Annotated in this window: 200 protein-coding genes and 4 tRNA genes (1 of these 204 cut by a window edge); 105 read left to right on the top strand and 99 right to left on the bottom strand. The window is 60.1% G+C overall.

Going from position 1 to position 230,686, the window contains the following annotated elements; genetic code table 11:
- Positions 1-57: 57 nt before the first annotated feature.
- Positions 58-861: a glycosyltransferase family 25 protein gene (locus tag ACHZCU_RS21035; RefSeq protein WP_319520415.1), complete on the bottom strand. Its 804-nt coding sequence runs from the start codon at positions 859-861 to the stop codon at positions 58-60.
- Between the two features lie 114 nt (positions 862-975).
- On the bottom strand, positions 976-1,920 hold the full coding sequence (locus ACHZCU_RS21030) for a hypothetical protein (RefSeq protein ID WP_319520414.1): 945 nt from the start codon (positions 1,918-1,920) through the stop codon (positions 976-978).
- A gap of 128 nt (positions 1,921-2,048) precedes the next feature.
- Here ACHZCU_RS21030 and ACHZCU_RS21025 point away from each other — a divergent pair, with 128 nt between their 5' ends.
- Complete coding sequence (locus ACHZCU_RS21025) at positions 2,049-2,627, top strand: nitroreductase (protein ID WP_319520431.1); 579 nt, start codon at positions 2,049-2,051, stop codon at positions 2,625-2,627.
- Position 2,628: 1 nt separating this feature from the next.
- Positions 2,629-3,231 carry a flavin reductase family protein gene (locus ACHZCU_RS21020; protein WP_319520413.1) on the top strand — a complete coding sequence of 201 codons (603 nt, stop codon included), beginning with the start codon at positions 2,629-2,631 and terminating at the stop codon, positions 3,229-3,231.
- A gap of 10 nt (positions 3,232-3,241) precedes the next feature.
- Here ACHZCU_RS21020 and ACHZCU_RS21015 read toward each other — a convergent pair whose 3' ends face one another.
- The 6 genes from ACHZCU_RS21015 to parE form a co-directional block, all read right to left on the bottom strand.
- Entirely contained in the window at positions 3,242-3,916 is a 675-nt protein-coding gene (locus tag ACHZCU_RS21015) for a hypothetical protein (protein WP_394706154.1), read from the bottom strand.
- Between the two features lie 162 nt (positions 3,917-4,078).
- Positions 4,079-4,651 carry an NAD(P)H-dependent oxidoreductase gene (locus tag ACHZCU_RS21010; RefSeq protein ID WP_319520430.1) on the bottom strand — a complete coding sequence of 191 codons (573 nt, stop codon included), beginning with the start codon at positions 4,649-4,651 and terminating at the stop codon, positions 4,079-4,081.
- A gap of 238 nt (positions 4,652-4,889) precedes the next feature.
- The gene (locus tag ACHZCU_RS21005) at positions 4,890-5,591 is read right to left on the bottom strand and encodes a L,D-transpeptidase (RefSeq protein ID WP_319520411.1); all 702 of its coding nucleotides are present in this window, start codon (positions 5,589-5,591) and stop codon (positions 4,890-4,892) included.
- Between the two features lie 163 nt (positions 5,592-5,754).
- Positions 5,755-7,428 carry an alpha/beta-hydrolase family protein gene (locus tag ACHZCU_RS21000; RefSeq protein ID WP_319520410.1) on the bottom strand — a complete coding sequence of 558 codons (1,674 nt, stop codon included), beginning with the start codon at positions 7,426-7,428 and terminating at the stop codon, positions 5,755-5,757.
- Between the two features lie 35 nt (positions 7,429-7,463).
- Complete coding sequence (locus ACHZCU_RS20995; RefSeq protein ID WP_319520409.1) at positions 7,464-8,312, bottom strand: patatin-like phospholipase family protein; 849 nt, start codon at positions 8,310-8,312, stop codon at positions 7,464-7,466.
- Positions 8,313-8,676: 364 nt separating this feature from the next.
- Positions 8,677-10,737: a DNA topoisomerase IV subunit B gene (gene parE, locus ACHZCU_RS20990; RefSeq protein ID WP_319520408.1), complete on the bottom strand. Its 2,061-nt coding sequence runs from the start codon at positions 10,735-10,737 to the stop codon at positions 8,677-8,679.
- 402 nt (positions 10,738-11,139) lie between these two features.
- Here parE and tpiA point away from each other — a divergent pair, with 402 nt between their 5' ends.
- The 3 genes from tpiA (at position 11,140) to ACHZCU_RS20975 (ending at position 14,533) form a co-directional block, all read left to right on the top strand.
- Positions 11,140-11,910 carry a triose-phosphate isomerase gene (tpiA, locus tag ACHZCU_RS20985; protein ID WP_106304832.1) on the top strand — a complete coding sequence of 257 codons (771 nt, stop codon included), beginning with the start codon at positions 11,140-11,142 and terminating at the stop codon, positions 11,908-11,910.
- A 342-nt stretch (positions 11,911-12,252) separates the two neighbouring features.
- A complete protein-coding gene (gene secG, locus ACHZCU_RS20980; protein WP_106304829.1) occupies positions 12,253-12,711 on the top strand; it encodes a preprotein translocase subunit SecG in 459 nt (152 codons plus the stop codon).
- A gap of 190 nt (positions 12,712-12,901) precedes the next feature.
- Entirely contained in the window at positions 12,902-14,533 is a 1,632-nt protein-coding gene (locus ACHZCU_RS20975; protein ID WP_319520407.1) for a CTP synthase, read from the top strand.
- Between the two features lie 14 nt (positions 14,534-14,547).
- Here the strand turns inward: ACHZCU_RS20975 and ACHZCU_RS20970 are convergent, their stop codons facing one another.
- From ACHZCU_RS20970 to ACHZCU_RS20945, 6 genes are all read right to left on the bottom strand, one after another.
- Entirely contained in the window at positions 14,548-17,076 is a 2,529-nt protein-coding gene (locus ACHZCU_RS20970; RefSeq protein ID WP_319520406.1) for an EAL domain-containing protein, read from the bottom strand.
- Between the two features lie 300 nt (positions 17,077-17,376).
- Positions 17,377-17,928 carry an alpha/beta hydrolase gene (locus ACHZCU_RS20965; protein WP_319520405.1) on the bottom strand — a complete coding sequence of 184 codons (552 nt, stop codon included), beginning with the start codon at positions 17,926-17,928 and terminating at the stop codon, positions 17,377-17,379.
- 80 nt (positions 17,929-18,008) lie between these two features.
- Positions 18,009-19,316 carry an adenylosuccinate lyase gene (gene purB, locus ACHZCU_RS20960; RefSeq protein ID WP_319520404.1) on the bottom strand — a complete coding sequence of 436 codons (1,308 nt, stop codon included), beginning with the start codon at positions 19,314-19,316 and terminating at the stop codon, positions 18,009-18,011.
- Between the two features lie 109 nt (positions 19,317-19,425).
- Positions 19,426-20,145, bottom strand: coding sequence for a DUF2259 domain-containing protein (locus ACHZCU_RS20955; protein ID WP_319520403.1), 720 nt, complete (start codon positions 20,143-20,145; stop codon positions 19,426-19,428).
- A gap of 14 nt (positions 20,146-20,159) precedes the next feature.
- Entirely contained in the window at positions 20,160-20,825 is a 666-nt protein-coding gene (gene rpe / locus ACHZCU_RS20950) for a ribulose-phosphate 3-epimerase (RefSeq protein ID WP_319520402.1), read from the bottom strand.
- A 61-nt stretch (positions 20,826-20,886) separates the two neighbouring features.
- A complete protein-coding gene (locus ACHZCU_RS20945) occupies positions 20,887-21,978 on the bottom strand; it encodes a branched-chain amino acid ABC transporter substrate-binding protein (protein WP_319520401.1) in 1,092 nt (363 codons plus the stop codon).
- 143 nt (positions 21,979-22,121) lie between these two features.
- Here ACHZCU_RS20945 and ACHZCU_RS20940 point away from each other — a divergent pair, with 143 nt between their 5' ends.
- Positions 22,122-22,613, top strand: coding sequence for a flavin reductase (locus ACHZCU_RS20940; protein WP_106304806.1), 492 nt, complete (start codon positions 22,122-22,124; stop codon positions 22,611-22,613).
- A gap of 272 nt (positions 22,614-22,885) precedes the next feature.
- On the opposite strand, the gene ACHZCU_RS20935 is transcribed toward ACHZCU_RS20940, so the two are convergent.
- Positions 22,886-24,295, bottom strand: coding sequence for a DEAD/DEAH box helicase (locus tag ACHZCU_RS20935; RefSeq protein WP_319520400.1), 1,410 nt, complete (start codon positions 24,293-24,295; stop codon positions 22,886-22,888).
- Between the two features lie 166 nt (positions 24,296-24,461).
- Complete coding sequence (bcp, locus tag ACHZCU_RS20930) at positions 24,462-24,932, bottom strand: thioredoxin-dependent thiol peroxidase (RefSeq protein WP_319520399.1); 471 nt, start codon at positions 24,930-24,932, stop codon at positions 24,462-24,464.
- Between the two features lie 185 nt (positions 24,933-25,117).
- On the opposite strand from bcp, the gene ACHZCU_RS20925 reads away from it, so the two are divergent.
- The gene (locus ACHZCU_RS20925; protein ID WP_319520398.1) at positions 25,118-28,543 is read left to right on the top strand and encodes a DUF3971 domain-containing protein; all 3,426 of its coding nucleotides are present in this window, start codon (positions 25,118-25,120) and stop codon (positions 28,541-28,543) included.
- 82 nt (positions 28,544-28,625) lie between these two features.
- Here ACHZCU_RS20925 and ACHZCU_RS20920 read toward each other — a convergent pair whose 3' ends face one another.
- The 5 genes from ACHZCU_RS20920 to ACHZCU_RS20900 all read right to left on the bottom strand — a co-directional run bounded on the left by ACHZCU_RS20920 (position 28,626) and on the right by ACHZCU_RS20900 (position 35,691).
- A complete protein-coding gene (locus ACHZCU_RS20920; protein WP_319520397.1) occupies positions 28,626-31,751 on the bottom strand; it encodes an autotransporter outer membrane beta-barrel domain-containing protein in 3,126 nt (1,041 codons plus the stop codon).
- Between the two features lie 265 nt (positions 31,752-32,016).
- Complete coding sequence (tyrS, locus tag ACHZCU_RS20915; protein WP_319520396.1) at positions 32,017-33,270, bottom strand: tyrosine--tRNA ligase; 1,254 nt, start codon at positions 33,268-33,270, stop codon at positions 32,017-32,019.
- A gap of 249 nt (positions 33,271-33,519) precedes the next feature.
- On the bottom strand, positions 33,520-33,921 hold the full coding sequence (locus ACHZCU_RS20910; protein ID WP_319520395.1) for a MerR family transcriptional regulator: 402 nt from the start codon (positions 33,919-33,921) through the stop codon (positions 33,520-33,522).
- A gap of 106 nt (positions 33,922-34,027) precedes the next feature.
- Positions 34,028-34,792: an SDR family oxidoreductase gene (locus ACHZCU_RS20905; protein ID WP_319520394.1), complete on the bottom strand. Its 765-nt coding sequence runs from the start codon at positions 34,790-34,792 to the stop codon at positions 34,028-34,030.
- A gap of 221 nt (positions 34,793-35,013) precedes the next feature.
- The gene (locus tag ACHZCU_RS20900; RefSeq protein WP_106304792.1) at positions 35,014-35,691 is read right to left on the bottom strand and encodes an alpha/beta hydrolase; all 678 of its coding nucleotides are present in this window, start codon (positions 35,689-35,691) and stop codon (positions 35,014-35,016) included.
- A gap of 211 nt (positions 35,692-35,902) precedes the next feature.
- On the opposite strand from ACHZCU_RS20900, the gene ACHZCU_RS20895 reads away from it, so the two are divergent.
- The 7 genes from ACHZCU_RS20895 (at position 35,903) to sufA (ending at position 43,246) form a co-directional block, all read left to right on the top strand.
- On the top strand, positions 35,903-37,069 hold the full coding sequence (locus tag ACHZCU_RS20895) for a cysteine desulfurase family protein (protein ID WP_319520393.1): 1,167 nt from the start codon (positions 35,903-35,905) through the stop codon (positions 37,067-37,069).
- 126 nt (positions 37,070-37,195) lie between these two features.
- The gene (sufB, locus tag ACHZCU_RS20890; protein ID WP_106304786.1) at positions 37,196-38,680 is read left to right on the top strand and encodes a Fe-S cluster assembly protein SufB; all 1,485 of its coding nucleotides are present in this window, start codon (positions 37,196-37,198) and stop codon (positions 38,678-38,680) included.
- Between the two features lie 325 nt (positions 38,681-39,005).
- Complete coding sequence (gene sufC / locus ACHZCU_RS20885; protein WP_106304783.1) at positions 39,006-39,761, top strand: Fe-S cluster assembly ATPase SufC; 756 nt, start codon at positions 39,006-39,008, stop codon at positions 39,759-39,761.
- A gap of 18 nt (positions 39,762-39,779) precedes the next feature.
- Entirely contained in the window at positions 39,780-41,051 is a 1,272-nt protein-coding gene (gene sufD, locus ACHZCU_RS20880) for a Fe-S cluster assembly protein SufD (RefSeq protein WP_319520392.1), read from the top strand.
- Between the two features lie 104 nt (positions 41,052-41,155).
- Positions 41,156-42,394, top strand: a complete 1,239-nt coding sequence (locus ACHZCU_RS20875; protein ID WP_319520391.1) for a cysteine desulfurase — start codon at positions 41,156-41,158, stop codon at positions 42,392-42,394.
- 15 nt (positions 42,395-42,409) lie between these two features.
- Positions 42,410-42,781 (top strand): SUF system Fe-S cluster assembly protein, encoded by a 372-nt coding sequence (locus tag ACHZCU_RS20870; protein ID WP_319520390.1) that lies wholly within the window; start codon positions 42,410-42,412, stop codon positions 42,779-42,781.
- Between the two features lie 72 nt (positions 42,782-42,853).
- Positions 42,854-43,246: a Fe-S cluster assembly scaffold SufA gene (gene sufA / locus ACHZCU_RS20865; protein ID WP_319520389.1), complete on the top strand. Its 393-nt coding sequence runs from the start codon at positions 42,854-42,856 to the stop codon at positions 43,244-43,246.
- A 12-nt stretch (positions 43,247-43,258) separates the two neighbouring features.
- On the opposite strand, the gene ACHZCU_RS20860 is transcribed toward sufA, so the two are convergent.
- Positions 43,259-44,791, bottom strand: a complete 1,533-nt coding sequence (locus tag ACHZCU_RS20860; RefSeq protein ID WP_319520388.1) for an exo-alpha-sialidase — start codon at positions 44,789-44,791, stop codon at positions 43,259-43,261.
- Between the two features lie 286 nt (positions 44,792-45,077).
- Between ACHZCU_RS20860 and ACHZCU_RS20855 the strand changes: the two genes are divergently transcribed.
- Complete coding sequence (locus ACHZCU_RS20855; protein ID WP_319520387.1) at positions 45,078-45,695, top strand: LysE family transporter; 618 nt, start codon at positions 45,078-45,080, stop codon at positions 45,693-45,695.
- A gap of 64 nt (positions 45,696-45,759) precedes the next feature.
- On the opposite strand, the gene fumC is transcribed toward ACHZCU_RS20855, so the two are convergent.
- Positions 45,760-47,151 carry a class II fumarate hydratase gene (fumC, locus tag ACHZCU_RS20850; RefSeq protein WP_319520386.1) on the bottom strand — a complete coding sequence of 464 codons (1,392 nt, stop codon included), beginning with the start codon at positions 47,149-47,151 and terminating at the stop codon, positions 45,760-45,762.
- A gap of 431 nt (positions 47,152-47,582) precedes the next feature.
- Here fumC and ACHZCU_RS20845 point away from each other — a divergent pair, with 431 nt between their 5' ends.
- The gene (locus ACHZCU_RS20845) at positions 47,583-49,484 is read left to right on the top strand and encodes a L,D-transpeptidase family protein (RefSeq protein WP_319520385.1); all 1,902 of its coding nucleotides are present in this window, start codon (positions 47,583-47,585) and stop codon (positions 49,482-49,484) included.
- A 317-nt stretch (positions 49,485-49,801) separates the two neighbouring features.
- Here the strand turns inward: ACHZCU_RS20845 and gph are convergent, their stop codons facing one another.
- Positions 49,802-50,476 carry a phosphoglycolate phosphatase gene (gph, locus tag ACHZCU_RS20840; protein ID WP_319520384.1) on the bottom strand — a complete coding sequence of 225 codons (675 nt, stop codon included), beginning with the start codon at positions 50,474-50,476 and terminating at the stop codon, positions 49,802-49,804.
- Positions 50,477-50,970: 494 nt separating this feature from the next.
- Here gph and rpiA point away from each other — a divergent pair, with 494 nt between their 5' ends.
- The 12 genes from rpiA to ACHZCU_RS20780 all read left to right on the top strand — a co-directional run bounded on the left by rpiA (position 50,971) and on the right by ACHZCU_RS20780 (position 65,039).
- Positions 50,971-51,669 (top strand): ribose-5-phosphate isomerase RpiA, encoded by a 699-nt coding sequence (gene rpiA / locus ACHZCU_RS20835; protein ID WP_106304752.1) that lies wholly within the window; start codon positions 50,971-50,973, stop codon positions 51,667-51,669.
- A 13-nt stretch (positions 51,670-51,682) separates the two neighbouring features.
- Positions 51,683-52,219, top strand: coding sequence for a DUF2059 domain-containing protein (locus ACHZCU_RS20830; RefSeq protein WP_106304749.1), 537 nt, complete (start codon positions 51,683-51,685; stop codon positions 52,217-52,219).
- A 405-nt stretch (positions 52,220-52,624) separates the two neighbouring features.
- A complete protein-coding gene (gene gor / locus ACHZCU_RS20825; protein WP_319520383.1) occupies positions 52,625-54,013 on the top strand; it encodes a glutathione-disulfide reductase in 1,389 nt (462 codons plus the stop codon).
- Between the two features lie 350 nt (positions 54,014-54,363).
- The gene (locus ACHZCU_RS20820; protein ID WP_319520382.1) at positions 54,364-55,218 is read left to right on the top strand and encodes a LysR family transcriptional regulator; all 855 of its coding nucleotides are present in this window, start codon (positions 54,364-54,366) and stop codon (positions 55,216-55,218) included.
- A gap of 112 nt (positions 55,219-55,330) precedes the next feature.
- Positions 55,331-56,710, top strand: coding sequence for a class II 3-deoxy-7-phosphoheptulonate synthase (locus ACHZCU_RS20815; protein ID WP_319520381.1), 1,380 nt, complete (start codon positions 55,331-55,333; stop codon positions 56,708-56,710).
- 466 nt (positions 56,711-57,176) lie between these two features.
- Positions 57,177-58,835, top strand: coding sequence for an NAD+ synthase (locus tag ACHZCU_RS20810; RefSeq protein WP_319520380.1), 1,659 nt, complete (start codon positions 57,177-57,179; stop codon positions 58,833-58,835).
- A gap of 25 nt (positions 58,836-58,860) precedes the next feature.
- A complete protein-coding gene (locus ACHZCU_RS20805; RefSeq protein WP_319520379.1) occupies positions 58,861-59,688 on the top strand; it encodes a hypothetical protein in 828 nt (275 codons plus the stop codon).
- Between the two features lie 107 nt (positions 59,689-59,795).
- On the top strand, positions 59,796-60,626 hold the full coding sequence (locus ACHZCU_RS20800; RefSeq protein ID WP_106304730.1) for a UDP-2,3-diacylglucosamine diphosphatase: 831 nt from the start codon (positions 59,796-59,798) through the stop codon (positions 60,624-60,626).
- Positions 60,627-60,887: 261 nt separating this feature from the next.
- Complete coding sequence (locus ACHZCU_RS20795) at positions 60,888-62,048, top strand: MlaE family lipid ABC transporter permease subunit (protein WP_319520378.1); 1,161 nt, start codon at positions 60,888-60,890, stop codon at positions 62,046-62,048.
- 10 nt (positions 62,049-62,058) lie between these two features.
- Positions 62,059-62,874, top strand: coding sequence for an ABC transporter ATP-binding protein (locus ACHZCU_RS20790; RefSeq protein WP_181190708.1), 816 nt, complete (start codon positions 62,059-62,061; stop codon positions 62,872-62,874).
- Between the two features lie 9 nt (positions 62,875-62,883).
- Complete coding sequence (locus tag ACHZCU_RS20785) at positions 62,884-64,254, top strand: MlaD family protein (protein ID WP_106304728.1); 1,371 nt, start codon at positions 62,884-62,886, stop codon at positions 64,252-64,254.
- A 155-nt stretch (positions 64,255-64,409) separates the two neighbouring features.
- On the top strand, positions 64,410-65,039 hold the full coding sequence (locus ACHZCU_RS20780; RefSeq protein ID WP_319520377.1) for an ABC-type transport auxiliary lipoprotein family protein: 630 nt from the start codon (positions 64,410-64,412) through the stop codon (positions 65,037-65,039).
- 518 nt (positions 65,040-65,557) lie between these two features.
- On the opposite strand, the gene ACHZCU_RS20775 is transcribed toward ACHZCU_RS20780, so the two are convergent.
- Complete coding sequence (locus ACHZCU_RS20775; RefSeq protein ID WP_319520376.1) at positions 65,558-71,728, bottom strand: hypothetical protein; 6,171 nt, start codon at positions 71,726-71,728, stop codon at positions 65,558-65,560.
- Positions 71,729-72,275: 547 nt separating this feature from the next.
- Here ACHZCU_RS20775 and ACHZCU_RS20770 point away from each other — a divergent pair.
- From ACHZCU_RS20770 to folK, 4 genes are all read left to right on the top strand, one after another.
- Complete coding sequence (locus tag ACHZCU_RS20770; RefSeq protein WP_106304722.1) at positions 72,276-72,596, top strand: 2Fe-2S iron-sulfur cluster-binding protein; 321 nt, start codon at positions 72,276-72,278, stop codon at positions 72,594-72,596.
- A gap of 62 nt (positions 72,597-72,658) precedes the next feature.
- Positions 72,659-73,531, top strand: coding sequence for a dihydropteroate synthase (folP, locus tag ACHZCU_RS20765; RefSeq protein WP_319520375.1), 873 nt, complete (start codon positions 72,659-72,661; stop codon positions 73,529-73,531).
- The gene (gene folB, locus ACHZCU_RS20760) at positions 73,528-73,899 is read left to right on the top strand and encodes a dihydroneopterin aldolase (protein ID WP_106304717.1); all 372 of its coding nucleotides are present in this window, start codon (positions 73,528-73,530) and stop codon (positions 73,897-73,899) included. Before folP ends, folB begins: the two co-directional genes overlap by 4 nt.
- Positions 73,889-74,401 (top strand): 2-amino-4-hydroxy-6-hydroxymethyldihydropteridine diphosphokinase, encoded by a 513-nt coding sequence (gene folK / locus ACHZCU_RS20755; protein ID WP_319520374.1) that lies wholly within the window; start codon positions 73,889-73,891, stop codon positions 74,399-74,401. The genes folB and folK overlap by 11 nt, the downstream gene beginning before the upstream one ends.
- Positions 74,402-74,407: 6 nt before the next feature.
- On the opposite strand, the gene ACHZCU_RS20750 is transcribed toward folK, so the two are convergent.
- From ACHZCU_RS20750 to ACHZCU_RS20735, 4 genes are all read right to left on the bottom strand, one after another.
- Positions 74,408-74,956 carry a hypothetical protein gene (locus tag ACHZCU_RS20750; protein WP_319520373.1) on the bottom strand — a complete coding sequence of 183 codons (549 nt, stop codon included), beginning with the start codon at positions 74,954-74,956 and terminating at the stop codon, positions 74,408-74,410.
- A 114-nt stretch (positions 74,957-75,070) separates the two neighbouring features.
- Positions 75,071-76,138, bottom strand: coding sequence for a TIGR01620 family protein (locus ACHZCU_RS20745; RefSeq protein ID WP_319520372.1), 1,068 nt, complete (start codon positions 76,136-76,138; stop codon positions 75,071-75,073).
- Positions 76,135-77,613, bottom strand: coding sequence for a YcjX family protein (locus ACHZCU_RS20740; RefSeq protein ID WP_319520371.1), 1,479 nt, complete (start codon positions 77,611-77,613; stop codon positions 76,135-76,137). Before ACHZCU_RS20740 ends, ACHZCU_RS20745 begins: the two co-directional genes overlap by 4 nt.
- A gap of 91 nt (positions 77,614-77,704) precedes the next feature.
- Complete coding sequence (locus tag ACHZCU_RS20735) at positions 77,705-78,214, bottom strand: histidine phosphatase family protein (RefSeq protein ID WP_319520370.1); 510 nt, start codon at positions 78,212-78,214, stop codon at positions 77,705-77,707.
- 421 nt (positions 78,215-78,635) lie between these two features.
- On the opposite strand from ACHZCU_RS20735, the gene dksA reads away from it, so the two are divergent.
- Positions 78,636-79,055: an RNA polymerase-binding protein DksA gene (gene dksA, locus ACHZCU_RS20730; RefSeq protein ID WP_106304699.1), complete on the top strand. Its 420-nt coding sequence runs from the start codon at positions 78,636-78,638 to the stop codon at positions 79,053-79,055.
- Between the two features lie 86 nt (positions 79,056-79,141).
- Here the strand turns inward: dksA and ACHZCU_RS20725 are convergent, their stop codons facing one another.
- Complete coding sequence (locus tag ACHZCU_RS20725; protein ID WP_394706152.1) at positions 79,142-79,501, bottom strand: flagellar biosynthetic protein FliO; 360 nt, start codon at positions 79,499-79,501, stop codon at positions 79,142-79,144.
- Between the two features lie 355 nt (positions 79,502-79,856).
- Here ACHZCU_RS20725 and cckA point away from each other — a divergent pair, with 355 nt between their 5' ends.
- The 3 genes from cckA (at position 79,857) to ACHZCU_RS20710 (ending at position 84,310) form a co-directional block, all read left to right on the top strand.
- Complete coding sequence (gene cckA / locus ACHZCU_RS20720) at positions 79,857-82,466, top strand: cell cycle histidine kinase CckA (protein ID WP_319520369.1); 2,610 nt, start codon at positions 79,857-79,859, stop codon at positions 82,464-82,466.
- A 156-nt stretch (positions 82,467-82,622) separates the two neighbouring features.
- The gene (locus ACHZCU_RS20715; RefSeq protein ID WP_319520368.1) at positions 82,623-83,831 is read left to right on the top strand and encodes a hypothetical protein; all 1,209 of its coding nucleotides are present in this window, start codon (positions 82,623-82,625) and stop codon (positions 83,829-83,831) included.
- Between the two features lie 14 nt (positions 83,832-83,845).
- Positions 83,846-84,310 carry a hypothetical protein gene (locus tag ACHZCU_RS20710; protein ID WP_319520367.1) on the top strand — a complete coding sequence of 155 codons (465 nt, stop codon included), beginning with the start codon at positions 83,846-83,848 and terminating at the stop codon, positions 84,308-84,310.
- A gap of 88 nt (positions 84,311-84,398) precedes the next feature.
- Here ACHZCU_RS20710 and ACHZCU_RS20705 read toward each other — a convergent pair whose 3' ends face one another.
- Positions 84,399-86,387, bottom strand: a complete 1,989-nt coding sequence (locus tag ACHZCU_RS20705) for a bifunctional 2',3'-cyclic-nucleotide 2'-phosphodiesterase/3'-nucleotidase (RefSeq protein ID WP_319520366.1) — start codon at positions 86,385-86,387, stop codon at positions 84,399-84,401.
- Positions 86,388-86,562: 175 nt separating this feature from the next.
- On the opposite strand from ACHZCU_RS20705, the gene ACHZCU_RS20700 reads away from it, so the two are divergent.
- Entirely contained in the window at positions 86,563-87,147 is a 585-nt protein-coding gene (locus tag ACHZCU_RS20700; RefSeq protein ID WP_319520365.1) for an N-acetyltransferase, read from the top strand.
- Here ACHZCU_RS20700 and ACHZCU_RS20695 read toward each other — a convergent pair.
- Entirely contained in the window at positions 87,131-87,616 is a 486-nt protein-coding gene (locus tag ACHZCU_RS20695; protein WP_106304687.1) for an Lrp/AsnC family transcriptional regulator, read from the bottom strand. The genes ACHZCU_RS20700 and ACHZCU_RS20695 overlap by 17 nt on opposite strands.
- Positions 87,617-87,860: 244 nt before the next feature.
- On the opposite strand from ACHZCU_RS20695, the gene ACHZCU_RS20690 reads away from it, so the two are divergent.
- Positions 87,861-88,532 carry a PadR family transcriptional regulator gene (locus tag ACHZCU_RS20690; protein WP_319520364.1) on the top strand — a complete coding sequence of 224 codons (672 nt, stop codon included), beginning with the start codon at positions 87,861-87,863 and terminating at the stop codon, positions 88,530-88,532.
- Positions 88,533-88,601: 69 nt separating this feature from the next.
- Here the strand turns inward: ACHZCU_RS20690 and ACHZCU_RS20685 are convergent, their stop codons facing one another.
- From ACHZCU_RS20685 to ACHZCU_RS20655, 7 genes are all read right to left on the bottom strand, one after another.
- A complete protein-coding gene (locus ACHZCU_RS20685; RefSeq protein ID WP_106304680.1) occupies positions 88,602-89,165 on the bottom strand; it encodes a GNAT family N-acetyltransferase in 564 nt (187 codons plus the stop codon).
- Between the two features lie 5 nt (positions 89,166-89,170).
- Positions 89,171-90,022: a 3-mercaptopyruvate sulfurtransferase gene (gene sseA, locus ACHZCU_RS20680; RefSeq protein ID WP_319520363.1), complete on the bottom strand. Its 852-nt coding sequence runs from the start codon at positions 90,020-90,022 to the stop codon at positions 89,171-89,173.
- Between the two features lie 31 nt (positions 90,023-90,053).
- A complete protein-coding gene (locus ACHZCU_RS20675) occupies positions 90,054-90,776 on the bottom strand; it encodes an alanyl-tRNA editing protein (protein ID WP_319520362.1) in 723 nt (240 codons plus the stop codon).
- A 10-nt stretch (positions 90,777-90,786) separates the two neighbouring features.
- Entirely contained in the window at positions 90,787-91,818 is a 1,032-nt protein-coding gene (locus tag ACHZCU_RS20670; protein WP_319520361.1) for a cysteine synthase A, read from the bottom strand.
- A gap of 99 nt (positions 91,819-91,917) precedes the next feature.
- Positions 91,918-93,348: a deoxyribodipyrimidine photo-lyase gene (locus ACHZCU_RS20665; RefSeq protein ID WP_319520360.1), complete on the bottom strand. Its 1,431-nt coding sequence runs from the start codon at positions 93,346-93,348 to the stop codon at positions 91,918-91,920.
- Positions 93,349-93,418: 70 nt separating this feature from the next.
- Positions 93,419-94,006, bottom strand: coding sequence for a DAK2 domain-containing protein (locus ACHZCU_RS20660; RefSeq protein ID WP_319520359.1), 588 nt, complete (start codon positions 94,004-94,006; stop codon positions 93,419-93,421).
- Between the two features lie 238 nt (positions 94,007-94,244).
- Positions 94,245-95,585, bottom strand: a complete 1,341-nt coding sequence (locus tag ACHZCU_RS20655; RefSeq protein WP_319520358.1) for a L,D-transpeptidase — start codon at positions 95,583-95,585, stop codon at positions 94,245-94,247.
- A gap of 130 nt (positions 95,586-95,715) precedes the next feature.
- Between ACHZCU_RS20655 and ACHZCU_RS20650 the strand changes: the two genes are divergently transcribed.
- From ACHZCU_RS20650 to ACHZCU_RS20635, 4 genes are all read left to right on the top strand, one after another.
- On the top strand, positions 95,716-96,552 hold the full coding sequence (locus tag ACHZCU_RS20650) for a DUF4432 family protein (protein WP_319520357.1): 837 nt from the start codon (positions 95,716-95,718) through the stop codon (positions 96,550-96,552).
- Positions 96,553-96,619: 67 nt separating this feature from the next.
- Positions 96,620-96,958, top strand: a complete 339-nt coding sequence (locus tag ACHZCU_RS20645) for a TIGR01244 family sulfur transferase (RefSeq protein ID WP_319520356.1) — start codon at positions 96,620-96,622, stop codon at positions 96,956-96,958.
- 36 nt (positions 96,959-96,994) lie between these two features.
- Positions 96,995-97,339 carry a RidA family protein gene (locus ACHZCU_RS20640; protein WP_106304653.1) on the top strand — a complete coding sequence of 115 codons (345 nt, stop codon included), beginning with the start codon at positions 96,995-96,997 and terminating at the stop codon, positions 97,337-97,339.
- A 109-nt stretch (positions 97,340-97,448) separates the two neighbouring features.
- Positions 97,449-98,162, top strand: a complete 714-nt coding sequence (locus ACHZCU_RS20635; protein ID WP_319520355.1) for a ribonuclease — start codon at positions 97,449-97,451, stop codon at positions 98,160-98,162.
- Between the two features lie 6 nt (positions 98,163-98,168).
- Here ACHZCU_RS20635 and ACHZCU_RS20630 read toward each other — a convergent pair whose 3' ends face one another.
- A complete protein-coding gene (locus ACHZCU_RS20630; RefSeq protein WP_106304647.1) occupies positions 98,169-98,507 on the bottom strand; it encodes a BON domain-containing protein in 339 nt (112 codons plus the stop codon).
- Between the two features lie 209 nt (positions 98,508-98,716).
- Between ACHZCU_RS20630 and ettA the strand changes: the two genes are divergently transcribed.
- The gene (gene ettA, locus ACHZCU_RS20625) at positions 98,717-100,366 is read left to right on the top strand and encodes an energy-dependent translational throttle protein EttA (RefSeq protein WP_319520354.1); all 1,650 of its coding nucleotides are present in this window, start codon (positions 98,717-98,719) and stop codon (positions 100,364-100,366) included.
- Positions 100,367-101,009: 643 nt separating this feature from the next.
- On the opposite strand, the gene ACHZCU_RS20620 is transcribed toward ettA, so the two are convergent.
- A complete protein-coding gene (locus ACHZCU_RS20620; protein ID WP_319520353.1) occupies positions 101,010-103,085 on the bottom strand; it encodes a lytic transglycosylase domain-containing protein in 2,076 nt (691 codons plus the stop codon).
- Between the two features lie 209 nt (positions 103,086-103,294).
- Here ACHZCU_RS20620 and dapA point away from each other — a divergent pair, with 209 nt between their 5' ends.
- Positions 103,295-104,176: a 4-hydroxy-tetrahydrodipicolinate synthase gene (gene dapA / locus ACHZCU_RS20615; protein ID WP_319520352.1), complete on the top strand. Its 882-nt coding sequence runs from the start codon at positions 103,295-103,297 to the stop codon at positions 104,174-104,176.
- A 36-nt stretch (positions 104,177-104,212) separates the two neighbouring features.
- Positions 104,213-104,692, top strand: coding sequence for an SsrA-binding protein SmpB (gene smpB, locus ACHZCU_RS20610; RefSeq protein WP_106304631.1), 480 nt, complete (start codon positions 104,213-104,215; stop codon positions 104,690-104,692).
- 93 nt (positions 104,693-104,785) lie between these two features.
- On the opposite strand, the gene ACHZCU_RS20605 is transcribed toward smpB, so the two are convergent.
- A complete protein-coding gene (locus ACHZCU_RS20605; protein ID WP_106304628.1) occupies positions 104,786-105,370 on the bottom strand; it encodes an NYN domain-containing protein in 585 nt (194 codons plus the stop codon).
- A 284-nt stretch (positions 105,371-105,654) separates the two neighbouring features.
- On the opposite strand from ACHZCU_RS20605, the gene rpoZ reads away from it, so the two are divergent.
- From rpoZ to recO, 9 genes are all read left to right on the top strand, one after another.
- Positions 105,655-106,059, top strand: a complete 405-nt coding sequence (gene rpoZ, locus ACHZCU_RS20600) for a DNA-directed RNA polymerase subunit omega (RefSeq protein ID WP_106304625.1) — start codon at positions 105,655-105,657, stop codon at positions 106,057-106,059.
- Between the two features lie 109 nt (positions 106,060-106,168).
- Positions 106,169-108,373: a bifunctional (p)ppGpp synthetase/guanosine-3',5'-bis(diphosphate) 3'-pyrophosphohydrolase gene (locus ACHZCU_RS20595; protein ID WP_106304622.1), complete on the top strand. Its 2,205-nt coding sequence runs from the start codon at positions 106,169-106,171 to the stop codon at positions 108,371-108,373.
- Positions 108,374-108,477: 104 nt separating this feature from the next.
- A complete protein-coding gene (locus ACHZCU_RS20590) occupies positions 108,478-108,639 on the top strand; it encodes a hypothetical protein (protein WP_181190706.1) in 162 nt (53 codons plus the stop codon).
- Between the two features lie 142 nt (positions 108,640-108,781).
- Positions 108,782-109,372 carry a DUF2062 domain-containing protein gene (locus ACHZCU_RS20585; RefSeq protein WP_106304619.1) on the top strand — a complete coding sequence of 197 codons (591 nt, stop codon included), beginning with the start codon at positions 108,782-108,784 and terminating at the stop codon, positions 109,370-109,372.
- A 28-nt stretch (positions 109,373-109,400) separates the two neighbouring features.
- Positions 109,401-109,796, top strand: a complete 396-nt coding sequence (gene acpS, locus ACHZCU_RS20580; RefSeq protein ID WP_319520351.1) for a holo-ACP synthase — start codon at positions 109,401-109,403, stop codon at positions 109,794-109,796.
- 92 nt (positions 109,797-109,888) lie between these two features.
- Positions 109,889-110,635 (top strand): signal peptidase I, encoded by a 747-nt coding sequence (gene lepB / locus ACHZCU_RS20575; RefSeq protein ID WP_106304613.1) that lies wholly within the window; start codon positions 109,889-109,891, stop codon positions 110,633-110,635.
- Positions 110,636-111,343: a ribonuclease III gene (rnc, locus tag ACHZCU_RS20570; protein WP_319520350.1), complete on the top strand. Its 708-nt coding sequence runs from the start codon at positions 110,636-110,638 to the stop codon at positions 111,341-111,343.
- A 99-nt stretch (positions 111,344-111,442) separates the two neighbouring features.
- Positions 111,443-112,372, top strand: a complete 930-nt coding sequence (gene era, locus ACHZCU_RS20565) for a GTPase Era (RefSeq protein WP_319520349.1) — start codon at positions 111,443-111,445, stop codon at positions 112,370-112,372.
- Between the two features lie 18 nt (positions 112,373-112,390).
- The gene (recO, locus tag ACHZCU_RS20560; RefSeq protein WP_106304607.1) at positions 112,391-113,134 is read left to right on the top strand and encodes a DNA repair protein RecO; all 744 of its coding nucleotides are present in this window, start codon (positions 112,391-112,393) and stop codon (positions 113,132-113,134) included.
- A gap of 4 nt (positions 113,135-113,138) precedes the next feature.
- Here recO and ACHZCU_RS20555 read toward each other — a convergent pair whose 3' ends face one another.
- The 7 genes from ACHZCU_RS20555 to ACHZCU_RS20525 form a co-directional block, all read right to left on the bottom strand.
- Positions 113,139-113,990 (bottom strand): MOSC domain-containing protein, encoded by an 852-nt coding sequence (locus ACHZCU_RS20555; protein WP_319520348.1) that lies wholly within the window; start codon positions 113,988-113,990, stop codon positions 113,139-113,141.
- A gap of 64 nt (positions 113,991-114,054) precedes the next feature.
- On the bottom strand, positions 114,055-114,954 hold the full coding sequence (locus tag ACHZCU_RS20550) for a mechanosensitive ion channel family protein (RefSeq protein ID WP_394706160.1): 900 nt from the start codon (positions 114,952-114,954) through the stop codon (positions 114,055-114,057).
- Between the two features lie 130 nt (positions 114,955-115,084).
- Entirely contained in the window at positions 115,085-115,597 is a 513-nt protein-coding gene (locus tag ACHZCU_RS20545) for a protein tyrosine phosphatase (protein ID WP_319520347.1), read from the bottom strand.
- Positions 115,594-116,229 carry an HD family hydrolase gene (locus ACHZCU_RS20540; protein WP_319520428.1) on the bottom strand — a complete coding sequence of 212 codons (636 nt, stop codon included), beginning with the start codon at positions 116,227-116,229 and terminating at the stop codon, positions 115,594-115,596. Before ACHZCU_RS20540 ends, ACHZCU_RS20545 begins: the two co-directional genes overlap by 4 nt.
- Positions 116,226-117,065 (bottom strand): folate-binding protein, encoded by an 840-nt coding sequence (locus ACHZCU_RS20535; RefSeq protein ID WP_319520346.1) that lies wholly within the window; start codon positions 117,063-117,065, stop codon positions 116,226-116,228. Before ACHZCU_RS20535 ends, ACHZCU_RS20540 begins: the two co-directional genes overlap by 4 nt.
- A 129-nt stretch (positions 117,066-117,194) precedes the next feature.
- Positions 117,195-117,452 (bottom strand): hypothetical protein, encoded by a 258-nt coding sequence (locus ACHZCU_RS20530; RefSeq protein ID WP_024707077.1) that lies wholly within the window; start codon positions 117,450-117,452, stop codon positions 117,195-117,197.
- 208 nt (positions 117,453-117,660) lie between these two features.
- Positions 117,661-118,068 carry an NUDIX domain-containing protein gene (locus tag ACHZCU_RS20525; protein ID WP_319520345.1) on the bottom strand — a complete coding sequence of 136 codons (408 nt, stop codon included), beginning with the start codon at positions 118,066-118,068 and terminating at the stop codon, positions 117,661-117,663.
- Between the two features lie 82 nt (positions 118,069-118,150).
- Here ACHZCU_RS20525 and ACHZCU_RS20520 point away from each other — a divergent pair, with 82 nt between their 5' ends.
- Entirely contained in the window at positions 118,151-118,897 is a 747-nt protein-coding gene (locus ACHZCU_RS20520) for an SOS response-associated peptidase (RefSeq protein ID WP_319520344.1), read from the top strand.
- An 11-nt stretch (positions 118,898-118,908) separates the two neighbouring features.
- On the opposite strand, the gene pssA is transcribed toward ACHZCU_RS20520, so the two are convergent.
- From pssA to ACHZCU_RS20500, 4 genes are all read right to left on the bottom strand, one after another.
- Complete coding sequence (pssA, locus tag ACHZCU_RS20515; RefSeq protein WP_106304590.1) at positions 118,909-119,799, bottom strand: CDP-diacylglycerol--serine O-phosphatidyltransferase; 891 nt, start codon at positions 119,797-119,799, stop codon at positions 118,909-118,911.
- Entirely contained in the window at positions 119,799-120,539 is a 741-nt protein-coding gene (locus tag ACHZCU_RS20510; protein ID WP_319520343.1) for a phosphatidylserine decarboxylase, read from the bottom strand. Before ACHZCU_RS20510 ends, pssA begins: the two co-directional genes overlap by 1 nt.
- A 75-nt stretch (positions 120,540-120,614) precedes the next feature.
- The gene (locus ACHZCU_RS20505) at positions 120,615-122,501 is read right to left on the bottom strand and encodes an ABC transporter ATP-binding protein/permease (RefSeq protein ID WP_319520342.1); all 1,887 of its coding nucleotides are present in this window, start codon (positions 122,499-122,501) and stop codon (positions 120,615-120,617) included.
- 152 nt (positions 122,502-122,653) lie between these two features.
- Positions 122,654-124,072, bottom strand: coding sequence for a LysM peptidoglycan-binding domain-containing protein (locus ACHZCU_RS20500; RefSeq protein ID WP_319520341.1), 1,419 nt, complete (start codon positions 124,070-124,072; stop codon positions 122,654-122,656).
- Between the two features lie 182 nt (positions 124,073-124,254).
- Here ACHZCU_RS20500 and ACHZCU_RS20495 point away from each other — a divergent pair, with 182 nt between their 5' ends.
- The gene (locus ACHZCU_RS20495) at positions 124,255-124,878 is read left to right on the top strand and encodes a TIGR00730 family Rossman fold protein (protein WP_319520340.1); all 624 of its coding nucleotides are present in this window, start codon (positions 124,255-124,257) and stop codon (positions 124,876-124,878) included.
- A 44-nt stretch (positions 124,879-124,922) separates the two neighbouring features.
- On the opposite strand, the gene ACHZCU_RS20490 is transcribed toward ACHZCU_RS20495, so the two are convergent.
- Positions 124,923-125,651, bottom strand: a complete 729-nt coding sequence (locus ACHZCU_RS20490; RefSeq protein WP_106305188.1) for a Crp/Fnr family transcriptional regulator — start codon at positions 125,649-125,651, stop codon at positions 124,923-124,925.
- A 197-nt stretch (positions 125,652-125,848) separates the two neighbouring features.
- On the opposite strand from ACHZCU_RS20490, the gene hemN reads away from it, so the two are divergent.
- From hemN to ACHZCU_RS20455, 7 genes are all read left to right on the top strand, one after another.
- Positions 125,849-127,201: an oxygen-independent coproporphyrinogen III oxidase gene (gene hemN / locus ACHZCU_RS20485; RefSeq protein WP_319520339.1), complete on the top strand. Its 1,353-nt coding sequence runs from the start codon at positions 125,849-125,851 to the stop codon at positions 127,199-127,201.
- Positions 127,202-127,304: 103 nt separating this feature from the next.
- The gene (locus ACHZCU_RS20480; RefSeq protein ID WP_106304575.1) at positions 127,305-127,586 is read left to right on the top strand and encodes an acyl carrier protein; all 282 of its coding nucleotides are present in this window, start codon (positions 127,305-127,307) and stop codon (positions 127,584-127,586) included.
- 98 nt (positions 127,587-127,684) lie between these two features.
- Positions 127,685-128,173, top strand: coding sequence for a 3-hydroxyacyl-ACP dehydratase FabZ family protein (locus ACHZCU_RS20475; protein ID WP_319520338.1), 489 nt, complete (start codon positions 127,685-127,687; stop codon positions 128,171-128,173).
- 1 nt (position 128,174) lies between these two features.
- Complete coding sequence (locus ACHZCU_RS20470) at positions 128,175-129,377, top strand: beta-ketoacyl-ACP synthase (protein ID WP_319520337.1); 1,203 nt, start codon at positions 128,175-128,177, stop codon at positions 129,375-129,377.
- 14 nt (positions 129,378-129,391) lie between these two features.
- Positions 129,392-130,675: a beta-ketoacyl-ACP synthase gene (locus ACHZCU_RS20465; protein ID WP_319520336.1), complete on the top strand. Its 1,284-nt coding sequence runs from the start codon at positions 129,392-129,394 to the stop codon at positions 130,673-130,675.
- A 66-nt stretch (positions 130,676-130,741) separates the two neighbouring features.
- Positions 130,742-131,773 (top strand): zinc-binding dehydrogenase, encoded by a 1,032-nt coding sequence (locus ACHZCU_RS20460; protein WP_319520335.1) that lies wholly within the window; start codon positions 130,742-130,744, stop codon positions 131,771-131,773.
- 101 nt (positions 131,774-131,874) lie between these two features.
- Positions 131,875-132,801, top strand: a complete 927-nt coding sequence (locus tag ACHZCU_RS20455; protein WP_319520334.1) for a lipid A biosynthesis lauroyl acyltransferase — start codon at positions 131,875-131,877, stop codon at positions 132,799-132,801.
- Between the two features lie 27 nt (positions 132,802-132,828).
- On the opposite strand, the gene ACHZCU_RS20450 is transcribed toward ACHZCU_RS20455, so the two are convergent.
- The 5 genes from ACHZCU_RS20450 to ACHZCU_RS20430 all read right to left on the bottom strand — a co-directional run bounded on the left by ACHZCU_RS20450 (position 132,829) and on the right by ACHZCU_RS20430 (position 138,112).
- Positions 132,829-133,320 carry a hemerythrin domain-containing protein gene (locus ACHZCU_RS20450; protein WP_319520333.1) on the bottom strand — a complete coding sequence of 164 codons (492 nt, stop codon included), beginning with the start codon at positions 133,318-133,320 and terminating at the stop codon, positions 132,829-132,831.
- A gap of 351 nt (positions 133,321-133,671) precedes the next feature.
- The gene (gene proX, locus ACHZCU_RS20445; RefSeq protein ID WP_106304552.1) at positions 133,672-134,676 is read right to left on the bottom strand and encodes a glycine betaine/L-proline ABC transporter substrate-binding protein ProX; all 1,005 of its coding nucleotides are present in this window, start codon (positions 134,674-134,676) and stop codon (positions 133,672-133,674) included.
- Positions 134,677-134,814: 138 nt separating this feature from the next.
- Positions 134,815-135,822 carry a glycine betaine/L-proline ABC transporter substrate-binding protein ProX gene (gene proX, locus ACHZCU_RS20440; RefSeq protein ID WP_319520332.1) on the bottom strand — a complete coding sequence of 336 codons (1,008 nt, stop codon included), beginning with the start codon at positions 135,820-135,822 and terminating at the stop codon, positions 134,815-134,817.
- A 113-nt stretch (positions 135,823-135,935) separates the two neighbouring features.
- Positions 135,936-136,847 (bottom strand): proline/glycine betaine ABC transporter permease, encoded by a 912-nt coding sequence (locus ACHZCU_RS20435; protein WP_106304546.1) that lies wholly within the window; start codon positions 136,845-136,847, stop codon positions 135,936-135,938.
- A gap of 20 nt (positions 136,848-136,867) precedes the next feature.
- The gene (locus ACHZCU_RS20430) at positions 136,868-138,112 is read right to left on the bottom strand and encodes a glycine betaine/L-proline ABC transporter ATP-binding protein (RefSeq protein ID WP_106304543.1); all 1,245 of its coding nucleotides are present in this window, start codon (positions 138,110-138,112) and stop codon (positions 136,868-136,870) included.
- Between the two features lie 454 nt (positions 138,113-138,566).
- Between ACHZCU_RS20430 and ACHZCU_RS20425 the strand changes: the two genes are divergently transcribed.
- Together ACHZCU_RS20425 and dgt are read left to right on the top strand one after the other, a co-directional pair.
- Positions 138,567-139,199: a J domain-containing protein gene (locus ACHZCU_RS20425; RefSeq protein WP_106304540.1), complete on the top strand. Its 633-nt coding sequence runs from the start codon at positions 138,567-138,569 to the stop codon at positions 139,197-139,199.
- Positions 139,200-139,241: 42 nt separating this feature from the next.
- The gene (dgt, locus tag ACHZCU_RS20420) at positions 139,242-140,573 is read left to right on the top strand and encodes a dGTP triphosphohydrolase (RefSeq protein WP_319520331.1); all 1,332 of its coding nucleotides are present in this window, start codon (positions 139,242-139,244) and stop codon (positions 140,571-140,573) included.
- 23 nt (positions 140,574-140,596) lie between these two features.
- On the opposite strand, the gene ACHZCU_RS20415 is transcribed toward dgt, so the two are convergent.
- The 5 genes from ACHZCU_RS20415 to ACHZCU_RS20395 all read right to left on the bottom strand — a co-directional run bounded on the left by ACHZCU_RS20415 (position 140,597) and on the right by ACHZCU_RS20395 (position 142,352).
- Positions 140,597-141,130: a DedA family protein gene (locus ACHZCU_RS20415; protein WP_319520330.1), complete on the bottom strand. Its 534-nt coding sequence runs from the start codon at positions 141,128-141,130 to the stop codon at positions 140,597-140,599.
- Between the two features lie 192 nt (positions 141,131-141,322).
- Positions 141,323-141,397: transfer RNA gene (locus ACHZCU_RS20410), tRNA-Glu, on the bottom strand.
- Between the two features lie 87 nt (positions 141,398-141,484).
- Positions 141,485-141,559 (bottom strand) — tRNA-Glu (locus tag ACHZCU_RS20405).
- Between the two features lie 111 nt (positions 141,560-141,670).
- Positions 141,671-141,745, bottom strand: a tRNA-Glu gene (locus ACHZCU_RS20400).
- Positions 141,746-141,911: 166 nt separating this feature from the next.
- On the bottom strand, positions 141,912-142,352 hold the full coding sequence (locus tag ACHZCU_RS20395; RefSeq protein WP_106304537.1) for a VOC family protein: 441 nt from the start codon (positions 142,350-142,352) through the stop codon (positions 141,912-141,914).
- 159 nt (positions 142,353-142,511) lie between these two features.
- Here ACHZCU_RS20395 and ACHZCU_RS20390 point away from each other — a divergent pair, with 159 nt between their 5' ends.
- The 14 genes from ACHZCU_RS20390 to ACHZCU_RS20325 all read left to right on the top strand — a co-directional run bounded on the left by ACHZCU_RS20390 (position 142,512) and on the right by ACHZCU_RS20325 (position 158,675).
- Positions 142,512-143,090 carry a cold-shock protein gene (locus ACHZCU_RS20390; protein WP_106304534.1) on the top strand — a complete coding sequence of 193 codons (579 nt, stop codon included), beginning with the start codon at positions 142,512-142,514 and terminating at the stop codon, positions 143,088-143,090.
- Positions 143,091-143,255: 165 nt separating this feature from the next.
- Entirely contained in the window at positions 143,256-143,735 is a 480-nt protein-coding gene (locus ACHZCU_RS20385) for a DUF192 domain-containing protein (RefSeq protein ID WP_319520329.1), read from the top strand.
- Positions 143,736-143,806: 71 nt separating this feature from the next.
- Positions 143,807-143,883, top strand: a tRNA-Pro gene (locus ACHZCU_RS20380).
- Positions 143,884-144,082: 199 nt separating this feature from the next.
- Positions 144,083-145,228: a hypothetical protein gene (locus ACHZCU_RS20375; protein ID WP_319520328.1), complete on the top strand. Its 1,146-nt coding sequence runs from the start codon at positions 144,083-144,085 to the stop codon at positions 145,226-145,228.
- A 237-nt stretch (positions 145,229-145,465) separates the two neighbouring features.
- Complete coding sequence (locus ACHZCU_RS20370) at positions 145,466-147,457, top strand: hypothetical protein (protein WP_319520327.1); 1,992 nt, start codon at positions 145,466-145,468, stop codon at positions 147,455-147,457.
- 273 nt (positions 147,458-147,730) lie between these two features.
- Positions 147,731-148,411 carry a DUF4129 domain-containing protein gene (locus ACHZCU_RS20365; RefSeq protein ID WP_319520326.1) on the top strand — a complete coding sequence of 227 codons (681 nt, stop codon included), beginning with the start codon at positions 147,731-147,733 and terminating at the stop codon, positions 148,409-148,411.
- Entirely contained in the window at positions 148,408-149,745 is a 1,338-nt protein-coding gene (locus tag ACHZCU_RS20360) for a hypothetical protein (RefSeq protein WP_319520325.1), read from the top strand. The genes ACHZCU_RS20365 and ACHZCU_RS20360 overlap by 4 nt, the downstream gene beginning before the upstream one ends.
- On the top strand, positions 149,714-150,670 hold the full coding sequence (locus ACHZCU_RS20355) for a MoxR family ATPase (RefSeq protein ID WP_319520324.1): 957 nt from the start codon (positions 149,714-149,716) through the stop codon (positions 150,668-150,670). The genes ACHZCU_RS20360 and ACHZCU_RS20355 overlap by 32 nt, the downstream gene beginning before the upstream one ends.
- Complete coding sequence (locus ACHZCU_RS20350; protein WP_319520323.1) at positions 150,670-151,983, top strand: DUF58 domain-containing protein; 1,314 nt, start codon at positions 150,670-150,672, stop codon at positions 151,981-151,983. Before ACHZCU_RS20355 ends, ACHZCU_RS20350 begins: the two co-directional genes overlap by 1 nt.
- Positions 151,980-153,047, top strand: coding sequence for a stage II sporulation protein M (locus ACHZCU_RS20345; protein WP_319520322.1), 1,068 nt, complete (start codon positions 151,980-151,982; stop codon positions 153,045-153,047). The genes ACHZCU_RS20350 and ACHZCU_RS20345 overlap by 4 nt, the downstream gene beginning before the upstream one ends.
- Positions 153,044-153,988: an RDD family protein gene (locus tag ACHZCU_RS20340; protein WP_319520321.1), complete on the top strand. Its 945-nt coding sequence runs from the start codon at positions 153,044-153,046 to the stop codon at positions 153,986-153,988. The genes ACHZCU_RS20345 and ACHZCU_RS20340 overlap by 4 nt, the downstream gene beginning before the upstream one ends.
- Positions 153,989-154,084: 96 nt before the next feature.
- The gene (locus ACHZCU_RS20335) at positions 154,085-154,864 is read left to right on the top strand and encodes a hypothetical protein (RefSeq protein ID WP_319520320.1); all 780 of its coding nucleotides are present in this window, start codon (positions 154,085-154,087) and stop codon (positions 154,862-154,864) included.
- A 227-nt stretch (positions 154,865-155,091) separates the two neighbouring features.
- A complete protein-coding gene (locus ACHZCU_RS20330; RefSeq protein WP_319520319.1) occupies positions 155,092-157,281 on the top strand; it encodes a hypothetical protein in 2,190 nt (729 codons plus the stop codon).
- A complete protein-coding gene (locus ACHZCU_RS20325) occupies positions 157,278-158,675 on the top strand; it encodes a hypothetical protein (protein WP_319520318.1) in 1,398 nt (465 codons plus the stop codon). The genes ACHZCU_RS20330 and ACHZCU_RS20325 overlap by 4 nt, the downstream gene beginning before the upstream one ends.
- Positions 158,676-158,781: 106 nt before the next feature.
- Here the strand turns inward: ACHZCU_RS20325 and ACHZCU_RS20320 are convergent, their stop codons facing one another.
- Complete coding sequence (locus tag ACHZCU_RS20320; RefSeq protein WP_106304382.1) at positions 158,782-159,366, bottom strand: VCBS domain-containing protein; 585 nt, start codon at positions 159,364-159,366, stop codon at positions 158,782-158,784.
- A gap of 333 nt (positions 159,367-159,699) precedes the next feature.
- On the opposite strand from ACHZCU_RS20320, the gene ACHZCU_RS20315 reads away from it, so the two are divergent.
- Entirely contained in the window at positions 159,700-162,183 is a 2,484-nt protein-coding gene (locus tag ACHZCU_RS20315; protein WP_319520317.1) for a mechanosensitive ion channel family protein, read from the top strand.
- Between the two features lie 36 nt (positions 162,184-162,219).
- On the opposite strand, the gene ACHZCU_RS20310 is transcribed toward ACHZCU_RS20315, so the two are convergent.
- From ACHZCU_RS20310 to ACHZCU_RS20300, 3 genes are all read right to left on the bottom strand, one after another.
- Positions 162,220-162,651, bottom strand: coding sequence for a hypothetical protein (locus tag ACHZCU_RS20310; RefSeq protein ID WP_319520316.1), 432 nt, complete (start codon positions 162,649-162,651; stop codon positions 162,220-162,222).
- Between the two features lie 12 nt (positions 162,652-162,663).
- Positions 162,664-163,023, bottom strand: a complete 360-nt coding sequence (locus ACHZCU_RS20305) for an EF-hand domain-containing protein (protein ID WP_319520315.1) — start codon at positions 163,021-163,023, stop codon at positions 162,664-162,666.
- A 138-nt stretch (positions 163,024-163,161) separates the two neighbouring features.
- Entirely contained in the window at positions 163,162-163,488 is a 327-nt protein-coding gene (locus ACHZCU_RS20300) for a hypothetical protein (RefSeq protein WP_319520314.1), read from the bottom strand.
- Positions 163,489-163,728: 240 nt separating this feature from the next.
- On the opposite strand from ACHZCU_RS20300, the gene ACHZCU_RS20295 reads away from it, so the two are divergent.
- Complete coding sequence (locus ACHZCU_RS20295; protein ID WP_319520313.1) at positions 163,729-166,200, top strand: heavy metal translocating P-type ATPase; 2,472 nt, start codon at positions 163,729-163,731, stop codon at positions 166,198-166,200.
- A gap of 27 nt (positions 166,201-166,227) precedes the next feature.
- On the opposite strand, the gene ACHZCU_RS20290 is transcribed toward ACHZCU_RS20295, so the two are convergent.
- A complete protein-coding gene (locus ACHZCU_RS20290) occupies positions 166,228-167,646 on the bottom strand; it encodes a short-chain fatty acyl-CoA regulator family protein (RefSeq protein WP_319520312.1) in 1,419 nt (472 codons plus the stop codon).
- A gap of 221 nt (positions 167,647-167,867) precedes the next feature.
- On the opposite strand from ACHZCU_RS20290, the gene aceA reads away from it, so the two are divergent.
- Positions 167,868-169,154 carry an isocitrate lyase gene (aceA, locus tag ACHZCU_RS20285; protein WP_106304363.1) on the top strand — a complete coding sequence of 429 codons (1,287 nt, stop codon included), beginning with the start codon at positions 167,868-167,870 and terminating at the stop codon, positions 169,152-169,154.
- A 42-nt stretch (positions 169,155-169,196) separates the two neighbouring features.
- The gene (locus ACHZCU_RS20280) at positions 169,197-169,469 is read left to right on the top strand and encodes a hypothetical protein (RefSeq protein WP_319520311.1); all 273 of its coding nucleotides are present in this window, start codon (positions 169,197-169,199) and stop codon (positions 169,467-169,469) included.
- 54 nt (positions 169,470-169,523) lie between these two features.
- Here the strand turns inward: ACHZCU_RS20280 and ACHZCU_RS20275 are convergent, their stop codons facing one another.
- The 4 genes from ACHZCU_RS20275 to iolG all read right to left on the bottom strand — a co-directional run bounded on the left by ACHZCU_RS20275 (position 169,524) and on the right by iolG (position 173,907).
- Positions 169,524-170,288, bottom strand: coding sequence for a glutaredoxin family protein (locus tag ACHZCU_RS20275; protein ID WP_319520310.1), 765 nt, complete (start codon positions 170,286-170,288; stop codon positions 169,524-169,526).
- Positions 170,289-170,382: 94 nt separating this feature from the next.
- Positions 170,383-170,547, bottom strand: coding sequence for a hypothetical protein (locus ACHZCU_RS20270; RefSeq protein ID WP_181190699.1), 165 nt, complete (start codon positions 170,545-170,547; stop codon positions 170,383-170,385).
- A gap of 104 nt (positions 170,548-170,651) precedes the next feature.
- Positions 170,652-172,484 carry a DNA helicase RecQ gene (gene recQ, locus ACHZCU_RS20265; protein ID WP_319520309.1) on the bottom strand — a complete coding sequence of 611 codons (1,833 nt, stop codon included), beginning with the start codon at positions 172,482-172,484 and terminating at the stop codon, positions 170,652-170,654.
- 418 nt (positions 172,485-172,902) lie between these two features.
- Positions 172,903-173,907: an inositol 2-dehydrogenase gene (iolG, locus tag ACHZCU_RS20260; RefSeq protein ID WP_319520308.1), complete on the bottom strand. Its 1,005-nt coding sequence runs from the start codon at positions 173,905-173,907 to the stop codon at positions 172,903-172,905.
- A gap of 115 nt (positions 173,908-174,022) precedes the next feature.
- On the opposite strand from iolG, the gene ACHZCU_RS20255 reads away from it, so the two are divergent.
- The 9 genes from ACHZCU_RS20255 (at position 174,023) to ACHZCU_RS20215 (ending at position 184,763) form a co-directional block, all read left to right on the top strand.
- A complete protein-coding gene (locus ACHZCU_RS20255; RefSeq protein WP_319520307.1) occupies positions 174,023-174,859 on the top strand; it encodes a MurR/RpiR family transcriptional regulator in 837 nt (278 codons plus the stop codon).
- Positions 174,860-174,990: 131 nt separating this feature from the next.
- On the top strand, positions 174,991-175,938 hold the full coding sequence (locus ACHZCU_RS20250; RefSeq protein ID WP_319520306.1) for a sugar ABC transporter substrate-binding protein: 948 nt from the start codon (positions 174,991-174,993) through the stop codon (positions 175,936-175,938).
- A 208-nt stretch (positions 175,939-176,146) separates the two neighbouring features.
- On the top strand, positions 176,147-177,229 hold the full coding sequence (locus ACHZCU_RS20245) for an ABC transporter permease (RefSeq protein WP_394706159.1): 1,083 nt from the start codon (positions 176,147-176,149) through the stop codon (positions 177,227-177,229).
- Positions 177,230-177,231: 2 nt separating this feature from the next.
- Positions 177,232-178,011, top strand: a complete 780-nt coding sequence (locus tag ACHZCU_RS20240; RefSeq protein WP_106312157.1) for an ATP-binding cassette domain-containing protein — start codon at positions 177,232-177,234, stop codon at positions 178,009-178,011.
- Between the two features lie 3 nt (positions 178,012-178,014).
- Positions 178,015-179,946, top strand: coding sequence for a 5-dehydro-2-deoxygluconokinase (gene iolC, locus ACHZCU_RS20235; RefSeq protein WP_319520304.1), 1,932 nt, complete (start codon positions 178,015-178,017; stop codon positions 179,944-179,946).
- On the top strand, positions 179,946-181,775 hold the full coding sequence (iolD, locus tag ACHZCU_RS20230; RefSeq protein ID WP_319520303.1) for a 3D-(3,5/4)-trihydroxycyclohexane-1,2-dione acylhydrolase (decyclizing): 1,830 nt from the start codon (positions 179,946-179,948) through the stop codon (positions 181,773-181,775). Before iolC ends, iolD begins: the two co-directional genes overlap by 1 nt.
- Positions 181,776-181,802: 27 nt before the next feature.
- Positions 181,803-182,696, top strand: coding sequence for a myo-inosose-2 dehydratase (iolE, locus tag ACHZCU_RS20225; RefSeq protein ID WP_319520302.1), 894 nt, complete (start codon positions 181,803-181,805; stop codon positions 182,694-182,696).
- Positions 182,697-182,721: 25 nt separating this feature from the next.
- Entirely contained in the window at positions 182,722-183,522 is an 801-nt protein-coding gene (gene iolB, locus ACHZCU_RS20220; RefSeq protein ID WP_319520301.1) for a 5-deoxy-glucuronate isomerase, read from the top strand.
- Positions 183,523-183,602: 80 nt separating this feature from the next.
- Positions 183,603-184,763 carry an MFS transporter gene (locus ACHZCU_RS20215; RefSeq protein ID WP_319520300.1) on the top strand — a complete coding sequence of 387 codons (1,161 nt, stop codon included), beginning with the start codon at positions 183,603-183,605 and terminating at the stop codon, positions 184,761-184,763.
- On the opposite strand, the gene ACHZCU_RS20210 is transcribed toward ACHZCU_RS20215, so the two are convergent.
- From ACHZCU_RS20210 to ACHZCU_RS20145, 14 genes are all read right to left on the bottom strand, one after another.
- On the bottom strand, positions 184,757-185,317 hold the full coding sequence (locus ACHZCU_RS20210) for a DUF1349 domain-containing protein (protein ID WP_319520299.1): 561 nt from the start codon (positions 185,315-185,317) through the stop codon (positions 184,757-184,759). The two genes, ACHZCU_RS20215 and ACHZCU_RS20210, sit on opposite strands and share 7 nt — an antisense overlap.
- Before the next feature lie 26 nt (positions 185,318-185,343).
- Positions 185,344-186,087 (bottom strand): SDR family NAD(P)-dependent oxidoreductase, encoded by a 744-nt coding sequence (locus ACHZCU_RS20205; protein ID WP_106312175.1) that lies wholly within the window; start codon positions 186,085-186,087, stop codon positions 185,344-185,346.
- A 29-nt stretch (positions 186,088-186,116) separates the two neighbouring features.
- Positions 186,117-187,607, bottom strand: a complete 1,491-nt coding sequence (gene purF, locus ACHZCU_RS20200) for an amidophosphoribosyltransferase (protein ID WP_106312178.1) — start codon at positions 187,605-187,607, stop codon at positions 186,117-186,119.
- Positions 187,608-187,661: 54 nt separating this feature from the next.
- Positions 187,662-188,246: a CvpA family protein gene (locus tag ACHZCU_RS20195; RefSeq protein WP_319520298.1), complete on the bottom strand. Its 585-nt coding sequence runs from the start codon at positions 188,244-188,246 to the stop codon at positions 187,662-187,664.
- A gap of 67 nt (positions 188,247-188,313) precedes the next feature.
- Positions 188,314-189,714 (bottom strand): DNA repair protein RadA, encoded by a 1,401-nt coding sequence (gene radA / locus ACHZCU_RS20190; protein WP_106312184.1) that lies wholly within the window; start codon positions 189,712-189,714, stop codon positions 188,314-188,316.
- Between the two features lie 27 nt (positions 189,715-189,741).
- Positions 189,742-190,923, bottom strand: coding sequence for an alanine racemase (gene alr / locus ACHZCU_RS20185; protein ID WP_319520297.1), 1,182 nt, complete (start codon positions 190,921-190,923; stop codon positions 189,742-189,744).
- Positions 190,924-190,985: 62 nt separating this feature from the next.
- Entirely contained in the window at positions 190,986-192,479 is a 1,494-nt protein-coding gene (locus tag ACHZCU_RS20180) for a replicative DNA helicase (protein ID WP_106312190.1), read from the bottom strand.
- Positions 192,480-192,736: 257 nt separating this feature from the next.
- On the bottom strand, positions 192,737-193,369 hold the full coding sequence (rplI, locus tag ACHZCU_RS20175) for a 50S ribosomal protein L9 (protein ID WP_106312193.1): 633 nt from the start codon (positions 193,367-193,369) through the stop codon (positions 192,737-192,739).
- Positions 193,360-194,349, bottom strand: coding sequence for a DUF2232 domain-containing protein (locus tag ACHZCU_RS20170; protein WP_106312195.1), 990 nt, complete (start codon positions 194,347-194,349; stop codon positions 193,360-193,362). Before ACHZCU_RS20170 ends, rplI begins: the two co-directional genes overlap by 10 nt.
- Positions 194,350-194,546: 197 nt before the next feature.
- Positions 194,547-194,795, bottom strand: coding sequence for a 30S ribosomal protein S18 (gene rpsR, locus ACHZCU_RS20165; RefSeq protein WP_018062978.1), 249 nt, complete (start codon positions 194,793-194,795; stop codon positions 194,547-194,549).
- Between the two features lie 24 nt (positions 194,796-194,819).
- Positions 194,820-195,218 carry a 30S ribosomal protein S6 gene (rpsF, locus tag ACHZCU_RS20160; RefSeq protein ID WP_106312253.1) on the bottom strand — a complete coding sequence of 133 codons (399 nt, stop codon included), beginning with the start codon at positions 195,216-195,218 and terminating at the stop codon, positions 194,820-194,822.
- Positions 195,219-195,600: 382 nt separating this feature from the next.
- Positions 195,601-197,667: a DUF4238 domain-containing protein gene (locus tag ACHZCU_RS20155; RefSeq protein WP_319520296.1), complete on the bottom strand. Its 2,067-nt coding sequence runs from the start codon at positions 197,665-197,667 to the stop codon at positions 195,601-195,603.
- Positions 197,668-197,735: 68 nt separating this feature from the next.
- Complete coding sequence (locus ACHZCU_RS20150) at positions 197,736-198,665, bottom strand: calcium/sodium antiporter (protein ID WP_319520295.1); 930 nt, start codon at positions 198,663-198,665, stop codon at positions 197,736-197,738.
- A gap of 109 nt (positions 198,666-198,774) precedes the next feature.
- Entirely contained in the window at positions 198,775-199,818 is a 1,044-nt protein-coding gene (locus tag ACHZCU_RS20145; protein ID WP_319520294.1) for an aldo/keto reductase, read from the bottom strand.
- A gap of 222 nt (positions 199,819-200,040) precedes the next feature.
- Between ACHZCU_RS20145 and fabD the strand changes: the two genes are divergently transcribed.
- The 7 genes from fabD to gmk all read left to right on the top strand — a co-directional run bounded on the left by fabD (position 200,041) and on the right by gmk (position 206,856).
- Positions 200,041-200,985 (top strand): ACP S-malonyltransferase, encoded by a 945-nt coding sequence (fabD, locus tag ACHZCU_RS20140; RefSeq protein WP_319520293.1) that lies wholly within the window; start codon positions 200,041-200,043, stop codon positions 200,983-200,985.
- A 74-nt stretch (positions 200,986-201,059) separates the two neighbouring features.
- On the top strand, positions 201,060-201,797 hold the full coding sequence (fabG, locus tag ACHZCU_RS20135) for a 3-oxoacyl-[acyl-carrier-protein] reductase (protein ID WP_106312211.1): 738 nt from the start codon (positions 201,060-201,062) through the stop codon (positions 201,795-201,797).
- 281 nt (positions 201,798-202,078) lie between these two features.
- A complete protein-coding gene (locus ACHZCU_RS20130; protein ID WP_018062986.1) occupies positions 202,079-202,315 on the top strand; it encodes an acyl carrier protein in 237 nt (78 codons plus the stop codon).
- 288 nt (positions 202,316-202,603) lie between these two features.
- Complete coding sequence (fabF, locus tag ACHZCU_RS20125; protein ID WP_106312217.1) at positions 202,604-203,866, top strand: beta-ketoacyl-ACP synthase II; 1,263 nt, start codon at positions 202,604-202,606, stop codon at positions 203,864-203,866.
- A 271-nt stretch (positions 203,867-204,137) separates the two neighbouring features.
- On the top strand, positions 204,138-205,220 hold the full coding sequence (gene mltG, locus ACHZCU_RS20120; protein ID WP_394706158.1) for an endolytic transglycosylase MltG: 1,083 nt from the start codon (positions 204,138-204,140) through the stop codon (positions 205,218-205,220).
- A gap of 105 nt (positions 205,221-205,325) precedes the next feature.
- Entirely contained in the window at positions 205,326-206,213 is an 888-nt protein-coding gene (locus ACHZCU_RS20115; RefSeq protein WP_319520292.1) for a YicC/YloC family endoribonuclease, read from the top strand.
- 4 nt (positions 206,214-206,217) lie between these two features.
- Positions 206,218-206,856, top strand: coding sequence for a guanylate kinase (gene gmk, locus ACHZCU_RS20110; RefSeq protein ID WP_319520291.1), 639 nt, complete (start codon positions 206,218-206,220; stop codon positions 206,854-206,856).
- Positions 206,857-206,884: 28 nt separating this feature from the next.
- On the opposite strand, the gene rsmA is transcribed toward gmk, so the two are convergent.
- From rsmA to ACHZCU_RS20075, 7 genes are all read right to left on the bottom strand, one after another.
- On the bottom strand, positions 206,885-207,712 hold the full coding sequence (gene rsmA / locus ACHZCU_RS20105) for a 16S rRNA (adenine(1518)-N(6)/adenine(1519)-N(6))-dimethyltransferase RsmA (protein WP_319520290.1): 828 nt from the start codon (positions 207,710-207,712) through the stop codon (positions 206,885-206,887).
- Positions 207,712-208,728, bottom strand: coding sequence for a 4-hydroxythreonine-4-phosphate dehydrogenase PdxA (pdxA, locus tag ACHZCU_RS20100; RefSeq protein WP_319520289.1), 1,017 nt, complete (start codon positions 208,726-208,728; stop codon positions 207,712-207,714). Before pdxA ends, rsmA begins: the two co-directional genes overlap by 1 nt.
- Before the next feature lie 11 nt (positions 208,729-208,739).
- Positions 208,740-209,693 (bottom strand): peptidylprolyl isomerase, encoded by a 954-nt coding sequence (locus ACHZCU_RS20095; protein ID WP_319520288.1) that lies wholly within the window; start codon positions 209,691-209,693, stop codon positions 208,740-208,742.
- Between the two features lie 254 nt (positions 209,694-209,947).
- Positions 209,948-212,140, bottom strand: a complete 2,193-nt coding sequence (locus ACHZCU_RS20090; protein WP_394706157.1) for an LPS-assembly protein LptD — start codon at positions 212,138-212,140, stop codon at positions 209,948-209,950.
- Positions 212,141-212,283: 143 nt separating this feature from the next.
- Positions 212,284-213,354 (bottom strand): LPS export ABC transporter permease LptG, encoded by a 1,071-nt coding sequence (lptG, locus tag ACHZCU_RS20085; protein WP_319520286.1) that lies wholly within the window; start codon positions 213,352-213,354, stop codon positions 212,284-212,286.
- Positions 213,351-214,517, bottom strand: a complete 1,167-nt coding sequence (locus ACHZCU_RS20080; protein WP_319520285.1) for an LptF/LptG family permease — start codon at positions 214,515-214,517, stop codon at positions 213,351-213,353. The genes lptG and ACHZCU_RS20080 overlap by 4 nt, the downstream gene beginning before the upstream one ends.
- Positions 214,518-214,571: 54 nt before the next feature.
- The gene (locus tag ACHZCU_RS20075; RefSeq protein WP_227023817.1) at positions 214,572-215,396 is read right to left on the bottom strand and encodes a phosphatase PAP2 family protein; all 825 of its coding nucleotides are present in this window, start codon (positions 215,394-215,396) and stop codon (positions 214,572-214,574) included.
- Between the two features lie 139 nt (positions 215,397-215,535).
- Here ACHZCU_RS20075 and ACHZCU_RS20070 point away from each other — a divergent pair, with 139 nt between their 5' ends.
- Both ACHZCU_RS20070 and ACHZCU_RS20065 read left to right on the top strand, forming a co-directional pair.
- A complete protein-coding gene (locus ACHZCU_RS20070; RefSeq protein ID WP_394706147.1) occupies positions 215,536-217,032 on the top strand; it encodes a leucyl aminopeptidase in 1,497 nt (498 codons plus the stop codon).
- A 23-nt stretch (positions 217,033-217,055) separates the two neighbouring features.
- Positions 217,056-217,505, top strand: coding sequence for a DNA polymerase III subunit chi (locus ACHZCU_RS20065; protein WP_319520283.1), 450 nt, complete (start codon positions 217,056-217,058; stop codon positions 217,503-217,505).
- A gap of 466 nt (positions 217,506-217,971) precedes the next feature.
- On the opposite strand, the gene ACHZCU_RS20060 is transcribed toward ACHZCU_RS20065, so the two are convergent.
- Both ACHZCU_RS20060 and ACHZCU_RS20055 read right to left on the bottom strand, forming a co-directional pair.
- Positions 217,972-218,262, bottom strand: coding sequence for a helix-turn-helix transcriptional regulator (locus ACHZCU_RS20060; RefSeq protein WP_106312796.1), 291 nt, complete (start codon positions 218,260-218,262; stop codon positions 217,972-217,974).
- 110 nt (positions 218,263-218,372) lie between these two features.
- Positions 218,373-218,588, bottom strand: coding sequence for a DUF2842 domain-containing protein (locus ACHZCU_RS20055; RefSeq protein WP_106312793.1), 216 nt, complete (start codon positions 218,586-218,588; stop codon positions 218,373-218,375).
- Positions 218,589-218,725: 137 nt separating this feature from the next.
- Between ACHZCU_RS20055 and ACHZCU_RS20050 the strand changes: the two genes are divergently transcribed.
- Entirely contained in the window at positions 218,726-219,817 is a 1,092-nt protein-coding gene (locus ACHZCU_RS20050) for a COX15/CtaA family protein (protein WP_319520282.1), read from the top strand.
- A gap of 12 nt (positions 219,818-219,829) precedes the next feature.
- Here the strand turns inward: ACHZCU_RS20050 and ACHZCU_RS20045 are convergent, their stop codons facing one another.
- The 3 genes from ACHZCU_RS20045 to ACHZCU_RS20035 all read right to left on the bottom strand — a co-directional run bounded on the left by ACHZCU_RS20045 (position 219,830) and on the right by ACHZCU_RS20035 (position 223,036).
- On the bottom strand, positions 219,830-220,663 hold the full coding sequence (locus tag ACHZCU_RS20045; RefSeq protein WP_319520281.1) for a class III extradiol ring-cleavage dioxygenase: 834 nt from the start codon (positions 220,661-220,663) through the stop codon (positions 219,830-219,832).
- Positions 220,664-220,760: 97 nt separating this feature from the next.
- Positions 220,761-221,687: an N-acetyl-gamma-glutamyl-phosphate reductase gene (gene argC / locus ACHZCU_RS20040; protein WP_319520280.1), complete on the bottom strand. Its 927-nt coding sequence runs from the start codon at positions 221,685-221,687 to the stop codon at positions 220,761-220,763.
- A 95-nt stretch (positions 221,688-221,782) separates the two neighbouring features.
- Positions 221,783-223,036 carry an AGE family epimerase/isomerase gene (locus ACHZCU_RS20035; protein ID WP_319520279.1) on the bottom strand — a complete coding sequence of 418 codons (1,254 nt, stop codon included), beginning with the start codon at positions 223,034-223,036 and terminating at the stop codon, positions 221,783-221,785.
- A gap of 327 nt (positions 223,037-223,363) precedes the next feature.
- Here ACHZCU_RS20035 and metH point away from each other — a divergent pair, with 327 nt between their 5' ends.
- The 3 genes from metH to ACHZCU_RS20020 all read left to right on the top strand — a co-directional run.
- Positions 223,364-227,134, top strand: coding sequence for a methionine synthase (gene metH / locus ACHZCU_RS20030; protein WP_319520278.1), 3,771 nt, complete (start codon positions 223,364-223,366; stop codon positions 227,132-227,134).
- A 486-nt stretch (positions 227,135-227,620) separates the two neighbouring features.
- A complete protein-coding gene (locus ACHZCU_RS20025) occupies positions 227,621-229,663 on the top strand; it encodes a hypothetical protein (protein WP_319520277.1) in 2,043 nt (680 codons plus the stop codon).
- A gap of 8 nt (positions 229,664-229,671) precedes the next feature.
- Positions 229,672-230,686 carry the 5' portion of a glycosyltransferase gene (locus tag ACHZCU_RS20020; RefSeq protein WP_319520276.1) on the top strand. 185 nt of this gene lie beyond the right edge of the window, so only the first 1,015 of its 1,200 coding nucleotides appear in the window; its start codon is at positions 229,672-229,674; its stop codon lies beyond the right edge, outside the window.

Below are 230,686 nucleotides of genomic sequence, written 5' to 3'. Positions count from 1 at the left end.
GCATAAAAGCGGGAAAAAAGCAATAGAAACTAATCGCGGGATGGCGTTATGCACAGCCTATCGGAAGGTGACGACGCGTTTGCGATAGCCGCGCACGGCATCGCGGGCCTTCAGAAAGGCTACGCGCAGCCGGTCGCGGATGCGATAACGCAGCCTCTCAAACGGCGTCACGCCATGTGATTTCTTGCGGCCCGGAACATTGTGCGACTGAAATCCCGTCCGGCTGACAAGGCCGCATTGATCCGCAATATCATCCTGAATACAGATGGCGGGGTCGATCTGGTAGACAACGGGTCTTTCAGCAACCTCGGAGCGCGGATTGAACAGCATGGCATCGACGCCGACAGCCAGCTTCCGGCTGTTGCGCAGCAGCTTCTCCGCGCCCTTGCGCGTGAGCAGATAGCCTGCAGAACCGTGATGACGCCCGGTCAGCCTGATGATCCTGCGGCCGGCGATCATGCCGCCTTCGGCGTCTGCCGGTAGCGGAACCTTTTGCAGGCAGGTTTCCAGTTTCAGGATATCCGTATCTTCGGGCAGCCACGTCTCAGGTGCTGCGAGCACCTGCTCGATGTCCTCACCGAGATGCACATCGTCTTCAAAAATCGCGACTGTGGCGGCATCCGTTTCCAGAAATCGCTGCCAGGCATGAACATGGCTGAGATAGCAGCCGACCTGCGAGGGGCTCAGATCGTAGCTTCCGGCAGCCGGATAGGCGAGACATGCCGACAGTTCTTCAGCGGTCATCTTGCGCCCGTCAACCGCCGCCAGCCGTTCGAATGCGAGGCCTTTTGCCTCGAATGCGCGCGCGGCATGTTCGAAACGGTCTCTGTCGCTTTCAAGATTGAGGATGTAGATTTTCATGCACCCTGTTTCCGCTTCGATATCTATGCGTCACAAGCGGCCGAAGCCGTTGTCTTCGGCGCATCTTCTCAAGGAAATCAAATGGTGCAATTTTAGTTGTAGTTTTTTAATTATTCAATCTACGATTTCATCGGAGAGGTCGGCCTTATCTTCGTTCAGCAGCAGTTCTACCTGCGCGGGCCGACCGGGGGCTACGGTAAAATTCTTTTCGTAGACGGTATCCTTGTTGCGGGCGATGGCGGTGTATTCGCCCTCGGCAAGGATCATGGACGGGTAGGCGCTGCGGCTTTCGGTCAGGATGTCACCCGAGGCGCCGAGAACGGTCCATGACGTGTCGGCAAGCGCCTCGCCACCCTTTTCGGCGGCAAGTGTCAGGGTCACGACGGAGGCATGTTGTTTCAGTGTGGCTTCGGTGATCTGGCCGGCCCGCACACGCAGACGCGCGCGCGCTTCGGCATTGAGCTTTCCGTAGGAGGACACGACCTCATAGATGCCTTCGCGCAGGCGCAGGACCGTTCCCGGCCTGACATTATCGATGACAAGTTCGCGTTGTTCGCCGCGATCCTCGAAAACGGAAAATTTCAGCAGGTCGGGGTTTGCCGGCGTATCGTCGCTGAGTGTGGCGTCGAGGACCAGGCCGCCGGCTTGCAGGACGAGGGCGACATCGACCGGACCATTGTCTGTCTGCAGGATCTGAATCTTGCGGGTCGTGGAGGCGCGTCCGAAGGCGCAGTTGACGAAATAGTCGCCGGGCGGCAGGTCGATTGTCTTGCTGCCCCCTTCGGCGGAGGCAACCAGCTCCAGCCGCCCGTTGCTGTCGGGCGTCGATTTGAAAACCCGCCAGGTCAACCCGTCCCGCATCGGTTCGCCGTCTTCGGTCAATCGGGCTTCGAACGATACCGTGCGTTTTGCGCCCGGCTCCTGTGTGCCGCGCATGACCGAAAACGGATCATCGCTGGCGCTCTGCGCTGCTGCCGGAAAGGCGGACAGCATCAGTGCGCCGATGAGGGCGGCCATCAGCGGGATCAGGGGATGTCGGTACGCACGAATGAGATACATGTTTCTCGCCGGTTGACTTGCAAATCGCAAGCGTTCACTCCAGATGCTGATTTGTGTTGTGACCTGAATTTCGTGGCCTTTTCAAGGGCAGGGGTCGTGTTTTCGAGAATAAGAGGTTTGCCTTGAACGTGAAAAACGAAGCTGTTGTCGATTTTTTGAAGACCCGCCGTTCGACCCCGGTTCTGAAGTTGAGTGAACCCGGCCCCGGTCGTGCGGAGCTGGAGGAAATCCTGACCATTGCCGCCCGGGTGCCGGATCACGGGAAGCTCGCGCCCTGGCGGTTCATCGTCTATGCCGGCGGCGCGCGCGCCGAGGTCGGGGAAGCGCTTGAGGCGATCACCCGGTCGGACAATCCTGACGCGTCGGACGCCCGGCTCAAGCTCGAGCGCGAACGGTTGACCCGTGCCCCGATCGTTGTCGGCGTCATCAGCCGCGCTGCCGTTCATCCCAAGATCCCCGAATGGGAGCAGATCATGTCGTCGGCTGCGGCCTGCTACAATCTGGTCGCTGCCGCCAACGCATTTGGCTACGGGGCAACCTGGCTGACCGAGTGGTACGCCTTTGACGAGCGCAGCCTGCCGGCGCTCGGCGTCGAACCCGGCGAACGGGTTGTCGGTTTGGTTCATATCGGCACCCGCACCGAAGAGCCGTTCGAGCGCGTTCGCCCGGAGCTTTCGGATGTGGTGACCTGGCGCGGAGAGCTTTGAGATGTTCTATACGGCCGACCGCAACGAACACGGGCTGGCGCATGATCCGTTCAAGGCGATCGTTTCGCCGCGGCCGATCGGCTGGATCGGTTCACGCAGTCGTCAGGGGCGCGATAATCTCGCGCCCTATTCGTTTTTCAACGCCGTTTCGACGAAACCGAAAATCATCATGTTTTCGTCCGACAGCCCGAAAGACAGCCTGGAGAATATCGCCGAAACGGGTGTGTTCACCGCAAACATGGTCAGCCGGGACCTTGCTGAAAAGATGAACCTCACATCGGCCCCGCTTGCCCATGGCGTCAGTGAATTCGAGGCGGCCGGCCTTACGCCGGTGACGGGCAGGCTTGTCGAGGCTCCCTTTGTCGGGGAGGCCTATGCGGTGCTGGAATGCCGGATGACCGCGATCATGAAGCCGCCGACGCTCGACGGCGCGGAAACGGAAAGCCGTCTGGTGTTCGGGCAGGTGGTGGCCATCCACATCAGGGATGAGGCGATTACGGCCGATGGCCGCCTCGATATGGCCGGAGTGCGGCCGGTCGCGCGCATGGGATATCGCGACTACTGCGACGGCGGCGATGTTTTCGAGATGAAACGGCCGGGTTAGAGGTGAGCTTTCAGGCCGTGCCGAACGCACTCTTGATAATGCCGATATGCTCGGGGTTTTCGGTCAGCTTGCCGGCAAAGCCCGTCCGCGCTGCCTGATGGCAGGAAGTTTCGAAGGCTTCTGCCGGGGATCGGGTAGCGCTGAAATCGATGGCGGGAATGCCGAGATTGCGTGCTGCGAGCATGGTTGCCACCGCGCCGTGGCGGGCGATTGCGCCGTCACCATGATCGAGTGCATCACCGTCATAGCCAAGCGCGATCAGGCGCCCATGCCGGTGAAGAAAATGGCGGGCGTTGAGAAGCCCGCCGCCATTGTCGCCGATCATGGCAATCAGCGCGATGGCGCCTTCGTCCAGGTCTTCGCGCGCTTCCACGACCCGCAGAAGGGTTTCGGCCATCTGGATGCGCGCCGCGCTTTCAACACCGCGCAAGATGATGCCGTCGGGTGCCGCGCGTGCGGCTCTCGAAAAATCATCGATATTGTAGGCCTGGGAGATCGGCTCGCAGATCAGGAAGATCGGGAGCGAGGGAAGGAGGCTGCGCAGCGATGCGATGCGCTCGGAAAGCCGTTCCTCGCCTTTGGCATGAAGACACAGACAGTCGGGGCGAGCGTGTTGCGGATCGAACGGCAGCGGGTTGTCTGCCTTTGTGCCGAGCAGCCAGACTTTCATGCGGCGAATGTCCATCGTCATTCCTCCAACCGGGTCTCCCACAGGTAAGCAGGATGACTGACTATTGGCCGCCTGGAAACGGCGTTTAACGCCTTTCCACTTCTAATATGACAGTTTTACGGCATAAGGCTTGCCGAAAGAGACGCCGGGCAGGGGATGTCCGCCCGGCGAAAAGGGTCAGGACGACTTGCGCATGTCGGCAAGCGGGCCGGACCATTTGACAAGCTCGTCGAGAAGTCCGGTCATGCCGGCCTTCATTTCATCGTTCGGCTGAAAGACGCCGTCATCGTCGATGGATTTCGGGAAGAAGGGAATCGGAACAACGTTGGGCAGCGGATGAGCGTTCAGATTGGCGATCAGCATGCGCAGTTCCTGGGCCGAGCGCAGGCCGCCCGAAACGCCGCCATAGCTGACAACGCCGGCCGGCTTGTAGCCCCACTCCTTGGAGAGCACCTGCAGTGCGTTTACCAGCGAGGCGGGGGCGAAGTAGCTGTATTCCGGGGTCACGAAAATGAATGCATCGGCCGAATCGACGCTTTCGCTCCACTTGCGCGTATGCTCATGCTGATAGTCCTGCATGCGCGGATGCTTGGGCTCGTCGAGCAGCGGCAGGTTGAAATCGTCGAGGTCGACGACGTCGATCTCGAACTGACCGTGTTCGCGGGCAAAATCGCCAACCCATTTGGCAATGGTGGGGCCAACACGGCCGGGCCGGGTGCTGCCGATGATAATGTTGAGCTTCATGAAAATCTCCTTGCCGCAGCGCGACGGTCATGCCGCCGACGCTCATCTGTTTTGGAAATGATCCGTCCGGAAGGGATTGTTGACGTGTTCCGGCTTCAAGGATCACGGTTGAAAATAGGCGGCAAAGCAGACAGGCGCAATGACGCGATCACGACACCGGGTCACACGCCGAAAACCATTGCCGTCCGGGAAATTGCAGTCCGGGAAGGAGCCCCGCGCAAAGGCGGGGCCGCTGCCGGTCTTGTTACTGGTAGACGACGATCGGTGCCGGGAGATTGTTGACCCGGTTATAAAGATCGATCACATCCTGATTGAGCATGCGGATGCAGCCCGAGGAAACGGCCTTGCCGATCGAGGTCCAGTCGGGGTTGCCGTGGACGCGGTAAAGCGTGTCCTTGCCGTTTTCGAAGATATAGAGGGCGCGGGCGCCGAGCGGGTTCATCAGCCCCGGCTCCATGCCGCCATTCTCATTGGAATATTCCTCAAGCTTCGGGTCGCGTTCGATCATTTCCTTCGGCGGGAACCATTTCGGCCATTCCTGCTTCCACTTGATCACGCCATTGCCGCCCCAGGAGAAACCGGCGCGGCCGATGCCGACACCGTAGCGCATGGCGGTGCCGTCTTCCCCGACAAGGTAGAGGAACCTGTTCGGCGTATCGACAACCACTGTTCCGGGCGCTTCGCCGGTCGGATCGGGAACGCGCTGGCGGTAATACATCGGGTCGATCTGCTGCCACGGCACGGCCGGAATCATGTAGCCGTTGTCTTCCAGCGGACCATACATGTCGGTGAGTTCGGCCACGGTGTAGGGCGATCCCTCAACACGGGGAGACCGCGGTACGGAAGGTTGATCGGGATACTGACTGACGCAGCCGGCCAGAAGAGTGGTGGTCGAAACGGCGCCGAGAAGGAAGGTTCGGCGCGACATCGTTTTGTCAACGAGCATTCAAGCCTCTTGTTCTGTAGAATAATCCATTCATCAACGGCTTTTAGCCGAGCGAGTTCCAGCTTGATAGCGTCGCCCGGTCACAATCGCGATACCACATCGTTTGGCCTGACAAGTGTGACCGAAAACACGCAGTTTCACGACGCTTTCCGGCAATCACGCGCTATTCCACAGCGCAGCCGGTATCCTTGCCGAGATTGCAGATGGCCTTGAGAGCCTGAGTCCTTGAAGGGCTCCAGTCTTCGGGATTGGAAACGGCAACCCAGGCATCGATATAGTCGCGTGCTAGGTAATTGTGCCCGAAACCGCCCGGCAGCGCCTTGGAAAGCGCCATGTCGAGGGCCAGCTGGAACTGGGTCACGACCGGCACGAAACGCAGGTCTGGCGAGACGTCGGGGGCAGGCGGTTCCTTCATCCATTCCGGTTGGCGGAAGCCGGAATCAGGCTCGAAAAATACAATCGGATCAGAGGCATACTGAAGAAAATTGATTCTGATTCGACCCCATTCGCCGCCGCTTTGCGCCGGTTTGCGGAACTGCGAGGAAAAACGTACGACCTCGCCATCCTGGATGACCGGCAGAACATAGGGCGTTCCCGCATTGCGCGCGGCCACCGTCTGCCGCCACAGATATGACGGGAAGGGCGGTCCGGCCCACACGGCGCCGGCAATCGGCTTGTCCAGCATCTGGAACACGTTGAACGCATGCATCGACGACCATGCGCCCAGGCTGATGCCATGCATATAGAGTTCCGGCCGGCTGTCTTCGGGCAGGGTGCGCCAGTAGCGATAGACCTCTTCCATGGTCGCGCTCGCCTGTTCCAGCCCGGTATCCGTTTCGAAAATCAGCGCCAGCGGCGACTGGAGGAAGGAATACTGCACGGCCACGGTCGCGACATCGCCGTTCTGCATGAATTCCAGCGTATCGTGGGCGCCGGGATCGAGCCAGCCTGTGCCCGTGGGGCTTGCGATCAGCAGGATCTTGCGGTCGAAGGCGTTCAGGCGCTTCAGTTCTTCCAAGGCGACTCTTGCCCGTTCCTTCGGGTCGTCGTCCTGTGAACGGCCGACATAGACGCGGATCGGGCGTTCGGCGGGGGCGCCGCTGAAGGTTTCGATCGCAGCGGCCGACGGCGCGCTGGTCACGAAATTGCGTCCCGGCTGGCCCATCGCCTCCCAGTCGACCAGCGATCCCGGGCCGCCGGCGATAAAGCTATCTGTCGGCGCAGGCGGGGCGGTTTCAAACAGGTCCTGCGCCGTCTCGTAGGTTTCGTCGAGGAATTCGATGGCCGAGGGCAGCATCCAGTCGCGCGAGGCGACGAAGACGACCAGAAGCACGATGACCAGGCCAAGCAGATTGGCAACACGCGGGGGGATGACGCGATAGAGGCGGCGCCTGAGGGCGTCGAAGGCAGACTGGAACAGCGCGCCGATCAGGAACAGCACGCAAAACAGCGCAAGCCCGGTTGCCAGAACGGCAATGACGCCGCCGCCTTCGAGCAGATCCATATCGACGCGGACACGCACGGAATTCTGCCATTCCATGGATTTCGACAGGCAGAAAACGAGCAGAACAAGGGCAGCACCCAGACAGATTGCCCGCGCGATGGTGCTCCACTTTCCGGACGGTTCGGGGATCTGCAGGCCGCGCCAGAGCGACAGCAGAAACCGCCCGATCATGTATCCGAGCGCCATGACCAGACCGGCGAGTGCGCCCTGCAGCACGGGACCGCGCGGGATCAGCGAGGGCGTCAGCGAGGCTGCGAATAAAACGAGGCCGAGCGAGAGCGCAAAAACGCTGATGCTGTACCACCGGCTGCCGGCATGCCCTTGATGTTCCATACTGTTCGTGTCGTCTCTCAAATTAACCATCTAATTTATTGAATTATATTTTCAATTCTGCGTTTGAACGCATCCTGATCGGCCGAGGCGGCGGCGAGGATATCCTCGACTGCGAAGAAATCCATCGTGTTGAAACGACCGACATCCGGGGCAATGAAGAGATCGGGCCGCGCGCATTTGACCTTTTCGGCGACAATGGAACTCTGGGTGATGCTGAACGCGCCGGCCCAGGTCTCGAATGAGCCGGGAATTTCGCCGGTGTCCTTGGCATCGGTACCGGTCACATCGATCGCGACCGTGAAATAGTGCGCCTTGTCCAGAAGATCGAACGGGGTCGGGTTGACGAAACCGCCATCGATCAGCACGCGGCCATCGCGCCGCACCGGCGTGAGCAGCACGGGCAGGCAGGAGGATGCCGAGATCGCCGACAGAAGCGGTCCCTCGCGCATCACATATTCATTCTGGCGATAGAAATCGGTTGCGACGATGGTCAGCGGAATTTCGAGACCTGAAAAATCCTGCGCCATGCCCTCGGGAAAAAGTGCTGCAAACAGCACCTCCGGTTCCACGACGGCGGGCCGGAAAATGTTGATCAGCGAACTCCAGGTGTCGCCTGTATCGATCAGCAGCCGTTTCAGCAGCGACTGTTTTCGCGTGAAGAGATCGACGATGAATTCACGGATTTCCCGCCCGCTCATACCGTCGCAGTAGAGCGCGCCGAGGATCGATCCCATGGAGGTGCCGGCGACTTCCCTGGGCCGCACGCCGAGGTCATCCAGACTTTCCAGATAGGGGATATGGGCAAAGGCCTTGGCTGCACCGCCGCCCAGCGCCAGCGCAAGGCCGTCCCTGTTTTGCAGGGTTTCAGCAGGTGTATCGGCCATGGAGGGCTCCTCGGACGAGCGCGTTTGCGCGTGCGCACTACCGGCGAGCAGGCCGGCACCTGCTGCAAGCAGGAAGTTTCGACGTTGAACCATGACACCGTTCCGCTTGAAGGAGTGAAGGGACTATAATTGGCCGGGTGCGGGCAGGCAAGCAAAGGCGCCGACGCGCAGCAATTAGCGTTAATCCTGTGCATGAAGCTTAGCGCTGAGCGTATGAATGTCTTTGCTTAACTTTATGAAATTTATGTGAAAAATTATTTCTGGGTGTCGTAGGTGAAAACGCGGCTTACGAAAATACCCCGCCGGAAATGTCCGGTGGGGCATTGTTTTGAAGGCCAGCGAATACGGCGGGCGTCGCGGTGATCTAGATATCCAGATTCTCCGCGAAAGCTGCGTTTTCCTGAATGAAGCGGAAACGGGCGTCGGCTTTGGTGCCCATCAGGTCGTCGACGGCCACCTTCGTGCCTTCGAAATCGACCGCGTCGATATCGACCCTCAGCAGCATGCGCTTTTTCGGATCCATCGTGGTTTCCTTCAGCTGCGCCGGCAGCATTTCGCCAAGACCCTTGAAGCGGCTGATCTCGACCTTGCCCCGTCCGGTGAAGATCGTCTCCATCAGCTCGGCCCGGTGGGCGTCGTCGCGGGCATAGGCCGTCTTGCCGCCCTGGGTGATCTTGTAGAGCGGCGGCACGGCGAGGAAAAGATGTCCCTGGCGGATCAGCTCCGGCATCTCCTTGTAGAAGAAGGTGATCAGCAGCGAGGCGATATGGGCGCCGTCGACGTCGGCATCGGTCATGATGATGATGCGTTCGTAGCGCAGGTCTTCCTCACGGTATTTCGTCCGCGTGCCGCAGCCGAGCGCCTGGATCATGTCGGCAAGCAGTTGGTTGGAGGTGAACTTGTCACGGCCCGCGCTTGCCACGTTGAGGATCTTGCCGCGCAGCGGAAGGATCGCCTGATTGGTACGGTTGCGCGCCTGCTTGGCCGAGCCGCCGGCCGAGTCGCCCTCCACCAGAAACAGTTCTGCTCCGCCAGCCGTGTTCTGCGAGCAGTCGGCAAGCTTGCCGGGCAGGCGCAGTTTCTTGACGGCGGATTTGCGGTTGACCTCGCGCTCCTTGCGCCGGCGCAGCCGTTCCTCGGAGCGTTCGACCACCCAGTCGAGCAGTTTTTCCGCTTCCATCGGATTGGCGGAAAGATAGAGATCGAAGGGGTCGCGCAGCGCGTTTTCAACGATGCGCTGGGCCTCGACGGTGGCCAGCCGGTCCTTGGTCTGGCCGACGAATTCCGGCTCGCGGATGAACACCGACAGCATGCCGATGGCCGAGATCATCACGTCGTCGGTGGTGATCTGGGCGCCGCGCTTGTTGCCGATCATCTCGGCATAATTCTTCAGGCCGCGCATCAGCGCCTGGCGCAGTCCGGCTTCATGCGTGCCGCCTTCAGGGGTCGGCACGGTGTTGCAGTAGGAGTGGACGTTCGGGTCGCCGCCATACCAGGACACCGCCCATTCCACCGCGCCATGACCGCCGGTCTTTTCCGTCTTGCCGGCAAAGATTTCGCGGGTGACGGTGAAATCCTTGCCGATGGTTGCCGCCAGATAGTCCTTCAGCCCGCCGGGGAAGTGGAACACCGCCTTGTCCGGTACATCCTCATTGCCCTCGACCAGCGCGGGATCGCAGGACCAGCGGATTTCAACGCCGCCGAACAGATAGGCCTTGGAGCGGGCCATGCGCATGACGCGGGCCGGATCGAATTTTGCACGGGGGCCGAAGATGTCCGCGTCGGGATGGAAGCGCACACGGGTGCCGCGCCGGTTCTGGATCGGGCCGAGATCCTGCAGTTCGCCCTGCGGCACGCCGCGCGAAAAGGTCAGCCGGTAAAGACGGCGCTCGCGGGCAACCTCGACCTCCATCAGATCGGAAAGCGCATTGACCACGGAGACGCCGACGCCATGCAGGCCGCCGGAGGTCTCGTAGGCCTTGCCGTCGAACTTGCCGCCGGCATGCAGCTTGGTCATGATCACTTCAAGGGTCGATTTGCCCGGCACCTGCGGATGGTTTTCCACCGGAATGCCGCGGCCGTTATCGGTCACCGTCAGCCTGCCTTCGGCATCGAGATGCACCTCGATGAAATCCGCATGGCCGGCCACGGCCTCGTCCATCGAGTTGTCGATGACTTCGGCAAACAGGTGATGCAGTGCCTTTTCGTCGGTCCCGCCGATATACATGCCGGGACGCATGCGCACCGGCTCGAGACCTTCCAGCACGCGGATCGATGACGCACCGTAGTCACCGTCCGCCGACGGCGCGGCGGCTGCCGCACTGGGCGCGGCCGCCTTGCGGGCCGCGCGGCGCGGCGCGGTGTCGTCGGCTGCCTTTTTGCTATTGCCTGAAAGGTCGGCGAAGAGGTCTTTGCTGTTATCCATAAGGTCCGGCAGAGTGTTCGGGTTGAATGGTTACGCGCCTTATAGGCGAATCAGTGCTCTATTTTCGCAAAGAATGGGCCATTAGGCGATGCTGTGCCAAATTGTCGCATTCTGCCTGTGGATGAGTTTCATTTGCGTGAAGAACCGGCCGTCAAAAAGGGACTGGCGGGGCAGGCAGGATTCGATCTAATACGGTTTCAAACCGATGAGTTGGTGATTATTCGCGGAATTTCCACCAGCCGTGTTCCGGCCGTTTGTTCTGGAACAAGTTGGAAACTTCCGGGCCGGCGCATGAGGAGAGCCGGCATGACGGCATTTGCGCCACGGCCCCGAATGGGAAAGAAAGGGTGCAGGTGTTCGCTCGGCCGTGCCTGATATTGAGATTAAGGGAGAAAAGAACAGATGACATCCGACATCCGACCGCTGGTCGCCGGGAACTGGAAGATGAATGGGACCCGGGCCTCGCTCGATCAGATCCGGGCCATTGCCCATGGTGTCAGCGGCCCGTTGTCGAAGAAGCTGGATGCCCTGATCTGCCCGCCTTCGACACTGCTCTACGTGGCCACCACGCTGACGGTTGATACCAAGCTGATGATCGGCGCGCAGGACTGCCACCAGAAGGCGCGCACCGGCGCGCATACGGGCGATATTTCCGCCCAGATGATCCGGGACTGCTTTGCCACCCACGTCATTGTCGGCCATTCCGAGCGGCGCAAGGAGCACAAGGAAAATAACAAGGTCGTTTCCACCAAGGCGCGCGCGGCCTATGACCAGGGACTGACGGCGATTGTCTGCATCGGCGAAACCCGTTCCGAGCATGCAAACGGACGCACCATGGAGGTGCTGCATCGCCAGCTTTTCGAAAGCATGCCGGATGATGCCACAGGTGACAACACCATCATTGCCTATGAGCCCATATGGGCGATTGGCACCGGGCAGACGCCGGGCGCCGATCAGGTTGCAGACGTGCATGCGGCGATGCGGCGGGACCTGGTCGAACGCTTCGGCGAGGCCGGTGAACGCTTCCGCCTGCTTTATGGCGGGTCGGTGAAGCCGGGCAATGCCAAGGAATTGATGAGTGTGCCGCATGTGAACGGCGCGCTGATCGGCGGCGCCAGCCTAAAGGCGGCCGATTTCCTTTCCATCTACCATGCCTTTGAGGATATCCTTTGAGGCATGGATTCGCGTCCTGCATTGTGAAAACGGTATAAGGCATTCAATTTAAACGTTTTTGTCTGCCTCTTGAGACCGTTTCAAAATTGCGGTTTCGGCCGTGCCACCTTGGCCGTGTCCGGCTGGCGCCGCTGTGAAATGCCGGGTCTGACGGGCGCAATCGCAGGTTTTGGGCCGACCGGCGCTTCGGCGAATGCCGGTGACGGTGAACCATAGAGGCCGCGGGATTGGCCGGCGGCTACAAAAAGGGGTTGGATTGACTGCGCGCCTCATGTAGAGAAGCGCCAGATATTCTTGGATTGCCCCGTTTGCGGCCTGCGAGCGGGGACGGATTGGACATTCATGCAGACGGTACTGATCGTAATTCACCTGATAATCGTCATTGCGCTTGCCGGTGTGATCCTCATTCAGAGGTCGGAAGGCGGCGGACTTGGCATCGGCGGCGGCTCCGGCTTTATGACGGCGCGCGGCACGGCCAATGCACTGACGCGCACGACCGCCATCCTTGCGACGCTGTTTTTCGTCACCTCGCTCGGTCTCGGCATTCTGGCGCGCTACCAGGGCAATCCGTCGGACATTCTTGACCGGATCGAGCAGAACGCTGAAAGCGACGGGCAGGGCATCCTGAACCAGCTTGGCGGTTCGATCTCCACGGAGACGGCACCCGCGACCAATGACGCCGGTGTTCCCACGGGCGCCGACAGCGCGGCTCCGGCGGCCGGAGACGACCAGTCCTCGGCGCCCGCCGTCAGCACGCCGGCAGAGGATTCGAACGCAACAGGCGTTCCCACCGGCGAGTGATCGCCGAAATTTGACCTGAACATATCCGGCGGGACGCAATAGCCCGCCGGATTTTCTTTGAGCCCACCGTCGGGCACGGCAGGAACCGTACCGGCGGCAGGGCATTGTTGTGACAATAGACCGGTCGTCGGAAGTTTTTGTTGAAAAGGCTCTGGCAGAATCGGCTGAGAAACGGTATCGGAATAAGCCCATGGCGCGTTATATTTTCATCACCGGCGGCGTGGTTTCCTCACTTGGAAAAGGTATCGCCGCAGCAGCACTGGGTGCTTTGTTGCAGTCACGGGGTTACCGGGTCCGTCTGCGCAAGCTTGATCCCTATCTCAATGTCGACCCCGGTACGATGAGCCCGACCCAGCATGGCGAGGTGTTCGTGACCGATGACGGCGCGGAGACCGACCTCGATCTTGGCCATTACGAGCGCTTTACCGGCCGCTCGGCGACCAAGACCGACAACATCACCACGGGCCGTATCTACAAGAACATTCTCGACAAGGAACGGCGCGGCGATTATCTCGGCGCCACCGTTCAGGTCATTCCGCACGTCACCAACGAGATCAAGGAATTCGTTCTCGAGGGCAATGACGATTTCGATTTCGTGCTCTGCGAGATCGGCGGCACGGTGGGTGATATCGAGGCGATGCCGTTCATGGAGGCGATCCGCCAACTCGGCAACGACCTGCCGCGCGGCAATGCCGTTTATGTTCACCTGACGCTGATGCCCTATATTCCGGCCGCCGGCGAGTTGAAGACCAAGCCGACCCAGCATTCGGTGAAGGAATTGCAGGCGCTCGGCATCCACCCGGATATCCTGCTGGTGCGCTCCGACCGCGAAATTCCCGAGGCCGAGCGCCGCAAGCTTTCCCTGTTCTGCAATGTGCGCTCGTCCGCCGTTATCCAGGCGCTGGATGTTTCCAACATCTACGACGTGCCGCTGGCCTATCATCGCGAAGGGCTTGATGACGAAGTGCTGCATGCCTTCGGTATCGATCCGGCGCCGGTGCCGCGCATGGATGCGTGGAAGAATGTCTGTGAACGCATCCGTACGCCGGAAGGCGAGGTGACCATTGCCGTTGTCGGTAAATATACCGGCCTGAAGGATGCCTATAAATCGCTGATCGAGGCGCTTCACCATGGCGGTGTCGCCAACCGGGTGAAGGTTAATCTCGAATGGATCGAATCCGAGATTTTCGAGAAGGAAGACCCGTCGCCCTATCTTGAAAAGGTCCACGGCATTCTGGTCCCCGGCGGCTTCGGCGAGCGCGGCTCGGAAGGCAAGATCCGCGCAGCCCGCTTTGCCCGCACTCACAAGGTGCCGTATTTCGGCATCTGCTTCGGCATGCAGATGGCCGTGATCGAGGCTGCCCGTGATCTCGCCGGTATCAAGGATGCGTCCTCGACCGAGTTTGACCGCAATGCCAGCGAGCCGGTTGTCGGCCTGATGACCGAGTGGGTAAAGGGCAACACGCTCGAAAAGCGCAGCGACCGGGACAATCTCGGCGGCACGATGCGTCTGGGCGCCTACAAGGCGCATCTGGGCGCAGAAACCAGGATTGCGGAGATCTATGGCACCACCGAGATTTCCGAGCGTCACCGCCATCGCTACGAGGTCAATGCCGGCTATCGTGAAAAGCTGGAAGCCTGCGGCCTGGTGTTTTCGGGAACGTCACCTGACGGTATTCTGCCAGAGACGATCGAATATGCGGATCATCCGTGGTTCATCGGCGTGCAGTATCACCCGGAACTGAAGAGCCGGCCGCTTGCCCCGCATCCGCTGTTTTCAAGCTTTATTGCCGCTGCCCTGGAACAGAGCCGGCTCGTCTGAGCCGCCGCTGTCCATCAGGCGGAGGCCTCGACAGTTTTCCGGCGCAGAAGCGTTTCCATCGCCTGCGCCGGCAATGGCCGGGCCAGCCAGTATCCCTGCAGCACGTCACATCCCAGATCCGTGAGGATACGCGCGTGTTGTCTGGTCTCCACGCCTTCGGCTATGATCTTGATATTCAGGGTTTTTCCGATTTCGATAATGGATTTGACGATCGCGCGCTGCTCATGTGAATGGGGCAGCGGCGCCACCAGTTCCCGTGCGATCTTCAGTCCATTGGGGGCCACCTTCAAAAGCCCGATGATCGACGTGTAGCCGGTGCCGAAATCATCGACATCGATATTGATGCCCAGTCTGCGGATCTGTCGCAGATTGTAGGCGCTGACGTCATCTTGCTCATCAAGGAAAATCGACTCGAGCAGTTCGAAGGTGAGTGTTCCTGCGGACAGGTCCATCTTCTGCAGCGAGGTGATAAGGGCTGGATCGCTCAGCCGGTGCGGCGACAGGTTGAGCGACAGGCGCGGCGGGTTCAGTCCGATCTCACGCCAGCGACTGTGGTCCTCGAGTGCCTGGGACAGAATGCTGGCGTCGATCATGTTCATCAGGTTGAGCGACTGGGCCAGCGGAATGAAACTCGCCGGCTCGCCGAAACTGCCGTCGGCATGGCGCCAGCGCGCCAGGGTCTCGATGCCGTGCAGCTCAAGTGTGCCGGCCTCGTATTGCGGCTGATAGAACGGGACGAAATCATCCTGATCAATTGCCTGCATCAACCGGTCGGAGGGCATTCGGTCGGTGGTATGCGTTGCCCTTATATCCGGCGAATACAACACAATCTGCCCCTGGCCTTTCGCTTTGGCGGATTTCAGAGCGAGATCGCTTTCTCTTAGAAGCGATGCGGCGTCGCTTTCCCCCTCTTTTTCCTGGGTGGCAAGGCCGATGCTGGCACTGATGCGAAAACGAACATCGTCGAAGGAAAGCGGTTTTGCCAGCTCAAGCTGAAGCCGTCTGGCCATTTGCTCGAGCTTGCCGGTCTCGTCTTCATAGCTGACGATCATGGCGAATTCGTCGCCGCCCACGCGGCTGACGAAATCATTATGTTTGGACATATCCACAAGAACTCTGGCCGTGTGGCGCAAAACCCGGTCGCCGGCGGCATGGCCATAGGTGCTGTTGACGGCCTTGAAGTCATCCACGTCAAACTGCATCAGGGCAACCTTTGTGCCCGTTTTGGCCGCCACACCGACCCTGCGCTCCAGCTCATCCTCCAGAAAACGCCGGTTGGGCAGTGAGGTGAGATAATCGTGCAGGGCCGCATGTTCGATATCGGACTTGGCACGATCAAGCTCGAAATTGCGGGCTTCCGCCAGTTGCTTTGCCGTCACAAGGTCCTGACGCAGCCGCACTTCCTCCGTGACATCCCAGTTTATTCCGATGACCTTCTCATCGTCCGTTCCGCTGTTGTAAAGGCGTATCAGATGGCGAACATGTCGCAATGCGCCGTCATTTTCACGGTAGACCCTGAATTCGGCCGTCATCGGCTCGCGATTGACGATCAGATTTTCCGAAATCGTCATTATGCGCTTGAGGTCATCCGGGTGAATGAGATCGAGCGCCCGCTGCAGATCAAAGCTTTCGGGCCGGTCGTCGAAACCGTAGATTTCCGAAATGCGAGGATCGGCGTAGACAATGCTGCTGTTGCGAACATGCTCGAAAATGCCGATCTGCGAGGTCGCCAGAGCCATTTCCAGGCGCTGGCGCGTATGGGCGAGCAGGGCTTCGGCGTTCTTGCGCTCAGTGATGTCCTGATCGGTTCCGATAATGCGCGCCGGTTTTTTGTCCGGGAAATATTCGACAGCGTCGCCACGGCATTCGATCCAGATCCAGTGCCCGTCGGCGTGGCGTTCCCGGTATTCGAAATTCATGTAATCGGGGTCGCCGACCTTCTGGCGCTCGATTGCGTGGGCAACATGATCCCTGTCTTCGGGGTGGACGAACTGAAGCCATTCCTGCGTACGGGAAAAGGGAACGGGGCTGGCGGGATCGTAGCCGCGCAGCGTGCGCCATGTCTGGGAGTAGAAGAATTCCTGAGTGCGATAATTGTGATCCCATACCCCGAGACCGGAACTGACGAGCGCGTAGTCCCAGCGCTGGGCCCGCTCGCTTTCGAGCAGTTCGTGGCGCTTCTGGGCGTCGATGTCGGTGAAGTAGACAAGAGCGCGTCCGGCCTCTCCTTCGCCGCTTTCCGGCAAAATGGTGGCCGATGCGAGCATCCACCGCCATGGTCCGTCCGGATGGGGGGCGAGGCGCAGTTCAAGTCTTGCCTGTTTGTCGGAAAGGCCGGAGGCCGGTCCAACGAGGTCTTTCATCCGTTGGTGATCGTCTTCATGAAGACAGTTCAGAATGCTCTGGCCTTCAAGGACGACCTGTAGCGCCAGAGCCTTGAAATTCCGGTTGGCGGCCAGAACCTTCAGGCCGGCAAGGTCCAGCACCGCGATGGCCAGAGGCGAGTTTTCCACCACTGCGAAAGCCAGTTCGGCATCGCTCAACAATAAGGAACTTGTTTCATCCCTCGCCAAACGCTCATCCCTTTACTGGAGAACGAACAGACAGCACGGCTTGTTTCCGCCGTTTTGAATGTTTCAGGTCGTTACAGCCCGGTTCGCTCTCCGTCATACAAACACTCCCACGGAGTGCCCGCACACAAACACCCGCGTATCGCCAGTGTGATCGTTGAAAGGAGAATGTCAATTACATCCATTAGCCATGGATAATATTGCCTCGGCCAGGGGAGACGCGTCGGCGCATGTTTTTTGCGGGATATGGCGGCCGGAGCCGGGCAAGCGCGTTCAGCGCAAACCGGCCACGAAACGCCCGAACATCAGTGTGCCTTCCGGCCAGGGGCCGAAACCTGCCTTGTCGTTGATATGGCCGGATTCGCCGATATCGTAAAACGCAGAACCCCAGGCGCCGGCAATGTCACGGGCCGGCTCGAAACGGCCGAACGGGTCGTTACGGCTGGCAATCACGATTGAAGGGAAGGGCAGCGGGTCACGCGGGTAGGGCCCGAAGGTCATCATGTGTTTCGGCCTGACCTTTGGATTGTCGACCTCGGGCGGGGCGACGAAAAAGGCACCGGCAACGCGCTTTTCAAAATGCGGGATCGCCAGAACCGATGTCGGAATGCCAAGCGAGTGCGCGACCAGAACGACGGGGCGTTCGGCGCGGTTCACCTCCTCGGCAAGCCGCGCGATCCAGTCCTCGCACTCCGGCTTCGACCAGGCCTCCTGTTCCACGCGCCGTGCGGTGGAGAGCTTGCGCTCCCAGCGGCTTTGCCAGTGGTCTGGCCCGGCATTCTTGTAGCCGGGAACAATCAGGATGTCGGTTTCGGAGATTTTCATGGCAATTCACATGACGCTTGTGGTGGCTGCGCCCGGAAAATCCGGACGCGGCTGATTGGTTGGCTGATCTTTGTGGCGGTTCAGCTTTCGCCGAAGACCCGCTTGAAGATCGTATCGGCATGTTTGGTATGATAGCCGAGGTCGAATTTTTCACGGATCTGGTCTTCGGAAAGGGCCGCCGTCACTTCATCGTCGGCCAGCAGTTCCTCGAGAAAGTCCTTGCCTTTTTCCCACACCTTCATGGCGTTGCGCTGGACGAGACGATAGGCGTCCTCGCGCGAAACGCCGGCCTGTGTCAGTGCCAGCAGCACGCGCTGGGAATGCACGAGACCGCGGAACTTGTTGAGGTTGTCCATCATGTGGTCGGGATAGACCAGCAGCTTGTCGACAACGCCCGTCAGCCGCGCCAGCGCGAAATCGAGCGTTACGGTGGCGTCGGGGCCGATCATGCGTTCGACGGAGGAGTGCGAGATATCACGTTCGTGCCAGAGGGCGACGTTTTCCATTGCCGGCAGGGCGTAGCCGCGCACCATGCGGGCCAGACCGGTGAGGTTTTCGGTGAGCACCGGATTGCGCTTGTGCGGCATGGCCGACGAGCCCTTCTGGCCGGGCGAGAAATATTCTTCCGCTTCCAGCACTTCGGTGCGCTGCAGGTGGCGGATTTCGATCGCGAGCCGTTCGACCGACGAGGCAATCACGCCGAGGGTCGCAAAGAACATGGCATGACGGTCGCGCGGAATGACCTGGGTGGAGACCGGTTCGGCCTTCAGCCCCATGGCGTCTGCCACATGCTCCTCGACGCGCGGGTCGATATTGGCAAAGGTGCCGACTGCACCCGAAATGGCGCAGGTGGCGATCTCCTCGCGCGCGGCCACGAGGCGGGCCCGGCAGCGATCAAACTCGGCATAGGCCTGGGCCAGCTTGATGCCGAAGGTCGTCGGCTCGGCGTGAATGCCGTGCGAGCGGCCGATGGTGATCGTGTCCTTGTGCTCGAAAGCGCGGCGCTTCAGCGCGGCAAGCAGGCCGTCGAGATCGGCCAGCAGCAGGTCGCTTGCCCGGGTCAGCTGAACATTGAAACAGGTGTCGAGCACGTCCGACGAGGTCATGCCCTGATGCACGAAACGGGCATCAGGTCCGACGATTTCCGCCAGATGGGTCAAAAACGCGATGACGTCGTGCTTGGTGACGGCTTCGATCTCGTCGATACGGGCCACGTCGAAGGTTGCCGCGTTGCCCTTTTCCCAGATGGTTTTTGCAGCACTTTCCGGGATCACGCCGATTTCCGCCAGCGCGTTGCAGGCGTGCGCCTCGATCTCGAACCAGATGCGGAACTTGGTTTCCGGTGACCAGATGTCTGTCATTTGCGGGCGGGAATAGCGCGGTATCATCGGGGCAGTGATCCTTGTTCAAGTCTTGCTGGCGGGGCCTTTTCCAAGGCCTGACACGCTCTAGAGCATTTTTTCCGCAAAGGAAACGGCGGGAAGGCGCAAAACCGGTTCAGGGGGCGAAGGGAACCGCAATCCAGCGGCCATTCGGCCCCTCGAAACCGTAATTGAGAACCGTGAGCAGGGCGATGTCGACCGCGTTGCCATCATTGTTGCGATAGGTCATCACGCCGCCCAGCCGGTAGCCGGTCGGGCAGTTGCGACTTGCCGGAATGCGGCTGTCTTCATGGATCGTGCGCGTTTCGCCGTCGGGATCGGTATAGGAAAGCCGGAACCCCTGGGCATCCGGCGTGATCGCCGCGCAGGCGGAAATCGGATCGAGCGCGAATGTTTCGAGCGTAAGCGTGCTGACGGGCGAAAGGTTCGGGTGGGCGCGATAGCGGATGGTCCGGTTATCGCCCTCGATCTCTTCCGTGACCGGATTGAAGGCGGCAAGCCAGCCGGGATGGTCCAGCAGGTTATAGTCCTGGATCAGCGGCAGCGCCTCGCCGACAGCGATGCCGCGCACGGCGCTGATGGTTGCAGTCTCATCCTCCTCGCGCACCCTGAAAGGCGTTTCGTCCAGAAACGTGTCGCGTTCGGTGTCGATGAAGAAGATGTTGGAATAGGGAAAGCCGGAGCCGTCTTCCACGCCGAATTCCTCAAAGGCGAAAACCCGGCCGTCATCGGAAAAACCGAGCGGCGTGAAGGTGGAGAAATCGCCGGCGGCGGCAATCGAGGCTGAAAGCGACAACGCCGCCGCCAATCCGGTGAATGACAAGAACTGCGACATGCTTTCCTCCTGTTTTATTCCTCGGCGGCGCGCAGGGCCTCCATCGGCGCACGGTAGCTGCCCTGTTCGGCCTTGCCGAAAATCGCCGAGCCGGCGACGAGCGCATTGGCGCCCGCTTTGGTCACGGCGCCGACGGTATCCGGCGCGATGCCGCCATCGACTTCCAGATCGATCGGCCGGTCGCCGATCAGGGCATTGGCCTGCTCGATCTTGCGCAGCGTGGCGGGGATGAATTTCTGTCCGCCAAAGCCCGGATTGACCGTCATGATCAGGATCAGGTCGAGATCGTCGATCACATGTTCGATCATCGAGACCGGCGTTGCCGGGTTCAGGGCAACGCCCGCCTTCTTGCCGAGATTGCGGATCGTCTGCAGCGAGCGATGCAGGTGCGGGCCGGCTTCCTCGTGGACGGTGATGATATCGCAGCCGGCCTTGGCAAAGGCTTCCAGATAGGGATCGGCGGGGGTGATCATCAGGTGGCAGTCGAACACCGCGTCGGTATGGCGGCGCAGGGCTTTGACGACCGGCGGCCCGAAGGTGATGTTCGGCACGAAATGCCCGTCCATGATGTCGAGATGGACCCAGTCAGCGCCGTCATCGACAACTTTTCTGACGTCTTCGCCGAGATTGGAAAAATCGGCGGACAGGATCGACGGCGCAATACGCAGGGGACGTTTCACTTCTCTATTCCTCATGCTGGCCATTCAGGCCCATTTTTGATGTGTTTGCTTCTCCGGCGCCTCACTGTCGACCGGAGTCGAAGACAGGGACAAACTGATCGTCCTGCCAGCGCAGGAGAAGGAACGGGTTTTCGGCAAGCTCGTGTTGCCCGGTGAAGGTGACGGGACCGGTCGCCGTGCTGAACGTGTTGTTCAAAAGCGCGTCTTCAAGTCCGCCGTCGTCGCTGTTTGCCGCTGCAAGCGCCTGGCTGGCCACCTGAACGGCCGCAGCGCCGGGAACGACATATCCTTCCGGCACAATGCCGTCGGCAATGGCCTGTTCGGCAATATCGGCTGCAGGGGGAAGCGCGCCATATTCGGGAAGGGCGATTGCCAGCACACCGTTTTCGAGCGGCACGGCGGTTTCGGCGGCGCGCAATCCGTCGTCGCCGAGAAGCGTCAGAGCTGCGCCCTGTTCGCGCGCGTCCCGGCCGATAATGGCAATATCGCCGCGGGTGCCGCCAACCAGAACATGGGTGGCGCCGGCCTGGGCAAGGCGGCGCACCAGCGAAAGCTGCTGTTGCTGGGCGGGGCGGAAGGTGTCGACGATGACCGGTTTCAGCCCGCGCGCTTCTATGGCGTTTCGCACGGCGCCGATCAGCTCGCGATAATAGATCGTGCCGTCATCGACCAGCGCCACCGGTTCGTCCACCCACTCGTCCATGATCAGGTTCACGATGGCGTCGATCTGGTCCTGCCGGTTCGGGGCCATGCGGTAAAACGGCCAGTCATTGTCGAGCGCATCGGTCATCAGCGGCAACGACCGGACGGAAACGCTCATGGCGGGAATGCCTGCGGCGGCAAGGCCGGGCAGGGCGCCGCGCAAGGTCTCGCTGCAGAAAAAGCCGATCGACATTGCCACACCGGCATCGGCCAGTGCGTCGGCAACGGCCGCACCACTGCCGTCCTCGCAGCTCTCGTCGACCGGAACCAGCACTTCACCGGTGTTTCGCGCTGCAAGCTGAGCTCCATTAAGCATCTGCTGTCCGAGCACGGCATAGTCACCACTCAGCGGCGCGACGACGCCGATGGCGGTCTCCTGCTGCGCCAGAACGGGCATGGCGGCACTGAACGACATCGCGGTAAGGGCAAGGAGGGCCTTGGATGATGGCATGATAACGGGTCTTGTTCTCACTCTTGCGCGTTAACCAAGTCATACCCCTTGCCAGAAGCCGGGGCAACGCCGTAAGTACCCGGAGAAGGAAAAGAGGGGTTCCTTTTTGTCTGTTTCACCATCTCAGCGGTATTGCGATCACCATGCATGAAGACCAGCAGTTTCCCCGGACCTATCGTGATGCGATGGCGCGTTATGCCGGTCATGTCCAGATCATCACGACGGCGCATGGCGGCGCCATGCGCGGGGTGACCGCCACCGCCTGCTGCTCGGTTTCCGATGCCCCGCCCACCGTTCTTGCCTGTGTGAACCGGCTGAAACAGCAAAATGCCATTTTTCTCGAAAGCGGCAATTTCGCTCTCAATACGCTCGGCGCCCGGCACAAGGCGCTTGCCGATGCGTTTTCGGGTCTTGGCAACCTGACGACGGATGAGCGCTTCGCCATGGGCGAATGGCATTTTGAAGGCAGTGGAGCGCCGGTGCTGCAAAATGCGCTTGCCAGCTTCGACTGCCGCCTGATCGAGGCGAAGGAAATGTCGACCCACTGGATCCTGCTCGGCGAGGTTGTCGGTGTCGGCCTCGGTACTCAGGATGAGGCGCTGATGTATTATCAGCGCAATTACAGAGAGTTATAGTTGCCTTGAAATTGCCCAGAAATCAGGGTTGACTAAAAAAGCAGCTTCAATTAAGAATATTCTTATATTGAAAGATTATTGAGAGCATATTCTACATCAATTTTGGATGAAGGTGACTTCATTCTAGTCTTATTCAATTGATATCAAACGAGCTGATTATCTACACAATTAGAGCCGCGCTTCGTTCCCAGGAAGTGCGGCTCTTTCTCGTCTCGGTTGCTTTTGGCGCGCCTGATTTTCAGCGGCCAAAAGCATCTGGCTTCCAGCTGAAATCAGTTTTTGGCGCCGATCAGCATGAAGGCGGGGATGTCGTCGCCGAAGCCCACCGGCGTCGGTTCGTCATCACGATCGCGGCGGCGTGAGCGCCTGCGGTCGTCATTGGCAGGCTTGCTGCCATTCGCAGTATTTTTCGGCCGGGGAGCGCGATTGTCCTGCTGGGGAGCTGCTTTCGGCTCGTCCTTGCCGGTTGCGGCAGACGGAGCCTGTTGCTTCTTGCCGCTGCGGCGTGCACGCGGTTCCGGCTTTTCGCTGCTGTCTTCCGCTCCAAGGGAGGAGGGCGTGCCATCAAGCCACTCGATCTTGCGGTCAATCAGCTTTTCGATTGCGTCCACGAATTTGGTATCCTTGGATGTGGCAATGGTGAAGGCCTTGCCCTTGCGTCCTGCGCGGCCCGTACGGCCGATGCGGTGTACATAATCCTCGGCATGGATCGGCACATCATAGTTGAAGACGTGGCTGACGTCCGGGATGTCGAGACCGCGCGCGGCGACGTCGGAGGCCACCAGCAGCGGCAGCTTGCCGTCGCGGAAGTTCTGCAGGATCGTGGTGCGCGAATGCTGGTCCATGTCGCCGTGCAGCGCGCCGCAGGCATATTCATGGCGCTGCAGCGAACGCAGAAGGTCGGCGACCGATTTCTTCCTGTTGCAGAAGATGATCGCGTTCTTCAGGTCGTCCTGCTGGTTGATGATCGAGCGCAGCGTTTCGCGCTTCTCGTAGTCCTTGCCCTTGGAAGCAACCAGCTTCTGCTCGACCGTTGCAGCAGTGGAAGACGGCGGCGCGACTTCGACGCGGACCGGGTTCTGCAGGAATCTGTCGGCCAGCTTCTGGATTTCCGGCGGCATGGTGGCCGAGAAGAAAAGTGTCTGGCGTGTAAACGGAATAATCTTGGCGATCCGTTCGATGTCAGGGATGAAGCCCATGTCGAGCATGCGGTCGGCTTCGTCGATGACGAGGATTTCGACGCCCGTCATCAGCAGCTTGCCGCGCTCGGTGTGGTCAAGCAGCCGTCCGGGCGTTGCAATCAGCACATCGGCGCCGCGCTCGATCTTGCGGTCCTGCTCGTCGAAGGAAACGCCGCCGATCAGCAGCGCAACGTTCAGCTTGTGGTTCTTGCCGTATTTGTCGAAGTTTTCGGCCACCTGGGCCGCAAGCTCACGGGTCGGCTCGAGAATCAGCGTGCGGGGCATGCGTGCTCGTGCCCGCCCGCGCTCAAGAAGCGTGAGCATAGGCAGCACGAAAGAGGCGGTTTTGCCCGTGCCGGTCTGGGCGATGCCGCAGACATCGCGGCGCGTCAGCGCGTGCGGTATCGCGCCTTCCTGAATGGGAGTCGGCTCGCTATAACCGGCTTCGGTCACAGCAGAAAGTACTTTGGGACTGAGCCCAAGATCTGAGAATGAGGTCAAAGGGAAACGTGTTCCGTGTTGTCGTTGACAAATAGACGGATCCTTGGCCGCCTTCGCTTTTACGAGGGCGGGATAGTATCAAACGGAGCGTGAGTCAAGAAAACCCGGAAGTATCGGGGCTTCCGGGCCTTTTTTTGTAGTGTTTTGTTGCCGGCGGCGGCGTTTGTCAGGCTTCGTCCCTGAGTGCGGCCAGAACCGCTTCGGCATGTCCGTCCACCTTGACCTTGCGCCAGACCCTGCGGACGGTCCCGTCGGGTGAAAGCAGAAAGGTCGAGCGCTCGATGCCCATGAACTTGCGGCCATACATGTTCTTTTCCTTCCACACGCCATAGGCCTGCGCCACGGCGTGATCTTCGTCGGAGCCGAGAAGCACGGTCAGGTCGTGCTTTTTTTCGAAGCGGGCGTGGCTTTCAAGCGTATCGGGCGAAACGCCGATAACGATGGCGCCGGCACTGGCGAATTCATCGGCAAGGGCCGAAAATGCGATGGCCTCGACCGTGCAGCCCTTGGTGTTGTCCTTGGGGTAGAAATAAAGCACCAGCGATTTGCCTTTGACATCGGCAAGCGAGACAGTGCGCCCGTCGGAAACCGGCATGGAAAAATCCGGGGCCTTTTCACCCTCTTTCACGTCGTTCATCAACAGCACTCCTTGTTCATATCATGTTCAAGCCGAATTCTTTATGTATGGCACAACACAAAGAGCGTCAGCGTCGTTTGTCTGCTTGCCAGTGCCATGTTTCATCGCAATGATCGCAAACATGCCTGGAGGGATTCGCGCCGGACGTCCCTTTGATCTCTGAATTACCGTTTGTCGGGGCGAATTTGAACGACAGGAACGACAAAGAATCCTTTATTCGCGGAGAGCGCACGCGTTTTGGCAGGCGTGAGCGCGTTGCGCTCCATCGCATGCCGTCCGCACAGACCAGCGATCCCCATATCGTTCACACGCGCCCCCATCACAGGCTTCCGCATGCCTGTGCCCGGTTGTTTCTGTTCACCGTTCTTGTCCTCGCCATTTTGTGCGCTGTTGCGTTCTATATCATCGAAAGCGGCTCTCTGGACCGTTTTCTGGCCGCAAAGGCCAATGAGCAGATCGGTACGGCCATGCCGGAAGGCTATAGCGCGCGCGTCGATGCGGCAGCGTTACGGCTGGGCGCCGGGCTGTCGCTCAGGCTCAATGTCAGCGGTGTGAACCTGATCGGGCCGAACGAAAAGCAGCTTGCTTCCATCGGCGTTCTCAGTTTTGCGATTGATCCGGTCAGTCTCGCGGGCGGCCAGATTTCCGTCAGTTCGGTTCGCGCCGATGATATCGATGTCGATTCTTCGGCTTTGCCCTCGACCGGTACCTTCAGCCTGACGGACCATCGCGTTGACAGCCTGCCGGTTCTGGTCGAGCAGATTTTCTCGCGGACCGATTTTGCGCGGGGGATACTCAGGGCTGCCGAAACCCGGTCGATCCGGCTGAGCAATATTGCCTTTCCCGTTGGCAGCGCGTCTCCGGGGAAAAACGTCTCTGTCGATATTCGCGACATCAATCTGAACCTGCTGCCGGATGACGTCCTGCGAATTGACGGCGAGGTTTCGCTTGACGATACGGTGACCGGTTTCTCACTCGAGGCGATTGCCGAACGCGGCCGCACCAAAAGCCTCCAGGCCGAGGTCCGCAATGTCGGGCTGACGCCGTTTCTGCTGCGCAAGGACCAGGATGGCGATGCCGTCCTGGGCGTCGAGGGAACGGCCGATATGGCGATTGCGCTGACGCGTGCAGCCCCGGATGGACTGCCGGGTGTGGTTGCCGAAGTGGAAGTGCCGGACGGCCGCTTCGTTGCCGATTCGATTGCGCGTCCGTTTTCCGATGCGCGCCTCAACCTGACCTACGATACAGCCAAGCAGTCGATCGAACTGACTGATTCTTCGATTGATTTCGACGGAAGCCGATTCCCCTTCACCGCAGGGATACTGGATCTCGACCGGTTCAGGCCCAATGCCGAGGAGGCGGGGTATGCGCTTGACGTTCTGGTGCGCGGCGGTCGGTTCAAATCGCGCGAACCGGGCCTGCCGCCACTGATCTTCGATGCCAAGTTTACCGGCGAATATCAGTCGGAAAATCCGCGGCTGTTGCTCGATGATATCGCCGTCAGTTCACCGCAGGGCATCATGGCAGCCTCGTTCAAGGCCGTTTTCGGCGATGCCAGCCCGGAACTCAGCTTCGGTGCGCGGATCGAACGCATGGATACCGAGGCGGTCAAGCAGCTGTGGCCGTTCTGGATTGCGCGCAAACCGCGCGAATGGGTCAGCAAGAACCTGCATGGCGGCGTGGTGACCAATGGCGATATCGCCGTCTACCTGCCGGAAGGGCGTCTGGAGGGACCGGGTATTCCGGTCAATCTCGATGAAACCGAACTCAACATCGCCTTTGACATCGACGACACCCGCATCACGCTCAACAACAAGTTTCCCGACGTCAACCAGAGCGATGCCCGGGTGAAAATCAATGGCGGCAGCGTCGATGTCGATATCGAGGAGGGCGCCATAACGGTCGGCAAGGGGCAGACCCTCACACTGAGCGAGGGGACTTTCGCAATCGCCGACAGCCATACCAAGCCGCTGATCGGGCAGATGGATGTCGTGCTTTCCGGTTCGCTTGGCAATCTTGTCACGCTCGCCGCAGCACCGCCGATCAATGCGCTAAAGGGTACGGATTTTACCCCCGACGATTTCACCGGGATAGCCGATGTCAACGTCAAGGCGAGTTTCCCGCTTGATGTGCCCGGGCCGCTGCCGCCGAGCTGGAGTGTGGTTGCGGATGTGAAGGAGGGCAAACTGGAAAAGCCGGTCAGCGGTTATGCGGTTTCCGATCTTGCCGGCCTGCTGGAGGTGATTCCCGATCGTCTCGCCTTCGAAGGTGCGGGAAGCGCCAATGGTGTGCCGCTCGATATCAAGTGGAGCATGCCGCTGGGAGCAGGGGACGGCGCGGAAACGGCGCTCTGGCTTGCCGCAGATCTTGATGACAGCCAGCGTGAAAAACTTGCGCCCGGCCTCGGCAGCTATGTCAGCGGCCCGATTGCGATGACGATGGAGAATGAGGATGACGGCAGCCTGGTCACGCTTGATCTGAAGCGCACGGTTCTGTCTCTGCCGTGGCTGGGATGGGAAAAGCCAAGCGGTGTGCCGGCCACATTGTCTTTCCATCTTCGCAATGCCGAAAACGACGTGACCGTGCTTGATGATCTGCAGCTCACAGGGAGTGGATTGTCAGCCCGGGGGCAGGTCAAGATCGACAAGGACGGTCTGCTGTCGACCACGTTGACCCATGTCGCGCTGTCGGAGGGCGACGATATCAATGTCGCCATCCAGCGTGAGCAGAGCGGTCTCGACGTTGTCGTCACCGGCCGGAGCCTCATGGCGAACCCGCTGCTCGACAATCTGATTGCAGGCAACGGCAATACGGGCGGCGGCCCGGCGGCAGGCGGTACAGGCGATGCCCGCGTTCATTTCGATATCGCCCGTGTCTCCGGCGGGGGCGGCCGCCAGCTCTCCGGCGTTGCCGGCGATCTTGTGGTGCGGCGCGGCGATCTTGCCTCCGGTTCGCTTTCGGCGACAACGGCGACGGGGCAGCCCGTCATCGTCGATCTTGGTGCCGAAGATGGCGCCAAGACCGTTTCCGTCAGAACCTCGGGCACCGGTTCGCTGCTGCGCTTTCTCGGTGTTTACCAGAAGATGACCGGGGGCACGCTCGATCTCAACATGATCGAAACCAGCGCCGGCTGGCATGGCCTGCTCAACCTTGCAGAATTCCGCCTGCTCAACGAAGAACAGCTGAAGCAGCTGCTGTCCTCGCCGACAGGCGCCAATGGCAAGAGCCTGAATGCCACCTACAGCAACCAGATCAACGAGACCGAACAGCGTTTCCAGCGGGCTCAGGCCGTGATCGATCTGTCCGACGGGGTTCTGCAGGTTTCCGATGCCTTTGTCCGGGGTGATCAGGTGGGCGCGACCTTCAAGGGCGTGGTGCGGGATGCCGCCGGCAATATCGACATGACAGGCACCTTCATGCCGGCCTATGGACTGAACCGGATCTTTGCGGAAATTCCGCTTTTCGGGCCGCTGCTCGGCAACGGGAACGACAAGGGCCTGTTCGGGATTACCTTCAAGCTGACCGGAAAGACCGCCGACCCCGATCTGGTGGTCAACCCGCTTTCCGCCATCGCGCCCGGCGTGTTCCGCAAGATCTTCGAGTTTCAGTAGAAAACCCTGCGGGGCGCGTTGCCGCGCCGCCGCCTCCTGTCCCGCCGGTCAAAGCCACGATGCGTCCTGTTGTCTTGCTGTCTTACCAGCGGACGCTGAGGCCGATATTGCCGCCGAATGCATAGGAGTCCCCGAAACTTTCCAGACCGGAGGCAAGGCTGATTTCCCCGTATACGACATATTTGCTGTCGTCCCACTGATAGGTGCCGCCGAAGCCGATTTCGCCGGTCCAGTCGTCAAGCTCCGACGTCAGGTTCGCCTGCGAGACGCGGACCTCGGTGTCATCGCTGAAGTCGTGATAGACATTGATGATGCCGTAGCCGCTGCTCCGCCTTGTCTCGCCCATCGCGTCGGTCCAGACCGATTCCCTGTCCAGCATCAGGCCGATGCGGCCCAGAAGCTGATCGCCACTGCGCAGCGAAATCTGTGAGCCGAGACTGTCGGTGAAATCGTCAAAATCGATTGCTGAATATTGCAACTGGGCTTGCGGCGTCAGGGTCAGCTTGTCCTGAAGGGCAATCCGCTGGCCCGCTTCGATGGACAGGCCGTATCCGAAAGCCGAAGCGCCGCTTTCAAACACCCCGTCGCGTTTGGTCTCCAAGTCGGAATCATACCAGGTCAGTTCGGCCTGGCCATCGGCATAAAAGCCGTTGAGACCATACCAGGTCAGTGTTCCGCCGAAGCCGTAGCCATTGGTGTCGATCGATCCATCGCCGGAGGGGGAGGATGTATCGGTCGCACCGTGGACATAATGCGCGGTGATGCCGCCGATCAGCCTGCCGTCGGCGGTGTCGGCCAACAGCCCGTCGACGCCGGCATCCAGCTCGAAACGGTCCAGATCATAGGTGGTGCCGGTGGAGGATGCCGTCGGGTCAACGTGACTGCGGGCGCCGCCGATCCTGCCCCAGACGCTGCTTTGGCCGATCACCGGAACGCCGGTGTCGGTCACCGGGAAGGGGGCCTCGTCGTCTTCCGGGCTTTCCGAATAGGCTGTGACGGTCGCAGGGCTTGCGCTGTCGTCATTCCAGTAGCGGTTGCCGACGCGGGTGTTGAGCGAGCTCATCCGTGAAAGAGACAGAAGCACCTGCGGGTAGACTTCATATAGCGAAGCCGCAGGCGCAAACCTGCCGGTGTTTTGAAGAACGAATGTGCCGTTTTCGAAATCCAGATTATAGAGATAGGCGCCGAGTTCGGCATCCCCGCCTTCAAGCAGGAAGGAGTCCGGTGTGCCGCTGCCGTCGGTAACCGTTACCAGTTGCCATTTGGAATCCGGGCCGGGCAACACATCGGTGTAGACGGGGCTGACCTGGATATAGGAGGAGCCGCTGCCGACATGCCCGACGGTCAGGTTGTCGGCGCTTCCGGTGTCCGGGTCGATATCCATCAGCAATGTGCCATTGCCCGAATAGGTGCCGCTGACCGTCAGAAGGTCGCCTGCAGCGCCGTCCTGCATGCTCAAGGTGCCGTCATTGCGCAGATTGCCGGAGACCGATGACTGGTTGGCGAAGTTCACTGTGCTGTCTGAAATCTGGATGTTGCCCGCAAACGCCGTCCTGTCGCCAAGGGTAACGCGGCTTTTGTCAGTGAAAGAGCTGTCGCCGCCCACGAAAAAGCCATTGCCAGCCGTAAAGGTGCCGCCGCTGACCCTGGCGTTTCCGGTCAAGGACGCGCCATCGCCGAAGGTAACGGCGCTGTTGACGGAAGAAAGATCGCCGTCAAGCGTGGTGCCGGAGGCAAGATCGACCGTGCTGTTTTCCGTTGCCGTCAGGTTGCTGGCAATCGTGGCATCGGGATCGAAATGCAGCGAAGACCGGTTCAGGAATATCCCGTTTCCGTCAGTCCGGGAGACACTCCAGCTGCTGCCCGAAACGGTGAAATCGGAATCCTGCAAGGTGATCTTCTCCCAGTGCGTCACAAGGCCGGCGTCTGTCGAGACCGTCAGGCCCTGCAGCGTCAGTTCATCCTGCTGCGGTCCGTCGTCCTGATGGACAGGCATGCCGTTGATCCAGTCATACGAGGCGCCGGTAATCTCCTGGGTGCCGTCATATTCGCTGGCGGAAATAATGATGGTGTCCGAACCGCCGCCGCCGGCCACATAACCGGGGGCGTCTTCCGTGCCGATGGAGCCCGATTTCCATTCAATCAGGTCGTCGCTGACCGTGTCGTCAATCGGATTGCCCTGGAAGAGGACCGCCGAATCGCCGGTCACGCCTTCACCGATGGTCGCGCCGTCGATGACAATGTGGTCTGCGCCTTTCTCGCCCAGAACGGATCGCCCGACGCTGCCTGACAGGAGATAGATTTCGTCTGCGTCATCTTCCGAACCGAGATCCCAGCCGCCACGCAGAAAGCCGGTCACTTCGGTGCCATCCAGGGTGATGATATCGTTTCCGCCGCCGCCGTTGATTGTCTGCGCGGTGCCTCCGTAGAGGGAGACGGAATCGCGATCGCCGCTGCCGGAATAAACGCCCAGCGTTCCGCCATTCATCACCAGCGTATCGCCGCCGGACGCCCGCTGATTGTCATAGGCATGGCCGATACGCCCGACGCTGCCGCCATTGATGGTGAAGTGATCAACACCGCCATCGTCGCGGATATAATCGACCTCTCCGCTTTCGACGGTCACCGTGTCGTTGCCGCTGCCCAGTTGCAGTAGTCCTGACAGATGTGCGTCTTCGGTAACGATAACCGAATTGTTTCCATCGCCCATGTCGAGGCTCGTATGAAAGGCGCGTGTCCTGTTCACGCCGATAACGGCATTGCCGCCGAGATGGACGGTATTGTCACCATCCCCCATGACCACGATGCCGTAGGTCTTCGCGTTCCCCGTCATGATCAGCGTATCATTGCCGTCGCCCATATTGATCGCGTTGGCGTTGCCGGCGTTGGATTGTCCAACTGTCGCGCCGCCGCCTATGGTAACGCTGTCATCACCATCAAGCGTGCGGATCGTTTTGACGGCGACATTGTCCTCGACATTCACGGTGTCGTTGAAGTCACCGGTTGATACCGGCGTATCGGACGGATCATTGGATGTATTGCAGGTCACGGTGACGGCCTCGGTTGCAGGGTTGCCGTTGACAAGGCAGCCTGCCGCATTCGCCTCGCCGTGTTCGATAAACAGCAGTGTTGCCGCTAGTGCGAGCGGCGATGCCGTCAGTATGGCCTGATGCTTCAGGCGGGTTCTCTCTGGCTTCGCAGTTTTCACGTAATGTCCCCCGGATTGGTGAAGTGAAAATACCCTCTGCGCGCGCCCTCCAAGGATTGTCTTTCTGTATTCTTATATTTCCTTCGTATTTGTATGGGTAAAACCACATTTTGAATAAATCAACATCATTTGTAATATTAAATTGTATATTACTTTTATTTATACTTTTGTTTTTAAGTAAAATATAAAATAAAAAATCCCGATCGCGAGACCGGGATTCTTGTCGTCCATCCTGATTTTAATGAGCCGTCTGAACGGCTTCGATTCAGACCGGCTTGATCAGAATGTGCTTTTTCTTGCCGAGCGAGAGCTTGATGACGCCGTCTTCGGTGATGGCATCGGTGCCGACGGCCATGCGCTCGTCGGAGACGCCCTTGTCGTTGAGCTTCACCGCGCCGCCCTTGATGTGACGGCGGGCTTCGCCGTTGGAGCCGGCAAGGCCTGCCTGGACCAGAAGCGTGAGAATGCCGATCCCGGCCTCAATGTCCGATGCGGCGATCTCGACGGTCGGAAGATTGGCCGCAAGCGCGCCTTCCTCGAAGGTCTTGCGCGCCGTCTCGGCCGCCTCTTCAGCCGCCTGACGACCATGCAGCATGGCGGTCACTTCGGTGGCGAGGATTTTCTTGACCTCGTTGATCTCGGAACCGCCGAGAGCTGAGAGGCGTGTGACCTCGTCCATCGGCAGGGTGGTGTAGAGCTTCAGGAAACGACCGACATCGGCGTCTTCGGTGTTGCGCCAGAACTGCCAGAAATCGTAAGGCCCCAGCATGTCCGGATTGAGCCAGATGGCGCCATTGGCGGATTTGCCCATCTTGGCGCCGGAAGCCGTGGTCAGAAGCGGCGCCGTCAGGGCGTAAAGCTGCGGCGCGTCCATGCGGTGGCCGAGATCGATGCCGTTGACGATATTGCCCCACTGGTCCGAACCGCCCATCTGCAGGCGGCAGCCATAATTCCTGTAAAGCTCGACGAAGTCGTAGGCCTGCAGGATCATGTAGTTGAATTCGAGGAAGGACAGCGACTGCTCGCGGTCGAGCCGCGTCTTCACGCTCTCGAACGACAGCATGCGGTTGACCGAGAAATGACGGCCGACATCGCGCAGGAATTCCAGGTAGTTGATGTCGCGCAGCCATTCGGCATTGTTGATCATCAGCGCCGGTACATCGGCGCGGTCATAATCGATGTAATTGGCGAAGACGCGCTGGATCGAGGCAATATTGTCCTCGATCATGTCGACAGTCATCAGCTTGCGGGCCTCGTCCTTGAAGGACGGGTCGCCGACCATGCCGGTGCCGCCGCCCATCAGCGAAATCGGCCGGTGACCGGTCTTCTGGAACCAGTGCAGCATCATGATCTGGATCAGCGAGCCGGCATGCAGGCTCGGCGCGGTCGGATCGAAGCCGATATAGGCCGTCACCTGCTCCTTCGACAGAAGGTCATCAAGGCCGGTTTCATCGGAGATCTGCTGGATGAAACCGCGCTCGGAAAGTGTGTGCAGGAATTCGGATTTGAACTTCGACATGGATCTATCTTCGGTTGCTTGAATGCGGACGCGCGGCCTTTAGCACGGTTTTTCGTTCGTGTGCACCTGTTTTGGCAGCCGAACGCCACCTATTGCCTGACAGTCTCGGGTAATTCGGGCATTCCGGAGCGGCTTTTGCGCTTCCCGCGCCTGAAGGCGGGCGGGGTATTTCCCGGACACGGCAAACAGAAACCGTATCAACACCCGATCAAGCCTTGCACGCCATGCGGATCGTAATCGGCAACACGATCAAGCTCGCGCATTCTGCCTTTCGCCGGCTTCCGGCAGCGCTGCGCGCAATGTGGCGATGCGGTCGAGGACGGCCTGTCGGCGATGATCGAGATCGGCGCGCAACCGGTCGATATGGTCGAGCTTGTCCTGCAGCTGGGCGATACCGCCCGCGCAGGGGCCTGATCCTTCGTCGGAAAGACAGGCCGCCATCAGGCGCACCTCGCGGGTGGAAAATCCGGTTTCGATAAGGTCGCGGATGCGGGCGGCGCGGCGCAGATCCGCATCGCTGTAAATGCGATATCCGTTTTCCGATCGGCGGGCGTCCATGAGGCCCGCATTTTCATAGTGGCGCAACATCCGTTGCGTGATCCCGAGCGTTTCTGCGGCTTCCTTGATCTGCATGTCTGCTTCTTCCAGCACTGGAGCGGCGCCTTTGCGGCCGCCTTCAACATTGACACAGATGTTAATGTCCGGCCTTGAAGTCAAGGGATCACGCATCCGGTTTTGCGGCGCTGGCCCGGCAATGTCAGCCGCGCTGAGACCAGCCGCCATCCACCGTGATGATCTGGCCGGTGACCCATGCATTGGCCGAACCGCCCAGATGCAATATCCACGGCGCGATATCGTTCGTCTCGCCGCGGCGGCCGAGCGGGATCTGCGCCGCCTCCTGTTGCTCGACCGAAGCCGCCATTTCCGGCGTGAGCCCCATCATGCCCGTCAATGCGTTGCTCTTGACCGGGCCGGGGGCAACCGCGTTCACGCGGATGCCATCGGCGGCGAGTTCCACGGCCCAGGAACGGGTCAGGTGTTCAAGCGCTGCCTTGGTGGCGGCATAATGCGCCAGCATCGGCGCGGCGCGGGCGGAAACGGCGGTGGTGATGTTGACGATGGCGCCTCTGGTTTCCCGCAATGCCGGAACCGCTTCTTTCACCAGCAGGGACGGGGCCATGATGTTGACGGCGTTGAATTCGGTGAGCGTTTCCGCGTCATAGGCGTCGATCGGCAATGGCTTGCCGGCGCCGGCATTGTTGACGACCAGATCGAGCCGGCCCCAGCGGCTGAGCGCGGCTTTGACAATGCGGGCCGCGCTTGCGGGATCGCTGCTGCCGGCCTGAACGGCGGCAATCCGGTCATTGGCGCCGACAATGGCATCGAGCCGCGCCTGATTGCGGCCTGTTATGACGACATTTGCGCCGCGTTCGACCAGCGCCAGTGCGGTGGCCTTTCCGATGCCGGCGCTGCCGCCCGTTACGATGGCAATTTTGCCCTGCCAGTCATTTGCTTCAAACATGTTTTCAAACCTTTCCGTGAGCCGGTCCTGCATGCCTGCATGACCATGGAACGGCAGCGCTATCCCCTTGACACTAGTGTCAAGGTCAAGAGGGAAAACGCAGGAAAGGAAAACCGGCGGGATCGGTGATGATCCCGCCGGCTGCTGATTTGGTGATACGGTGCGGCTTCGGCCTTTATCGCGCAAAAGGCTTGCAGGCCGTTGGCAGCGTCAGGTGAAAATCACCTGATCCGCTTCGGCGCCGGTTCGGGGACGAGTTCACCGTCCAGGCGGCGGTCGAGATAGTCCTCGCATTCGGCGAGCAGGTCCTCGTTGCGGCCGGAGAAAAAGTGGTTGGCGCCCGGCACCACCTTCTGGGTGATCAGAATGCCCTTCTGGGTCTTCAGCTTTTCGACCAGGCCGTTGACGTCGCGCTGCGGCGAAACCTTGTCGGCGTCGCCATGGATGATCAGGCCGGAAGAGGGGCAGGGGGCCAGGAACGAGAAGTCGTAGATGTTCGGCTGCGGCGAAATCGACATGAAGCCCTCGATCTCCGGCCGGCGCATCAGAAGCTGCATGCCGATCCACGAGCCGAAGGAATAGCCGGCGACCCAGCAATTCTTCGAATCGGGGTGCAGGCTCTGCACCCAGTCGAGCGCTGCCGCCGCATCCGAAAGTTCGCCCGAGCCATGGTCGAATTCGCCCTGGCTGCGGCCGATGCCGCGGAAATTGAAGCGCAGCGTGGTAAAGCCGCGCTTCTGGAACATGTAGAAGAGCTCGTAGACGATCGGGTTGTTCATCGTGCCGCCGAAACGCGGATGCGGATGGAGGACGATGGCGATCGGGGCGTTCTTCTCCTTGGACGGCTGGTAGCGGCCTTCAAGGCGACCGGCCGGTCCGTTGAAAATCACTTCAGGCATTGGCTCTCCGGAAAAATCGGTTCAAACTTTCAAGACCGCTTGCGCAAGTCGCATTGACTTGACTAATTGGCTCAGCTTTCTTAAAAAGCAGTTTAGAATGGTTCGAAAAACAGAAGTCATCTCTTGCTGAAGGCTCAAATAGGCCAAGCAGAGCAGTGATTTCAAGGAAAATGCGTCGTGGGCCGCCATTGCCTGCCGAAATAAGGCCGTTATGAGCACCGACAGGATATATCTTGACTGGAATGCGACTGCGAAGCTTCTGCCGGAAGCTCGCGCCGCTGTGCTCGAGGCCATGGATCTTGCCGGAAACCCGTCATCCGTTCACCGGGAAGGGCGGGCTGCGCGTGCGGCCATTGATAAAGCCCGCCGGCAGGTGGGCGAACTGGTTGGCGCTGCTGGCGAGCATGTGGTCTTTACCTCCGGTGCGACCGAGGCGGCCAATGCCGTTTTGACGCCGGATTTCCGCATGGGCCGCAGCCCGGTGCGTCTCGGTGGTCTTTATGTGTCCGCAATCGAGCATCCGGCCGTTCATGAGGGTGGGCGTTTTCCCGCCGAAATGCGCCATGAAATTCCCGTAAGCGCGGATGGCGTTGTCAGGCTCGATGCGCTGGAACAACTGCTGGCCGGCCACAAGGCTGAGGCCGGGCTTCCGATGGTTGCGATCATGCTGGTCAACAGCGAGACTGGCATCGTCCAGCCGGTGGCAGAAGCGGCGAAAATCGTGCATGCCCATGGCGGTCTTCTGGTGGTCGATGCGGTGCAGGCCGCCGGTCGCATTCCCGTCTCACCGGAAGCGCTCGACGTCGATTTTCTGATCGTCTCGTCGCACAAGATCGGCGGTCCCAAGGGTGTCGGCGCGCTTGTCTCACGCGGCGAAACGCTGATGCCGGCGCCGCTGGTGCGTGGCGGCGGCCACGAGAAAGGCCACCGCTCCGGCACGGAAAATATTGCCGGCATCATCGGCTTTGGCGCCGCCGCTGCCTTTGCTGCCGACGGGTTCGATGAACGCAATGCACGCATTGCAGCCCTCAGGGAGCGGCTGGAGACCGGTATGCGCAAGGCCGCGCCCGACGTCGTCATTTATGGCGAAAACACCGAACGCGTTGCCAATACCTGCGCTTTCACCCTGCCGGGCCTGAAGGCGGAAACCGGCCAGATCGCCTTCGATCTGGAAGGGATCGCGCTTTCGGCAGGCTCTGCCTGTTCATCCGGCAAGGTTGGTGAAAGCCATGTGCTGAAGGCCATGGGCCGCGATCCGCGCCTGGGGGCGCTGCGCATCTCGCTTGGCTGGTCGACAACGCAGGAAGATATCGACAGGGCAATCGACGCTTTTGCGAAGATTGCCGGTCGCAGGAAGCTGTCGGACGCAGCAGCCTGAAGAATTGACAAAACGCAGGCTGGACGGGGTGCAAATCCCGCCAGCTTTGATTACATAAAGCGGTATAGCCGCTTTGGTACACGTGAACCGCCGGGCCTTGAACCCGGTCATGAGTGGAGTGAACATATGGTTGCCGTTAAGGAAACCGTCGATCAGGTTGCCGAGATCGACGTCGATCAGTACAAATACGGTTTCGAAACGATGATTGAAGTGGACAAGGCGCCCAAGGGCCTGTCCGAGGACATCATCCGTTTCATTTCCCACAAGAAGGGGGAGCCCGACTGGATGCTGGAATGGCGTCTGGCCGCCTATCAGCGCTGGCTCAATATGGAAGAGCCGAGCTGGGCGCGGGTGAGCTACCCGAAAATCGATTTCAACGACCTCTACTATTATGCTGCGCCGAAATCGGTCAGCGGCCCGAAAACGCTGGACGAGGTCGACCCGGAATTGCTGGCGACCTACGAGAAGCTCGGTATTCCGCTGCAGGAGCAGGAAATCCTGGCGGGCGTCGAAGACAAGCAGCACCAGTCCAATAGGGTTGCCGTCGATGCCGTGTTCGACTCGGTCTCGGTCGTCACCACCTTCAAGAAGGAACTCGCCAAGGCCGGCGTGATCTTCATGTCGATTTCGGAGGCGATCCGCGAATATCCGGATCTTGTGAAGAAATATCTGGGCTCGGTCGTGCCGCGCGCTGACAATTTCTATGCCGCTCTGAATTCGGCGGTGTTTACCGATGGCTCCTTCGTCTTCGTGCCCAAGGGCGTTCGCTGCCCGATGGAGCTTTCGACCTATTTCCGCATCAACGAGAAGAACACCGGCCAGTTCGAGCGCACGCTGATCATCGCCGAAGAAGGGGCTTACGTCTCCTATCTGGAAGGCTGCACCGCGCCGCAGCGCGATGAAAACCAGCTTCACGCCGCCGTTGTCGAACTGGTGGCGCTGGATGATGCCGAGATCAAGTATTCCACGGTCCAGAACTGGTTCCCCGGCGATGCCGAGGGCAAGGGCGGCATCTACAACTTCGTCACCAAGCGCGGCGATTGCCGGGGCGACAATTCCAAGATTTCCTGGACCCAGGTCGAGACCGGTTCGGCGATCACCTGGAAATATCCCTCCTGCCTGCTGCGCGGCGACAATTCCCGCGGCGAGTTCTACTCGATTGCCGTTTCCAACGGCCATCAGCAGATCGACTCGGGCACCAAGATGACCCATCTCGGCAAGAACACGTCGAGCCGGATCATCTCCAAGGGCATTTCGGCGGGCTTTTCCAACAATACCTATCGCGGTCAGGTCGCAGCCCACCGCAAGGCGGAAAACGCGCGCAACTTCACCCAGTGCGACAGCCTGCTGATCGGCGACAAATGCGGCGCGCATACCGTGCCCTATATCGAGGCCGGCAATTCATCGGCCCGCTTCGAACACGAGGCGACAACCTCGAAGATTTCCGAGGATCAGCTGTTCTACTGCATGCAGCGCGGCATTCCCGAAGAAGAGGCAATCGCCCTGATCGTCAACGGTTTCGTCCGCGAAGTCATTCAGGAACTGCCGATGGAGTTTGCCGTCGAGGCACAGAAGCTGATCGGGATTTCGCTGGAAGGCTCTGTGGGCTAGCACGTTCGGCAACGCCGGCCGTCTTGCGCTGAGCCTGCCCGCCCGCCGCGTCATCCTCGGGCTTGACCCGAGGATCCATTCCGCAAGTGCCGGAAAAGTGTGCGGAGCGGATCGGGAAAAACGGCGCAAGGGCGAACACAGTATGGGGTTTTCTCGTGCTGAAATGTGATTTGGATCCTCGGGTCAAGCCCGAGGATGACGCAGAACAAGGGGCAAGCGGCAGTGACGGCCGCGCCCGAGAGAGATTGACAGCGACTGTTTTGCCTACTGTTTCGGGATCTGCCCGGAGACGCCAAAACCGGTCGCCTGCTGAAGGATACGACAAATGCTTGAAATCAAGAACCTGCACGCACGCATTGCCGAGGATGGCACGGAAATCATCAAGGGTCTGAACCTGACGATCCAGGATGGTGAAGTGGCTGCGATCATGGGGCCGAACGGCTCCGGCAAGTCGACGCTGTCCTATATTCTCGCCGGCCGCGAGGATTATGAGGTGACCGAAGGCGAGATCATCTATAACGGCGAAAACATTCTGGAACTCGACGCCGCTGAACGCGCCGCCAAGGGCGTGTTCCTGGCCTTCCAGTATCCGGTGGAAATTCCCGGTGTGGCCACCATGCAGTTCCTGAAGGTGGCGATCAACGAGCAGCGCAAGGCGCGCGGCGAGGGCGAGCTTTCCACCCCGGACTTCATGCGCAAGGTCAAGGAAGCCTCCGCCGAGCTGAAGATCGACTATGAGATGCTGAAACGGCCGCTCAATGTCGGCTTTTCCGGCGGTGAGAAGAAGCGCGCGGAAATCCTGCAGATGGCGCTGCTGGAGCCGAAACTCTGCGTCATGGACGAGACCGATTCAGGGCTTGATATCGATGCGCTGAAGATCGTTGCCGATGGCGTCAATGCGCTGCGCGCGCCGGATCGTTCGGTGATGGTCATCACCCATTACCAGCGTCTGCTCGACTATATCGTGCCGGATACGGTTCATGTGCTCTACAAGGGCCAGATCATCAAGACCGGCGGCAAGGAACTGGCGCATGAGCTGGAGGCCAACGGCTACGCCGATATCATCGGCGAAGCGGCCTGAGGCCGGGAGACGGACGCGATGAACATGCAAAAACAGATCACGCTGACAGCGGCGGAAGAAGCGCTGGTGGCCTCCTTCGGCCGGCTTGCGGGCTCACTGCCGGGCAATGCCGAGGTGACGACCGAGCGCGACCGGCTGGCCGGCGAACTGCGCTCAAACGGCCTGCCGACCCGCCGCGTTGAAGCCTGGCACTATACCGATCTGCGCAATCTCCTGCGCACCGTGCCCGAGGGCAGCGGCGAGGCGGTCAACGCGCTTTCCCCGCTTCTGCCGGGCAGTGCGGTTTTGCCGCTGGTGCAGGGCCGTGCAAGCCATATCCCGGCAATCGACGGCGTTTCCGGCGGCAATACCGCCGATGCGCTTGCAAACGGCGATACCGCCGTGCGGCTTGAACTGGCGCACAAGGATGACGCCATCGGGCGCATCAACGGCGCCTTGATGAGTGACGGCTATATCCTCGATATCGCCGAGGGAACGACGCTTGCCGAACCGCTGGAAATACAGTCGGTTCATGACGGCGGCCAGGTGCATAACCGCAATCGCATCGATGTGGGTGAGGGCGTCTCCGGCATGCTGGTCGAGCGCCATGTCGCGCCGCAGGGCGATGCAGCGCTGGTCAGTTCGCTGACGTCGCTGTCGCTCGGCAAGGATGCGGAAATCACCTATGTCGTCATGCAGCAGCAGGGCGCGGAAGATTCCCATCTCGGCAAGCTCAGGATCGAACTTGGCGAAAATGCCCGGCTGAAGCTTCTGATCGTCAACGCCGGCGGCAAGCTGGTGCGTCATGAAATCGACTGCACGGTAAACGGCGAGGGCGCGGACCTGACCCTGCGCGGCGTCAACCTTCTGGGCGGCGAAACGCACACCGACATCACCTTCGATCTCGGCCATAACGTGCCGAACACGACATCGACGGAAGTCGTTCGCAATGTCGTGTTCGACAAGGCGCGCGGCGTGTTCCAGGGGCTGATCCGGGTTGCTCAGGACGCCCAGAAAACCGACGCCAAGATGAGCTGCAACACGTTGCTGATGAGCGACTTCGGTACGTTCTCGGCCAAGCCCGAGCTTGAAATCTTTGCCGATGACGTTCAGTGCGGCCATGGCGCGACGGTCACGGATATCGATCCGAACCATCTTTATTACCTGATGGCGCGCGGCATTCCGCGTAAGGTGGCCGAGGGCCTGCTGATCAACGCATTCGTTGCTGAAGTCGTCGAGGAACTCGACAACGAGCAGCTCTCCGAGGCTGTCGAGGCGATCATCACCGACTGGCTCGACCGGCACGAATAGGCGGCAGGCGCTCTTTGCGCCTTCCTGCGGCAATTTTCCGCCCGCCAGCCCGGGTGGCGTTCACGGCTTCCGACGATCGGAGGCCACAGACGGAGTTCAGGGCAATGGATGCTCAGGTTACAGGTTACGACGTCGAAAAGGTCAGGCAGGATTTTCCGATCCTGTCGCGTACGGTTCATGATGGAAAACCGCTTGTCTATCTCGACAACGGCGCGTCGGCGCAAAAGCCGCAGGTCGTCATCGACACGGTTGCCAATGCCTATGCGCATGAATACGCCAATGTGCACCGGGGCCTGCATTTTCTGTCAAACGCGGCAACCGATGCCTATGAAGCCGCGCGCGAAAAGGTGCGCGCCTTTCTCAATGCCGGTTCGGTCAACGAGATCGTCTTCACCCGCAACACCACCGAAGCCATCAACACGGTGGCTTACGGCTGGGCGATGGAAAATCTTGGCGAAGGCGACGAGATCGTCATCTCGATCATGGAGCACCACTCCAACATCGTGCCCTGGCACTTCCTGCGCGAACGCAAGGGCGTGAAACTGGTCTGGGCGCCGGTGGACGAGGATGGCGAATTCCACCTCGAAGACTTCGAAAAATGCCTGACCGAGCGCACCAAACTGGTCGCCATCACCCAGATGTCGAATGCGCTCGGCACCATTGTCGATGTCAAGGAAGTGACCCGGATTGCCCATGAACGCGACATTCCGGTGCTGGTCGACGGTTCGCAGGGCGCCGTCCATCTGCCGGTCGATGTGCGCGATATCGGCTGCGACTGGTATGTGATGACCGGCCACAAGCTTTACGGTCCGTCGGGCATCGGCGTGCTTTACGGCACGTTCGATCGCCTGTCAGAGATGCGCCCGTTCCAGGGCGGCGGCGAGATGATCTCCGACGTTTTCGAGGATCGCGTCACCTATGCCGAACCGCCGCATCGCTTCGAGGCGGGAACGCCGCCAATCGTGCAGGCTATTGGATTGGGCGTTGCCCTTGACTATATGCAAGGCATCGGCCGTGCGGCGATTGCCGCGCACGAGGCGGATTTGACGGCCTATGCGCGCGAGCAGCTTTCGCATGTGAATGCGTTGAGGGTGATCGGCAATGCGGAAAGAAAGGGCAGCATCTTTTCCTTCGCCATCGAAGGTGTGCATGCCCACGATATTTCGACGATCATCGACCGTCGCGGTGTTGCTGTGCGCGCGGGCACCCATTGCGCGCAGCCGCTTCTGACCCGGTTCGGAGTGACATCGACCTGCCGGGCCTCGTTCGGCCTTTACAATACGCGTGCGGAAGTGGATGCCCTGGTTGAGGCGCTCGATTACGCGCGAACCTTCTTTGCCTGAGCCTAGGAGAATGGCATGAGTGTTGAAGAAAACGCAGAAACGGCATCGGCCGAGACCGGTTCCTCCATTCCTCCCGAGGAGCTTGCCCGGCTCTCCGATGATATCATTTCTGCGCTGAAGACGGTTTACGACCCGGAAATTCCGGCCGATATCTTCGAACTCGGCCTGATCTACAGGATCGATGTCGATGACGACCGGATGGTGCGGATCGACATGACGCTGACGGCGCCCGGCTGCCCCGTCGCAGGCGAAATGCCGGCCTGGGTGGAAAATGCGGTCAGCACGGTCGAGGGGGTTTCCGGCGTCGAGGTTGAGATGACATTCGATCCGCCGTGGACGCCGGACCGGATGTCCGAAGAAGCAAAGATCGCCGTCGGCTGGTATTGACGGCGGCTAAGCGTACTGATGCAATAGACTTCGAACGCCGGGCCTTTAACCCGGATGTTGATGGAGAATGAAATGGGCTTTCAAGTCATCACGCTGACTGAAGCAGCAGCAAACCGTGTCAACGAGATCGTCGCCAATTCCGGGCCGGATGCGCGCGGCATCCGCGTTGCGATCAAGAAGGGCGGCTGCGCGGGCATGGAATATACCGTGGACCTGGTCACCGCCGATAATGTCGCTGACAAGGACGACCATGTCGAACTGAATGGCGCGACGGTCTGGGTCGATCCCGCCGCCTCGCTCTATCTGCTCGGCACGGTCATGGATTTCGAGGTCACCAAGCTCAGGACCGGTTTCGTCTTCAAGAACCCGAACGAGACATCGGCCTGCGGCTGCGGCGAATCCGTCGAACTGCAAGCGGCAGACCTTGCCGAACTGGCCAAGGCCCGCGAAACCGCGGCACATTGACGGCCGGCGGTCTCAGCCTTTGAGGCCGTCATATTGTATCACGCAGATTTTCTCGCAAGTGCCGTTCTCCTCCGGGATTGTGTAGCTGCAGGAGATGTAGAGCGTTCCGTCGATCCCCTCCGTGATTGACGGGGCCTCGATCCGGCCGCCGCTCGCCTGTTCGAGGCATACGGGTTCAAGCCAGGTCAGCGGCATGTTGTTGCGCTCCGATGAGGTGCCGAAAAAGCCCACACTGAGATGAAGGCTCCGGCCGTCCTCATCGGGCGTGTAGACGACGGCGAAGGCCCCCAGCGACGGGTCGAAGCGCGAATGCTTTAGCGACAGCGCCGCAAGACCGGCGTCATGGTTTTTGATCTCGGGGTTGAGAACCGGCACGGCAGGAGACCATGTGAGCCCGTAATCGCAGGATTCGCTGACAGCCACCCGGTTGAGGTAGAGGTCCGGTGCTTTGGTTCTGAGAAAGGCGGTCAGCTTGCCTGACGGCCGCTGAACGATGCATGGCTCGACGGTACCGCGGCCGGGGATCGGCGTTTGCGCATAGTCCCAGCTCACCCCGTCATCATCCGAATAAAACACGACCGAAAGGCCGATCGCGTCGGAATGGACCGGAAGCAGCAGGCGCTCGGCCCCGTCTTTCAGGCGGATTTTCTGTGGTTGGCTCCGTGTCCGCCAGCCCCGTTCATAGCGGTCCGGACTGAACATGTTGAACACCGTCAGCCGCATCACGACCATGGTGTAGGTGTCGTAGACCGTATAGAGAAACACGATGAGCGTGTTTCGCCGCAGATGCGCCTGAAATGCATCGAAGAACCGGGCAATATCTGAAAATCTGCGCAATCGGTCCAGGATCGGGGCGATGTCCGGATGGTCCTCCGACAACTGGTGCTTCACATCCTTGAGATAGGTGTTGTCGAAGTCCCTGATCTCTGTGATCAGACTGTCGATGATCGCGTCGACAGCGTCGGTATCGATATCCGGCGCGCTGAGGTTTCGCCCGTTTTCGGCGCTGAATGACGGTGCCATTTCGAAGCTCTTGCGCGGCTCGAACGTCACGTTCAAAAGCGGCCAGGCATTGGGGCAGAGGATTGTCATGGCAGCGAGAAAATCATCGCTGCTGACCGTCGCGGTCACAGGCTCACCGTCGACGGGCGTTTTCCATCGCACCGAATGAACGCTCTCGAACTGGTTGGAGACGCTTCCGCTGCGCATGCGAAGCTGGGAACTGGCCGGGGTTCCGTCACTGGTCATCTGCCAGAACAGCAGCATTTTGCCGTCGTCACTGTGAAATGCCGGGTTCGTGGCGGGGCAATTGGGAATGGTGCCGTCTTCACCATTGTCGGCAATCCTCGTCAGCGGCCGCCAGACATAATCCGCAGGGTCCGTCGAAGATGCGTAGATGGCGGAATAGTCGCCGCCGGCTGTGCTGTGTGACCAGGACACAAACAGATTTTCACCGAGAAACGAAATGTTGCTGCCGCGATTTCCGGATTTCCAGAACGCATCGCTTTCCCCCTCAACGAATATTAATTTTGTATCGTTCCCCATGACGATTTACCTGTAGTATAAATTTCGGATATATATGTATAAATTGAATATTAAGATTAATAAAGCTTGTTTTGACTTATTTTATACATGTATTTTGATTTAATTTGTTTAAGGCGAATTGAAATTTGGAACCACAGCGGTGTATCAGCGCCGTCAGTGGGTGCAGAATGGCGGCACTGCGGGATGCGTTCGCCGGCCGCGTTGTGGCGCGTGATCTCCCTGTCTTCGGCTGCGATTTCTGATAGTGTCGCCGGTGATCGGAATGTGGCGGATGAGGTGAAAGGCGATGCTGATCGTGCTGTTCTTGAAGGCGGTGCTGCTTGGCCTCGCTATTGCCGCTCCGGTTGGACCGATCGGGGCGCTTTGCATCAACCGTGCCCTGACGCGCGGGTTCTGGGTCGGCGTTTCCGGTGGGCTTGGCACAGCGCTGGCCGATGCCTCATACGGAGCGCTGGCAGCGCTTGGCTTTGCCGCGTTTTCAGCCGTTCTGGCCAAAATCTCCATGCCGATGGCGATTGGCGGCGGCGTATTCCTGATTTTTCTCGGCTGGCGGGAAATGCGGCAGACGGGTGCGAAGCCTGCGGCTGAAACCGCCGGGGCAGGCGACCTTCTCAAAACGACCGCGATGACCTACGTGCTGACGATCGCCAATCCGGTGACGCTATTATCCTTCGTCGCCATCTTCGCCGGTTTCGGCCTTTCCAATGCCGGCGGCGGTATTGCGCCGGCAATTGTCGTTGCCGGGGTTTTTACCGGCTCGCTGTTGTGGTGGATTTTCCTGAGCGGTCTGGTCGCCGCCATCCGTCATTGCCTGCCGAAGGAATTTGCCCGCTGGGTCGCACGCATTTCCGGCGGTATTCTGATCGGCTTCGGCATGGTCGCGATCTCGTCGGCCTTCGCCTGACATCATGAGGAAACCCGGACTGCAGGAGCCCGGGTTTCAGCATTTTATCTTCGAAGTCGAAATGTCACTTCGGCGAAATCATCAGTTCCGGACGGACGATCTCGTCATATTCCTCGCCGCTCACAAGACCCGTCGCCAGCGCTTCCTCGCGCAGCGTGGTGTTGTTCTTGTGCGCGGTCTTGGCGATCTTGGCGGCGTTGTCGTAGCCGATCTTCGGCGCAAGCGCGGTCACCAGCATCAGCGAGCGTTCGACACCGGCCTTGATGTTGTCTTCCCGTGCCTTGATGCCGACGACGCAATTGTCGGTGAAGGAGCGGGCGGCATCGCCCAGAAGCTGGACCGACTGCAGGAAGTTGTAGGCCATCATCGGATTATAGACGTTGAGCTCGAACTGGCCCTGGCTGCCGGCAAAGCCGATCGCTGCCTGATTGCCGGCGATATGGGCGCAGACTTGGGTCATCGCCTCGTTCTGGGTCGGATTGACCTTGCCGGGCATGATCGAGGAGCCGGGTTCGTTTTCCGGCAGCGCCAGTTCGCCGAGGCCGGAACGCGGGCCGGAGGCGAGGTAACGGATGTCGTTGGCGATCTTGAAGCAGGCCATCGCGGCTGCATTGATGGCGCCATGGGCAAACACCATTGCGTCATGGGCGGCCAGAACCTCGAACTTGTTCGGCGCGGTGACGAAGGGCAGGCCGGTAATTTCCGCAACTTCTTCGGCCACCTTTTCGGCAAAGCCGACCGGCGCGTTGAGGCCCGTGCCGACGGCGGTGCCGCCCTGGGCAAGCTGGTAAAGGCCCGGAAGCGTCAGTTCGAGGCGGGCGATCGCGGAGGCGACCTGTGCGGTGTAGCCGGAAAACTCCTGGCCGAGCGTCAGCGGCGTTGCATCCTGGGTATGGGTGCGGCCGATCTTGATGATGTCGGCGAACTCCTGCTGCTTGGCGGCAAGCGCTTCCTGCAGATGTTTCAGGTTCGGCAGCAGGTGGTGCACGATCTGCTCGGCGCAGGCGATGTGCATCGCCGTCGGATAGGTGTCGTTGGACGACTGGCTCATATTGCAGTGATCATTGGGGTGGACGGGCTTTTTTGAGCCCATCTCGCCGCCGAGCATTTCAATGGCGCGGTTGGAGATCACTTCATTGGCGTTCATGTTCGACTGCGTACCCGAGCCGGTCTGCCAGACGACCAGCGGAAAATGGTCATCAAGTTTGCCGTCGATCACTTCCTGCGCGGCATCGACAATCGCATTGCCGATTTCGGGTGAAAGCCGACCAAGCGCCATATTGGCTTTTGCCGCCGCCTGCTTGACGATGCCGAGCGCGCGGACCACGGAAAGCGGCTGCTTTTCCCAGCCGATCTTGAAATTGCCGAGCGAGCGCTGGGCCTGCGCGCCCCAGTAGCGGTCGGCGGCCACTTCGATCGGGCCGAAAGTGTCGGTTTCTGTGCGGGTATCAGTCATGTTTTCTCCACCTCAGTGCAACGGCCCGTCCATGGGGCACACTTGAAAGACGTCATGCCGGAAAAGCGTGGCTATGCCATCGCGCGGTCAAGGCCGATCTGTCAACAAGCCGCGTCAACTTATTCGATTTAGGTTGCTTTTGGTTGACCGAAGCGCGGGTGGATCGACACAGAAACGCCGCTTTCGGGGTCGAATTGCTTAATGCGCTGTTAAGCCTCTGCTGATATATTTCAAAAAATGGCGATCCCACCCGGAACCTGAGATGGGAGTGTTGTTTTTTACCAACACAACAGCGTCCGTCTCGCCCGATAGCAGAATTGTTATTGGAGGGTTCCGCACGATATGGGTAAGGTGGTCTCAAATCATGATTTTATGTCAAACGGGGTGAAAAATTGCGCAACAATCTTCTAGTTCGCGTCTCATCGGTAGCCATGGCTGCTGCGATATCGGCTGCATTCGTGCCGGCATCGGCCAATGCGCTGACCCTGATGGATATTCTGCGCGGTCGCGACAAGGAGGCCGACCGGGCCCCTGTCGTCCAGCCGCAGGCGCCACAGCAGCAGACGCAACGTACATATTCGGTCCCGAAGGTGGCGCCGCCCAAATATTATACCTACAAGGCTGATTCGATGCGCTACATCGCCATCAGCGAAATTCAGGACCCCGTTGTGACCGGTTCGATCTCTCCCGAGACGAACGACGTGACTGACGAGCAGCCGAACACCGAAGTTGCCGCGCTTGATCCCGATACCATGACCGATGCGGCGTCCACCGAGACCATGGTTGCCATCGGCGAGAACGATCCGCGTCAGTACCTGACCGATGCCCGGGTGAAGGCCGTCGATGATGTCGCCGTCGCAATCGAGGATTATTACGCCAATGGCGGAGACCTGATCTGGGTTGCCGATGGCGATGTTGCGCCCAAGGCGCAGGCTGCACTTGATACGCTGGCCGATGCTGACGCCTGGGGCCTCGATCCCGATGATTACACGGTCAACATGCCCGATCTGGCGCTTGCAGCCGATGATGCGGCGCGCGAGGCAGAACTGATGCGCTTCGAACTGGCGCTGTCCGCACGCGTTCTGACCTACATGCAGGACGCCAAGCGCGGCCGTGTCGACCCGAACCGGATTTCGGAATTCCACGACCTGCAGCGCAATCCCGTTGACCTTGAAGAGGCCATCGATGCCCTCGGCAACGCCGAAAACGTCGCGGGCCTGATGGAAAGCTACAATCCGCAGAGCGAGCGTTTTCAGGAGCTGAAGACCGCGCTTGAGGAACTGCGCGCCGATCATGAATATGTCGAGCCGATCGTCTTCCGTCGCGGCAACTACATTCATCCCGGCGAGACCGACGAGGATGTGCCGAATCTGATCAAGGCGATCAAGCGCAAGAGCACCGACGCCTTCATCCAGGATCATGCGGAGGTATTCGACGCCTATGACGGCGGAACCGAATACACGCCGGAACTGGTCGAACTGGTCCGTGACTTCCAGGACGTTCAGGGCCTCTATGTCGACGGTGTCGTCGGTCCGAAGACAATCTCTTCGTTTGATGTCGAGACCAATGACGACCGCGCCCGCAAGGTGGTCGCGGCGATGGAGCGTCTGCGCTGGCTGCCGGACGATTTCGGCCCGCGCTATGTGTTCATCAACCAGCCGGCCTACCGCGTCTATTATCATGACGACAATGGCGAGAACTTCGACATGCGCGTCGTGGTCGGTAACCCGCGCAACCAGACCTATTTCTTCCGTGACGAGATCCAGACCGTGGAATTCAACCCCTATTGGGGCCTCCCGCGCTCGATTGTCGTCAACGAATATCTGCCGAAGCTGCGGGCCAACCCGTCCTATTTCGACCAGATCGGTTATGAGGTGAGCTATAATGGCCGCCGGGTTTCGTCGGCCTCGGTCAACTGGGCAGCGGCTCCGATGGTCGACGTGCGCCAGCCCCCTGGTGAGCGCAACGCGCTTGGCCAGCTGAAGATCCTGTTCCCGAACGACCATGCGATCTACATGCACGACACCCCGCAGAAGAGCTATTTCCAGCGTGATGTACGCGCCCTCAGCCATGGTTGTGTGCGTCTGGCCGATCCGAAGAAAATGGCCGCCGCCGTTCTGGGTGTGCCGCAATCCGATGTCGATGACTATATCGCAACGGGGCAGAACACGCCCGTCGACGTGCCGGAACAGTTCCCGGTCTATATCAGCTATTTCACAGCCTGGCCGGATGCCACCGGCGACATCCAGTACTATGACGACGTTTACGACCGCGACATGTATCTGGACCGCGCATTTGCGGCGGAAAGCAAGGCACGCAAGGCAAACAGCTGATCGCTTTCAGCTTCGATCGATTGATAAAAAAGGCGCGTCCGGCTTTCCGGGCGCGCCTTAATTTATTGACAAACCTATCCTTTTTACGGGCGTCATCCTCGGGCTTGTCCCGAGGATCTAACTACCGCTCAGCACGAGCGGCGTTGGTGGTTCGTGATAGATTGTTTTAAATTGATTTTTTCCCGATACGCTTGTCGCGTTCATGCGTGCTTAGACCCTCGGGACAAGCCCGAGGGTGACGAAGGAGAGTGGGGCGAGATTTGTCATCAGTCTGAGGCGCTTCCGGCTTTCCGGGCGCGCCTTTTTCCGTTGCGGCTTCAGCTGCCGAGCAGTTCTGTGATCAGTGCGGCAGTCAGTTCGTCGAAGTGACTGATCGTCCGGCCGGCGCCCAGGGTTTCGACGGGTCGGTCGGCATAGCCGAAGGTCACCGCGACGGTGGCCACACCCGCGCCGCTGGCGGCATCGATGTCGTTGGAACTGTCGCCGATCATCACTGCGTTTTCCGGTTTGCCGCCTGCCTGTTCGATGGTGCCCAGAACATGGCGCGGGTCGGGTTTGCGGAATTCGAAACTGTCGCCGCCGGTAATCACGTCAAAATGATCGGCAAGGCCGAGGCTTTGAAGAAGCGGCATGGTCAGCGGCATGCGCTTGTTGGTGCACACGGCCAGTGTGAAGCCGGCTGCCTTCAGCCGTTCGAGAGCGCTTTCCGTTCCGGGGTAGGGGCGGCTCTTGCCGGGCATGCCGGCGCGGTAATGGGTGGTGAACCGCTCGAAGCAGGCCTCGAAGGTCTGGTCGTCGAGCTCGGTTTCGCGCAGCGCAAAGGCCCGCCGGATCATGACCTTCACGCCCTTGCCGACAAGCTGGTGAAGCTGGCTTATATCGAAGGGGGCCAGACCTTCCGGCGCAATTGCATGGTTGAGACTTTCGATCAGGTCCGGCGCGGTGTCGACGAGGGTTCCGTCGAGATCGAAGATGACAAGCGGAGATGACATTCGGTTTCCTTCCACGTTGGCGCGCTGTTGCCGGGCCTCCGGGAGGTGGAGACCGGCATGCGCGAATCGACACGAAGTTTGCGCTGGATTGTGGTTTGCAATATTCGTGTCCTTGACTTTGATGTTATACCAAGAGTTGATGATTAGAACGCATATGACCGGAGCGATTTTGAAAGCCGGCTAGGCGAAAACCGCAGTCGTAGCCACCGCTACGGCGAGGGTTTTCAACGCCGCAGGCTTTCAAAATCGCCCGGCCCGTAGGGTGCGGCTGGAATGGCCGCCGAGGGCGTCAAAATCCTCGCGCGATGCTCAAGCATCGCTCTGCGGTATTTTCCTACTCGGACGACCATTCCAGCGCGCATCATATGGGTCCTAATCATTGACTCTTGGTATTATCCATTCGGTCAGAAGCTGCGGCTTCTTGCAAAAGGACTTTTGTTTAGCGCCTGTGGCGTGTAAACACCTTAGCGTAAATCAGAAGGAGCATGTGACGCATGGACGCGCGTCAATTGAAAATCAAGGCAGCCGAAACAGCACTTGGATATGTCGAGGACGGTATGCGTCTCGGCATCGGAACCGGCAGCACCGCGCGTGAATTCATCGCGCTGCTCGGGGAGAAGGTGGCGAACGGTTTTTCCGTCACCGGCGTGCCGACATCCGAAGCAACCGCACGTCAGTGCCTTGAACTCGGCATCGAGGTCAAGTCTCTGGACGAATCGCCCGAACTCGATCTCACGATTGACGGCGCGGATGAAATCGATCCGGCGCTCAGCCTGATCAAGGGGGGCGGCGGAGCGCTGCTCAGGGAAAAGATCGTGGCCTCGGCGTCGAAGTCGATGATCGTGATCGCTGACGAGACCAAGGTGGTCGACCAGCTCGGCGCATTTCCGCTGCCGATCGAGGTCATGCCTTTCGGTCTTGGCGCCACACGCCTTGCCATCGAAAAGACAGTTTCCCGCCTCAATCTCTCCGGAGCGCTCGAATTGCGCCATTCCGGGGATGGTCCGTTCATGACCGATGGCGGACATTACATCCTTGATGCATCATTTGGCCGTATTCCCGATGCAGAGGCTCTTTCTGTGGCGCTCAATATGATTCCCGGCGTTGTGGAGCACGGGTTGTTTATCGACATAGCGACGCTGGCCATCGTTGCATCTGGCGGTGGCGTGCGTACACTCAAAGCAGCAGAGTAGACAGGAGTCCTTTATGAGATTTCAAACCAAGATCGGCCGTTCCGTGGCCGTCGTCGCCACGGTAATGGGACTTGGCGCTTTTTCCGTTGCTGCGGCACAGGATATTTCGCCCGAGCATCAGGCCGCGGCCAAGGCTGCGCTGGGCGCGCTCGGCATCAATTCCCAGTTTGACGAAATCCTGCCGAACCAGGCTGATCTCGTGCAGGCGCAGTTGACGCAGGTTTATCCGAATTATCATGCCCTGATCGATGAAGTGGTGACGGATACGGCAATCTCGCTGGCCTCGCGCCGCGCGGATCTGGAAAATGAAGGTGCGCAGATCTATGCCAACATCTTCACCCAGGAAGAGCTGGAACAGCTGGCGACATTCTACAATTCCGATCTCGGCAAGAAGTTCATCCAGTACGGGCCGATTGCGGCACGCGAACTGAGCCAGGCAGGCGACATCTGGGCACGCGGCATCGCCCGCGACCTGAATCAGCAGGCCCAGGAAGAGCTGAACCGTCGCATTGCAGAGCAGACGGGTGATGCACCGGCCGCCGCAGAATAATATCTTCGGCCGACGCCGTTTTAAAGGTTTGAGGGCGTGCCTTTCGCACGCCCTTGGTTTGTTGACAAAGCTGCCCCTCACGCTGGGTCATCCTCGGGCTTGACCCGAGGATCCAGGGCCGCACCATGTACGCTTGCTTGAAACCCTTTTTTATCAAAGGGTTGAGCGGAATGGATGCTCGGGTCAAGCCCGAGCATGACACCTGAGTGGACGGCTGACGGAGGCAACAACCCGCACGTCTTCGGGATTGTTAGCAGTTTGAGGGCGTGCCTTTCGCACGCCCTTTTTCCGTTCTGGAGCGGCGTTAGGCAAAGCCGCGTCCTGTCCCTTTGATTTCCCGTTCGAAGTCGCCATATCTAGGCCCGAAGATTTCCAAAGACATTGTTTGCAAAAAGGAGCCTCCCGATGTCCGCTTATGATTTTGATCTTTTTGTTATCGGCGGAGGTTCAGGCGGCGTGCGCGCCGCGCGGCTGGCGGCGGGGCTCGGTAAACGCGTCGCCATTGCAGAGGAATACCGTTTCGGGGGCACCTGCGTCATTCGCGGATGCGTGCCGAAGAAGCTTCTTGTCTATGCGTCCCAGTATCCCGAGCATTTCGAGGATGCCGAGGGGTTCGGCTGGCATGTCGGCGAGCGCAGTTTTTCGTGGCCGGAACTGATTGCCGCCAAGGACAAGGAGATCGACCGCCTCGAAGGCCTGTATCGCAAGGGCCTGGAAAATGCCGGCGCGGAAATTTTGGAAAGCCGGGCAGAGATCATCGGCCCACATCGGCTGCGGCTGAACGCCTCGGGCCAGGAGGTGACGGCGGAAAAGATCCTGATCGCTGTCGGTGGCGCGCCCAACCCGCATCCGGAAATGCCGGGGTCTGAACTCTGCATTTCCTCCAACGAAGCTTTCCATCTCGATGAACTGCCGAAATCGATCGCGATTACCGGCGGGGGCTATATTGCGGTCGAGTTCGCCAATATTTTCAATGGTCTCGGCGTGGAAACGACGCTGATCTATCGCGGGCCGGAAATCTTGCGCGGTTTCGACATGGACATGCGCACCAATCTGCGCGAGGCGATGGAGAAGAAGGGCATCCGGGTGGTCTGCCACGACACGATCCTGGATGTGGCGCAGGCCGCCGACGGGCGTTTGAAGGCCGAAACCCGGCAAGGCCATGTCTTCAACGTCGACAAGGTGATGATGGCGCTTGGCCGGCTTCCCAACACCAAGAGCCTCGGGCTTGAATCCGTGGGTGTTCAGACAGACGCCAAGGGCGCGATCGAGGTCGACCAGTATTCGCGCACCAATGTCGATTACATCTATGCGCTCGGCGACGTGACCGACCGCGTTCAGCTGACGCCGGTCGCGATCCACGAGGCGATGTGCTTCATCGAAACCGAGTACAAGAACAATCCGACCACGCCCGACCACGATCTGATTGCAACGGCCGTATTCTCCCAGCCGGAAATCGGCACGGTCGGCCTGCCCGAGGATGTGGCGGCGGAACGCTATGCGGAGCTGGAAGTCTATCTGGCAAAGTTCCGGCCGATGAAGGCCACGCTGTCCGGGCGTGATGAGCGCACGGTGATGAAGCTGATCGTCAATGCCGCCGACCGCAAGGTCGTCGGTGCGCATATTCTCGGCCACGAGGCAGGCGAGATGGCGCAGCTTATCGGCGTTGCGCTGAAGGGCGGATGCACCAAGGACGATTTCGACCGCACCATGGCGGTGCATCCGACAGCGTCGGAAGAGCTTGTCACGATGTATAGCCCCTCCTATCACGTGAAGAACGGCGAGCGGGTCTGAAGGTCGTTATGTCTACGGTCCGGCACGTTTCAGCGTGCCGGGCTGTTTGACTTCTGCGGTGGCGCATGATGCGGCTGATGAGGACTGCCGCCCATTGATGTCCGTGCCAGTCTTCGCCTTCCAGCGGGTCGGCGAGCGAGGCGGGCGGTCTGGGGTGGTCACGTCGGGACACTGCAAACCAGTCGAGCATGATATTTTCTCCCGTTTGGATGGTATGTCCAAGAGCTAGGCTTTCTGTTGCGGGCGCTGTAGATTTGCGAATGAAACGTCTCTTTCAGCCGTGAACGGTTCATCGTCCTTACCTCTGGTGTAAGTTTGTACCGCGCGCGTTTTTTGCGGGAGTAGGCAGAATGGCGGATCCGAACTGGGACGATCTCCAGCTTTTTCACGTGGTTGCCGAACTGGGCGGTCTGAGTGCCGCAGCCCAGCGCACCGGTCTGTCCGCGCCGACGATCGGCAGGCGCATGCTTGCGCTTGAGCGTACGCTCGGACGGGCGCTGTTTCTGCGGTCCCAGCGTGGCTACCGGCTGGCCCATGACGGCGAAATCCTGTTTGAGCGCGTCAGCGGCATGCAGGCGGTGGCCGACGATATTGCGGCATGGCACAGCGATGCCTTTGCCATGCCCTGGGTATCGATTGCGGTCGACAGCTGGCTTTCGGGCTTTGCTGCCGATCATGTGGCCGGGATCAAGGGGGCGGAAGACGGCTTTCGCATCTGCCTTGCGGCGGCCGGGCCGTCGCTGGCGCTTGCTTTTCGGGAGGCGGATGTTGCCGTCCTCGCCGCCCGGCCGGACAGCGGCAATCTGGCGGTGCGCCGCGCCGGCACCATGGCCTATGCCGTTTATCGCCGTCGCGGCGGAGCGGATGAGGCGTTGCCCTGGGTTTCCATGGGCACGGGTGCCGCGATTTCGCCGTCAGATCGCTGGGTTTTCGAAAATCACGAATCCGCCATCACCACATGGACGGAGGACCGGCACTTGCTGGTGCGGCTGATTGCGGCCGGGGCGGGGCAGGGCGTCCTGCCGGTTCACATCGGCGACAGCGATCCGGCGCTTGAACGTGTCGGCGGCATGATCGATGCGCTCGGTCATCCGCTTTTCATCATTGCCCATGACGACGACCGACACCGGCCGGAAGTGCGCACCGTCATCGAGCGGCTGGCGACCCTGATCAAGGCGAACAGCGGCCTGCTTTCCGGCGAATGAGTGGCTCTCACGCGGGTATACAAAAAAGCGAGAAAGGTCTATAAGCGCGCCGAAATCGGGAGAGAGGCGTGTCCGGCATGGTGTGGCCGGACGGCAAGGACAGGTGAACGACATGGACAGTGCAACAAACTGGACACCGGGTAGCTGGCGCAGGAAACCCATTCTGCAGGTGCCGGACTATCCTGATGCAGACAAGCTGGCCGAGGCCGAAGCGGCGCTCGCTTCCTATCCGCCGCTGGTGTTTGCCGGTGAGGCGCGCAAGCTCAAATCCGCGCTTGGCGAAGTGGCCGAGGGCCGGGGCTTTCTGCTGCAGGGCGGCGATTGCGCCGAGAGCTTCGCCGAGCACGGCGCCGACACGATCCGCGATTTCTTCCGCGCCTTTCTGCAGATGGCCGTGGTGCTGACATTCGGCGCCCAGCAGCCGGTCGTCAAGGTTGGCCGCATTGCCGGCCAGTTTGCCAAGCCGCGTTCGTCTTCGGAGGAAACCATCAATGGCGTGACGCTGCCGAGCTATCGCGGCGACATCATCAATGGCATCGATTTCACCGAAGGCGCGCGTCTGCCCGATCCGCAGCGCCAGCTGATGGCCTATCGCCAGTCGGCCGCGACGCTGAACCTGCTGCGCGCCTTTTCCATGGGTGGTTATGCCAATCTGGAAAACGTGCACCAGTGGATGCTCGGTTTCGTCAAGGACAGTCCCCAGGGCGAACGCTACCAGAAGCTTGCCGACCGGCTTTCCGAAACCATGTCGTTCATGCGCGCCATCGGTATCACGGCGGCGGAAAACCACGCGCTCAGCGAAACCGATTTCTTCACCAGCCACGAAGCCTTGCTGCTTGGCTATGAAGAGGCCATGACCCGCGTCGATTCGACGTCGGGCGACTGGTACACGACCTCCGGCCACATGATCTGGATCGGCGACCGTACGCGCCAGCTCGATCATGCCCATATCGAATATGCCCGCGGCATCAACAATCCGCTCGGGCTGAAATGCGGTCCTTCGCTTGCCGAAGACGACCTCCTGCGCCTGATCGACACGCTGAACCCGAAAAACGAAGCCGGCCGCCTGACGCTGATCTGCCGTTTCGGTCACGACAAGGTTGCCGATCATCTGCCGCGTCTGATCCGCGCCGTCGAGCGTGAGGGCCGGAAGGTCGTGTGGTCCTGTGACCCGATGCACGGCAATACGATCACGCTCAATTCCTACAAGACGCGGCCGTTCGAGCGCATCCTGTCGGAAGTCGAAAGCTTCTTCCAGATCCACCGCGCCGAAGGCAGCTATCCCGGCGGCATCCACATCGAGATGACCGGCAAGAACGTGACGGAGTGCACCGGCGGCGCCTGGGCGCTGACGGGCGACGACCTGCACGATCGTTACCACACCCATTGCGACCCGCGCCTCAATGCCGACCAGGCGCTGGAACTCGCCTTCCTGCTCGCCGAACGGATGAAGACGGCCTACGAGGAAAAGAAGCTCGCCATCAACGAGTGAGTGCTGGTCGGCAAGCGCCGACAGCGTTTGATTTAGTCTCCCCCCATTGAGGGGGAGATGTCGTGAGCACGACAGAGAGAAGCCCGCTTCACCCACATTCGTCATGCTCGGGCCTGTCCCGAGCATCCAAGCACGTCTCGCCAAGAGAGGCGTTTAGGATGGAAAGGCGTAATAAATCAATCTGTTGCAAAACTGGAGCACCGCTCGTGATGCAACGTGATTAGATCCTCGGGTCAAGCCCGAGGATGACGCCGGTAAAGCGGGAAAGTTTGTCAGCAATCTGAGAGCATCTCCAAAAGCTCAGACATTACGGCGTGCGCTGCCCCTCTGCCCTCATGGGGGAGTGGAATGTTGCCCTGATGCAATCTTTATTCATGCTACTGCGCGCCTTCCTGCCTTTTCCGGTTTGATTTTTCCTGAAAAACATGGTGTCCATCCCTCGTCGGACCTGAAAGGTGGAATTGCCATGGACAGCATCAAAATCGCACTCGCCCAACTGAACCCGACGGTTGGCGATATCGCCGGCAATCTCGAGAAATTGCGCACCGCGCGGAAAAAAGCCGCTGCGGTCGGTGCCGATCTCGTGCTCTCCACCGAATTGTTCATTTCCGGCTACCAGCCCGAAGACCTGGTGATGAAGCCTGCCTTTCTGGCTGCCTGTCTGAAGGCCGTCGAGGCGCTTGCGGCTGATACGGCCGATGGCGGACCCGGCGTGATCGTCGGTTTTCCGCGGCAGGGCGAGGCCGGTCGGCACAATTCCGTTGCGGTGCTGGACGGTGGCGAGATCATCGCCATCCGTGACAAGGTCGACCTGCCGAATTACGGCGAATTCGATGAAAAGCGCGTGTTCACGCCGGGCGAGATGCCCGGGCCGGTGAGTTTTCGCGGGGTGAGAATCGGTATTCCGATCTGCGAGGATATCTGGGGCGATCTCGGCGTCTGCGAAACGCTGGCTGAAAGCGGTGCGGAACTGCTCTTGTCGCCCAATGGTTCGCCCTATTATCGCGGCAAGGTGGATGTGCGCCATCAGGTGGTGCTCAAACAGGTGATCGAGACCGGCCTGCCGCTCGTCTATCTCAACACGCTTGGCGGTCAGGATGAACTGGTGTTCGACGGCGGCAGTTTCGGCTTCAATGCCGATAAAACGCTGGCTTTCCAGATGCCGCAATTCGCGGAAGATATTGCGATTTCCGAATGGGAGCGTGGTGACGACGGCTGGCGGATTGTCGGCGGCAAGGTCTCCGCGCTGCCGATCGGCGAGGCGTCGGATTACCGCGCCTGCGTGCTCGGCTTTGCCGATTATGTAAACAAGAACGGCTTCAAGAGCGTGGTGCTCGGCCTTTCCGGCGGCATCGATTCGGCGATCTGCGCGGCGATTGCCGTGGATGCGCTCGGCGCGGAGCGCGTTCACTGCGTGATGCTGCCTTATCGCTACACATCGGAAGAATCGCTTTCCGACGCCGCTGCCTGCGCAAAGGCGCTTGGCTGCCGTTATGACATCGTCGCCATCGAGGAGCCCGTCAGCGGCTTTCAGGCGGCGCTGGAGAGCCTGTTCGAGGGCACCGAAGAAGGCATCACCGAGGAAAACCTGCAAAGCCGCACGCGCGGCACCATTTTGATGGCGATTTCGAACAAGTTCGGCGCCATGGTGGTGACCACCGGCAACAAGTCGGAAATGTCGGTCGGCTATGCCACGCTTTATGGCGACATGAACGGCGGCTTCAACCCGATCAAGGACCTCTACAAGATGCAGGTCTATGCGGTGGCGGCCTGGCGCAATACCGAGCGGCCGGAGGGCATGCACGGGCCGGAGAAAAACGCCATTCCGCAAAACATCATCGACAAGACGCCCTCGGCCGAACTGCGCCCCGACCAGACCGATCAGGATTCGCTGCCGCCCTATCCGGTGCTGGATGACATACTGGAATGCCTCGTGGAACGGGAAATGTCGGTGGAGGCGATTGTTGCGCGCGGGCATGATGCCGAAACCGTGCACCGGATCGAGCATCTGCTCTACATCGCCGAATACAAGCGCCGCCAGTCCGCACCGGGTGTGAAGATCACCCGCAAGAATTTCGGCCGCGACCGGCGTTATCCGATCACCAACCGGTTCAGGGACCGATAGAGCCGATTACGCCGGGGAGGGGCTTATGCGCAGTTCAGTCGAAATCTACGATTTCGCCACGGGCGAACAGCGCGTGGTGTTTCAGTCGGAGGCGCTGATCGAAGCGCCGAACTGGTCGCCGGACGGACGTTATCTGATGGTCAACAGCGACGGCCTGATGTACCGGCTGCCGCTGGAGGGTACGCCGCGGCTGCAGCAGATCGACACCGGCTTTGCCGTGCGCTGCAACAATGACCACGGCATATCGCCGGACGGAAAGACGATTGCCGTCTCCGACAAATGCGAATTCGGCAAATCGGCGATCTACACGCTGCCGGCAGAAGGCGGCACGCCGAAACTGGTGACCGAAAACCTGCCGTCCTACTGGCATGGCTGGTCGCCCGATGGCGCGCGGTTTGCCTATTGCGGTATTCGCGACGATGTCTTCGATATCTACACGATTGCGGCCGATGGCGGCGATGAAACCCGGCTGACCCATGGAGAGGGCCGCAATGACGGGCCGGACTACAGCTTCGATGGCGCGTGGATCTATTTCAATTCCTCGCGCACCGGTCTGATGCAGATCTGGCGCATTCATCCCGATGGCACCGGGCTGCAGCAGGTGACCTTCGACAATGCCGGCAACTGGTTTGCCCATCCTTGCCCGAAGAACGACCGCGTGATTCTGATTTCCTATGCCCCGGAGGTGTTCGATCACCCGGGCGACAAGGATGTGAGGGTGCGGGTGATGGACCCGGACGGCGGCAATCTGACCACGCTGTTCGAACTCTTCGGCGGGCAGGGCACGATGAATTCGCCCAACTGGTCGCCGGATGGCGCGGCCTTTGCCTATGTGCGCTATTTCCCCGTCTGAACAGTTTGCATCGGGTGGCCTGTCATCAAGCTGAAATACGACTCGTGTTTTAAGGGTGCCATCCATGGATGCACAGGGACCGCCGGGGACTATGGCGGGTTGAGGCGATGGAACCCAGACAGTTCAGAACGCTTTTCATTTCCGACCTACATCTCGGGTCGAAGGCCGCGAAGGCCGATTTCCTTCTCGATTTCATGCGTCATCACGAGGCCGAGACCATCGTGCTCGTCGGCGATATCATCGATGGCTGGCGGCTGAAACGCAGCTGGTACTGGCCGCAGCCCTTCAATGATGTGGTGCAAAAACTGCTGCGCAAGGCGCGCAAGGGCACGCGCATCGTCTATATTCCCGGCAATCACGATGAATTCCTGCGGGATTTTCCCGGCACCCATTTCGGCGGTGTCGAAGTGGCCGAACGGATGATTTTCGAAGCCGCCGACGGCCGCAAATATCTGATCATTCACGGCGATGAATTCGATGTCGTCGTCCGTCATGCCCGCGTTGTCGCCTATCTCGGTGACTGGGCCTATGATGCGGCGATTGCCATCAACCGGGTGCTGGCGGCCGTGCGCCGCAAGCTCGGCATGCCCTACTGGTCGTTTTCCGCCTGGGCCAAGCTGCAGGTCAAGCACGCGGTCAATTTCATCGGCGAGTTCCAGCGTATCGTTGTCGAGGAAGCACGCAGGAACGAAGTCGACGGCGTCATCTGCGGCCATATCCATCACGCGGTGATGGAAGACATGGACGGTATCCGCTACATCAATACCGGCGACTGGGTCGAAAGCTGCACCGCCATTGCCGAGCATTTCGACGGCACGTTCGAGCTGATCCACTGGCAGAAGATCGAAGGCGTGCATGAAGATGAGGCCGCGGAGACCGAAAGCGAGGATTTCTCGCCGCTGATTCTGGCTGCCAAGGCCAAGGGCAGGGCGGCCTGACACAACCGGCCACCCTTGCAGAAGTCCGGTTCAATTGGCCCGCATAGTTCCTAGAGCCTTCAAAAGACTTGCAATCTCCTCGTCATCATGAAAAGCCTAACAAAGGTCATGATCACGGCGGATCGTCATCACTTTGTCCAGCGACCGGTTGGCCGGAAAGTGTTCCGGCGGAATGCTGAAGAGGTGGAGGGGGTGTTTCCCGCTGTTTTCGCGCCGGAGCCCGCAGGGCGCGACGGTGCGCTGGAAACTGGATAATTGCATTTGCAGAACGCGGACGAAAGCAAAGCCTCCCTGACGGTGGAAACCGGCGACGGCGGAACGGCCAGAACCCTGTGTCTTCGGGGCTATTGGACGGTCCGTAATGCGCGCTTTCTCAGCGGAGAGATAGACCGGCTGCGTGACAGCCTGCAGGGCGCCGGCGGCACGGCTGTGCTTGACCTGTCGCAACTTGAAGGCTTCGACACCGCAGGCGCCTGGATGGTCCGCGAAGTGCAGGCCGAATGTGTGGCCGCAGGCATGGAGGCCACGCTTTCGGGCATGGAGCGCCGTGTTTCCGATCTGATGGAAGCCATTCCCGAGACCTTGCCCGAGCCGGAAAAAGTATCTCAACCGCGGCCGAGCCTGACGGAGGCTGTTCTTGATCCTGTCGGCAAGTCGGCGGTGGCCGGTGCGCGGGATGTCTATCGCGGCGTCGGCTTTTTCGGAGCGCTGTTTCTCGGCGTGAAGGCGCTTCTTTCGCGCGGCGGTGGGGTCAACATGGCCGCGATCACCGCCCAGCTTGACCATATGGGCGTGCGTGCGGTGCCGATCATCGCGCTGATGTCGTTTCTGGTCGGTGCCATCATCGCCCAGCAGGGGGCCTTTCAGCTCAGCTATTTCGGGGCGGAACTGTTCGTTGTCGACCTTGTCGGCATTCTCCAGCTTCGCGAAATCGGCGTGCTTTTGACCGCGATCATGATTGCCGGGCGTTCCGGCAGCGCCATCACCGCCGAAATCGGCGCCATGCGCATGCGTGAGGAAATCGATGCGCTGCGGGTGATGGGCTTCGATCCGGTTTCCGTGCTCGTGTTCCCGCGCATGCTGGCCCTGCTGATCGCGCTGCCGTTGTTGACCATTCTCGCCAATTTCTCCGCTCTTTTGGGCGCCGTGGTCATCCTTGATGTCTATTCGGGGATCACGCTTGAGACCTTCATGCAGCGTTTCCATGAGGCCGTTGACATGGCCGATGTGATTTCGGGCATGCTGAAGGCGCCGGTCATGGCGCTGATCATCGCGATCATTGCCTCGCTTGAGGGCATGAAAGTCGGCGGCAGTGCCGAATCCCTCGGCCAGAAGGTGACGGCCTCGGTGGTGAAGTCGATTTTCGTGGTCATTCTCGCCGACGGAATTTTTGCTATTTTCTACGCGGCAATCAATTATTGAGGAACTGGCGGTGAACCCAGAAACCGAAGACAGGACGGAAGAGGGCAGGCGCAGCATCTTGAGCGTGCGGGGCCTGACCGTGGGATTCGGCGGTCCGACCGTGCTCGAAAATCTCGATCTGGATGTGTATCGCGGTGAAATCCTCGGTTTCGTCGGCGGGTCGGGAACCGGCAAGTCGGTGCTGATGCGCACTGTCTTGAGGCTGAATGCGCGCCAGGCCGGTACGATTTCGATCTTCGGCAGGGATTTCGACAATCTCAGCTATGCCGACAGGCTGTCTGTCGATATGCGCGTCGGCGTGCTGTTTCAGCAGGGCGCGCTGTTTTCCGGCCTGACCGTGCTGGAAAACGTGCAGGTGCCGATGCGGGAATATCTCGATCTGCCGAAGGCGATGATGGACGACCTTGCCCGGCTCAAGATCGAGATGGTGGGGTTGCGGCCGGAGGCAGCGGAGCGTTTTCCCGCGGAACTGTCGGGCGGCATGATCAAACGCGCGGCGCTGGCGCGCGCCCTGGCGCTTGATCCGGACCTGGTGTTCCTCGACGAGCCGACATCGGGTCTTGACCCGATTGGCGCGGCCGAGTTCGATGAGCTGATCGCGCGGTTGCGTGACACGCTCGGCCTTACGGTCTATATGGTGACCCATGACCTCGATAGCCTGCACGCCGTATGTGACAGGATCGCGGTGCTTGGCAAGAAGAAGGTGCTGGTCGAGGGGACGCTCGACAAGATGCTCGCCTTCGACGACCCTTGGGTCCAGAGCTATTTCAGGGGCAAGCGGTCCCGCGCTATTTTCGAAAACGCCGCAAACGGCCAACAGCAGTGACGGACAGGCATGGAAACCAAAGCTAACTATACCATTGTCGGTTTTTTCGTTCTGCTGGTTCTGGCATCAGCAGCCGGCTTCGTGTTCTGGCTTCAGGAATACGGGCGTCAGGGACCGATTGCGGAACTGATCGTGCGTATTCCCGGCTCGGCCAACGGCCTCAGCGTCGGCTCGGCCGTTCGCTTCAACGGTATCCAGGTCGGCTCGATCAAGCGTCTGGAGATCGACCCGGAAGACCCGCGGTTTACGATTGCACGCACCGAGGTCAAGGCCGATACGCCCGTGCATGACAGCACAACCGCCAAACTGGAGCTGCAGGGGCTGACCGGAACGGGCTATATCGAACTGGCCGCAAATGGCCAGACGGGGCCGAATATCCTCGAAGAAGCGGTCAAGAACGATGAACCCGCCCAGTTGACGGCGGACAAGTCCAGCCTGTCCAATCTGCTGACGACGGCCGACCGGATCATGAAGCGGATCGATTCGACCGCAAGTGACGTGCAGAAGCTGGTCGAGGACGTGTCGCCGACCCTGACCAAGACGGTCGGCAATGTCGAAACCTTTACCGAAGCGCTGGCCGACAATTCCGACGAAATCGGCAATTTCCTCGAGACCGTCGGCAAGTTGTCGAAATCCGTCGACAGCCTGTCGGGCCGGCTCGAGACGACGGTTGCCTCGCTCGACAAGGTGATCAATGCGATTGACCCCGACGAGGTGTCGACGATCATTGGCAATGCCAGCACGATTACCACCAATGTCGCGAAGGCCTCGGACGATCTTGACGACGTGATCGCCCAGTTCTCCGAAGCGGTCGACAGCTACAGCAAGTTCGGCAATCAGGCGCACGACATGTTCAAGAAGGTCGATGTGATCGTCTCGTCGATCGACCCGGACAAGGTCGGCTCCTCCGTCGATGACCTTTCTGTCGTCATGGCAGACGCCAAGGATGCCGTCGCCTCGATCCGGAATGTTGCCGACAGCATCAACGCCAAGACCGAGAATATCGATACGGCGATCGACAATGTCAGCGAATTGTCGGTCAAGCTCAACGAGGCCTCGACACGGGTCAACGAGGTTCTCGTGAAGGTCGATACCCTTCTCGGGTCCGACGATGTCGATTCGCTCTCCGATCAGGCCCGCAAGACCCTGACGGCGGTGCAGGAAGCGGCCGAAACGCTGAACGCCAGCATTGGTCCGATCACGGCCAATCTCGAGAACTTCTCCGGTTCGGGGCTGCGTGATGTCCGGGGGCTGGTATCTGACACCCGCAGAACCGTCGACAACCTCAACCGCACGATCAATTCGATCAGCAATGATCCGCAGCAGTTCATTTTCGGTTCGGACAATATGAAGACCTATGACGGCCGCAACCGGTATTGATGTTTGTGGGGCAGAGTGATCTCGGATGGGGGAAATCACGGACATGACAAAAGCGCGTGCCGCCGGGAAAAGTCGCCAAAGAGGTCTTTGCAATTGTGGCCTTTTTGCCTTACTTCATTGAATTGAATGGATTAGCAGGTCCCAGGAAGGACGGTATGATGTTTTTTGCCGCAGCACAGAGAGCCGGTCGCCTGGCCGGGCCGCTTGTCGGGCTGGGTCTCGTTGTGGCAAGTCTTGGTGGCTGCGCGCTCAGACCGCCGAGCGATACCTTCGACCTGACGGCCAAGGCGGCAACCGAGGTGACGACCACGCGCGCCCGCACCGCGCGGCTGCAGCTTCTTGTGCCCACGCCGTCGGCCATTCAGGTGCTCGACAATCGCGGTATCGTCGTCAGGCTCTCGGGCTCCGAACTCAGGTATCTGGCCGGCGCCCAGTGGAGCGATCTGCTGCCGGCTGTGGTTCAGGCGCGTCTGGTTGCCGGTCTTGAAAATACCGGCCTGTTCGGCGGTGTCGGCATGCCCGGCCAGGGCCTTGCCATCGATTATCAGGTTATCGTGGAAATTCGCGAATTCGCGATTGATGCCGCCGGTCCCGGAACGGCCGACGTGGTGCTGTCGGTCAAGCTTCTCGACGACCGCACCGGTGTCGTCAGGGCGCAGCGGCTGTTTTCCAGCAGCGTCGGCGTCAACGCCTCGGCCTCCAGCGGCGTTCTCGTCGCCGCGCTCGACAATGCCTTTGCCGAGGTTCAGGCCCAGATCGTCGAATGGATTGCCGGCACGCTTTGATATCGGCGCCGGAAGAGGTCCCGTAGCCTTCAAAAGTGCATCGTTGTCCGCTGGCAGCGGCTAACCTGTTGGATGGAAACCGGTCTGGCCAACTATCTTTCATTCCCCCTCACTATTTCAGCATCTCCGCATCGGCACAGAGGACGCGCTGGTTGCCGCTCGCCTTTTGATCTGGCGATATGCTCAACTTCTGTTGCGCAGCAGTTCAGCTCGTTTCTGCAGCCTGCAGATCAAACCGGACAGCGGCTGAAAACCAAACGGGCGTCCCTCTGACAAACCTTGTTGCAGACACGCAGAGCTGACCCACCCCATGCCCGTCACCCCGGACCTGATCCGGGGTCCAGGGCCGTGGAACTCGTTGCATGCAAAGGGGCAGTCTTGATCGTCATCGCATTTGGCCCTGGATAGCGGCTCAAGGCCGGTATGACGGAAATGCCTGTGGAAACTTCATCAACAAAAAAGGGCGGCCCGCTGGAGGTCGCCCCTTTCCATATCCGTATATGCGTTGCCGAATGCGCCTATTTCAGCCGTCCGGCGGCGTGGGCAAGCATGGTGTAGACCTTGCCGGTATCGGACGTCAGATAGGACTGGATGGCCGTCCGGTCGCGGTTCTTGCGCATGACGTCGGAGAGCAGCTTCTCGAAATCGGCGACATAGCGGTCGACAGCGGTCTTGAACTCGCGATCGCCCTCATACTTTGCCTTGATCTCGTCGAAGGTGCGCTGCCCCTTCAGCGTGTAGAGCCGGCGGGTGAAGACATCACGCTCCCCCTGCTGGTAACGCCGCCACAGCTCGACCGAGGCATCGTGGTCGATTGCCCGGGCAATATCGACGGAAAGCGAATTCAGCGAATCGACGACCTGATTGGGCTTGCGCTCGCTGGCGGTCGCCTGTGCGGTCCAGCCGCCGGTTTTCTGGCTGTCGCGCTGCTGACCGGCTTCCTCGCGTGCTGCGGCTCTCAGAAGATCGCTGATCCAGCCTTCGCCACCTGGAGCATTGCTTGCGGCGGTCCGGGTCACGGCCTGCTGCTGGGGTTCGCGGGCAGGCTGTCTGGCGGCCGACGCCGCTGACAGGCTGGCGGCCGCGGGGCCGCTGAGCGAACCGGCAGGCGGGCTGGTGAACGGGCGCTGCGCCGGTTCTTCCTGCTTTTTCGGAGCAGGGCGCGGGGCCTCGGGGGCGGAAATCTGCGACTTCGATGCCGAGATCATGGTCGAGATATCCTGCAGGGCGCGGATCTGGTCTTCCACCGCCTTGCGCATGGCCTGTGCGCTTTCGCGTGCCTCTTCCGGCATGTCGTGAATGCCGCGTTTGACCGCTTCACGCGTATTGTCGAGCTCGGCCCGGATTTCGGTGGAGATCCGCTCGATATCCTGCGTGGCGCCGGAAAACCGTTTGGCGGCATCTTCCACCGAACCGCGCAGGGTTTCGGCAACGCGCTGGGACATGCTTTCGGCATCCTGGCCCGTCTTTTCCATGGAAGCGGCAACCGCAGCGCCGACGGCCTGGAGGCTCTTTTCGATTTCCTGCGAGCGGTCTGCCAGACCGCTTGAGAGAAGGCCAAGGGCCTCCTGTCGTTCGGTAAGCGTGTTGGCGAGGTTCGACTGCGCAGCCTCGATCAGGTTCGATGCGCGGTCGAGAACGCCGGCATGGCTTTCGATCTGGGAGACCAGACCGCGAACGGTTTCCAGCGCACCGGCGGCACTGCCGTCAAGCGCATCGACCTTGCTGCCGAGCAGGTTGCTCGAATTTTCAAGCGATGCGGCCGAACGTTCGGCGGTTTCGCTGATGCGGGCCGCTGTCGTGCCGAGCTGCTCGTCGGCAGACGAGAGACGGGCGGCGGCCTGGTCGACGATGCCGGCCAGCATCTGGTGGCTTTGGCTGAGGTGTCCGACGAGCGTTTCGACATTGCCGGCAAGCGCATTGCCGTCCTGCCGCAGCTGCTCGCTGCTTTCCTCGGAGGCCTTGCGGATGCGTTCGGCGGCCACACGGCCGGTTTCGTCATAGCTTTCGATCAGCGGCCGTGCCTTTTCCTCGATCAGGCTGCTGAGTTCGCTGGTATGGCCGGCGAGCATCGAATTCATGTCCCGGGCCCGTTCGTCAAGCGCGCTGCCGACCGCATCGCTGCGTGCGGCCAGAACACGATCGACGGTTCCCAGCGTTTCCTCCAGCGCCTTCATCTGGGCGCCGAGGCTGTCGCGCAGGGACTGTGCCCGTTCCGTCATCGACTGTTCGGATTCGCCAAGACGCTCGGACAGCATGCTGGCCGTGCCGGCTATGCCGCTGTTGAGGCGCTCGCCACGTTCGGCCAGCAGCTGTTCGGCATCGCTCATGGTCCGGCGGATGGTCTCGACCTGGTTGTCGATCCGGGCGCTGGTCGCCGACAGGACCTCGGAAATGCGCGTGCTGTTTTCCGATGCGTGCTCGCTGACGACGGCTGCCTGATTGGCCAGTTCGGCCTGCATCTGGCGGGCGCGGTCGAAGATTTCGTGGGCAGAGCTTTCCATGCCCTGACGCGCATTGGCAACGGCGCCGGAAACCTGCTCGGTGAAGTTCTGTCCGGCCTGTTCCAGCTTGATACGGGCGTCTTCGGCGTTGCGATCCATATCTGCGGATGTTTCGGAGACCGTGTCGCGGATCCGTCCGGCAAGCTCGGCCGTGCGGCGGTCCATGGTGTCGCTGATATTGACGAGACCCTGATCCAGCGCGCCCTCAAGGCTCGAGAACCGGTTTTCGATGTGCTCCTGACCCTTGCCGAGGGTTTCGGCAATGGCATTGCGGCGGGCGTCAAGGGTTTCGCCCAGCCGGTTGGAGGCTGCGTCGCTTGCCGTTTCGATCAGGCGGGCCTTTTCGTCGAGCATGCCGCCAAGGCGTTCATCAATCTGCGTGCCGGCCAGCATGAAGGCGTTTTCATGCGTCAGCAGGGTTTCATGGAGGCTGGTGGTGACCGATTCGCCCGCCTGCTCGATGCGTCTGGAATTCTCGCTCAGCGTTTCGTTGATCCGGCTGTGCATTGCCTCCGACGAAGCGGCAAGTTTCTCCGATGCTTCGTGTGCGGTGCGTTCGAAGCCCGCATTCTGGTCCGCAAAGGTGGATTCCAATCGTGCCCGTGTGCTCTCGCCGGTCTCCGCCAGCCGTTCGATATGGTGCGACAGCGAGGAGGTGAGGCGGCTTTCGACGGCGCCGCCGGTGTTCTCGATGGCCGCAGCGTGATCGTTGAGCGCCTTGTCCAGGCGGTGACCGGCCTGATCGACAAGTCCCTCGATCCGGAAGGCGCCGGTTTCCACGGTCTGGCTGTGCTTGTCGAGGCTTTCACCAAGCACGCCGAAGGAGGTCTCGACGCGATCGGTCATCGTCTCGGCCGATTGCGTGATCAGACCGGCGGCAGCTGAAACCTTTTCGGCAATCGCGCCGGCGGAACTGCGCAGCCGGCCTTCAAGCGCCATGCCGGCCTTGTCGATGGTTTCGCGCAGGGCGGTTTCACGGCCCTCCAGCGACATTTCCAGCAGGCTGGACGATGCGGCCAGCGTCGCCGAAATGCTGGTGGTTTCATCGGAAAGGGTTTCGGAAATGCTGGCGCTTGCCTGTTTCAGCGCATTTTCAAGCTGGCCCGTGCCTTCGCGCAGGCTGTCGTCGAGACGGATCTGGCCATCTTCATAGGCGCTGCGGATGCCGGCTTCGCGGTCGGCAAAGGTCTGGGCGATCCGGCCATCAATTTCGCCAATCCGGCTTTCGAATGCGCCGGTCTGCTCGATAATCGTCTCCTGCAGTCGCGCGGCGGCCTGTTCGTAGGAACCGGAAAGACGGTTCTGCCCGTCAAGGAGCGCTTCGGAAAGGCGTGTCGAAGAGGAATCGATCGTCTGGCCGAGGCTTTCCTCGCTGGTCGCCAGTGTGGTCGCCAGCATGATGGCATGGTCGTTCAGGCGCTCGTCGAGACGTTCGGCGGCGCTGTTGAAGGAGGCATCGACGCGCTGGCCGGCGCCATCGAGTGTCGCGGCAAAACGTTCATGACCCTGTTCGACGGTGTTGCCGAGGCGCTGTTCGTGCTGGTCGAAGGTCTGCTCGAACGCGGAGCGCGCCGATGACAGCGTATCCGAAAGCCGCTCGGTTTTCTCGGTAAGCTGCGCTTCGAGGCGTGTGCTTGCACCCGAAAGGGCAGAGGTGATGCCTTCTTCCGTCTCGCCAAGCCGCGAGGTGAAGTGTCCCAGCTGCTGGTCGATGTGGCCGGTTGCCTCGGAGAGCGCATCGTCGAGCCGGCTCTGGCCGTTCTTCAGCGCCTCTTCCAGTTTTGCCGAACGCGCGTCGATCGTTTGTCCGAAGGTGTCCTCAGCGACCGAAAGCGTGGTGGCGAGCATCATCGTCTGCTCGTTCATCTGTTCGCCAAGCCGTTCGGAGGCCGCCGAAATCGCGGCGCTGATGCCGTTTTCACCGTCACCGACCTGCGCATTGAAGCGCTGAAGCTGGGCGTCAAGCCGTTCGGATGCACCCGAGAGCGAACCGTCGAGGCGGTCATGGCCGGTCTTGAGCGTTTCTTCCAGCCTGGCGGAATGCGCGTCGAGGGTCTGTCCGAACGTGTCCTCGCTGATCGACAGCGTGGCGGTCAGCGCGGCCGCATGGTCGTTCATGCGTTCCTGCAGGCGTTCAGACGCACTGTCGAGCAGGGTGGCAATGCCGTTTTCGCCGCTGCCCACGCGTTCGTTGAACGTGCCGAGCTGCACATCCAGACGGCTCGACGCATCGCTCAGCGTGCCGCTGAGGCGCTCGGTGCCTTCGCGCATGTGGTTTTCGATCTGCGATGCATGGCTTTCCAGCGACATCGCGAAGGATTCCTCGCTGGCCGAAAGCGTCGTGGTCAGCATGATCGCCTGATCATTCATGCGCTCGTTCAGCCGCTCGCCGGATTCCGTCAGCGCGGCGGTGATGTTGGCCTCGCCGTCGGCGATCTGCTGGTTGAAGCGCGTGAGCTTTTCGTCCAGTCGTCCGGCTGCATCGGAGAAGACCTTTTCGAGACCGGCATGTTCTGCCCCGATCGTATCGCCGATTTCCTGCGCGTGCGTCTTGAGGGTGTCGCCGAGCATGTCCGTCCCGGCCGAAAGCGTTGTCGCCAGCGCCAGGGTATGGTCGTTCATCCGGTCCTGGATGCGTTCGGACGCATGCGAAAGCATGGTGCCGATGCTTGCCTCGCCTTCGGAGAAGGTCTGGTTGAAACGGTTGAGCGTGTTGTCGATCCGGCCTTCCATCGCCCCGCTGCTTTCTTCAAAGGCGCTGGTGAAGGTATCGAGCTTGCTGTCGAGTTCGGTTCCAAGGCGGGCAATGGTGGCATCGAGGCGCTGATCGACATACTGGCCGCGCTCCTCGACCTGCCGGGCGATTTCCGCGTCGGTTTCGCTGATCTGCTGGTTGAAACGGGCCTGGCTTTCGCTGAGCGTGGCCGAAAGGCCGCCGACCACCCGTTCCAGCGCTGCGTTCATCGCCGTTTCGCTGTTTTCGGCAACTTCGCGCAGGGTTTCGGTGCGCTTGTCGAGGATTTCCTCAAGCTCGCTGCCGTGCTTGGTCAGGGCGGAAGTCAGCTGCTCGGTCTCGTCGTTGAGTGCGGTGGCGCTGGTGTGGAAATCGTCGATCAGCGTGCGGCCGCGTTCATCGAATTTCTGCGACAGATCGTTGAAACGCTTGTCGAACAGGTCGGAAAGCTGGCCATAGCTCTGGTCGAACGCGGTTGTGAGCGTGTTGGAACGGTCTTCCAGAAGCTCCCCGATCGTCGATACCGCCCGGGCGGTGTTTTCGTCGATCATGGCTGCGCGGGTTTCCAGCATTTCGGCAACGCCGTCACCGGCCGTCGTCACCTTGCGCGTGAGTTCGTCCATGACCGTGCCGATTTCGCCCTTGAGCTGGTCGTTGGTTCCCAGGATCGAGGTTCTCAGACGCGCGGCGTGATTGACCACGGCTTCGCGTTCGGCCGTCAGTTCCTGCACCAGATTGCGGATACGCATTTCATTGTCGGCGTAGCTGCGTTCCAGCGCGTTGACTTCGGAATGGACGAGATTTTCAAGCTCGGAAGCGCGGGCGATGGTGCGCTCGATGCCCTCGTTCATGGCATAGACTTCGCGGCGCACGGCCTGGCTGACATTGCGGACCTGCTGGGCGGCATTTTCGTCCGGATCGGAAAGGCGCAGTGCCACTTCCGCCATCGAGCGGGCGGCATTCTGCATGTCGCGAGCGCGCGCCAGCATGATGTTGAAGGCGTAGAATACGAAGATCGGCGCAACAGTGAGGGCGGCGGCAAGGCCGATGCCGTCGATATTCAGAATGTCGGCAAAGGAGGAGGCATTGAAGATGCGGCTGCCGAAGGCGACCAGCGTGCCGGTGACGCCGAGCGCCAGCCAGCCGGCCGACATGATGGTGGAGTTGCGCAGGGCCTTGACGGTCGAACGGCGCTCGAAGGCGCGCAGCACGCGCTGTGTCGACAGCATGCCCGGATCATTGGCAGGCCGGAAGGCGGGCGATTTCGGGCGCGGGGCGCTGGCACGGTCTTCCTGGGGGCGGGTAGTCTTTTCGTCCGCGCGCGCGGTCGTGGTGTCCTTGCGCGCCGTCCCGGCGTCCGTGCCGGTTTCCGCCGCACCGGAAGACAGTGCATCTTCAAGCGCGTGAAGTGCCTGATCGTCGAGCGAAGAGCCGCCAGATTGTTTCGCCATGGATACGCCTCGTGACACATGGGCCGTCTTCTGCACCGCGCCGTTCGCTGAGGCGCATAGATGACCCGAAACTTCCAAACCGGAAAACGTCACGGCCCTTGCAGGGCACGCAATCATATCTCCGGCACACAGGTTCGAAACAGCCGCCAAATGCCTTGCCATCAAAGCCTTCCGCGTCCGGGAAAGGCAGTAAAAGACAGGCAAATGTCTTCTATTTCAAGGGATTACCCCCGTTTTCAATCGCACATTCGCTATAGCCGCACAACATTATCCCGCCTTCCAGATTGCGCCGAAAATGGGATCGACGCGCAAATGGCATTGTCGGGAGCCGCAAAAAGCGATCAAATTCCGTCATTTAGCAAATATTAACCATAATGCGCCTTTTCTGAGGCTTTCCACAATGATCGGGATCTTTCAGCCGGTATTTTTGCCGTGCCCGCTGCAGGGCGGAAGGGCCGCGGGCGGCATATGTTGACTGTGCCTGCGTTATGGAGGAAGAACCGTTGAAGCTCGCCGCCGTCCGGCATTTGATACACAGGTTCACGACATGCTCAAACTGACATTCATCGGCAATGATGACACCGTTTATAACCTTGAGGTGGAAGACGGGTCCACTGTCATGGAAAATGCCGTGCGCAACGGCGTTCCCGGAATTGTTGCCGAATGCGGCGGCGCATGTGCCTGTGCAACCTGTCATGTCTATGTCGATGAAGCCTGGATCGAAAAGGTCGGCGAACCCGAGCCGATGGAAGAAGACATGCTCGATTTCGCCATCGATCCCCGTGCCAATTCGCGGCTGTCCTGTCAGATCAACATGTGCGCCGAATTCGACGGACTGACGGTGCGCGTGCCGGACGAACAGGGCTGACGGACAGACTACTGGCCCTGCAGGCAAGCGGCAGGCAGATCACGAAAAGGGGAAAGCCGCCGATGACGTCAGCCACAAAATGCTGTTTCAGGCAGCGCGTGCTTGACTGCGCGCACGGACGGACACTCACGCTCGGTCCTGCCGGGGTGTTGATGGCGATCATCAATGTGACGCCGGATTCCTTTTCGGATGGCGGACAGTTCGCCGATACCGCCGCCGTCGTCGATTACGCCGACGCAGCCATTGCCGCCGGGGCCGGCATTCTCGATATCGGCGGTGAATCGACGCGTCCCGGCGCATCGCCGGTTTCGCCCGAGGCGGAGCAGGAGAGGGTGCTGCCGGTGATTGCGGCGCTGGCCGAAAAGACCGACGTGCTTCTTTCCGTCGACACCTATCGCGCCGAAACCGCGCGCCTTGCCGTTAACGCCGGCGCCCACATCATCAATGACGTCACCGGCGGGACGGGCGAACCGGACATTCTGAACGTCGCCGCCGAAACGGGCGCTGGCTATTGCCTCATGCACACCAGCCGCGGCCGCGACACGCTTGCCGATCCGGTGGCCGATCAACTGCTCTTTCTGGAAGAAGCGCTCGGTGCGGCGCGTGCCGCCGGTGTCAAGCAAACACAGCTGGCGATCGATCCCGGTTTCGGCTTCGGCAAGGGCGTGGATGACAACCTCGCCATCATGGCGCATATGGATGCGCTTCAGGTGTTCGATCTGCCGATTCTGGTCGGTACATCGCGTAAACGCTTTGTCGGCGCGGTTGGCGGCGGCGAGGACAATCTGACCCGCGATTTCGCAACAGCGGCGACCACCACGCTGACGCGCCTTGCCGGCGGCGCGATCTTCCGCGTTCACAATGTCGGTGCCAGCCGCGCGGCACTTGCATTCGCTGATGCCATGATCGCGCGGCGCTACGGAGATCTGTCATGAGCGGCCGCTATACCATTACACTGAAGAACTGCGCCTTCTTCTCCACCCATGGCGTGATGGAGGAGGAAGAGCGGCTCGGCCAGCGCTTCTATATCGACATCACCATGCATATCGACGACGAGGCGGCTCTGCTGCATGACGATTTTTCCGATGCCGTCGATTACGGCGAGGTGTACCGGCTGATCAGCGACGTGGTGACCGGACGCCGCTTCAAGCTGATCGAGGCGCTGGCGCACGCCATCGCCGTTTCGGTTTCGCGGCATTACGATGCGATCGGGCGGATCGAGGTGGCCGTGCGCAAGCCTTCGGCCCCGGTGCCCGGCCTGCTCGACCATGCCGAGGCGAGGGTGGATTACAATGTCCGCTGAGCAGGTGAGGGCAGCACTCGGCCTTGGCGGCAATCTGGGAGAGCCGGCAGAGGCCATGGCGCGGGCGCTGGCCATGCTCGACGCGGACCCTCAGACACAGGTCGTGGCGGTTTCAAGGCTCTATCGCACGCCGCCCTGGGGCCCTGTTGCCCAGCCGCCATTCGTCAATTGCTGTGCCCTGATCGAAACGGAGCGGCCGGCGGAAGACCTGATGCGGTTTTGCCTTGATATCGAAAAGCGCCTGAAACGGGTTCGCGACCAGCGCTGGGGCCCGCGCCTCATCGATATCGATATTCTCACCTTTGGAAATCTGACGCAGGAAAGTGCGCTTCTCACCGTTCCGCATCCGCGCATGAGCGAACGCGGCTTTGTGCTCGTGCCGCTGTCGGAGATCGCGCCGGATCTGGTCGTTGGCGGGCGCAAGGTTTCCGACCGGCTGAACGACGTGGATACCGCAGATATCAGCCCCGCAAGCGATGACGGTTCGTGGTGGAAAAGCTGAAACGCTCTATTTGACCGCGCCGACGGCTAGCGGGTCCGTCTGCCGTTTCAAAGATAGCCCGATCACCGGCACATAGCGCGTGCCGCCCTTGATCAGCAGGGTGATGTCGAGGTCTTCGGCGCCGACCAGGCTGGTGACCAGCGCGCCTTCGACATCCTTGCGCCTGAGCGCGATTACCGCACGGCCGTCTTCCACCGATCCACCGGTAACCGCCAGGCCGTCGCCATCCTCGCCATCGAGAAAGTGCCCGCGATAGCCGTCGTCTTCGCGAATGAAGACGGCTGTCATCGGATGGGAAAACAGTCCTGCGCGGCATTTTCCGTCGAGCTTGAAGCCCTGATGTTCGCCCTCGATCGGCAATCCATCGAGCTTGCAGCGGAAGCGCGTCCCCTTCATCTTGCCCTCGACGATTTTGCCGTGGCCGGACCATTTTCCCGCAACCTGCCGGAAAAAGGCGCTGTCGTCGCTTTCGGCCGCCGCGCCGAAGGGCGTTGCCGCAATCAGGGCGGCAGCGAAGATGGCGGAACTGAGAAGGCGCTCTGGCCGTCGTGTCATCATGGCGTTTCCGGTCAACTGCGGGATGCGCAGACATGTTCTTGTCGAGCGTCAAGAATGACCGGGAAACGTTAAGCTTTGGTTGTCCTGCCCGTATCGCGGGCAGGGGCGGCATCAGGACTTTGAAAGATCGCTCTTTTCACCGGGGCCGAGATCGCTGATGAAATCGCCGATTCCCGGCCGTTTGAGCGCGGTGAAGGGCATCGGGCGGCAAAGGTCCATGGCGGCAATGCCGATACGCGCGGTCATCAGCCCGTTGATCATGCCTTCACCGAAACGCGCGGAGAGCTTGGAGGCAAGCCCGTGCCCCAGCACCTGCTGCACCAGGCTGTCGCCAACGGCAATGGAGCCGGTGACGGCAAGGTGGGCCAGCACGTCCCGGATCAGCCGGAACAGGCCGATCGAACCGGGGCGGCCGCCGTAAAGCTCGGCCATATTGCGGATCAGCCGGATCGATTCGTAGAAGACATACAGAATATCGACGGCGGCACGCGGGCTGATGGCCGTGACCACGGATACGCGTTTGGAAGCGTTGAGGATCAGCGCGCGGGCCTTGATGTCGAGCGGCGCCATCATCTCGCGTTCGCAAAACTCCACCAGTTGGGGGGCATCCACGATTGCGTCGTCGAGTTCGCTGAGGCGCTGTCGGCCGCGCGCGGTTTCGGCCTTGTCGGCAACCAGGGTGGCCAGTTCGCCGACGGCCTTGCGGGCGGCGTGCGCATCGCGCCCGGCATGGGCCTCTGCCAGACGCAGTTTGATGTGCTGGATGGCGCCGAGCCTGAGGATCGCGATTGCCTCGCGGACGGCGACCACGATGGCCGCAACAACACCGATGACGACCGCACCGAGCGCCAGCCAGCCAAGCCAGGGGGCGCGGGCAAACAGGCTGCGCACGAGGTCGTCGATCCACAGCCCGATTGCCAGCGACAGCACGATGCCGAAGGCAGCGGCGGCAAGCTTTGCAAACGAGAAGCCGCGTTTCTTCATCGTCGCGACCGGCGGTTCGCCGTCTTCGTCGGCAATGGTTCCGGCCTCTCCCAGAAACGGATCTTCCGCCTCGGGTGTCATGCGAACGTCGGGATCGTCGAAATGGCGCGGCTTGCGATGCGGGGCGGTCTCGTCGCTGCGTTTTTCATCCTCGATATCGAAGACGGCGGGCTTGCGCGGTTCGTTCGGGGTCATGCCAGCCTGTCTCCCACCAGAAACTGCAATACGCGATCAAGACGGATATGGGGGATCGAAAGGCCGCCTTCCTGACTGTTGGTATCAATCTCGGGCGGGCGAAACCGCACGGCATTGATGTCGGCGAGGTGTTCCGGCGCCTTGCCGCCGCGCCGGAGCAGCCGGAAAAACGCATCGGGATTGGCGGGAAGGTCACCCGGGAAAACCGCGGTTTTCCGTTTCCCGTCAAATGTTTCGGCGCCGATCTTCTCGCCGTTCATGGGCGTTCCCACGATGACCGGAAGCTGACTGGAACCGCTTTCGACGGAGGCCTCCCGCGTTGCCCGGACCGAGGCGATTGCCATCACCTCGATGCCGGCGCCCGAGGCGCCGATGGTGTTTGTGGCATCGTCCACCAGGCGGCGGGTCAGCTTCTCCAGCCGGTCATGGCTTTCATGATGCAGGTGATCTGCCTTGGTTGCGGCAATCAGCACGCGGTCGATCCTCCGGCGCACAAGGGAGGACAGCCAGGTGTTGCGGCCGGGCCGGAAACAGGCCAGCACCTCGGAAAGCGCATGTTCCAGATCGGCCACCGCTTCCGGGCCGCGGCTTAACGCCTGAAGCGTGTCGACCAGTACGATCTGGCGGTCGAGGCGGGCGAAGTGATTGCGGAAGAACGGTTTGACGACGACGGATTTATAGGCCTCGTAACGCCGCTCCATCAGCGCGCCAAGCGAGCCCCGTTTCGGTTTTTCTGCGCCCAGGCCTGCAAGCGGCGCGAAGGTCAGGGCCGGCGATCCTTCAAGGTCGCCGGGCATCAGGAAGCGGCCGGGCGGCAGGGTGGACAGCGAGTGCTCGTCTGCCCGGCATGCTCTCAGATAGGCGGTGAAGGCCTCGTTCAGCGCCTTTACGGTCTTCTCATCCGCCGGCGCGTCATAGTCGCAGTCGGCGCAAAGGCCAAGCCAGTCACGGGCAAGCGCTGCCCGCACGCCGGTTTTGGCGCTGGCTTCGGTCTGCGCCGAAAACGTCGCGAAATCCTGGCCGAGAAGGGGCAGGTCCAGCAACCATTCGCCCGGATAATCGACAATATCGATGGCAATCCGGCCGCGCGAAAACATCCGGTTCCAGCGGCTGGCGCTCTGATATTCGATGATCAGCCGCAATTCGGAAATCGCACGGGTCGAATCGGGCCAGATCCGTTCATCCACCAGCCGGTCGATATGGGTTTCATAATCGAATCGCGGGATCTGGTCGTCCGGCTGCTCGTCGAGGCGCACATTGGAAAGCCGGCCCGAACGCATGGCCTCGAACATTGGCAGCCGGCCGTGATGGATGAGGTTGTGGACAAGGGCGGCGATGAAGACGGTCTTGCCGGCGCGCGACAGCCCCGTGACGCCCAGTCGCAGCGTCGGCTGAACGATGTCGGATGCACGATCGGTAATGGTGTCGAGCGTAAGTCTGGCATTATCGCCAAACGACGTATGGATCGGCGTCAAGATCGGCTTCCTTTCGCGGTTCAGACCGCAATATAGGCAAGGCCGGTGCGCGATAAAAGGCGGTTTGGGGGCAGCCGCCCGTTCCGCGGTGTCAGGGGGCGAGGAAGGCGGTCACCTTCCACTCCGGCAGACCGTTTCCAGTGTTGCCGCTATGATCGAGCACGGCAACGCCGGCGGTGGGAAAACCATAGGGACAGGTGACGTTGAAGGCTTCATATCCCACAAGCATCAGAAGCGTTTCCTCAATGCCCGGATTGTGCCCGCAGATCATCACCGACTGACGGTCGGCGTGGTCGGAAATCGCCTCGATATAGGTGACCGGGGCTGCCTGGTAGAAATCGTCAATGAAACGGCAGGACGGCCGGCGATCCAGCGCACGATAGGCCGCATCGGCAGTCTGGCGGCAGCGCATGGCCGAGGAAGACAGGATGATCTCGGGCAGGTAGTGCCCTTCCTTCAGCCGCTGCGCCATGGCATCGGCGTCATCGACCCCCCGTTTTGACAGCGGACGCTCGAAGTCGCGCATGGTCGGCTCCGGCCAGACGGCCTGGGCGTGCCGGAAAAGATAGATCCGTTCAGGGTGAGGGCTGATCGTCGACATTGCTCATCTCGAAGCGGCATGAAGCGGTTTCGGCGGTGCTTTATCCACCATTGCGGCAGAGCAGCAGGTTCGAACATGTCCTTACCATGAAATTTACGCAAGGCCCTGCGTTTTTTTTGCCGCAGTGGATGACGTTGTTTTGAAAAAGCGCACGGGACAATCCGGCCGGATTCCGGGCATCTTTCAGGGCATCTGTTAGCGTTACGGGAAAAAGCGACCCTTCCGAAGGCGCGGTAAAACCGGGCGTTGCAGGTGTCGATGAAAGATTTGTGGCAATTGCCTTCTTTTTTTGCAGAAAATCCAGAAACCCGGCCTAAATTTTCAACAGTTATTAAAGTGCTCAAATTTACAGCAGAGACTTGAATTATCAGGTTTGTTTGGGATATACAGCGCCCGTGGGGTGTTGTTCAGGAGAATGGCTTTGAACAAGAACATTGATCTTAGTAGCTATGTTCTCTCCGATAACGAAGAGTTCATGAATCCCAATCAGCGGGCCTATTTCCGCGCGAAACTTATCGCCTGGAAAAACGACATTTTGCGGGAAGCCCGTGAAACGCTCGATAATCTGGCGGCCGAAAACGCCAATCATCCGGACCTTGCAGACCGGGCCTCTTCCGAAACCGACCGATCCATCGAGTTGAGAGCGAGAGACCGTCAGCGCAAGCTGATCTCGAAGATCGATGCTGCACTGCGTCGGATCGACGACGGGACATATGGCTATTGCGAGGAGACCGGTGAGCCGATCGGCCTGCGGCGTCTTGATGCTCGACCGATCGCGACATTGTCGATCGAGGCACAGGAACGCCACGAGCGACGCGAAAAAGTTTACCGCGACGAATAGCATAACACATCAAAAGGCCGCGCCCGATCAGGACGCGGCCTTTTGGTTTCCTGTCCGGGCTGTCCGGTCCGGCAAGCGGCGAATCATCAGGCGTCGCGCTGCTCTTCCTTCGGTTTCGGATTTTCGCTTCCGGCGGCCGGCTGGCCGGTTTCGTGCCGGTGGCGCGTTCCGATGGGCGCCGGAATCCGCGTTTCAAGCAGAATATCGTTGGGGCCGCCGATCATGACGAGATGCTCGACATGATCGCGGCGAACCAGAACGACGCGCCTGCGGGCGTCAACGGCTGCGGCGTCCACCACATAAAGGCGCGGCCTTCTGTTCTTGCCGCCCTTGATGAACGGGTGAGGCGGTCTGTGGCGCAGAAGAAACCAGATTGCCAGGACGGCCAGAAGAATGATGCCGAATGACAGCAGCGGGAAATCGAAAATGGCGTTGCTGAAGGTCATGTCTCCCATCGCTTGTCTTTCACCCGGTGGTTTTTCTGGATTGTGGATCTGAAATGATTGTGCGCTTTGATGTTATGCGCATATCTGAGTAGAATATCAACTTTCCGGACAGTTCCTTCAAGCTTCAGCCGCAACTGCCGATCCGGCGTCCACGGTTTTGCGCGAATCACACTCAAAATTAAGCTTTTCCGGCTATTGTCCGCCGCCATAATGGAAGAAGTCTGGCCTTCGGGCCGGGCTTGGGTTCGCGCTGCGGGAGGCGGTGTTTTTATCCGTCTGCGAACCGGATAGGACTGAATGAACGTTTCGCCGCGGGGTGCTGTTCCTGGCGGCAGGCGCAGATGACGAGGTTGCAATGGCATTGGATCGACAGAGCGAAAAGGCCGGCAAGCCTGTGGTCCGGGGTGGTCCGGGGGCCGGCGTTTTCGCCAGGCTTGCGCTGGTGTTGCTGATTCTGGCGGCCATCATCACGCTCGGTTATCAGTATCGGGGCTATCTGCCGGACGATATTCTGCTGGCGATTCTGGGCCTTTTTGCGATCCTCGGGGTCTTCTTCGGACTGGCGGCTCTGACCGGTCTTGTGCAGCTGTTTCCCGGCGCACGGCAAAATCATTTCGCCGGACCGTTTCTGGACCAGTACCCGGAAGCCGTCGTGATCACCGATCATCGCGACCGCATGGTTTATGCCAACGCGGCTTACGGGCGGATGACCGGCAATGAGGGTGGCAGTGTGCCGCCGAGCCTCGAGTCGCTGCTGTCCGAGGAGCCTGAAAGTTCGGAAGTGCTCTACCGGCTGACCCAGTCTGTGCGCGCCGGCAAGGACGGTCAGGAAGAGTTTCGGCTGACCCGTGCGCTGTCCGGCAGGGACGGGGACAAGGCCCGGTGGTATCGTTTGAGCACCCGCTTTTTCCCCGTAACCGACAGCCGTGCGCATACCCGCAATTACAACATCTGGCAGATCTGCGACATTACCGAGGAGCGGCAGGAACAGGAGCGTTATTTCAAGGAGTTGCAGAAGGCGATTGATTATCTGGATCATGCGCCGGTCGGCTTCCTGACCTGTGATTCCGACGGCAAGATCCGTTATCTGAATGCCACGCTGGCCAGCTGGATCGGCATTGATCTGGCCGGTTTTGTCGCCGGCACGGTTGCGCTGGCGGATATCGTTGACGGTGAGGGCATGACCCTGCTCGAAACGCTTGGCGTCGAGGCCGGCCAGCGGGTGACCGAAACGCTGGATGTATCGCTCAGGCTGCCATCGGGCCGTCACCTGCCTGTCACGCTGCTGTATGATGTGACCGCCGACCGCGATGGCCGCCCGGCGGAAAGCCGCACGGTGATAGTGAAGCGCGAAGACAGCAAGGGCAGTGGCGGCGCCGGGGCAACACAGGGCCATTTCTTCGACGACACGCCGATGGCCATTGCAACGCTTGACCGCGACGGCCGGTTGCTGACCACCAACACCCGCTTTCTGGCGATGTTCGCCGACCTCTTGAAGCGCGAGGATATCGGGCGCGGCGCACGTATCGCCAGTCTGATCGACGAAAACGACCAGATCAGGGTGAGCGAGGCGCTGGGGGCTGCCGCAGACGGGCAGGGCGAGATTGCCCCCTTCGAGGTGCGCCATGCGACCGATGACGGCCGTCACTTCCGCTTTTTCGTGCATGCTGCCAGCGGCTCGGGGCCGGACACGGTTGCGCTGGTCTATGCCATTGAGATCAGCGAGCAGAAATCGCTTGAAGCCCAGATGGCGCGCACCCAGAAGCTGAATGCCGTTGCCACGCTTGCCGGCGGTATTGCCCATGATTTCAACAATGTGCTGACGGCCATCCTGTTGTCGGCGGATCATCTTCTGTTGCAGTCGCGGGCTTCGGACCCCGAATTTGCCGATCTGGTCGAGATCAAGCGCAATGCCAACCGTGCATCCGGCCTTGTGCGGCAATTGCTTGCCTTCTCGCGCCAGCAGACGATGCGCGCCGAGGTCGTCGACCTTAACGATGTCATCGGCGACAACCGGATGATGATCGAACGGTTGACGGGCGGATCGGACATCAGGCTGACGACCGATTTTGCCCGCGAACTGTGGCCGGTAAAGGCCGATCCGGGTCAGTTTGGCCAAGTGGTCACCAATCTCTGCGTCAACGCCCGCGATGCGATGCCGGGTGGCGGCACGCTGACGATCAGCACGCGCAATATTGCCGCCGGCGAGGTCGCCGCGCTCGGTCTGCGTGAAGTGCCGGAACGCGATTTCGTGCTGGTCGAGGTGGCCGATACCGGAACGGGGATCGCGCCCGAAGTGCTCGACAAGATCTTCGAACCGTTTTTCACCACCAAGGATGTCGGCAAGGGCACCGGTCTCGGCCTTGCCATGGTCTATGGCATCGTCACCCAGTCCGGTGGCTTTCTGCATGCGATCTCGGAGGTCGGTACGGGAACCCGTTTCCTCATTCTTCTGCCGCGCCATGCCCGGGCGGCAAGCGAAGCCGTTGCCGCGCCGAAGGATCACAGGGGCCAGCCGATTGCCGCCGCCTTCTCCGAGGGCAATGAAAGCGACAACGAGGCGCCGCGCGAGGAGGATATGGACCTGACGGGCCAGTCCGCCGTGGTGCTGCTGGTGGAAGACGAGGACGCGGTGCGCCGCTCCGGCAAGCGCATGCTGGAAATGCGCGGCTTCACCGTGCATGAGGCCGATACCGGCGTGCACGCGCTGAAGATCCTCGAAAGGCTGGAAGGCGCTGTCGATATCGTCGTCTCCGACGTTGTCATGCCGGAAATGGACGGACCGACGCTGCTGCGCGAGGCGCGCGGGCAATATCCTGATCTGAAGTTCATCTTCGTTTCCGGCTATGCCGACGATGCGTTCGCCAAGAACCTGCCCGACGACGCCAAATTCGGTTTCCTGCCGAAGCCCTACAATCTCAAGCAGCTGGTTGCCGCCGTCTGGGACATGCTGCGTGAGGGGTGAGTTTCTGAAACGAATCTATCTCCACATGCGACAGAGTGCGTTTTGTTTGTGAGTAGCAAATCTGTAGCATTCAAATAGTTATATAGAGGGCTATTGCTATAAAAGTAGAAATCCAGCAAGATCATAGTATAATTTTGTTCAATTTCGGGGGGAGTTATGGATTCTGCTTATTTTGATGTGATGACCGAAAAACTTTTTAAAACTTGGAAACGAACTGACTACGATGTAATTGTTAAACCGATCCTCACGCAGATTTTCGGCACATCGGATAGCAATGATGCGCCGATTATCGGTCTTGGTGCGGGGCCGGTTGAGGACTTCCTTCTTCCGGAAGGTGGAAAGCTTCTCAAATCTCTTGATGTCAGGAAATCCGTCCGGATCAAGACATCGTCGCAGGTCGATCCGTCGAAGCCGGTTCTTCTCTATCTACTCGATGATCTTGTGATTGCTCCCGGCGCCAGAATTTATACAGATCTGAATATTACCATTCGGGCGCGTTCCGTCATTGGTGATCTGCTGGTTACTGCCAGCGCAGGCGTGGACGGTGCATCCGGAAAGTCCTTCCGTGATCAGCCCGCAGCGGCAAACGGAGCGAATGGCGCGCGTCAGACCGGACACGGTTCAGATGGCAGGGATGCAAGCGACTGGCCGGGAGGTTCCAGCGCCGGAAACGGCGGAGACGGCCCGCGCGGCAACGATGGCGGAGATGGCAGGCATGGCGAGGGCGGAGGTGACGGCAGCGACGGCTCGAACGCCAACAACGTTACGGTCTGGGTGGAACGGTTTGAAGACGGAAGCGTCGAGATAGAGGCCATTGGGGGCGCCGGGGGCGAAGCTGGCTGGGGGCAGGATGGCGGCCATGGAGGAGACGGCTCGCGAGGCGGACAGGGCGGCCGTGGCGGCGGCTCCACATTGTTCGGCGGCGCGGGCGACGGTGGTCGTGGTGGCACTGGCGGGAACGGCGGCAAGGGTGGTAATGGCGGCAGTCCAGGCAAAACCGGCCGTCCAGGCGATGGCGGTTTTATAAGATTTTGGGTTCCCTTTCACGAGAATACCAAACCGCCTTCAGGCATCAAGCTGGACTTCTCCGCGGGACATAATCCGGCGCCGGCACGGCCCGGTCGGCCGGGGAGTGGCGGAGCTGCGGGAAAAGGCGGCCGCGGCGGCCAGGGCGGGACACCAACGCCGGTCGTTCACGGTTGGGGTAAGTCCGGTGCGGGCGGCGTGGCGGGAACCCCCGGCGCTGATGGTTCCAGTTATCCTTTTTGGCCAATGCAAGAGGATGGAAAGGAATATCCGGCCGATGTCAGCGTCCGCAAGCATCCATCCGCCGAAGTCGAGGTTCTTATGGAATTCATTGACTGATTCAGGAGGTTTTCATGTCAACTGTTGTCGACGACTGGGGTGAGCACGCATTTTTTTCAGGCATGCCTGTCGGATCCTTAGGGGGGAGCTATGTTTTCAATGGCGGACGGTCCAGCCTGACCATGGAAGAGGGGGACGATCTCGTCATTGATCAACATGGAGGTCAGCGCGGTGTTTTTCTGCGGGACCAAAAGGCAATACTTTCGATTTTCTGTCCAAGCCTGTTGCTCGATCTTTCGCTGTTCGGGATTGAGGGTGGTTTCGTGATCGAGAAAGGACGCCCTGTAGGTTCCGAGGTGGATTGGAGTGCCGATTATCTTTACGAGGAAATGCGCGCGCAGGGGGAACGGCGCAAGCTTTATACGCATAGAAGTCTTGGCACTTGGAACCGTTTCAGATTTGATTGCCCAAATGGTGGGCTTATCAAGAGTATTGTGACCATCGACTGCAGCGAATGCGCCAGTCTGCCAGCCTGCTGATTTTGCTTGCCTGCATTGGCTCGTCTGATGGCGCGGGGCAGCGGCTTTTGCAGCGGCCCCGCATCAGTTTCTTTAATTCGGTCTGCGGTTACAGAACAATCCGATAAAGCGCAAATCCGTTGTCGCCATCGCCGGCGGTTTCGATCTTCGCGCCCTTCACATCGGCAATGTATTCCGCCGCGCGCGGGCCGGTTTCGAACACGGCTGTGGTGCCGGGCATCGGGGCGAAGGTCCAGTTGAAGTCGGCCGAGGGGTTGATGGTGCCCTGGTCGACGATATAGCGGACGATCACGTCGCGGTTGGTATCCGGACCGACGAAGACGATGACGTCGCTGTCGACATCCGGGAAATTGCCGCCCCCGCCGGCGCGGTAGTTGTTGGTCGCCACCACGAATTGCTGTTCGGGGTCGATGGGTTTGCCGTCGAAGGCAAGATCGACGATGCGGTGCGAATCCGGGCTGGCAAGCGAGCCGTCCTTGGCATAGCGCGCCGGTTTCGACAGGTCGATCTTGTAGGTCACGCCGTCAATGACGTCGAAATTGTAGGACGGAAAATCAGGATTGAGGAGCGGCGCATCCGCGGCGCCGGGTTCGACCTGATTGAACATGCCTGCCGACATTTCCAGCCACTCCCGGACCTGTGCGCCGTTGATGAGAACCGCGCGGGCGGTGTTGGGATAAAGGTAAAGATCGGCAACGTTCTTGATGGCGATGTCGCCGGCGGGGACTTCGGTATAATAGTCCGGGCCGCCGCGACCGCCGGCCTTGAAGGGGGCGGCGGCTGAAAGGACCGGGAAATCCTTGTATTCGCCGTCCTTCAGCATGTCCTTGGTGTACCAGGTCTGCGCGCGTGAGACGATCTGCACAGAGGGATCGTCGGCGACCAATGCGAAATAGGATTGCAACGGCGCGGACGTCTTTCCGACCGGGGTGCGGACATAGTCCAGCGTGGCGTCGTGATCGGCCTTGACGGCGGAAACCACGGCGGGGGCGGATTCGACATCGGCCACCACCTTGCGGTCTTCCGTGCGGTGATAGATCGGACGGGCCTCGGTTGTGAAGTCGACGATTTTCCAGCTGTTGCCGTCCTTTTCCAGAAGCAGGTCGATAAGGCCCATATGGGAGCCCCAGAAGCCGCCCATGGCGGCCGGCTTGCCCCGCAGCGTGCCCTTGACCGGATCGACGCCGGCAATGCCCTGGAAATCCGTCGGGCCGGGGAAAACAAGGTGCTGGTGACCGGTAAAGACGGCGTCGATGCCATCGACGCCTGCAAGGTAGAGCGACGCATTTTCCATCAGTTCGGCCGGACCGGAGCCGTCGATGCCGGAATGGGAGAGCGCGATAATGATATCCGCGCCGTCTTCCTTCATCACCGGAACCCAGGCTTCGGCCGCTTCGACGATGTCGCGGGTATTGGCCTTGCCGGAAAGGTTCTTTTCGTCCCAGACCATGATCTGCGGCGGCACGAAACCGATGAAGCCGACCTTGACCGGGCTTGTATTGCCGGCGCCGTCGGTAATCATCTTCTCCTTGATCATGTAGGGTTTGAAGAACAGGTCGTCCTGTGTCGGATCGTTCGCAAGGGCGCCCTTGGTCAGATTGGCGCAGACATAGGGGAAATTCGCGCCGCCCGTGACCTTGAACATGAAGTCGAGGCCGTAATTGAATTCGTGATTGCCGAGTGTGCCGATCTCGTAGCCGAGCACATTCATGGCCTTGATGACGGGGTGGATATCGCCGTCATTCATGCCGCGCTCATAGGCAATGTAATCGCCCATCGGATTGCCCTGCAGAAAGTCGCCATTGTCGATCAGCATCGAATTCGCCGATTCGGCGCGAATGGCATCGATGATCGAGGCGGTGCGGGCGAGACCCATCGTGTCGTTGGGGCGGTCGGCATAATAGTCATACGGAAGCACGTTGACGTGGATGTCCGTGGTTTCCATCAGCCGCAGATGCGCCTGATTACCGGTGGCGTTGGCGGCAAAGGGGTGGAGAACGATCAGCGCCGATGTGGCGGACATGCCGGCCAGAAGGGCGCGGCGCGAGATCAGGGACGACAGTACGGGCGTGGACATGAAGGCTCCGGGGTTCGTCGTTTGCAGGGAAATGCTGGAACACGTTCATCGCTTCGCACCGTCATGTGACAGGCGGTTGACATCGGGCGTGAAAGCGCACCAACCTTATGCCGATTTACGGAAACTTTAGGCAGGCTATTCGCAGGCATGCCGGCCGTCAATACGGGAGGGAAGTTTGGTTACCAGTTTCACGATCCGAAATGCGGCCCGCGAGGATGTGCCGGATATGGTGCGGCTCATCAACATTGCCGGCCATCGCCTGCCGCTGTGGTGCTGGGGGCAGCTTGAGGGCGGGGCCGAGGATCCCTGGCAGGCCGGCCGCGAAAGCGCCGCCCGCGAAGATAGCGCGATCTCCTGGACCAGGGGCACGGTTGCGACACTCGGCTCCGATGTCGCTGCGCTGATGATTGCCTATCCGCTTGCCGACACGGCGCCGGGCTATGGCTGCGAAATCGATCATCCGGTCATGAGTCCGCTGCGCGACCTGAAACGGCAGGCCGAAGGAACGTTCCACATTCACGTTCTGGCGGCCTATGCAGAATATCGCGGGCGTGGGCTCGGCTCCTTCCTGCTCGACAAGGCGGACCGGCTTTCCGAAACGAACGATATCAGTCTTATCGTCTCTGAAGCCAATGCGCCGGCCCGGCGTTTTTACGAACGCCTGGGCTTTGTCGAAAGGGCGCGGCAGGCGCTGGTGACAGCGCCCGACTGGCAGGCCGACGGCGACAACTGGCTGTTGATGATCAAGCCGGCGGCGTGACAAAGGCTTCGTCGACATCGACATTGAGGCGCTCGATGATCGGCCGAAGCGCGAAGGATGAATTGATCTGCACCACATGCGGCAGGGCGGAAAGCCAGTCGCGGTGGATGCGCTCATAGTCTTTCAGGTCCTTTGCCGCCACACGCATCACATAATCATATTCGCCGGAGACCATGTAGCAGACGATAATGTTCGGGCAGCGCCTGACGGCCTCCTCGAATTCGGAAAGGGTGCGGGCGAACTGACCGGACAGCGAGATGTGGACAAGCGCCGTCATCTTGTATCCGAGCGCCTCGGGGGAAATCTTGGCGGTGTAGCCCTCGATTACGCCGCTCTTTTCCAGAAGGTCGAGCCTGCGTGAGCAGGCCGATGGTGACAGACCTACGGTTTCCGCCAACTCGGCATTGGTGATGCGGCCATTGTTCTGAAGCGCCTTCATGATTGCACGATCGATATCGTCCAGGTCCAATTTTCGAACTCCCTGCGAATTTTATTGTTCTTCTTCGAACAATAATCTGTTCTTTCGCTGAAGAAAACCGTTTCCCGCAAGGAAATTCTGTTGCGGGCTGGACAGGGTTTCTGAAGCGGACTGGCAGGGGCATGAGATCCAAAACCGCAATAAGATATTATTTCGTTATATCGAAAACCTTGTAACCGGCCTCTTTTCGATCTATGTTTCGATATATCGAAAACATGATCGAAAGGACGCTGACATGCACGGACATTCTGGCAGGCATCACGATTGGCGCGATTGTGACATGCGGGGGCTGTTCGCAATGGGGCGAGGGCCCGGACGCGGGCCGGGGCGTGGACCCGGTCGCGGCGGCGGTCACGGCTTTGGCGGCGATGATGGCGGCGGCCGTAGCGGCCGGTTCCTCGGCCATGGCCGTATGCGCTTTCTGGTATTGCAGCTGATTGCCGATGAACCGCGCCACGGTTACGAGATCATCAAGGCAATCGAGGAGTTGAGCGGCGGTTTCTATTCACCCAGCCCGGGCGTCATCTATCCGACGCTCTCCTATCTCGAGGATGGCGGCTATGTGATCGCCACGGTCGAGGGCAACAAGAAATCCTACGCGATTACCGAAAGCGGCCGGGCCTATCTCGATGAGCAGGCGCCGGAGGCGGCGATGGCGCTCAAGGCGCTGCAGGCGGTGGCGGAGCGGCTGAGCGCCCGGCAGATGAAGCGCGAGCGCGCCCGCGGCGGCGATAACCTGCCGCGCAGCGTGGAGGCGGCGTTTCTCAATCTGCGTGAGGTGATTGACCGGCGGCTGGAACAGGATGCGGGCGCAAGCGCTGCAATTGTTGCCGAACTTCTTGGTCTTGCCGAAAAAATGGAAAATGCCGGAACGCCGGATGACGGTACGGCGCCGGCTGAACACTGACCGCACAAAACAACCCGCCCGCCGCCGAAGACCGGGGCGGGCGGGTTTCATCTGTTTGCTTGGGCGTTTCTAGAGCTTGCGGGTGAAGGCCAGCAACTCGGCATCCGAAAGCGGAGTGATTTCACTTTCGTAGGTCGATACCGGCGAAAAGCCGAATTGCTGGTAAAGCTGCAGCGCGCGCGGATGGTCGAGGCTGTTGGTGGCGGTGATGATCTTTTCGGGCTTGTCGGCCCACATCGCCTTCAGCCCCTGAAGCAGGAACCATTTGCCGACACCGAGGCCAAGCGCGCGCTCGAACAGGCCGAAATGAATGAGTTCGGTAATCCCGCCATCCTGCTGCTGATACTCGTAAAAACCGGCCGGCGCGCCCTCCAGATAAAACACGGTGATGGTGGTGCGCTCATTGTGGACGTTGGCGGCAAGTTCCTCGTCGCTCATGCGGATACGGTCGACCCATTCCCAGCGGGTTCCGACCTGACGGTATAAGAACCGGTAGAAGGGCAGCGGTATCTGCGGAACGCGCATCAGCGCAAGATGCAGGTTGGACGGCGCAATGATGTGTGCCTTCGGCGGCGCCGTCATTTCCAGTTCCGTGACATGGACGCTGAGCGGTGTCTGCTGCTGGTTTTCCATCGTGCTCACGCCTTCCCGGTCACAATCTCTGTATCATCACGGCCGCCCCATTGTGACCAGGAGCCATCGTAGAGGCTGTTATCCGTATGGCCAAGGCTTTCCAGCGCAAGGGTGATGATGGCCGCTGTTACGCCGGACCCGCAACTGGTCACCACAGGCTGGTCCAGATCAATCCCGGCTTCTGCAAACATTGCCCTCAATTCATCATTGGAGCGGAACCGTCCGTTTTCAGAAAACGCCGTTGCGGGCAGGTTTTTCGCACCCGGCATATGGCCGGAACGCATGCCGGGGCGGGGCTCGGGCTCGACCGCCTCGAAACGTCCCGCACCGCGGGCGTCGGCGATCTGGCTTTTGCCCGAAGCGACAACTTCGCGCATCGCCTCGAAGGAGGTGACCCTGTGGGCCTGAAAATCCGGGGTAAATGTGGCGGGCTGCGGTGTCGGGACGGTCGTTTCAACCGGGTGGCCCTCAGCCTTCCAGCCGTCGAAGCCGCCGTTCAGCACATAGACATCGCCGGCTCCCATGATTTTCAGCATCCACCAGACGCGGGGTGCTGCAAAGATGCCGGGCCCGTCATAGACCACGATCGTATCTGTTTCGCTGATGCCGCGCTTGCCCATTTCGGCCGCGAAGAATTCGGGAGCGGGCAGAGAGTGCGGCAGACCGGTGGTGGTATCGGCGATTACGTCCTGATCGAAGAACACCGCGCCGGGAATATGGCCTTCGGCATATTCCGCCTTGCCGTCGCGATTATGGGCGGGCAGATACCAAGAGGCGTCGATGACGGAAAATCCGGAGCGGTTCAGGCGCCCGGCCACCCATTCCGGCGAAACAATATACCGGCTTTCAGCACTCATCTTGCTCAAACTCCTTGAAAAACTGATAGGCTTACGCGGTGAAGCGAATACGAAAACGGCGATTTTCACGGCCCTTTTTCTCGACCTTGCCGATGTAGACGGGGCCGACCTCGGCAGTGCTTCGCACGTGCGTTCCCCCGCAGGGCTGGCTGTCGACCGACGAGTCCGCGCCGATGCACACAAGCGAGACCCGACCCATGCCGATGGGCGGGCGGACATTCTTCGATTTGACGATATCCGGATTGGCGGCGAGTTCCGCGTCGGTGATCCACTGGACATAGATCGGGTGATCTTCGGCCACGAGCTTCATCATCGCGTCGCTGACGGCCTGTTTGTCGACGGTTTCGTTCATATCGAAATCGACGCGCGATTCGTCCTCGCCGACGGAGGCGCCGGTGATCGGGTAGGGACAGACGACGGAAAGCAGATGGCATGCGGTGTGCATGCGCATCAGCTTCAGCCGGCGCGGCCAGTCAATTTCAAGAGAGAGTGTTTCGCCGGGATGCGGCGGGGTCTCGCCTTCGGCCACTACATGCAGAATGACGTCCTTGCCTTCGCCGTGGCGGGTAATGCCGAGCGCAAGGGCCGAACCATCGGCGCGCCGGGCAATACCGGTGTCGCCCGGCTGACCGCCGGACGTTGCATAGAAACAGGTTCTGTCCGTTTCGAATGTGCCGTCATCATGCACCGCCGTGACAACCGCATCGCATCTGGCAAGGTAGAAGTCGTCACGGAACAGGGCATCAACAGGCATGGGTCACTTTCTATTCGAACGGTACGGCGATCTCCGTTGTCGCCGTCAGCCATTCCGGCACAGGCAGGCCTTTATCCTTCAGGAAGGAAGGGTTGTAGAGCTTCGACTGATACCGGTTTCCATAATCACAAAGTACCGTGACAATGGTGTGGCCGGGGCCGAGTTCGCGCGCAAGCCGGATGGCGCCGGCTATATTGATGCCCGATGAACCGCCCAGGCACAAGCCCTCTTGGGTCACCAGATCGAATATCAGCGGCAGGGCCTTGCTGTCGGCAATGCGATAGGCGAAATCGGGGGTGAACCCGTCGAGATTGGCGGTGATGCGGCCCTGGCCGATACCTTCGGTAATCGAGCCGCCTTCGCTCTTGAGTTCGCCATTGCTGTAAAATTCGTAGAGGGCGGCGCCTTCCGGATCGGCAATGCCGATCTTGATGTCACGGTTCTTCGCCTTCAGCCCCATGGCGGTGCCGGCAAGGGTGCCGCCCGAGCCGACGGCGCAGATGAAACCGTCGACCTTGCCGTCGGTGTCGCGCCAGATCTCTTCCGCCGTGGTCTCAATATGGGCGTCGCGGTTGGCGGTATTGTCGAACTGATTGGCCCAGATTGCGCCGTTCGGTTCGCTCTTTGCCAGTTGCGCGGCCAGCCGTCCGGAAAGTTTTACGTAGTTGTTCGGGTCGCGATAGGGCTTGGCCGGCACTTCGACCAGCTTGGCGCCGAGAAGCCGCAACGCGTCCTTCTTTTCCTCCGCCTGGGTTTCGGGAATGACGATCACGCTCTTGTAGCCGAGCGCATTGGCGACCATGGTCAGCCCGATGCCGGTATTGCCGGCCGTGCCCTCGACAATGGTGCCGCCGGGCGCAATAAGGCCGCGCCGTTCGGCGTCGCGGATGATGTAGAGTGCGGCGCGGTCTTTCACCGACTGGCCGGGGTTCAAAAACTCCGCCTTGCCGTAGATGGTGCAGCCCGTGGCCTCGGAAGCCGCCCTGAGTTTGACCAGCGGTGTGTTGCCGATGAGGTCGATGACCGAGTCTGATGTCGTCATGGTCGAAAATCCTTGCATTTTTGCGTCCCAGAAACGCCTTTGGCGGGATTCAGGCAAGGTATGCGATTGCCCGTTTTTAAGCATTTGCGCAAACCCATTTCAGTCCTTGATCTTCTCGAAGGCGGCAAGCGCACGGTTGCGGGCTTTCTTGTGGTCGACCAGCGGCTTCGGATAGTCTTTGCCCAGCGTCACGCCGGCGGCATCGAGCACGTCGCGCGGTGCATCGAAGGGGGCGTGGATATGTTTTGCCGGCATGTCTTCAAGCTCCGGCACATAGCGGCGGACATAATCGCCCTGCGGATCGAACTTGTTGCCCTGAAGCACCGGATTGAAGATCCGGAAAAACGGTGAGGCGTCGGCGCCCGAGCCTGCCACCCATTGCCAGTTGGCCGGGTTGGACGCCGGATCGGCGTCCACAAGCGTGTCGCGGAACCATGCCTCTCCCTTGCGCCAGTCGATCATCAGATCCTTGATCAGGAAGGAGGCGGCAATCATGCGCACCCGGTTGTGCATCGTGCCTTCCTGCCAGAGCTGCCGCATGCCGGCATCGACGATCGGATAGCCGGTGCGCCCGCGCGTCCACGCGTCGAAGGCTTCGTCATTGTCCTGCCATTCAAAGCCGTCGAACCGGCTGTTCCAGTTTTCGGTGCGCAGATCGGGGGCGTGAAACAGCAGGTGATAGCAGAAATCCCGCCAGACCAGCTCCTGCAGGAATTTTTTCCTGTTTTCCGACGACAGACCTTTGGCGCGCTCCACCCGGTGCCAGATGGTGGCCGGTGAAATCTCGCCAAGCGCGAGGTGCGGGGACAGCATCGAGGTTGCCTCGATATCCGGCCGGTCGCGCGATGATGCGTAATGTTCGGCGATATCATCGATGAACCAGTCGAGCTGGTGGTTCGCCGCCGCCTCGCCGGGCGTCCAGATATCGTCGAAGCCGGCGGCCCAATCCGGTTTTCCGCTATAAAGCTTCCAGTCTTCAAGCCGCTCGCTTTGCGGTTTTTTATCGGGCGCTGTCAGCCCGTCGGGGGCATCCTGCGGATCGGCAATCCGCGGATTTGCCGAAAATGCCTTCCAGAAGGGGGTATAGACCTTGTAGGGGCCGCCGGATTTGGTTTCGAATTTGGATGGCTCGTGCAGGATCCGTCCGGCAAAGCTCTGCGCATCGATGCCGTCATCGCGCAGCTTTTGCTTCAGTGCTTTATCGGTGCGCATGCCCTCCGGCGTGTAGCGCCGGTTCCAGTAAACGGTTTCGGCGCCGGTCTCCCCGATCAGGTCGGCAATGATCGTCTCGGGTTTTCCGCTTTTGAGCACAAGGCGGGTGCCGAGCGCATCATAGGCCTCGCCAAGGCGGGCAAGCGAGCGTTCCAGCCACCAGGCCTGCGCGCCCCCCAGTGCGCCGGCCAGGTCATCGTCGCGGATATAAAGCGGGATCACCGGGCGGTCGCCCTTGGCCGCGGCCATCAGCGCGGCATTGTCGTTGATGCGGAGGTCCTGGCGGATCCAGTAGATCGCGGGTGTCTTGTTCGGCATGATATCCTGTCACGGCAATGAATGACCATGATGTAGGGCAGGCCCGTGCAGGAGAAAAGGCCGACGGATGCTAATCCTGCAGCGCGTAGCGCATCGAGCGCATGATCAGAACGGCAGATGCGCAACCGGCATCCATCACCTTGTCCGGATGGGCAAAGGGCAGGGGATCGCTGTCGGTCGCCGGCTCGGAGCCTGCAAGGGCGGCATCGGCTGCCGCGGTCAGACAGTCGGCCATATGGCTGCCATTGTCCCGTGCGGCCTCATAGGCTTTGAGTGCGGGCTTCCAGGCGTCCACCATGTTCTTGTGTGGCGCGTTTGTCTGACCATGGTCGATGATGCCGCTGGCCATGGCGGCAAAAGCCCGGTCGAAATCATCGTCGCTGATGACGTGGCTTCCCGGAAGGCGGCTGCCGGCACGCCGGAAGGCGGAGGCGTAAAGCCGGGCAGAGGCAGAATCGATTTTCAGAAAGGTTTCGGCAGCCATGTCGAAGACGCGGGCGGGTGTCACCGATGAAGGATCGAGCGCTGCCAGCTGATGCTCCATGGCAATGAATGCCGAGGAAATGACTTCCCCGTGGTCGCCGTCGCCGGAAATCGTGTCCAGCCTGCTCAACCAGAGACTGTTGCGGGAAACCGCTGCCGCGATTTCCGAAAACATACCAATGATCTCAAATGAAGTTATATCGTCCATGTTCGGTTTACACCGCTGAAAACTGATGATGCGCCTGCTGCTTCAGACGCTGAAAAAAGGTAATTCGAAAAACGCCAAACTATTGTTCTTTTATAGACCAGAATTTTACATTTGCGAAGGCGTAGCGGGGCTGTTTTTGCCCGCTGTCATATTCGACTTCCTGATTTTCTGACGTTTGTCAGGAACGGCCCGGCGCCGCTCCGGTTCACTCGACGAATTCGACCGTGACGCCCGGGCTGACCATGGCGGCCAGTTCCTGCGCATCCCAGTTTGTCAGGCGCACGCAGCCATGGCTGGAGGTCTTGCCGATCTTGGCGGGATCGGGCGTGCCGTGAATGCCATAGCTGGGTTTCGAAAGCGCGATCCAGACATTGCCCACAGGTCCGTTCGGCCCCGGATTGATGGTCAGGACCCGGTCATTGTCGCCCTGCTTGAAGTTTTTCGACGGGTTGTAGGTATAGTTGGGATCCAGCGCCACCCGCTCGACCGTGACGGTGCCCGACGGAGACGGGGTGTCCGTCGACCCGATGGTGGCCGGATAGGCGGCAACCAGAGCGCCTGCCTCGTCATAGGCGAAAAGCTGCTTGAGGCTTTTATCGGCGATGATGCGGGTAACGGCGCCTTTCTGCTTTCCGCCCGGGTTGACCACCTTGATCACCGTTCCGGGGCGGGAGAAGTCGGCGTCGGGATTAAGCGCCTTCAGAAAGCCTTCATCCATATGGAATTTTTCCGCAAGCATCTCCGAAACCGAGGTGTAGGAAAGGGCCGGAAGTTCGGCCTTGCGGCCATAGTCGGAGGGAATGCTGGCGACATAGGGGCCGGCAGCGTCCTCAGCGGTAATCGTGTAGTTTTTCACCGGCAGCCCGCCTTCCAGCGACAGCGATTGCAGGATGGTTTCGCTGTCGGCGTCGGCATCAAGCTGGCGGCCGCTCTTTTCGGCGTAGGCGTCCAGCGCCTTGCGGACATTATTGCCCATCAGACCGTCAATCACGCCGGGTGACAGGCCGTTGCGGTCCAGAAACACCTGAAGCGCCACGACATTCATGTCCGGTTTTGCACTGGCCTGTGCCCTTGCCGGAGCCCTGTCGGGTTCGGGGGCGGCTGGCGCGGGGATGTCCGGGGGCGGCGGAAAGCCATAGCTCTCGGACGGGGTTTCGTTCCATCCGCGCGGCGGGTTGTTGTACCGGTCAGGCCGGTTTGCAAAGCGATCGCCGTTCCAGCCCCGGTCATTGCGGTGCCAGCCGCGCTCGGCCAGGCTTGCCGGACCACCACGATTTTCCCGGAGGTTGCGATATTCCCGGGCCGACATTTCGGTGGCCACAAGATTGCCGGACCGGTCGAGCAGGATCGGCCTGCCCTCGGCGTCGGTGCCCATGACCACGCTGCCATATTCGGGGATATAGTCGAGCTGGCGTCCGTCCGGGGCGACCAGAAAAATCTGCCGACCGTTCTTGTAAAGCGGCTCGTGGGCCGCAGCCGGTTCCGTCACCGGCAGGAGCGCCAGGGCGAAAACAAATGGGATCGTGTAAAATCTTGCTTTTTTCATGGTTTCAACGCATTGCTGCTGTCATCGGCGAGCGCTTGCGCCTGGCCTCGGTTCGTTTGATTTTCGCTTCTTCGGAATGAACGTTCGCTGAACACATCAGTTTCAAATAACAGCAGACTTGGTTAACAAAATGATCGAATTCGCTGCCAGAAGCGGCCCTTGCGTTTTTCTTGATCCGACCTCGGTCATGGATATTGCCGGCTGCGTTGTCGCCGGTGTCGATATCGCTCCCAAACGGGCGATCCCCGATGATGGTGATCCGCGGATCGACCATTCGCTCGAAGGGTTTCTGTTTACCTGCGGACCGGATCACATTCGCCACCCCGAACCGGTCGAGGGCGAGGAAAACCGGTTTTTTCCGCTGCACGGCTCCGTTTCCGGCAATGCCGCTGCGGTGAAATCGCTGGAGATCAGCGCTCTGGGGGCGGAATGCGTCTGCCATATCCCCGTCAGGACCGCCAATGGCGGCGACATGCTGATCGAGCGCGTCTGGACGCTTGACGGCGCCAACGGTGCGCTTGAACTGACCGATACCGTGGTCAACACATCGGACACGCCGCTGCCGGTGATGATGATGTATCATATCAATTTCGGCGCCATGCACCTTGATGACGGCGTTCGGCTGACAAGCGAATCACTGCCCGAAAAATCTCTGCCCTGGCATTTCGGGGAGGGCGATCACGGCCTTTTCTGCGTGCCGGCCGTTGCCGATGACGACGGCTGGTCGAAAACGCGGTTCGGCCCGATTGCGGCCCTTGGCGGGTTGTCGTTCAATCTCGAGGTCGATACCGATACGCTGCCGTTTCTGCAGATCTGGCGCAATCAGGAAGCGCCGGCCCATATCGTCGGCATTGAGCCGGCCTCCCATCGCGCGGCAAGCCGGAAGCAACTGGCAGAGGATGGAGAACTGACGCTGCTTGCTCCCGGCGAAACGCGCAAATTTCGTTTGCGTATCCGCTTTTCATGAGCATTGCCGACCTTGCAATGTCGAACGGCTCGCTTACCTTGCTGCCAAAATGCGAAGGAGAACCGGAATGAACATCCGTCCGATCGATGATTTTTATGCCGTCAGCGAGCAGATCACGCCCGAAGACATCGCCGAAATCAAGGCGCAGGGCTTCAAATCCATTGTCTGCCACCGGCCCGATGACGAGGAAGCCGGTCAGCCGGCCTTTGCCGATGTCGCGGCGGCGGCTGAGAAGGAAGGGCTTTATGTGGCGCATGTGCCGGTCGGCGGCATGGGGCTGACGCCTGATGCGGTCACCGGCATGGTGGATGCGCTCGACGATCTGGAAAAACCCGTGCTCGGCTATTGCCGCTCGGGCGCCCGTTCGACCCGGATCTACGAAGAGGCAAAGCGTCTGCGCGGCTGAGATTTGTTGTTGAATGAAATTGGAAAGAACCGAAACATGACTGTAAAACGTATTGAAGTTGGCCCGCTGATGACCGGTGCCGTTGTCCATGGCAACACCGTTTACCTTTCCGGCCAGACCGGTGCCGGTGCCACCGTTGCCGAGCAGGCAAAGGATTGCCTTGCCAAGGTTGATGCGCTTCTGGCCGCTGCCGGCAGCGACAAGTCGAAACTGCTGCAGACGCTGATCTACCTGAAGGATATGGGTGATTTCGCCGAGATGAATGCGGTGTGGAAGGACTGGATCGATCCGGCCAATCCGCCTGCGCGCGCCACCAGCCAGGCGGCACTTGCCACGCCGGACTTTCTGGTCGAGTTCACGGTTACCGCCGCGCTGGACTGATTTCTGGCCTTTTGCTTACGATAAGCGGCCTCCGGCGAACAATCGCGGAGGCCGTTTGCTTTTGGGAGGGGAATTGATGGCAGGGGCGAAGAGGCTGCGGAATATGAGGATGCGGGTGTCTGCGGCTCTTCTGTGCCTGGTGGCTGGCCTGTCGGCGACGCCGGCGCTGGCAGGGCGAACCGAGGCGCTTCTGGCCGTCAGCTGGCAGCCGGCCTTTTGCGAGGGGCAGGCGGACAAGCCGGAATGCCGCAGCCAGAGCGAAGACCGGTTCGATGCCCGCCGCTTTTCGCTCCATGGCCTCTGGCCCATGGGGGACAATTATTGCGCAGTCGACAAAAGGCTGCGCGATATGGATGCCGCCGGAGACTGGCTGGATTTACCCGCACTCGACCTTGAAACCGGCACCCGGGCCGCGCTTGAAACGGTGATGCCCGGCACACAATCCGGGCTTCAGCGCCATGAATGGATCAAGCACGGCACCTGTAGCGGGATGACGGCGGAAGCTTATTACGCCCGTTCGCTCGCTCTGATGGAGGATCTGAACGCCTCGGCGGTCGCCGATCTGTTTGCGGAAAATCTCGGCACCTATCTGCCTGCCGATGCCATCACGGCCGCCTTCGACAATGCGTTCGGGTCCGATGCTGCCCGGCGCGTCAAAATGAAGTGCCGGAAGGATGGCGACAGAACGCTGATTACCGAACTGACGATCGGGCTTGGCGCAGGTTACGGGCAGGACAAATCTCTCGCCGACCTCATCCAGTCCGCCGGCGGCACGTCGTTCGGCTGCGCCGGCGGTATCGTCGATCCCGCAGGTTTCGACTAGCAACGATCAGAGCGTGCGGGTCTGGGCGCGGGCGTCCGCTTCCTTGTCGTGGCTCTGGTTTCTGGTCTGTATCGAGCGTTCGCGCGGCTTGAGGCCATTGCGCACGCGGTTGATGCCTTCCACGCCGAGCGCGATATTGCCGGCGGTGGCGATTTCTTCGCGCAGATAGACAGTCCCCGTCAGCCGCGCCTCGTCGCCGGAGACCGCAACCTGCACTTCGGTTGCATCCACCAGGCCGGAGGCTGCCAGTTCGGTGGCGATCGCGTCTTCCTTGCGGGCGCTTTCCTGCCAGTCTTCGGTGTTTTCTACCGTGGTGCCGAAGAAAGCTGCTTTTTTCTGAACCATTGTCGCGTCCTTTCCTCTCTGTCGTTTTTCTGCTCACGTGAGGATAAAACGTATGGCGGCGGCGATTGTTCAATCTGTGGCGCGAACGCGGTTTTGGCGGGGCAGGCAAAACCGTCAAATATCGGCAGGCGCATTGTTAAAACGTCGTGTTTCGCCTAAATAGCGCCCCAGGACACGATAAGCATTTCAAAATCAGGATTACGCGGCATATGGCACGTCAGTTCATTTATCACATGGCAGGCCTCAACAAGGCCTATGGCAACAAGAAGGTACTCGAGAACATTCACCTGTCCTTCTACCCGGACGCCAAGATCGGCATTCTGGGGCCGAACGGTGCAGGTAAATCGACTGTTCTGAGGATCATGGCCGGGCTCGACAACGAGTATACCGGGGAGGCCTGGGTGGCAGAGGGCGCCACTGTCGGCTACCTGCCGCAGGAACCGGAGCTCAACCCGGAAAAGACGGTGATGGAAAACGCCATGGAAGGCGTTGCCGACAAGCAGGCCACCCTTGAGCGCTACAACGAACTGATGATGAACTATTCCGACGAGACGGCCGACGAGGCCGCCCAGCTTCAGGATATCATCGACAGCCAGAACCTCTGGGACCTCGAAAGCCAGGTCGAGATGGCCATGGAAGCGCTGCGCTGCCCGCCCGGTGATGCCAATGTCGTCAACCTTTCCGGCGGTGAGAAGCGCCGTGTCGCGCTTTGCCGCCTGTTGCTGTCGCAGCCCGATCTGCTGCTGCTCGACGAGCCGACCAACCATCTCGACGCCGAAACCATCGCCTGGCTTGAAAAGCACCTGCGCGAATATCCCGGCGCCGTGCTGATGATCACCCATGACCGCTACTTCCTCGACAATGTCACGGGCTGGATCCTCGAGCTCGACCGTGGTCGCGGCATTCCCTACGAGGGCAATTACACCGCCTATCTGCAGGCAAAGGCCAAGCGCATGGCCCAGGAAGGCCGCGAGGAGGCTGCCCGCCAGCGGGCGCTCACACGCGAGCAGGAGTGGATTTCATCCAATCCCAAGGCCCGCCAGACCAAGTCGAAGGCCCGTATTCGCGCCTATGACGATCTCGTCAAATCGGCGGCCGACCGTCGTCCGGGCGATGCCCAGATCGTGATCCCGACGGGCGAACGTCTGGGCCAGGTCGTGATCGAGACCGAAGGGCTGACCAAGGGCTATGGCGACCGTCTGCTGATCGACGATCTTACCTTCAAGCTGCCGCCCGGCGGCATTGTCGGCATCATCGGTCCGAACGGCGCCGGTAAATCGACGCTGTTCCGGATGATCACGGAGCAGGAAAAGCCGGACAGCGGCGAAATCCGCATCGGCGAGACGGTCGATCTCGGCTATGTCGACCAGAGCCGCGATTCGCTCGATCCGGACAAGACGGTCTGGGAAGAGATTTCCGGCGGCGTCGACGTGATCAAGCTCGGCAGCCACGAAGTCAACAGTCGCGCCTATTGCGGTTCGTTCAACTTCAAGGGCGGCGACCAGCAGCAGAAGGTCGGCACGCTTTCCGGCGGCCAGCGCAACCGCGTTCATCTCGCCAAGATGCTGAAATCCGGTTCCAACGTGCTGCTGCTCGACGAGCCCACCAACGACCTCGATACCGAGACGCTGGCAGCCCTTGAGGATGCGCTGGAAAACTTCGCTGGCTGCGCCGTGGTCATCTCCCATGACCGCATGTTCCTCGACCGCCTGGCCACCCACATCCTCGCCTTCGAGGGCGACAGTCACGTGGAATGGTTCGAAGGCAACTTCGCCGACTACGAAGCCGACAAGATCCGCCGCCTCGGCCCGGAAAGCGTCAACCCGAAGCGGGTGACCTACAAGCCGCTGACGCGGTAGACACTACGTTTGGGCGGCGAAACTTTGTCTTCGCCGCCTGTTCGGGTTCTAGACAAAGGCCCTTGCCAGCTTTTCCGTCATGCCGGTCTTGAGCCGGCATCAAGGGTTATCGCATATGGCTTTGCCGCACAGCCCCCAGGTCTTCTCGCCCCGGAGGGGAGGGATGTCGCGACAGCGACAGTGAAGGGGGGACTTATCCACGCGGACGCCCTCACGGATTGAAATGCTGCTTCACCCTCACTGCCCCTTTCGGGGCATCTCTCCCGCAGGCGGGAGAGAGTATTAGGAGCAAGATCCAAGGCCATCTGCGACAGCCCTCGAGAAAAGGGGGAGATGCGCCGCCCGCAAGCAGGCGTTGTCAACAAGTTAAGCCGAAGGCATCACCTCCGGTTCAGTTTACTGACAAGCCTATCCTTTTTACGGACGTCATCCTCGGGCTTGTCCCGAGGATCTAACCACCGCTCAGCGTAAGCGGCGTTGGCGGTCCGTAATAGATTGTTTTAAATTGACTTTTTGACCGATACGCTTGTCGCGTTCATGCGTGCTTAGACCCTCGGGACAAGCCCGAGGGTGACGAAGGAGAGCGGGGTGAGCTTTGTCCGCCGTCTTAGCCGGAGACATCGTCTCCGGCTTTTTCATTGCCTCACGTGCGCCCGTAGATCAAATCCCGGGCGATGTCTGTCGGCTGGTTGAGGCGGGCCTTGTAGATTTCGTAGTTTTCCATGATGCGCTGGACGTAGTTGCGCGTTTCCGGATAGGGGATCGATTCGATCCAGTCGATGACGAAATCGAGGTTTTTGCCGCGCGGATCGCCGAAACGATCGATCCATTGCGGCACGCGGGCGGGGCCGGCATTGTAGGCGACGAAGGTCAGGATGTAGGAGCCGTCGAAACGGTCGATCTGTTCGCCGAGATAATGCGCGCCAAGCGTTGCGTTATAGGCCGGGTCGTTGGTCAGCCGGCTTGCCGAATAGGACAGGCCGTGGCGGCTGGCCACACGGCGGGCGGTTGTCGGCAGAAGCTGCAGTAGGCCGCGCGCATCGGCGGGCGAAACGGCGCCCGGGTTGAAGGCGCTTTCCTGCCGCGCGATCGCATAGGCCAGCGCCATGCCGGAGCCGGAAATATTGGCGTCCGTCGGGATCACGCCGATGGGGAAGGCAAGGGCTGCGACATCCAGCCCGCGTCCATAGGCAATCTTGCCGATCTGAAGCGAAAGCGTGTGGCTGCGGTCCTGTTCGGCCTGATAGGCGAGGATCGCCAGTTCGCCGGGGCTGGTCAGCTGCTCGGCAAGGGCGCGGTAAAGCCTGTCGGCGCGCCAGCCGTGGCCAACCGATTGCAGCCGGTTGATCGCCTGAACGGCAGGGTTCTTCTGGAAATTGGAGCGGTCGGCGGGCGTCGGGCTCGGATAATCGACGTTAAACTGCGTCTGGCCGAGCTTCTGCAGCGCAAGCTGGCCGTAGAACGTGGTCGGGAACCGGCCGGCCTGACGGTAAAAATCGCGCGCATTGCCGGGGCCGCCGGCTTCTGCGGCGCGGCCCTGCCAGTAATAGGAGCGCGACGAGGAGATCGGCGTTGGCGAAATCGCGACGATATCGGCGAAATGGGCGGAGGCCGTGCGCCCGTCATTCAGCCCGCGCAGTGCCATCCAGCCGGCATGAAAAGCCGCGTCCAGCCTGTCGAGCCTGCCTTCCGGCATGGCCGCGGCGACGATCTGATAGGCCTGGCGCGGATTGCCTTCCTCATAGAAATGACGGCCGACAATGCGGCTTTCGTCCCACCACTGGTCGGGGTTGACGAGCGCGGCCTGATTACGCGGCGCCTTCTTCAACAGTGCGGCAGCCGTATCGTAACGGTTGTTCTGTCGGGCATTGCGGATCTGGATATAGAGAAAGCCAGGATCGCTGTGCCAGGAGGAATGCACGGCATTGATCAGGCTGTCGGAATTGGACTGCCGGCGGATAACGGCGGCCCAGGCGTTGTAGAAGGATTGCGCATTGCCGTATTCGGAGAAGCGCTTGGCCTGCGTCGCGCGGTCGCGATAAAGCAGGTAGACCATGCGCTGTTTGTGGTCTTCCCGCGTGAGGATCGAGCCGAAGGCGTTCAGAAATTCGTTTTCGGTCGCCGTGTCGAGCGCCCAGCCGGTCCATGCGCGCACAACGATATCGTGGGCTTTTTGGCGCTGGCCGGTCGCAAGCAGCGACTTGCCGAGCAGCAATGTGCCCTCGGAGGTGACCGGAAGCGTATTGCCGAAAGCGGCGACGACGGCGCTGGCTGACGGGTTTTCGTCGGCATAGGCCCGTTCGGAATGGGCCCTCAGTGCCGAAAGGCCGGGCCAGCCGCGCAGTTCCTGCTGCGCTTCGGCAATCTCGGAGGAGGGGACGCCCTTGTCGCCGGAAAGCGCAATGGCCCAACTCATGATCTGGTGGTCAAGCGAACCTTCCGGAAGGCGGTTGCGGTCGCGCAGTGCTGTCGAGACGTCGCTTTCCTTGAGCGCATCCAGACCGTGTTTCAGGATCGAACTCGAGGCGGGGTTTGCCACCGGCTGGGTGATGGCGCCGGTGATCTCCATCGAGGGGGTGATCGAAGGTGCGGCCGCCGGCCGGTCAGGCCGAGCAAAGGGAATGGGGGCGACGGAGGGAAATTCCTGCGCGGTGGCAAGCGCAATATCTGTCACGGCCACGGACGTGGCGAGCGAAAGCAACAACAGGGTTTTCTTCATTCGAGCGTCCCGGGGATCGAATTCAACAGCGCCTGAAACTATCGGTCTTCTCGGTTAAGATCGCCTTAACCCTGATGATTTTCAAGGGTGGCGGAAGACCCCTCCATCACCGAACGCAATGCTTGCAGTGCCCCATGTCCGGCATTATGGTGCGCTCGATTTTGAAACAGGAATGCGGCTTTAAAATGAACGCCGCCAGGAGATACTGCATGTTCAAGGGGTCCATTCCCGCTCTCGTCTCCCCGTTTACCGAAAGCGGCGCGCTGGACGAGGCGGGTTTTGTCGATCACATCAACTGGTTGATCGAGGCAGGCAGCCATGGGCTGGTGCCGGCCGGAACCACCGGTGAATCGCCGACGCTCAGCCATGACGAGCACCGGCGGGTTGTCGATCTCTGTGTGGAGGCTGCTGCCGGCCGCGTGCCGGTCATTGCCGGCGCCGGCTCCAACAATACGCGCGAAGCGATCGATCTGGCCCAGCATGCGGAAAAGGCCGGCGCCGATGCGGTGCTGGTGGTAACGCCCTATTACAACAAACCGACCCAGAAGGGGCTTTTCGCCCATTTTGCGGCGGTTGCCGAGGCGATCACGCTGCCGATCATCATCTACAACATTCCGCCGCGCTCGGTCATCGACATGCTGCCGGAAACCATGGGGCAGCTTGCAAAGACCTATTCCAATATCGTTGGCGTCAAGGATGCCACCGGCAAGCTGGAGCGTGTCTGCGAGCAGCGCATCTCCTGCGGGCCGGATTTCGTGCAGATTTCCGGTGAGGATGCCACCGCCCACGGTTTTGTCGCCGAAGGCGGCGTCGGCTGCATCTCGGTTACGGCCAATGTGGCGCCGAAGCTCTGTTCCGAGCTTCAGACCGCGCTTCTGGCGGGCGATTTCAAGACTGCGCTTTCCTGTCAGGACAGGCTGATGCCGCTGCACAAGGCATTGTTTCTTGAACCCGGCGTCAGCGGCACTAAGTATGCGCTGAAGAAAATCGGGCGGATGGGCGATACGGTGCGTCTGCCGCTGCTCGGCGTGGAGGAAAGAACGGCCAATGCCATCGACGCCGCTTTGCGGCATGCCGGCCTGATCGACTGATCGCGCGAAGCGCCGCTCAAGGAACGGAAAAAGACCATGGCTCCGAAAGGCAGCAAGGGCGGCGCATTCAAAACCGTCGCCGAAAACCGCAAGGCGCGGTTCAACTACGAGATTCTCGACACGTTCGAGGCGGGCCTGGTTCTGACCGGGACCGAGGTGAAGTCACTGCGCGAGGGTAAGTCGAATATCGCCGAATCCTACGCCTCCGACGAGGATGGCGAGATGTGGCTGATCAATTCGTATGTCCCTGAATACCTGCAGGGCAATCGCTTCAATCACGAGCCGCGCCGCCGCCGCAAGCTTCTGCTCAGCCGCCGGGAAATCAGCCGGTTGCGCTCGGCGGTCAACCGCGAGGGCATGACGCTGATCCCGCTAAAACTCTATTTCAACGAGCGCGGGCTGGCGAAACTGCAGATGGCTTTGGGCAAGGGCAAGAAGGCTCATGACAAGCGCGAGACGGTCAAGAAGCGCGACTGGAACCGGGAAAAGAGCAGGCTTTTGAAGCAACTCGGTTGATGCGGGCGGTCACCTTGATGTTGCGTTTGGTGTCCCACGCCCGCGGTCCGGTCACGGTGATGCGACCTTCCGGATTGCTTGTTCTGAAATCTGTCAGTCGTCGAAGTCGGAGGGAACGACCTCTGCGGCCCGCTCGCGTTGCGGGCGTTCGGACAGTTCGCGGCCGACCTGCGATCTCAGCGAGGCAAGATCGATGAAATGATCGGCCTGGCGGCGCAGGTCATCGGCAATCATCGGCGGCTGGGTTGCCATGGTCGAGACCACCGAAACCTTTCGGCCCTTGCGCTGCACCGCTTCAACGAGCGTGGTGAAGTCGCCGTCGCCGGAAAAAATGACCAGATGGTCGACGGTCGAACACTGTTCCATTGCGTCAATGGCCAGCTCGATATCCATGTTGCCCTTTATCTTCCGGCGTCCCATGGAGTCGGTGAATTCCTTGGCGGGCTTGGTGACAACCTTGTAGCCATTGTAATCCAGCCAGTCGATCAGCGGCCGGATTGAGGAATATTCCTGATCTTCGATCAGCGCGGTATAATAATAAGCACGCAGAAGGTAGGCCTTCTCGCTGAAGGTTTTCAGCAGCTTGCGGTAGTCTATGTCAAACCCCAGGCTTTTCGAGGCGGCATACAGGTTCGCTCCGTCTATAAAGAGCGCAATTTTTTCGCGCGGGTCAAACATGGAAAATATCCTTCACTAAAACCTGCTGAATTGCATGGCCCGAACCCAAGGCCGCGGTAAAAAATCTCGACAATATATACAGTCTAATGATTGGTGTGCCGGCTGGCCACCCATTATTGATTTAGACATGATTCGGCAATATTCAACCCACAGTTATTATGGTTGTCGGGAAATATCCTCATTGGTTCAAAACCATTGGGCGAGCTTGAAAATACGCTCTTGAATTCCGATTTATGAATCTCTATGAGATGCAATTCCACAGAAATCACCTAAAAGGACAGTCAATGGCACGTGTCACAGTTGAAGACTGTATCGACAAAGTTGACAACCGGTTCGATCTCGTATTGCTCGCCGGTCATCGTGCGCGTCTTATTTCCCAGGGCGCTCCGATAACTGTCGACCGCGACAATGACAAAAATCCCGTTGTCGCACTGCGTGAGATCGCTGACGAGACACTTTCGCCCGACGACCTCAAGGAAGACCTGATCCATTCCCTGCAGCGTCACGTCGAAGTGGACGAGCCTGAAGCGGAAACGACCCAGAGCGCTTCCTCGGAAGACGATGTCGGCGAGGAAACCGCAGACCGTCCCGATCAGCCCGAGGCCATTCCTTTCGACCAGATGTCGGAAGAAGAGCTTCGTGCCGGTATCGAGGGACTGGTTCCGCCGGAAAAAGGCGACGATTACTGATCGCATTTCAAGCGGGGCCTAGCGCCCCGCTATCCGTTTTCCTGTTTTTCTTGTCAGAACGGGCCGCGCCTGACCCGTATAAAGCCCGCCCGGGCCCGGTCTTTCAGTCATGATGCGGCAATACGAACTTGTTGAGCGGGTACAGAAATACAAGCCTGACGCCGATATTGCGTTGCTCAACAAGGCTTATGTCTATGCCATGCAGAAACATGGCCGGCAAAGGCGCGCCAGCGGCGACCCCTATATTTCGCATCCGCTTGAAGTGGCCGCGATCCTGACCGACCTGCATATGGACGAGTCGACGATCGCCGTTGCGCTGCTGCATGACACGATCGAGGATACATCGGCGACGCGCGCTGAAATCGATGCCTTTTTCGGCGACGAGATCGGTGCGCTGGTCGAGGGGCTTACCAAGATCAAGCGGCTCGACCTTGTGTCGCGCAAGGCCCAGCAGGCCGAAAATCTGCGCAAGCTTCTGCTTTCGGTGGCCGACGATGTCCGCGTGCTTCTGGTCAAGCTCGCCGACCGTCTGCACAATATGCGCACGCTCTATTACATGCGCCCCGACAAGCGTCGCCGTATTTCGGAAGAAACGATGGAAATCTATGCGCCGCTTGCCGGGCGCATGGGCATGCAGGACATGCGCGAGGAACTGGAAGACCTGTCTTTCCAGTATATCAATCCCGATGCCTACCAGACCATCAACGGCAAGCTGCAGGACCTTTCCGGCCAGAACGAAGCGCTGGTCAAGAGCATTGAAGATGAACTGAGGGCGCTGCTTCAGGCGCAGGGCCTTGAAGACGTCAAGGTCAAGGGCCGGCAGAAAAAGGCGTTTTCGATCTTCAACAAGATGCAGTCGAAATCGCTCTCCTTCGAGCAAATGTCCGATCTTTACGGTTTCCGCATCATCGTTGACGAGGTGGAGACGTGTTACCGCGCGCTCGGGCTGGTGCACACCACCTGGCGGATGGTGCCGGAGCGGTTCAAGGATTATATCTCCAACCCGAAGCAGAACGGCTATCAGTCGCTGCACACTACCATTATCGGGCCGATGCGGCAGCGTATCGAACTGCAGATCCGTACCAAGCACATGCACGAGGTCGCGGAATACGGTATCGCGGCGCATGCGCTCTACAAGGACGGCCGCACCGTCAAGGGGCAGGTCGATGACGAGGAAACCAGCGTCTTCTCCTGGTTCCGCAAGACCATCGAGGCGCTGGCGGAAGGCGACAGCCCCGAAGAATTCCTCGAGCACACCAAGCTCGAGCTGTTCCAGGATCAGGTGTTCTGCTTCACGCCCAAGGGCAAGCTGATTGCCCTGCCGAAGGACGCCACGCCGATCGACTTTGCCTATGCCGTGCACACCAATGTCGGCGACACCTGCGTGGGCGCCAAGGTGAACGGCCGGATGATGCCGCTGGTCACGCGGCTCAACAATGGCGATGAGGTGGAGATCATCCGCTCGGGCGTGCAGGTTCCGCCGCCGGCCTGGGAAGGGATCGTTGTCACCGGCAAGGCGCGCGCGGCCATCCGGCGTGCAACGCGCGCGGCGATCCGCAAACAGTATAGCGGCCTTGGTTACCGCATTCTGGAGCGCACGTTTGCCCGTTCCGGCAAGACGTTTTCGCGCGAAGTGCTTTCAACCGTGCTGCACCGGCTCGGCCAGACCGACGTCGAGGACGTGATTGCCGCCGTCGGGCGCAACGAACTGTCGTCAGGCGACGTGCTGCGCGCCGTCTTCCCCGACCACAAGGATGAGCGCGTTACCGTCAAGCCCAGCAGCGAGGAGGGCTGGGTCAGCCTTCCCAAAGGCGAGGGCATGGCCTTCAAGCTTCCCGAAACGGCCGAAGGCGAGCCGGCGCCGGGCAGTTTTCCCCTGCGTGGTCTCAATGCCGGCGCAACCGTGCGGTTTGCCCCGACAGGCGCTGTGCCCGGCGACCGCATCGTCGGCATTGCCGGCGATGATGGCAGTATCACCGTCTACCCGATCCAGTCTCCGGACCTGCAGCATTTCGATGACGAACCGGACCGCTGGATCGATATCCGCTGGGACATCGACTCCACCAACGACAAGCGCTTTCGCGCTCGGGTCGGCATCAGTGTGCTGAACGAGCCGGGAACGCTTGCCCGGATTACCGAGACGATCGCGACGCTGGGCGTGAATATCCGCACGATCCAGATGAAGGTCGTTGCCGAGGATTTCGCCGAGGTCACCATGGATATGGAAGTCTGGGACCTGCGCCAGCTGACGCAGACCCTGAACCAGCTTCAGGCGCTTGACTGCGTCGCCACCGTCAGCCGCCTGTTCGAATAGGCCGAAATTTCAAAAAAATTGGAACTTTCCACGTTTTTGCCGCGTCTTTCCCATAGCGTTTCTATCTGTCGCAGACAGATCTGACGCGGAAAGGTAGGTGCAAGATGCTGGACCGTCTGATGCGCTTCTTCAAGCGCTTTACCAGTCCAAAGGTTTCCGAGAAGGAAGTCGGGGGCGTCAAGCATGTGATCGACAATATCGACCATAGCTTCGATCCCAACCGTCCAACGCCCGAACGGCATTCGGGTGAGCAAAACCAGGGCTGACAAAACCGCCTGGTGGAGTTGACATCCGCAGGCGTACGCAGGAAGACAGGGGGTGGACGAACCCGTCGTTCATCTGCCGGTCAAACGCGCACTCGAATGCATCGGCCCTTGCAATCACCCCGTCGGATGTCAAAACTAGGCGATGCTTTTTAAGAGACGTTCCCAGGCAAATTATTGGCAGCGGTTTCGCGCCGCATTCTGGCCCAAAAAGGGCTTTTGGCGCGTGCCGGTCTACCTTTATCACCGCACGGTCCGCCTCCGGGCCACCCCGCATGCAATCGCCATGGGCATTGCCGCCGGTGTTGCGGTTTCATGGACGCCCTTTATCGGGGGGCATTTCGTCTCGGCCTTCGCGCTCGCCTTTCTGTTCGGCGGCAATTATGCCGCGGCAGCCCTTGGCACGGCATTCGGCAACCCGCTGACATTTCCCTTCATCTGGATTTCCACCTGGCGGTTCGGCAGTGCGCTTTTGGGCCGCAGTGCTGCCGAACGCGACCATATCAATCTCGTCGATCTCGTGCATCGCTTTGAACTGTCGGACCTCTGGCGGCCGCTGCTGGAGCCGATGGCCGTCGGTTCGATACTGCCCGCCTTACTGAGCGGACTGATGTTCTACGCGCTCACCTATTTTGCAGTGCAGTCGTTTCAGCAGCGGCGCCAGGCCATGCTCGCCGCGCGCGCCAACAAGCCGGACGGCAAGCAGACATCGGTCGCCGAAGGCACCAAGAGCTGATCGGGCAGGCCGTGTACGGAGAAAACAGATGATTGTCGGGCTGGGCAGCGATCTCATCGATATCAGGCGGATCGAACGCATGATCACGCGTTTCGGTGAACGGTTCACCGCGCGCTGTTTCACCGAAATCGAGCAGGAAAAGTCCGATCATCGCCGCAATCGCGCGGCATCCTACGCCAAACGGTTTGCGGCCAAGGAAGCCTGCGCAAAGGCGCTGGGCACCGGCATTGCCCGCGGCGTGTTCTGGCGGGATATGGGGGTGGTCAATCTGCCGGGCGGCAAGCCGACGATGGAGCTGACCGGCGTTGCGGCCGATCTTCTGGCGCAGATGATGCCGGAGGGTTGTGAGCCCCGTATCCATGTCACGATCACGGACGACTATCCATTGGCGCAGGCTTTCGTGATTATCGAAGCTGTGCAGTAACGGCATATTGGCTTAAAAACATTGCCTGATCCCGGTGAAGGGGCTAAAGCTCGGGCAAACGGACAGCCTGGGTGAAAGAAGGAAAGCACTGCGTGGCCGAAAAAGAAGAAAAGCAGGAAAGTTCGCTGTGGAGCAACGTCAAGGTTATTGTCCAGGCGTTGCTGCTGGCACTGGTGATCAAGACGTTTCTGTTCCAGCCCTTTACGATTCCCTCAGGCTCGATGATGCCGACGCTTCTTGTCGGTGACTACCTGTTCGTGAACAAGTTTTCCTACGGCTATTCGAAATATTCGCTGCCGTTTTCGCCCAACCTGTTCGAAGGCCGCATCTTCGGTTCCGATCCCGAGCGTGGCGATGTCGTGGTTTTCCGCTATCCGCCGAATCCGGAGGTTGACTACATCAAGCGCGTGATCGGCCTGCCGGGTGACCGCGTTCAGGTCAGGGACGATATCCTGTACCTGAACGGCGAACCGGTTCCGCGCACGTCCGATGGCACCTTCACCTCCGACTATCGCAGGGACCCCGGCCGCAATATTCCGGTGTTTCGCGAAACCCTGCCGGACGGCGTCAGCTACGACACGCTCGATGAGCTTCGCAATTCGCCGGGCGACAATACTCGCGAATTCATCGTCCCCGAAGGCCATTATTTCATGATGGGCGACAACCGCGACAATTCGCTCGACAGCCGCTTCGATGTCGGCTTCGTTCCGGCGGAAAATCTCGTTGGCCGTGCCAGCCTGATCTTCTTCTCGCTCGGCAACGACACGTCGTTTGCCGAAATCTGGAAGTGGCCGTTCAACATGCGCTGGGACCGCGTGTTCAAGGTTATCGGTGGCTGAATGGCAGCGCATGGTGCACAGCAGGAAGAAGCGGGACGACTGGCCGCGCTGATCGGGTTCGAGTTTTCCGACACCGAGCGTCTCGGCAGGGCCCTGACCCATTCCAGCGCACGCAACGGCAAGGACGGCAATTACGAACGTCTCGAGTTTCTGGGCGACCGGGTGCTGGGCCTTGTGATTGCGGAGAACCTGTTTACCCTGTTTCCAACGGCAAGCGAGGGCGAGCTTTCCGTTCGTCTCAACCAGCTTGTGAGTGCGGAAGCCTGCGCGCGCGTTGCCGATAATCTCGGTCTTCATCGCTTCATCAAGACCGGACAGGACGTGAAGAAGCTGACGGGAAAGCGGGTTCTCAGCATTCGTGCCGACGTGGTCGAAAGCGTGATTGCCGCGATCTATCTGGAGGGCGGTCTGGCGCCGGCCCGGCGTTTCATCGAGACCCACTGGAAACCGCTTTTTGCCGACGGCGTGACGCTGAGGCGCGATGCCAAGACCGAGTTGCAGGAATGGGCGCATGCCAATCATGGCGAAACGCCGGTCTATCATGTCGAAGACCGCTCGGGGCCTGATCACGAACCGCGTTTTACGGTCAAGGTGACGGTCAAGGGCGTGGCGCCGGAGATCGGCGTCGACCGGTCGAAGCGGGCTGCCGAACAGGTGGCGGCGACCAGGCTTCTTGAACGTGAAGGTGTCTGGACGCCCGCGGACTGATGCGCTTTCGTTCATGCGCCGATTTCGTTCAGCGTAGCAGTATATTGAAATCAAACAATGTTTAACGGTTTCGGCGCTGGCCGGCCGCAGGAGAAACAGATGACCGAGACTGAATCTGCAGGTGGTGGAGAAGCCGTTGCGACCCGCTCGGGCTTTGTCGCCCTGATCGGTCCGACAAACGCCGGCAAGTCCACTCTGGTCAACCGTCTCGTCGGCGCCAAGGTCTCGATTGTCAGCCACAAGGTCCAGACCACCCGCGCCATGCTGCGCGGCATTGCGATCCATGACCACACCCAGATCGTGTTCATGGATACGCCCGGCATCTTCAAACCGCGCCGCAGGCTGGACCGCGCCATGGTGACGGCGGCCTGGAGCGGCGCCCGCGATGCCGATCTGATCATGCTGCTTGTCGATGCCGAGCGCGGGCTGAAGGGCGATGCCGAAGCCATTCTGGAAGGGCTGAAGGAGGTTCGGCAGCCGAAAATCCTGGTGCTGAACAAGATTGACCGTGTGCGCCACGAGGACTTGCTGGCGCTGGCCGCTGCCGCCAATGCCGTGATCGCCTTCGACCGGACCTACATGATCTCCGCCACCAACGGTTCGGGCTGTGACGATCTGATGGACGATCTTGCAAAGACCCTGCCGGAAGGGCCGTGGTATTATCCCGAAGACCAGATCTCCGACCTTCCCATGCGCCAGCTGGCGGCGGAAATCACCCGCGAAAAACTGTTTTTGCGGCTGCATCAGGAACTGCCGTATTCCGCTCATGTCGAGACCGAGAAGTGGGAGGAACGCAAGGACGGATCGGTCAGGATCGAGCAGGTGATCTATCTGGAGCGCGACAGCCAGAAGAAAATTGCGCTCGGCAAGGGCGGCGAGGCAATCAAGTCGATTTCCATGGCCGCGCGCAAGGAACTTGCCGAAATCCTCGACCAGAATGTTCATCTGTTCCTGTTCGTGAAGGTGCGCGAGAACTGGGGCGACGACCCGGAGCGCTATCGCGAAATGGGGCTCGACTACTCGAAATAACCGAACGGGACGGGACCGATGGAGTGGCATGACGAAGGCATAGTTCTGGGGATGCGCCGCCATGGCGAGACCAGTGCGATTGCCGAAGTCATGACCCTTGCGCACGGCCGTCACCTGGGGCTGGTGCGCGGCGGCCGTTCCCGTGCGCTCAGGCCGGTTTTGCAGCCCGGCAACCGGGTTGCGCTGACATGGCGCGCGCGGCTTTCCGAACATCTCGGCGAATTCCGGGTGGAGCCGCTCAGTCAGCGGGCCGGGCTCCTGATGCAGTCAGCCACGGCGCTTCACGGCATGCGGGCCATGGCGGCGCTGCTGCGCCTTTTGCCGGAACGCGATCCGCACCGGCACCTTTGCGACGCCGTCGAGGTGATCATTGCACATCTGGAAGACCCGGCGACGGCGGGCGAGCTGTTTGTACGCTTCGAGCTGGCGCTTCTCAACGAGCTCGGATTCGGGCTCGATCTGGCGCGCTGTGCGGCAAACGGTTCGGCGGTCAATCTCGTTTATGTTTCACCGAAATCGGGCAGGGCGGTCTCAAAGGAGGCCGGTGCCCCCTATGCCGACCGGATGCTGGCGCTGCCGGATTTTCTGCGCGCCGACCTCAACGAGGCGGCCGATCGCCCGGGCCTTGCAGCCGGGTTTCGCCTGACCGGTTTCTTTCTCGACCGGCACGTCTACGAGCCGCGCGGGATCAAGCCGGACAGCGCCCGTGAAAGCTTCATCACCGCCACCCTGAAGGCGCTGGAAAAACAGCAGACGGCCTGAATTGTCAGCCCCGCCGTTTTTTCAACGGCCAGGGTTCGTCGCGCTCGCCCGTGATTTCCACCGTATCGCCGACCTGCAGCATGCCTTCACCGTGCGGCACGGCGTTCCAGCCGAACAGCGGTCCCGGTACGCGACGGTCGCCAGACATGTGCTGCCGGCCCAGCGCAGGCAACGGGTTCGCGCCGCCGCGCGCACCGGTCATCTGGTCCTGGGTCGTCATGATGCAGCGCGAACAGGGTTTTACGAAATCGATCGGTATCCCGGCGACCGTGATGCCCGTCCAGCCGTCCTCGGCCCAGGGGTCTTCACAGTCGAGAACGATATTCGGGCGGAAACGCTCCATGCCGACCGTTGCAGCACCCTGGGCCGCCAGATCGGCATTCAGTGCTGCAAGCGAGCCCGTGGTGGTCACCAGAAGCTGAAAACCATCGGCAAAGGAAACCGGCGTATCGGTTTCAATCCAGTCGCGGCTGGCGATCCGGTTCGCCTGCCGGTCAAAGAAGGCCAGACGCACCGGACGTTCAAGCCAGCTGGAAAGCGTTTCATTCACGCTCGCCGCCGTGCCGGCGGCATTGACTGTGTCCTTCCAGACGGTGACGTCGAAGCGCCCCGTGCTGTGCGGGGCCGCAAAAAGCGTCTCTGCGCCGTCCATTTCGATTTCCAGCCCCTGATCGGACGGCCGCACCGAAAGTCGGGCAAGGGCCGGTAATTCGCGCTGGGTGATGAAATGGCCGTCGGGATCGGTGATCACGGCGATCCTGTCGCCCTGAAGGCCTGAAAAACCGCATTGCCGCTTAGAAAGGGCGATCCCGCGCGCACTTTTGAGCGGATAGATGTTGAGGGCGGCGATTTTCATGGTGAGCTCCGGGAGGATATCGATAAAAAGATACCGGCGCGAGGCCGGCATCTTCGATAAATCCTTAGCTCTTTTCCGCTGGCTTGTCAGCGGTTTCGTCGGTCTTTTCGAGCGGTTTGTCATCCGCGTCCAGCGAGGAAAGCGTGACCTGCGGGAAGGGGATGGAAATGCCGGCTTCGTCAAAGGCCAGCTTGGCGTCGCGGGTCATGACATGGGTGGTCTTCCACCAGACGGCGCCGGGCGTCCAGTAGCGCATGGCGACGACAACGGCGCTGTCGCCGAGTTCCTTTACGAAGGCGTAGGGTTCCGGATCGGCAAGCACGTTTTCGTTGTTTTTGGCCAGATCCATCAGGATGTCGATGGCCTGCCTGAGGTCGTCATCATAGCCGATGCCGATGGCCAGTTCGTGCATGCGCTCGCTGACGCGCGAATAATTGGTGATCGAGACATTCCAGAGCGTGGAGTTCGGCGCCAGGCGGAACAGGCCGTCGAGCGTCTTTAATTCGGTCGCAAACAGGCCGACTTCCTGCACCGTGCCGTCAATCGAACCGGTGCTGATATATTCGCCGACGCGGAAGGGACGTAGCACAAGAAGCATGATCCCGGCCGCGATATTCTGTAGTGTGCCCTGCAGGGCGAGACCAATTGCCAGACCGGCAGCACCAAGAGCGGCAAGAATGGAGGCCGTCTGCACGCCAAACTGGCCAAGCACCATGATGATGACGATGGTCAGAACGCCATAGCGTGCGATATTGCCGAAGAAACCGGCAAGCGTGCGGTCGACATTATCGAACTTCAAAAACGCATTCTTGATCGACCGCTGCACGATGGCAGCCACGATCCAGCCGACGATCAGAAGGATGATCGCGCCGAGGACCGAAAATGTGTAGGTGATCACCATCGCCCATATTGCGTTGGCGAAATCGCCGGACGCCTTGAACATGTCGCCGACCTGTTGCTCTATATTATCCATTGAAAATGCCTTGTCTTCGGAAATCGGAAGTGTGTTTTTTGCCTAGCTAGGGCGTTTTCAGCGTAAGTCCATGCTACGAAAACTTCATAGTTGGTGCAACTTTGCACGTGTCGTCGCACATTCACTCGGGGTCGAGCACGAAAGGAAGGTTCAATTGGCATTCGCGGCCGCGGCCGATTGCCTTGACTGCCTCGATTAGGCGACCTTTCCGGCCGAGCACCTCATCACCTAGAAGAATGAGGCGGGCATTCGGTGTCGCGAAGGGCGACACTGTTCTGAGTGTTTGTGTCAGCGCGAAATCGTCCAGTTCCGGCTTGAGCGCCAGTGCCGCGATCAGAGCGCCGGCTGGTGAACGCGAAACGCCCATCCAGCAATGGATCAGCAGCGGCCCGTCACAGCGACGAACAAAACGGATGATCTGCTCGATATGCGAAGCCTCCGGAGCGACCAGGTTTCCGGTTCCGGCAAAGGCAATGTCGTTCATGCGCAAGGTCAGATGACGGCGCGGTTCGATCATGCCGGGCCGGGCGAAATCGTGACCATTGGCCATCAGCGACAGCATGTGGCGGCAGTCGTGGCGGGCAGCCATTTCGCCGATGCGCGCAAGCGGGCTGACGACAATTTTTGCGGTCATCCGCTGTTCCGTTTTGCAGGCGCGGGCGTGCTGGCGCGCTCGTTCTCGATTTCCGAAAAGCGGGCGAGAAAGCGGGTCTGTGCGTCCGTGGTTGCCATCGGCTCGACGGTCAGCATCTCGATCGACACACCGTTCGGCTCGCCGAAGAAGCGTTTTGCTTCGGCATGCGAGAAGCCGGCCAGCGTGATCGCCTCGAAATAGGCTGCGATACGGTCGGCCGCCTTGATCCTGGATTTCAGGGTGCGGGAGGGGTGCGGCGGCAGGCCGAAGCGCAGGTGGACAGCGGCCTCAAGCCGCTTTTCCACGCTCTTGTAACCGCCGCCGACCACCGCCTTGAACGGCGAGATCATGTCGCCGATCACATATTCCGGCGCGTCGTGCAGAAGCGCCATCTGACAGTCTTCCGGGCTTGCCTTGTAGCAGTGCATGAAAATGGTCTCGACCACGAGACTGTGCTGGGCGACGGAATAGGCGTGGGCGCCGACCGTCTGCCCGTTCCAGCGGGCAACCCGGGCAAGGCCGTGGGCAATGTCGGAAATCTCGACATCGAGCGGGGAGGGGTCGAGCAGGTCGAGGCGACGGCCAGAGAGCATGCGCTGCCAGGCGCGGACATCGGTCTTGGCCATGGTCAGTCGGTCTCCGTGCCTGAGGCTTCCAGCGTCACACCGCTCCATGCGTAAGGTGTCACGCTGACCGGCGCGCCGTTGACGCTGACATCGCCGCTGGCGGCCGCGATACGGTCCACGCGGACGATTGCCATGGCCTTGCCGTCACTGACAGAACAGATCGTGCCGGCGATCTTGCCGCCTGCCTGCACCGCGCCGTCGTCTGCTGTAAACGGCTCGGCGGCTGCAAGCTGCACAAGCCTGCGGCGGGCCATGCCGCGGTGATGCATGCGCGAAACCACTTCCTGGCCGACATAGCAGCCCTTGCGGAAGTTCAGCCCGCCATTGCTGTCATAGAGGATATCGTGCGGGAAAACGTCCTGCGTGGCATAATCGGCATGCAGTTCCGCCACGCCCGCTTCAATGCGCAGTTTTGTATATGTTTCAGGGTCTTGTGCGGCGTCATTATACCGGCCGGGCAGGCGCATCAGGGGCATGTCGGCAAGCGCGAAACGTCTGTCCGGCACGGCCCCTTCGGGGGCCGCGGTGTCGCCATAAAAGAGGGTGGCGCCATCATGTTCTGGCGTTGCGATGGTGACCTTGGCGCGCAGCTTGTAAAGCATCAGCCGCTTTGCCAGCGCTGACTGGTCGTCCGCATGGGTTTCGATCAGAAAGCCGTCCGGGCTGCGGGAGATCAGGAAATCGAACATGATCTTGCCCTGCGGCGTCAAAAGCGCGCCGGGCCAGGCTTCGCCTGCAGGTAACCCCTCGATGTTCGTGGTTACCAGGTTTTGCAGAAACGTTTCGGCGTCCTCACCCGCAAGCGTGATGAAGGCCCTGTCCGGAAGGTGGATCGATGCCATGTTCGTCCCTTTCATGCACGCCGCGCGCGCTGATCGAATCGCGATCCGATTTGTCACGCGGTCGGCGGCATTCGTCAATGCGGGAAGGAAAATCCCGGGGCGGGCGTCATAACGGCCGCAGGGGCAAAGCTACTGCAGGATGCGATCGGGTGAAAACTCACCGGCCAGCATGCGCTCGCGCAGCGATTCCAGCATCGCTTCAGCGCCTTCCTCGCCAATCATCCGCACGGTCTCGCGCATGGCCAGCGCCAGCGCCGCATCGGCAATGATCTCGGGTTCGATGCCATCGGCAACACCATCGGCCCATGCTTCGTTCTGGTACTCGAGAGCCGCCTGCATCTTTTCCCGCACGATCATATCGTCGATTTCATTGGCATTCGGCTTCATCTGAGTTCCTTGCTGGCTTCTCGTTCTTGGCTGTTCCGGGGCTATCGTAACAAGTTTTTATGCAGTCTGTCAGCGCCGCTGACATAAAAAGTCAACAGCCGGTTAACAGACGGGCCAAGTGCTTTGCGTGACAGCGCGAATGTGTCGCTTCGGTCACACTTTCAAGCCGTCTAGATCATCGGGTGGTTAATCTGAACCGCCCGATGCTCTAACCGAGCTTTTCGGCGCATTCGAGAACGCTTGTCGGCACATTCATGGTCCGAATTTCGCCAAGCGCATACCAGCCGAGGTCATCGGCGTCATCTGCGGCCACGGCCACGACGTCGTCTTCCACGTCGGCGAGAAACACGCTCAGCCGGTAGAAGCTGGTGATCTGTCCGCTGTCATCCCTGTCTATCAGATCATATACGGCAAAGAGATCGGCCCGGTTTGCAGCAAGTCCGGTTTCCTCGGCAAGTTCGCGGATGGCGGCTTGTTCGGCGGTTTCGCCGGCTTCGGCCTTGCCGCCGGGAAAGGCATACATTGCCTGTGCGGGCGGATTTGCCCGGCGCACGAGCAGGAATTTTCCGCCGCGACGGACGATCACGGAGGAGGCGGGCTTGGGTGAAACGGACATTGGGTTCCTTCCGGCATGCTCATCAGGCCCGCGGGGGGCAGCGGGCCTTGTCATTCATCGCGCAAGATGAAATCTATGGGTAATGTGCGGACGTTTCGGCCTGATAACAACCCCTGATGCAACGGCGGAAGCCTTCGATCTGACGGCGATCGATTCATTTCCGCCGCGCTACAATATTGCGCCCTCGCAGCCGATCCTGATGGTGATCAACGCCTCGGAACTGACCGGCGGCGGTGAGGGGCGGGTAGCCATGCTGGCGCGCTGGGGCCTGATTCCGGCCTGGGTGAAGGATGGTCGCGACTTTCCGCTGCTGTTCAATGCCCGCTCGGAAAGCGCTGCGGAAAAACCGGCCTTTCGCGGCGCCATGCGTCATTTCAGGGCTCTGGTGCCGGCAAGCGGCTTTTTCGAATGGCGCAGGACCGGCGGCAAGGACACGGCGCAGCCTTACTGGATCCGTCCGCGTCATGGTGGGCTGATTGCCCTTGCCGGGCTGATGTCGCCCTGGCAGGGCGCCGACGGAACCGAACTTGATACCGGAACCATCCTGACCACGGCTGCAAGCGGCGTGGTCGCGAAACTGCACGAGCGGTCGCCCGTGGTCATCATGCCCGATGATTTCGAGCGCTGGCTCGATTGCCGCACCCTTGAGCCGCGTCATGTCGCCGATCTGCTGCGGCCGCCGCCTGACGATTTCTTCGAGGCCTTTCCGGTTTCAAAGGCCGTCAGCAATGCCCGCAATCTCGGTGCGGACCTGATCGCGCCGATCGGTCCGGCGCTTTTGCCGGACGCGCCTGAAGCAGGATCGGATGAGCAGATGGACCTTTTCTGAGGTCCATCTGCTCAGATATCGAGGTCGAGGCGGTTCTTGCGCGGATGTTCGGGGTCGTCCTCGTCATCCACATCATCATCCTCTTCCATCACCAGCGTGCCGTATTTGGAGTGCCAGGCGCGCGCACCCAGCGGAAGGGCTGCCAGGTAAAGGGCAGAGCCTGCAATCATCACATGCCATGTATAGGCAACGAGCAGGGCGACGGAGAGCACCGCAAGCAGCATCATCGGCAGCGCGAATTCGCGGCGGACATTGAGGCCGAGGCTCTTTCCCGACCAGACCGGCAGGCGGCTGATCAGCAGAAAGCCGATGAGGACGGTATAAAGCGAGCAGGCAAGCGCGATGCCGCGGTTCGACTGCATGCCGAGAAAGCCGAGATAGACCGGCAACAGCACGATGATGGCGCCGGCCGGCGCAGGCACGCCGACGAAATACTCACCCTGCCAGCTTGCCTTGCGCTTGCGGTCGGCCATCACGTTGAAGCGCGCCAGCCGAAGGGCTGCGGCAATGGCATAAAGCAGGGCGGCAATCCAGCCGGGCGTGCCGGCATCGTCCAGCAGGTAGATGTAGGAAACCAGCGCCGGGGCGATGCCGAAATTGACGATGTCGGCCAGCGAATCCATCTGCTCGCCGAATTTCGACGACGCCTTCAAAAGGCGCGCCAGTCTGCCGTCGACGCCGTCCAGAAACGCGGCGATCAGCAGCATCATCACGGCTTCGGGAAACTTTCCCTCGATTGCCTGCCGGATGCCGGAAAGCCCGGCGCAGATGGCAAGCACCGTGACCAGATTGGGGATGATCAGGCGAAGCGGAATTTCCCTTAAGCGCGGTCCGCGCCCGGATTGATCCGGGGCGGGTTTCGGTCGCGTTGAAAGCGGCGTTTCGTTATCACTGTCGGCCATCAGATCCGCCGTCCGGCAACGGGCAGTTCGAAATCACCGAAAACAGCCAGCACGGTCTCACCGGCCGTCGCCGTCTGGCCGACGGCAACCCGCGGCGTGGTGCCGGCGGGCAGATAGACGTCGAGCCTGGAGCCGAAACGGATCAGGCCGAAGCGCTCGCCCGCGTCAACGACATCGCCGTTTTCCGCAAAGCAGACGATCCGGCGGGCGACGAGACCGGCGATCTGGACAACGCCAATGGCGCCGTGGGCGGTGTCGAGCACCACGCCGTTGCGTTCGTTGTCTTCGCTCGCCTTGTCGAGTTCGGCATTGAAGAACTTGCCCGGCCGGTAATGGATGCCGCGAACCGTGCCCGCCATCGGCGCGCGGTTCACATGGCAGTTGAACACGTTCATGAACACGCAGATCCTGAGCATCGGTTCGCTTCCCAGGCCCATTTCCTGCGGCGGAATTTCCTCGCTGATGGAGGAAACGCGGCCATCGGCGGGGCTGATGACGATGTCGTCATCCTGGGGAACGACGCGTTCGGGATCGCGGAAGAAATAGGCGCACCAGAGTGTGGCAAAAAGGCCGATCCAGAACAGCGGATCGGCGATCCAGCCGAGAATGAGCGTTGCGACAAGGAAGATCGCGATGAAGGGATAACCCTCCTTGTGGATGGGCACCATGGCCTTCCTGATCGAATCGAAAACGGTCATATGGTTATCGGGCTCCCGGGGCTGCTTGTGTTCCGCCGCCAATATGTTTGACGTTTGAAAACCTTACAGGTTCCAATGTGAGTTGAAAATGATTCTCCGGCCGCAGCGGCATTTGCCTCAATTGGCCGGATCGAGCCGCATGATCACGCCCATATCGTCGCTTTCGCGGACCTCGCGCAGATGCTCCTCGGCAAGGGTGGCTTCGCGCTGGCGTTCCCACATCTGTGCATAAAGCCCGTTTTGGGCCAGCAGATCGCCATGGGTGCCGCGCTCGGCGATCTCGCCGCGCTTGAGCACGATAATCTCGTCGGCGCCGATGACGGTGGAAAGCCGGTGGGCAATGACGACCGTCGTGCGGTTTTTCGAAACCACGTCGAGGGCGGCCTGGATTTCCCGCTCGGTCTGGGTATCGAGCGCCGATGTCGCCTCGTCGAGAAGGAGGATCGGCGGCGCTTTCAGGATGGTGCGGGCAATGGCGACGCGCTGTTTTTCGCCACCCGACAGCTTCAGCCCGCGTTCGCCGACCTGGGTGTCGAAACCTTCGGGAAGCTGACGGATGAAGTCTCCGACCTGTGCCAGTTCCGCTGCCGCGTTGACCTCTTCGTCGGTCGCCGATGTCCGACCATAGCGGATGTTGTAGGCGATCGTGTCGTTGAACAGCACGGTATCCTGCGGCACCATGCCGATGGCTTCCCTGAGGCTGTGCTGGCGCACCTCACGCAGATCCTGCCCGTCAATGGTGATCGCGCCCTCATTGACATCGTAGAAGCGGAACAGCAGACGGGAAATCGTCGACTTGCCCGCACCGGTCGGCCCGACGATGGCAACCGTCTTGCCGGCGGGCACTTCGAAGGAAATCCCCTTCAGGATCGGCCGCGCCGGGTCATAGGCGAAGTGCACGTCCTTGAAGGCTATCGCGCCCTGGCGGATCTGCAGGTCCTCGGCATCGGGCTTGTCGGTGATTTCCGGATCGACTTCGAGGATGTTGAACATTTCCTCGATATCGGTCAGCCCCTGACGGATTTCGCGATAGACCGAACCGATGAAATTCAGCGGAATGGCGAGCTGGATCAGCATGGCATTGACGAACACGAAATCGCCGATCGTCTGCGTGCCGTTTTTGACGGCAAGCGCCGACAGCACCATCATCAGCGTCATGCCGGCGCCGAAGATCAGGCCCTGACCGAAGTTCAGCCAGCCAAGCGAGGTCCAGATGCGCGTTGCTGCGACCTCGTACTTGGCCATAGAACTGTCGTAGCGACAGGCTTCCATGTCTTCATTGCCGAAATATTTGACGGTTTCGTAGTTCAGCAGCGAGTCGATTGCCTTGGTGTTGGCATCGGTGTCGCTGTCATTCATCTCGCGGCGAATGGCGATGCGCCAGTCGCTGGCCTTGATCGTGAACCAGACATAAAGCACGACGGTGACGGCCGTAATCGCCAGATAGTCGAAGCCATAACCCCACCAGAAGATGATGGCGACCAGCAGGAATTCCAGCACCGTCGGCAGGGTGGCCAGGATCGTGAAACGCACAATCGTCTCGATGCCCTTGGTGCCGCGCTCGATGATGCGCGAAAGACCGCCGGTCTTGCGCGAAAGGTGAAAGCGCAGCGCCAGCTGGTGCATATGCACGAAGACCCGGTAGGCCAGCTGGCGCACGGCATATTGGCCTACGCTGGCAAACAGTGCGTCGCGCAGCTGGTTGAAGCCGAGCTGGCCGATGCGCGCCAGATTGTAGAACAACACCAGCGTGACTGCGCCAAACAGGAAGGCCGGCAGAATTGTGTTGATCTCGAGTTCGCCCGTCAGCGCATTGGTGACCCATTTGAAGGAGTAGGGCACGAGCAGAAGTATGAGCTTGGCGATAACCAGCGCGATTGTCGCGTAGACAACACGCCGCTTGAGGTCCGGGCGGGCCGATGGCCAGATATACGGCCACAGGTTGATGATTGTGTGAAACGGATTGGCGGAATCCGCTGATACGGTTCTCTGGCCTTCTGCCATGATCATCCTTCGGCTCAAGGCCGATCGGCCGAGCCATTGTAAATGTGTTCAGGGTCGGGAAAACAACGCAAGACGCGCGGCTTTGGATCGCCAGATAAGGCTGATTGCAGCCGATTGCAATGGCGAGGGGCCGTGTGGCAGCCCCTCACACCTTACCGGTCCTCCGGCGGAAGCTGATATTCCGGTCCCACCGGCATGCCTTCCAGCAGGCGGCGGTGGATGGTTTCCGCCTCGCTGTCGGGCAGCGGCTGGCCGGGCAGCGAGAAGACCTGACCCGGCAAGATGAGGTCCGGATTGAGGATCTGGGTCTCGTTGGCAAGGTAGATCGTGGTGTAGCGCACGCCGCGTCCGTAGACCCGGCGCGAAATCCGCCAGAGATTGTCGCCGCGGCGGATGATGACGGCATTGTCGCTGCCCTGAAGCTGCGGTTGCGTGAATGTCTGCGTTCCGTCGGTCTGTGCTGCGCTGGTGCCGGCGCTGTCGGCGGAAACCGCGGCAATCTGGTCGCCCGGCGGCCGGTCGAACGGCACGATTGCACGGGCGATCACCCGATTGTTTTCGTCCAGCATGTCGACCCGGATGGTGTGAACGCCGACCGAAACGTCAGTCTCCGCCTCAAGCACATAATTTCCATCAGTGTTGACAGCGCCATCGCTGAGAAATGCGTCATCGATATAGCCGCGAATGATCGCGTCCGGCGCGCCTTCGCCGGCAATGAACAGCATATTGTCCTCAATCTCCACGGCCTTGATGCTGACGGTCGCATCGACGGGCTCGCGGTCGGCTGCAGGCTCCTGTTCCGTCGTTTTCTGCGCGCCGTTGCCTTCGCCGGACGTTTCAACGTTGACGGCCGGCAAGTCGGTGTCCTGTCGGTCATCGTCGGATGTTTCGCCGGAGACGTTGCCCTGACTTCCGGCGCCGGTCGCAGTGGCTTCTTCGTCTTCGCCGGACGTCGGTGTCGTGGCCACGAGCGTATCGTCGGGAAGCGAAGATTGCAGTTCCGGCGCGGAGATGATTTCCGAAGCCTTGCCGGGTTCGGTGATTAGCGCCAGAAGCTCGCCGCTGTCATCTTCCGGGATCGAGACCGTTGCCGTTTGCTGCGAACGCGCGCTGCGTCCGTCGGGCATGGTGACGTTGAGATAGAGCAGGTGGTCGCCCGGTGTCAGCGGCGTTTCCACAATGGCGACGAAATCGCCGGTGTCGGTGACTTCGGAGGAGGCGAGAACAGTGTCGTCTTCCTTGACGTCGAGAACGCCGAGCGGTTCGGCAGCACCCGCAATCACGGCGGTGCCGTCGGGTTCCACGCGCAACACATCGAATGTCGGGATGCGCAGTTGCGCGGCTTGCTGGTTCTCGTCGTCTGCGCCGTCTGCGGTCGTGCCTGCGCTTTCGGCGGTATCCTGCTGATGGTCGGGTTCGGGAGCAGCACTTTCGGTCGTCTGCGTTGCCGGTGCGCTATCCTGCCGCTCGGCGACGTCGCCATCCTTGTCGCGCAGCATGAAGTAGGCGCCGGCCGCAACGAGCACGAGGATAATTACCGCAATGATGACACGTGTGTTGTTCTTGTTCATTCGTCACTCCAGACACGGCGCCATGCCCATGGTGCCGGTTCCCTGAAAACGCTAGTCATAGTGAGGTTTATACACAAGTCTTCATTCGCACTTGCGGGAAACCGTGAACAGGGTAAACGCCCGATTGTGATCGATTTGCAATCAACTTGACCGGCAATGGCCAAATGAGGTTCAGTAAACCCATGAACAGCGAACATGATACGATTCGATCCATCTGTGTATATTGCGGGTCCAGACCGGGCGGCGAGGCGAGCTATATGGCCGCCGGCAAGACGCTGGGCACTGCAATCGCGAAAGCCGGTTACCGCCTCGTCTATGGCGGCGGAACCAAGGGCATTATGGGGGCCGTTGCCGAGGGCATGCTCGAAAATGACGGCCATGTGGTCGGCATCATCCCCGAATTCCTTGTCGATATGGAGGCAACCCGCCATCAGCTGGAAGCGCTCGACGAACTGATGATCACGCCGGACATGCATGTGCGCAAGCATACCATGTTCGAACGCGCCGATGCATTCGTTGCCCTGCCGGGCGGTATCGGCACGCTCGAGGAAATCGTCGAGATCATGACTTGGGCCCAGCTCGGCCGCCACTCCAAGCCGATGATCTTCGGCAATGTCGATGGTTTCTGGAACCCGATGATCCAGTTGCTCGACCATATGAGCGAGCAGGGCTTTCTGCACACCAGCCATCAGGTGCGTCCGCGCCTCATCGACGATGTCAATGAAATCGTGCCGACGATCGAGGCCCTGTGGTCCGAGCGCGACAGCGACGACGAAGGCGAAAAGCACATCATCAGCCGGCTCTGATTCGCCTGATTGCCGGTTGCCGGGCCTTCCGGTAACCGCCTGGCTCAGTCGTTGCCGGCCGCCTCGTTCAGGCGTTCGATATCGGGCACGGTGACGTGGCGGTTGTTTTCCACCAGAATCACCTTTTCCTTGCGCAGCTTGGTCATCTGACGGCTGACCGTTTCGATGGTCAGGCCGAGGAAGTCGGCAATGTCGGCGCGCGACAGCGGCAGATCGAAAGTGCAGCCGTCATCGGCTTCCGGATCGATATGGGTGGCGATCAGATGCAGGAAGGAGGCGACCTTCTCGCGCGCGGTCTTGCGTCCGAGCGTCAGCATCCAGTCACGCGCCTCGTCGAGTTCCTTCAGCGACTGGTCGTAGAGCTTGTGTTCCAGCCCGGGCGTGTCGGCGATCATCCGTTCGACGGCGGCGCGCGGAAAGGCGCAGATCTCGGTTGTCGTGGCAGCCTCGGCCGTCAGCGAGCTTTCGCGCGAAAACGGACGGCCCAGAAAATCCGGCGCGAACTGAAGTCCGACGATCTGCTGGCGACCGTCGGCCATCATCTTGGACAGCTTTACGACACCGCGCAGAATGTTCGAATAGGTATTGACGTTCTCGCCCTGGCCGACAACCTCGGTGCCGGGATCGATCGTCCGCTTTGCGGAATGCTTGTTGAGCGCAGCAAGCTGTGAGCCGTTCAGAACCGAGCAGATGCCTCCGTGACGCGCCTCGCAGGCCCGACAGACCTGCGGTATGACATCCTCGTCAGTTGTGATATGCGGCTTTTCGTCCATGGTTTCACCAAACTGCAGCCACGTCATATGACTGTCTTTGTTTTCCGGTTCCGCTCTAGACGCCCTTTTGACGGCGCGCAACCGTTTAGCGGCTGAAGTCAGCGGTCTACATATGTATCTCTTGATTAAAGTCAAAGCCGGGGCGAGTGCAAGGCGTTAACGAAAATCTTATCCCGAATGAAGGAGGGTTTTCCGTCATGACATCAGGCAGGCAATTGCTGACCCGGTTTTCGCGACCCGTTCCGCGCTATACCAGCTATCCGACGGCGCCGCATTTCCACGGCGGCATTTCCGCCGGCGATGTCGCCGGCTGGATGCGCGGGCTGGAGGCGGGCCAGAGCCTTTCGCTTTATGTCCACGTTCCCTATTGCGACCGTCTGTGCTGGTTCTGTGCCTGTCACACCAAGCACACGCTCCGATACGCGCCGATTGCCAGCTATCTGGAGAGCCTGAAGCGGGAGATCGAAACGGTCGGGGCGCTTGTATCTCCTAACGTCAGGGTGACGGCGCTGCACTGGGGCGGCGGTTCGCCGACCATGCTGAAGCCCGCCGACATGCGGGCGCTGATGGGCTGGCTGCGCACGGCCTTCCATTTTGCCGAGGATGCCGAAATCAGCGTCGAGATGGACCCGAACGATCTCGATGACGCGCGCTATGATGCGCTTGCCGATATCGGCGTGACCCGCGCCAGCCTCGGGGTGCAGGATTTCGATGAAAAGGTGCAGAAGACCATCAATCGTCTGCAAAGCTTCGAACAGACGGCCGCGGTGATTTCGGCCATGCGGGCGCGGGGCGTGCGCTCCGTCAACTGCGATCTGCTTTATGGTCTGCCCTATCAGAACCTCGAAACGCTCACGCACACGGTCGAACAGATCATATCGTTGCGTCCGGACCGGATCGCGCTTTTCGGATACGCTCATGTGCCGTGGATGAAAAAACACCAGACGCTGATTCCCGAAGAGGCGCTGCCCGATGCCGCCGCCCGTTTCGAGCAAATGACGCTTGCAGGCGAATTGCTGGCGAATGCGGGATATGACCAGATCGGCATCGATCACTTTGCGCTTCCTGGCGACAGCCTTGCACGGGCGGCAAAGTCCGGCAGGCTGCGTCGCAATTTTCAAGGGTATACGGATGAAAGCGCCGATGCGCTGATCGGGCTTGGGGCATCCTCCATCAGCGAGGTGCCGCAAGGCTACTGGCAGAACATGCCGGCGATCGGCGAATACCGGCGGCTGGCCGAAGCCGGCGATCTGCCGGTCGTGCGCGGCATAGCGCTGGACGATGAAGACCGGATGCGTGGTTTCGTGATCGAAAAAGTGATGTGCGCCTATGGCTTTTCAAGCTGTGAATTGCGCGCGCGTTTCGGCGCGGCGGCCGGGCCTGTGATCGAGGAAGCGCGGGCCTATGCGCGGCAGAATCCGGATGTCTGCAGCTTCGATGCTTTCGGATTTCGACTGCAAAAAGACGCTTTTCCGTTTGCCCGCTCTGTTGCCGCGCATTTTGATACCTATCTTGAGGGCGGCCGGGGCCGGCATTCGGCTGCGGTCTGATCAAATGTCGAAAAAACATCATCTGACGCCTTGCGGCCATTGGCTTTTCGCCAATCTTTGCCTATGAGAAGGGCTGAATTGATAGATTGAAGAGGTACAGGGCGTGAGCGCTACATTCGATAAAGTTGCCGATATCATTGCGGAAACGAGTGAAATCGACCGCGACAAGATTACGCCGGAAAGCAACACGATCGACGATCTGGGTATCGACAGCCTCGATTTCCTGGATATCGTCTTTGCCATCGACAAGGAATTCGGTATCAAGATTCCGCTCGAGAAATGGACTCAGGAAGTCAACGAGGGCAAGGTCGATGCGGATGAGTACTTCATCCTGAAGAATCTCTGCGCCAAGATCGATGAACTCAGGGCGGCCAAAGAGTCCTGATTGCGCGGACAGCCCTCCATGCGGACAAGCTTCGGTGCCTGCCTTGGTGTCCGCTTCCTGGCCGATGTTGATGCAGGCGGGAGAGGCTGAAGGCATTCATGCTGCTCGAATATTTTCAGATGATCGATGAAGTCGTGTCGGTGGACCTGTCCGCCGGCACGGTTTGTGCACGCTCGACGGTGCCGGAGAAAAGCCCTGTTTTTGAGGGGCATTTTCCCGGCATGCCGCTTGTGCCCGGCGTGCTGCTGATCGAAACCATGGCGCAGGCCTCGGGCCTGATGCTTCTGGGTGTCAACAACTGTTCTGCGATGCCGTTTCTGATGATGGTCGACAGCGCCAAGCTGCGCAGCTTTGTCGCACCGCATGCCGTTCTCGAGATCGAGGCGGCGCTGGAGCACGAGGGCTCGGGCTTTGCCGTGACCAAGGCGAAGATCGCGTCTGGCGGCAAGCCTGTTGCCAGCGCGCAGCTGAAATTCAGAACGCTCTCTTTTGAAGATAATGATCTGGCGCCGATCGTCAGGCGACGGGCCGAAGAAGTCGGCTTGTTTGCTGCGATCGAAAACGGCCAGACCGTGGAAAGGTCCTGAAATGACGAAATCGGACAATGATGTCGTTGTCACCGGTATCGGGCTTGTGACCAGCTTCGGTGTCGGTCAGGCGCCGCATGTCGCCATGCTGACCGGCAGCGCTGCGCCCGAGATCAATATCGACAGCGAAATCTGCGCGCCGTATCCGGTGCATCCGCTGCCCGAGATCGACTGGAAAGAGCAGATCCCGAAACGCGGCGATCAGCGGCAGATGGAAAACTGGCAGCGGCTCGGTGTCTATGCGGCCGGTCTTGCGCTCGATGATGCCGGCGTGAAGGGCAATGAAGAGGTCTGTTCGACAATGGACATGATCGTGGCAGCCGGCGGCGGCGAGCGCGATATTGCCGTCGATACCATGATCGTCAATGAAGGTCTGGAGCGCTCCGACCGCGAAATTCTGCTCAACGAGAAGCTGACCACGGAACTGCGTCCGACGCTGTTTCTGGCCCAGCTTGCCAATCTGGTCGCGGGCAATATCTCCATCGTTCACAAGGTCACCGGCTCGTCGCGCACCTTCATGGGCGAAGAGGCTGCCGGCATTTCCGCCGTGGCCACCGCCTATGCCCGCATTCTGGCAGGCCAGTCGACGCATACGCTTGTCGGCGCCTCCTATGTTGCCGAACGGCGGGACATTCTCCTGATGATGGAAGCCGTCCACGCGCTCTCGCGCGGAAAATGGGAACCGCTTTGGGACCGCGCGGCCGAAGATGACGGCGGCATGGTCATGGGCTCTGCCGGTGCATTCCTGGTGCTCGAATCGCGTGCCTATGCCGAAGCGCGCGGCGCACATATCTACGCGACGCTTAGCGGTGTCGAAGGTGATCGCGGCAAGCGCGATGACGGCAGGCTGGAGAAGCGGCTTGGCCGACTTTTCGCCGATGCAGGCTTTGAGGGCGGAAACGGCGAGGCGGTGTTTTCCGGCGCCACCGGTCTGAGCGAACTGACGAAGCGCGAGGCGGATTTCCTCAAGGGTGCATTCCCGGATACGCCGTTGCGCGGTTACACCGGCATTACCGGCCATGCCATGGAAGCCAATTTCCCCCTCGGTATTGCGCTTGGCGCACTGGCGCTCGACAGCAAGACCCCGGTTCCCGTCTTCAATGAAGGCGAAGAACAGATGACGGCGCCGGCGCAAAAGATCGCCGTGACCAATGTTGGCCTGCAGCGCGGCGAAGGCGTTGCCGTGCTTGCCGGCGAAAACTGAGAAAGGACGGGCAGATGCGTAACAGATTTACCGATCATCTTGGCCGTCCGCTTGTCGCGGTAACGGGAATGGGCGTCGTGACCTCGCTCGGTCGCGGCCTTCAGAACAACTGGTCGCGGCTGACCGGCGGCGTTTCCGGCATTCACGCGATTTCGCGCTTTCCCACCGACCATCTGCCGACGCGGATTGCCGGCACGGTGGATTTCATCCCCTCCGAACCCAACCCGGTGGCGCGCTCCTACGCGTTTGCCGAGGCGACGATCGAGGAAGCCCTCGAAATGGCCGGGCTTTCCGGTGATTTCGATGCGCCGCTGTTTCTGGCCGCCCCGCCGGTGGAGCCGGAATGGTCGATGCGTTTTGATCTGGGCGACCGCGCACCGCCGCCGCAGGAAGACAACGACGTCTATGTCCGTTTCCTGGCGGCCATGCGCGAAAAGGCCGATCCGGCCTTCCACGAAGCCGTCATGTTTGGTTCGATTTCGGAGCGGATCGCCGACCGGTTCGGTACACGCGGCCTTCCGGTCACGCTGTCGACGGCCTGCGCCTCCGGCGCCACGGCAATCCAGCTCGGTGTCGAAGCCATTCGCCAGGGCCGCACCGACAAGGCGATGACCGTGGCCACCGATGGCTCCGTGACGGCCGAGGCGCTGGTGCGCTTCTCGCTGCTGTCGGCGCTTTCGACCCAGAACGATCCGCCTGAAAAGGCGTCCAAGCCGTTCAGCAAGGATCGCGACGGTTTCGTGATCGCGGAAGGGGCAGCGACGCTCATTCTGGAATCGCTGGAAGCCGCCCATGCCCGCGGCGCCACGGTTTACGGGATCGTTCGTGGCTGCGGCGAAAAGGCGGATCATTTCCACCGCACCCGGTCTTCGCCTGACGGCGGCCCGGCGATTGCGACCATCCGCGCGGCCCTTGAGGATGCGGGGCTCGGTATCGACGAGCTTGATTACATCAACGCCCATGGCACCTCGACGCCGGAAAACGACAAGATGGAGTATTCCGCGCTCAAGGCTGTTTTCGGCGAAGAGAAGATGCCCTCCATCCCGCTGTCATCGAACAAGTCGATGATCGGCCACACGCTGACGGCGGCGGGTGCGGTCGAAGCGGTATTCTCGCTGCAGACCATGCTGACGGGCGTGCTGCCGCCGACCATCAACTACGTCAATCCCGATCCGCTGATCGAGCTCGACGTGGTGCCGAACACCAGCCGGGAGGCATCGGTGTCCTCCGTGCTGTCCAACTCGTTCGGTTTCGGCGGGCAGAATGCCTGCCTGGTGATGACGCGCGAGCCGTCCTGAGGGCGGACGCGTCGGTTTTTTGGGGCAGGTTATGCTGCCTTTGACGAGACTGCGAAGGAATGACCAATGCGCGCATTGCAGCTGACGGATGACCGCAAGATCGAAATTCGGGACGTCGCCGAACCGGAAGCGCCCGGACCGGGAGAGGTGACGCTGAGGCCGAAGGCGGTCGCGCTCAACCACATCGATGTCTGGGGCTGGCGTGGCATGGCCTTTGCCAAGCGCAAGCTGCCGCTGACGATCGGCGCGGAAGCCTCCGGCATTGTCGAGGCCATCGGCCCCGGCGTGGCCAATGTTCTGCCCGGGCAGCTGGTTTCGATCTTCGGCGCACGGGTGTGCGGCCATTGCAAGGCCTGTCGCGAGGGCAGGGACAATCTGTGCGAACATGTCGGCGGCGTGCATGGCTTTCATCTCGATGGTTTTGCCCAGGACCGGATCAATATTCCCGCCCGCCAGCTTGTCGTTGCGCCGCCCGGCGTGGATGCGATTGCCGCAGCGCTTGCGCCGGTCACGTTCGGCACGGTCGAGCACATGCTGTTCGACAATGCGAAGCTTCAGCCGGGTGAGAGCATTCTCGTTCATGCCGGTGGTTCGGGCATCGGTTCGGCGGCCATCCAGCTGGCCAAGAAGATGGGCTGCACCGTGATCACCACGGTCGGCTCGGCCGACAAGATGGAAAAGGCCCGCGCGCTCGGCGCCGACCATGTGATCAATTACCGCGAGGACCGCTTTGAAGGCGTGGTGCGCAAGATCACCAGGAAGAAGGGCGTCGATGTCGTCTTCGAACATGTCGGCGCGGATACCTGGGCGGGCTCGATGCTGTCGATGAAACGCGGCGGCCGGCTCGTGACCTGCGGATCGACGTCGGGCGTTTCCACCAACGTCAATCTGATGATGCTTTTCCAGCAGCAGCTGAAATTCTTCGGTTCGTTTGGCTGCCGCATGGAAAACATGGCCGATGCCATGCAGAAGATGGCGCAGGGGATCGTTCATCCGGTCATCGATACGCTGGTTGATTTCGACGGTATCGACAAGGCGCTGGAACGGATGGAAAGCCGCCAGGTCTTCGGAAAGATTGTGCTCGAAATCGGCGACTGAGCTTTCATCGTCTCAGCGCTTGGCGCAAACGGAAATCGCCGTTAAAAGGCTGGCAGCGCGGCGGCAAACGTGCTGCCCGCAGTCAATCTGGATCTGATTTCGTGAAATCCCTCATCACCCGCATCGTTCTCAAAACCCGCCAGTTTCAGCAATGGCTGGTGGCGCATCTGGTCTTTGGCCTGCTTTCGGTTCTCAAGCTGTTTCCGGCTGATGGCTCGATCCGCTTTGCCGATTGGGCAATGCGCAAGATCGGCCCGCTGACCGGCCGTCACAAGCTGGTGCTGGAAAATCTGCACCGGGCCTTTCCCGACATGGACGAAGCGGAAATCCAGCGGATTGCGCTGGCCAGCTGGGGGCATATCGGACGCCTTGCCGCCGAATATGTATTTCTCGACGAAATCTTTGATTTCGACCCGGAAAAGCCCGATTCCGGTCGGGTCGAGGTCGAGGGCGTCGAGCGCTTCATGGAACTGCTGGCGCGTGACAAGCCGTTCATCGTGTTCACGGCCCACACGGCCAATTTCGAGCTTCTGCCGGTGGCGGCCGCCTCGTTCGGCCTGAATGTGACCGTGCTGTTCCGACCGCCGAACAATCCCTATATCGCCAAGAAGGTGTTCCGCTTCCGCCGCAAGCGCATGGGCGAGCTGGTTCCCTCGCATGCAGGCTCGGCTTTCGCGCTTGCCAATGCGCTGGAGGCGGGCAGGGGCGTCGGCGTGCTCGTCGACCAGAAATTCAAGCGCGGCATGACCTCGCAGTATTTCGGCCAGGATGTGCGCACCAATCCGCTGCTGGCCAAGCTGGCGCGTCAGTTCGGTTGCCCCGTGTTTCCCGCGCGCTGCATCCGGCTGCCGAACAACCGTTTCCGGCTGGTGCTTGAAGAGGAGATGCCGGTTCCGATGACACCGGCGGGAAGCGTGGATGTGCCGGCAACCGCACAGGCGCTCAACGACAAGGTTGAAGCCTGGGTGCGCGAATATCCCGAGCAATGGCTCTGGTATCATGATCGCTGGAGCCGCCGGAAGCGATAGCGGCCAGCGTCTTCATGGTTGTCGTCTTCACGGTTGCAGGCGGTTGGCCACCAGCTCTTGCTCAAGCGCAATATGGCGCCGCAGGGCGCCGAACAGGCCGCGCAGCATGTAGCCGACGGCTTCGGTGTTGACCACATCGCCAGATGAAAGCCGTTTGAGTGTTTCCGTCACCTCTTCGGCAAAACACAGATCTTCGAAATGCTCGTATGTCAGGCGGTCCAGCACTTCGCCGGCTGCTTGCGGACCGGCCGCCGTGTGGCGCAGCTGCGGAAACACCTGCATTTCTTCGGTCTCCTGGGCGTCCTTTAGTGTCGGGACCAGGTCATCGGCCAATCGCCGACAGGCGTTGCGGTTGACATTGGCAGGCAGGGAGTCTGCCACGGCTTCAAGAGCGTCGCACAACCGCAGGATCGACCTGTGTGTCGACCGGAGGGTGCCGCTGGCTGTCCGCGGGTTCTGAGGTATTTTCTGCTTCAATGGATTGTCCAAGCATTCAGTCGCGAGGGTTCCGACCGTCATGCGTTCCTCCCTGCTGAATCGACCGGTTTATTTAATCATTTGCCGACAAACGCGCGTCGCTTTCATTGACTTAGGTCAAGAATGGCCGAACTCGGCGGTCTGCCGGGCGCGCAGCTGCCGGACTGACAAGCAGACGTCGCGCGGCAAGGACGACAAGCATCCGGTGGCGATACGTGGCTGGCAGCGGTCGGTGAGGCTTTCTGAGGCCTTGTGCCTTTCACGGCCGGTGGTGCGATGCCGATATTGGAATTCGAACGCGCACATGGAAGAAGGCGCTGTAGCCGCAAAAAAAAAGCCCGGCCTTTGGAAAACAAAGGCCGGGCTTTCCGGTTTGACAAGAGGTGCTGCCGCTTAGTTGGCGGCGGCTCTGGCGGTTTCCAGCCAGCCGTCGACTGCGTCGCGGTTTTCCGCGATCCAGGCGTCGGCCTGGGCTTCGATATCGTCGTCGCCTTCGATCATCGCGGCGTTCTGCGCGAAAATGTCATCGAGGGGGATCGAGACGGTCGTCAGGATCGATTCGATTGCCGGATTGGCCTCAAGCAGGTCCTTGCGCGCGACCGGCTGAATGTCGTTCGGCGGAAAGCCCATGTAGCAGGGATCGGCGACGCAGGTTTCCAGCCCTTCGGCCGGCGGAACCGTCTCGACACCTTCGACCTGCGGGACCGGGATCCACATCACGTCCTCGCCGGCTTTCAGCTCGTAGCCGGTCCAGTTCGGTGTCCAGGCGTAGTAGAGCACATGTTCGCCGGCATTGTAGCTGGCGATCGTGTCGGCCATGGCGGCGTTGTAGCCGGCCGTGGTCGTGGCGATGTCGTCATCCAGGCCGAAATCCTCGAGCTGTTCGACGATCACGCGTTCGCACAGCCAGCCGGGCGGGCAGGAGACGAGGTCGGCCTTGCCGTCGCCATTGCGGTCGAAGGCCTCGCGAACCTCGGGACGCGCGAAATCGGCGAGCGATTCGATGCCGAATTCCTCAACGGCCGCCTTGTCGACCATGTAGCCCTGCAACGCGCCGCGGTCGACGACCGTGCCGATGACCTCGGCCTGGTCTTCCATGACCGGCTTGTAGGTGTCCTGCGCGGGGAACCAGCCATTGACCCAGAGGTCGACGTCGCCCTGCATGACCGCCTGATAGAATGGCGGTACGTCGAGCGTCGTCGGCCCCTCTACATTGTAACCGAGTTCTTCGAACAGTTTGGTATAGATTTCGGCCTGAAACCAGCCGCTGTCCCAGCTGGCGCGTGCCATCTTGATGGTGGTGCCGTTGCCGGGTTCCTGTGCGCTGGCCGTTGCCGGAACAAGGCCGGCGGCGCCGACCATGGCTGTCAGGGCCAGCGTGTGAAGCATTGTCTTCATGAAAATCTCGTTTGATGGAACTGTATTCTTGTCGGATATGACCGGCGGCAGGGGCGGGCGCCGCAAAGTGCTGCCACCGGATAACAAAAAAGGCCGGAAGGCGGCCAAACCGTCCTTCCGGCCTCGTTTCAGCTGCTATCAGTTGGCAGCAGCGCGAGCGTTTTCAAGCCAGGTGTTGACCTGGTCCTGATTGTCCTCGATCCACTTGGCGGCCTGGGCCTGAACGTCGTCATCGCCATCGTTCATGGCCGAGTTCTGCGCGAAGATATCCGGCAGCGGGATCGATACTTCCTTCAGGAGGGCATCGACAGCCGGGTTGTCGGCGAGGAACTCGTCATTGACGACCGGAACGATGTCGTTGGCGACAAAGCCCATGTAGCACGGATCGGCGACGCAGGTGTCGAGACCTTCGGCCGGGGCCGGCAGGTCAACGCCTTCCTTCTGCGGCACTTCAATCCACATCACGTCCTTGCCGGGGGCGAGCTGGTCAACGGTCCAGTTCGGCGTCCAGGTGTAGAACAGGATGTGCTCGCCGTTCTGGTAAGCGGCGATCGCATCGGCCATGGAGGCGGAGTAGCCGGCCTTGATCGGGTTGATATCGTCACCCAGATCAAAGTCTTCCATGTGCTGCGAGATCGTCAGTTCGCAGCCCCAGCCCGGCGGGCAGGCGACCAGATCGGCCTTGCCGTCGCCATTGCGGTCGAAGGCTTCCTTGACTTCGTCGCGCTTGAAGTCGTCGAGCGTCTTGATGTCAAACTCTTCGATAGCCGCCTTGTCGACGAGGTAACCTTGAAGCGCGCCGCCCTTGGCAACTGCGCCGTCAACCTTGGCCTTGCCTTCGAAGGTCGATTCATAGGTCCTGTGCAGCGGGAACCAGCCGTTGACCCAGAGGTCGACGTCGCCCTGCGACACGGCCTGATAGAAGGCCGAAGCGCCGAGCGTCATCGGGCCGGTCACGGAATAGCCGAGGTCTTCAAACATCTGCTTGTAGATTTCAGCCTGGAACCAGCCGGTGTCCCAGTCGGCCTGGGCCATCTTGATGGTCTTGCCGTCACCGGGTTCCTGCGCAAATGCCGCGGTGGCCGGTACAAGGCTGGCCGCGCCGATCATCAGGGCAGCGGTAAGCTTGCTGAGGTTGTTGGTCATGAGTGTTTCTCCGTTTCTACGTGTTGCGGCGCGCCGCCTGCCGGTGGCGGGCAGGGCGCCTTGGCTACGGGATCGGAGATCCCTGGAAAGCGGCCGTCGGGCCGCCCCCGTGCTTAATCGGCGGCCGTCTTCTGGCCGCTGAAGAGAGTTCCCAACGCCTGACGGAACGTCATCCGGTTGGGATCGGAAGGCTCTACGAGGCCCTGGGTGATGCGGTCGAGCACGATGGCCAGAACCACGATGCCGACGCCGCCGGCGGTCGCGCCGCCAACATCCAGCCGGCCGAGGCCGGTATTGACGACCTGTCCGAGGCCGCCCGCGCCGATCAGCGCTGCGATGACAACCATCGACATGGCGAGCATCAGCGTCTGATTCAACCCCGCCATGATGGTGCGCATGGCCAGCGGCAGCTGAACCTCGATCAGCGTTTGCGAATAGGTCGCGCCGAAAGCCTCGGAGGCCTCGATCAGATCGGTGCGCACATTGCGGATGCCGAGATTGGTCATGCGGATGATCGGCGGCAGCGCGAAAATGATGGTCGCGATGATGCCCGGTGCCATGCCGACACCGAAAAGCATAACGATCGGAACAAGATAGACGAAACTTGGAACAGTCTGCATCACATCGAGGATCGGCCGGACGATGCGCCAGAGCGTATCGCTGCGGGCCACTAGAATGCCCACAGGCACGCCGATGATGGTGCAGAAGAACACCGATGTCAGGATCATGGCCAGCGTTGTCATCGTCTCCGGCCAAAGCCCGATCAGATCAACGAAAAGAAAACCCAGAATGGTAACGATCGCCATGGTCTTGCCGACGATGCGCCATGCAAGAAGCGCGAAAATGACGGCCATTGCCAGCATCGGTATCCATGCCAGGAAGGTGTCGAGTGCCATCAGCACCTGATTGACCGGCACCTGAAGCGCGCGGAAGAACGGCCGGAAATTGGGAACGAGGAAGCCGCGGACGAAGTCGTTGACCCACGTGTCGAACGGGATCGTGAAATACTGCGATGGATCTAGCAAATCTCTGGTCTCCTGTCGGCTTATTCCGAGGCCGGCTGGTCTGCAGCCGGTTTCTGTTTCTGCTCGTCTGTCTCTTCACCCTCGGCGGACGGCTCTTCCGGATCCGCAGCAAGCTGTTCGAAGATATCGTCCTGGGAGACGACGCCGACGAGCTTGCCGTCATCATTGGTCACGGCCATCGGGACACCGCCCTGGGCGGCCGAATAGACCTCGTTGAGATAGGCTTCCTCCGAAACGGTCGGCGGCTCAGCAAACATGGCTTCGCGCACCGGGGTCTCACGTGGACATTCCATGGCGTCGGAGCGCATCAGCAGGCCCACGGGAACGCCGCGCTCGACCACATAGGCGAGGTCGGTCTTGGCCTTGTCCATGACGCGAAGTGCATCGCGCGCCGTGGCGTCGACCTTGACCCAGGCGGCATCGCTGGAAATGTCGGAAACCTTGAACACGCGGCTGCGGTCGATATCGGAAACGAAGGCGCGGACATAGTCGTCGGCCGGTTCGGATACGATTTCCTGTGCAGTGCCCACCTGAACGAAAGCGCCGTCCTTCATGATGGCGATGCGGTCGCCGAGGATCATCGCCTCGTTGAGGTCATGGGTGATGAAGATGATGGTTTTCTTCAGTTCTTTCTGAAGAACGATCAGTTCGTCCTGCATTTCGCGACGGATCAGCGGATCAAGCGCGCCGAAGGGCTCGTCCATCAGCAGGATTTCGGGATCGTTGGCCAGCCCGCGGGCAAGGCCCACACGCTGCTGCATGCCGCCGGAAAGCTGGCTTGGATAGCTGTTGGCATAGGCATCGAGGCCGACCTTGGCAAGCGAGACGAGGGCCTGCTTGTGGCGCTCTTCCTTGTCCATGCCCTTCAGCTTCAGGCCGAAGGCGACATTGTCGATAATCGTTTTGTGAGGAAACAGCGCGAAGTGCTGGAAAACCATGGTGATTTTCTGCCTTCGAACATCCCTCAGCGCTTCCTTGCTGCAGGTCGCAACGTCGACATCGTCGATCATGATCGAGCCGGATGTCGGCGGGATCAGGCCGTTCAGCGTGCGCACGATGGTGGATTTACCGGAGCCGGACAGGCCCATGATGACGAAGATTTCGCCTTCCTGAACGTCGAAACTCACATTGTCGATGCCAACGGTAACACCGGTGGCCTTGAAGATTTCTTCCTTGCTTTCTCCGGCTGCGAGGCGACGTGCCCCTTCGCCGCTGTCGTCATTGAAAAGCTTGGACACATTTTTCGCGGTCAGTTTGACAGTCATACCTCTTCCTTATTCGGCAACAGGGGAACGAGGATCCCTGAGGCGTCCGATCTTCGGTTGTGCCTGCGTGCCACCCGCGCGGGCCACGCATAAGGGGCGCCGGCAGCAACATGCGCTTCCATCGGGACAACTCTCGCATTCGAGCGAAAGCGCGGGGCGACTTGGCCGCCCGGCAAATGGTCTGCGATACCCCAGGACTCCGCAGAGTCCGACAAGGCCGTCTTGTATATCGTCAGTTTAACGATTTGACGGCTTCCGTTGTGTAGAATTATGGCGGTGCAATGTCAAATTCAAGGCACGGAGATGTCGGCGTTCGGCGGTATTATCGAAACCGGGCAATTTCGGTGAATTCCGGCGGCGCGGGGTTATACATAAACGGCTTTCGTCTTGAACCGCGGGCGCGGTAAGAGTAGTTCATGGGGGATTTTATAGACATGGCGAGACGGGTAACATCTTGATCGACCCCTACGAAGTGCTTGGCGTAGACCATGATTGCGACGAGAAGGCCGTCCGGGCGGCCTATCGGCGGCTTGCCAAGGAAGCCCATCCCGACAGCGGCGGCGACGAGGAGCGCTTTGCCCGCCTGCAGGCGTCCTATGACCTTTTGAAGGATCCTGTCCGGCGCAAGGTGTTTGACGATACCGGTTACGATCCCGAGCTTGCAGACGCGAAGGATCTGAAGGGGCTGCTGCTGCTGGAGCCGCTCGTCAACGAGATGATACTGGACGACCGCGAGCCGGGCAGTTTCGACCCCGTGGCGGCGATGCGCCGCAAACTTTCCGACGATATTCTGAAAAGCCGCTTTCACATTCTGGAGCTGGAGCGTCACCGTGCCCGCGTGCGCAAGCACATGGCGCGGCTGGGGCGCCGCAAACGCGACAGTTCGGGCACCGATGTGCTCGGCTCAATGCTGCGTGCGCGAAGTGAATCGATTGCCGAGGCAATCCGCAATGCCGAAGCGCAGATCGAGGCGATCGAGCAGGCCTATACCATGCTCGAAGGGTATGCCTACGAGCTGGAGCGCGACGAGACCGACGCCGACAGCGATGAAGATGCCGCGCGCGCCGACGACAAGGCCGCGGAATAACACCACCGGCTGCGGCCTGATGCAGAAAGAAGGGGATATCTCATGGCCGCGATGGAATGGGAAAAACTGCTGGATCTGGAACGGCTGTTCCAGTCATCGCATCAGCAATCGGCGCGGCGTCCGGCCTATGATCAGGATGCCGACCGGATCAGTTTTTCCGCTCCCTTCCGGCGGCTTGCCAACAAGACGCAGGTTCATCCTCTCTATGATAACGATCATATCCACCATCGCCTGATCCACAGTGTGGAGACGGCAAGCGTCGGCCGTTCGCTCGGGCTGGAAGTCGGTTGGTGGCTGGAAGAGCAGGGCCTGGTGGGAAAGGGCGGTCAGGCCGTCGTTGCCGGTCTCGTTCATGCCGCCTGTCTGGCGCATGATATCGGCAATCCGCCCTTCGGCCATTCCGGTGAAGATGCGATCGGTGCGTGGTTTGCCGAAAAATTCGACCGGGGCGAGGGGCTTTTTGCCGACCGGCTGGCGTGTTTTTCCGAAGAATTCGAGGCCTTTGAGGGCAATGCCCAGGGCTTTCGCATTCTCTCCGGCCTTGAGATGAACCGGCGCGGCGGCATGCGGCTGACCCATGCCACGCTTGCCGCATTCCTCAAATATCCGGTGACGGCGCGGGTGCGCAAAACACTCGCCGGGCGCGACAGCGGACTGAAGAAATTCGGTGTTTTCGAAACCGAGCGGGAGGCGCTTGAAACCGTTGCAGCGAAGACCGGTCTGGTTGCGGGAGATGACACCGCGACATGGTGGCGACGCCATCCGCTGGTCTATCTGGTCGAGGCGGCGGACGACATCTGCTACAATATTCTCGATCTGGAAGATGCCTTTACGTCCGGGGATCTGTCCTACCGGGAAGCGGCCGGGCTTCTTGCAGACGTCTCCGGCGTTGTTCCGCAGGAAGACCGCGGAGACACGCCGGGCGAAAAGATGGCCTTCCTGCGCGCCGTGGCCATCAGCAAGGCGTTCGAGGATTGCAGTGCCGCATTCAGCGCCAACTACGACGCGATCATGACCGGCAGATTTACCGCCGGGCTTGTCGAGGCATCGGCCCAGAGAGAGAATTTCGCTGAAATCGGCAGGCTTGCCAGCGAACGCATCTTCACCTCGCCGCGCAAGACCGAACTGGAGGTGATGGGCCGCAATCTCGTCCACCGCATCCTCGACGGCGTGTTGCCGGTGCTCGAGGCGCTGGCGGCAGTGGATTTCGAGGCGGAACGGATCAGCGGCTATCCGCGCCAGCTGCAACGCGCGCTGGGCATCGATCTGCGTCAGGCGCGCGATCCCTATTCCGCGCTTCATACGCTGGCCGATTATGTTTCGGGCATGACCGACCGCTATGCCGTGAAGATCGACCGGATCATTTCCGGCTGATCATCGATCCTTGGTCTGCGGTCCTATTTCAGGATGTCATGGAAGTGAGAGGCGAAGAAATCGCCGAAGATGAAGGGGACGGATGTCCACACGGCCGTCCACAGAATGGCGCCGGCAATGTTTGCCATCACAAACGGCTTCCAGCGCATGGCCATCATGCCGGCGACGATACCGTTTAACTGTCTGAGGATGACGACGAAACGCGCGCCGACAACGACGGCCGCGCCCCTTCGCGCATAAAGCCCTTCGATCCATTCCCGTCGCTGCTGGTTGAGCCCGATGTAACGGCCGTAGCGCTCGATGATGCCGCGGCCGCCATAACGCCCGATCAGATAGCCGGTATTGTCGCCGAGAATGGCGCCGGCGGCGACGGCGAGGAACACGCCCTCGATCGGTAACTGACCGGCCGAGGCGAGCAATGCAGCGCAGATGACACCGCTTTCGCCCGGCAATGGTGCGCCGAGTGATTCCAGGTAGACGATGACAAAAAGCGCCGGCAGCCCGTAGTGGCGCAGATAGGGTTCAATCATCGCGATCGATTCGTGGATCAGATGCATGCCCGCTCCTCATGCCGACGCGGCCTTTCCCGGCGCCGGTATCATGGCAATCCTTTGAAAAGGCGGTAGCGTATTATGCTTTGCCGATAAAGGGCAGGCCTCCGGAATGCGTGCGAATCGCGCAGGCACGCGGCGGACATGATGTGGAGCTTTTGCGAAATGGCTGCCGGGAGCGGCGCGCCTGTGGATAACTGGTACGCCCTAGGGGAATCGAACCCCTCTTTCCAGAATGAGAATCTGGCGTCCTAACCGATAGACGAAGGGCGCATGCGCCGGTGAGGGCACGATGCCACAGAATTTTGGCGGTCGCCATCTCTGTTTTACAGGGGTGGTTGCCGTCAGGCAGAATTTGAATGGCACGCCCTAGGGGAATCGAACCCCTCTTTCCAGAATGAAAATCTGGCGTCCTAACCGATAGACGAAGGGCGCGCATTTCAAATTCGAAGACATCGCTTTGGGCGAGGTCCTCTACAGCAGAACACAGGTTTCGAAGCCAGGCTTCGACCCCATTTGCAGCAAGGCTTTTACACCTTGTGCGAATGGCACGCCCTAGGGGAATCGAACCCCTCTTTCCAGAATGAAAATCTGGCGTCCTAACCGATAGACGAAGGGCGCATGCGTTCGCTGGGCGCCCTTATAATCAGGCAATAGAATTGCTGCAAGCGTAAAACAGCGATTCCTTCAAAAAAACGACATGTTGAAAATGAAGTCGCAGGATCGCGTGTAACCGACTGATTTTAATGGAAAGAAGCCGCGCCTTTCGGCGCAGCTCCCGTTGCGGCTACCAGCTGCCGGTATTCGGCATCGAGGCCCAGGGCTCTTTCGGCTCCAGCGGATCGCCTTCCTGGAGAATCTCGAACGAGATGCCGTCGGGCGAGCGGACAAAGGCCATATTGCCGTCGCGCGGCGGCCGGTTGATGGTCACGCCGGCATCGGAGAGCTTCTGGCAGAAGTCGTAGACATTTTCCACACGATAGGCCAGGTGGCCGAAATTGCGACCTCCGGAATATTCTTCCGGGTCCCAGTTATAGGTCAGCTCAAGTTTCGGCACATGCTCGCCATCGCCGTCTTTCAGATCGCCGGGGGCGGCGAGAAAGATCAGCGTGAACCGGCCCTTTTCATTTTCAACACGGCGCACCTCTTCAAGGCCCATAAGCGTGCAGTAGAAGTGCAGCGATGCGTCGATGTCGGTAATGCGGACCATGGTGTGCAGGTAATGCATTGTTCTCTTCCCTGTCGGATTTTCAAAAACGGCGTGTGTCGCCGGGATGCGCATCCACTGCTTTTTCGTTTGGACTTGTGGCACCCCGATGAATGAATGTTATTCTAATGACAAGAATCAGTTAATTCGCAGCCGGGTTTTTTCAAGGAGCGGGACGGTATGGCCGAGAGGTCACAGACAGAACGATACTCGGTCGGAGAGGATGCGGGCACGGAAACGGGGGATCTGCTCGAGGTCACCGGTTTCGTGAAATGGTTCGATGTCGGCAAGGGCTTCGGTTTCGTTGTGCCGGACAATGGCATGGAAGACATGCTTTTGCACATCACCTGCCTGAGGCGCGACGGCTACCAGACGATCCTGGAAGGCACGCGCGTGGTTGCGCTGGTTCAAAAGCGCGAGCGCGGCCTGCAGGTGTTTCGTATCCTTTCGATGGATCAGTCGACGGCTGTGCATCCTTCACAATTGCCGCCGGTCAAGACCCATGTTCAGGTCGAACCGTCCAGCGGCCTCGAACGTGTTCTGGTCAAATGGTTCAACCGCGAAAAGGGCTTCGGCTTTCTGACGCGCGGCGAGGGGACCGAGGACATTTTCGTTCACATGGAAACGCTCAGGCGCTATGGCATTACCGAACTGGTGCCGGGACAGAGCGTGCTCGTGCGCTTTGGCGAGGGCCCCAAAGGGCTGATGGCGGCCGAAGTTCACCCCGATATGCCGTCGCCGCACGGCCGCACCCACTGAGGTCTCCGGTTTCGGGTGACGGCACCTCGTTTTTCTGAAAATCCGTTCCTGTTTTCGGCCCGAAGCGCTATCCTTCTCTTAAAACCAGAGGCAGGCATGGTGGCCTTCCGGCTGTTGGTTGAATGGCAATGATAGGCCGGCGCTGTTGCCGGAAATGGAGAGATCATGACGATCCGTATGCACAGGGGCTTGTTTGCCGCCGTTTTTCTGCTCGCCCTGTTCGTGTCAGCGAGCCTGGTCACTGCTCAGGATAACGACATTGTCTTTCCGACATCCGAACTGACGCTGCATACCGAAAGCGGCGATTATCCGCTGGTGGTCGAGGTCGCCACCAGTTCGCCGCAGCGCCAGCGTGGGCTGATGTACCGCACCGCGCTTGAGCGTGGCCACGGCATGATTTTCGATTTCGGGCAGTCGCGGCCCGCTTCCATGTGGATGGCGAACACGCTGATCCCGCTCGACATGGTCTTTATCCGCGCCGATGGAACGGTTTCGGGGTTTCACGAACAGGCCGAGCCCGAATCCAAGGCGATCATCAGTTCATCCGAACCGGTGCGCTATGTGCTGGAAATCGGCGGCGGAGAGGCCGAAGCTTACGGGCTGAAACCCGGCGACACGGTCAGCGGGCCGGCCATAGACAAGTAATCGTCCGTATTTGCAAAAGCCATTTTCCTGTTGCGGCGCGCAGCCCTTCAGTGTATCCGGGCACCCAGTGTCGGAGTGTAGCGCAGCCTGGTAGCGCATCTGGTTTGGGACCAGAGGGTCGGGAGTTCGAATCTCTCCACTCCGACCATTCAGCCAAATGAAATCACCCATTATATTGCTGTCGATGATTCTCCTTGCGCGTGCCGTGGGGCTGATCGGACGTGGTGAAGGGCGTTTTTCGCGGGCTTGAGGGGCGTCCGTTCGGTCTTTTCGGTTTTCCGGTGGAACCGGATTGGGGAAAATGCAGTTATGCTCACTCGTGTCTGAGCAGGTTCGATATCCAACGCATGAAATACATTGTCCTTGCCGTGGCCGCCGTGATGATCGCGGTTGTTATGTTTGCGGCATATCTCGGCATTTCGCCGTCATCCCTGTTGAGCGCAACACAGGCCACGGTTTCCAAAAACGACGGTTTGACGAGCAGGCAATATTTCCTGCGGGGTGTCGAGATTTTGGACGAGGATCATCCCGTACTGGTGTTGCATGAGCCTGCGGCAGGCGGCGAATTGCGGGCTGTCGATGACCCTGACGTGTTGCGGGCGCTGGCAGAGGACAGCTATTTTTCCGTCAATCCTGATCCGGTCCGCGCGCCTTTCGGTTTTTCACATGTGGCCAATGGCTATTTCATTTCCCTGTTCAGGGATGACCGGCCGGTCGAGCGCTGGACCTGCGAAGCCCGATACTGCTCGACATCGGACACGCCGGGCGTTGCCGCGCAACAATCGTCGCTGCAACCGCTTCTGGATGCCTCGCGTCCGGTAACGCGGATTTTCGAGGTTGTTCACAGCCGCGAAGACCAACTGCGCGCGGCCGATGCAGCGCTTGGCGATCCGAATGTGATCGCCACCTCGATCGAGGCTCGCAACCCGTACCTCGGGGCGTCCGATTTCGGTGGATCGTTTCCGTTGCAGCTTCCAACCCTGTTTGTGTCTCGTGACAAGCCTGCGCCGGATCGGTTGCAGATCGCGGAGGCGGATGTGTCCAGAATGGTTCAACAACTGTCTGCGGTTCTTGATGCCACCGGTTTGGTCTGGGAAATCGATGGCGAGCCGGCTTTGAACGCAAGGCAGGGCATGCTTCTGCGGCATCCGGCGGAAAATGATCGGCCCGGCGCTCCGATTATCGGCAGTGACGGCGAGCGGATGGTGATGGAATCCTACGAAATCTTCTCGCCTACAGTGCTGATCGCCGGCCCGGAGGCGATGTACGAGATGCTGGCTGCTGGCCGCGCCGACGACATCCGGACGGCACACGGAATGACGGTGGATGTCCGCAACACTATCGACAATGCGGTGAGGCAGGCCACGGACAAGGACTGCAACGGCTGTTGGGAGATGGCGCTTCAGCATGACATTGTTGAAGTCCCTGCCGTTTCGCACTTTTCAGAACCGTTCTATCCGATCTCTTATCTGCGTATGCAGAAAAAGGATTGATTGATGTTTTCAAGATATTGAAAATATGGAATTTAATTTGTTTTTATGCACCTCCTTTTTCTCGTTTCAAACCGCCATTGTCAGCCCCGTAAACGTCAGATGCGATTGAAAAAAAGCATTTTCGGCGATCAGACAGATCATGAAATCAGGCCTTCCCGATTGCGTATCGCTGTCTGAAAAACTAATCGGGGGGCGCATAAAAATTAGAAAATCAGCACAGGTAAAAGGAAGCGCTTTATGGATGATACGAAAAAGGGTTCGCGCAAATCAGGGCGGGTTCTGCTCTGGTCAGTGGCTGCAATTGCGGTGATCGCTGCGGCAGGCGTTGTCGGCGGCAAGGTCATGCTGGAAAAAACGGTGACGACCAGTCTGGAAAACGGCGGCGCTCAGGCCGATTCGGTCAAGGTCGATTTCATGGGCCGCGTGCATATGCGTGAGGTCTCCGTTCCGCTGGAAAACGGCAGCACCGTCCATATCGCGTCGCTGGAAGCGCGACCGGAATTCCTGTTTCTGTCAGGCATGATTGATGCAAGCGACATCACCTTTGACACGGACCGGACCCATATCAAGGTTCCGAGTTTGCAGGTCGAAAATGCCGGTCTGAACCGTGCTTTTCTGGCCGCAGCCACCGGAGAGAATGATCTGACGCCGGCCGAGCGTCTTCAACACCTGTCAGCCGGGCGCATCGCGGTTTCGAATGTCGAGGCCGTTGAGACCCTTGCGGGTTCTGAGCAGAAAACCACCTACACCGATGTCGTGCTGAACGATGTGGTCGACGGAATTGTGGGGAACTATTCCATAAGCGGCGTGGAAACGCAGATGACGCTGGCCCTGCAGGATGCAGAAGCCGGCCAGGATACCTCTGGCGCTGCAACCGTTTCGCTTGAGAATATCGAAGGGCAGAACATCGATGGGCCTTTCCTCTTGCGGGTTTACACCGAAGCAAAGCCGGAGGGGGACGAAAACACGCCGCATCAGGTCTACGGGCCGATGTCTGCCAAAAATTTCGTCATGGAAACGGACAAGGCCCGCGTCAGCTATGACGTACTGCGCAGTGACGGTTTCTCGATGCGTCTGGCGGACCAGCCTGTCATCGACACGATCACGGCACTGCAGGACGCAACGGCTGAAGATGTTCTGCCGGAGGAGGAAAAGCAACGTCTCGGTCTTCAGGTCCTGTCGCTTGCCGATGTTGTCGCGAAGGGCGATATCCAGATTTCGGGTATCGGTTTGACCACGGACGAAGAGCCGGACATGACGTTTGCGATCGATGGTCTGGCTGTCTCGCTGAACGATATGGTGGTCGACCTCTCGCTTGACGGGCTGGCGGTTCACGCCGGTGAGGATTCGGTCACGCTGAAACAGGCTTCGTGGACGGACCTTTCGCTGAAACCGACCTTTGACGGAATCAGAGAGTTCGTGGAAGCCGGCGATGATGATGCGCTTCCGGAAACAGCATTCCTGCCCGATTTCGGGACTTTCCGGATGACGGATTATGCGATCGACGTTAAGCCGATTGAAGGCGATGAGGTCGGTTTTGATGTTGATGAACCCATCAACATTGCCATGAAGGACTTCACGCTGGCGCTGAAGGCACCGTTCAACAATATTCCCACCGATATTCATATGTCTCTGGAGGATTTGACGTACGGGCTGGCCGACAACGCCGACGATCCGGTCTTCGAGACGATCAGGCAGCTGGGCTATGAAACCGTGACCGTCTCGGAAAATATCCAGATCCACTGGGACAGGGAAAACGAGCAGCTTGTCGTTGAAGATATCACCCTCAGCGGCCAGGACATGGGAAGCGTTTCGCTTTCGGGCCTCATTGGCGGCTTCAACGAGGCGTTCTTCTCCGGCGACATGATGGCCGTTCAGTCTGCCGCTTTGGGCTTGTCCGCCCATGAGGTGGCGCTGAAGGTCAAAAATGATGGTCTCTTTGCCAGGGGCCTGAAGTTTTATGCCGAGCAGAACGATATGAGCGAAGCCCAGGCCAAGCTGGCGATTTCCATGCTGCCGTCGATTGCAACGCAGACCTTTGGTGGCGATGATCCGGCTATCCAGACTGTTGTGGACGCGCTCTCGGCCTTTGTCGCCGATCCGAACACCCTTGAGATTGCCATCACCGCAAAGCCCGAGCAGGGGATCGGCATGCCGGCCTTCATGGAAGCCTCAATGGACCCGACCAGCCTGCTGAAGCAGGTCGATATCACGGCAACGGCCGAATAGGTTCGGCACGGTTGGCCGGTCCGGCCTTCCTCTTTCTCAATTCCGGTGGCGGTGTTTCGGTCGCCACCGGTGCTGTTGCGCCCACGCTTTTCGGCGCGATGGCGGGCGCATTGTTGCACATTCAGCAGCAATCTGCCCTTATGGTAAGGCGCCGGTTTCGAAAAGGCGGTAGCCGATAAATGTCCTGCTTCTGTTTGAAGCCGCCACAGGTCCATGCTAAGGGCGAACGACTGAACGCCGGAGTAGATTCTGATGCAGCCAGAAAGCCGACTAATGTCAGTGATTTATGCGGCTTTCCTGATGGTCGTGTTCAGCGCCGGTCTTGCACGCGCAGAAGAGCCGGGAAAATTGCTCGTTCCGCCGCGTGATCTGTCCGGCGAAACCTATCTCGACGCCGTCGACGGCAGTGGATTGCAAACGGATATCGACTATCGATCCGCCGTTTCCAAGGCCGATGATCCCGAGCCAATCAGCAATTTCGACGGTTTTTTCAATCCGGGCGAAACCACGGGCTGGGTGATTCTGGCGCTGATGGGCATCGCCATTGCCATTATCGTCTACCGGTCACGCTATGCGCTGGCGGAACTGGGCGGGCCGCGGCGCGGAAAGGCCTTTCCGCAGCAATCGGCGCCGGACCGGCCGGAACCGACGGCGATCGATCATAGCCTCGTGGAGCGTTTGCGGGCTGAACCCGACCCGCGCGAGGGGCTGCGCATCGTGCTCCAGCGGTTTCTGGCGCTGGCGGCGCAGGAAAACAGCGTTACGGTCAAGCGCAGTCTGACAACCCGCGAGATCATGCAGCGACTGCCCGGCGGGTTTTCGCACCGGCATGCGCTTGAAACGCTGGCATCCGAGGTGGAACATGTCGTCTTTGGCGGGCAGACGATCGACAACGAGCGTTATCAATATTGCCTGGACCTTGCCGTGCCGTTTCTGCGGAGGACCGAGGCATGAGTGAAAAGACGCCGGTGAAGGCGCAAGAAAGCTCCTCATTCCCGCTCGTCATTCTCGCCGCCGTTGTGGTCGCGGCGATGGTGCTGATATTCTTTTCCGGTTCCAGCCGCATTGATCGCAGCGCCATCGGCACGGACGGACTGGCGCTCTGGCTGAAGCGTGAGGGCATTGCGATAGAGCCGTCCGCGCCGGAAGAAGTGCGCGGCGAAAAAACGCCGATACTCCGGCTTCTGCCCCTCTATGATACCGATCTGACCGTCGGCCGCGGCGAGACCAAGGAACTTGAAGCCGGAAGCCCGGCTGCAACGCTGCGGAACCTGTCTCTGGATACGTTCAGGGCGAAAATCGGAAATGCCGACACGCTGGTGGTGCTGCCAAAATGGCGCAGCGACATGGTGACGAGCGGAACCGCGACCCCCGAGGTCCTGATCCCGACCGGGCAGCTGACAATCTTCGGGCTCTGGCGCGGTCCTTCGGTCCGCTCTGCCGGCGAGGATTTTGTGGTTTCTCCGATCATCGACAGCCGGACGGGCGAAGCGATGGATGGCGAGGCAGCGCTTTATGCGCCGCGGGTCCTCAGCGATGTCGTCGATGAAGCCTGCGCGCCGCTGCTGACACTCGGCGACAAGGGGACGCTGCTGGCGCGATGCGAGGATATCTGGGGTGAGGGCGACAGTTTCTACATGCTGTCCGATCCGGACCTTCTCGACAATCACGGGCTTGCCAATGGTGACAATGCCCGGCTCGCGCCGGCGGTGATCGGCAAGCTTGCCGAAGGCCGTCCGGTCTATATCGACAACACCACCTATGCCAACATCACCGATACAAGTGGTCTCGACCCGCGCGAACGTTCGCTTGCGGATCTGGGGCGGTTTTTCGAATATCCGTTTTCGCTGCTGTGGATCAGTATTGTGGTGACGGCAGGTCTGGCGTTGTGGCGCGGCAGCCGCCGGTTCGGCTCTCCGGTCGGGGAAGCGGACACGGTCGACATGGCCTCGAAGACCCGCACTATTGCCGCCTCCGCCCGCTTGCTGCGGTTTTCGGGAGACCAGGACGACCTTGTCTTTGCCTATGTCGATGCCCGCATGGATACGCTCGATGCAGCGGTGCTCGGGCCATCGCGCCGGCCCATGACGGCGCCCGAAACCATGGCACAGATCATGACCCGCGTTCGGCGTCGTGTGCCGGAAACGGGTGAGCGCCTCGCGCAGACCTATGACGCCGTGGCGAAAACCGGCCTCGATTCGCATCAGCGCCTTGCCGCGCTGATCCCCTTTGAAAAAGCAGTTCAGGAGACCCTCGATGCATTTGGACATGCTTCGCGACCTTCGTGACCGGATAACCGGTGAAATTGAAAAAGCGGTTCAGGGGCAGGGCGAAATTGTCGAACTTCTGCTGATCTCGCTGTTCGCCCGTGGTCATTGCCTGCTGGAGGGACCACCCGGGACGGCAAAGACGCTGCTGGCGCGCAGCCTTTCAGCCGCGCTTTCGCTCGATTTCAAGCGCATTCAGTTCACGCCGGATCTGATGCCGGGGGATGTGACCGGGTCGAATATTTTCGATTTTGACGCCCGCCGGTTCGAGCTGGTCAAGGGGCCGATCTTCACCGACATCCTGCTGACCGACGAGATCAACCGCGCGCCGCCGAAAACCCAGGCCGCGCTGTTGCAGGTCATGAGCGAGCGTCAGGCGACGATTGACGGCGTGGACCATCCTGTCGGCGATATCTTCTTCGTCATCGGAACACAGAACCCGATCGAACAGCAGGGGACCTATCCGCTGCCTGAAGCGCAGCTCGACCGGTTCCTGTTCAAGCTGGTTATTGACCATCCCGATGAGGCGGCCGAATTCGAAATTCTCAAACGTCACGCCAATCAGGGGCTGGACGCCCATGTCCGTCAGGCCGCGATCACGCCGGTCGCCGGTCTCGACGAGATCAGGGCCGGGCAGGCGCTGATCGATGAGATCCGGCTGGATGAAACCATTCTGCGCTATGTGCTGGAACTGGCGCGGGCAACGCGCGAGGATGCCGATATCGCCTATGGCGTTTCAACCCGTGCGGCCGATGCGCTCTGCGGCGCGGTGCGCGCACGCGCAGCCCTTGACGGGCGCGACTATGCCATCCCCGATGACGTCAAGGGACTGTTCATTCCGGTTATGCGTCATCGTATTGTGCTGGGCCCGGCAGCCGAAATCGAGGGCCGCACCCCGCGTGCGGTGCTTGAGGCCATTCTCGACAGAACGGAAGCGCCGCGCTGATGCGTCCGTCGGTTCTGCTTCTGGCCCTGGCATGCAGCGTGGCGGCTCTGTCCATCGCGGTTCTTGCGCTGCCCGCCATACCGGTCGATGTCATCACGGCTGCCTGGCTGGTTCTGGCCGCTGCCGTCATCGTCGATCGCCTGCTGACGCCCGGAAGCTGGAAATACACCATGGAAATCGCCGGCCCGCGTGAAATCTTCATGGGGGAGGAAGGGACCGTCATTCTCCGCCTGAAGGGCCGGGAGGGCGCGCCGGCCCTGCCACAGGTGACCGGACGCCTGCGGTGGCCGGAGGGACTGGCGGGACCCGGCGATTTTGTATTCGAGCCGGAAAGCGGCAACAGCGTCGTTGCAGAACTTCGCGTGCGTGCTGTCCAGCGCGGAAAATGGACGCTGTCGTCCGTCGCGACGCTGAGAAAGAGCCGGTTCGGCCTTGTCGATCTCATCGGCTATCATCCGCTCGATGCGGAAATCGCGACCGTTCCGAATATCCGCTCGATTGCCTCCGGCGAAGTCGACATGCAGCTTGCGGCCAGCGAGTTTGGCGCAAAGGCCGCTAGCGTGCATGGCGAGGGCTCGGAATTTCACCAGTTGCGGGAGTTCGTCGCGGGAATGGACACCCGCACGATCGACTACAAACGCAGTGCGCGCCATGGTGCGCTGGTTGCGCGCCAGATGCAGGCGGAGCGGAACCATTCGATCGTGCTGGCGCTCGACAACGGTCATCTGATGCGCGAACCGATCAACGGTCTGGCCAAGATCGACCATATGATCAATGCCGCGCTGGCGCTGGGCTGGGCGGGAATTCAGGGCGGCGACCGGGTCGGGCTGTTTGCGTTCGACGCCCGTCCGCGCCTGTTCATTCCGCCCATGGATGGCCGCCGGGCTTTCGCACAATTGCGTTCGCATACGGCATCGCTGGAATACCGGCTGGTGGAAACCAACCATACGCTGGCGCTCAGCCATTTGCATCAGCGCCTGTCCCGGCGCAGTCTGGTCGTTGTCTTTTCCGATTTTGTCGACACGACAACGGCGGAGCTTCTGGTGGAAAATGTGCAGGTCCTGAACCGGCATCATGTGGTCGTCTTCGTCACGCTGCGTGATCCGCTTCTGGAAACATATCACCGCAGATCGGCAACCAGCACCGACATGGTTGCCGAAACGGTGGCCGCAAGCGACCTGGAACGGGAGCGCCGCCGCGTGCTGGACCGGCTTTCCCGCCTTGGTGTCTTTGTCATCGAAACCACGCCGGGCGGGCTGCGGTCGGAACTTGTCTCCACCTATCTGTCAATCCGGTCACGGGAACTGATATGAGAACATCCGGCGAAACGATCCGCTCAAGCCGTTTTCGCAGCGAACGCGAAGGCGACTGGCTGCGGCTTCAGGCAATTGTTGAGCAAGCCGAACGCAGGGGATTGAAAAGCCTCGCTTTTAGTGATTCTCGCGATCTCGTGACGCTCTACCGGCAGGCGGTGAACGCACTTTCCGTGGCACGCGAGATTTCGCTTGATTCGGCGATTGTCGCCTATCTGGAAAGCCTGAGCGCACGGGCCTATCTCGTCGTCTACGCGCCGCGCGCCAGCCTCAGCGGCGTTGTTTCGCGTTTCTTTACGACCGGTGCGCCGGGGGCGTTTCGGCGTTCGGGCATCGAATTCATCGCCGCTTATGCCCTGATGGCACTCGGTGCTGTCGCCGCCTTTCTGCTCACGCAGGCGGACCCGACCTGGTTTTATGCCTTTGTGCCGGATGGCCTTGCGGCAGGACGTGGGCCGCAGGCCAGCGCCGATGCGTTGCGGCGGGTGATCTACGACAGCGAGCCCGGTGCGCTCGATCAGCTTGGCGCCTTTGCGACCTATCTGTTTTCGCACAACACCCGTATCGCCATCTTTGCCTTTGTCCTCGGCATCATGGCCTGCGTGCCGAGCGCTGTTCTGATTCTCTACAACGGCACCATGATTGGTGCGTTGGGTTCGATTTATGCGGACAAGGGCCTTGGCTACGATCTGTTCGCATGGCTTTCAATTCACGGCGTCACGGAGCTTTCGGCAATTGTCATCGCCACGGCGGGCGGTTTTCGGCTGGGCCGCGCCTTCCTGTTTCCCGGCGAGAAAACCCGCAAGGCATCCCTTGCTTATGCCGCGCATGATGCGGTCAAACTGGCCGTTCTTGCCGCCATCATGCTTTTGGCTGCCGGCGTTCTGGAAGGTTTTGCGCGCCAGCTGGTGACGGCGCCGGCGTGGCGGATTGCCATTGGCTGGGGGATCGGGGCGCTCTGGTTCGTCTGGCTGATCGGGGCCGGACGGCAGGGCAACAGGTCAACGGAGCTTAACCCGCGCGAAACCGGCGCAGATGTTTCTGCTGGAGAGGGCGCGCCATGACGAGCGGAACCGTTGCGCAACAAGCCAGACCTGCAAGGCAGAAAAAGGCCCGTCAGAAGCGGCGTGACCGTTCGCAGGCCAGAACGCTGACGATCATTCCGCCCGAAGGCGTGCCGTTCGGGCTTAGAATTGCCAGCCTGTATGCGCGGGCCGGGGCGCAGATCATCGATATCATCATTACCATTGTTGCCAGCGTGCTTGTGCTGCTGGCGCTGGGGCTGACCGGCTCGGTCGGTTTTCAGGCCGCGCAGGCCATCGGGTCCCTGATCTTTCTTGTCATCGGTACGCCCTATTACATCATTGCCGAGCTGTTTTCGAACGGGCGCACGCCGGGTAAACGGCTGTTGGGAATCCGTGCCGTTGCCGTGGATGGAACCGGCCTTTCCGTGCACCGGATCGTCGTGCGAAATCTGATGAAGGAAATCGAGATTTTCACGCCGGTTCTGATTCTTCTTTCGGCATCGGCGGGAAACCTGCTTTTTCCGGTCATAGCACTTTTGTGGCTGATCATTGTCATGGCTATTCCCATGGTCACAGCCCAAAGCCAGCGGCTGGGTGATCTGATCGCAGGCACAGCGGTGATCACCAATCCTTCGTCCGCGCTGTTGCCGGATCTGGCCAGTGCGCCGGCTTCCGAAACCGCCGCCGAACGTTTCGTGTTCACACCGGCACAGATGGATCTTTACGGTGCCTATGAGTTGCAGGTGCTGGAACAACTGCTGCGCGGTGCCAGAAGCGAGGTGAACCGGCCCCGGCTTTCCGATGCCGCAAGACGGATTTGCCGCAAGATCGGCTATGAGGAAGCTGTGGCGCCGGATGAGGAAGAGGCATTTCTGCAAGCCTTCTACGTCGCACAGCGCGGCTATCTGGAACAGAAGAGGCTGTTTGGTGATGCGCGCGCGGACAAGCATTACGGCAGTGCCGATTCTCATACAAGCTAGGCGGGCTTTTTCATTGATTCCTATAGACTTTTTGTCACGATCAGGTCAGTAAGCGCAAAAATACATGTTTGAGGAAGATCAAGGAGCAGATCGATAATGACTTCAACAGACGCAACGACGGTTCAGCCCGCCTTTGGTGTTGGCGAGCGGATCGGTGAGACCTTCTCCGTTATGGGCCAACGGTTTTTCACATTCCTCCTGCTGGCGGCTATTCCCGGCATTGTGGTCCAGCTGGTATCTTATTTTATCGGTATGGGCGCCGGCAATCCGCTGGACCCCGATGTGGCTGCCAGCAATGCGATGGTCCAGTCTCCCGCTACTGCGATTCTGGTGGTCGGCGTGGTGCCGATGATTGCCTATTCCATCATGACAGGCATGATGGTTCTGGCGGCGTATGACACCAAGGCCGGACGGCCGGTTCGTTTCAATGCATATCTCGGTGAAACGGCGCGCCGCCTTCCGGCCCTGATTATCATCACGCTCATTGCGACCTTTGGTATTGCCGTCGGTTCGATGCTCTTTCTGGTTCCTGGCTTGTGGTTGTGCGGTGTGTGGGCGGTATGCGTCCCCGCCATCATGATTGAACGCGCCGGGTTCGGCGCCCTTTCGCGCAGCAGCCAGCTCACGAAAGGCTATCGCTGGCCGGTTGTGGGTTTCATCGTCGTGACCTACATCATCATCAGCGTCATCACCTTCCTCGTTGCGATGGTGGCTGCATTCCTGCCGATTCCGGCATTGTTCGTTGCGATTGTGCTGGGGCTGATCAACGGTATCACGACCGCACTGCTGTCGATCGCCGTCTCGGTGGCCTACGCCAGACTGCGCGATATCAAGGAAGGCGTCGGCTATGCCGATCTCGCCGAGGTTTTTGACTGAAAACCGAAGCCGATTGCGATTAAGCAGTTGCAAAAATGCGAGGCCGTCCTGTTGTCAGGGCGGCCTTTTTGTATCTGTCTGTTGAGGGTGCCGCCCAGGGGTAAACACGCGATGCGTGTTTTTAGAATTGACGTTAACGTATGATTTTAAAGGGGAAATCGCAACTTTGAGGCACTTGTCATGCCGATTTCGATGCTGCAAGACTGCGCGCAATTGAAGGAGAAAGCATGACCTATCGACGCCTGTGGCTGGCTCTCGCAGTGGCCGGCATGCCCGGCATGGCCTTAGCAGAGACCATCACTTTCAATCCTCCCGACGGCAGCGAGCGCACCTATCATCTGGAGATGTCGGTGCGGTTCGGAAATCCGGATGATCCGGGGTATTTCGATGACACCAACCATATCTCGGCGCTGACCCGCTTTGTCGCAAACGGACGCAATGCCGACGATCAGTTCATGATCGATATCTATCCGCTGTGGACTGTTTTCGACAGCGGTATGAGCACATTCAGCACGGCGCTGGGGGATATTCCCGATGATGCAACCGATCTGCTGCGCGAGGGGTTTACCGCGCTGGTGGATCTGGATGAAGGGCGGCTGGTCGACTTTTCGGCGCGCGGCGGCGGCGAGATGCCCGACCAGATGGTTGGCCAGATAACCGAACAGTTTGAACAGCCCGTGCCGCCTGTTGCCATCGAGGCCGAGGAAGGCTGGAGCACGACGGCCGATCTGGAACTGGTCCGCGACGTCGACGTGACTGTCACCAAAGTGACGCCGGATCAGGTCTTCGTCCGTTATGATGGGGCAGGGCCGTTCCGGAAACTGTCCGGCGTTTCGGTGCTGGACCGTGAAACCGGCTGGGTGGAACGCTCGGTCATGACCTATGAAACCCTGCTCGATATCGAGGACAAGGACGGCGACCATATCCGCCAGACCCTTGCCATGGCGCCGGCCGATTACCCCAAGGGCGTTTATGCCGATTTTGCCCGTGACGAGCCGGAATGGTACCCCATGCCGGAAGGTCCGCTGCCGCCGCCGGAGCCCATGCCGGATGCAACGCAGATTTTCGCGCATCCTTTCGGAACGGCGGATGAAGCCGATGATGAGGCCTTGAGCCTTACCCTTGGCCATACGGCCGCCATCGGCGACAATATCGGCCGGTTCGAGATCCATGATGTCAGGCTTTTCGAAGGTGACCGGCCACTCGAAACCCGGGTGATCACGAGCGAACCGATAACCTTTCCTGGCTACGGCGATGATCCGTTCCAGACCTATATCAGGGCCCGCCCGACAGGGATTGGCGATGCCCGCGAAGATCTGGCCCGCGCTACGGAAGTGCGCGCCGACATCGACTGGTACCCGCCGGAATCATTCGCCCTGACGCTTCAGCCGGATGCGGACGGCAATGCGCGTGTGAGCCGCGACGGCGTGACCGCAACACTCAGCCCCGCGGACGAAGGCTATGAGCTGCTGCTTTCGGGCGGGCCGTCGGATTATTTCAACTGGTCCTTTCCCGAAGGCAGCGATGTGCAGGGCATGATCTATGCAGGCGATCGCGGTGCGGACTGGCTGACGCCGACCGAAAGTCAGGTGCGCCTTCTGGCGACCCCCGATCAGAATGCACTTCTCATTGCGCTGAAGGCCGATGAGGTGCCGGATGAAGTCAGGGTCCGGGTGAACCGGTTTGCCGATGAGCCCGCGATGACGCGGCAGGTCGGTTTTCTGACCGAACGCGGTGAACGGCTGAACCCGGACAGCGAACCGAAAAAACAACTGCTGTTTCGCGACGGTGAACCGGTCGCGCTGGAAGATATCGCCCCGGAAGGCTTGGAAAGCGCAGCACTGCGTTTTCGGCTGCCGATGTTGCAGGCCGAACATTGCGACGCAAAGCTGGCGGAGCCGGCGCCACTGGCCGGTCACGCGCTGACATTCGTGCAAAAGGCGCCCGATGGCAGCGGCTATCAGGGCACCCGTCTTCTGGAACTGCAGACCGAAGACGGTATCCGCACGCATTTTTATGATCACGGCACGGTCGAAGCAATGCTGGAGTGCGATTCGACCCTGGCCTGGAAGGATGCCGGGATCACACCCGATTCCGAGCGCCCCTGGCAGATCAAACCGGAAATGCTTGGTGTGGACCCGTCGATGACCATCGCCGAATTCAACGATCATTTCCGTCTTGTCGACAAGAACGGTGCAGCGCTGGCGCTGGTTTCGCCGGACAGCGGCAGGCTGTGGATGGACGATACGATTGCCGATGCGCTTTTCGAGGAAGGCTATTTCCGTGCGGCAGGCAAGCCGGCGCGCATCCTGGAGGCCGTTGTCGAACCGGAGCCGGTCACCCGCCGCTTCACGGTTACCTTCCCGGAACTGCCCGCGCCAATTCCCGCGCCGGAAGAGCAGGAGGACGCTCAATGATCCGTTTACTCACAACAACCGCGCTGTCCCTTCTGCTGGCCGGCACGACGGCTCTTGCCGCAACAGTCGACCGGGACCTGAACCCCGATCCCGACGGTGCCTATACATATACGCCGCCTGAAGACGTCACCGACGGCATCTATACGATCGATGTCTACGATGACGACGGCAACCGGTACGCCCGCGTCTGGAATACCGAGCCGACGCTGGGCGAGGGCCACAGGGTCGATAAATATGAGCTCTATTATCCTGAAGGTCAGGTCCGCAAGCGCGTACCGCTCAACGCCGACGGCCAACCGCATGGCGATGCTCAGACATGGGACGAAGACGGTAATCTCATCGAGCAGAGCCACTATAGCGATGGCGAACTGGATGGCGATGTTCTGGAATACTGGCCATCCGGGCAAAAGCGGGCCGAACGCCATTTCGACATGGGGCTGCCGACGGGCAGCGAGCGTCGCTGGTCACGCGAAGGCGCGCTTGTATCGCAGGTCGACTACAATGAATACGGCGAAATGGTGCGCAACGAAAAATGGAAGGACGGCAAGCAGATATGGTTGGAAGAACCGGTCGAGATCGAGGGCTACGGCAAGGGCTGGAAGACCGTTGAGACCAACGGAAAATTTGTCGATACCGAAATCAAGACCGACGGCTATCTTCTGATCACCCTCTATCGCGGCGACAAAATGCTGGACCGGCGCGAGCTTGTCGATGGCGAATACAAGGGGCTGTTTGTCTCGACGACGAAGATCGATCAGATCACCACGCGGGTTCACTTCGTCGATGGCGAGGAGGACGGTCTATATACCCGCGTGTGGCGGGGGAGTGAGATCGAACGCGGCCATTACGATCACGGCAAGCGCGTCGGCAAATGGAAGCGGATCGAAGGCTCCGTTCTGGTCGTGCATGAATTCTACGACGATGACGGCAAGCTTGATGGTGAGCAGCGCACCACCACCATGCACGGTAGTCTCAGAAAGGTGGAGAACTACGATCACGGCGTTCTGGACGGGCTTTATGCGGAATATCGCGATGACGAAGTCATCGTTGCCGGATATTACGAAGACGGCGAGAAGGAGGGCGGCTGGCGCGAAACGTCACCCTATACCACCCGTTTTAGGGAAGGCCATTATGAGAACGGCATCAGACAGGGACGCTGGAGCCTGCTTGACGAGAACGGCTACCGACTGGAAGTCACGACCTACAGCGACGGCGTGGAGGATGGTCCGCACTATATCTTTGCCGAAGACGGCGCGATTGAGGAAGTGCAGATGTGGCGCGATGGCGACCGAGACGGTTATACCACCTTCTACGATGAAACCGGCGCCTACGCCCATAACCTGTGGCGCAATGACTGGCTGGAAGAAACGGGAATTCCTGTAGAAACGGAATAACCCTGGAAAGAGCAAGGGCCCGCATTTTTCGAATGCGGGCCCTTGCGCCTGTTCACCTCATCAGGCCGGCAATAATCATGCTCTCACCGGCCCGAGCGCCTGTATCTCAAAGGCCGCATTCGGCAAAAAGCCTGGGCAGGACTTCATCCGATCCGGTCAGGTCGAATGTCAGTTCATGGGCGGTGCCGTCCGCGCTGGAGACATTGAATGTGACTTCGCTGCTTTCGGAAAAATCCTTCAGGATGGTGTGGGCGTCTTCATTGAAAAGGGCGGCGCGCACGCCCTCCATGGTGTTGACCCAGCCTTCCTCATAATGCCGGTCACCGTCGACCGTGTAATTCACGTCGATAAAGCCGTCATCGGCCACTGCAAAACTGTCGGGCTTGGCTGTAATATCATGGTCGAGCGCGACGATGAGCGTGCCATCCAGGCATTCGCCGGCAAGCGTCCAGTGCTTTTTCTCGGTCATCAGCTGATATTCATTGGCTGCAACCATCAGCTGGTCGATATCGTCATAGCCCTTGGAATCGTCGCCATAGGACCACCAGCCGACCATTTCCTTGTAGCCGTTTTCCGAGGCAATCTGGCCGTAAAAACCGGAATAATCGATTTCCGGATGATCCGGGTCGGCCCAGTCCTGAGCGAATGCGGCGGAGGCAGATAAAAGGATGACAAGCGGAAGATATTTCATATGCAGGGAAATCCTCGAGAAGGCGTTGTTATGTAGGTGAAGGGATACGATCTAATCAGAATACTACGTCATTTCAATGATATAAAAGTCTATATCGTGGTCTCAAACGTCAGCGTAAAGCAAATATCCAATCAGTAGTTGAGACCGTGAGGCCGGACGATATCTGCGCGGGCAACGCCGGTTTCTTGCGGCGTATGTATTGACCTTGCATGGTTGTTCGATCTTAATCCCCGCTTCGGCCCGGAGCGCGGCAGCGGGGCCGGGGGATATGCGCATGACACCGGGGGCAGGCAGGATTTGAAAGCGACAACATCACGATCCATCGGCAAGGGCATGAAAAGCCGTTCGCTGTACCGGGTGTTTTTTCATGTCATTGCCGTTTTCGGGATTATCCTTTTCGCCGGTGCCGGTTCGTTTGCCATGGCGGCCTCACATAGCTGGACCGGGGCGTGGCTTTCGCGCTGGTTCGATGGCGGCGCACGGGTTTACCTGCAGCAGGAAGACAATCAGGTCACCGGCCGTTACCCGGCCTATAACGGTCGCCTCGAGGGCGAGGTCGAAGGCAACCGGCTGGTCGGGACATGGAATACGCCGAAGGGCAGCGGCTCGTTCGAGTTCGTCATGTCGGACGACGGTCAGAGCTTTGTCGGCCGTTTCGGCAACACCCAGTGGTGGACGGGCTCGCGCATCGGCTCCGACCACGATCAGGATCTGCGCGCCTTCCAGTCGTCGCCCTCGGAAACCCTGCGCACCTTTCTGATCGCCGCCGAAGCGGTCGGCAGCGGTCGTCTGGAATTTCAGGATGACCTTCTGTCGCTGCTGATTTTTCCGGGCGGCGGACGGGAAAACCATGCTCGCGAGCTGGCGCCGCTGATCCTTCTGCTCGACCAGTTCACCGTCGATCCCGATATTTTCGAGACACAATCGCCGGAGGGCGACGAGGCCGAACTGGTGCTGACGCGTTATGACGGGCGGACGCTTCCGCTGCAGTTTCGCCGGGTCGGCGAGGACTGGTTCATGATCGCGCCGCCGGCCGAAACCGTTACACGTCTTTTTGCCGAGATTTCGGATGAAACGGACAGTGCGGTCTACCGCAGCGGCGGGCGCTTCGATGGCTCCACGCCAAGGGCGGCGATGGAAAGCTTTATCGATGCCATGCGCGGCGGCCCCGCATTGCAGGAAACAGCCGTTGCCGCGCTTGATCTGTCCGAGCTGCCCTCTGTCGTTCGAGATCGCCAATCGGTTCTGGTTGCCGAATATCTGAACGAGGTGATCGCGCGGATCGGCGAGGTGGTGTTTCAGGAAATTCCGAACGATCCGGGCTCAAGGGAACCGTTCATCTATTTCACCCATCCGGCCGGCGATATCGTTCTGGCGCCGACGGAAACCGATGACGGGGTGCAGTGGAAATTCACACCGGAAACCGTAAGCTCGGTCCGCTCGCTCTATGCCGCCACGGAAGTCCTGCCCAAAGCCGTGCGGGTGCTGCCGTATGACACCCATTCGAAAGCCCATTATTTCAAGCTGCGGGCCTTTGTCGCCGGCACGGTTCCGGCGGGCCTTCAACTCGTCGGGCCGCTGGAGGCCTGGCAATGGGCGGGGCTGACGACCGTGTTCGTGGTGGCTGTGCTCGCAGCTTTCCTCATTGGCGCGGCGCTTTCATGGATCGCCCGGCGGAGCCGTGCGGCAGCCAAAAATGTGACATTTGCGATCTGGGGCATTCGCCTGCTGGTGTTCGGCATCATCAATTATGCCGGTTTTGCCATTCTCGGCCTGCCGTCCCAGTTCGGCAGCATGATCAAGTCGATGGCGGTTCTGATGATCATCGCCGGCGCCATTCCCATCGAGTTCTGGCTGGTTGACCGGATTCACAGCGCGATCACGCGGGCAGGGCTGGTCAACCCGCGCGGCCAGATATTGTCGTCGCTTCTGGTTGGCGTCGCCAAGGTTCTGGTGCTCTGCGTCAACATTCTGGTCTTTGCGGAGGCGCTGGACATTCCCTATGGCGCGGCCGTTGCCGGCCTGGGTATCAGCGGCATCGCGATTGCCTTTGCCGCGCGTTCGACGCTGGAAAACGTGATCTCGGCCTTCATTCTGTTCGTGGACCGGCCCGTCGATGTCAATGATTTCGGACGTTTCGACGGGCGTATCGGCTCGGTCGAGCATATCGGCCTGCGCTCGACCGTGATCCGCACGCTGGAGCGAACGCTGCTGACGATACCGAATTCCGATTTCATCAGTTCCAATATCGAGAATTTCACGCGGCGCGACAGCATTCTGATGCGCCGGACATTTGCGCTGCGCCCGGAAACCCGTCCCGACCAGCTGCGCTATCTGTTGACGGAAATCCGACGGATGCTGATTGCGCACCCGAAGGTTCTGCCGGATCCGGCCCGCGTACGGCTTCTGGGGGTTACGGAAAACCGGGTCGAATACGAGATTTTCGCCTATATCCAGACCACCGACTATTCGGACTTTCTGGCAATACAGGAAGATGTCGTCTTCAGGATGATGGCGCTTGTGGAAGAATCGGGGACCGATTTCGCCTATCCGGCCCAGACGCTCTATTTTGCGCGTGATCGCGGTATTGATCCGGAAAGGGGCGGCAAGGCCGAAGACGAGGTTGCAAAATGGCGTACCGGCGGAACGCTGCCGTTTCCGAACCTGACCGCCGAAGAAGTCTCGAAGCTGCAGGACACGCTCAACTATCCGCCCGAAGGAGCGCCGCCGGAAAGCGAGCAGTTCAGACCCGTCGGCCCCGAGCGCCCGAATGTGCAGAGACGCCGTTTCCGTCTTTTCCGGTTTGGCTGGCGGTGAGGCCGCGCAAAACGCGGCCTCGTGTGGCAGTTTCTGTTATCGGGTTGCCTCGTGCTCGCTGGTGAGCACGACCGCCCATTCATCATTCAGCGGTGATACCGTGACGGTTTCGCCCGGTTTCAGGCAACGGTTCACGCTCATGCGATGGTTGTTGGTGCCCTTGATCACGCTGCCGTTTTCAAGCCGGATTTCATTCTTGCAATGATTGATGCCGTCGGCGTCGGGTGCGCAATCGGTGTCGCTGAGGATGACGCCGGTCATCGCTGTTTCGCCGGCGGGAACTTCGCCTTCGAGCATCTGCAGCAGGTAACGCCCGTTCTGGCCGTTCTCGACCCAGGATGAAATGGTTTCACCTTCCGGGATTACGGGCTGCTGGGCGCTGATTGCGGCCGGTGCAACGAGAAGGGTGGCGGCGATACCGATACCGGCGAGGCCCGAGACGGCGCGGTTGCGAATGTGTTTCAGCATTGGAGTTCCTCCTTACTCGCTGTCATTGCCGTGCGGCATGGCACCGGCGTGATGGTCCTGCATTTCGGCGGCATCGAGCATGCCGTCGCCATTCTTGTCGAGATAACCGAACATGCGCTCATGCATGTCCTGGAACTCGGCAAGCGACAGGCTGCCGTCGCCATCGGCGTCAAGCATGATCACCATCATGTCGGGGTTCATCATCCCGTTCATCATGGAGCCACCCATCATCGGGCCGGTCATCATGCCGGGCTGCATCATGCTGCCGGCATTGGTGTCCGCCCCGGTTTCCGGATGGTGGGCAGGGTTGGCATTGGCTGCGCTGATACCGAAGGCGAGCGCGAGTGTGGAAGCGATAACGATCTTGCTCATGGATCATCTCCGTCTTGAGCGATTTCTGAATATTGGATCGCAATCCATTGTAAAAAATAGATATTTTTTACGCATGGAGCGAGAGTTTATGGATCGCAGAACGGCAGGCTTTTACCTGTTGAAAGGGCTGCGAACGCTTCAGAGCGCGGAGATGGGAGGGGGGATTTCCGGGGTGGTCGGCAGGCTCGTCAGGACCGTCGACGGCAGGACGCCGCGGACCGAAATACCGCTGCGGGCAATCCTGCGGTCGACGTCGGCGGGCAGGAACAGCCCGCATGCACCATGATAAAGGCACGATGTATGGATCATGCTCTTGCCGCAATCTGCGGAAGCCTGGATCGAAACCGATTGCGCATCGCAGGACGCCATGTCGGACGGCTGATAGCTGAAAGCCGTTCCCGCACCGCCAACAAGGCCGAGCAGGAAAATCATGGCAACAATGAATGCGCGCAATCGGCCGAACATGGTGTCTTCGATTCGTCAGTCTTTGAGCAACGTAGATGCTGCCCTCGAATCTGGCACATTTTATGAAGGTTTGGAATTGATCAGGATCATACGATCCAGCCTTGCCGCAGGGCGCGGGTGGCGGCCCCGTTTTCAGGCCTGTCGTTTTGGTGCGAAACGCTCGCGGTAATAGATGCGCCCTTGACCTTCCAGTGACTGGAATCCCTATATCGGTCACAATAACCCGACAGGAGGTCAAGGATGCAGCATTCTCACACGGATCATTCAAGCGGTTCCGCGCCGTCGGACGAAAAGACTGTGCGCGACCCCGTCTGCGGCATGATCGTCGATCCCGATGCCGGCAAACCAACGGCCGAACATGATCATCGGCTGTTCCACTTCTGCTCGGAAAAATGCCGCGACCGGTTTCTGGAAGAGCCGGAAGCCTTTCTGACGGCCGAAGATCCGGTCTGCGGCATGTCTGTCGATCGCGCCAGCGCCCAGCACATGCTCAAGCATAAAGGTGAGCGATTCTATTTCTGCTCCGAGGGCTGCCAGTCGAAATTTGAGGCTGATCCCGATCAATATATCAATGGCCGGCCGGAACCGGAGCCGCAGCCGGAAGGCACGCGCTACACCTGCCCGATGCATCCCGAAATCATTCGGGACCACCCCGGCGACTGCCCGAAATGCGGCATGGCTCTGGAGCCGGTAACGCCGTCGGCGAATACCGGGCCGAACCCGGAATATGTCGATTTCAAACGCCGGTTGATGATCACCGCGCCGCTGGCGCTGGCCGTCTTCGTGCTGGAAATGGGCAGCCATCTGGGTCTGCCGTTCGAAGACTGGTTCGGCCATACGCTGTTTGGCTGGCTGCAATTCGCACTGGCCACACCGGTCGTCTTCATCTGCCGGCCGTTCTTCAAACGCGGCTGGGCCTCGATCGTCAACAAGAGCCCGAACATGTGGACCCTGATCGCGCTTGGCACGGGCGCGGCCTATCTCTTCTCGGTCGTCTCGCTTGTCGCGCCCGGCCTTTTCCCGGAAACGATGCGCGACAGTGCGGGCATGGCGCCGGTCTATTTCGAGGCGGCGGCCGTCATTCTGGTGCTGGTGCTGATCGGCCAGGTGATGGAGCTTGCCGCGCGTGAACGCACCGGCGACGCGATCCGTGCGCTGCTCGATCTGGCGCCGAAGACCGCGCGCAAGGTGAGCGATGACGGTGAGGAAGACGTGCCCGTCGATACGCTGCAGAGCGGCGATGTGCTGCGCGTGCGGCCGGGCGAAAGCATTCCCGTCGACGGCGTTGTGACAGAGGGCCATTCCTCCGTCGATGAAAGCATGATCACCGGCGAGCCGGTTCCGGTCGAAAAGACCGAGGGAGAACCGGTCACCGGCGGCACGCTCAACAAGACCGGCAGTTTCCTGATGCGGGCGGAAAGTGTGGGCGCGGAAACCACGCTTTCGCGGATCGTCGATATGGTCTCCAAGGCCCAGCGTTCGCGTGCGCCGATCCAGGCGATGGCGGACCGGGTGGCGGCCTGGTTCGTGCCCGCCGTCGTCTCCGTGGCCGTGATCGCCTTTCTGGCCTGGGGCATCTTCGGACCGTCGCCGGCGCTCTCCTATGCCTTTGTCGCCGCCGTTTCGGTGCTGATCATTGCCTGCCCATGCGCGCTCGGTCTGGCAACGCCGATGTCGATCATGGTCTCCACCGGTCGCGGCGCACATGCCGGCGTGCTGATCCGCGATGCCGAAGCACTGGAGCGCTTTTCCAAGGTGGATGTGCTGGTGGTCGACAAGACCGGCACGCTGACGGAAGGCAAACCCGCGCTCACCGATGCCGAACCTGTGGAAGGCGGCGAGCGCACCGAACTGCTGTCGCTTGCCGCCGCGCTGGAGCGCGGTTCCGAGCATCCGCTGGCGGAAGCCATCGTCTCGGGTGCGCGCGAGGCGGAAGCGCCGGAAAAGGACAGCAGCGATTTCGATGCCGTCACCGGGCAGGGCGTGACCGGAACCGTGGACGGAAAACAGGTCGCGCTTGGCAATACCGCGCTGATGGAGGCGAAGGGCGTCGATATCAGCGCCCTGAAAGAGCGCGTTGACGCGTTGCAGGGCGAGGGCAAGACGGCGATGTTCGTCGCGGTCGATGGCGCGCTTGCCGGCATTGTCGCTGTTGCCGATCGGGTGAAGGACACCACGCCGGATGCGATCCGCGCGCTGCACGAGGCCGGCATGCGCATCGTGATGGCAACGGGGGACGCCGAGGCAACCGCAAAGGCTGTAGCAGGCACACTCGGCATCGATGAGGTTTACGCTGGCGTAAGCCCGGAAGACAAGCACGACCTGATCGAGCGGCTGCGCGGCGAGGGGCGCTCCGTCGCCATGGCCGGCGATGGCGTCAACGATGCCCCGGCGCTGGCGGCGGCCGATGTCGGCATTGCCATGGGTACGGGGGCCGATGTTGCGGTTGAAAGCGCCGGCATCACGCTGGTGAAGGGCGATCTGACCGGTATTGTCCGCGCCCGCCACCTTGCGGAGGCGACCATGGCCAATATCCGCCAGAACCTGTTCTTCGCCTTTGTCTATAACGCCGCCGGCGTTCCGCTCGCGGCCGGGATCCTTTATCCGTTCTTCGGCATCCTGCTATCACCGATCGTTGCGGCTGCGGCGATGAGCCTGTCCTCCGTTTCCGTCATCGGCAACGCGCTGCGGCTGAGGGCAACGAAGCTTTAGGGCAATTCTGGGTGAGGTGGAAAGGCGCTATCGGAAGTCGAAGGCCGACAGGCCGGCGACCATCTCGTCAAGACCGAGCGGCCGGGTGACCGGCGGCTCGGCGCGCGACAGACAGCCCGACCGCTCGCAAAGGCGACAGACGGGGCCGACCGGCACGGGCTCTGCGGCGGCATTGCCCGCTGCGCCATAAACCGTGGCGGCGGCCTGGTCGCGCCGCAGCCCGAGCAGGATTGCCGTCAGGTGAGGGCGTTCGCCAAGGGCCGGTTCCGGGCCTTCCAGCGTGTGGGCGAGGGCGAGATAGCCCACGCCGTCGGGCATTTCCACATTCTGGATCACGATACGGCCCGGCCGCGCGAAGACATCATAGAGATCGAGCCGCGGACATTCGCCGCGAAAGCCCGCATGGGGAAAGCCTTCCGCGCCGATGCGCCTGAGCACGTTGCCCGCCTGATCGATTTCCATGGCGAAGAAGGGCAGACCGGCATTGTCCAGGCGCTGCAGGCTGATGAGGCGGGTCGCCGCCTGCTCGAAGGAGACGTTGAACCGGCCGCGCAGAAGGCCGATGTCGAAGCGGTCGCGGCGGGCGGCTTCGATAAACGGCCCGTAGGGCATCATCAGCGCCAGAGCCGCATAGCGGGCAAGTTCGAAACGGGCAATCCGCCGGGCCTCGTCGCTGGAAAGCCCGAGGCCGCCGACCGCATCGGCAATCGGTTCGGCAAGCGCCAGCAGGGCCGCCTCTATGGCGATTTCGCGCTGGCGGTCATAAGGGCCGAAGCGGGCCGAGATGAACAGGCGCATGGTGTGCCGGTCGAAGCGGCGACCGAGATTGACCATGGCATGCGGCGGCAGGATCCTGACGGCAATACCGTGCCGTTCCATCAGCCATGTCTTCAGCGCGGCGGCAAGGTCGTCGCCGGGATCGAGTTCGCCGTGCAGGGCCTCGGCGGCACGGTCAATCGCGTCGAAGAAATAGGGGCGGCGCGATATTGCGTCGCGGACCTCGTCATGCGGCAGGCGTTTGCCCGGCAGGTGCGTTTCACGCCCCTCATGGGCCAGAAGCGATGTGAGATCCGAGAGGCGCGCGGCCTGTTCGCAGTAGGCGCGGTAGAGCTTGATCATGCCGAGCGCGGCATTGGGGGCGGCCTCCGCCACTTCCAGAAGCTCCTGATCGCCGGGCAGCTCACCGGAAAGCAGTGAATCGGAAAACACCGATTTGAGCTGGGTGATCGTGCCCGAACTCTCGCCCTGCAACTCGGCGATATCGATGTCGTAGACGCTCGCCAGTTTCATCAGAAGCTGCACCGTCAGCGGTCGCTGGTTGCGTTCGATGAGGTTGAGATAGGACGGCGAGATCGCGAGCGCCTCGGCCATCGCGGTTTGCGTCAGGTCGAGCCCCTTGCGGATCCGCCGCAGGCGCGGCCCTGCAAAAATCTTCTTTTCCGCCACCGGTCTCTCCTGGTTTGCAACGAGGATATCGTTTACAAAATTTACAACATTACAATATCGATCAGTCAAGCCAAAGACAAAATAACCCGATTATCGACTTGATTTGTGCTAATTCTATAGCTTTTCATTCGTCAAATCAGTAAAAAAATTCATATGAAATGCGGGTGCCTGAATTTTTCCATTGCGACCGCATCCATACAGTCCTGAGGAGGAGAAAAGGTATGACTGAGTTTTACAATCTTGTTGAAAGCGCCCCGGCCGGCCGTTTCGACGGTATCGAGCGCCCTTATGGTCCCGAGGAAGTTCGGCGTTTGCGCGGTTCCGTCAGAATCCGGTCCACTCTGGCGGAAGAGGGCGCCAAGAGGCTGTGGCAGCTGATCCATGAGGAGGATTTCGTCAATGCGCTGGGTGCGCTTTCGGGCAACCAGGCGATGCAGATGGTGCGCGCCGGACTGAAGGCCATTTACCTTTCCGGCTGGCAGGTCGCGGCCGACGCCAACACGGCATCAGCGATGTATCCCGACCAGTCGCTCTATCCGGCCAATGCCGGCCCTGAATTGGTAAAGCGCATCAATAAAACATTGCAACGTGCTGATCAGATTGAAACATCCGAAGAAAACGGCCTTTCGGTCGATACCTGGTTTGCGCCCATTATTGCCGATGCGGAGGCCGGTTTCGGCGGCCCGCTCAACGCTTTCGAGATCATGAAAGCCTATATCGAGGCGGGGGCTGCCGGCGTCCATTTCGAGGACCAGCTGGCATCGGAAAAGAAATGCGGCCATCTTGGCGGCAAGGTACTGATCCCGACGGCCGCCCATATCCGCAATCTGACGGCCGCGCGGCTTGCTGCCGATGTCATGGGCGTACCGACGCTGGTTATCGCCCGCACGGATGCCGAGGCGGCCAAGCTGCTGACATCGGATATCGACGCGCGCGACCGTCCCTTTGTCGACTATGATGCCGGCCGGACGGCAGAAGGCTTCTACCGCGTCAAAAACGGGCTTGAGGCCTGCATTGCCCGCGCCGTTGCCTATGCGCCTTACTGCGATCTGATCTGGTGCGAGACCTCGAAGCCGGATCTGGAGCAGGCGCGCAAATTCGCCGAGGGTGTTCACAAACACTACCCTGGCAAGCTGCTGGCCTATAACTGCTCGCCTTCTTTCAACTGGAAGAAAAACCTGAGCGAGGAGGATATCGCGCGCTTCCAGAAGGAACTCGGCGCCATGGGCTACAAGTTCCAGTTCATCACGCTGGCCGGCTTCCACCAGCTCAATTTCGGCATGTTCGAACTGGCGCGCGGCTATCGCGACCGGCAGATGGCGGCCTACAGCGAATTGCAGCAGGCCGAGTTTGCTGCCGAGGCCAACGGTTACACCGCGACACGCCATCAGCGCGAGGTCGGGACCGGCTATTTCGATGCGGTGTCGATGGCGATCACCGGCGGCTCCGGATCGACGACCGCCATGGGCGAATCCACGGAAACGGCACAGTTCCACGCCGCCGAATAGCGCGGCTGCAACCTGAAAGCTTGCGAAAGAGGAGGAGAAACCATGACCCGCAAGATCAATGTCAAGGAACGGGCAGAGGCCCAGTCCACGCGCATGTCCAGCGAACAGCAGGCCGCGATCCGCATGGTCGCCAATGACCTGCACCGGCTGAACCAGTCGGTCATGAAGGCGGTGGATGCCGGTGTCTCGGTCGAAATCATCCGCTCGGCCCGCCATCACGGCGGCACCAAGAGCTGGGGCGATCTTCTGGTGCCGATCATCATCGCAGGTGCTGCGGAGGAGCCGGAAACCGAAACCGATCTGGCGGCAGGGTGAGCACCGCTGCCGGGAAAGACAACGGGCAGGGCGTTTTCGCCCTGTCTCTCCTGGCTAGAACAGCAGTGCCTTTGCGGGCATCCAGAGACCCATCAGCGTCATCATCAGGCTTTCCGTCAGCGACACAAAGCCGAGCGGCACGGACGAACCGCCGCCGACGCAGGCGCATTTCAGCTCACGCTTGTCGATATAGACCGCCTTGAAAATGCTGACAGAACCAATAATACCGATGAAGAGGGCGACCGGGGTGGAAATCCAGACCAGCGCGCCGGCTGTCATCAATATCCCGGCCAGCGCTTCGCCAAACGGGTAAAGCCGGCCATAGGGCACCCAGCGGCGGGCCAGAAGGTCGTAATTCAGGAACATCGTGGAAAAGCTCTCGATATCCTGCAATTTCTGGATCGCCAGTATGGTCATGGAAAGCGAGATGAACCATTCCACCATCCGCACTGTCAACGGCGTGCCATATTGGTGCCAGGAAAGCCCCAGTGCCAGCAGAAGCGCGACGGCGAAGATCGCGATCACCGGCGTGTAGCTCGTATCGCTTTGCTCCTCCGGCGGCGGATCGAGCCTGAAGAAAACCCGCAGATCGTCATAGCCGCCGATGCGGACTCCGTCGATGAAGGTCTGCGGTGTCGTCTCGACCCCGTGTTCTTCCATGAAACTGTCTGTTTCCTCCCGGGTCTTCAGGTGGTGGTCTTCCACCTCATACCCCTTGCTCTTCAGGAGATGCCTGGATTTCAGCCCATAGGGACAGACATGGTCGGGCATGACCATCCGGTAGAGCTTTGCGGTTTTGGTTCCGTTGGTCTCGGACATGGTGCCTTTCCTCGGTTCTTCCGGCTTGAATGCAAAAATCCCGCCGGCCTTTCGGGCGGCGGGATTTTGCCTGGCCGCTCTGGCAGGCTGATCTTTACGACTGGCTGTTGCCATTCGGGCGCGAGCGGGCGTGATTGGCCGAGGTGCTGGCGTCCGGTTCCTGGCCGAAATAGGTGCCGCCGAGATGGCCGCCGGCGCCCATATGCTCAACCTGGCGCAGGGTGCGTTCTGTTTCCTTTTCCTTGTCGATCTTGCTCATGGCAATTTCTCCTCTGGTTCGGTCACTCATCTGAAAAACGGGCCGAGGCGAAAACTGTTCCATGATTTCAATGGGAAAAAACGACTGCGCCGATGACGGCCGTGTCAGCCGTGGGTGCGGATCGTGTCGAGGAACTCCGCGCCATAGCGTTGCAGCTTGGTCTTGCCGACGCCCTGAATTTCGAGCATGGCTTCCGCTGTGGCCGGACGCTCGCTGGCAAGTGCGATCAGCGTGGTATCGGGGAAAATGACGTAGGGCGGCACTGCAAGCTCCTTGGCAAGCGCCGTGCGGGTGGCGCGCAGCGCCTCGAACAGCGACTGGTCCTGTTCGGACAATGCCGCCTTCGCGTCGCTGCGTTTGCGTGTGCCGGTTGAGGCCTTGCCCTTGGGCGTGCGGTCGACTCGGAACCGCAGTGACTGCTCGTGGCGGAAAACGGCGCGCGCGCCGGGCTCCAGTTTCAGCGCGCCGAAGGCGTCATGATCCACACGGATCAGCCCTTTGGCGAGCAATTGGCGGTAGACCGATTGCCATGTCTTGCGTGCGATATCCTTGCCCGCACCGAAAACCGGCATGGTGTCATGGCCGAACCGTTCGGTCCGCTCGGTGGCGTTGCCGGTCAGCACATCGATGACGTGTCCCGCCCCGAAGCGCTCGCCGGTGCGATAGATCGCGGCCATGGCCTTGATCGCGGCTTCCGTACCATCCCATGTTTCCACCGGCGACAGGCAGGTGTCGCAATTGCCGCAATTGCCGTCATGTTGCTCGCCGAAATGGGCAAGGATGGCCTGTCGTCGGCAGTCCGCGGTCTCGCAGATGCCGAGCAGCGCGTTGAGCTTGGCGCGTTCGACCCGTTTGACCTCGTCGGCGGCCGCGTTTCGGTCGATCATCCGGCCGCGCTGGGTGACATCGGCCATGCCGTAGACCATCCAGGCTTCCGCCGGCAGGCCGTCACGACCGGCACGTCCGGTTTCCTGATAATAGGCTTCCACGGACCCCGGCAGGTCGAGATGGGCGACATAGCGGACATCCGGCTTGTCGATGCCCATGCCGAAGGCGACGGTTGCTACGAGGCAAAGCTCGTCTTCCTTCAGGAAGGCGTCCTGATGGGCGTCGCGGGTCTCGCGCGCCATGCCGGCGTGATAGGCAAGCGCGTGGATGCCCTGCGTGTTCAGCCATTCGGCGGTTTCCTCCACCTTGGCGCGCGACAGGCAGTAGACAATGCCGCTCTCGCCCTTGTGGCGGGCAAGGAAATCCAGAAGCTGGCGGCGCGGCTGTTCGCGCTCGACGATCTCGTAGGTGATGTTGGGGCGGTCGAAAGAGGTGGTGAACACGGCCGCGTTCTGCAGCGCCAACCGTTCGATAATGTCCTCGCGGGTGTGGGGATCGGCGGTTGCCGTCAGCGCCATGCGCGGCACACCGGGAAAAGCCTCGGCCAGCCTGTCTAAGGCGCGGTATTCCGGCCGGAAATCATGTCCCCATTGGGAAACGCAATGGGCCTCGTCAATGGCGAAGAGCGCAATGTCGAGATCGCGCATCATCTCCGTGAAGCCGGGCGTGGCGACCCGTTCGGGCGTCACGTAGAGAAGGTCCAGCTCGCGCCGCGCCAAGGCCCGCCGGGTGGCGATGAAGTCCTCCTGTGACAGCGAGGAATTGAGCGCTCCGGCGCGAACGCCCAGCTGTTTCAGCGCCTCGACCTGGTCGCGCATCAGCGCAATCAGCGGCGAGATCACCACGCCGACGCCGCTGCGGCAAAGCGCGGGCAGCTGATAGCACAGCGATTTGCCCGCACCTGTGGGAAACAGCACCACCGCATCACCGCCCGACACCACCTGTTCAACCACGGCGCCCTGTTTGCCGCGAAATTCGGAATAGCCGTAGATCTCGCGCAGGACGGTGAGCGGATCGGCGGCGGGGGCGGTGGGATAGGGTGCAGTCAATGGAGATTCCTTCGTAACGGAGTTCCATTATCGCAAATCCAGCCGCCCGGTGCGACCCTCTCTTGCAGAATTCACGGCGATCAGGAGGCCTGTCGGGAAAAATACCCGAAACACCGGTTACGCCGTTTCGTCTCGGTCTCGGCTGGGTAAGGCGACACACTCTCACGTCATTCTCGTGCTTGACACGAGAATCCAGGGCCAAACGACGGCTTCATGAAAAGCGACTACCGATCGGCGACGTGAGCGGAATGGATGCTCGGATCAGGTCCGAGCATGACCCTGTGGGGAGGCCGGTGGCAACATCATTGACAGCGTTCCCGGCCCTGACCGTCACTTGACGATCCAGATGCCGTTTATCCGGCCTGCCCACGTGTTTTTCCCTGAATCAGGTTTTTCTCCAGAGACCCGGGGGGAGCAATCAGCCCCGGATTTCCGAAACATAAACCAGACGCTTTTCCCGGGCCGACATATCCGCCGCCTCGGCAATTTCCAGCGCCTTCAGTCCGTCATCGCCGCTTGGCGACATCGCTGCGCCGGATTTCAGGTTTTCGGCAAAGCTGCGGATTTCGGCGGCGAAGGCTTCGACATAGCGGGTCATGAAGAAGTCGTAGATCGGCGGGCGCAGGAAACCTTCGGCGGTGGCAAGCTCGATTGATGCGGGACGGAGGTTTTCGGCAGACACCGCGCCCTTGGAGCCCAAAACCTCGATCCGCTGGTCATAACCGAAGGTGGCGCGGCGCGAATTGGAAATCGTGCACTGACGGCCGGAGACCGTGGTCAGGATGGTCGAGGCGCTGTCGAAATCGCCGATCTTTCCGATTTCCGGGTCGATCAGCGCCGAGCCGCTGGCCTGCACCGTCTCGATTTCCTCGCCGAGCAGAAACCGGCTCATGTCGAAATCGTGGATCGTCATGTCCTTGAAGAAACCGCCGGAGGAGGCGAGATAGGAAACCGGTGGCGGGGCGGGGTCGCGCGAGACGATGTGCAGCATTTCCGGGTTACCGATCCGGCCATCGGCGATCGTCTGTTTCAGCGCCTGGAAATTGGGGTCGAAACGGCGGTTGAAGCCGAGCATCAGCCGGGTGCCGGTTTCCTCCACGACGGCAAGGCACTGGCGCGCGCGAGCCGAATCGAGATCGACGGGCTTTTCGCAGAAGATCGCCTTGCCAGCGCGGGCGAATTTTTCGATCAGGTCTGCATGCGTGCCGGTCGGCGTGGCGATGATGACGGCATCGATGCTGCTGTCATTGGCAATCTCATCGATGGTCGAAACGCCGGTTTCATAGGTCGCGGCGATTTCGTTGGCCGCTTCGGTATTGGCGTCGGCGACGGCGGCGAGCCTGACGCCGGCCACCGAAGTGACGGCGCGCGCATGCACGCGGCCGATGCGTCCGGCACCCAAAAGTGCAATCGATACAGTCATATGTCCTCCCGCTGTTCCGCATCTGCGGCCGATCTTGTGCCGCTTGATGAAATGGAATAAAAATTCTAAAAACACCAAATGTGGAATATGTCAAGCGCAATAGCGGAGCCCAGTCATGCCCAGCCACACCAGTGCGGCGCCCGATACGATCGATGCCTTTTTCGCCCGTCTGGCGGAGCGTTCGCCGGCCTTTCCCAAGCGGCTGAAACAGTGCGCCGATTTCGTTGCCGCCAATCCCGACCGGGTGGCGGTGTCGACGGTCGCCGAACTGTCGGGCGAGGCGGGGGTACAGCCATCGGCGTTCATGCGGTTTTGCCAGGAACTGGGGTTTTCCGGTTTTTCGCAGATGCAGCGGCTGTTTCGCAGCGACTATTCCCGCAAATGGCCGGATTATGCAACGCGGATCGATTCGCTGCGCGATCATGGGTCCGACAGTCCGGCAGCGCTGCTTGCGGAATTTGTCGAGGTCGGCCGGCTTTCGCTGGAAAACCTGCTGACATCGGTGGAAACCGAAGCGCTGAATCAAGCGGTGGAGATGCTGGCGGGCGCCGAGACCATTCACCTTGTCGGTTTCCGCCGGGCTTTTCCCGTCACCTCCTATCTCGCCTATGCCTTCGAGAAGATGGATATTCCGGCCATGCTGCATACCGGCATTGCCGGGCTGGGGCTGGAATATGCAATCCGGCCCAATGATGCCGTGCTGGCCGTCACCTTCGCCCCCTATACCGAGCGCACGCTGGAAATCGCGGAGGCGGGCCGGGCGCGTGGCGCCGGGCTTGTCGCCATCACCGACTATGTCACCAGCCCGCTGGTGCAGCTTGGCGCAACCACGCTGCATGTCGCCGAGCCCGATGTCGGCGCGTTTCGCGCGCTGTCGGGGTCGCTGTCGCTTGCCATTTCGCTGGCCGTCTCGGTCGGCGCGGCGCGCGAAAACCTTAAAAATGGAAAATAAATATTGCAAAAACCAAAAAATAGAATTTAAATTCCTTCTGCGGAACGTGATCTCTTTTGCGTTCCTGCACTGAAATCTGCCCTTGCCGGGAGGAGGTCGGGGCAGGTTCATCCAAGGAGGAGGACTTGAGCATGAAAAGCAGATTTCTTGCACTGGCGGCCGCAGCCGTCGCGCTGACCGGCCTTGCACCGGCAGCCGCGCAGGCCGAGGGCGAGCGTTTCGTTCTGATCTCGCATGCACCTGACAGCGACAGCTGGTGGAACACCATCAAGAACGCCATCAATGTCGCCGGCGAGCAGATGGATGTGGAGGTGGAATACCGCAATCCGCCGACGGGCGACCTTGCCGATATGGGCCGTATCGTCCAGCAGGCAGCAGCGTCCAACCCGGATGGCATTATCGTGACGATTGCCGATTTTGACGTGTTGTCGGGGCCGGTTTCGGATGCCGTGGCCAAGGGCATTCCGGTGATCACCATCAATTCGGGCACCGAAGAACAGTCGAAACAGCTCGGCGCGATGATGCATGTCGGCCAGCCGGAATATATGGCCGGCAAGCTGGCGGGCGAGCGCGCGAAAAAGGAGTCGGGCGCCGACAGCTTCCTGTGCGTCAACCACTACATCACCAACCCGGCATCGGTTGAGCGCTGCCAGGGCTTTGCCGATGGTCTGGGCGTCGAACTCGGCGAGCAGATGATCGACAGCGGCATGGACCCGTCCGAGGTCAAGTCGAAGGTCATGGCCTATCTGAATTCCAATCCCGATACCGGCGCCATTCTGACGCTCGGTCCCAATTCCGCCGAGCCGACGATTGCCGCACTCGACGAGATGGGCCAGTCGGGCGAGATCTATTTCGGCACGTTCGACCTTTCGAGCGGGATTGCCGACGCGATCAAGGCCGGCACGGTCAATTTCGCGATTGACCAGCAGCCTTACCTGCAGGGCTATCTGCCGGTGGTCATTCTCACCAATTATGCCCGCTACGGCGTGATGCCGGGCAACTCGATCAATTCGGGCCCCGGCTTCATTACCGACAGCAATATCGAACTGGTTGAGAAATACGCCGGCCAGTATCGCTGACGTTAGACAATGGCGTCGCCGCGCGGGCCCTTTCGCGCGGCGGCTTTTCCGGCCTTGGCCGGTCCCTTGAGACACCCGGCACGGCAGGCAGCGTCAACGCGCCGCCGTTACAGGAAGCTGTTGCCTGCGTGGCGGAGAGAAATCGATGTCCAAATCCCAATCCCAAAAGCCGCACCGGCCGATCGAGGAACTGATCCTCGAAGAGCGCATGCGCCCCGTGCCGCGCTGGCGCAAGGCGCTGATCCGGCCGGAACTCGGCTCCATCTGCGGCACCATTCTGGTTTTCCTGCTGTTTGCCGCGATTGCCGGCGACAGCGGCATGTTTTCGGCCGAAGGCTTTATCAACTGGGGCACGGTATCCGCCCAGTTCGCCATCATCGCGGTAGGGGCCTGCCTGCTGATGATCGCGGGCGAATTCGACCTGTCGATCGGCTCGATGATCGGCTTTTCCGGCATTGTCATCGCGCTCTTGACGGTGCAGTGGGGTTGGCCCGCATGGGCGGCGATCATCACCGCCTTTGCCGTTGCGATTGCCATCGGCGCGCTGAACGGCTTTCTGGTGATCCGCACCGGCCTGCCGTCCTTCATCGTCACGCTGGCCTTTCTGTTCATCCTGCGCGGCCTGACGATCTTCATCGCCATTTCGACCACCGGCAAGACCATTATCGGCGGTGTGCGCGAGGCGGCGGAGGGCGATTTCGTCGCTTCGCTTTTCGGGGGCAAGACCTTTGGCTGGTTTTTCCGCTGGCTTGCCGACAATGACATGATCGCGACCTTCGTCGCCGGTCCCCGCGCCGGTCAGCCGGTGGTCGACGGCATCCCCATGTTGATGGTCTGGGCGCTGATCCTCATCATTTTCGGACACTTCCTGCTGGTGCGCACCAAATTCGGCAACTGGATCTTTGCAGCCGGTGGCGATGCGCAGGCCGCGCGCTATGTCGGCGTGCCGGTCAATCGCGTGAAGATCCTGATGTTCATGCTGACGGCGTTCTGCGCCACCATCTTCGCCACCTGCCAGGTGATGGAATTCGGCTCGGCGGCGGCAGACCGCGGGCTTTTGAAGGAGTTCGAGGCGATCATTTCCGTCGTGATCGGCGGTGCGCTTCTGACGGGCGGCTATGGCTCGGTCATCGGTGCGGCCCTTGGCGCGCTGATCTTCGGCGTCGTCCAGCAGGGGCTGTTTTTCGCCGGCGTCGAAAGTTCGCTGTTCAGGGTGTTCCTCGGCGTCATCCTGCTGCTGGCCGTCATTCTCAACACCTATATTCGCCGTCGCATCACGGGAGAACGCTAGTCATGAGCGCACCTCTGATCGAACTCGAAGATATCGAGAAACATTTCGGCCCCGTTATCGCGCTGGCCGGTGTGTCGCTCTCGGTGATGGCCGGTGAGTGCCATTGCCTGCTCGGCGACAATGGCGCGGGCAAATCCACCTTCATCAAGACCATGTCCGGCGTGCACAAGCCGAGCTATGGCCGCATTCTCGTCGACGGCAAGGAAGTCACCTTCAACGACCCGCGCGATGCGATGGCGGCCGGGATCGCCACGGTCTATCAGGACCTGGCGATGATCCCGCTGATGTCGGTTACCCGCAATTTCTGGATGGGCCGCGAACCGGAGCGCCGCATCGGCCCGATCAAGGTGTTTGATCACAAGAGGGCGGGGGCGGTCACCGTTGAGGAGATGGCCAGGATGGGCATCCACCTGCGCTCTGCCGATCAGGCTGTCGGCACGCTTTCCGGCGGCGAGCGGCAGACGGTCGCCATTTCCCGGGCGGTCTATTTCGGCGCGCGCGTGCTGATCCTTGATGAGCCGACCTCGGCGCTTGGCGTGCGCCAGACCGCCAATGTGCTGTCCACCATCGATGCCGTGCGTAAAAAAGGGATCGGCGTCGTCTTCATCACCCACAATGTCCGTCACGCGCTTGCCGTCGGCGACCGCTTCACCGTCATCAACCACGGCAAGACGCTTGGCACCGCCAAACGCGGCGAGATCAATGCCGAACAGTTGCAGGACCTGATGGCGGGCGGGCGCGAACTTGTCGAACTCGAATCCTCGCTTGGAGGCACTGTCTAGAGCATGCATCAACTCGATTGTCTCACGATCGGCCGCTCCTCGGTCGACCTATACGGTGCGCAGGTCGGCGGCCGGCTGGAGGACATGCTGTCCTTCGAGAAATATCTCGGCGGCTCGCCGACCAACATGGCGACGGGGGCCGCCCGCCTCGGTCTGAAATCCGGTCTCATCACCCGCGTCGGCGACGAGCATATGGGCCGTTTCATCCGCGAGGAACTGGTGCGGGAAGGGGTGGATGTCTCCGGCGTGGTGACGGACCCGGAACGCCTGTCCGCGCTGGTGATCCTGGGTATTCGCGATGAGGAACAGTTTCCGCTGATCTTCTATCGCGAGAACTGCGCCGATATGGCGCTGTGCGAGGCGGATATCGACGAGGCGCTGATTGCGCGGGCCCGTTCGCTGGTGGCAACCGGCACGCATCTTTCCAACCCGCAGACCGAGGCGGCGGTGCTGAAGGCGCTGACCCTTGCCCGCAAACATGGCGCCCGCACCGCGCTCGATATCGACTACCGCCCCAATCTGTGGGGACTGTCCGGTCATGGCGACGGCGAAAACCGCTTCATTGCATCTGAAAAGGTCACCGCCAAGCTGCAATCGACGCTCTCGCTTTTCGATCTGATCGTCGGCACGGAGGAAGAGTTTCACATCGCCGGCGGCACGACGGATACGCTTCAGGCGCTGAAGAATGTGCGCACGGTGAGCGCCGCCACACTTGTGCTGAAGCGCGGCGCTGATGGGGCTTCCGCTTTCGAGGGCGATATTCCCGATGATATCGATGGCGGCGTTGCGGGAAAAAGCTTCCGTATCGAGGTCTTCAATGTTCTGGGCGCAGGGGACGGCTTCATGGCCGGACTGCTGAAGGGCTGGCTGACGGACCGCAACTGGCGCGAAAGCCTGACCATTGCCAATGCCTGCGGGGCGTTTGCCGTCTCCCGCCACGGCTGCACGCCGGCCTATCCGAGCCTCACCGAGCTTGAATATTTTCTGGAACATGGCGCTGAAACGCTGGCCCTGCGCAAGGACAAGGCGCTGGAACAGCTCCACTGGTCGACCAACCGCCATGGAAACTGGCCGCAAATGCGGGTGTTTGCCTTTGACCACCGCATCCAGCTGGAAGAGATGGCGGCGCAATATGGCGCGCCGGCCGACAGGATCAGCGCCTTCAAGGAGCTTTGCCTGAAGGCCGTGCTGAGCGTTGCAGACGGCAAGCCCGGTCACGGGATCCTGTGCGACAACCGGCTCGGCCGCTCGGCGCTCTACAAGGCGGCGGGAACCGGTCTGTGGATCGGCCGCCCGACGGAATGGCCGGGATCGCGCCCGCTGTCGCTCGAACCCGAGCTTGGCGAGGATATCGGCGGGCTTTCCGAGTGGCCGGCAGAGCATGTCGTCAAGGTTCTGTGCTTCTACCACCCGGACGACAACGCGCCGCTGAAGGCCGAGCAGGAGGCGACGCTGAAACGGCTTTTTGCCGCTGCCCGCCGCAACCGTCTGGAATTCCTGATGGAGGTTGTGTCATCGAAGCATGGCGAAACCGATGATATGACGGCGGCAAGGGTGATCGACCGGCTTTACGGGATCGGCATTTATCCCGACTGGTGGAAGCTGGAGCCGCTGACCTCCGAAGCCGCATGGGCAAATGTCTCGACCGCAATCGAGCGCAATGACCGTCACACCCGCGGTATCGTGGTGCTCGGCCTCGATGCGCCGGAGCAGGAACTGGCGGCAAGCTTCGCCACCGCTGCGCGCTTCCCGCTGGTCAAGGGCTTTGCCGTCGGCCGTTCGATCTTTGCCGAAACCGCGCGCGCCTGGCTTTCCGGGGCGCTTGGCGATGATCAGGCCGTGGCCGAAATGACGGAAAAATACAGCCGGTTCTGCCGCTACTGGGATGAAGCGCGAAACCGGACCGAACAGCATGAAACACAAGAGGCGTTTTGATGAAAACGATACGCTTGACCGCCGCGCAGGCACTGGTGCGCTATCTCATTGCCCAGAAGAACGAGGATGGCGATCCCGTCATTCCCGGTTGCTGGGCGATTTTCGGGCATGGCAATGTCGCAGCCCTCGGCGAGGCGCTTTACGGCGTACGCGACAGCTTTCCCACCTGGCGCGGCCATAACGAGCAGACCATGGCCCATGCCGCAATCGCCTATGCCAAGGCGAAGAACCGCCGGCAGGCCATGGCGGTGACCACCTCGATCGGTCCCGGCGCGACCAACATGGTGACGGCCTGCGCGCTGGCGCATGTGAACCGCCTGCCGGTGCTGCTGATCCCCGGCGATGTCTTCGCCAGCCGCGCGCCCGATCCGGTGTTGCAGCAGGTCGAGGATTTTGACGATGCCACGGTTTCGGCCAATGACTGCTTCCGTCCCGTCAGCCGCTACTTCGACAGGATCACCCGTCCCGAGCAGCTGCTGACCGCGCTACCGCGCGCGCTTTCGACGCTGACCGACCCGGAGCGCTGCGGCCCGGTCACGCTTTCCTTTTGCCAGGATGTGCAGGCCGAAGCCTTCGACTGGCCGGAAAGCTTCTTTGCCGAAAAAATCTGGTATCAGCGCCGCCCGGCGCCCGATGCGGATGCACTGGCGCGCGCCGTCGATGCGATCAAGGCCGCGAAGCGTCCGCTGATCGTCGCAGGCGGCGGCGTTCTTTATTCCGGCGCGAGTGATGCACTGAGAGCCTTTGCGGAAAAGCATCAGGTACCGGTCGCCGAAACACAGGCCGGCAAATCCTCGCTTCCCGCAAGTCACCCGCTGAACCTTGGTTCCATCGGCGTGACCGGCTCGTCGGCCGCCAATGCGATTGCAGCCGACGCCGATCTGGTGATCGGGCTCGGCACCCGGTTTCAGGATTTCACCACCGGCTCGTGGTCGGTGTTCAAAAATCCGTCGCGGCGCATCCTCGCTATCAATGTCACACCGTTCGACAGCTACAAGCACGACGCCCTGTCGCTTGTCGCCGATGCCCGCGTGGCGCTCGAAGCGCTCAGCGAAACGCTTGGCGCGCACGCAGCACCGCCCATCGACCCCGAGCTTAAAAAAAAATGGATGGCCTCCGTTGCCGCCGCAACCGATGCACCCTCCGGCAATGCGTTGCCCAGTGACGGGCATGTGATCGGCGCGGTGCAGCGCCAGAGCGGTGAGGATTCGATCGTGGTCTGCGCCTCCGGCGGGCTGCCCGGCGAGCTGCACAAGCTGTGGCAGGCGGAAAAGCCCAATGGCTATCATCTCGACTATGGTTATTCCTGCATGGGCTACGAAATCGCCGGCGGGCTCGGCGTCAAGATGGCGCTGCCGGAACGCGATGTCATCGTCATGCTCGGCGACGGCTCCTATCTGATGGCGAATTCCGAACTGGCGACCTCGGTCATGCTCGGTCAGAAGATTACGGTCGTGGTGCTTGATAATCGCGGTTTCGGCTGCATCAACCGGCTTCAGCAGGCAACCGGCGGCGAGAGTTTCAACAATCTGATCGACACCGCGCGCCATGTGGTGCCCGCCGATATCGATTTTTCCGCCCATGCCGCGGCCCTTGGCGCAATCGCCGAGAAGGTCGATGGCATCGGCGCTCTCGAAGCAGCACTTGCCCGCGCAAAATCCAGTGAGCGCAGCCATGTCATCGTCATCGACACCGATCCGATGATCACCACCGAGGCCGGCGGCAACTGGTGGGATGTGGCGGTGCCGGAAGTGTCCGAGCGTGACGCGGTGAATGCGGCGCGCCAGGCCTATCTCGAAGACCGCGCCCGCCAGCGCGCTTTCGACTGAGTTCTTTTGCCTTTGAAAGGGTGAACCATGATCCTTTACGGAACCAATCCGATTGCCTGGTCGAATGATGACGACCAGAGCCTCGGCGCTGATATTTCGCTGGAAACCTGCCTTTCCGAAACCGCCGCAATCGGCTTCGACGGCATCGAGAAGGGCCACAAATTCCCGACCGATCCGGAGGCGCTTTCGGCGGTGCTCAACGCCCACGGTCTGAAATTCGTATCCGGCTGGCACTCGCTGAACCTGCTCGTTCATTCGGTGGAAGACGAGAAGGCGGCAATCCGTCCGCATCTCGATCTTTTGAAGTCGCAGGGTTCGAAGGTCTGCATCGTCTGCGAGACCTCGAATGCGATCCACGGCAATGACGCTGTGGCGCTTGGCAACCGCCCGGTGCTTGATGATGACGCCTGGGAAGACTTTGCCCGCAAGCTGGACGCCATCGCGGCCTACTGCGCCGAAGACGGCATCGCGCTGGTCTATCACCACCACATGGGCACGATCGTTCAGAGCGAAGAAGAAATCGGCCGGCTGATGGCACTGACGGGAGCGGATGTGCACCTGCTTCTGGATACCGGGCATGCGGCCTTTGGCGGCGGCGATCCTGTGGCGCTCGCCCGCCGCCATATGGGCCGCGTCGCCCATATCCACGCCAAGAATGTGCGCGGCGCGATCATGCGGCAGGTGGCAGACGAGGGGCTGAGCTTTCTCGAAGGCGTGCGGCGCGGCGTCTTTACCGTTCCGGGCGATGACGAGGGGATTGTCGACTTTGTATCCGTGCTGAAGGTCGCCGCCGAACATGGCTATTCCGGCTGGATCGTGATCGAGGCCGAACAGGACCCTGCGGTGCGCAACCCCTTCCGGTATCAGAGCATGGGACTGAAGGCGCTGAAAGCGGCAGCGCTTGAGGCCGGTCTGCGATAACGAAAACGACGAGGAGACGACAGCGATGAGCCGACTACTGGTCAAACCCATGGGAACCCGCGGCAAGGTTCATGACATCACACCCGAAAGCGCCGGCTGGGGCTATGTCGGCTTCCGGCTTTACCGCCTCGCGGCAGGCGAAAGCGTTTCCGAGGAAACCGGCGACCGCGAGGTGATACTCGTGCTTGTGGAAGGCAAGGCGGAAATTTCCGGTGCCGGCGCGGATTTCGGCAGGCTTGGCAAGCGCATGAATGTGTTCGAGCGCGAAAAACCGGCCGCCGTCTATGTGCCCGATCACAGCGACTGGTCCGCCATGGCTGCAACCGACTGCACGCTGGCCGTCTGCTCGGCGCCGGGCAAGGGCGGACACAAGGCGCAGGTGATCGACAATATCGGGCTGGAAGAGCGCGGCAAGGGCTCAAACACGCGCTTCATTCATCCGATTGCGATGGAGGACCGCGATATCGCCGACAGCCTGCTGGTGACGGAAGTGTTCACGCCGGCCGGCAACTGGTCGTCCTATCCGCCGCACCGGCATGACGAGGATAATTTTCCCGAGATGACCTATCTGGAGGAGACCTATTATCACCGTCTGAACCCGCCACAGGGTTTCGGCTTCCAGCGCGTGTTCACCGAGGACGGCGAACTGGACGAGACCATGGCCGTGCATGACGGCGACGTGGTGCTGGTGCCGAAGGGCCATCACCCCTGCGGTGCGCCGCATGGCTACGAGATGTATTATCTGAACGTGATGGCCGGGCCGATGCGCAAATGGCGGTTCAAAAACCATCCCGATCACGACTGGATCGCGCAACAGCAGAAATGACAGTTGTCATGGCGCGCAGTTGATTGTGGCCGGTGATCGCCGATAATGGATAAAGTGAATCACCACGCATAGGTTTTCCCGTGCCATCTCCTCTGCTTCTCCGCCTGCGGCTGGCGGCGCTGGTCGTTGGCGTTTTCCTGGTCGGCGCGAATTCCTTTATTCTCGGGCCGATCCTTGCCGATGTCGCCGCGACGCTGAAAACGGAACCGGTTGCAGTGGCGCGGGCGATCTCCGCCTTCGGTGCTGCTGCCGCATTCTCTGCCTTTTTCCTGTCCGGTTTGATTGACCGCTACGCCATGCGGCCGGTGCTGGCCGGTTCCGCCTTTTTGCTCATGGGCGGCTTTGCAGGCTCGGCGCTCAGCCATAGCTGGCAGACGCTTTCCGTGTTTCAGGCGCTGGCAGGCATTGCCACCGGCGTGCTGTTGCCGGCGATCTATTCGGAGGCCGTACGCTCGGCGCCTGAAGGGCAGGGAACGCGTGTCTTCGGCCTTGTCCTGTCCGGCTGGTCGATTGCGTTGATCGTCGGCGTGCCGCTTTCGGCGCTGCTCAGCGATGTTCTCGACTGGCGTCTGGCCTATGGCGTTCTTGCCTTACTGGCCGGACTGGCCTGTATGGTCTTCGCCGCCACGGCCGACAGGCAACCGCCGGCGCAAAGCGGTGAGAGCCACAGCCGCCGCGCGGTGATCCGTGTCCGCGGCGTTATCAGCATGCTTGCGACCGGCTTTCTGTTCATGACGGTGTTTTACGGCACTTACGCGCTTCTTGGCCTGCGGATGCGCGATATGCTTGGCATCAGCGCGTCCGCCGCCAGCCTTGCGGTGATGGCCTATGGCGTTGGGTTCGGTCTTGGCGGCGCTCTTGCGCGCCATGTCGACCGGATCGGGCCGGCAAAAGTGTTTCCCCTGTTTCTGGCCGGATCGGGGCTGGTTTATCTGTCACTTGCTCTGGCGACCCGGTCTTTCTGGCTGTCGCTTCTGGCGACATTCCTGCTCGGCATCTTCAACCATTTCGGCCTGAACCTGACCGTGCTGCTGCTGGCGCTGCGCAAGCCGGAAGCGCGCGGCACGCTGATCGGCCTGAATACCACCGCCACCTATATCGCCGTGTTCGTCGGTCCGCTGCTGATGGGCGCGCTCTATGCGGGAATCGGGTTTGGGGCAGTCAGCCTCTCCGCTTTCGCCCTGCTGGCTGTCTGCGTCGCTCTGATGTGGCGGCTTAGCAAGGCCGATGCCGCTCAGTGAAGTTCGCGCGAGATCGGCGCGCCCACCGAAAAATCGGTAAAACGCACTTTCAGGCCGGCCCGTTCCGGCGTGCAGGCGGTCATGCCGATCTGGGCATCGGCTGAAGGGAAGGGGCAAAGCCGCGCCATCTGCCATTGCCCGTCGCCCAGATGAAACTGCACCCGCACAGCGTCGTCATGCCGGGTGATGCGGATCGAAACTGGCGTTTTCGGATTTGCCGCATGCAGCGGAATGACCGACCAGTCGGACACGTCGCGGGTGACGACGGTGGAAAAATGCATCAGCCCGTCGGTGAATTCGATGCCCGCCTTGATCCAGTGGGTTTCATCGATGCGCAGCATCAGCCCGGCCTGATCGTAAAGCATCTCGTATGCGGCGGTCATGGTCGCGCTGGCGGAAAAGTCGCCGGAGACCGGCGCAAGATAGGCATGGCCGCTGTCGCGGGTGAAGCCGTAAAACGTCCTGCGCCAGAAGTCGGTGGCATTGTCCGTCACCAACTCAAGCGTGTCGCCTTCTGCCGTCCATTCCGCCGGTTCGTTGAGCCAGATTGCCATCTCATGTCCCCCATTGTGCAGAAAATCTATTCCGGCAGACGATAGTCCTTCAGCCTGTCTTCCCGGAAAACGAAAAGCTTGCCGCTTTCCTGATAGTCGGGCCTGGTCAGCGGCACGATCTTTGCGGCGACCTCGCTTGGATGCGGCAGCGTCATCGGGTCTTCGCCGGGGGCCGCCTGCGCGCGCATTGCGGTGCGGGTGCGGCCGGGATCGAAATTGGTGACCTTGATCGGCGTGTGGGCGGTTTCGCCGGCCCATGTCCGTCCCAGCACCTCGACAGCGGATTTGGAGGCGGCATAGGCGCCCCAGAAGGGCCTGCATGTATGGGCAACGCCGGAGGAAATCAGCACGGCGCGTCCGGCATCGGATTGCAGCAGCAGCGGCTCCAGCGACCGGATCAGCCGCCAGGTGGCGGTCACGTTCACGGCCATCACCTGTTCGAAAACCTTGGCCTCCAGATGGGCGAGCGGCGAGACCACGCCGAGCACACCGGCATTGGCAACCATGATGTCGAGCTTGCCCCAGCGCTTGAAGATCGATCCGCCAAGGCGGTCGATGGCGCCCATGTCGGCAAGATCCATCGGCACCAGCGTTGCCGAGCCATTGCCGTCGGCCTTGATTGCATCATCGAGTTCTTCGAGACCACCGACCGTGCGCGCGCAGGCAATCACATGCGCGCCCTGTTGCGCTAATGCCAGCGCGGTGAAATAGCCGATGCCGCGCGATGCGCCGGTAACGACCGCCAGACGGTTTTCGAGTGTCTTGCTCATGATGCGTCCCCCCTCCGATATGTTCAGGCTCAGCCGTTGCCGGCCAGAAGCTCGATCTTGGAAAACTCGCCCTCATGCTCCTTGTCGAGCAAGCGGGTCGGATAATCCCCGGTGAACTGGTGATCGGTGAACTGCGGCAGGGCATTGTTCCGCTTCTCGCCGCCGACGGCCATGTAGAGCCCGTCAATCGACAGGAATTCCAGCGAATCGGCGCCGATGAACTTGCACATGTCGGCCAGCGTTTCGTGGTTGTTGGCCAGAAGCTTGTCCCGGTCCGGCGTATCGATGCCGTAGAAATCGGAATAGTAGATCATCGGGCTGGCAACGCGGATGTGGACTTCCTTCGCGCCGGCCTCGCGCAGCATCTGCACGATTTTCACCGAGGTCGTGCCGCGCACGATGGAATCATCGATCAGAACAACACGGGCGCCGGAGATCACGGCCCGATTGGCCGAGTGCTTCAGCTTGACGCCGAAGGCGCGGATCTGCTGCGTCGGCTCAATGAAGGTGCGCCCGACATAATGGTTGCGGATGATGCCGAGTTCGAAGGGAATGCCGCTTTCCTGGGCATAGCCGATAGCCGCAGGCGTGCCGCCGTCGGGCACCGGCACGACGACATCGGCTTCGACCGGTGCTTCCTGTGCCAGGTTGATGCCCATGTTCTTGCGCGTCTGGTAGACATTGCGGCCGCCGACGATGGAATCGGGACGGGCGAAATAGACATACTCGAACAGGCACAGCCGCTCTGGCTGTTTCAGCGCGGGCTTGCGCGAATCGATGGAAATCGAGCCGTCCGGCTGCTCCTCGCAGATGATGACCTCGCCGTTTTCGACGTCGCGCACGAATTTCGCGCCGATGATGTCGAGTGCGCAGGTCTCCGAACAGAAGATCGGCTTGCCGTCCAGCTCGCCCATCACCAGCGGGCGGATGCCGGTGGGGTCGCGCGCGGCGATCAGCTTTGTCCGGGTCATGGCGATCATCGAATAACCGCCTTCCATCTGGCTGATGGCGTCGATGAACCGGTCCGACGATGTCTTGGCGCGCGACCGGGCGATCAGATGCAGAACGACCTCGGTATCCGAGGTCGACTGACAGATCGCACCGTCGGAAATCAGCTTGCGCCGCATGAACAGGCCGTTGGTGAAATTGCCGTTATGGGCAATGGCAATGCCGCCGACGCCGAGTTCGGCAAAAAGCGGCTGGACATTGCGCAGCACCGTGCCGCCCGTGGTGGAATAACGCACATGGCCCATCGCCATAGAGCCCCTCAGGCTCTCCAGCATGGCCGGGTCGGTATAATGGTCGCCGACGAGGCCCAGATGGCGTTCGGAACGGAATTGCTGACCGTCATAGGAGACGATGCCGGCGGCTTCCTGTCCGCGATGCTGAAGCGCATGCAGGCCCAGCGCCGTCAAGGCGGCTGCGTCGGGGTGGCCCAGAACGCCGAAAACGCCGCATTCCTCGTGCAGCGTATCGTCATCAAGGCTGAAATCATCATGATCGTCAAAACAGGTGTTCATCGCATGATCCGCAATTGGCTGGGGCAGGGCTGGTCTGAAAGCAGGGTTTTCAGACTACATGTCATTGGGCCGGAAATCCGGCGTGAATTTCAAAATTACGTTACCATCGACCATTGCCAGCAGCTGCGTCTCATCGCGACCGCGGTAGGTTTGCAATTCTCCGCCGCCCGGCAGATAGGATTCCAGCTTGGCGGCAAGCATGTCGAGCGCCGGCTTGGACTTTGCATTCCTGATCCAGTCGGGGCTTTGCGCATCGCCGACCAGCCAGTTCCAGAACGCCACGGCGACAGCCAGAATCAGCACGCCGCGCACCAGCCCGAAAACAAAACCGAGCGAACGATCAAGCACGCCGGCCCGGCTGTCGATAATATAGTCCGCAAAACGCGTGGTCACCAGTGAAAGAAGCACGAGAGCGATCAGAAAAACGATCGCGAAGGCACCGGCCATGGCCAGGCGCGCATCACCGAGAAAGCCCTCAAGGCTCGGCGCGAGCCAGGGATAGGCAAAATAGGCGATAACCGCCGACAACCCCCAGGCAAGAAGCGACAGAATTTCCCGTGAAAAGCCGCGCACCATGGCAAGTAAGGCCGAAAACAGAACAACGCCGACAACAATCAGATCGAACAGGGTTAGTGGCATGCATTGCTCCGCTTTTCGTGGGGGATAAGCCCGCACCTGCGACCGATCGGTTCCTCTGGCGGACAGATCAGTCGCTGTCATCCGATACCATCTCCGGTCTGCGGCCGGCGATATCGGCCACAAGTTCCGGTAGAGATTCCAGTCCTTTTAACCCGTTTACATTCGCTGACGCAATTTCTGCCGAACCTGCCGGCAGAGCCGCACGCGAAAACCCGAGTTTTGACGCTTCCTTCAGTCGCTGTGCGGCGTGGGTGACCGGCCGTATGGCGCCTGAAAGACTGACTTCGCCGAAATAGACACAATCGACCGGGAGAGCAAGTCCGACAAGTGATGAAATCAGGGCTGCCGCCACCGCAAGATCGGCGGCCGGTTCGGTGATGCGATAGCCGCCGGCGATGTTGAGATAGACATCGTGATTGCCGAGCCGAACCCCGCAATGGGCTTCCAGAACCGCCAGGATCATGGAAAGTCTGGCCGAATCCCAGCCGACGACGGCGCGGCGCGGTGTGCCGAGCGATGTCGGCGCGACAAGGGCCTGCACCTCCACCAGAACCGGCCGCGTGCCTTCCATGCCGGCGAAAACGGCAGCCCCCGGTGCCTTGTCGTTGCGTTCTCCCAGGAACAGTTCCGACGGATTGGCAACCTCGCGCAGGCCGGTGTCGCCCATCTCGAACACGCCGATCTCGTCTGTCGGGCCGAATCGGTTCTTGACGGTCCGCAGGATACGGTAGTGATGGCCGCGCTCGCCCTCGAAATAGAGCACGGCGTCGACCATGTGCTCGACCACGCGGGGGCCGGCGATCTGGCCTTCCTTGGTGACATGGCCGACCAGCACCATGGCGGTTCCGGTCTGCTTGGCAAAGCGGATCATCGCCTGCACCCCGGTGCGCACCTGCGTCACCGTGCCGGGCGCGGCCTCGGCCTGATCCGACCACAGCGTCTGGATCGAATCGATGATCACCAGATCGGGACGCGGTCCTTCGGCGAGTGTGGCCAGAATGTCCTCGACATTGGTTTCGGCGGCAAGCAGGACCTCGGCATTCGCCGCGCCAAGGCGTTTTGCGCGCAGGCGCACCTGGGCGATGGCCTCCTCGCCGGAAACATAGATCACGCGCTGGTTCTGGCGGGCAAGGGCTGCGGCGGCCTGCATCAGGATCGTGGATTTTCCGATTCCCGGATCGCCGCCGACAAGCACGGCCGAGCCGCGCACGAAACCGCCGCCCGTCACCCGGTCGAGTTCGGCCATCCGGCTGGCAATGCGCGGGGCTTCCTCGCTTTCGCCATCCAGCGTCACAAGCGCGACGGGACGGCCCTTTTTCGGCGCGCGGGCGGGGCCGCCGCCGATGCCGGCCGTCGGGTTTTCCTCGACGATCGTGTTCCAGGCGCCGCAGGCATCGCACCGACCCGCCCAGCGGGGATGGATGCTGCCGCAATTCTGGCAGATGAACTGGGTCTTCGGTTTGGCCAAGGTCTCTTCTTTGTCCGGAAAAACGCGTCAGTCCGGCTGGATATAACGGCGACGGTAGCGCAAGCCAAGGGCGGTCAGCAATTCATAACCGATCGTGCCGGCTGCTGTGGCCGCTTCGTCCAGCGGAAGGTTGGGGCCGATGAGTTCGATATAGTCGCCGCTGCGGATCGCGCCTTCGGGAACATCCGTCACATCATAGACGGTCATGTCCATGGTGATGCGCCCGGCAATCGGCACCTTGTAGCCGGCGACAGAACCGTAACCGCCGGCGCTGACGGCATCACGCAATGGAACGCCGGAGCCGGAGAGCGACCGGTGGTAGCCGTCCGCATAGCCGGACGCTGCAATTGCAAGCCGGCTGTCGCGGCCAAGCTTGCAGGTTGCCCCGTAACTCACCGTCGTACCGGCCCGGGCTTCGCGAATCTGGACGATCCGGGCCTCGGCCGTTGCCGCCGGGCGCAGCCGTTTCGAGGTGCCGGCCTGCGAATCGCCGCCGTAAAGCGCAATGCCGGGCCGGGTGAGATCGAAATGATAGTCCGGCCCAAGGAAAATGCCGGCAGAGGCCGAGAGGCTCGCCTCCACGCCCTCGAAGGCGGATGCGGCGATCCGGAACCATTCCAGTTGCGCCTTGTTCATCGGCGAGGCCGGATCATCGCCGCAGGCGAGATGCGAGAGGATGAGAACCGGCTCGAAACTCGCCGGCCGCGAGACATCGCCGGCCAGCGCCAGAGCTTCCTCCACCGTCAGGCCAAGCCGGTTGAACCCGGTGTCGATCTGGAGCGCGCACGGATAATCGCCGAATTCGGCAACAGCTGCGAAGAAGAAGGAAAGCTGTTCGCTGCTGGCAAGGACCGGGACGAGATCGTTTTCGAAAAACACTTCCTCCGTGCCGGGCCACATGCCGGAAAGCACAAAGATGCGGGCATCCGGCGCAAACCGTCTGAGGGTTGCGCCTTCCTCCGGAACGGCGACGAAAAAATCCGCCGCACCTGCGCCATAAAGCGCCTCGCCGACATCCTCGATGCCGAGGCCGTAGCCATCGGCCTTGACCACGGCGGCCGTTCGCGCCCGGCCGGAAAGCGCACGCATGGTCTTCCAGTTGCTCACGATGGCGCCGAGATCGACCGTCAGACGGGCAGCCGCCGCCTCGAAGGGGATTTCCCCCTCCGCAAGCGTTTCTTCAACAGGTTCATTCGAAAAATCAGACATGAAATCGCCGTTTGTTGCAAAATTTTGGCGATTATAGCGCGCTTACGCCGTGTCGCCCATGCCTATTCGTCAAAGCTGGAGTAGGACGGATCGGCAAGATCCGCAAAGCGCGTATAGGCGGCCTGGAAGGCGAGGTTGGCGGTGCCTGTCGGTCCGTGACGCTGCTTGGCGATGATCACGTCGGCGGTTCCGCGTACCTTCTCGTATTTCATCTTCCACTCGTCATAGGCCGGATCGTCCGGATCGCGCGGTTCGAGGTTCTGGACGTAATATTCCTCACGATAAACGAACAGCACCACGTCCGCGTCCTGCTCGATCGAGCCCGATTCGCGAAGGTCGGAAAGCTGCGGGCGCTTGTCGTCGCGGTTTTCCACCTGACGGGAGAGCTGGGAAAGTGCGATGATCGGAACGTTCAGCTCCTTGCCCAGTGCTTTCAGGCCGGTGGTGATCTCGGTCACTTCCTGCACGCGGTTGTCGCCGGCCTTTTTCGAGCCGGTCATCAGCTGCACATAGTCGACCACCAGCAGATCGAGGCCGCGCTGGCGTTTGAGGCGACGCGCGCGGGCGGAAAGCTGGGCAATGGAGATGCCACCGGTCTGGTCGATGTAGAGCGGCACTTTCTGCATGGTCTGCGAGCAGGCGACCAGCTTGTCGAAATCGGCCTCGGTGATATCGCCGCGCCTGATCTTGGAGGACGACACTTCCGTCTGCTCGGAAATGATACGGGTAGCGAGCTGTTCGCCGGACATTTCGAGCGAGTAGAAGGCGACGACGCCGCCCTGTTTCGCCTCGATCGTGCCGTCGGGCAGCACTTCCGGTTCATAGGCCGAGGCGACATTCCAGGCGATGTTGGTCGCAAGCGAGGTCTTGCCCATACCCGGACGGCCGGCAAGGATGATCAGGTCGGAGCGCTGCAACCCGCCCATCTTGGCATCGAGCGTGTTGAGGCCCGTCGAGATGCCGGAGAGATGGCCGTCGCTCTCAAATGCCTTGCTGGCCATGTCGATGGCGATGGTCACCGCGTTTTCGAAGGACTGGAACCCGCCTTCGTAGCGACCGGTTTCAGCCAGCGCGAACAGCTTGCGCTCGGTGTCCTCGATCTGCTCTGACGGCGGCAGATCGATCGGCGCTTCATAGGCGGTGTTGACGATATCCTCGCCGATTTCGATCAGCTGACGCCGGAGCGCCAGATCGTAGATCGTGCGGCCATAGTCCTCGGCATTGATGATGGTGACGGCTTCGGCGGCCAGACGCGCGAGATATTGCGCCACCGTCAGGTCCCCGACCTTCATGTCGGAGGGCAGATGGGTCTTCAGCGTGATGGTGTTGGCGATCTTGTCCATGCGGATCGTATCGCCGGCCAGTTCGTAGATCTTGCGATGCAGCGGCTCGTAGAAGTGCTCGGGCTTCAGAAAGTCGGAAACGCGGTAGAACGCGCTGTTGTTGACGAGGATGGCGCCCAGAAGGGCCTGTTCGACTTCCAGATTGTTCGGCGCTTCACGCCCCTGCGGGGCACCGGATGCCTGGAACGAAAGGGACGGCGCAATGTCATTCATGGTTGATCTTTTCCGAAGGTCTGAAAACGGTTCGCTGGAGCATAGACGATTGAGGCTGCAAACACACCCGCTGCCACATCACACGCGGGTTCTCAACATCAATTCACAGGTCATCGGCATTGTTCGGCGTCAAATGCCGCCAAACGGGGCCGGGCACCTTGACACGAATCGACACCGGCCAATCACACGATAGCACAAAAATGCCCGGCCTCCTGTGAGAGACCGGGCACAAACATGTCGAAAACAGGGGACGCCGATCAGGCGTTCTTGTCTTCCTCTTCGCCGTCTTCCTCAGCGGAAGCTTCGGTTTCTTCTTCCTCGTCGTCGAGGTCGTAGTCGGCATCGGGGTTGAAGAAGTCTTCCGGACGCAGGGCGTCTTCGTCGACACCGTAGATGGCGTCGGCGGAGGTGAGGTCTTCACCCTTGAGCTGACGTTCGGCTTCTTCGGCCGTACGGGCAACGTTCAGTTCGACGGTGACATAGACTTCGGCGTGAAGCTGGATTTCGACGCGGTGCAGACCGACGGTCTTGATCGGGTGGTTGAGGACAACCTGGTTGCGGGAAATCGTGAAGCCTTCGTCGCCGAGGATTTCAACGATGTCGCGGGTGGCGACCGAACCGTAGAGCTGACCGGTTTCACCGGCGGAGCGCACAACGATGAAGGACTTGCCGTCCAGCGTGTCGGCAATCTTCTGGGCTTCGTTGCGGCGCTCGAGGTTGCGGGCTTCGAGCACGGCGCGCTCGGCTTCGAAACGGGCCTTGTTGGCGTCGTTGGCGCGCAGTGCACGGCCGGTCGGCAGCAGGTAGTTACGGGCATAGCCATCGCGAACCTTGACGGTTTCGCCCATCTGGCCAAGCTTGGCGATGCGTTCAAGCAGAATTACTTCCATGGATTGTTCCTTTCATTGTCGTCATCGTTCGGCGGTGTTGCATCCGGTGAAAGGGCAATGGCCCGCCGTGTGTCAAGAAGACCCATCACCACAAAGATCAGGGCCGGGAAGGTGAAAATCAGCGAAAGATAGGACAGGATGATAACCGGCACGGCCCAGCTCTTGCCGCGCGCGGCAAGGTGCATGCGGGCAAGACCGGCCAGAAGAAAGCCGCCGCCGAAAGCGCCGAGGCAGGCTGCTCCCACCAGTGCTATGGTTCCACCGAAGAAGGTTGCAACAAGCGCTGCAAGAAAAACGAAGATGGCATTGCGGTGCATGCGCAGCGACTGGGCGACATCCTCGCGCGGCCGGCTCGTCAGGCCCGAGGAAATCACGATCCGGGTCGCGAAATGATAGGCCACGAACAGCAGGATGACCGAGGTTGCGCCCTGAACGATCGGCAGCATCACCACGAACATCGACTTGAACTGGGCAATCAGCGCGGCATCGTTTGCAATTTCCGGGTTCTGCACCGTCAGCGCTTCGACGAAGGCGTCGATCAGCTCGCCGGTTGCATCGGGGCCATAACCGGCAACGACGCCGAGGATGATCAGCGCCAGCGTGATGATGGCGCACAGATGCAGCAGCAGGTCGGACAGCGGATACCATGCCGTCAGCCCGTCGGGGCCGCCGATTTCGCTTGCCGGACGCGCCAGATTGCCGAGGTGGCTGAGCCAGCCGGCCGGCACCAGCGTGATGGCAAGCGTGTAAAGCGCGAAAAACGGTGAAACGACGAGGGCGCCGAGACCGCCGGCGACAACAATCGCGGCGAGGGCGGCAAAATTGCCCCAGCCAAGGCCGGCAATCAGGATCGGCAGGGCGGAGGCGGCCGACAGCAGCGTTGAAAACAGCGCATTGAAACTCGCCGCGTAAGCAAGCATGAAGCCCGCAACGCCGGCAAGCGCGCCAATCAGCAATGTCTTTGCATCAAGTGTTTTCATCCGCTGTCCTGCCCTGCGAGCAGTTAGAGAAGGCTGCCGTGTGTGCCGTTCTCAACCTGGGTTTTATTTATGAGGCTGCTGCGCGCCCACCGCGCCGGAGCCAATCTCGATTGTGTCATCCTCGGGTCAAGCCCGAGAATGACGCAGAGAATGAGGAGGGCGAGGGGCGCGAAAGCCTGCCCCGCCCACCGGAATCTTTAGGAAACGACGTAAGGCAGAAGGCCGAGGAAGCGGGCGCGCTTGATGGCGCGGGCGAGTTCACGCTGCTTCTTCTGGCTGACGGCCGTGATACGGGAAGGAACGATCTTGCCGCGCTCGGAAATGTAGCGCTGCAGCAGACGAACGTCCTTGTAGTCGATCTTCGGAGCGTTGGCGCCGGAGAAGGGGCAGGTCTTGCGACGACGGTTGAACGGACGACGCGTCGGGATGGAGGCGATAGCTACCATGATAAAAACTCCTTAATCTCGCAATCAGCTGCGCGGACGACGATCGCCGCGGTCACCACGGTTGTCGCGGCCGCCATCGCGGCGCGGACGGTCGTCGCGGTCACGCTTTTGCATCATCGCGGACGGGCCTTCCTCGTGTGCGTCGACCTTGATGGTCATGTAACGCAGGATGTCCTCGTTGATGCGCATCTGGCGTTCCATTTCGTGGATCGCTGCAGCCGGCGCGTCGATGTCCATCAGCGCGTAATGCGCCTTGCGGTTCTTGCGGATACGGTAGGTGAGGGACTTCAGGCCCCAGTTTTCGATACGGCCAACCGAGCCGCCATGCTCTTCGATCAGTCCCTTGTACTGCTCGACGATGCCGTCAACCTGCTGCGCCGTGATGTCCTGGCGGGCCAGGAACACGTGTTCATAAAGTGCCATGTTGAATTGCCTTTCTTGCATTTACCCTTGTTCCGGACCTCGGCGGCTAAGCCTCAACGACTGCTCCTGGAGGGCAAGGCCCGGCAAGAAAAGCGTTTGATCGAGACGGTCGAGAGCGGCGACACGGGAGGCGGGCATACTTTACATGCCAGACGGTTTGCGGCGGGAAACAAAGCGTTGCCCAAACCCGAAACCGGCCCTCCGTTCAGCCACCAGCCTGAAGACCGGACCTTTGGATTGGCGTGCTTATACGCATTTTTGGCGGGAATGCAAGGGGTGGGGGGGAGGCAGTGTAAGGTGCTCCGAGAGACGATAGAAAATTGTCATCTCTCGGCCCGTAACGCTCTTGAATAATCGTGCCGGAACTCAGGCAGGTGTTTCTTCATTCATCGAGTCCGATGATATAAGGTACGTGAATGTACATACCAGATTCGGTTTCATCCAGCAGTATTCCAAACCAAAGAAGAAGCCTCTCAGCGTGGCGATTTTGAAAGCTTAACTCGTTAGTGTTCCAATCTACGTTAGTTCTTCGATCGAAGTTGGTCAAATCCTTCTCCAGAAGAGAGTACCATTTATCCAATTCATAAAAAATAAGTTTCTGATTCAATTTTTCGCTGACGGCGCCGGATAAGTGTTCGTTATTGTAAAGTCCTATTAATTTAGATATATATTGACATGTATCGCGGATTAAATGCGATATATCTATATAAAATATATTAACATCGCCTGCATTTCTGTATTCATTTCTTTTTGAAATAGCTATGTTTCGGTATTCATCTAGCTTTTCGATAGTTATTTTCTCGCATGTGTGCAAGTATTCGAGAGAAAATGTTCCGTATTTGTGTTTGAAGAAATGATAATATATCTCGTTTCCTAATTGAGATAAGTTGGTTTCTATGAAAGTTGTTTTGTCTCGTGTAATTTTATTTCCTGATTGTATTTTTGAGAAGTATACCACCCAAAGAAATATTTCTTCTAGAGTAATTTTAATGTAATTACGGGTAGATGTGTTAGTGGCAGCGTAAAGCTGATTTATAGCAGAGTGTCTTAAAACAAGGTCAATTTTTTTATATTCAGTTATTATTGGAATCGCTATTCCTATATTGTTGTCGTCTTCTGTCCCCCTAGTTTTGTTGTTCGTCAGGCTGTTTATGGTCCCCAAATAGTCATCGGTAATGATGATGCAGTTGATGTAATGGCAGAATTTTTCGATTTTTGATCCACTTCTTACGCATACGTTTTGTATGAGTTGAGTTATCGAATCTACTATTAATTTGTGTTGATCGCTTTCGATGGTGTCATCAAATTGAAAATTTATATTACAGCTCCCAGCGTCGCTCTCTGTATTATGATCCAAAATACTCTCTTTGGCTTGATTACTGTTCGGATTTTCCAAAAATGAATATAGTGCACCGTTTATACTTTTTTGAAAGTATTCGTTGATTTCTTTTTCGGAATTGTGTCCATATTCTAAATATAGATTTCTGACCTTTTCGTTGTTTTCTTTACATAAGCAAAAATCATAACTAGTTTTTACCGCTATAGTGTTGAATTCGTCATGATTAAATTCGGTATTTATTTCTTTTTTACCTACCGCTAATTTGTTAGGCGACAGTGGCATCACTATTACTTCAATCTCTTCCGGATTTGACAAGAGTAAAGGAAGCCAATGTCCGACTTTGTCTCTGGCGACGCAAACGCAATCGGGCAAAAGAGCATTTTCAGTGGGTATCTGACACCAGTAGAATTTACTAAGCTGTTCAACTCTAGCTGGTGGGGCGAGCGAGCCTGAAAGAGCCTCCTTGTGAAAATCTGGAACACGTTTCAACCCGAACTTATCGATAGCTTGTTCAATCGAAGAGCGTTGTGATGAGAAGAGTGTTCGAAGCTCTTGTGAATTTTCTCTGAGAAGCATGTAGGCAAGCCGGGTCAATGTCTCTGTGCTGAAGCCTGTTGCCTTTGATAAGCCCTGTTCGTCTATCGCGTCCGAAATTAGTTTCTTAATACGTGTGGAAGGCTCAGAGGATGGGAAACCTTCTGATCCTAACAATATATTTGGGTTTTCTAGCAGCTGTTTAATAGCTTCTGTTAACGCGCCGGTGCCTTCCCGAAAAATAGTCCTAGTATGTGCTGTTCGGATCGATAGGTGTACGATCACCTCGGCGATTTTGCTTTCGTTAAGCTCTTGGGCGCCGTGGTCTGATCGAAGCTCGTCGAGCATTGGGTACAAGACCGAGCTTTCATACTCAGTTATTTCATCATCTAGAGTAATATAATTTTTGCTCTCGGGTGGTGAGTAGAAGTCTCGTTGGTGGGCTACGTTCATGATGGTGGTATTGACGGCGCGCTCTGCACCTCTTCGAAAGAGCCAAATAGTTGACCTTTCTGAGTCATTGCAAAATGGCCGAAGAAATTTTCGAGGAATAAAATGCTGTCGTCGACCGGCCATTCATTTCTCTCAAGTTGCTCGTGGGTACCGAATTTATATAATCTTATATATTCTTGTAATTTTGGCAATTAAACCAAAGCCCAGATATACCCCGCATAGGCAACGAGCATCACCACCCCAGTCGCCCGGTGAAATTTTGGCGCAACAAACAGCATCGCCGCGAAAAACACGCTGGCTGCCAGCATTACCGGCACGTCGAGCGTCGCAAAGCCAGCGGATACCGGAAGCGGGGCGATGACTGCGGTGGCGCCGAGGATGCAGAGGGTGTTGAAGATGCAGGAGCCGGTGACGTTGCCGATGGCGACATCGGAATGGCGTCTGGTGGCGGCGACGACGGCGGTGGCGAGCTCCGGCAGGCTGGTGCCGAGGGCGACGACGGTCAGCCCGATCACGGCGTCGGAGACGCCGAAGTGGACGGCAAGTTCGGTGGCGCCGCGAATCAGGAATTCCGCGCCGAAGAGCAGGACGATGAGCCCGGCAATGATCAGAAGCGCCATCTTCCAGACCGGCATGGCATCGGTTTCGACGTCCACGTCGTCATCGAGGGCGGCCCCGGTTTTGCGCGCCCACAGATAGGTGCGCAGCAGATAGAGCGCGAGCAGGGCCAGAAGGGCCAGCCCGGCAATACGGTCGATCACATCATACTGGACCAGGAAAAACAGGAAGACGGCCGAGGCGACCATGGTCGCCGCATCGCGCCTGACGCTGCGGTCCCATCCGGAAATCGGGAAGATCACGGCCGCCGTGCCGACAATCAGAAGGATATTGGCAATGTTGGAGCCGACGACATTGCCGAGCGCGATGCCGGGCGCGCCGGACAGTGCTGCGCGCACCGAAACCAGCAGTTCCGGTAGCGAGGTCCCGAAGCCGACAATCACCAGAGACGCGACAAGCGGAGAAATGCCGATGCGCCGGGCCGTTGCGACCGCGCCGCTCACCAGCCATTCAGCACCGAAGTAAAGGCCGAGGAGACCGAGCGTAACGTAGATGTAATCCAATTCCGGTCCCTGTCATTGCCAGGCCGGCTGAAAACCGGCGAAACGTACGGTGGTGCGCAATGCATATGGTGCGCATGCCCGCAGAAACAATGTTTCGCCGGTTTTTCGCTCAGATCGGCATCGGGAATTCGCGATGCACCATGGCAATATCGTGAAGCACGTCGTCGGAAAGCGTGATATCGGCCGCCGCGATATTGCTTTTCAGCTGTTCCATCGTGGTCGCCCCGATGAGTGCCGCAGTGACGAACGGCCGTGACAGCACGAATGCGAGTGCCATCTGCGCGGTATCGAGACCGTGCTTTTCGGCCACGGCGCAATAGGCATCGACCGCCGGTTCCTGCTGCGCCTGCCGTCGGCCGCCGAGTTCCGGCTGGATGGAGGCGCGTGAACCGGGCGGAATCTTGCCGCCGCGATATTTGCCGGAGAGCAGGCCGGTCGCCAGCGGCGAGAACGCCAGAAGGCCGACATCTTCATAATAGGCGAGCTCGGCCATATCGAGATCGTGATGGCGGTAGAGCAGGCTGTATTCATTCTGAACGGTCGAAATCCGTGTCCGGTCGCACTGTTCGGCGCGGTTGAGATAGCGCATCGTGCCCCAGGCGGTTTCGTTGGACAGGCCGATGGCGCGGATCTTGCCGTCCTTGACCAGCCGGTCCAGCGTGTCGAGCGTTTCGGCAATGTCGATATGGCTCTGGTAGCGGTCCTGGCCGTAAGGGGTGTAGGTCCAGGAATTGCGGAAGTGGAAATGGCCGCGATTGGGCCAGTGAATCTGATAGAGGTCGATATAATCGGTCTTCAGCCGTCTCAGGCTGGCGTCGAGGGCGGTGCGGATCGTCTGCGGCGTGATCGGCTTGCCGTCGCGGATCCACTGGCGGCCGGAGCCGGCGATCTTGGTTGCCAGAATGATGTCGTCGCGCTTTTTGCGGTTCTCGAACCAGCTGCCGATGAATTCCTCGGTCCGTCCATAGGTCTCCGCGCTCAGCGGCGTGACCGGGTAGAGTTCGGCGGTATCGAAAAAGTTGACGCCGTTTTCCACGGCATAGTTCATCTGGGCATGGGCTTCGTCTTCGCTGTTTTGCGAACCCCATGTCATCGTTCCCAGGCCGATTTCGGACACTTCGATTCCGGTGCGTCCCAAGCTATTGGTTTTCATAGATTTACCTTGAAAGTCAGTTTGGCGGGTTGCGGCCGAATGTAACCGGATGCACGTTAAGAGCAAGCGCCGGCGGCGATTTTTACGTGTTAATTCGCCGGCCAATGCAGTGCCGTAGCTATTGACACAGGCGGATGAAACGTCAAATGGAGTTGCATTTCCGGCGTGGACCGGCAAAAGGCCGCGCCGTTGAACACGAAATGATTGGCTAAGGGGCCACAGATGACAGTCGCATTTACCTTTCCCGGACAGGGAAGTCAGAGCGTTGGCATGGGCAAGGCGCTGGCGGATGAGTTCACCGCCGCCCGGCTGGTTTTCGAGGAAGTCGACGATGCGCTCGGCGAAAAGCTTTCGCAGACCATCTGGGAAGGGCCGGAAGACGCACTGCAGCTGACCGCCAACACGCAGCCCGCGCTGATGGCCGTTTCGCTTGCTGTCGTCCGCGTGCTGGAGGCCGAGGGTCTCGACCTGAAGACCGACATTTCCTATGTCGCCGGCCATTCGCTGGGCGAATATTCCGCGCTGTGCGCTGCGGGCACGTTTTCGCTTGCCGATACGGCCCGGCTTCTGCGCATTCGCGGCAATGCCATGCAGAAGGCCGTTCCGGTGGGCAAGGGCGCCATGGCCGCCATTATCGGCCTGTCGTTCGAAGACATCGAGGCGCTGTGCAGCGAGGCTGCTTCTGCCGGGGTTTGCGAAATCGCCAATGACAATGGCGGCGGCCAGGTGGTGATCTCCGGTGAAAAGGCCGGTGTTGAAAAGGCCGTGGCAATTGCCAGTGACAAGGGCGCAAAGCGCGCGCTGCTCCTGCCGGTCTCCGCACCGTTCCATTCCTCACTGATGGCGCCGGCCGCAGATGCGATGGCCGAAGCGCTGGCGGATGTCCGCAAGGGTTCGCCCGTTGTGCCGGTCGTTGCCAATGTGCGCGCCGAGCCGGTGACCGATCCCGAGGAGATCGTCAGCCTGCTGGTGGCGCAGGTGACCGGCCGGGTGCGCTGGCGCGAAACGGTGAGCTGGTTTGCGGCCAATGAGGTTGAAATGCTCTACGAGATCGGCGCCGGCAAGGTGCTGACCGGTCTGGCGCGGCGTATCGACCGGGCGCTGAACGGTGTTGCCGTCGGCGCACCGGCGGATATCGACGGCGTACTCAAGGCCATCAAGGGCTGAGGTTTGAGAGAAGTTGAGAACGGTCTGCGCTGTGCAGGCCTGATGAAGCGAACAATACCGGACGAGGTTTTGATATGTTGGATCTGACTGGGCGCAAGGCGCTGGTGACGGGCGCAAGCGGTGGCATCGGCGAAGCGATCGCCCGCCAGCTTCACGGACAGGGCGCCACCGTCGCGCTCCACGGCACCCGCGCGGAAAAGCTCGAGGCGCTGGCGGCTGAGCTTGGCGAGCGCACCCTTGTGCTGCCCGCCGACCTTTCCGACCGCGATGCGGTCAAGGCGCTTGGCGAGAAGGCCGAAGCCGATCTCGGCGGCGTCGATATCCTGGTCAACAATGCCGGCATCACCCGCGATGGCCTGTTCGTGCGCATGAGCGATGCGGACTGGGAAAGCGTGCTCGATGTCAACCTGACGGCCGCTTTCGTGCTGACGCGCGCGATCATGCATCCGATGATGCGCCGCCGGTTCGGCAGGGTGATCAACATCACCTCGATCGTTGGCGTCACCGGCAATCCGGGGCAGGCCAATTACTGCGCCGCCAAGGCCGGGATGATCGGTTTTTCCAAGTCGCTGGCGCAGGAAGTCGCGCCGCGTAATGTCACCGTCAATTGCGTGGCGCCGGGCTTTATCGAAACGGCGATGACCGACAAGCTGAACGACAAGCAGAAGGAAGGCATTCTTTCCGCCGTGCCGATGAAACGCATGGGAAGCGGTGACGATATCGCTTCCGCTGTCACCTATCTTGCCTCCAACGAGGCTGGCTACGTGACGGGCCAGACCCTGCACGTCAATGGTGGCATGGTGATGGTCTGAACAAGGGCCGTTTTAGGCGGGGATGGGGCGGCGAAATGCCCTTACTTGCCGTAAACCGGCGCTTTTTGGGCTTTGCGCCGTGAACAAACCATGGTAAGCGGGCCGGGACTGCCAAGAACAGTCCAGCGGACGAAACCCGGTTGATCCGGGTTTTCCATAGTGGGCCTTGGTTCACATGTTTGCTGCCGCATCTCTTGAACGGAAAAAGAGGGCCGGCGGCGTTAACTTCAGAGGATGCCCTGGGCATTCCATCGAACTTGAGACAGGTCGAGGATACCGACATGAGCGATATCGCAGAACGCGTTAAGAAAATTGTAGTTGATCACCTGGGCGTTGACGCCGACAAGGTTGTTGAAAGCGCCAGCTTCATCGACGATCTGGGCGCAGACTCGCTGGACACCGTCGAGCTGGTTATGGCCTTCGAAGAAGAATTCGGTGTCGAAATTCCCGACGATGCAGCCGATTCCATCCTCACCGTGGGCGACGCTATCAAGTTTATCGAGAAGGCTCAGGCCTGATCGAAAGAAATTGACGGGCGGTTTTCAGGGGGTTCCCTGAATACCGCCTTGATCGGCCCGGTCAAACGGGCCATTTTTTTGTCCTGAACACCGCATCCGACCTCTGCCGGTTTTGCAATCTGGCCGACGGTGCGGTTTGATCGGGGCTGACTGCCGGAAAGGCGCTGGTCACATGTTTGATGCGGCCGGTTCCGTTTCAGGATATTGAAGCCGCTATACTGGGACAGCGGCGATCGGGCTTTGCCGAAGGCCGGTCCGATATAAAATTGAAGAAGGGGCGATCCACCAATGAGGCGTGTAGTAATCACCGGTTTGGGTATGGTAACGCCGCTGGGATGCGGAACCGAAGTAACCTGGTCACGTTTGCTGGAAGGCCGCAACGGCGCGAGCAAGGTCACAGCTTTCGAGACGGATGATCTGGCGGCCAGGATTGCCTGCTCCATCCCGCTGGGCGATGGCAGTGACGGCACGTTCAATGCCGATGAATGGCTTGAGCCGAAAGAGCAGCGCAAGGTCGACCCCTTTATCACCTATGCGATGGCCGCTGCCGACATGGCGCTGAACGATGCCGACTGGCATCCGAAAAGCGATGACGACCAGATTTCGACCGGCGTGCTGATCGGCTCCGGTATCGGCGGTCTCGATGGTATTGTCGAAGCCGGTTACACGCTGCGCGACCGCGGCCCGCGCCGGGTTTCGCCGTTCTTTATTCCGGGACGGCTGATCAACCTCGCTTCCGGCCAGGTCTCCATTCGCCACAAGCTGCGCGGCCCAAATCACTCTGTTGTCACCGCCTGCTCGACCGGCGCGCATGCCATTGGCGATGCAAGCCGTCTGATCGGTTTCGGTGATGCCGACGTCATGGTTGCAGGCGGCACGGAATCGCCGATCTGCCGTCTGGCTCTGGCCGGCTTTGCCGCCTGCAAGGCGCTGTCGACGGATTACAACGACGATCCCCAACGCGCTTCGCGCCCCTATGACGTTGATCGAGACGGTTTTGTCATGGGCGAGGGCGCCGGCGTTGTCGTGCTCGAAGAGCTTGAACATGCCAAGGCCCGCGGCGCCAAGATCTATGCCGAAGTTGTCGGTTACGGGCTGAGCGGCGATGCCTATCACATTACCGCGCCGTCCGAAGATGGCGAAGGCGCTTTCCGCTGCATGACAACGGCCTTGAAACGGGCAGGCATTACCCCCGGCGATATCGACTATATCAATGCCCATGGCACCTCGACCATGGCCGATACGATTGAGCTTGGCGCGGTAGAACGGCTGCTCGGTGATGATGCCGACAAGGTGTCGATGTCGTCGACCAAATCGGCGACCGGCCATCTGCTGGGGGCTGCCGGTGCGATCGAGGCGATCTTCTCGACCCTGGCGATCCGCGACAATGTCGCCCCGCCGACGCTGAACCTCGACAATCCGGAACGCGAAACCGCAATCGACCTCGTGCCCAAGGTGGCCCGCAAGCGCGATATCGATGTGGCGCTGTCGAATTCCTTCGGTTTCGGCGGCACCAACGCGTCTCTGGTGCTGCGCCGCTACAACGGCTGACGTCAGCACAAGTCCGACACAGTCACTGTGGATGAGAAAAACAAACGGCTGACATTTTGCGGCCGTTTTTTTATCTAGGTTCAACGGCTTCGATCTCGAATTCGATTTATCGCCGCGACCGGCCGGGATACAGGCCGGCGGGGGCATTTATAAATTTCGCTACCCGCTGCGGCGCGGTGGCAAAGCTGTTTGAAAAGAGGTACCGGTGCGCGGTTCTGATCAGGATAACGGGCGTGAGAACGGCGATGGCGCGAACGACGACCGCCGTCCGATTGTGCCGAAATCTGCCAAGGAAGCATTGCGGCCCGAGCGGGTGCCCGAACCCGTTCGACGCTCGAAAAAGGCGAAGAGCCAGTTCGTGATCTTCCTGAACTTCGTGATGACATTGCTGGTTCTGGGCGCTGTTGCGGTCGGCGGTATCTACTATTATGCGAAATCGAGCTATGACGAGCCCGGTCCGCTGACGGTGAATGCCGAATTTACGGTGCGGGAAGGCGCGGGAGTTTCAACGATTGCGCGTGACCTCGAACGCAACGGTATCATCAGCGATTCGCGGATATTCCGCTATGTCACGGCCGCCCATCTGCGCAGCGAGGGCGAAACGCTGAAGGCCGGTGATTACGAGATCAAGGCCGGCTCCTCGATGGCGGATATCGCGGCCTTGCTCGAATCGGGAAAATCCATTCTCTACAGCATCTCGTTTCCCGAAGGTTACACCGTTCAGGAGGTTTTCGACCGGCTTGCAGCCGACCCCAACCTGAGCGGCGATCTGCCGGAGGAACTTCCGCCGGAAGGCAGCCTGATGCCGCAGACATACCGTTTCTCGCGCGGGACCGACCGCACGGAAATCATCGACCAGATGCGCGAAGGCCAGCAGCAGTTGATCGACGAAATCTGGCTGAAACGCGATCAGGGACTGCCCATCGATAACAAGGAAGACTTCGTTACGCTGGCCTCGATTGTCGAGAAGGAAACCGGCATTGCCTCGGAGCGCCCGCAGGTTGCCGCGGTATTCCTCAACCGGCTTGAGCGGGGAATGCGGCTGCAGTCGGATCCGACGGTGATCTACGGTCTTTTCGGAGGCGAGGGCAAGCCGTCCGACCGGCCGATCTACCGCTCCGATCTCGACAAGGAAACGCCCTACAACACCTATCAGATCAGCGGTCTGCCGCCGGGGCCGATTGCCAATCCGGGCAAGGCCGCGCTGGAGGCGGTTGCCAATCCTGCGCTTACGGATGACCTTTATTTTGTTGCCGACGGCAGCGGTGGTCACGCCTTCGCCAGAACGCTGGACGAACACAATGCCAATGTGCGCCGCTGGCGCCGGATCGAGGCCGAGCGGGGCAGCGACTGACGCGTCGAAGCGGTGCTCAAACCTGCCGCTTACCGCAGGCCGCGAAATGCTGTAGGTTGCGCCGCAAACGGCCTTTCGGTCAGCACATTGCCAGGAGAGCAACTTATGAAGCCGCAATCGATGACGGGCTTTGCACGCAGTGACGGATACTGGCAGCGTTATCGCTGGACGTGGGAACTCAGGGCTGTCAACGGCAAGGGGCTCGATGTCAGGCTGAGGTTGCCGCAGGGCAGCGATCATCTCGAAACGGACGTCAGGAAACGCCTTGCCGAACGGCTTTCGCGCGGCAATGTTCAGGTTGCGCTTTCGATCACGCTGGCTGAAAGCCGGCTCGAACTGGTTGTCAATGAAGCCGCTCTTCAGGCGGTTCTCGATCTCAAGGCGAGACTGGGTGACGTCCTCGATGACAAGCCGTTGTCACTGGAAGGCCTTCTCGGCCTGCGCGGCATTGCCGATTTCCGCGAGGGTGAGGAAGACAGCACGGCGCTTGAAACCCGCGACGGCATGATCCTCGGTGACCTGGATGTCGCGCTTGACCGGCTTTGCGCCATGCGCGGCGAAGAAGGCGAAAAGATCGTTGCGGTTCTTGGGCGGCAGATCGACAGGATTGCCGAACTGACCGGAACGATCGAGGCCGATCCGTCACGCACGCCCGCCGCAATTGCCGAGCGGCTTTCCGAACAGGTCGGCAGGCTGGTTGATGCCGCGCCCTCGCTGGACAGTGACCGGCTTTACGCCGAAGCGGTGCTGCTGGCAACCAAAGCCGATCTGCAGGAAGAAATCGACCGTCTGAATGCCCATGTCGCGGCAGCGCGCGCGCTTCTGGAAAAGGGCGGCCCCTGCGGACGGCGGCTGGATTTTCTGGCCCAGGAATTCAATCGTGAAACCAATACGATCTGCTCGAAATCGAATGCAGTTGCAGTGACGGCAGCCGGCCTTGAACTGAAAACCGTCATCGACCAGTTTCGCGAGCAGATCCAGAATCTGGAGTAACACCATGGCAGAAAATCAGGCTGCGAACCGACGCGGCGTCATGCTGGTGCTGGCCGCCCCCTCAGGTGCGGGAAAATCCACCATTGCGCGGCGGCTTCTCGCTGAAGATCCGCTGATCGATCTGTCGATCAGCGCGACCACCCGCCCGCGCCGCAAAAGCGAGCAGGAAGGGGTGCACTATTTCTTTCTGGAGCCGGACGAATTCATCAAACGGCGCGATGAAGGGGGCTTTCTCGAATGGGCCGAGGTCCATGGCAATTTTTACGCCACGCCGCGTGCGGCCGTTGAGCGTTCGCTTGCTGCCGGGCGTGATGTGCTTTTCGATATCGACGTGCAGGGTGCGGAACAGCTGAAACAGGCGCTGCCGCGCGATGTCGTCGGCATTTTCGTGCTGCCGCCGTCGATGAAGGCGTTGAAGGCGCGGCTCATGGCCCGCGCGGAAGACAGCAAGGCGGCCATGGATGTCAGGCTGAAGAACGCGACCGGCGAGATTTCCCGCTGGCGCGATTACGAATATGTGGTCATCAATGACGACCTTGAAGATGCCTATGATCTGGTCCGGTCGATCCTGAGGGCCGAGCGGGCAAAGCGCGAATATGAAAGCGTGATTCCCCATCACGTCGACGCGCTGCTATCGGAGTAGAAGGCGTCAGAGCAACCCCTGAAGGGCTCTAAAGCGCTGTCGCAAGCGCGCAGAATTCGGCAACGCTCAGCGTTTCGGCACGTCGGGTCGGATCGATTCCGGCCTTTTCAAGCAACGCCTCGCCACCCAGCCCCTTCAGGCTTTGCCGCAGCATCTTGCGGCGCTGGCCGAAGGCTGCCTGGGTGATTTTTTCAAGCGCTGAAGCCGTCACGGCAATCGGTTGTGTCCGTGGCGCAAGATGGACCACGCTCGACGTCACTTTCGGCGGCGGCGTGAAAGCCTGCGGGGGCACGTCGAAAGCGATCCTTGCCTCGGTGCGCCAGCCGGCGAGCACGCCAAGCCGGCCGTAATGCGCGCTGCCGGGCTCGGCAACAATGCGCTGGGCGACTTCCTTTTGAAACATCAGCGTCAAGGACTGCCAGTAGGGCGGCCAGTCATCGGGCAGCAGCCAGTTCACCAGCAATTGCGTGCCGACATTATAGGGCAGGTTGGCAATGACGCGGATCGGCTGGCCGCCGGCAAGGGCGGCATAGTCGACCGTTAGCGCATCGCCTTCGATGATCTCGAGCCTGTCGGGATAATGCGCCGCAATCTCGTGCAAGGCCGGCAGGCACCGCGAATCGCGCTCGATCACCGTCAGTTTCCTGACCCCGAGAGAAAGAATGGCCCGTGTCAGGCCGCCGGGGCCGGGCCCGACCTCGACGACATGTGCGCCTTCCAGCGCGCCTGCCGTGCGCGCGATCTTCTGCGTCAGATTGAGGTCCAGAAGGAAATTCTGTCCGAGCGCCTTGCGGGCATTCAGTTCGTGCGCCGCAAGAACCTCGCGCAGCGGCGGAAGATCGTCGATCCGGGACATTATCGATCCTGCTTTCCGCCGGACAGCGCGGCTGCAAGCTTCAGCGCCTCCTCGAGGCTTCGCGGATCCGCTATGCCGCGTTCGGCGATGTCGAAAGCCGTGCCGTGGTCCGGCGACGTTCTGACAAAGGGCAGGCCGAGCGTCGCGTTGACACCTTGCTCGAAACCGAGCGTCTTGACCGGAATCAGCGCCTGATCGTGATACATGCAGATCGCTGCGTCGTATCGCGCCCGCGCGCTGGCATGAAACATGGTATCGGCGGGCAGGGGGCCGACGACATCAATGCCTTCGGCGCGCAGCGTATCGAGTGCCGGGCGGACAATTTCTTCGTCCTCGCGCCCGATCGTGCCCTGTTCGCCCGCATGCGGGTTCAGACCGGCAACGGCCAATCGCGGGGCCTTGATGGCGAAGCGCTCGGCAAGGTCGCGGGCCGTGATCCGGATCGTTTCTATGATCAGCGCCTGGTCTAGCGCGGCAGGGACGTCCGACAGCGGAATGTGAATGGTGACCGGAACCACGCGCAGAGCCGGGCAGGCCAGCATCATCACCGGACGGTATTGCGTCCCGGTCTCGCGACGCGCAAGCTCGGCTAAAAATTCGGTATGGCCGGGAAAGCCGAAGCCCGAACTGTAGAGAACGGATTTTGCAATCGGATTGGTCACCAGTGCCGCCGTCTTACCGCGCTGGGTGAGCTTTACACCGGTTTCGATTGCGGCAATCGTTCCGGCCGCCGTCGCCGGATCCGGCTTGCCGGGAGCAACAGGCGTTGCCGCATCGATCGCGAAAACCGGCAGTGCGGCATGAAACGTGTCGCAGGCCGCTTCGGGGGCGCAGACCTGCACCGGCACATCCAGCTCAAGCATGGCGGCACGGGCCTGGAGAATGCGCGGGTCGCCGAGATAGACGAAAGGCGCAATCCCGGTCTCGTCGCGCCGCGACCAGGCTTTCAGGGCGATTTCCGGGCCGATGCCGGCAGGGTCGCCCTGAGAAAGAGCAAGTGGCAGGTTGGTCTTCATGTCCGGGGCAATCAGGATTTACCCGGCGTGACGATCTGGGCCTTGCTCTTCAGTTCCTCCATGTAGCGCTCGCTTTCGCTTTCCGTATCGGCGTCGGCGGAGTCTTCCTTGGCGCTGAGAACCAGCCGGGCCGCATAATCGTCCGATGTGGTTTCGCGTTCGCAAATTGCCAGGAATTCGGCGCCATAGGGCGTTGTCTTGACCGATGTCGTATTGCCCGTAGCCTTGCTCACCGCGTCCTTCCATTCGGCCGGCAATTGCGGCTCCAGGAAACGGCCATAGTCGAGGACGGTCACGTCGTTCATGGTGGCCGCAAACGAAATGGCCTGATCGCATCCGGGGAATTTCGAACGCGCGGATTCGGCCTCACGCTTGCGTTTGGCCAGCAGCGAGCCGCGTTCCTTCTCCGGTACGACGAAAACGATCCGCTTCAGCAGGTATTCGGTGGTTTCCGGCTTCTTGCCTTCCTTCTCCGCTTCTTCAAGCTGGGCGATGAACTCGTCGTCAGGCAGCAGTGTGCTGCCGCCATAGCGCGCGCGCAAAAGCTGGCCCCAGCTCATGGAGACGGCAATGTAGAACTTGAAATGATCGACCCCGACGCCGGCCTGATTGAGAATGTTGCTCATCTGGGCGACGGACATGCCGTTGCTCTTGGCGAAGTTGGCAAAGGACGCATCGACTTCGGGCTGGGTGACGGACATATTGCGCAGCGCAATTTCCGACTGTTTCAGCGCCTGATCGATCATCGCCTCACGGGCTTTTTCGTTGAGATTGCCCTTCGTGCCCATCAGCCGAAGCAGGTTCCGGCGCTTGGCGATGTCGTCATTGGTGATCGGCACGTTGTTGACGATCACCGCAATGTCGACGGTCTTGGCGAAGGCGGGTTGCGGGGCAACGCCCACGATGCTTGCCGTGGCGATCATGGCGGCGGCAAATGCGGTCACTGAAAATCTCGCGGCAGTCATATTGTTTCCTTTCAACAGCCCCACGCTTCCGTCAGGTCTGCGTGCGGCATCGATACGGCCTTCCGGCGGGCGCGGCGTTTGCCATAGCTTTCACGGCGCCATCTTGCCGCTCCCCCCAAGGCGCGGTCCGATAAGGTGTCTGTTTCCTACAAGGGCATGTCATCCACCGACCCATGCCCAGAACTCGATGGCAATGTTTTGTCCATTTTAGGGGCAAAAGCAAGGCATTGATCGGATAGAACGGGTTGTCGGGTCTATTCGAATGAATCGTTGCCGACAACGATGTCGCCGAGTGTGCGGAACGTCAGACGTGCGCCAATCGTCCAGTCGACGGCTTCGCGGTTGTTGTCGTCCCAGTCTTCCTCGTAGGTGATCGAGAAAATCGTGCAGATATCCTCGTAGGTCAGGCCGACCCAGCGATTGGTGACGACATTATTGGCAAGATCGTAGGTCAGGGAACCGGAAATTCCCCAGTTCTCGTTCAGGCGAAGCGTGCTGGTGGATTTCAGTTCGCTGTTGCGCTCTTCATAGGCATAGCCCGGCTGGGAGGCGATATTGGTATAATCAAGCGCGGTATCGAACCGGTGCGATCTGAAGTCGATACCGACATCGGTTCTTGCAAGCGCGAAATCCTCTTGATCGAAACGCGCGGCCCCCGTCAGCGAAAGGCCGAAGGGGAAACTGACAGCAGCGGCGCCGACATAATCGGAGCGCGACGATTCCAGGCCCGAGTCGATGCCCACACCGACAAGATCGGGGGAGGCATAGGAATTGCGGCCGGCAAGCTGGAAAGATTGTCCGAACAGGCCGTTGACCAGTATGCCGGAATCATAAACGCCGCGATAGCGGAAGCCGATATTGGCGCGTGTACCACCTTCGACGCGGTCGAAACCGGAAAACTTGTCGCGCTCGAACAGTGTCAGGGGATCGAAGACAAAGCTCTGCGCGTCCTCGTTCGGCAGGCCGCCGGCATGCTGCTCGTCGGGGCGTATGAACACCTGTCCGATCGGTTCCAGGATATGCGAACCGAAACTGTTGCTGATCAGCAGCGGGTATTTGAGCTCGAGACCTGCCGTCACCATGGCGCGGGCTGCCGCATCCTCATCGACGAAATTGCCGGCATAGGAATAGGCGCCGCCGTTGATCTGGTCGGGGTCGTCGACATTCAGGAGGTAACCATCGGCACGCGCGGCCAGAAGCGGCGTGATCTGCAGGCCCTCATCGGTGGTAAAGGTCCGCTTCCACTCCACTTCGCTGGTCAGGCGGGTGCTGTTGCCCTCAAGACCGAGGAACCGGTCATTCACGCTCGTCGGCTTAACGTCGTTTTTGCTGCGGACGATATTGGTCAGGTTGTTGGTGACGGACAGCTGTCCGCCGAAGATCGGCTCCGGTGCGATATAATCGTAATCGATAACCGGCACCACGATCGCCTGCTTGCTTTCCGCGGCATTGAAGCTGTCGGCGTCCTGAACATCGAAATAATTCGCCTTGATCGAAAGCGAGCTGCGCTCCCCGATCCCTTCAAGATAGATCTGATTGTTGAAGATCTTGTCGTCGTGGCCTTCGATCGAATAGGTCCGCGCAAAATTGTTGTCGCTCTGGATCATGGCGTCCCAGCCGAAAACCCAGCGCGGATTGATCTGGAACTGGCCGGTGGAGGCGATCAGGGCGCGGCCGTCGGCATTGGCATCGCTGGTGCCGCTGGAAAACCGGTCGCTGCCCTGCTGGTCAATGCCGGCAAAGCGCAGCGTATGTTCGCCGTTGCGATAGCGTTTGCGGTATTCCGCCTCGACCAGGAACCCCTGTTCCGTGTAACCGGTACCGGTAAAGGTGACGTCCGAACTCGGCGAAATCGGGATATAATAGGGCAGGGAAAACCCGACACCGAGATTTTCGGCAATGCTCATCGAGGGAAACAGGAAGCCGCGCTTGCGCTTCACGCTCGGGTCAGGGACCGTGATTGACGGCAGGCGCGCAATCGTATGTCCGAGGAGCTGGAAACGCGGGCTTTCGAGACGGACCGTGTGCGTGACGCCGTCCTGAATCACGCGCTGTGCCCGGATCTGCCAGAACGGCGGTTTCTCGGGATTTTCGGCGCAGGGGATGCAGGCCGTGTAGACGCCGTTTTCCAGGATCATCTTGTTGCCGTCGACGCGTTCGGCTCGTTCGCCGGCAACCGCGATGTTATCCGGTGTGCGCACGCTGATCGCGTCGAGAAAGCCATTGGCGAAGTCGTCTGTAACGTCGAGCTTTTCGGCCCGCAGGTGATTTCCGTCGGGATCGATTACCTCGATCCCTTCATAGGCCATCAATCGGCCGGCCTTCTGGTCGTACTCCACCTTGTCGGCGACCATGCGGTAACCGGCATAATAGATCTGCACGCCGCCGAGCGCATAAACCTTCTGGGTATCGTGATTGTAGACCAGCTCATTGGCTGTCAGCAGCATCGGCCCGGAATCATCACCCGGCGCGGAAATCCCGAAACCTTCCTGCGCGCCGGCAGGTGTTGCCAGAAGGCCGACCGGGGTCAGCGCGCTTGCAAGAACCAGAAGCCCGGCAAGGCGCAATTTGCTCTTACGTTGCCGGGACACTAGCCGTCCTCCTGATGCAATAAAATAGTCAAGCCCAATGCCATCGCCACGACCACCGGAATCCAGGCCGATAGAAGCGGCGACAAAACTCCGCTACTGCCAAACGCCTTTACAAGTACACTTGTCACATAAAGCAGAAACCCGGACAGGATTCCACCCAAAATAACAGCAGGCGACTGCGCAAAACGCGAAAACTTGAGACAGACAGTTGCTGCGATTAACGTCATAGCTACCAAAAGAAAAGGAAGTGATAACAGATAATTATATTGAGTTTCCAAAGCCTTGGTTGACATTCCGAACCGCCGCGCCAGTTCGATTTGTCGCGGCAGTGCAAAAATGCTGACAAGGTCGGGCTGCACGAGATTCTGCTGGACAAAATCCTCATCCAGATTGGTTTTGACGCGTACCTCGTCTTTGTGTGTGGATAATTCGCCGACTTCGACTTCCGTCACGTCGTAGAGCGTCCACCAGCCATTGTCCAGTACGGCCCTTTTGGCATCCTGCCGTTTGGTGAGCTGTCCCTCATCACCGAAATAGATGACAACGGCCTGCAACAGTTCGGTTCCGTTTTCGGCAATGCCGCGGCCGCCGATAATGGTATCCTGTCCATCCGTCTGCTGGCGCAGCCATGGCACCGTATGATCCTGACCGCGACCGACCGCCTCCAGTCCCATGGCTTTTTTCTGTGTCCAGGATGCAAGCGGGTTCAGCGCGAGCACGCTTGCCGCACCGAGCAGGGTGGCGCCGACGACGAAGGGCAGGATGAACTGCCAGACCGAAATGCCCGCAGCGCGGGTAACCACAAGCTCATTGCGGCGATTGAGCGCAATCAGCGCGACCATTGCCGCAAACAGCGCGATAAAGGGAATCGTCTGCTGGAGGATGTAGGGCAGGCGCAGAAGGGTAATCACCATCGCGTCGGTCATGCCCTGGCCGGCTTCGGCTGAAATATCGCCGATCACCTCGCTGAAATCGATCAGGTAGATGATCGACATGACGCCGAACAGAAACCATGCCACGGTGACGACATAGCGGGTGAAGAAGTAACGACCGAGAACGGAGAAAATCATGCTGCTTCTCCGCCGTTTGGTGTGTTGCGCCGACGCAATCGTGACACGGCCGCGTAGAATCGTTCGACCAATGGCCCTTTCTTGCGGGCGCGGCGCGGCTTCAGCAGAAGATAAAGGCCGACGACCAGCAGGATGATGACGATGGCATAGGAAATGGGCACGAACATCGGATCATTTTCCGCGCGATTGGCCGAAAAGTGCGACATCAGTCGGAGCAGAAGCGTCACGATAAACGCGGTGGCCATCGGCGGTATGCGACGTTCGCGGTGGGATCGTGCATCGCCTGCGATGACGATGGTAAAGATTGCGTAGATCAGAGGCAACATCCAGTCGGTCATCCGCCGCGTCAGTTCCGCGCGATAGGCGGCCGGATTTTTCATATAGTCCGGGTCGGTCGTGTCCGGATTGAGCAGGAACGACAGGCTGCGGTCCGAAGCCTTGCGTGATGTTTCGCTGCGGTCGCTGGTCAGCTCAGAAAGGTCGAAACTGTAGGAATCGAATTGTACGATCGAAACACTGCCGGCCGCGTCTTCTCTCTGCACCTGGCCGTTTTTCATGATCAGCTGGCTGCCGCTTTCATCGACGGCGCCTTCGCGGGCATAGTAGATGTAAGAGTCTTCCGGCTCGCGGTAATCGGCCACGAACAGGCCCTTGAGAACACGTCCGGAAAGCCGTTCGGATATCTGAATGTAGAGCCCGTCCTCGATCTCGCGAAAGGTTTTTTCCTCGATCACGGTGGAAAGCAGATCGGCATAAACCGATGCGATCAGGGAGCGGACCTCCGAACGGGAGCGTGGCTCGATATAGTTGTCCAGAACGAAGGAAAAGGCGCACAGCGCTATGGCAAAGGCGATGATCGGCCGATAGATGACCGACCGGCGCGCACCGGCGGCATCGATGACGGCAAGCTCGGAATCATTGTTCATCGTGGTCAGCGTCTGCGCTGTGCCAAGCACGATGCCGAAAGGCAGAACGGTCGGAATGACGGTGGGCAGGATCAGCGTGGCGAGTTTGAGGAACGAGAGAATGGACTGGCCGCTGTCGGTCACGAGATCGATTCGTCCCAGAACCTGGGTCAGCCAGAGGATCGCAAGCACCGGCAACAGCGTTGCCAGAAACATCCGGACGACCCGGGCCAGTATGTAGCGTTCCAGTATTTTCATGCGCGTGTTGCTGTCCTCAAGACCTGCTGCCGTGTGCGGAACGATTCCCACACCTTAATGGTGTTTCATGCCCGTAGTTTCTTTTTCCTCAAAAAGATAAAGTATTCCAATGAAAATGACGACAGCACCCAGCCAGGCGAGGATAACGTCGGAAACATAATGGCCACCATAGGCGACGCGCATCACCGGGGCTGAAACAGAAACAGCGATCAGCGGCGGCGACAGTAGAAGTTTGAGTCGGTTGGGTATTATAAAAACTGCGTAGCAGAACAGCCACCCTGCGGCTGCCGCTTCGCCCGAAACAAACGAACAGTTGGAAACGCAGCTTCCGGAAAAGTCTCCCGCCGGCATGAAGGCGTGCTGGCCACCGAAAAGATCGGTGTTGCGCGGGCGCGGGCGGTGGGAGATTTCCTTGAGGATCCAGTTGACCAGTATCCCGGGACCGATAAGGAGTGCGGCCAGAGCGGCGGTCAGCCGTCGTGCCTGCCATCCATCGAAAGTCGCGCCGTGATGTGAACATACATTGATCAGCTGGTAGATGATCACCAGTGCGAGGACTGCGGGCAGAAAGAGGATCAGCTCGCGCAGAAGGCCAAGCGCTTTATCCTGTGCGTGTAAAAAACTGCCACAGATTATGCCATCGGGCGCTCCGGGTGCGCATGGCAACCGGGTGTAAAATGACCAGCTCACGCTGATATCAATATCGGGAAACAGATAAAAAAACAGAAGCAGCACCCACCACAGCGCGAAAAGCGCGACAAATGCGAGCTTCAACGGCGGTAGGTCGCCAAGGTGGCGGGAAGCGTCTGTCAGCCGTGGCTTGACTCTGAAACTTGGCAATTCAGCTTTTCCGGTTTCTTTCGTCGCGTGTACAGGCACATCGTTTTCAGTTTCGGGGTTTTAAGTGTTATGGGGGAAGGGTCAACAGTTCTTGGTTGGTTGCGTTAACAAGGCGTAGACTTCTTTTGCCAAAAACATTCGTCAGATTCATGACCCGCATTCCCGAAACTTCGGAGCATTGAAAATGAAATTCTCGATTTCCTTTGTGAAAACGGCTGAAACCGCTGATAAAACAGTCATAACACTTGCCACCGAAGGCGGCGCACCAGCGGGGCTCGACGCTCTCGGCGGGATTGAGGCGCTTTATCAGAAAGCAGCGGAAACGGCTGGTTTTACGGCGAAATTGTGCACCGCACTTGATCTCCTTTCACCCGCCGGCAGTGCGGCTGCCCGTGTCTTTGTCCTCGGGCTTGGCAAAAAGGAATCACTTTCCGAAAACAGCTGGATCAGTGCAGGCGGGAAGGCGGCGCGTCTGGCCACAAAGGTGGAAACGCTGGTAATCCATCCCGAAGTGACAGGCGTTGCCGACATTGCGGGCAGTGTTGCCGATTTTGCGCTGGGGATGATGCTTGGCGGCTATGATTTCGACCAATTCAAGACGACGGGCCGCGATGACGATGGAAAAACGCGCGACGTTGCCGTTCAGATCGTGACGTCGGACCCGGCGGCTGCCGAAGCCGCTTTTGCCGAGCGGCAAGCCATTGGCGACGGCGTTTTGCTGGCGCGCGAACTCGTCAACCTGCCGGCCAATATTCTCGGCCCGCGTGAATTTGCCGACAAGGCGATGGCGCTTGAAGCGCTTGGCGCAAAGGTTGAGCTGCTTGATGAGGCCCGGATGAAGGAACTCGGCATGGGCGCGCTTCTGGGGGTTGCCCAGGGCTCCGTCCGTCCGCCCTATCTGGCGGTGATCGAGTGGAATGGCGGTCAGAGCGATGAGCGCCCGATCGCTTTCGTCGGCAAGGGAGTCGTTTTCGATACCGGCGGTATCTCGATCAAGCCCGCAGCCTCCATGGAGGATATGAAGGGCGATATGGGCGGTGCGGCCGCCGTCATCGGCCTCATGCACACGCTGGCCGCCCGCAAGGCCCGGGTCAATGCGGTCGGTATTCTCGGTCTTGTGGAGAACATGCCGGATGGAAACGCCCAGCGCCCCGGCGATATCGTGACATCCATGTCCGGTCAGACCATCGAGGTGATCAATACCGATGCCGAGGGTCGTCTCGTGCTTGCCGATGCGCTTTGGTATTGCAACGAACGTTTCAAACCGCGTTTCATGATTGATCTGGCCACGTTGACGGGGGCTGTTCTGGTCGCGCTCGGGTCGCATCGCGCCGGGCTGTTCAGCAATGATGACGGTCTTTCCGCCGAACTTGCCAGGGCCGCAGACACCACCGATGAAAAAATCTGGCGCCTGCCGCTCGGCGAAGAATATGATCGCATGGTCGACAGCCGTTTTGCCGATATGCGCAACACGGGCGGATCGCGCCATGCCGGTTCGATCACGGCGGCACAGTTTCTGAAGCGTTTCGTCGGCGAAACGCCCTGGGCGCATCTCGACATTGCCGGAACGGCCATGGGGGCACCCAAAAACGAGATCAATCGCGGCTGGGCGTCCGGTTTTGGCGTTCGCCTTCTTGATGAACTGGTGCGTGGCAATTACGAAAAGCACGACTGAGACATGACGAAAGAGGGCGGCCGGTGACCGAAATTCTGTTTTATCATCTGACGGAATCACTGCGTGAGGCAGCCCTGCCGCCGCTGGTGGAAAAAAGTCTGGAACGCGGCTGGCGTGTCGCGGTCCAGACGGTCAGCGAGACCGAGCGGGATCGCCTTGACGGCATCCTCTGGACCTTTCGCGCGGACAGTTTCATTCCGCACGGGACCGATGCCGAAGACGAAGCCGGCGCACAGCCGGTTTTGCTGATGGTTGGCGGTGAGAACGCAAACAGCGCCGATATCCGCTTCTTCGTGGAAGGCGCGGATGTCGACGACGTTGACCAGTACAGCCGTGTGGTGGTGATGTTCGACGGCCATGATGTCGATGAACTCAACAAGGCGCGTGCCCATTGGAAGACGCTCCGGCAGGGCGACCACACCCTGACGTACTGGCAGCAGGGCGAAGGCGGGCGATGGCAGAAAAAGGCCTGAGTCCCTGTCCGACAAGGACGGCTTTCAGACCGCAGACAAACCCGAAGACGTGCGGGGGGGCCTCCATCAGCCGTCCCCACAGGTGTCATGCTCGGACGTGATCCGAGCATCAATTTCACTTAACTCTTTGATAAGAAAGGGTTTAGAGTGAGCGTATATCGTGTGGCCCTGGATCCTCGGGTCAAGCCCGAGGATGATCCGGAGTGAGGAGCAGCTTTGTCAACAAACTGGAAGCCCTGTCCTACAAGGACGGTTTCCGGCTTTTTCCTCGTGGCGGCGCGCCTTGGTATTTCGGTAAAATCCGCGGGAGGGCAGGAGGCGCCCTCCTTCTTTCCTTGACCTTGCAATAAACACGGGAACGATGCCTGAGAGAACCGGTAATACTGTCTTCACAGGCAGACGGTTCAACGGTGACGGTGATATCCGTGCGTATCAGAACATCGTGCCGGTTCCGGTCGGCCGCAGCCTAGCCGTCATTCGCCGAGTTCAAGTCCTCGGGGCGGATGCTGCGGCGTTGTTCGCTGGAACGCAGAAGACGAACCCCTGGGCCGAAGCCGTTTTCGCCATCTTCGATGAAGGCGACGCCGTTTTTCCTGAATGCTTTTTCAATTGCCTCGGCCACTGCGAAGTTGCGCTCCTCGGCGTCATTTTCCGCTTTTGCGAGTGCGAGCGGATCAACGCCGGTCATGGCGGCGACCTGTTCTTCCGAAAATCCCAGAAGTGCGCGGGCTGCTCGGATTTGCTGCGATGTGATCATGTGTGTGATGCCTTCAGGAAGCGTTGCCGATGTTTATGATCTATAACATTTCTAATGTGGTAAATCTCCGGCGGTTCCGTATACCATCAAAAAAATGTTATCGGCCGGTTTCATCCGCGATCCGCCGGCGGGCCGGCCATCCACTTGATGATGAACATCGCCGGAATGATCCAGATGAGGCCGGTCAGCAGAAAATAGGCGAGGGCGGCCCAGGCGGATCGTCCGTCCAGCACCACGGTTGCCAGCGTCGTCGCCGTCAGCGCATAGGCGATGACGAGCGTGACAATAATGATCGTTCCGATAAATTTGCGCAATCTGACTGGCACGGCGCCGTTTCCCCCCGTATGAAGTGATGTGAGACTATGCCCCCTTGTCCGGCACGTGTGAAGCACGGCGGACAATGTCTGCCCTTAAATTTCAGGCAGACGGACATGGCAAGGCTGATTTGATTGGAGTGATGCCGATGGCAACCGCAACTTCCCCCGCCTGGACAGAAAGCGAGCTTAGTTTCAACGCGGCGCTTGTCAGGGGATGGCTCTATTTCGTGGTTTTGGTGCTGTTCTGTCTGGTGCTTGTCGGCGGCGCCACGCGGCTGACGCAGTCGGGACTGTCGATCACCCAGTGGAAGCCGATCCACGGCATCATTCCGCCCCTGAGCCTTGCCGAATGGCAGCAGGAATTCGATCTCTACAAGCGCATTCCCGAATATCAGCTTTTGAACAAGGGCATGTCGCTTGCCGAGTTCAAGAACATCTTCTGGTGGGAATGGACGCATCGCCTGCTGGCGCGGACGGTCGGCATCATCTTCGCGCTGCCGCTGCTGTTCTTCTGGCTGTCGAAACGCCTGCCGAAGGGGCTCGGCTGGCCGCTGACCGGGGTGCTGGCGCTCGGCGGATTGCAGGGTTTCATCGGCTGGTGGATGGTTTCTTCCGGCCTGAGCGAACGCACGGATGTCAGCCAGTACCGTCTTGCCGTTCATCTGATCATGGCCTGTCTGATCATCGCGGCCTGCGTCTACATCGCGCGGGGGCTGAAACCGCGCCGCCATGAGGAACCGCCGACAGCCGGTTCGCAAGGGCTGGCCATCATACTTCTGCTCGGGGCTTTCGTTCAGATCTATCTGGGCGCGCTGGTGGCCGGGCTCGATGCGGGGCTGTCCTATAACACCTGGCCGTTGATGGATGGCGCCGTCGTACCGTCCGGTCTGCTGCTGCAACAGCCGGCCTGGATGAACTTTTTCGAGAACCCGAAAACGGTACAGTTCGTCCACCGCACAGGCGGCTATGTGCTGCTGTTGATTGCCATCCTGCATTATCTGGTGGAATGGCGCGGTGCGGTGGCGCGCGGCCTGGATCTGGAGCTTTCCCAGCATGCGCGCGGCGCGCTGGTGATTCTCGTGGCGATCATTCTTCAGGCATGCCTGGGGATTTTTACGCTGGTCTTGCAGATGCCGCTGTTGCTGGCGCTGTCGCATCAGGCCGGCGCGATCATCGTTCTGATTCTCGTCACCGGCCATCTGCGTGGTTATCGCGCGCCATTGATTGCGCGCGACTGAGGTGAATTCGGCTTATCCGAAGCGGTAGGCCGAATAGGGCTTGCCACGGAAATTGCCCCGAAAGACCTGTTCGCCCGTGTCCTTGCCCGCTGCGCCCGCGGCGGCAAAGACCGGAATGAGATGATCGGGCTCCGGCACGTGGCTTTCCAGCGCGTCCGGGTTCTCCGTCCAGGTTGCAAGCCGGGCCTTGCGCTCTTCCGGGTCCCTGATCGAAAGCGCGTTCTTCAGCCAGTCGTCAAATCGGGTGGCCGCCGCCGCATGCCGTTCATCTCTGCGGAAGAACATCTGCATATTGTGGTAGGACAATCCCGACGCAACGATCAGGATGTCTTCATCACGCAGCGGCTGCAACGCCTCGCCAATCTTGAAGTGAGTCTCGGCCGAAAGATCCGGGTCGAGCGACATCATCACGATCGGGACATCGGCGTCGGGATACATCAGCATGAACGGAATGAACACGCCGTGGTCGAAACCCCGTTCGGCGTCCGTTGCCGTTTCTATTCCGGCAGAAGACAGGACATCGCGCACATGTTCGGCAACATCCGGCGCACCGGGGGCAGGGTAGCTGAGTTCAAACGTATGCGGGGGGAAGCCGTAATAATCGAACAGCATGCCGGGATGGGCCGCCGTCGAAACGGTAAGCCTGTCGACATTTTCCCAATGGGCGGAGATCACCAGAATGGCCTTCGGGCGGCGGCCGAGTGCGGTGTCGAACCCCTTGAGATAGGTTTCGAGTTCTTTCCAGGGATCGTTTGCCGGCAGATTACCCTCCGGGCCGTGCATGAACGGCCAGGGGCCACCCCCATGGGGGATGAAGAAGACGGGAAGACGCGATTGCGTAGACATGAGCGTAAACCTCGCTGATTGCTTTCACCCAATATAGCGAGGCCGACGACCGGCCGCGATGTCTCAACCGGTCGACGGATTGTTCACAGTCCTGTGATTATGCCGAGAGCATGAGGTCCATGTTCTGGACGGCAGCGCCGGACGCACCCTTGCCGAGATTGTCGAGCTGGGCCACCAGATTGACATAGCCACCGCTGCCGAAAACATAAAGTTTCATGATGTCCTGACCGGCAAGCGCTTCGGCGTTGAGCCGGGCAAGCGCGCCGCTTTCGTCCAGCGGAACCACCTGCACGATGTCCTGACCGCCGTAATAGTCGCTGAACACGGCATGGATGCTCTCCGCCGTATGGGTGCCTTCCAGTTCTTCCAGATAAAGCGGGACCTGCACCAGCATGCCCTGCGGGAAACGTCCGACGGATGGCGAGAACACCGGTGCGCGCGGCAGCAGGCCATGGGTGGTCATCTCGGGCACATGCTTGTGGGCCAGATTGAGGCCGTAGAGAAAATGGGGGGCGTCGATATGGTCGTCGCGGCTTTCATCTTCCATCTGGGCAATCAGGTTCTTGCCGCCGCCGGTATAGCCCGAGATCGCATTGATGGTGACCGGATAGCTGTCGGGAATGATGCCGGCGGCGCGCAGCGGCCGGATAAGCCCGATGGCGCCCGTCGGATAGCAGCCGGGATTGGCCACATGGCGGGCAGCGCGAATGCGTGCGCTCTGATCCCTGTCCATCTCGGCAAAACCATAGGCCCAGTCGGGATCGACCCGATAGGCCGTCGAGGTGTCGATCACCCGGACGCTGTTATTGCCGGCCAGCATGCCGATGGCTTCGCGCGAGGCATCGTCCGGCAGGCACAGGATGGCAATATCGGCGCTGTTGATGAGGTCTTCGCGCATCTTCGGATTGCGCCGCTCCTCATGCGGGATGGAGAGAAGTTCGACGTCGCGGCGCTCGGCCATGCGGGTGCGGATCTGCAGGCCCGTGGTGCCGTGTTCGCCATCGATGAAGATCTTCGCTGCCATTGTCTTGTCCTGTTGCTGTCGGTTGGCCTGAATGTCTGCCGACCTATATAAAGCGGGCCCCGAGGGCCCGCAATGTTTTCGACTGAATCGATTGTTCAGTGTTTGACTTCGCGGAAGATCACTTCCGGCAGGCTGCCAAGCGCGGGGTAGAGCGGGATGAGGCAGGCCTGGAGCGCGTGGTAGATGTCGCTCTTGCCGGCAAACAGTGTCGTCTGCGGCACCAGATCTTCGGAAAGCTCCTCGTGCCAGCCGCCTTTCTCGTGGTCGAGCAGGTGGTTGGCAATGAAGCTCCACTGTTTGCGATAGGCATACATATGCACGTCCTGCCCGAAGTGGGCGGTCAGGAAGTGGGTGGCGCCGATGCCTTCGCAATGCGGCCACCACAGCTTGGCCCGGTTCTTCGGTTTGTTCTCCCAGTCGAGCGTATAGAACATGCCGCGCTTTTCATAATCCCAGCCCAGCTTGAAGGCGGAGACGAACAGTTCATGAGCTGCTTTCGGCATCCAGCTATAGGAGCGCCCGGTCAGCGTGTGAAGCTGCAGCAGAAGCCGCGTCCATTCCAGCCAGTGGCCGGGCGTGGTGCCCGACGGGCGGAACATTTCGTTGCCGGAATAATTGTAATCGACCTTCCAGTCATCGGTGAAGTGTTCGGCGACGCGGAACCCGCATTCGCGGGCATGCTTGTTGATGATCAGTTCGGCAATGCGCTTGGCCTTGCTGAGATATTCGATCTCGCCGGTAACCTCATAGGCCTCCATCAGCGCTTCGGTCATGTGCATGTTGCAGTTCTGGCCGTGGTAGCCGCGCACCGGCGTCCAGTCGGACTGGAATTCCTCGGCAACGGCGCCGTATTCTTCCTCCCAGAAATACTTGTTGATGACCTCGGTGACATCGGCAATCATGGCGTCGGCCAGCGGATGGCCGGCGAATTTGGCGGACGAGGCGGCCAGCAGCACAAAGGCGTGGCCATAGGCCTGCTTGGTCGGCTCGCCAACCGGGCCGTCGTCATTGACCTGCCAGAAATAGCCACCGCGTTCCTTGTCGCGATGGTTTTCCCACAGGTAATGCATGCCGTGATCCAGCAGGTCGTCGCAGCCGGGGCGGCCGAGCAGGTGGCCGATGGCCATGCAATGCACCATGCGCGCCGTGGTATGGATGCCCCGCACCGGATTGTCGCCGCCGATGGGATGACCGTCCTTGTCGAATTCGAAGAAGCCGCCCTTGGGATTGATCGACCGGTACTGGAAATAGTCGAACAGGTTGTTCGCCTGCGTTTTCAGCCAGTCCCGGTGATAAGGCCTTTGAATCCAGCGCGGCGGTGCGACAAGTGTATTGATCTTCGGTTTCATGGGACAAGCCCTCCCTCTCTCTATGCAACCATGTGCTGCGCCAGCGCATGGGAATGTTGTTCGCTACTGTCGATTGGAGCATCCGGAAAAGCCGCGCAGACTCCATTCAGTCAGTTGATTAGATTCTATTTCGCACAGAATAGCATCTCAATTCCGATTTGCATCATGCTTGATCATGCGCAAATGATGCGAAAAAGCCGCCGCATCCCCAAAAAAGTGACATTTTTCGGATTGTTTCGGGGCCGGTATTGGTTTGAAACATTTTAGATATATTGACATAAAGATGTCTTTATGTGATGTCGCGGGTCTGGAAATTGGAGATGGCTCATGTTTGATGAATTGTTCGGGGAAGAAGCGCCTGCACGCAGCGGTGCGGAAATTCGCGCCGCGCTTGAAAAGGCCGCGCGCGATCGCATTCTTGTCCTCGACGGCGCCATGGGCACACAGATCCAGGGCCTCGGCTTCGATGAGGACCATTTTCGAGGCGACCGCTTCATCGGCTGTGCCTGTCACCAGCAGGGCAATAACGACCTTCTGATCCTGAGCCAGCCCAAGGCGCTGGAGGATATCCATTATGCCTATGCGATTGCCGGCGCGGATATTCTCGAGACCAACACGTTTTCCAGCACCCGCATCGCGCAGGCCGACTACCAGATGGAAGACATGGTCTATGAGCTGAACCGTGACGGCGCGCGTCTTGCCCGGCGCGCAGCGATCCGCGCGGAGCAGGAAGACGGCCGCCGCCGTTTCGTGGCCGGCGCCGTGGGACCGACAAACCGCACGGCATCGATCTCACCGGACGTTAACAATCCAGGCTATCGCGCTGTAACCTTTGATCAATTGCGTGATGCCTATCGCGAACAGATCAATGGACTGATCGACGGCGGATCGGACCTGATCCTGATCGAAACCATCTTCGATACGCTGAACGCCAAGGCTGCGGTGTTTGCCGCGCGTCAGGCCTTTCGCGCCAAAGGCATCGAACTGCCGCTGATGATTTCCGGCACGATCACCGATCTTTCCGGGCGCACGCTTTCCGGCCAGACGCCGACGGCGTTCTGGAATTCGCTGTCGCATGCAGACCCGTTCACCATCGGGCTCAACTGCGCGCTCGGCGCCGATGCCATGCTGCCGCATCTGCAGGAATTGTCGGGCGTGGCCGACACCTTCACCTGCGCCTATCCCAATGCCGGGCTTCCCAATGAATTCGGCCAGTATGATCAGGACCCGGAGGAAATGGCGGGGCTGATCCGCCCCTTCGCCCAGCAGGGTCTCGTCAACATCGTCGGCGGCTGTTGCGGCTCGACGCCGGAGCACATCGGCGCCATTGCCGAAACCGTTTCGGCCTTCGCCCCGCGCAAGGTGCCCGAACATCGCCCGGTTCTGTCGCTTTCCGGTCTTGAGCCGTTTCATCTCACAAAGGACATTCCCTTCGTCAATGTCGGCGAGCGCACCAATGTCACCGGTTCGGCCCGGTTCAAGAAGCTGATCACCAATGCCGATTATGCCACCGCGCTCGATGTCGCGCGCGATCAGGTGGAGGCCGGCGCCCAGATCATTGACATCAACATGGATGAGGGGCTGATCGATTCGCAGCAAGCGATGGTCGAATACCTCAACCTGATCGCCGCCGAGCCGGATATCGCCCGCGTGCCGCTGATGATCGATTCCTCGAAGTTCGAGATCATCGAAGCCGGCCTGAAATGCGCCCAGGGCAAGTCGCTGGTGAATTCGATTTCGCTGAAGGAAGGCGAGGAGCAGTTTATCAAAAAGGCGCAGCTGATCCGCGATTACGGTGCGGCCACCGTTGTGATGGCGTTTGACGAAGACGGTCAGGCCGACACCTATGAGCGCAAGGTCGAGATCTGCACTCGTGCCTATAATATCCTCACGGAAAAGGTTGGCTTTCCGCCGGAAGATATTGTTTTTGATCCGAATATCTTTGCTGTTGCCACCGGTATCGAGGAACACGACAATTACGGCGTCGACTTCATCGAGGCGACGCAGGCGATCCGCGAGAACCTGCCTTACGCGCATGTCTCGGGCGGCGTTTCCAATCTTTCCTTCTCCTTCCGCGGCAATGAGCCGGTGCGCCAGGCCATGCACGCGGTGTTTCTCTACCACGCCATTCAGGCGGGCATGGATATGGGCATCGTCAATGCCGGCCAGCTGATCGTTTACGAGACGATCGACCCGGAACTGCGCGAAGCCTGCGAGGATGTCGTGCTCAACCGCCGCAAGGATGCGACCGAGCGGCTTCTCGATATCGCCGAACGCTATCGCGGAACCGGCAAGACCGAGGAGCGCAAACAGAACCTGGAATGGCGTGAATGGCCGGTGGACAAGCGTCTGGAACATGCGCTCGTCAACGGCATCACCGAATATGTCGAAGCCGATGTCGAGGAAGCGCGACAGGCTGCCGAGCGGCCGCTGCATGTCATTGAAGGCCCGCTGATGGCCGGCATGAATGTCGTCGGCGACCTGTTCGGCGCCGGCAAGATGTTCCTGCCGCAGGTGGTGAAATCGGCACGCGTGATGAAGCAGGGCGTTGCCGTGCTGCTGCCCTATATGGAAGAGGAAAAGCGCCTGAGCGGCGCGGAAGAGGCCGGCTCCAACGGCAAGGTGATCATGGCGACGGTGAAGGGCGATGTGCACGACATCGGCAAGAACATCGTCGGCGTGGTTCTCGCCTGCAATAACTACGAGATCATCGATCTCGGCGTGATGGTGCCGGCGGAGAAGATTCTCGCCGCTGCAAAAGAGCACAACGCCGATATCATCGGGCTTTCCGGCCTGATCACGCCTTCGCTTGACGAGATGGTGCATGTGGCTGCCGAAATGGAGCGGCAGGACTTTGCGGTTCCGCTGCTGATCGGCGGCGCCACCACCAGCCGCACCCATACGGCGGTGAAGATCCACCCGGCCTATGAGAAGGGGCAGGTGATCTATGTGGTCGATGCCAGCCGCGCTGTCGGTGTGGTCAACAACCTGCTTTCGCCGGAACTGAAGGAGGGCTATATCGCCGATATCCGCGCGGAATATGCCAAGGTTGCCGAAAATCATCGTCGTGCCGAAGCGCAGAAGAACCGCCTGCCGCTGGCAGCCGCTCGCGCCAACCGCGTCAAGGTCGACTGGGACGCCTACGCGCCGCACCGTCCGTCGTTTCTCGGCACCAAGGTTTTCGAGGACTACGATCTGGAAGAGCTTGCGCGCTATATCGACTGGACGCCGTTCTTCCAGACCTGGGAGCTGAAGGGGCGCTATCCGAACATTCTCGAAGACGAACGACAGGGCGAAACCGCGCGCCAGCTGTTCGAAGATGCGCAGGCGATGCTGAAGAAGATCATCGACGAAAAGTGGTTCCGCCCGCGCGCCGTCATCGGCTTCTGGCCGGCCAATGCCGTCGGTGATGATATTCGCCTCTATACCGACGAGACCCGCGAAAGCGAACTTGCCACCTTCTTCACATTGCGCCAGCAGCTTTCCAAACGCGGCGAACGCCCGAATGTGGCGCTGTCGGATTTCGTCGCCCCGGCGGAAACCGGCAAGCAGGATTATGTCGGCGGTTTTGTTGTCACGGCCGGGATCGAGGAGGTGGCAATCGCCGAACGCTTCGAACGCGCCAATGACGACTATTCCTCGATCATGGTCAAGGCGCTGGCCGACCGTTTTGCCGAGGCGTTCGCCGAGCGAATGCACGAGCGCGTGCGCCGCGAATACTGGGGCTATGCGCCGGACGAGGCTTTTTCCAATGCCGAACTGATCGGCGAATCCTATGGCGGCATCCGCCCGGCGCCCGGCTACCCGGCCCAGCCCGACCACACCGAAAAGCGCACGCTGTTCGATCTTCTGGATGCCGAAAACGCCTCGGGCGTGGAACTGACGGAAAGCTACGCCATGTGGCCGGGTTCCTCGGTCTCCGGCATCTATATCGGCCACCCCGACAGCTACTATTTCGGCGTCGCCAAGGTCGAACGCGATCAGGTGGAAGATTACGCGGCTCGCAAGGGCATGGATGTCGAAGAGGTCGAGCGCTGGCTCGGACCGGTGCTGAACTACATTCCGGCCGATGTCGGAAAAGCCGATGACGCCGCGTAAACCGTGATACCGGCGGCAGGCTTTCTGCTGCCGCCGGTAACCGAACAACGCAATCACAGCACATTTAGCCGATGTCGCCAGTGCTGAAACGGATGCAGCTTGGCTGGCCGCAGCCACTGCCACGACTGCCGCCGGAAATATCGGCTTTGCAGGTGCGAAAAAGGCCGACGAGACGGTTCCGTACCACCGAAGATACGCGCTGTATCTTCGACCCATAGATATTTCCGTCACATTATTCTGTTGACGTAAACGTTCGTCTGTTGCAGAAATTCCATCAAAAGTTTTATATATATTGTGTATAAAGCGAAAGGTTGTGCGAACGCTTCCTTTCATGGTGCTGAGCCTAATGGGCAAAAACACCTGTCGAAACCATTCTGTTTTCCGGATCTCCGCTATTCGGCGGCCGAAGCAGGAGGGCTATCCGCAGAGAAGTCGCGGTTCCCTTGGAAGGCCGACGTCAGCCGTGGTGGGTCATCAAGCGAATTGATGGAAAAAGTGATGCGATTCCATAATGATATCAGCGCATCGTCTGTCGATATCCTCACCGATCTGGTCACGCGTTACGAGTATTTCTCGCTCGATATCTTCGATACGCTGATCACGCGCCTGTGCGATGTTCCGGAGGATATTTTCAAGTTCATTGAAGTGAAACGACAGTCCTGTTTGCAGGGCTACACATTCGCTGACCGAAGAGTTCGTGCGGAAACGTTAGCCAGAGAACACGCGCTTCAGCGCGGCGAGGTGGAAATCACTCTGGACGCGATATATCGAGAACTGGCCAATGATCTGCCGCTTCCTGAAGAGACCATGGAACGGCTGAAAAGAACCGAGACCGATCTCGAACTCGAATTCTCTGCTGCCACGGCGCAGGGTGCCGTTCTGATCAATTTGCTGCAGGAAAAGCAGCGCCGTTTTATTCTGACCTCCGATATGTATCTTCCGCGACCGGTTATCGAAGCCCTGCTTGGGAAATGCGGCATAACCGGCCATGAAATTCTGCTCCTCTCAAACGAACACGGTAAAACCAAACGGGGAGGGGCGCTTTATGACGATGTCATTTCCCATTTTGACTGCGCTCCCGGCAACATCCTCCATATTGGCGACAACCGGCATTCGGATTTTTCCCGTGCTCGATTTTCCGGCCTTTCGGCACATCATCTCCCGGCTGCGCGGGAAGCATTTCGCAAACAGGCGGCAGGCGAAAAAATTGCACTTTTTCGCGGCAAGTCAGCATTCAAGAATATTTTTATTGCGAACTTCATAAATCACCATCCTGAATTCGCTTCTTTCCGATACAGCCCTTCAGGAGACAACAGAGAGTATTGGCAAGCTTTCGGGAAGGTTGTCGTAGCACCTTTGATGCTGTCGCTGGTCTTTTGGCTGAAAGACCGGGCTGCCGAGCTGGAAATCGGTAAGATCGGTTTTTTGGCGCGTGACGGGCTTTTTGCCAAGCGCTGCTTCGATCTGGTTTTCCCCAAAGCTGATATCCAGACAGACTATCTTGCTGCTTCCAGACGGCTGTTGACCGTCCCCAATTCCGTGTTGTCACCCACGGAGATCGGCAATTATTACCGCGGCTTGATCCATCCCGGTGCGACGTGTGCGGCAACGCTTTCCCGTATTCCCGGGGCGGAGGCGCTCGTGCCCCGGATGAAAGGGCTGGGTCTGGATCCGGACAAGGTTCTGACGCAAGAAGACCTGCCATTGTTCTACCGGATTCTGGGCGAGAATTCGGGCGTTATGACCCATGCACTGCGTCATGAAGCAGAAATTGTCAGGGAGTACCTCCAGACGAGGGTCCCGGTCTCTGAACGCTATGCTGTTTTTGATCTTGGCTGGAGAGGCAGTCTTCAAAAAGCCATCGATACGATTCTCGGCCGCGGAAATCGGGACATTGTCGGATTTTATTTCGGCACCAACGATCAGGCGCTTTCGACCATGCGCTACAAGCCGAACAGTCACCATAGTTATTCGATGCACAATGGTATGCCCGAATATGAGTGCTGTTCGTGTCAGGAACATACCGACGTGATCGAGTTTATCTTCTCGGCCGATCACGGTTCGGTCACAGGCCTCACAAGGGGGCATGATGGTTTTGAGTGGGTCATCTCCGCTCCGTCACATGCCGAGCGGGAAGCACAGGCCGTCGCCGCTATTTTCCAGAAGGCCGCACTGGAGGCTATCAGCGAGGTCTTGCAGACGGTTCCTGTTGCGACGCTCCAAAGTCTCCACCAGCGCGTCGCGATACAAAACGATTTTTTCGACTTCCTTCATAATCCCGGCCGGTATGATGCCAGGTGTTTTTCGCCTGTCAGGATATTTTCATCGATCGGCGACAGTGTCGGGGTCAAGCTCATCGGCGATTATCCGCTTTGGCGCCTTCACAGGGCAGAGCGTCGTAGTCTCTGGAAAGCAGCTTTTCGCGCCGGAATGTCGCGAAAGACACGGCTGTTTTACCGATGCTCTCGTGGCGTAAGACGCGTCATCCTATGGTTCCGCGACAGCACGAGAAGGTTACGTGGGCGATGAGGATCTGCGTGATCAGCAAGATGGATGGACGCGGTGGCGGCGCAAGCGTTGTGGCCAGCCAGTTGGCGGAGCGCTACAGGATCCAGGGCCATGACGTGACCCACCTGAACTTGGGATCGGGCAGGGAGAGCCATCCCTATCCCGAATGGAATAATCTGGTGGGAAAGCTGAAAGCCAGGGAAGCCAGGCGCGGTTACCGGGATCACAACCCATTTGAACTTGTTTCGGCGAAATTCCGTTCGATTCCCGACGAATTTGACGTTGTCCATCTTCACGACATGTCGACGGTCCTGTCGCATGCAGCGATAAACTGGCTGTCGGCGCGCATTCCGGTCGTCTGGACGATCCATGACTGTTCTCCCTTTACCGCCGGCTGCCTCTATCCGGGCAGTTGCGAGCGTTTTACCGCGACCTGCGGTAACTGTCCGCAGCACAGATCCTGGCCATTATCGTCAAAATACGACCGCACGCATGCGCTTCATACGAGACGCAAGAAGCTCAAGTCATCCGATGTCTTTTTTACCGCGCCGAGTAACTGGATGATCGAGATGTACAGGAAAGCCGGCTGGCCGGCGGGGCGGATTCAGCATGTTTCAAACGGCGTTGATCTTGAAATGTTTCGCCCGCGAGACCGTTCAAAGCTGAGAGAAAAATACGGGATTGCGCCGGAGGCCGGACCGTTATTTCTGTTTTCCGCCGGCTGGCTTCACGACAGTAGGAAAGGTGCGATAGAGGCTGTGAACCTTGTTCGCGCGCTTTCCGACCTCAATGCCCAACTCATTCTTGTTGGACGCTATTCCGATGAAGCCGCGCTGATTTTCCAGGATGTGGATTTTACCCATTTCGGTTTTGTCAAATCCGACATTGAACGCGGTGAAATTTATGCGCTGTGTGATGGCGCACTGCTTTTCTCGAAAGAAGAAAATGCGCCGTTGATTGCTCTGGAGTCACTGGCGGTGGGGACGCCGGTTTTCGGGTATTCGAGTGGCGGTATCGGTGAAATTGTTACGAGCGGAGAATGTG

The organism is uncultured Martelella sp. (assembly GCF_963677965.2).
GTDB lineage: Bacteria > Pseudomonadota > Alphaproteobacteria > Rhizobiales > Rhizobiaceae > Martelella > Martelella mangrovi.
This window is presented reverse-complemented; position numbering and strand designations above follow the sequence as displayed.

Excerpts from the sequence above, each read along its gene's own strand:
- ACHZCU_RS21035 (WP_319520415.1), bottom strand. The coding sequence starts at position 861 with ATGAAAATCTACATCCTCAATCTTGAAAGCGACAGAGACCGTTTCGAA.
- ACHZCU_RS21030 (WP_319520414.1), bottom strand. The coding sequence starts at position 1,920 with ATGTATCTCATTCGTGCGTACCGACATCCCCTGATCCCGCTGATGGCC.
- ACHZCU_RS21020 (WP_319520413.1), top strand. The coding sequence starts at position 2,629 with ATGTTCTATACGGCCGACCGCAACGAACACGGGCTGGCGCATGATCCG.
- ACHZCU_RS21015 (WP_394706154.1), bottom strand. The coding sequence starts at position 3,916 with ATGGACATTCGCCGCATGAAAGTCTGGCTGCTCGGCACAAAGGCAGAC.
- ACHZCU_RS21005 (WP_319520411.1), bottom strand. The coding sequence starts at position 5,591 with ATGCTCGTTGACAAAACGATGTCGCGCCGAACCTTCCTTCTCGGCGCC.
- ACHZCU_RS21000 (WP_319520410.1), bottom strand. The coding sequence starts at position 7,428 with ATGGAACATCAAGGGCATGCCGGCAGCCGGTGGTACAGCATCAGCGTT.
- ACHZCU_RS20995 (WP_319520409.1), bottom strand. The coding sequence starts at position 8,312 with ATGGCCGATACACCTGCTGAAACCCTGCAAAACAGGGACGGCCTTGCG.
- parE (WP_319520408.1), bottom strand. The coding sequence starts at position 10,737 with ATGGATAACAGCAAAGACCTCTTCGCCGACCTTTCAGGCAATAGCAAA.
- tpiA (WP_106304832.1), top strand. The coding sequence starts at position 11,140 with ATGACATCCGACATCCGACCGCTGGTCGCCGGGAACTGGAAGATGAAT.
- secG (WP_106304829.1), top strand. The coding sequence starts at position 12,253 with ATGCAGACGGTACTGATCGTAATTCACCTGATAATCGTCATTGCGCTT.
- ACHZCU_RS20975 (WP_319520407.1), top strand. The coding sequence starts at position 12,902 with ATGGCGCGTTATATTTTCATCACCGGCGGCGTGGTTTCCTCACTTGGA.
- ACHZCU_RS20965 (WP_319520405.1), bottom strand. The coding sequence starts at position 17,928 with ATGAAAATCTCCGAAACCGACATCCTGATTGTTCCCGGCTACAAGAAT.
- purB (WP_319520404.1), bottom strand. The coding sequence starts at position 19,316 with ATGATACCGCGCTATTCCCGCCCGCAAATGACAGACATCTGGTCACCG.
- ACHZCU_RS20955 (WP_319520403.1), bottom strand. The coding sequence starts at position 20,145 with ATGTCGCAGTTCTTGTCATTCACCGGATTGGCGGCGGCGTTGTCGCTT.
- ACHZCU_RS20945 (WP_319520401.1), bottom strand. The coding sequence starts at position 21,978 with ATGCCATCATCCAAGGCCCTCCTTGCCCTTACCGCGATGTCGTTCAGT.
- ACHZCU_RS20940 (WP_106304806.1), top strand. The coding sequence starts at position 22,122 with ATGCATGAAGACCAGCAGTTTCCCCGGACCTATCGTGATGCGATGGCG.
- bcp (WP_319520399.1), bottom strand. The coding sequence starts at position 24,932 with ATGAACGACGTGAAAGAGGGTGAAAAGGCCCCGGATTTTTCCATGCCG.
- tyrS (WP_319520396.1), bottom strand. The coding sequence starts at position 33,270 with ATGTCGAAGTTCAAATCCGAATTCCTGCACACACTTTCCGAGCGCGGT.
- ACHZCU_RS20905 (WP_319520394.1), bottom strand. The coding sequence starts at position 34,792 with ATGTTTGAAGCAAATGACTGGCAGGGCAAAATTGCCATCGTAACGGGC.
- ACHZCU_RS20900 (WP_106304792.1), bottom strand. The coding sequence starts at position 35,691 with ATGCCTGAAGTGATTTTCAACGGACCGGCCGGTCGCCTTGAAGGCCGC.
- ACHZCU_RS20895 (WP_319520393.1), top strand. The coding sequence starts at position 35,903 with ATGAGCACCGACAGGATATATCTTGACTGGAATGCGACTGCGAAGCTT.
- sufB (WP_106304786.1), top strand. The coding sequence starts at position 37,196 with ATGGTTGCCGTTAAGGAAACCGTCGATCAGGTTGCCGAGATCGACGTC.
- sufC (WP_106304783.1), top strand. The coding sequence starts at position 39,006 with ATGCTTGAAATCAAGAACCTGCACGCACGCATTGCCGAGGATGGCACG.
- sufD (WP_319520392.1), top strand. The coding sequence starts at position 39,780 with ATGAACATGCAAAAACAGATCACGCTGACAGCGGCGGAAGAAGCGCTG.
- ACHZCU_RS20875 (WP_319520391.1), top strand. The coding sequence starts at position 41,156 with ATGGATGCTCAGGTTACAGGTTACGACGTCGAAAAGGTCAGGCAGGAT.
- ACHZCU_RS20870 (WP_319520390.1), top strand. The coding sequence starts at position 42,410 with ATGAGTGTTGAAGAAAACGCAGAAACGGCATCGGCCGAGACCGGTTCC.
- sufA (WP_319520389.1), top strand. The coding sequence starts at position 42,854 with ATGGGCTTTCAAGTCATCACGCTGACTGAAGCAGCAGCAAACCGTGTC.
- ACHZCU_RS20860 (WP_319520388.1), bottom strand. The coding sequence starts at position 44,791 with ATGGGGAACGATACAAAATTAATATTCGTTGAGGGGGAAAGCGATGCG.
- ACHZCU_RS20855 (WP_319520387.1), top strand. The coding sequence starts at position 45,078 with ATGCTGATCGTGCTGTTCTTGAAGGCGGTGCTGCTTGGCCTCGCTATT.
- fumC (WP_319520386.1), bottom strand. The coding sequence starts at position 47,151 with ATGACTGATACCCGCACAGAAACCGACACTTTCGGCCCGATCGAAGTG.
- ACHZCU_RS20845 (WP_319520385.1), top strand. The coding sequence starts at position 47,583 with ATGGCTGCTGCGATATCGGCTGCATTCGTGCCGGCATCGGCCAATGCG.
- gph (WP_319520384.1), bottom strand. The coding sequence starts at position 50,476 with ATGTCATCTCCGCTTGTCATCTTCGATCTCGACGGAACCCTCGTCGAC.
- rpiA (WP_106304752.1), top strand. The coding sequence starts at position 50,971 with ATGGACGCGCGTCAATTGAAAATCAAGGCAGCCGAAACAGCACTTGGA.
- ACHZCU_RS20830 (WP_106304749.1), top strand. The coding sequence starts at position 51,683 with ATGAGATTTCAAACCAAGATCGGCCGTTCCGTGGCCGTCGTCGCCACG.
- gor (WP_319520383.1), top strand. The coding sequence starts at position 52,625 with ATGTCCGCTTATGATTTTGATCTTTTTGTTATCGGCGGAGGTTCAGGC.
- ACHZCU_RS20820 (WP_319520382.1), top strand. The coding sequence starts at position 54,364 with ATGGCGGATCCGAACTGGGACGATCTCCAGCTTTTTCACGTGGTTGCC.
- ACHZCU_RS20815 (WP_319520381.1), top strand. The coding sequence starts at position 55,331 with ATGGACAGTGCAACAAACTGGACACCGGGTAGCTGGCGCAGGAAACCC.
- ACHZCU_RS20810 (WP_319520380.1), top strand. The coding sequence starts at position 57,177 with ATGGACAGCATCAAAATCGCACTCGCCCAACTGAACCCGACGGTTGGC.
- ACHZCU_RS20805 (WP_319520379.1), top strand. The coding sequence starts at position 58,861 with ATGCGCAGTTCAGTCGAAATCTACGATTTCGCCACGGGCGAACAGCGC.
- ACHZCU_RS20800 (WP_106304730.1), top strand. The coding sequence starts at position 59,796 with ATGGAACCCAGACAGTTCAGAACGCTTTTCATTTCCGACCTACATCTC.
- ACHZCU_RS20785 (WP_106304728.1), top strand. The coding sequence starts at position 62,884 with ATGGAAACCAAAGCTAACTATACCATTGTCGGTTTTTTCGTTCTGCTG.
- ACHZCU_RS20780 (WP_319520377.1), top strand. The coding sequence starts at position 64,410 with ATGATGTTTTTTGCCGCAGCACAGAGAGCCGGTCGCCTGGCCGGGCCG.
- ACHZCU_RS20775 (WP_319520376.1), bottom strand. The coding sequence starts at position 71,728 with ATGGCGAAACAATCTGGCGGCTCTTCGCTCGACGATCAGGCACTTCAC.
- ACHZCU_RS20770 (WP_106304722.1), top strand. The coding sequence starts at position 72,276 with ATGCTCAAACTGACATTCATCGGCAATGATGACACCGTTTATAACCTT.
- folP (WP_319520375.1), top strand. The coding sequence starts at position 72,659 with ATGACGTCAGCCACAAAATGCTGTTTCAGGCAGCGCGTGCTTGACTGC.
- folB (WP_106304717.1), top strand. The coding sequence starts at position 73,528 with ATGAGCGGCCGCTATACCATTACACTGAAGAACTGCGCCTTCTTCTCC.
- folK (WP_319520374.1), top strand. The coding sequence starts at position 73,889 with ATGTCCGCTGAGCAGGTGAGGGCAGCACTCGGCCTTGGCGGCAATCTG.
- ACHZCU_RS20750 (WP_319520373.1), bottom strand. The coding sequence starts at position 74,956 with ATGACACGACGGCCAGAGCGCCTTCTCAGTTCCGCCATCTTCGCTGCC.
- ACHZCU_RS20745 (WP_319520372.1), bottom strand. The coding sequence starts at position 76,138 with ATGACCCCGAACGAACCGCGCAAGCCCGCCGTCTTCGATATCGAGGAT.
- ACHZCU_RS20735 (WP_319520370.1), bottom strand. The coding sequence starts at position 78,214 with ATGTCGACGATCAGCCCTCACCCTGAACGGATCTATCTTTTCCGGCAC.
- ACHZCU_RS20725 (WP_394706152.1), bottom strand. The coding sequence starts at position 79,501 with ATGACCTTCAGCAACGCCATTTTCGATTTCCCGCTGCTGTCATTCGGC.
- cckA (WP_319520369.1), top strand. The coding sequence starts at position 79,857 with ATGGCATTGGATCGACAGAGCGAAAAGGCCGGCAAGCCTGTGGTCCGG.
- ACHZCU_RS20715 (WP_319520368.1), top strand. The coding sequence starts at position 82,623 with ATGGATTCTGCTTATTTTGATGTGATGACCGAAAAACTTTTTAAAACT.
- ACHZCU_RS20710 (WP_319520367.1), top strand. The coding sequence starts at position 83,846 with ATGTCAACTGTTGTCGACGACTGGGGTGAGCACGCATTTTTTTCAGGC.
- ACHZCU_RS20705 (WP_319520366.1), bottom strand. The coding sequence starts at position 86,387 with ATGTCCACGCCCGTACTGTCGTCCCTGATCTCGCGCCGCGCCCTTCTG.
- ACHZCU_RS20690 (WP_319520364.1), top strand. The coding sequence starts at position 87,861 with ATGCACGGACATTCTGGCAGGCATCACGATTGGCGCGATTGTGACATG.
- ACHZCU_RS20685 (WP_106304680.1), bottom strand. The coding sequence starts at position 89,165 with ATGGAAAACCAGCAGCAGACACCGCTCAGCGTCCATGTCACGGAACTG.
- sseA (WP_319520363.1), bottom strand. The coding sequence starts at position 90,022 with ATGAGTGCTGAAAGCCGGTATATTGTTTCGCCGGAATGGGTGGCCGGG.
- ACHZCU_RS20675 (WP_319520362.1), bottom strand. The coding sequence starts at position 90,776 with ATGCCTGTTGATGCCCTGTTCCGTGACGACTTCTACCTTGCCAGATGC.
- ACHZCU_RS20670 (WP_319520361.1), bottom strand. The coding sequence starts at position 91,818 with ATGACGACATCAGACTCGGTCATCGACCTCATCGGCAACACACCGCTG.
- ACHZCU_RS20665 (WP_319520360.1), bottom strand. The coding sequence starts at position 93,348 with ATGCCGAACAAGACACCCGCGATCTACTGGATCCGCCAGGACCTCCGC.
- ACHZCU_RS20660 (WP_319520359.1), bottom strand. The coding sequence starts at position 94,006 with ATGTTTTCGGAAATCGCGGCAGCGGTTTCCCGCAACAGTCTCTGGTTG.
- ACHZCU_RS20655 (WP_319520358.1), bottom strand. The coding sequence starts at position 95,585 with ATGAAAAAAGCAAGATTTTACACGATCCCATTTGTTTTCGCCCTGGCG.
- ACHZCU_RS20650 (WP_319520357.1), top strand. The coding sequence starts at position 95,716 with ATGATCGAATTCGCTGCCAGAAGCGGCCCTTGCGTTTTTCTTGATCCG.
- ACHZCU_RS20645 (WP_319520356.1), top strand. The coding sequence starts at position 96,620 with ATGAACATCCGTCCGATCGATGATTTTTATGCCGTCAGCGAGCAGATC.
- ACHZCU_RS20640 (WP_106304653.1), top strand. The coding sequence starts at position 96,995 with ATGACTGTAAAACGTATTGAAGTTGGCCCGCTGATGACCGGTGCCGTT.
- ACHZCU_RS20635 (WP_319520355.1), top strand. The coding sequence starts at position 97,449 with ATGCGGGTGTCTGCGGCTCTTCTGTGCCTGGTGGCTGGCCTGTCGGCG.
- ACHZCU_RS20630 (WP_106304647.1), bottom strand. The coding sequence starts at position 98,507 with ATGGTTCAGAAAAAAGCAGCTTTCTTCGGCACCACGGTAGAAAACACC.
- ettA (WP_319520354.1), top strand. The coding sequence starts at position 98,717 with ATGGCACGTCAGTTCATTTATCACATGGCAGGCCTCAACAAGGCCTAT.
- ACHZCU_RS20620 (WP_319520353.1), bottom strand. The coding sequence starts at position 103,085 with ATGAAGAAAACCCTGTTGTTGCTTTCGCTCGCCACGTCCGTGGCCGTG.
- dapA (WP_319520352.1), top strand. The coding sequence starts at position 103,295 with ATGTTCAAGGGGTCCATTCCCGCTCTCGTCTCCCCGTTTACCGAAAGC.
- smpB (WP_106304631.1), top strand. The coding sequence starts at position 104,213 with ATGGCTCCGAAAGGCAGCAAGGGCGGCGCATTCAAAACCGTCGCCGAA.
- ACHZCU_RS20605 (WP_106304628.1), bottom strand. The coding sequence starts at position 105,370 with ATGTTTGACCCGCGCGAAAAAATTGCGCTCTTTATAGACGGAGCGAAC.
- rpoZ (WP_106304625.1), top strand. The coding sequence starts at position 105,655 with ATGGCACGTGTCACAGTTGAAGACTGTATCGACAAAGTTGACAACCGG.
- ACHZCU_RS20595 (WP_106304622.1), top strand. The coding sequence starts at position 106,169 with ATGATGCGGCAATACGAACTTGTTGAGCGGGTACAGAAATACAAGCCT.
- ACHZCU_RS20590 (WP_181190706.1), top strand. The coding sequence starts at position 108,478 with ATGCTGGACCGTCTGATGCGCTTCTTCAAGCGCTTTACCAGTCCAAAG.
- ACHZCU_RS20585 (WP_106304619.1), top strand. The coding sequence starts at position 108,782 with ATGCTTTTTAAGAGACGTTCCCAGGCAAATTATTGGCAGCGGTTTCGC.
- acpS (WP_319520351.1), top strand. The coding sequence starts at position 109,401 with ATGATTGTCGGGCTGGGCAGCGATCTCATCGATATCAGGCGGATCGAA.
- rnc (WP_319520350.1), top strand. The coding sequence starts at position 110,636 with ATGGCAGCGCATGGTGCACAGCAGGAAGAAGCGGGACGACTGGCCGCG.
- era (WP_319520349.1), top strand. The coding sequence starts at position 111,443 with ATGACCGAGACTGAATCTGCAGGTGGTGGAGAAGCCGTTGCGACCCGC.
- recO (WP_106304607.1), top strand. The coding sequence starts at position 112,391 with ATGGAGTGGCATGACGAAGGCATAGTTCTGGGGATGCGCCGCCATGGC.
- ACHZCU_RS20555 (WP_319520348.1), bottom strand. The coding sequence starts at position 113,990 with ATGAAAATCGCCGCCCTCAACATCTATCCGCTCAAAAGTGCGCGCGGG.
- ACHZCU_RS20545 (WP_319520347.1), bottom strand. The coding sequence starts at position 115,597 with ATGACCGCAAAAATTGTCGTCAGCCCGCTTGCGCGCATCGGCGAAATG.
- ACHZCU_RS20535 (WP_319520346.1), bottom strand. The coding sequence starts at position 117,065 with ATGGCATCGATCCACCTTCCGGACAGGGCCTTCATCACGCTTGCGGGT.
- ACHZCU_RS20530 (WP_024707077.1), bottom strand. The coding sequence starts at position 117,452 with ATGAAGCCGAATGCCAATGAAATCGACGATATGATCGTGCGGGAAAAG.
- ACHZCU_RS20525 (WP_319520345.1), bottom strand. The coding sequence starts at position 118,068 with ATGTCCGTTTCACCCAAGCCCGCCTCCTCCGTGATCGTCCGTCGCGGC.
- ACHZCU_RS20520 (WP_319520344.1), top strand. The coding sequence starts at position 118,151 with ATGTGCGGACGTTTCGGCCTGATAACAACCCCTGATGCAACGGCGGAA.
- pssA (WP_106304590.1), bottom strand. The coding sequence starts at position 119,799 with ATGGCCGACAGTGATAACGAAACGCCGCTTTCAACGCGACCGAAACCC.
- ACHZCU_RS20505 (WP_319520342.1), bottom strand. The coding sequence starts at position 122,501 with ATGGCAGAAGGCCAGAGAACCGTATCAGCGGATTCCGCCAATCCGTTT.
- ACHZCU_RS20500 (WP_319520341.1), bottom strand. The coding sequence starts at position 124,072 with ATGAACAAGAACAACACACGTGTCATCATTGCGGTAATTATCCTCGTG.
- ACHZCU_RS20495 (WP_319520340.1), top strand. The coding sequence starts at position 124,255 with ATGAACAGCGAACATGATACGATTCGATCCATCTGTGTATATTGCGGG.
- ACHZCU_RS20490 (WP_106305188.1), bottom strand. The coding sequence starts at position 125,651 with ATGGACGAAAAGCCGCATATCACAACTGACGAGGATGTCATACCGCAG.
- hemN (WP_319520339.1), top strand. The coding sequence starts at position 125,849 with ATGACATCAGGCAGGCAATTGCTGACCCGGTTTTCGCGACCCGTTCCG.
- ACHZCU_RS20475 (WP_319520338.1), top strand. The coding sequence starts at position 127,685 with ATGCTGCTCGAATATTTTCAGATGATCGATGAAGTCGTGTCGGTGGAC.
- ACHZCU_RS20470 (WP_319520337.1), top strand. The coding sequence starts at position 128,175 with ATGACGAAATCGGACAATGATGTCGTTGTCACCGGTATCGGGCTTGTG.
- ACHZCU_RS20465 (WP_319520336.1), top strand. The coding sequence starts at position 129,392 with ATGCGTAACAGATTTACCGATCATCTTGGCCGTCCGCTTGTCGCGGTA.
- ACHZCU_RS20460 (WP_319520335.1), top strand. The coding sequence starts at position 130,742 with ATGCGCGCATTGCAGCTGACGGATGACCGCAAGATCGAAATTCGGGAC.
- ACHZCU_RS20450 (WP_319520333.1), bottom strand. The coding sequence starts at position 133,320 with ATGACGGTCGGAACCCTCGCGACTGAATGCTTGGACAATCCATTGAAG.
- proX (WP_106304552.1), bottom strand. The coding sequence starts at position 134,676 with ATGAAGACAATGCTTCACACGCTGGCCCTGACAGCCATGGTCGGCGCC.
- proX (WP_319520332.1), bottom strand. The coding sequence starts at position 135,822 with ATGACCAACAACCTCAGCAAGCTTACCGCTGCCCTGATGATCGGCGCG.
- ACHZCU_RS20430 (WP_106304543.1), bottom strand. The coding sequence starts at position 138,112 with ATGACTGTCAAACTGACCGCGAAAAATGTGTCCAAGCTTTTCAATGAC.
- dgt (WP_319520331.1), top strand. The coding sequence starts at position 139,242 with ATGGCCGCGATGGAATGGGAAAAACTGCTGGATCTGGAACGGCTGTTC.
- ACHZCU_RS20415 (WP_319520330.1), bottom strand. The coding sequence starts at position 141,130 with ATGCATCTGATCCACGAATCGATCGCGATGATTGAACCCTATCTGCGC.
- ACHZCU_RS20395 (WP_106304537.1), bottom strand. The coding sequence starts at position 142,352 with ATGCATTACCTGCACACCATGGTCCGCATTACCGACATCGACGCATCG.
- ACHZCU_RS20390 (WP_106304534.1), top strand. The coding sequence starts at position 142,512 with ATGGCCGAGAGGTCACAGACAGAACGATACTCGGTCGGAGAGGATGCG.
- ACHZCU_RS20385 (WP_319520329.1), top strand. The coding sequence starts at position 143,256 with ATGACGATCCGTATGCACAGGGGCTTGTTTGCCGCCGTTTTTCTGCTC.
- ACHZCU_RS20375 (WP_319520328.1), top strand. The coding sequence starts at position 144,083 with ATGAAATACATTGTCCTTGCCGTGGCCGCCGTGATGATCGCGGTTGTT.
- ACHZCU_RS20370 (WP_319520327.1), top strand. The coding sequence starts at position 145,466 with ATGGATGATACGAAAAAGGGTTCGCGCAAATCAGGGCGGGTTCTGCTC.
- ACHZCU_RS20365 (WP_319520326.1), top strand. The coding sequence starts at position 147,731 with ATGTCAGTGATTTATGCGGCTTTCCTGATGGTCGTGTTCAGCGCCGGT.
- ACHZCU_RS20360 (WP_319520325.1), top strand. The coding sequence starts at position 148,408 with ATGAGTGAAAAGACGCCGGTGAAGGCGCAAGAAAGCTCCTCATTCCCG.
- ACHZCU_RS20355 (WP_319520324.1), top strand. The coding sequence starts at position 149,714 with ATGCATTTGGACATGCTTCGCGACCTTCGTGACCGGATAACCGGTGAA.
- ACHZCU_RS20350 (WP_319520323.1), top strand. The coding sequence starts at position 150,670 with ATGCGTCCGTCGGTTCTGCTTCTGGCCCTGGCATGCAGCGTGGCGGCT.
- ACHZCU_RS20345 (WP_319520322.1), top strand. The coding sequence starts at position 151,980 with ATGAGAACATCCGGCGAAACGATCCGCTCAAGCCGTTTTCGCAGCGAA.
- ACHZCU_RS20340 (WP_319520321.1), top strand. The coding sequence starts at position 153,044 with ATGACGAGCGGAACCGTTGCGCAACAAGCCAGACCTGCAAGGCAGAAA.
- ACHZCU_RS20335 (WP_319520320.1), top strand. The coding sequence starts at position 154,085 with ATGACTTCAACAGACGCAACGACGGTTCAGCCCGCCTTTGGTGTTGGC.
- ACHZCU_RS20330 (WP_319520319.1), top strand. The coding sequence starts at position 155,092 with ATGACCTATCGACGCCTGTGGCTGGCTCTCGCAGTGGCCGGCATGCCC.
- ACHZCU_RS20325 (WP_319520318.1), top strand. The coding sequence starts at position 157,278 with ATGATCCGTTTACTCACAACAACCGCGCTGTCCCTTCTGCTGGCCGGC.
- ACHZCU_RS20320 (WP_106304382.1), bottom strand. The coding sequence starts at position 159,366 with ATGAAATATCTTCCGCTTGTCATCCTTTTATCTGCCTCCGCCGCATTC.
- ACHZCU_RS20315 (WP_319520317.1), top strand. The coding sequence starts at position 159,700 with ATGAAAAGCCGTTCGCTGTACCGGGTGTTTTTTCATGTCATTGCCGTT.
- ACHZCU_RS20310 (WP_319520316.1), bottom strand. The coding sequence starts at position 162,651 with ATGCTGAAACACATTCGCAACCGCGCCGTCTCGGGCCTCGCCGGTATC.
- ACHZCU_RS20305 (WP_319520315.1), bottom strand. The coding sequence starts at position 163,023 with ATGAGCAAGATCGTTATCGCTTCCACACTCGCGCTCGCCTTCGGTATC.
- ACHZCU_RS20300 (WP_319520314.1), bottom strand. The coding sequence starts at position 163,488 with ATGTTCGGCCGATTGCGCGCATTCATTGTTGCCATGATTTTCCTGCTC.
- ACHZCU_RS20295 (WP_319520313.1), top strand. The coding sequence starts at position 163,729 with ATGCAGCATTCTCACACGGATCATTCAAGCGGTTCCGCGCCGTCGGAC.
- aceA (WP_106304363.1), top strand. The coding sequence starts at position 167,868 with ATGACTGAGTTTTACAATCTTGTTGAAAGCGCCCCGGCCGGCCGTTTC.
- ACHZCU_RS20280 (WP_319520311.1), top strand. The coding sequence starts at position 169,197 with ATGACCCGCAAGATCAATGTCAAGGAACGGGCAGAGGCCCAGTCCACG.
- ACHZCU_RS20275 (WP_319520310.1), bottom strand. The coding sequence starts at position 170,288 with ATGTCCGAGACCAACGGAACCAAAACCGCAAAGCTCTACCGGATGGTC.
- ACHZCU_RS20270 (WP_181190699.1), bottom strand. The coding sequence starts at position 170,547 with ATGAGCAAGATCGACAAGGAAAAGGAAACAGAACGCACCCTGCGCCAG.
- iolG (WP_319520308.1), bottom strand. The coding sequence starts at position 173,907 with ATGACTGTATCGATTGCACTTTTGGGTGCCGGACGCATCGGCCGCGTG.
- ACHZCU_RS20255 (WP_319520307.1), top strand. The coding sequence starts at position 174,023 with ATGCCCAGCCACACCAGTGCGGCGCCCGATACGATCGATGCCTTTTTC.
- ACHZCU_RS20250 (WP_319520306.1), top strand. The coding sequence starts at position 174,991 with ATGAAAAGCAGATTTCTTGCACTGGCGGCCGCAGCCGTCGCGCTGACC.
- ACHZCU_RS20245 (WP_394706159.1), top strand. The coding sequence starts at position 176,147 with ATGCGCCCCGTGCCGCGCTGGCGCAAGGCGCTGATCCGGCCGGAACTC.
- ACHZCU_RS20240 (WP_106312157.1), top strand. The coding sequence starts at position 177,232 with ATGAGCGCACCTCTGATCGAACTCGAAGATATCGAGAAACATTTCGGC.
- iolC (WP_319520304.1), top strand. The coding sequence starts at position 178,015 with ATGCATCAACTCGATTGTCTCACGATCGGCCGCTCCTCGGTCGACCTA.
- iolD (WP_319520303.1), top strand. The coding sequence starts at position 179,946 with ATGAAAACGATACGCTTGACCGCCGCGCAGGCACTGGTGCGCTATCTC.
- iolE (WP_319520302.1), top strand. The coding sequence starts at position 181,803 with ATGATCCTTTACGGAACCAATCCGATTGCCTGGTCGAATGATGACGAC.
- iolB (WP_319520301.1), top strand. The coding sequence starts at position 182,722 with ATGAGCCGACTACTGGTCAAACCCATGGGAACCCGCGGCAAGGTTCAT.
- ACHZCU_RS20210 (WP_319520299.1), bottom strand. The coding sequence starts at position 185,317 with ATGGCAATCTGGCTCAACGAACCGGCGGAATGGACGGCAGAAGGCGAC.
- ACHZCU_RS20205 (WP_106312175.1), bottom strand. The coding sequence starts at position 186,087 with ATGAGCAAGACACTCGAAAACCGTCTGGCGGTCGTTACCGGCGCATCG.
- purF (WP_106312178.1), bottom strand. The coding sequence starts at position 187,607 with ATGAACACCTGTTTTGACGATCATGATGATTTCAGCCTTGATGACGAT.
- ACHZCU_RS20195 (WP_319520298.1), bottom strand. The coding sequence starts at position 188,246 with ATGCCACTAACCCTGTTCGATCTGATTGTTGTCGGCGTTGTTCTGTTT.
- alr (WP_319520297.1), bottom strand. The coding sequence starts at position 190,923 with ATGTCTGATTTTTCGAATGAACCTGTTGAAGAAACGCTTGCGGAGGGG.
- ACHZCU_RS20180 (WP_106312190.1), bottom strand. The coding sequence starts at position 192,479 with ATGAATGACATTGCGCCGTCCCTTTCGTTCCAGGCATCCGGTGCCCCG.
- rplI (WP_106312193.1), bottom strand. The coding sequence starts at position 193,369 with ATGGAAGTAATTCTGCTTGAACGCATCGCCAAGCTTGGCCAGATGGGC.
- ACHZCU_RS20170 (WP_106312195.1), bottom strand. The coding sequence starts at position 194,349 with ATGAAAACACTTGATGCAAAGACATTGCTGATTGGCGCGCTTGCCGGC.
- rpsR (WP_018062978.1), bottom strand. The coding sequence starts at position 194,795 with ATGGTAGCTATCGCCTCCATCCCGACGCGTCGTCCGTTCAACCGTCGT.
- rpsF (WP_106312253.1), bottom strand. The coding sequence starts at position 195,218 with ATGGCACTTTATGAACACGTGTTCCTGGCCCGCCAGGACATCACGGCG.
- ACHZCU_RS20155 (WP_319520296.1), bottom strand. The coding sequence starts at position 197,667 with ATGGCCGGTCGACGACAGCATTTTATTCCTCGAAAATTTCTTCGGCCA.
- ACHZCU_RS20145 (WP_319520294.1), bottom strand. The coding sequence starts at position 199,818 with ATGAAAACCAATAGCTTGGGACGCACCGGAATCGAAGTGTCCGAAATC.
- fabD (WP_319520293.1), top strand. The coding sequence starts at position 200,041 with ATGACAGTCGCATTTACCTTTCCCGGACAGGGAAGTCAGAGCGTTGGC.
- fabG (WP_106312211.1), top strand. The coding sequence starts at position 201,060 with ATGTTGGATCTGACTGGGCGCAAGGCGCTGGTGACGGGCGCAAGCGGT.
- ACHZCU_RS20130 (WP_018062986.1), top strand. The coding sequence starts at position 202,079 with ATGAGCGATATCGCAGAACGCGTTAAGAAAATTGTAGTTGATCACCTG.
- fabF (WP_106312217.1), top strand. The coding sequence starts at position 202,604 with ATGAGGCGTGTAGTAATCACCGGTTTGGGTATGGTAACGCCGCTGGGA.
- ACHZCU_RS20115 (WP_319520292.1), top strand. The coding sequence starts at position 205,326 with ATGAAGCCGCAATCGATGACGGGCTTTGCACGCAGTGACGGATACTGG.
- gmk (WP_319520291.1), top strand. The coding sequence starts at position 206,218 with ATGGCAGAAAATCAGGCTGCGAACCGACGCGGCGTCATGCTGGTGCTG.
- rsmA (WP_319520290.1), bottom strand. The coding sequence starts at position 207,712 with ATGTCCCGGATCGACGATCTTCCGCCGCTGCGCGAGGTTCTTGCGGCG.
- pdxA (WP_319520289.1), bottom strand. The coding sequence starts at position 208,728 with ATGAAGACCAACCTGCCACTTGCTCTTTCTCAGGGCGACCCTGCCGGC.
- ACHZCU_RS20095 (WP_319520288.1), bottom strand. The coding sequence starts at position 209,693 with ATGACTGCCGCGAGATTTTCAGTGACCGCATTTGCCGCCGCCATGATC.
- ACHZCU_RS20090 (WP_394706157.1), bottom strand. The coding sequence starts at position 212,140 with ATGCTGCTGACAGCCAATGAGCTGGTCTACAATCACGATACCCAGAAG.
- lptG (WP_319520286.1), bottom strand. The coding sequence starts at position 213,354 with ATGATTTTCTCCGTTCTCGGTCGTTACTTCTTCACCCGCTATGTCGTC.
- ACHZCU_RS20080 (WP_319520285.1), bottom strand. The coding sequence starts at position 214,517 with ATGAAAATACTGGAACGCTACATACTGGCCCGGGTCGTCCGGATGTTT.
- ACHZCU_RS20060 (WP_106312796.1), bottom strand. The coding sequence starts at position 218,262 with ATGATCACATCGCAGCAAATCCGAGCAGCCCGCGCACTTCTGGGATTT.
- ACHZCU_RS20050 (WP_319520282.1), top strand. The coding sequence starts at position 218,726 with ATGGCAACCGCAACTTCCCCCGCCTGGACAGAAAGCGAGCTTAGTTTC.
- ACHZCU_RS20045 (WP_319520281.1), bottom strand. The coding sequence starts at position 220,663 with ATGTCTACGCAATCGCGTCTTCCCGTCTTCTTCATCCCCCATGGGGGT.
- argC (WP_319520280.1), bottom strand. The coding sequence starts at position 221,687 with ATGGCAGCGAAGATCTTCATCGATGGCGAACACGGCACCACGGGCCTG.
- ACHZCU_RS20035 (WP_319520279.1), bottom strand. The coding sequence starts at position 223,036 with ATGAAACCGAAGATCAATACACTTGTCGCACCGCCGCGCTGGATTCAA.
- metH (WP_319520278.1), top strand. The coding sequence starts at position 223,364 with ATGTTTGATGAATTGTTCGGGGAAGAAGCGCCTGCACGCAGCGGTGCG.
- ACHZCU_RS20025 (WP_319520277.1), top strand. The coding sequence starts at position 227,621 with ATGGAAAAAGTGATGCGATTCCATAATGATATCAGCGCATCGTCTGTC.